Annotated in this window: 206 protein-coding genes, 7 tRNA genes and 1 pseudogene (2 of these 214 cut by a window edge); 120 read left to right on the top strand and 94 right to left on the bottom strand. The window is 69.5% G+C overall.

Going from position 1 to position 230,686, the window contains the following annotated elements:
* Window positions 1-517, bottom strand: the 5' end (the start) of a protein-coding gene (locus HDA40_RS22415) for an arginine deiminase (protein ID WP_253763733.1). The gene continues 692 nt to the left of window position 1, outside the view; the window shows 517 of its 1,209 coding nt (coding positions 1-517); it begins with the start codon at window positions 515-517; its stop codon lies off the left edge, out of view.
* A 191-nt stretch (window positions 518-708) separates the two neighbouring features.
* Between HDA40_RS22415 and HDA40_RS22420 the strand changes: the two genes are divergently transcribed.
* The 10 genes from HDA40_RS22420 (at window position 709) to HDA40_RS22465 (ending at window position 8,034) form a co-directional block, all read left to right on the top strand.
* Window positions 709-1,395 (top strand): hypothetical protein, encoded by a 687-nt coding sequence (locus HDA40_RS22420; RefSeq protein ID WP_253759035.1) that lies wholly within the window; start codon window positions 709-711, stop codon window positions 1,393-1,395.
* A gap of 58 nt (window positions 1,396-1,453) precedes the next feature.
* Window positions 1,454-1,921: a hypothetical protein gene (locus HDA40_RS22425; RefSeq protein WP_253759037.1), complete on the top strand. Its 468-nt coding sequence runs from the start codon at window positions 1,454-1,456 to the stop codon at window positions 1,919-1,921.
* Between the two features lie 91 nt (window positions 1,922-2,012).
* Window positions 2,013-2,504: an ACT domain-containing protein gene (locus HDA40_RS22430; protein ID WP_253759040.1), complete on the top strand. Its 492-nt coding sequence runs from the start codon at window positions 2,013-2,015 to the stop codon at window positions 2,502-2,504.
* Between the two features lie 39 nt (window positions 2,505-2,543).
* Window positions 2,544-3,044 carry a hypothetical protein gene (locus tag HDA40_RS22435; RefSeq protein WP_253759042.1) on the top strand — a complete coding sequence of 167 codons (501 nt, stop codon included), beginning with the start codon at window positions 2,544-2,546 and terminating at the stop codon, window positions 3,042-3,044.
* A 26-nt stretch (window positions 3,045-3,070) separates the two neighbouring features.
* A complete protein-coding gene (pheA, locus tag HDA40_RS22440) occupies window positions 3,071-4,021 on the top strand; it encodes a prephenate dehydratase (protein ID WP_253759043.1) in 951 nt (316 codons plus the stop codon).
* Between the two features lie 4 nt (window positions 4,022-4,025).
* Window positions 4,026-4,379 carry a metallopeptidase family protein gene (locus HDA40_RS22445; RefSeq protein ID WP_253759045.1) on the top strand — a complete coding sequence of 118 codons (354 nt, stop codon included), beginning with the start codon at window positions 4,026-4,028 and terminating at the stop codon, window positions 4,377-4,379.
* Between the two features lie 82 nt (window positions 4,380-4,461).
* Window positions 4,462-5,199 carry an AIM24 family protein gene (locus tag HDA40_RS22450; protein WP_253759047.1) on the top strand — a complete coding sequence of 246 codons (738 nt, stop codon included), beginning with the start codon at window positions 4,462-4,464 and terminating at the stop codon, window positions 5,197-5,199.
* A gap of 70 nt (window positions 5,200-5,269) precedes the next feature.
* Window positions 5,270-5,872, top strand: coding sequence for a hypothetical protein (locus HDA40_RS22455; RefSeq protein ID WP_253759049.1), 603 nt, complete (start codon window positions 5,270-5,272; stop codon window positions 5,870-5,872).
* A gap of 63 nt (window positions 5,873-5,935) precedes the next feature.
* Window positions 5,936-7,195 (top strand): serine--tRNA ligase, encoded by a 1,260-nt coding sequence (gene serS / locus HDA40_RS22460; protein WP_253759051.1) that lies wholly within the window; start codon window positions 5,936-5,938, stop codon window positions 7,193-7,195.
* Window positions 7,196-7,266: 71 nt separating this feature from the next.
* Entirely contained in the window at window positions 7,267-8,034 is a 768-nt protein-coding gene (locus HDA40_RS22465; RefSeq protein ID WP_253763734.1) for an HAD family hydrolase, read from the top strand.
* Window positions 8,035-8,037: 3 nt separating this feature from the next.
* On the opposite strand, the gene HDA40_RS22470 is transcribed toward HDA40_RS22465, so the two are convergent.
* The 5 genes from HDA40_RS22470 to HDA40_RS22490 all read right to left on the bottom strand — a co-directional run bounded on the left by HDA40_RS22470 (window position 8,038) and on the right by HDA40_RS22490 (window position 12,167).
* Complete coding sequence (locus HDA40_RS22470) at window positions 8,038-8,643, bottom strand: response regulator transcription factor (RefSeq protein ID WP_253759053.1); 606 nt, start codon at window positions 8,641-8,643, stop codon at window positions 8,038-8,040.
* The gene (locus tag HDA40_RS22475; RefSeq protein WP_253759055.1) at window positions 8,640-9,821 is read right to left on the bottom strand and encodes a sensor histidine kinase; all 1,182 of its coding nucleotides are present in this window, start codon (window positions 9,819-9,821) and stop codon (window positions 8,640-8,642) included. The genes HDA40_RS22470 and HDA40_RS22475 overlap by 4 nt, the downstream gene beginning before the upstream one ends.
* Before the next feature lie 6 nt (window positions 9,822-9,827).
* On the bottom strand, window positions 9,828-10,556 hold the full coding sequence (locus HDA40_RS22480; RefSeq protein WP_253759057.1) for an ABC transporter permease: 729 nt from the start codon (window positions 10,554-10,556) through the stop codon (window positions 9,828-9,830).
* A 1-nt stretch (window position 10,557) separates the two neighbouring features.
* Window positions 10,558-11,469 (bottom strand): ABC transporter ATP-binding protein, encoded by a 912-nt coding sequence (locus HDA40_RS22485; RefSeq protein ID WP_253759059.1) that lies wholly within the window; start codon window positions 11,467-11,469, stop codon window positions 10,558-10,560.
* A gap of 116 nt (window positions 11,470-11,585) precedes the next feature.
* Window positions 11,586-12,167 (bottom strand): bacterial proteasome activator family protein, encoded by a 582-nt coding sequence (locus tag HDA40_RS22490; RefSeq protein ID WP_253759061.1) that lies wholly within the window; start codon window positions 12,165-12,167, stop codon window positions 11,586-11,588.
* A 193-nt stretch (window positions 12,168-12,360) separates the two neighbouring features.
* On the opposite strand from HDA40_RS22490, the gene HDA40_RS22495 reads away from it, so the two are divergent.
* On the top strand, window positions 12,361-13,554 hold the full coding sequence (locus tag HDA40_RS22495) for an ABC transporter substrate-binding protein (protein WP_253759063.1): 1,194 nt from the start codon (window positions 12,361-12,363) through the stop codon (window positions 13,552-13,554).
* A 4-nt stretch (window positions 13,555-13,558) separates the two neighbouring features.
* Here the strand turns inward: HDA40_RS22495 and ddaH are convergent, their stop codons facing one another.
* Entirely contained in the window at window positions 13,559-14,344 is a 786-nt protein-coding gene (gene ddaH, locus HDA40_RS22500) for a dimethylargininase (protein WP_253763735.1), read from the bottom strand.
* Between the two features lie 80 nt (window positions 14,345-14,424).
* Here ddaH and HDA40_RS22505 point away from each other — a divergent pair, with 80 nt between their 5' ends.
* A complete protein-coding gene (locus HDA40_RS22505) occupies window positions 14,425-14,868 on the top strand; it encodes an Lrp/AsnC family transcriptional regulator (RefSeq protein WP_253763736.1) in 444 nt (147 codons plus the stop codon).
* A gap of 3 nt (window positions 14,869-14,871) precedes the next feature.
* Here the strand turns inward: HDA40_RS22505 and HDA40_RS22510 are convergent, their stop codons facing one another.
* Window positions 14,872-15,891, bottom strand: coding sequence for a T3SS (YopN, CesT) and YbjN peptide-binding chaperone 1 (locus tag HDA40_RS22510; RefSeq protein ID WP_253759065.1), 1,020 nt, complete (start codon window positions 15,889-15,891; stop codon window positions 14,872-14,874).
* 135 nt (window positions 15,892-16,026) lie between these two features.
* Here HDA40_RS22510 and mobA point away from each other — a divergent pair, with 135 nt between their 5' ends.
* Window positions 16,027-16,629, top strand: a complete 603-nt coding sequence (gene mobA, locus HDA40_RS22515; protein WP_253759066.1) for a molybdenum cofactor guanylyltransferase — start codon at window positions 16,027-16,029, stop codon at window positions 16,627-16,629.
* Here mobA and HDA40_RS22520 read toward each other — a convergent pair.
* Together HDA40_RS22520 and HDA40_RS22525 are read right to left on the bottom strand one after the other, a co-directional pair.
* Window positions 16,584-17,465 (bottom strand): fructosamine kinase family protein, encoded by an 882-nt coding sequence (locus tag HDA40_RS22520; RefSeq protein WP_253759068.1) that lies wholly within the window; start codon window positions 17,463-17,465, stop codon window positions 16,584-16,586. The genes mobA and HDA40_RS22520 overlap by 46 nt on opposite strands.
* A gap of 10 nt (window positions 17,466-17,475) precedes the next feature.
* Window positions 17,476-18,504 carry a DUF4192 domain-containing protein gene (locus HDA40_RS22525; protein ID WP_253759070.1) on the bottom strand — a complete coding sequence of 343 codons (1,029 nt, stop codon included), beginning with the start codon at window positions 18,502-18,504 and terminating at the stop codon, window positions 17,476-17,478.
* 168 nt (window positions 18,505-18,672) lie between these two features.
* Between HDA40_RS22525 and moaA the strand changes: the two genes are divergently transcribed.
* From moaA to HDA40_RS22550, 5 genes are all read left to right on the top strand, one after another.
* Entirely contained in the window at window positions 18,673-19,668 is a 996-nt protein-coding gene (gene moaA, locus HDA40_RS22530) for a GTP 3',8-cyclase MoaA (RefSeq protein ID WP_253759072.1), read from the top strand.
* Window positions 19,669-19,899: a MoaD/ThiS family protein gene (locus HDA40_RS22535; protein ID WP_253759074.1), complete on the top strand. Its 231-nt coding sequence runs from the start codon at window positions 19,669-19,671 to the stop codon at window positions 19,897-19,899.
* Window positions 19,900-19,910: 11 nt separating this feature from the next.
* Window positions 19,911-21,128, top strand: a complete 1,218-nt coding sequence (locus tag HDA40_RS22540) for a metallophosphoesterase (RefSeq protein ID WP_253759077.1) — start codon at window positions 19,911-19,913, stop codon at window positions 21,126-21,128.
* 95 nt (window positions 21,129-21,223) lie between these two features.
* Entirely contained in the window at window positions 21,224-24,301 is a 3,078-nt protein-coding gene (locus tag HDA40_RS22545) for a UvrD-helicase domain-containing protein (protein WP_253759079.1), read from the top strand.
* Between the two features lie 106 nt (window positions 24,302-24,407).
* Window positions 24,408-25,022: a response regulator transcription factor gene (locus HDA40_RS22550; RefSeq protein ID WP_253759081.1), complete on the top strand. Its 615-nt coding sequence runs from the start codon at window positions 24,408-24,410 to the stop codon at window positions 25,020-25,022.
* 22 nt (window positions 25,023-25,044) lie between these two features.
* On the opposite strand, the gene HDA40_RS22555 is transcribed toward HDA40_RS22550, so the two are convergent.
* The 10 genes from HDA40_RS22555 to HDA40_RS42185 all read right to left on the bottom strand — a co-directional run bounded on the left by HDA40_RS22555 (window position 25,045) and on the right by HDA40_RS42185 (window position 34,505).
* Window positions 25,045-25,974 (bottom strand): type II secretion system F family protein, encoded by a 930-nt coding sequence (locus HDA40_RS22555; RefSeq protein WP_253759083.1) that lies wholly within the window; start codon window positions 25,972-25,974, stop codon window positions 25,045-25,047.
* Between the two features lies 1 nt (window position 25,975).
* On the bottom strand, window positions 25,976-27,889 hold the full coding sequence (locus HDA40_RS22560) for a VWA domain-containing protein (protein ID WP_253759084.1): 1,914 nt from the start codon (window positions 27,887-27,889) through the stop codon (window positions 25,976-25,978).
* 1 nt (window position 27,890) lies between these two features.
* Window positions 27,891-29,333, bottom strand: a complete 1,443-nt coding sequence (locus HDA40_RS22565) for a TadA family conjugal transfer-associated ATPase (RefSeq protein ID WP_253759086.1) — start codon at window positions 29,331-29,333, stop codon at window positions 27,891-27,893.
* A 5-nt stretch (window positions 29,334-29,338) separates the two neighbouring features.
* The gene (locus HDA40_RS22570; protein WP_253759088.1) at window positions 29,339-30,544 is read right to left on the bottom strand and encodes a CpaE/TadZ family protein; all 1,206 of its coding nucleotides are present in this window, start codon (window positions 30,542-30,544) and stop codon (window positions 29,339-29,341) included.
* Between the two features lie 41 nt (window positions 30,545-30,585).
* Window positions 30,586-31,359, bottom strand: coding sequence for a Flp pilus assembly protein CpaB (gene cpaB / locus HDA40_RS22575; RefSeq protein WP_253759090.1), 774 nt, complete (start codon window positions 31,357-31,359; stop codon window positions 30,586-30,588).
* Between the two features lie 28 nt (window positions 31,360-31,387).
* Entirely contained in the window at window positions 31,388-32,554 is a 1,167-nt protein-coding gene (locus tag HDA40_RS22580) for a pilus assembly protein TadG-related protein (protein WP_253759098.1), read from the bottom strand.
* Complete coding sequence (locus HDA40_RS22585) at window positions 32,542-32,955, bottom strand: TadE/TadG family type IV pilus assembly protein (RefSeq protein ID WP_253759100.1); 414 nt, start codon at window positions 32,953-32,955, stop codon at window positions 32,542-32,544. The genes HDA40_RS22580 and HDA40_RS22585 overlap by 13 nt, the downstream gene beginning before the upstream one ends.
* Window positions 32,952-33,146 carry a Flp family type IVb pilin gene (locus tag HDA40_RS22590; protein ID WP_253759103.1) on the bottom strand — a complete coding sequence of 65 codons (195 nt, stop codon included), beginning with the start codon at window positions 33,144-33,146 and terminating at the stop codon, window positions 32,952-32,954. Before HDA40_RS22590 ends, HDA40_RS22585 begins: the two co-directional genes overlap by 4 nt.
* Window positions 33,147-33,251: 105 nt before the next feature.
* Window positions 33,252-33,440: a Flp family type IVb pilin gene (locus tag HDA40_RS22595; protein ID WP_253759105.1), complete on the bottom strand. Its 189-nt coding sequence runs from the start codon at window positions 33,438-33,440 to the stop codon at window positions 33,252-33,254.
* Window positions 33,441-33,785: 345 nt separating this feature from the next.
* Window positions 33,786-34,505 (bottom strand): prepilin peptidase, encoded by a 720-nt coding sequence (locus HDA40_RS42185; protein WP_253759107.1) that lies wholly within the window; start codon window positions 34,503-34,505, stop codon window positions 33,786-33,788.
* A gap of 51 nt (window positions 34,506-34,556) precedes the next feature.
* Here HDA40_RS42185 and HDA40_RS22605 point away from each other — a divergent pair, with 51 nt between their 5' ends.
* From HDA40_RS22605 to HDA40_RS22640, 8 genes are all read left to right on the top strand, one after another.
* Window positions 34,557-34,943 carry an LppU/SCO3897 family protein gene (locus tag HDA40_RS22605; protein WP_253759109.1) on the top strand — a complete coding sequence of 129 codons (387 nt, stop codon included), beginning with the start codon at window positions 34,557-34,559 and terminating at the stop codon, window positions 34,941-34,943.
* Window positions 34,944-35,048: 105 nt separating this feature from the next.
* On the top strand, window positions 35,049-35,516 hold the full coding sequence (locus HDA40_RS22610) for a DoxX family protein (protein ID WP_253759111.1): 468 nt from the start codon (window positions 35,049-35,051) through the stop codon (window positions 35,514-35,516).
* A 208-nt stretch (window positions 35,517-35,724) separates the two neighbouring features.
* Window positions 35,725-37,251, top strand: coding sequence for a glycosyltransferase 87 family protein (locus HDA40_RS22615; protein ID WP_253759112.1), 1,527 nt, complete (start codon window positions 35,725-35,727; stop codon window positions 37,249-37,251).
* Between the two features lie 33 nt (window positions 37,252-37,284).
* Window positions 37,285-38,241, top strand: a complete 957-nt coding sequence (gene moaCB, locus HDA40_RS22620; RefSeq protein WP_308197742.1) for a bifunctional molybdenum cofactor biosynthesis protein MoaC/MoaB — start codon at window positions 37,285-37,287, stop codon at window positions 38,239-38,241.
* Entirely contained in the window at window positions 38,238-39,416 is a 1,179-nt protein-coding gene (locus HDA40_RS22625) for a molybdopterin molybdotransferase MoeA (protein WP_372502917.1), read from the top strand. The genes moaCB and HDA40_RS22625 overlap by 4 nt, the downstream gene beginning before the upstream one ends.
* Window positions 39,413-39,829 carry a molybdenum cofactor biosynthesis protein MoaE gene (locus HDA40_RS22630; RefSeq protein WP_253759115.1) on the top strand — a complete coding sequence of 139 codons (417 nt, stop codon included), beginning with the start codon at window positions 39,413-39,415 and terminating at the stop codon, window positions 39,827-39,829. The genes HDA40_RS22625 and HDA40_RS22630 overlap by 4 nt, the downstream gene beginning before the upstream one ends.
* Window positions 39,830-40,174: 345 nt before the next feature.
* Window positions 40,175-42,688, top strand: coding sequence for a putative bifunctional diguanylate cyclase/phosphodiesterase (locus HDA40_RS22635; RefSeq protein WP_253759117.1), 2,514 nt, complete (start codon window positions 40,175-40,177; stop codon window positions 42,686-42,688).
* Between the two features lie 83 nt (window positions 42,689-42,771).
* Complete coding sequence (locus tag HDA40_RS22640) at window positions 42,772-44,022, top strand: glycosyltransferase 87 family protein (protein ID WP_253759119.1); 1,251 nt, start codon at window positions 42,772-42,774, stop codon at window positions 44,020-44,022.
* Here HDA40_RS22640 and dnaB read toward each other — a convergent pair.
* Entirely contained in the window at window positions 43,967-45,370 is a 1,404-nt protein-coding gene (dnaB, locus tag HDA40_RS22645) for a replicative DNA helicase (protein WP_372502918.1), read from the bottom strand. The two genes, HDA40_RS22640 and dnaB, sit on opposite strands and share 56 nt — an antisense overlap.
* 496 nt (window positions 45,371-45,866) lie before the next feature.
* Here dnaB and HDA40_RS22650 point away from each other — a divergent pair, with 496 nt between their 5' ends.
* The gene (locus tag HDA40_RS22650) at window positions 45,867-47,354 is read left to right on the top strand and encodes a vWA domain-containing protein (RefSeq protein ID WP_253759121.1); all 1,488 of its coding nucleotides are present in this window, start codon (window positions 45,867-45,869) and stop codon (window positions 47,352-47,354) included.
* Window positions 47,355-47,404: 50 nt separating this feature from the next.
* Here HDA40_RS22650 and rplI read toward each other — a convergent pair whose 3' ends face one another.
* The 5 genes from rplI to HDA40_RS22675 form a co-directional block, all read right to left on the bottom strand.
* On the bottom strand, window positions 47,405-47,857 hold the full coding sequence (gene rplI / locus HDA40_RS22655; RefSeq protein ID WP_253759123.1) for a 50S ribosomal protein L9: 453 nt from the start codon (window positions 47,855-47,857) through the stop codon (window positions 47,405-47,407).
* 14 nt (window positions 47,858-47,871) lie between these two features.
* On the bottom strand, window positions 47,872-48,111 hold the full coding sequence (rpsR, locus tag HDA40_RS22660; protein ID WP_027342873.1) for a 30S ribosomal protein S18: 240 nt from the start codon (window positions 48,109-48,111) through the stop codon (window positions 47,872-47,874).
* Between the two features lie 21 nt (window positions 48,112-48,132).
* Window positions 48,133-48,651: a single-stranded DNA-binding protein gene (locus HDA40_RS22665; RefSeq protein WP_253759126.1), complete on the bottom strand. Its 519-nt coding sequence runs from the start codon at window positions 48,649-48,651 to the stop codon at window positions 48,133-48,135.
* Window positions 48,652-48,749: 98 nt separating this feature from the next.
* Window positions 48,750-49,040: a 30S ribosomal protein S6 gene (gene rpsF, locus HDA40_RS22670; protein WP_253759128.1), complete on the bottom strand. Its 291-nt coding sequence runs from the start codon at window positions 49,038-49,040 to the stop codon at window positions 48,750-48,752.
* A 278-nt stretch (window positions 49,041-49,318) separates the two neighbouring features.
* Entirely contained in the window at window positions 49,319-50,086 is a 768-nt protein-coding gene (locus HDA40_RS22675) for a hypothetical protein (protein ID WP_253759130.1), read from the bottom strand.
* A gap of 188 nt (window positions 50,087-50,274) precedes the next feature.
* On the opposite strand from HDA40_RS22675, the gene HDA40_RS22680 reads away from it, so the two are divergent.
* Both HDA40_RS22680 and HDA40_RS22685 read left to right on the top strand, forming a co-directional pair.
* Window positions 50,275-51,051, top strand: a complete 777-nt coding sequence (locus HDA40_RS22680; RefSeq protein ID WP_253759132.1) for a deoxyribonuclease IV — start codon at window positions 50,275-50,277, stop codon at window positions 51,049-51,051.
* 35 nt (window positions 51,052-51,086) lie between these two features.
* Window positions 51,087-52,994 (top strand): hypothetical protein, encoded by a 1,908-nt coding sequence (locus tag HDA40_RS22685; RefSeq protein WP_253759134.1) that lies wholly within the window; start codon window positions 51,087-51,089, stop codon window positions 52,992-52,994.
* Between the two features lie 40 nt (window positions 52,995-53,034).
* Here HDA40_RS22685 and HDA40_RS22690 read toward each other — a convergent pair whose 3' ends face one another.
* The 4 genes from HDA40_RS22690 to HDA40_RS22705 all read right to left on the bottom strand — a co-directional run bounded on the left by HDA40_RS22690 (window position 53,035) and on the right by HDA40_RS22705 (window position 60,224).
* Window positions 53,035-55,428 carry a transglycosylase domain-containing protein gene (locus HDA40_RS22690; RefSeq protein WP_253759136.1) on the bottom strand — a complete coding sequence of 798 codons (2,394 nt, stop codon included), beginning with the start codon at window positions 55,426-55,428 and terminating at the stop codon, window positions 53,035-53,037.
* 44 nt (window positions 55,429-55,472) lie between these two features.
* Window positions 55,473-56,897, bottom strand: a complete 1,425-nt coding sequence (locus tag HDA40_RS22695; protein ID WP_253759138.1) for a glycosyltransferase family 87 protein — start codon at window positions 56,895-56,897, stop codon at window positions 55,473-55,475.
* A 19-nt stretch (window positions 56,898-56,916) separates the two neighbouring features.
* Window positions 56,917-59,697 (bottom strand): transglycosylase domain-containing protein, encoded by a 2,781-nt coding sequence (locus tag HDA40_RS22700; RefSeq protein WP_253759140.1) that lies wholly within the window; start codon window positions 59,695-59,697, stop codon window positions 56,917-56,919.
* A 95-nt stretch (window positions 59,698-59,792) separates the two neighbouring features.
* Complete coding sequence (locus HDA40_RS22705; protein WP_253759142.1) at window positions 59,793-60,224, bottom strand: DUF5318 family protein; 432 nt, start codon at window positions 60,222-60,224, stop codon at window positions 59,793-59,795.
* A 202-nt stretch (window positions 60,225-60,426) separates the two neighbouring features.
* Here HDA40_RS22705 and HDA40_RS22710 point away from each other — a divergent pair, with 202 nt between their 5' ends.
* From HDA40_RS22710 to HDA40_RS22735, 6 genes are all read left to right on the top strand, one after another.
* Window positions 60,427-61,074 (top strand): PadR family transcriptional regulator, encoded by a 648-nt coding sequence (locus HDA40_RS22710; protein ID WP_308197743.1) that lies wholly within the window; start codon window positions 60,427-60,429, stop codon window positions 61,072-61,074.
* A 19-nt stretch (window positions 61,075-61,093) separates the two neighbouring features.
* Window positions 61,094-62,173: an inositol-3-phosphate synthase gene (locus HDA40_RS22715; RefSeq protein WP_253759144.1), complete on the top strand. Its 1,080-nt coding sequence runs from the start codon at window positions 61,094-61,096 to the stop codon at window positions 62,171-62,173.
* 76 nt (window positions 62,174-62,249) lie between these two features.
* Complete coding sequence (locus HDA40_RS22720; protein WP_253759147.1) at window positions 62,250-63,221, top strand: hypothetical protein; 972 nt, start codon at window positions 62,250-62,252, stop codon at window positions 63,219-63,221.
* 80 nt (window positions 63,222-63,301) lie between these two features.
* Window positions 63,302-63,778 carry a DUF6584 family protein gene (locus tag HDA40_RS22725; RefSeq protein ID WP_253759149.1) on the top strand — a complete coding sequence of 159 codons (477 nt, stop codon included), beginning with the start codon at window positions 63,302-63,304 and terminating at the stop codon, window positions 63,776-63,778.
* 67 nt (window positions 63,779-63,845) lie between these two features.
* Window positions 63,846-64,343 carry a DUF6584 family protein gene (locus HDA40_RS22730; protein ID WP_253759151.1) on the top strand — a complete coding sequence of 166 codons (498 nt, stop codon included), beginning with the start codon at window positions 63,846-63,848 and terminating at the stop codon, window positions 64,341-64,343.
* Between the two features lie 196 nt (window positions 64,344-64,539).
* A complete protein-coding gene (locus HDA40_RS22735) occupies window positions 64,540-65,919 on the top strand; it encodes an MFS transporter (RefSeq protein ID WP_253759153.1) in 1,380 nt (459 codons plus the stop codon).
* Here HDA40_RS22735 and HDA40_RS22740 read toward each other — a convergent pair.
* Entirely contained in the window at window positions 65,916-67,349 is a 1,434-nt protein-coding gene (locus tag HDA40_RS22740) for a CCA tRNA nucleotidyltransferase (protein ID WP_253759155.1), read from the bottom strand. The genes HDA40_RS22735 and HDA40_RS22740 overlap by 4 nt on opposite strands.
* A gap of 188 nt (window positions 67,350-67,537) precedes the next feature.
* On the opposite strand from HDA40_RS22740, the gene murJ reads away from it, so the two are divergent.
* Complete coding sequence (gene murJ / locus HDA40_RS22745; protein ID WP_253759157.1) at window positions 67,538-69,352, top strand: murein biosynthesis integral membrane protein MurJ; 1,815 nt, start codon at window positions 67,538-67,540, stop codon at window positions 69,350-69,352.
* Window positions 69,353-69,368: 16 nt separating this feature from the next.
* Here murJ and HDA40_RS22750 read toward each other — a convergent pair whose 3' ends face one another.
* Window positions 69,369-70,937, bottom strand: a complete 1,569-nt coding sequence (locus tag HDA40_RS22750; protein WP_253759159.1) for a helicase HerA-like domain-containing protein — start codon at window positions 70,935-70,937, stop codon at window positions 69,369-69,371.
* Window positions 70,938-71,159: 222 nt separating this feature from the next.
* On the opposite strand from HDA40_RS22750, the gene HDA40_RS22755 reads away from it, so the two are divergent.
* The 6 genes from HDA40_RS22755 (at window position 71,160) to HDA40_RS22780 (ending at window position 76,992) form a co-directional block, all read left to right on the top strand.
* Window positions 71,160-72,749: a protein kinase family protein gene (locus HDA40_RS22755; RefSeq protein WP_253759161.1), complete on the top strand. Its 1,590-nt coding sequence runs from the start codon at window positions 71,160-71,162 to the stop codon at window positions 72,747-72,749.
* Window positions 72,749-73,381 (top strand): RNA polymerase sigma factor SigM, encoded by a 633-nt coding sequence (gene sigM, locus HDA40_RS22760; RefSeq protein WP_308197744.1) that lies wholly within the window; start codon window positions 72,749-72,751, stop codon window positions 73,379-73,381. The genes HDA40_RS22755 and sigM overlap by 1 nt, the downstream gene beginning before the upstream one ends.
* On the top strand, window positions 73,378-74,259 hold the full coding sequence (locus HDA40_RS22765; protein ID WP_253759164.1) for an RsmA family anti-sigma factor: 882 nt from the start codon (window positions 73,378-73,380) through the stop codon (window positions 74,257-74,259). The genes sigM and HDA40_RS22765 overlap by 4 nt, the downstream gene beginning before the upstream one ends.
* Window positions 74,260-74,362: 103 nt before the next feature.
* Window positions 74,363-75,292 carry a thioredoxin-disulfide reductase gene (gene trxB, locus HDA40_RS22770; protein WP_253759166.1) on the top strand — a complete coding sequence of 310 codons (930 nt, stop codon included), beginning with the start codon at window positions 74,363-74,365 and terminating at the stop codon, window positions 75,290-75,292.
* A gap of 27 nt (window positions 75,293-75,319) precedes the next feature.
* A complete protein-coding gene (gene trxA / locus HDA40_RS22775; RefSeq protein ID WP_253759168.1) occupies window positions 75,320-75,640 on the top strand; it encodes a thioredoxin in 321 nt (106 codons plus the stop codon).
* A 200-nt stretch (window positions 75,641-75,840) separates the two neighbouring features.
* Window positions 75,841-76,992 (top strand): N-acetylmuramoyl-L-alanine amidase, encoded by a 1,152-nt coding sequence (locus HDA40_RS22780; protein ID WP_253759170.1) that lies wholly within the window; start codon window positions 75,841-75,843, stop codon window positions 76,990-76,992.
* Here the strand turns inward: HDA40_RS22780 and HDA40_RS22785 are convergent.
* Complete coding sequence (locus HDA40_RS22785) at window positions 76,969-77,646, bottom strand: GNAT family N-acetyltransferase (RefSeq protein ID WP_253759172.1); 678 nt, start codon at window positions 77,644-77,646, stop codon at window positions 76,969-76,971. The two genes, HDA40_RS22780 and HDA40_RS22785, sit on opposite strands and share 24 nt — an antisense overlap.
* A gap of 224 nt (window positions 77,647-77,870) precedes the next feature.
* Here HDA40_RS22785 and HDA40_RS22790 point away from each other — a divergent pair, with 224 nt between their 5' ends.
* Both HDA40_RS22790 and HDA40_RS22795 read left to right on the top strand, forming a co-directional pair.
* Window positions 77,871-79,208, top strand: coding sequence for an aminotransferase-like domain-containing protein (locus tag HDA40_RS22790; RefSeq protein WP_253759174.1), 1,338 nt, complete (start codon window positions 77,871-77,873; stop codon window positions 79,206-79,208).
* Between the two features lie 8 nt (window positions 79,209-79,216).
* On the top strand, window positions 79,217-80,173 hold the full coding sequence (locus tag HDA40_RS22795) for a D-alanine--D-alanine ligase family protein (RefSeq protein ID WP_253759176.1): 957 nt from the start codon (window positions 79,217-79,219) through the stop codon (window positions 80,171-80,173).
* On the opposite strand, the gene HDA40_RS22800 is transcribed toward HDA40_RS22795, so the two are convergent.
* Window positions 80,170-81,357 carry an MFS transporter gene (locus HDA40_RS22800; RefSeq protein ID WP_253759178.1) on the bottom strand — a complete coding sequence of 396 codons (1,188 nt, stop codon included), beginning with the start codon at window positions 81,355-81,357 and terminating at the stop codon, window positions 80,170-80,172. The genes HDA40_RS22795 and HDA40_RS22800 overlap by 4 nt on opposite strands.
* Before the next feature lie 13 nt (window positions 81,358-81,370).
* Window positions 81,371-82,204, bottom strand: coding sequence for a helix-turn-helix transcriptional regulator (locus tag HDA40_RS22805; RefSeq protein WP_253759180.1), 834 nt, complete (start codon window positions 82,202-82,204; stop codon window positions 81,371-81,373).
* A 101-nt stretch (window positions 82,205-82,305) separates the two neighbouring features.
* On the opposite strand from HDA40_RS22805, the gene HDA40_RS22810 reads away from it, so the two are divergent.
* The gene (locus HDA40_RS22810) at window positions 82,306-83,055 is read left to right on the top strand and encodes an SDR family oxidoreductase (protein ID WP_253759182.1); all 750 of its coding nucleotides are present in this window, start codon (window positions 82,306-82,308) and stop codon (window positions 83,053-83,055) included.
* Between the two features lie 1,133 nt (window positions 83,056-84,188).
* Here HDA40_RS22810 and HDA40_RS22815 read toward each other — a convergent pair.
* The gene (locus HDA40_RS22815) at window positions 84,189-85,127 is read right to left on the bottom strand and encodes a hypothetical protein (RefSeq protein WP_253763741.1); all 939 of its coding nucleotides are present in this window, start codon (window positions 85,125-85,127) and stop codon (window positions 84,189-84,191) included.
* Between the two features lie 864 nt (window positions 85,128-85,991).
* On the opposite strand from HDA40_RS22815, the gene HDA40_RS22820 reads away from it, so the two are divergent.
* Complete coding sequence (locus HDA40_RS22820; RefSeq protein ID WP_253759191.1) at window positions 85,992-87,716, top strand: HNH endonuclease signature motif containing protein; 1,725 nt, start codon at window positions 85,992-85,994, stop codon at window positions 87,714-87,716.
* 615 nt (window positions 87,717-88,331) lie between these two features.
* Here HDA40_RS22820 and HDA40_RS41620 read toward each other — a convergent pair.
* The 9 genes from HDA40_RS41620 to rpmH all read right to left on the bottom strand — a co-directional run bounded on the left by HDA40_RS41620 (window position 88,332) and on the right by rpmH (window position 96,376).
* Window positions 88,332-88,466 carry a hypothetical protein gene (locus HDA40_RS41620; protein ID WP_275978286.1) on the bottom strand — a complete coding sequence of 45 codons (135 nt, stop codon included), beginning with the start codon at window positions 88,464-88,466 and terminating at the stop codon, window positions 88,332-88,334.
* A gap of 2,269 nt (window positions 88,467-90,735) precedes the next feature.
* Window positions 90,736-91,746: a ParB/RepB/Spo0J family partition protein gene (locus tag HDA40_RS22825; protein ID WP_253759193.1), complete on the bottom strand. Its 1,011-nt coding sequence runs from the start codon at window positions 91,744-91,746 to the stop codon at window positions 90,736-90,738.
* Window positions 91,743-92,819, bottom strand: coding sequence for a ParA family protein (locus HDA40_RS22830; protein ID WP_308197745.1), 1,077 nt, complete (start codon window positions 92,817-92,819; stop codon window positions 91,743-91,745). Before HDA40_RS22830 ends, HDA40_RS22825 begins: the two co-directional genes overlap by 4 nt.
* 484 nt (window positions 92,820-93,303) lie before the next feature.
* Entirely contained in the window at window positions 93,304-94,023 is a 720-nt protein-coding gene (gene rsmG, locus HDA40_RS22835; protein ID WP_253759195.1) for a 16S rRNA (guanine(527)-N(7))-methyltransferase RsmG, read from the bottom strand.
* Window positions 94,024-94,043: 20 nt separating this feature from the next.
* A complete protein-coding gene (locus HDA40_RS22840) occupies window positions 94,044-94,622 on the bottom strand; it encodes a Jag family protein (protein WP_372503176.1) in 579 nt (192 codons plus the stop codon).
* A 17-nt stretch (window positions 94,623-94,639) separates the two neighbouring features.
* Window positions 94,640-95,536: a membrane protein insertase YidC gene (yidC, locus tag HDA40_RS22845; RefSeq protein ID WP_253759197.1), complete on the bottom strand. Its 897-nt coding sequence runs from the start codon at window positions 95,534-95,536 to the stop codon at window positions 94,640-94,642.
* Entirely contained in the window at window positions 95,536-95,781 is a 246-nt protein-coding gene (yidD, locus tag HDA40_RS22850; RefSeq protein WP_253763744.1) for a membrane protein insertion efficiency factor YidD, read from the bottom strand. The genes yidC and yidD overlap by 1 nt, the downstream gene beginning before the upstream one ends.
* A 44-nt stretch (window positions 95,782-95,825) precedes the next feature.
* A complete protein-coding gene (gene rnpA, locus HDA40_RS22855; RefSeq protein ID WP_253759199.1) occupies window positions 95,826-96,218 on the bottom strand; it encodes a ribonuclease P protein component in 393 nt (130 codons plus the stop codon).
* Between the two features lie 20 nt (window positions 96,219-96,238).
* Window positions 96,239-96,376 carry a 50S ribosomal protein L34 gene (gene rpmH, locus HDA40_RS22860; RefSeq protein ID WP_253759201.1) on the bottom strand — a complete coding sequence of 46 codons (138 nt, stop codon included), beginning with the start codon at window positions 96,374-96,376 and terminating at the stop codon, window positions 96,239-96,241.
* A 377-nt stretch (window positions 96,377-96,753) separates the two neighbouring features.
* On the opposite strand from rpmH, the gene dnaA reads away from it, so the two are divergent.
* The 5 genes from dnaA (at window position 96,754) to HDA40_RS22885 (ending at window position 102,742) form a co-directional block, all read left to right on the top strand.
* Window positions 96,754-98,385 (top strand): chromosomal replication initiator protein DnaA, encoded by a 1,632-nt coding sequence (gene dnaA, locus HDA40_RS22865; RefSeq protein ID WP_253759203.1) that lies wholly within the window; start codon window positions 96,754-96,756, stop codon window positions 98,383-98,385.
* A 648-nt stretch (window positions 98,386-99,033) separates the two neighbouring features.
* Complete coding sequence (gene dnaN, locus HDA40_RS22870) at window positions 99,034-100,167, top strand: DNA polymerase III subunit beta (protein ID WP_253759205.1); 1,134 nt, start codon at window positions 99,034-99,036, stop codon at window positions 100,165-100,167.
* 91 nt (window positions 100,168-100,258) lie between these two features.
* Window positions 100,259-101,131, top strand: a complete 873-nt coding sequence (gene gnd / locus HDA40_RS22875; protein ID WP_253759208.1) for a phosphogluconate dehydrogenase (NAD(+)-dependent, decarboxylating) — start codon at window positions 100,259-100,261, stop codon at window positions 101,129-101,131.
* A gap of 5 nt (window positions 101,132-101,136) precedes the next feature.
* Window positions 101,137-102,249, top strand: a complete 1,113-nt coding sequence (gene recF / locus HDA40_RS22880; protein WP_253759210.1) for a DNA replication/repair protein RecF — start codon at window positions 101,137-101,139, stop codon at window positions 102,247-102,249.
* Window positions 102,242-102,742, top strand: coding sequence for a DciA family protein (locus HDA40_RS22885; RefSeq protein ID WP_253759212.1), 501 nt, complete (start codon window positions 102,242-102,244; stop codon window positions 102,740-102,742). Before recF ends, HDA40_RS22885 begins: the two co-directional genes overlap by 8 nt.
* Window positions 102,743-102,755: 13 nt before the next feature.
* Here the strand turns inward: HDA40_RS22885 and HDA40_RS22890 are convergent, their stop codons facing one another.
* Entirely contained in the window at window positions 102,756-103,310 is a 555-nt protein-coding gene (locus HDA40_RS22890) for a hypothetical protein (RefSeq protein ID WP_253759213.1), read from the bottom strand.
* Between the two features lie 412 nt (window positions 103,311-103,722).
* On the opposite strand from HDA40_RS22890, the gene gyrB reads away from it, so the two are divergent.
* The 6 genes from gyrB (at window position 103,723) to HDA40_RS22920 (ending at window position 109,502) form a co-directional block, all read left to right on the top strand.
* Window positions 103,723-105,660: a DNA topoisomerase (ATP-hydrolyzing) subunit B gene (gene gyrB, locus HDA40_RS22895; RefSeq protein WP_253759215.1), complete on the top strand. Its 1,938-nt coding sequence runs from the start codon at window positions 103,723-103,725 to the stop codon at window positions 105,658-105,660.
* Between the two features lie 47 nt (window positions 105,661-105,707).
* On the top strand, window positions 105,708-108,221 hold the full coding sequence (gene gyrA, locus HDA40_RS22900) for a DNA gyrase subunit A (RefSeq protein ID WP_308197746.1): 2,514 nt from the start codon (window positions 105,708-105,710) through the stop codon (window positions 108,219-108,221).
* Window positions 108,222-108,224: 3 nt separating this feature from the next.
* Window positions 108,225-109,022, top strand: coding sequence for a DUF3566 domain-containing protein (locus tag HDA40_RS22905; RefSeq protein WP_253759217.1), 798 nt, complete (start codon window positions 108,225-108,227; stop codon window positions 109,020-109,022).
* A 106-nt stretch (window positions 109,023-109,128) separates the two neighbouring features.
* Window positions 109,129-109,202, top strand: a tRNA-Ile gene (locus HDA40_RS22910).
* A gap of 53 nt (window positions 109,203-109,255) precedes the next feature.
* Window positions 109,256-109,384 carry a DLW-39 family protein gene (locus HDA40_RS22915; protein WP_253759219.1) on the top strand — a complete coding sequence of 43 codons (129 nt, stop codon included), beginning with the start codon at window positions 109,256-109,258 and terminating at the stop codon, window positions 109,382-109,384.
* Window positions 109,385-109,429: 45 nt separating this feature from the next.
* Window positions 109,430-109,502: transfer RNA gene (locus HDA40_RS22920), tRNA-Ala, on the top strand.
* A 92-nt stretch (window positions 109,503-109,594) separates the two neighbouring features.
* Here HDA40_RS22920 and HDA40_RS22925 read toward each other — a convergent pair.
* On the bottom strand, window positions 109,595-110,338 hold the full coding sequence (locus HDA40_RS22925) for a DUF998 domain-containing protein (protein WP_253759221.1): 744 nt from the start codon (window positions 110,336-110,338) through the stop codon (window positions 109,595-109,597).
* Window positions 110,339-110,513: 175 nt separating this feature from the next.
* Here HDA40_RS22925 and HDA40_RS22930 point away from each other — a divergent pair, with 175 nt between their 5' ends.
* Both HDA40_RS22930 and HDA40_RS22935 read left to right on the top strand, forming a co-directional pair.
* Window positions 110,514-111,068, top strand: coding sequence for a SigE family RNA polymerase sigma factor (locus HDA40_RS22930; RefSeq protein ID WP_253759223.1), 555 nt, complete (start codon window positions 110,514-110,516; stop codon window positions 111,066-111,068).
* Window positions 111,065-111,364, top strand: coding sequence for a hypothetical protein (locus tag HDA40_RS22935; RefSeq protein WP_253759225.1), 300 nt, complete (start codon window positions 111,065-111,067; stop codon window positions 111,362-111,364). Before HDA40_RS22930 ends, HDA40_RS22935 begins: the two co-directional genes overlap by 4 nt.
* Before the next feature lie 52 nt (window positions 111,365-111,416).
* Here the strand turns inward: HDA40_RS22935 and HDA40_RS22940 are convergent, their stop codons facing one another.
* A complete protein-coding gene (locus HDA40_RS22940; protein ID WP_253759228.1) occupies window positions 111,417-112,121 on the bottom strand; it encodes a DsbA family oxidoreductase in 705 nt (234 codons plus the stop codon).
* Window positions 112,122-112,204: 83 nt separating this feature from the next.
* Between HDA40_RS22940 and HDA40_RS22945 the strand changes: the two genes are divergently transcribed.
* The 10 genes from HDA40_RS22945 to HDA40_RS22990 all read left to right on the top strand — a co-directional run bounded on the left by HDA40_RS22945 (window position 112,205) and on the right by HDA40_RS22990 (window position 124,808).
* Entirely contained in the window at window positions 112,205-112,969 is a 765-nt protein-coding gene (locus tag HDA40_RS22945) for an SGNH/GDSL hydrolase family protein (protein WP_253759230.1), read from the top strand.
* Window positions 112,970-113,077: 108 nt separating this feature from the next.
* Window positions 113,078-113,602 (top strand): SigE family RNA polymerase sigma factor, encoded by a 525-nt coding sequence (locus tag HDA40_RS22950; RefSeq protein WP_253763747.1) that lies wholly within the window; start codon window positions 113,078-113,080, stop codon window positions 113,600-113,602.
* A gap of 2 nt (window positions 113,603-113,604) precedes the next feature.
* Window positions 113,605-114,822, top strand: a complete 1,218-nt coding sequence (locus tag HDA40_RS22955; protein WP_253759232.1) for a hypothetical protein — start codon at window positions 113,605-113,607, stop codon at window positions 114,820-114,822.
* A 113-nt stretch (window positions 114,823-114,935) separates the two neighbouring features.
* A complete protein-coding gene (locus tag HDA40_RS22960) occupies window positions 114,936-116,711 on the top strand; it encodes an HSP90 family protein (protein ID WP_253759234.1) in 1,776 nt (591 codons plus the stop codon).
* Window positions 116,711-119,593 (top strand): hypothetical protein, encoded by a 2,883-nt coding sequence (locus HDA40_RS22965; protein ID WP_253759236.1) that lies wholly within the window; start codon window positions 116,711-116,713, stop codon window positions 119,591-119,593. Before HDA40_RS22960 ends, HDA40_RS22965 begins: the two co-directional genes overlap by 1 nt.
* A 44-nt stretch (window positions 119,594-119,637) precedes the next feature.
* Window positions 119,638-120,225, top strand: a complete 588-nt coding sequence (locus tag HDA40_RS22970) for a TetR/AcrR family transcriptional regulator (protein WP_253759238.1) — start codon at window positions 119,638-119,640, stop codon at window positions 120,223-120,225.
* A 62-nt stretch (window positions 120,226-120,287) separates the two neighbouring features.
* A complete protein-coding gene (locus tag HDA40_RS22975; protein WP_253763749.1) occupies window positions 120,288-121,622 on the top strand; it encodes an acetyl-CoA carboxylase biotin carboxylase subunit in 1,335 nt (444 codons plus the stop codon).
* Between the two features lie 6 nt (window positions 121,623-121,628).
* The gene (locus tag HDA40_RS22980) at window positions 121,629-122,516 is read left to right on the top strand and encodes a hydroxymethylglutaryl-CoA lyase (RefSeq protein WP_253759240.1); all 888 of its coding nucleotides are present in this window, start codon (window positions 121,629-121,631) and stop codon (window positions 122,514-122,516) included.
* 80 nt (window positions 122,517-122,596) lie between these two features.
* Window positions 122,597-123,493, top strand: coding sequence for a hypothetical protein (locus tag HDA40_RS22985; RefSeq protein ID WP_253759242.1), 897 nt, complete (start codon window positions 122,597-122,599; stop codon window positions 123,491-123,493).
* 163 nt (window positions 123,494-123,656) lie between these two features.
* Window positions 123,657-124,808, top strand: coding sequence for a chaplin family protein (locus tag HDA40_RS22990; RefSeq protein ID WP_253759244.1), 1,152 nt, complete (start codon window positions 123,657-123,659; stop codon window positions 124,806-124,808).
* A 99-nt stretch (window positions 124,809-124,907) separates the two neighbouring features.
* Here HDA40_RS22990 and HDA40_RS22995 read toward each other — a convergent pair whose 3' ends face one another.
* Genes HDA40_RS22995 through HDA40_RS23005 form a run of 3 tightly spaced genes read right to left on the bottom strand, consistent with a single transcriptional unit; the run spans window position 124,908 to window position 128,156 of the window.
* Window positions 124,908-126,443, bottom strand: coding sequence for a flotillin family protein (locus HDA40_RS22995; RefSeq protein ID WP_253759246.1), 1,536 nt, complete (start codon window positions 126,441-126,443; stop codon window positions 124,908-124,910).
* Complete coding sequence (locus HDA40_RS23000; RefSeq protein ID WP_253759248.1) at window positions 126,443-126,958, bottom strand: NfeD family protein; 516 nt, start codon at window positions 126,956-126,958, stop codon at window positions 126,443-126,445. Before HDA40_RS23000 ends, HDA40_RS22995 begins: the two co-directional genes overlap by 1 nt.
* Before the next feature lie 43 nt (window positions 126,959-127,001).
* Window positions 127,002-128,156 carry a putative hexosyltransferase gene (locus HDA40_RS23005; protein WP_253759250.1) on the bottom strand — a complete coding sequence of 385 codons (1,155 nt, stop codon included), beginning with the start codon at window positions 128,154-128,156 and terminating at the stop codon, window positions 127,002-127,004.
* 95 nt (window positions 128,157-128,251) lie between these two features.
* Here HDA40_RS23005 and HDA40_RS23010 point away from each other — a divergent pair, with 95 nt between their 5' ends.
* From HDA40_RS23010 to HDA40_RS23025, 4 genes are all read left to right on the top strand, one after another.
* The gene (locus tag HDA40_RS23010) at window positions 128,252-129,763 is read left to right on the top strand and encodes an acyl-CoA carboxylase subunit beta (protein ID WP_253759252.1); all 1,512 of its coding nucleotides are present in this window, start codon (window positions 128,252-128,254) and stop codon (window positions 129,761-129,763) included.
* A gap of 12 nt (window positions 129,764-129,775) precedes the next feature.
* Complete coding sequence (locus HDA40_RS23015; RefSeq protein ID WP_253759254.1) at window positions 129,776-130,921, top strand: acyl-CoA dehydrogenase family protein; 1,146 nt, start codon at window positions 129,776-129,778, stop codon at window positions 130,919-130,921.
* A gap of 48 nt (window positions 130,922-130,969) precedes the next feature.
* Entirely contained in the window at window positions 130,970-133,081 is a 2,112-nt protein-coding gene (locus HDA40_RS23020) for an MMPL family transporter (protein ID WP_253759256.1), read from the top strand.
* Between the two features lie 140 nt (window positions 133,082-133,221).
* Complete coding sequence (locus HDA40_RS23025; protein ID WP_253759258.1) at window positions 133,222-135,597, top strand: ATP-binding protein; 2,376 nt, start codon at window positions 133,222-133,224, stop codon at window positions 135,595-135,597.
* A gap of 18 nt (window positions 135,598-135,615) precedes the next feature.
* On the opposite strand, the gene HDA40_RS23030 is transcribed toward HDA40_RS23025, so the two are convergent.
* Both HDA40_RS23030 and HDA40_RS23035 read right to left on the bottom strand, forming a co-directional pair.
* A complete protein-coding gene (locus tag HDA40_RS23030) occupies window positions 135,616-136,413 on the bottom strand; it encodes a PASTA domain-containing protein (protein ID WP_253759260.1) in 798 nt (265 codons plus the stop codon).
* Between the two features lie 52 nt (window positions 136,414-136,465).
* Window positions 136,466-137,143: a PASTA domain-containing protein gene (locus tag HDA40_RS23035; protein WP_253759263.1), complete on the bottom strand. Its 678-nt coding sequence runs from the start codon at window positions 137,141-137,143 to the stop codon at window positions 136,466-136,468.
* Window positions 137,144-137,319: 176 nt separating this feature from the next.
* On the opposite strand from HDA40_RS23035, the gene HDA40_RS23040 reads away from it, so the two are divergent.
* From HDA40_RS23040 to HDA40_RS23050, 3 genes are all read left to right on the top strand, one after another.
* Window positions 137,320-138,531 (top strand): hypothetical protein, encoded by a 1,212-nt coding sequence (locus HDA40_RS23040; RefSeq protein WP_253759265.1) that lies wholly within the window; start codon window positions 137,320-137,322, stop codon window positions 138,529-138,531.
* A 400-nt stretch (window positions 138,532-138,931) separates the two neighbouring features.
* Entirely contained in the window at window positions 138,932-140,407 is a 1,476-nt protein-coding gene (locus tag HDA40_RS23045; RefSeq protein ID WP_253759267.1) for a glutamate-cysteine ligase family protein, read from the top strand.
* Window positions 140,408-140,471: 64 nt separating this feature from the next.
* Window positions 140,472-141,680, top strand: coding sequence for a CapA family protein (locus tag HDA40_RS23050; protein WP_253759269.1), 1,209 nt, complete (start codon window positions 140,472-140,474; stop codon window positions 141,678-141,680).
* A 71-nt stretch (window positions 141,681-141,751) separates the two neighbouring features.
* On the opposite strand, the gene HDA40_RS23055 is transcribed toward HDA40_RS23050, so the two are convergent.
* Both HDA40_RS23055 and HDA40_RS23060 read right to left on the bottom strand, forming a co-directional pair.
* The gene (locus HDA40_RS23055) at window positions 141,752-141,976 is read right to left on the bottom strand and encodes a DUF397 domain-containing protein (protein WP_372502921.1); all 225 of its coding nucleotides are present in this window, start codon (window positions 141,974-141,976) and stop codon (window positions 141,752-141,754) included.
* Window positions 141,940-142,815 (bottom strand): helix-turn-helix domain-containing protein, encoded by an 876-nt coding sequence (locus HDA40_RS23060; RefSeq protein WP_253763751.1) that lies wholly within the window; start codon window positions 142,813-142,815, stop codon window positions 141,940-141,942. Before HDA40_RS23060 ends, HDA40_RS23055 begins: the two co-directional genes overlap by 37 nt.
* 368 nt (window positions 142,816-143,183) lie before the next feature.
* Between HDA40_RS23060 and HDA40_RS23065 the strand changes: the two genes are divergently transcribed.
* Window positions 143,184-143,525: a hypothetical protein gene (locus HDA40_RS23065; RefSeq protein ID WP_253759271.1), complete on the top strand. Its 342-nt coding sequence runs from the start codon at window positions 143,184-143,186 to the stop codon at window positions 143,523-143,525.
* Window positions 143,526-143,631: 106 nt separating this feature from the next.
* Here the strand turns inward: HDA40_RS23065 and HDA40_RS23070 are convergent, their stop codons facing one another.
* Entirely contained in the window at window positions 143,632-144,363 is a 732-nt protein-coding gene (locus HDA40_RS23070; RefSeq protein ID WP_253759273.1) for a hypothetical protein, read from the bottom strand.
* Between the two features lie 173 nt (window positions 144,364-144,536).
* Between HDA40_RS23070 and HDA40_RS23075 the strand changes: the two genes are divergently transcribed.
* A complete protein-coding gene (locus HDA40_RS23075; RefSeq protein ID WP_253763969.1) occupies window positions 144,537-144,935 on the top strand; it encodes a hypothetical protein in 399 nt (132 codons plus the stop codon).
* 15 nt (window positions 144,936-144,950) lie between these two features.
* Here HDA40_RS23075 and HDA40_RS23080 read toward each other — a convergent pair whose 3' ends face one another.
* From HDA40_RS23080 to HDA40_RS23090, 3 genes are all read right to left on the bottom strand, one after another.
* Window positions 144,951-145,784, bottom strand: coding sequence for a WecB/TagA/CpsF family glycosyltransferase (locus tag HDA40_RS23080; protein WP_253759275.1), 834 nt, complete (start codon window positions 145,782-145,784; stop codon window positions 144,951-144,953).
* Window positions 145,769-146,893: an NAD-dependent epimerase/dehydratase family protein gene (locus HDA40_RS23085; RefSeq protein WP_372502922.1), complete on the bottom strand. Its 1,125-nt coding sequence runs from the start codon at window positions 146,891-146,893 to the stop codon at window positions 145,769-145,771. Before HDA40_RS23085 ends, HDA40_RS23080 begins: the two co-directional genes overlap by 16 nt.
* 139 nt (window positions 146,894-147,032) lie before the next feature.
* A tRNA-Leu gene (locus HDA40_RS23090) sits at window positions 147,033-147,115 on the bottom strand.
* Between the two features lie 240 nt (window positions 147,116-147,355).
* Here HDA40_RS23090 and HDA40_RS23095 point away from each other — a divergent pair.
* The 7 genes and pseudogenes from HDA40_RS23095 to pknB all read left to right on the top strand — a co-directional run bounded on the left by HDA40_RS23095 (window position 147,356) and on the right by pknB (window position 156,324).
* A complete protein-coding gene (locus HDA40_RS23095; protein WP_308197748.1) occupies window positions 147,356-148,126 on the top strand; it encodes an FHA domain-containing protein in 771 nt (256 codons plus the stop codon).
* A 5-nt stretch (window positions 148,127-148,131) separates the two neighbouring features.
* Complete coding sequence (locus HDA40_RS23100; RefSeq protein ID WP_253759279.1) at window positions 148,132-148,617, top strand: FHA domain-containing protein FhaB/FipA; 486 nt, start codon at window positions 148,132-148,134, stop codon at window positions 148,615-148,617.
* Window positions 148,614-149,978 (top strand): PP2C family protein-serine/threonine phosphatase, encoded by a 1,365-nt coding sequence (locus HDA40_RS23105; protein WP_253759281.1) that lies wholly within the window; start codon window positions 148,614-148,616, stop codon window positions 149,976-149,978. Before HDA40_RS23100 ends, HDA40_RS23105 begins: the two co-directional genes overlap by 4 nt.
* 22 nt (window positions 149,979-150,000) lie before the next feature.
* Window positions 150,001-151,500: pseudogene (locus tag HDA40_RS23110) on the top strand (FtsW/RodA/SpoVE family cell cycle protein); the annotation flags it as partial.
* A gap of 209 nt (window positions 151,501-151,709) precedes the next feature.
* Window positions 151,710-153,212 (top strand): peptidoglycan D,D-transpeptidase FtsI family protein, encoded by a 1,503-nt coding sequence (locus HDA40_RS23115; protein WP_253759283.1) that lies wholly within the window; start codon window positions 151,710-151,712, stop codon window positions 153,210-153,212.
* The gene (locus HDA40_RS23120; protein ID WP_253759285.1) at window positions 153,212-154,621 is read left to right on the top strand and encodes a serine/threonine-protein kinase; all 1,410 of its coding nucleotides are present in this window, start codon (window positions 153,212-153,214) and stop codon (window positions 154,619-154,621) included. Before HDA40_RS23115 ends, HDA40_RS23120 begins: the two co-directional genes overlap by 1 nt.
* Entirely contained in the window at window positions 154,618-156,324 is a 1,707-nt protein-coding gene (pknB, locus tag HDA40_RS23125; protein ID WP_253759287.1) for a Stk1 family PASTA domain-containing Ser/Thr kinase, read from the top strand. Before HDA40_RS23120 ends, pknB begins: the two co-directional genes overlap by 4 nt.
* Before the next feature lie 14 nt (window positions 156,325-156,338).
* Here pknB and HDA40_RS23130 read toward each other — a convergent pair whose 3' ends face one another.
* From HDA40_RS23130 to HDA40_RS23145, 4 genes are all read right to left on the bottom strand, one after another.
* Window positions 156,339-157,001, bottom strand: coding sequence for an aminodeoxychorismate/anthranilate synthase component II (locus HDA40_RS23130; RefSeq protein WP_253759290.1), 663 nt, complete (start codon window positions 156,999-157,001; stop codon window positions 156,339-156,341).
* Between the two features lie 2 nt (window positions 157,002-157,003).
* The gene (locus tag HDA40_RS23135) at window positions 157,004-157,273 is read right to left on the bottom strand and encodes a hypothetical protein (RefSeq protein ID WP_253759292.1); all 270 of its coding nucleotides are present in this window, start codon (window positions 157,271-157,273) and stop codon (window positions 157,004-157,006) included.
* 4 nt (window positions 157,274-157,277) lie between these two features.
* Window positions 157,278-158,297: a class E sortase gene (locus HDA40_RS23140; RefSeq protein ID WP_253759294.1), complete on the bottom strand. Its 1,020-nt coding sequence runs from the start codon at window positions 158,295-158,297 to the stop codon at window positions 157,278-157,280.
* 569 nt (window positions 158,298-158,866) lie between these two features.
* Window positions 158,867-159,676, bottom strand: coding sequence for a DUF881 domain-containing protein (locus tag HDA40_RS23145; protein WP_253759296.1), 810 nt, complete (start codon window positions 159,674-159,676; stop codon window positions 158,867-158,869).
* Between the two features lie 139 nt (window positions 159,677-159,815).
* Here HDA40_RS23145 and HDA40_RS23150 point away from each other — a divergent pair, with 139 nt between their 5' ends.
* Entirely contained in the window at window positions 159,816-160,079 is a 264-nt protein-coding gene (locus HDA40_RS23150) for a cell division protein CrgA (RefSeq protein ID WP_253759298.1), read from the top strand.
* Between the two features lie 67 nt (window positions 160,080-160,146).
* On the opposite strand, the gene HDA40_RS23155 is transcribed toward HDA40_RS23150, so the two are convergent.
* Window positions 160,147-162,762, bottom strand: coding sequence for a M4 family metallopeptidase (locus tag HDA40_RS23155; RefSeq protein ID WP_253759300.1), 2,616 nt, complete (start codon window positions 162,760-162,762; stop codon window positions 160,147-160,149).
* 201 nt (window positions 162,763-162,963) lie between these two features.
* Here HDA40_RS23155 and HDA40_RS23160 point away from each other — a divergent pair, with 201 nt between their 5' ends.
* The 8 genes from HDA40_RS23160 to HDA40_RS23195 all read left to right on the top strand — a co-directional run bounded on the left by HDA40_RS23160 (window position 162,964) and on the right by HDA40_RS23195 (window position 171,862).
* Window positions 162,964-165,099 carry a (Fe-S)-binding protein gene (locus tag HDA40_RS23160; protein WP_253759301.1) on the top strand — a complete coding sequence of 712 codons (2,136 nt, stop codon included), beginning with the start codon at window positions 162,964-162,966 and terminating at the stop codon, window positions 165,097-165,099.
* A gap of 48 nt (window positions 165,100-165,147) precedes the next feature.
* Window positions 165,148-166,443, top strand: a complete 1,296-nt coding sequence (locus HDA40_RS23165) for a hemolysin family protein (protein ID WP_253763752.1) — start codon at window positions 165,148-165,150, stop codon at window positions 166,441-166,443.
* 14 nt (window positions 166,444-166,457) lie between these two features.
* Complete coding sequence (locus HDA40_RS23170; RefSeq protein ID WP_275979277.1) at window positions 166,458-167,444, top strand: hemolysin family protein; 987 nt, start codon at window positions 166,458-166,460, stop codon at window positions 167,442-167,444.
* A gap of 116 nt (window positions 167,445-167,560) precedes the next feature.
* A complete protein-coding gene (locus HDA40_RS23175; RefSeq protein ID WP_253759305.1) occupies window positions 167,561-168,538 on the top strand; it encodes a C40 family peptidase in 978 nt (325 codons plus the stop codon).
* Window positions 168,539-168,574: 36 nt separating this feature from the next.
* The gene (locus HDA40_RS23180) at window positions 168,575-169,345 is read left to right on the top strand and encodes a LamG-like jellyroll fold domain-containing protein (protein ID WP_253759307.1); all 771 of its coding nucleotides are present in this window, start codon (window positions 168,575-168,577) and stop codon (window positions 169,343-169,345) included.
* A gap of 357 nt (window positions 169,346-169,702) precedes the next feature.
* Window positions 169,703-170,695 (top strand): C40 family peptidase, encoded by a 993-nt coding sequence (locus HDA40_RS23185; protein WP_253759309.1) that lies wholly within the window; start codon window positions 169,703-169,705, stop codon window positions 170,693-170,695.
* A 125-nt stretch (window positions 170,696-170,820) separates the two neighbouring features.
* Complete coding sequence (locus tag HDA40_RS23190; RefSeq protein ID WP_253759311.1) at window positions 170,821-171,405, top strand: DUF998 domain-containing protein; 585 nt, start codon at window positions 170,821-170,823, stop codon at window positions 171,403-171,405.
* Window positions 171,406-171,484: 79 nt separating this feature from the next.
* Window positions 171,485-171,862 carry a hypothetical protein gene (locus HDA40_RS23195; protein ID WP_253759313.1) on the top strand — a complete coding sequence of 126 codons (378 nt, stop codon included), beginning with the start codon at window positions 171,485-171,487 and terminating at the stop codon, window positions 171,860-171,862.
* Window positions 171,863-171,885: 23 nt separating this feature from the next.
* Here HDA40_RS23195 and HDA40_RS23200 read toward each other — a convergent pair whose 3' ends face one another.
* A complete protein-coding gene (locus HDA40_RS23200) occupies window positions 171,886-172,344 on the bottom strand; it encodes a hypothetical protein (protein ID WP_253759315.1) in 459 nt (152 codons plus the stop codon).
* Between the two features lie 204 nt (window positions 172,345-172,548).
* Window positions 172,549-172,622, bottom strand: a tRNA-Gly gene (locus tag HDA40_RS23205).
* A 219-nt stretch (window positions 172,623-172,841) separates the two neighbouring features.
* Here HDA40_RS23205 and HDA40_RS23210 point away from each other — a divergent pair.
* Entirely contained in the window at window positions 172,842-173,807 is a 966-nt protein-coding gene (locus HDA40_RS23210) for a zinc metalloprotease (RefSeq protein ID WP_253759317.1), read from the top strand.
* An 81-nt stretch (window positions 173,808-173,888) separates the two neighbouring features.
* Here the strand turns inward: HDA40_RS23210 and HDA40_RS23215 are convergent, their stop codons facing one another.
* Window positions 173,889-174,431 (bottom strand): pyridoxamine 5'-phosphate oxidase family protein, encoded by a 543-nt coding sequence (locus HDA40_RS23215; protein WP_253759319.1) that lies wholly within the window; start codon window positions 174,429-174,431, stop codon window positions 173,889-173,891.
* Window positions 174,432-174,526: 95 nt separating this feature from the next.
* Here HDA40_RS23215 and dcd point away from each other — a divergent pair, with 95 nt between their 5' ends.
* Window positions 174,527-175,105: a dCTP deaminase gene (gene dcd / locus HDA40_RS23220; protein ID WP_253759321.1), complete on the top strand. Its 579-nt coding sequence runs from the start codon at window positions 174,527-174,529 to the stop codon at window positions 175,103-175,105.
* Here the strand turns inward: dcd and HDA40_RS23225 are convergent.
* Window positions 175,102-175,740, bottom strand: a complete 639-nt coding sequence (locus HDA40_RS23225; protein ID WP_253759323.1) for a GNAT family N-acetyltransferase — start codon at window positions 175,738-175,740, stop codon at window positions 175,102-175,104. The two genes, dcd and HDA40_RS23225, sit on opposite strands and share 4 nt — an antisense overlap.
* A 122-nt stretch (window positions 175,741-175,862) precedes the next feature.
* Here HDA40_RS23225 and HDA40_RS23230 point away from each other — a divergent pair, with 122 nt between their 5' ends.
* Window positions 175,863-177,110, top strand: a complete 1,248-nt coding sequence (locus tag HDA40_RS23230; protein ID WP_253759325.1) for a PP2C family protein-serine/threonine phosphatase — start codon at window positions 175,863-175,865, stop codon at window positions 177,108-177,110.
* On the opposite strand, the gene HDA40_RS23235 is transcribed toward HDA40_RS23230, so the two are convergent.
* Window positions 177,107-177,247, bottom strand: coding sequence for a hypothetical protein (locus HDA40_RS23235; RefSeq protein ID WP_253759326.1), 141 nt, complete (start codon window positions 177,245-177,247; stop codon window positions 177,107-177,109). The genes HDA40_RS23230 and HDA40_RS23235 overlap by 4 nt on opposite strands.
* Window positions 177,248-177,498: 251 nt before the next feature.
* On the opposite strand from HDA40_RS23235, the gene HDA40_RS23240 reads away from it, so the two are divergent.
* From HDA40_RS23240 to HDA40_RS23255, 4 genes are all read left to right on the top strand, one after another.
* Entirely contained in the window at window positions 177,499-179,349 is a 1,851-nt protein-coding gene (locus tag HDA40_RS23240; protein WP_253759328.1) for an acyl-CoA dehydrogenase, read from the top strand.
* Between the two features lie 135 nt (window positions 179,350-179,484).
* Window positions 179,485-180,168, top strand: coding sequence for a PAQR family membrane homeostasis protein TrhA (gene trhA / locus HDA40_RS23245; protein WP_253759330.1), 684 nt, complete (start codon window positions 179,485-179,487; stop codon window positions 180,166-180,168).
* Between the two features lie 66 nt (window positions 180,169-180,234).
* Window positions 180,235-180,966: a LamB/YcsF family protein gene (locus HDA40_RS23250; protein ID WP_253759332.1), complete on the top strand. Its 732-nt coding sequence runs from the start codon at window positions 180,235-180,237 to the stop codon at window positions 180,964-180,966.
* Window positions 180,967-181,012: 46 nt separating this feature from the next.
* Window positions 181,013-182,815, top strand: a complete 1,803-nt coding sequence (locus HDA40_RS23255; protein WP_253759334.1) for an NHL domain-containing thioredoxin family protein — start codon at window positions 181,013-181,015, stop codon at window positions 182,813-182,815.
* 166 nt (window positions 182,816-182,981) lie between these two features.
* Here HDA40_RS23255 and HDA40_RS23260 read toward each other — a convergent pair whose 3' ends face one another.
* The 11 genes from HDA40_RS23260 to HDA40_RS23310 form a co-directional block, all read right to left on the bottom strand.
* Window positions 182,982-184,274 carry an MFS transporter gene (locus HDA40_RS23260; protein ID WP_253759336.1) on the bottom strand — a complete coding sequence of 431 codons (1,293 nt, stop codon included), beginning with the start codon at window positions 184,272-184,274 and terminating at the stop codon, window positions 182,982-182,984.
* Window positions 184,275-184,357: 83 nt separating this feature from the next.
* Window positions 184,358-186,988, bottom strand: coding sequence for a hypothetical protein (locus tag HDA40_RS23265; protein WP_253759338.1), 2,631 nt, complete (start codon window positions 186,986-186,988; stop codon window positions 184,358-184,360).
* 126 nt (window positions 186,989-187,114) lie between these two features.
* Window positions 187,115-188,752 (bottom strand): ABC transporter permease, encoded by a 1,638-nt coding sequence (locus HDA40_RS23270; RefSeq protein WP_253759340.1) that lies wholly within the window; start codon window positions 188,750-188,752, stop codon window positions 187,115-187,117.
* On the bottom strand, window positions 188,743-189,489 hold the full coding sequence (locus HDA40_RS23275; protein ID WP_253759342.1) for an ABC transporter ATP-binding protein: 747 nt from the start codon (window positions 189,487-189,489) through the stop codon (window positions 188,743-188,745). Before HDA40_RS23275 ends, HDA40_RS23270 begins: the two co-directional genes overlap by 10 nt.
* 113 nt (window positions 189,490-189,602) lie before the next feature.
* Entirely contained in the window at window positions 189,603-191,081 is a 1,479-nt protein-coding gene (locus tag HDA40_RS23280; RefSeq protein WP_253759344.1) for a sodium/solute symporter, read from the bottom strand.
* Window positions 191,078-191,497, bottom strand: a complete 420-nt coding sequence (locus HDA40_RS23285; RefSeq protein ID WP_253759346.1) for a hypothetical protein — start codon at window positions 191,495-191,497, stop codon at window positions 191,078-191,080. Before HDA40_RS23285 ends, HDA40_RS23280 begins: the two co-directional genes overlap by 4 nt.
* A 40-nt stretch (window positions 191,498-191,537) precedes the next feature.
* On the bottom strand, window positions 191,538-193,772 hold the full coding sequence (locus HDA40_RS23290) for a DUF4153 domain-containing protein (protein WP_253759348.1): 2,235 nt from the start codon (window positions 193,770-193,772) through the stop codon (window positions 191,538-191,540).
* A 63-nt stretch (window positions 193,773-193,835) separates the two neighbouring features.
* Window positions 193,836-194,612, bottom strand: a complete 777-nt coding sequence (locus HDA40_RS23295; protein WP_253759350.1) for a LytR/AlgR family response regulator transcription factor — start codon at window positions 194,610-194,612, stop codon at window positions 193,836-193,838.
* Entirely contained in the window at window positions 194,609-195,838 is a 1,230-nt protein-coding gene (locus HDA40_RS23300; protein WP_253759352.1) for a sensor histidine kinase, read from the bottom strand. The genes HDA40_RS23295 and HDA40_RS23300 overlap by 4 nt, the downstream gene beginning before the upstream one ends.
* Before the next feature lie 13 nt (window positions 195,839-195,851).
* Window positions 195,852-197,324 (bottom strand): sugar transferase, encoded by a 1,473-nt coding sequence (locus HDA40_RS23305; RefSeq protein WP_253763753.1) that lies wholly within the window; start codon window positions 197,322-197,324, stop codon window positions 195,852-195,854.
* Window positions 197,325-197,633: 309 nt separating this feature from the next.
* A complete protein-coding gene (locus tag HDA40_RS23310) occupies window positions 197,634-198,494 on the bottom strand; it encodes an Fpg/Nei family DNA glycosylase (RefSeq protein WP_253759354.1) in 861 nt (286 codons plus the stop codon).
* A 98-nt stretch (window positions 198,495-198,592) separates the two neighbouring features.
* On the opposite strand from HDA40_RS23310, the gene HDA40_RS23315 reads away from it, so the two are divergent.
* A complete protein-coding gene (locus tag HDA40_RS23315) occupies window positions 198,593-199,474 on the top strand; it encodes an endonuclease/exonuclease/phosphatase family protein (protein WP_275979287.1) in 882 nt (293 codons plus the stop codon).
* An 11-nt stretch (window positions 199,475-199,485) separates the two neighbouring features.
* Entirely contained in the window at window positions 199,486-200,649 is a 1,164-nt protein-coding gene (locus HDA40_RS23320; RefSeq protein ID WP_253759357.1) for a glycosyltransferase family 4 protein, read from the top strand.
* Between the two features lie 41 nt (window positions 200,650-200,690).
* Here HDA40_RS23320 and HDA40_RS23325 read toward each other — a convergent pair whose 3' ends face one another.
* The 3 genes from HDA40_RS23325 to HDA40_RS23335 are packed head-to-tail and all read right to left on the bottom strand — an operon-like array spanning window position 200,691 to window position 203,141.
* The gene (locus tag HDA40_RS23325) at window positions 200,691-201,368 is read right to left on the bottom strand and encodes a CDP-alcohol phosphatidyltransferase family protein (protein WP_253759360.1); all 678 of its coding nucleotides are present in this window, start codon (window positions 201,366-201,368) and stop codon (window positions 200,691-200,693) included.
* Window positions 201,352-202,422 (bottom strand): iron-containing alcohol dehydrogenase family protein, encoded by a 1,071-nt coding sequence (locus tag HDA40_RS23330; RefSeq protein ID WP_253759362.1) that lies wholly within the window; start codon window positions 202,420-202,422, stop codon window positions 201,352-201,354. The genes HDA40_RS23325 and HDA40_RS23330 overlap by 17 nt, the downstream gene beginning before the upstream one ends.
* Entirely contained in the window at window positions 202,410-203,141 is a 732-nt protein-coding gene (locus HDA40_RS23335; RefSeq protein WP_253759364.1) for a phosphocholine cytidylyltransferase family protein, read from the bottom strand. The genes HDA40_RS23330 and HDA40_RS23335 overlap by 13 nt, the downstream gene beginning before the upstream one ends.
* A gap of 225 nt (window positions 203,142-203,366) precedes the next feature.
* Between HDA40_RS23335 and HDA40_RS23340 the strand changes: the two genes are divergently transcribed.
* The 3 genes from HDA40_RS23340 (at window position 203,367) to corA (ending at window position 206,291) form a co-directional block, all read left to right on the top strand.
* A complete protein-coding gene (locus tag HDA40_RS23340) occupies window positions 203,367-203,765 on the top strand; it encodes a CBS domain-containing protein (protein WP_253759373.1) in 399 nt (132 codons plus the stop codon).
* 73 nt (window positions 203,766-203,838) lie between these two features.
* The gene (locus HDA40_RS23345; protein WP_253759375.1) at window positions 203,839-204,933 is read left to right on the top strand and encodes an aminotransferase-like domain-containing protein; all 1,095 of its coding nucleotides are present in this window, start codon (window positions 203,839-203,841) and stop codon (window positions 204,931-204,933) included.
* A gap of 239 nt (window positions 204,934-205,172) precedes the next feature.
* Entirely contained in the window at window positions 205,173-206,291 is a 1,119-nt protein-coding gene (gene corA / locus HDA40_RS23350; protein WP_253759377.1) for a magnesium/cobalt transporter CorA, read from the top strand.
* 103 nt (window positions 206,292-206,394) lie between these two features.
* Here corA and HDA40_RS23355 read toward each other — a convergent pair whose 3' ends face one another.
* Entirely contained in the window at window positions 206,395-206,916 is a 522-nt protein-coding gene (locus HDA40_RS23355; protein ID WP_253759379.1) for a peptidylprolyl isomerase, read from the bottom strand.
* A 399-nt stretch (window positions 206,917-207,315) separates the two neighbouring features.
* Between HDA40_RS23355 and HDA40_RS23360 the strand changes: the two genes are divergently transcribed.
* Both HDA40_RS23360 and HDA40_RS23365 read left to right on the top strand, forming a co-directional pair.
* A complete protein-coding gene (locus HDA40_RS23360) occupies window positions 207,316-207,768 on the top strand; it encodes a hypothetical protein (protein WP_253759381.1) in 453 nt (150 codons plus the stop codon).
* Window positions 207,769-207,842: 74 nt separating this feature from the next.
* On the top strand, window positions 207,843-208,757 hold the full coding sequence (locus tag HDA40_RS23365) for a rhomboid family intramembrane serine protease (RefSeq protein ID WP_253759383.1): 915 nt from the start codon (window positions 207,843-207,845) through the stop codon (window positions 208,755-208,757).
* Here HDA40_RS23365 and HDA40_RS23370 read toward each other — a convergent pair.
* The 3 genes from HDA40_RS23370 to HDA40_RS23380 are packed head-to-tail and all read right to left on the bottom strand — an operon-like array spanning window position 208,751 to window position 211,352.
* On the bottom strand, window positions 208,751-210,133 hold the full coding sequence (locus tag HDA40_RS23370; RefSeq protein WP_372503177.1) for a HAMP domain-containing sensor histidine kinase: 1,383 nt from the start codon (window positions 210,131-210,133) through the stop codon (window positions 208,751-208,753). The genes HDA40_RS23365 and HDA40_RS23370 overlap by 7 nt on opposite strands.
* On the bottom strand, window positions 210,130-210,813 hold the full coding sequence (locus HDA40_RS23375; RefSeq protein ID WP_253759385.1) for a response regulator transcription factor: 684 nt from the start codon (window positions 210,811-210,813) through the stop codon (window positions 210,130-210,132). Before HDA40_RS23375 ends, HDA40_RS23370 begins: the two co-directional genes overlap by 4 nt.
* A 50-nt stretch (window positions 210,814-210,863) precedes the next feature.
* Complete coding sequence (locus HDA40_RS23380; RefSeq protein WP_253759387.1) at window positions 210,864-211,352, bottom strand: hypothetical protein; 489 nt, start codon at window positions 211,350-211,352, stop codon at window positions 210,864-210,866.
* 97 nt (window positions 211,353-211,449) lie between these two features.
* On the opposite strand from HDA40_RS23380, the gene HDA40_RS23385 reads away from it, so the two are divergent.
* Together HDA40_RS23385 and HDA40_RS23390 are read left to right on the top strand one after the other, a co-directional pair.
* Window positions 211,450-212,034 carry a hypothetical protein gene (locus tag HDA40_RS23385; RefSeq protein ID WP_253759388.1) on the top strand — a complete coding sequence of 195 codons (585 nt, stop codon included), beginning with the start codon at window positions 211,450-211,452 and terminating at the stop codon, window positions 212,032-212,034.
* Between the two features lie 128 nt (window positions 212,035-212,162).
* Window positions 212,163-212,861: a glycosyltransferase family 2 protein gene (locus tag HDA40_RS23390; RefSeq protein WP_253759390.1), complete on the top strand. Its 699-nt coding sequence runs from the start codon at window positions 212,163-212,165 to the stop codon at window positions 212,859-212,861.
* On the opposite strand, the gene HDA40_RS23395 is transcribed toward HDA40_RS23390, so the two are convergent.
* Window positions 212,848-213,756 carry an NAD(P)H-quinone oxidoreductase gene (locus tag HDA40_RS23395; protein WP_253759392.1) on the bottom strand — a complete coding sequence of 303 codons (909 nt, stop codon included), beginning with the start codon at window positions 213,754-213,756 and terminating at the stop codon, window positions 212,848-212,850. The genes HDA40_RS23390 and HDA40_RS23395 overlap by 14 nt on opposite strands.
* Window positions 213,757-213,794: 38 nt before the next feature.
* On the opposite strand from HDA40_RS23395, the gene HDA40_RS23400 reads away from it, so the two are divergent.
* Window positions 213,795-213,881 (top strand) — tRNA-Ser (locus HDA40_RS23400).
* A 76-nt stretch (window positions 213,882-213,957) separates the two neighbouring features.
* Window positions 213,958-214,464 carry a GNAT family N-acetyltransferase gene (locus HDA40_RS23405; protein ID WP_253759394.1) on the top strand — a complete coding sequence of 169 codons (507 nt, stop codon included), beginning with the start codon at window positions 213,958-213,960 and terminating at the stop codon, window positions 214,462-214,464.
* 169 nt (window positions 214,465-214,633) lie between these two features.
* Here the strand turns inward: HDA40_RS23405 and HDA40_RS23410 are convergent, their stop codons facing one another.
* Window positions 214,634-215,401, bottom strand: coding sequence for a hypothetical protein (locus HDA40_RS23410; protein WP_253759395.1), 768 nt, complete (start codon window positions 215,399-215,401; stop codon window positions 214,634-214,636).
* 289 nt (window positions 215,402-215,690) lie between these two features.
* Between HDA40_RS23410 and HDA40_RS23415 the strand changes: the two genes are divergently transcribed.
* A complete protein-coding gene (locus HDA40_RS23415; RefSeq protein WP_253759397.1) occupies window positions 215,691-217,301 on the top strand; it encodes a peptide deformylase in 1,611 nt (536 codons plus the stop codon).
* On the opposite strand, the gene HDA40_RS23420 is transcribed toward HDA40_RS23415, so the two are convergent.
* On the bottom strand, window positions 217,271-218,014 hold the full coding sequence (locus HDA40_RS23420; RefSeq protein WP_253759399.1) for a CPBP family intramembrane glutamic endopeptidase: 744 nt from the start codon (window positions 218,012-218,014) through the stop codon (window positions 217,271-217,273). The two genes, HDA40_RS23415 and HDA40_RS23420, sit on opposite strands and share 31 nt — an antisense overlap.
* 61 nt (window positions 218,015-218,075) lie before the next feature.
* Between HDA40_RS23420 and HDA40_RS23425 the strand changes: the two genes are divergently transcribed.
* Window positions 218,076-219,188: a globin domain-containing protein gene (locus tag HDA40_RS23425; protein WP_253759401.1), complete on the top strand. Its 1,113-nt coding sequence runs from the start codon at window positions 218,076-218,078 to the stop codon at window positions 219,186-219,188.
* A 118-nt stretch (window positions 219,189-219,306) separates the two neighbouring features.
* Here the strand turns inward: HDA40_RS23425 and HDA40_RS23430 are convergent, their stop codons facing one another.
* Window positions 219,307-221,646, bottom strand: a complete 2,340-nt coding sequence (locus tag HDA40_RS23430; RefSeq protein WP_253759403.1) for a carboxypeptidase-like regulatory domain-containing protein — start codon at window positions 221,644-221,646, stop codon at window positions 219,307-219,309.
* Window positions 221,647-221,920: 274 nt separating this feature from the next.
* Between HDA40_RS23430 and HDA40_RS23435 the strand changes: the two genes are divergently transcribed.
* Both HDA40_RS23435 and HDA40_RS23440 read left to right on the top strand, forming a co-directional pair.
* Window positions 221,921-222,010: transfer RNA gene (locus tag HDA40_RS23435), tRNA-Ser, on the top strand.
* A gap of 92 nt (window positions 222,011-222,102) precedes the next feature.
* Window positions 222,103-222,175 (top strand) — tRNA-Arg (locus tag HDA40_RS23440).
* Window positions 222,176-222,325: 150 nt separating this feature from the next.
* On the opposite strand, the gene HDA40_RS23445 is transcribed toward HDA40_RS23440, so the two are convergent.
* Window positions 222,326-222,547: a winged helix-turn-helix domain-containing protein gene (locus HDA40_RS23445; protein ID WP_253759405.1), complete on the bottom strand. Its 222-nt coding sequence runs from the start codon at window positions 222,545-222,547 to the stop codon at window positions 222,326-222,328.
* Between the two features lie 539 nt (window positions 222,548-223,086).
* On the opposite strand from HDA40_RS23445, the gene HDA40_RS23450 reads away from it, so the two are divergent.
* Window positions 223,087-223,719 (top strand): DUF6230 family protein, encoded by a 633-nt coding sequence (locus HDA40_RS23450; RefSeq protein ID WP_253759407.1) that lies wholly within the window; start codon window positions 223,087-223,089, stop codon window positions 223,717-223,719.
* A gap of 88 nt (window positions 223,720-223,807) precedes the next feature.
* Window positions 223,808-225,289 (top strand): DUF6114 domain-containing protein, encoded by a 1,482-nt coding sequence (locus tag HDA40_RS23455; protein WP_253759409.1) that lies wholly within the window; start codon window positions 223,808-223,810, stop codon window positions 225,287-225,289.
* A gap of 72 nt (window positions 225,290-225,361) precedes the next feature.
* On the opposite strand, the gene HDA40_RS23460 is transcribed toward HDA40_RS23455, so the two are convergent.
* Window positions 225,362-227,032 carry a DUF885 domain-containing protein gene (locus HDA40_RS23460; protein WP_253759411.1) on the bottom strand — a complete coding sequence of 557 codons (1,671 nt, stop codon included), beginning with the start codon at window positions 227,030-227,032 and terminating at the stop codon, window positions 225,362-225,364.
* 107 nt (window positions 227,033-227,139) lie between these two features.
* On the opposite strand from HDA40_RS23460, the gene HDA40_RS23465 reads away from it, so the two are divergent.
* A complete protein-coding gene (locus HDA40_RS23465; protein ID WP_253759413.1) occupies window positions 227,140-228,111 on the top strand; it encodes a DMT family transporter in 972 nt (323 codons plus the stop codon).
* Here HDA40_RS23465 and HDA40_RS23470 read toward each other — a convergent pair.
* Window positions 228,097-229,086: a PHP domain-containing protein gene (locus HDA40_RS23470; RefSeq protein WP_308197749.1), complete on the bottom strand. Its 990-nt coding sequence runs from the start codon at window positions 229,084-229,086 to the stop codon at window positions 228,097-228,099. The genes HDA40_RS23465 and HDA40_RS23470 overlap by 15 nt on opposite strands.
* Here HDA40_RS23470 and HDA40_RS23475 point away from each other — a divergent pair.
* A protein-coding gene (locus tag HDA40_RS23475; protein WP_253759417.1) for a M48 family metallopeptidase crosses the window boundary here: on the top strand, window positions 228,967-230,686 show its 5' portion. 122 nt of this gene lie beyond the right edge of the window; 1,720 of the gene's 1,842 nt are visible here — the first part of the coding sequence; its start codon is at window positions 228,967-228,969; its stop codon lies beyond the right edge, outside the window. The genes HDA40_RS23470 and HDA40_RS23475 overlap by 120 nt on opposite strands.

Genomic DNA, 230,686 nt, shown 5'->3' on the forward strand with positions numbered 1-230,686 from the left:
CGCTCATCGCCAAGGAGGTGACGGCGACCCGATCCCGGATCCACACCGAGGAGTCCCGCGTGAACAGCAGGTTCGGCAGGGGATCCACGACGAAGTCCAGCCGGTCCATCAGCTGGTAGACCAGTCCGCCCCCGGACCTGAGTTCCTCGTGCGCCAGACCGGCGGTGAGCACCCGGGCGAGACTCGGCGGGTCGAGGTAGCCCAGATGGTCGCGTACGCGCCGCCGCAGCGCGTCGCCGAGCCGCACGTCGGCCAGGACGGCGTCGACCAGTTCGGCGCGAGCCTCCTCGATGGCGAGCACGTCGGTCAGCAACTCGGTGAGGTAGAGGACTTCGACGCCGTGTTCACGCAGCCGTGCGGCGAAGGCGTCGTGTTCCTCCTGGGCGCGGCCGACCCACGGGATGCCGTCGAAGAGCAGCGTGTCGTTGTTGCGAGGGGTCAGTCGAGCCAGCTCCGGACCGGGTCGGTGGAGCAGCACGGTGTGTAGCCGGCCGACCTCGCTGTCCACATAGCGCACACCTTCCACGTGTGCCAGAGTAGGGGCGGATTCCCGTCGCCCGGCGTTTTCCGTACAAATCGGGATGTCGCTATATTCACGATCCGTGAATGAGATGTCATTCCGCTACGGACCTCTGTCGCACGGCGGGATCAGTCACGTATTGTGACGGATACAACTCAATGAGTGCCGCGGAACGCCGGAGGCCCACGATGACCACATTCCCCGTCCGCCCGATTCCTCTCTCCACGCCGCAGATCCCAGCCCTGGACGCGCTGAAGGAAGGCCCGCTCGACCGGGTACGCCGTCAGCGTGAGGAGAAGGCCCGGATTCGGCAAGAGGCAGCCGGCACTCGTGTGGCGAACCACCTCAACCAGCTCGGCCCGTCGTGGCAGTTCGTGGAGTGGCCGCATTCCGTGGCGACCACCAGCGCGCAGACGGCTTCGGCGCCGGGCCGGGCGGCCGACACCCACGGCGGCTTCCTCGCTTTCGGCCCGGGTGGCGTCTTCTCGGTCACCGTTGTCGACATCGGAGCGAAGCGCGTCCTGGTCGCCGGCGACGTCGTCCAGATCAAGGGACGGCGACCGGCGTACATCCCGGCCGCGCGCAAGGACGCCAAGCGCGCCAGCAAGGCCATCTCGGCGGCGGTCGGGCACACGATCCCGGTCGTAGCGGTCCTCGCGCTGATGGGCCGGGGCGTCGTCACCGTCTACGGTCTGCCCAAGGACTGCGTCATCACGACGTACCGCGAGTTGCACCGGGCGTTGCTCGGCGGCGGCGACCGCATCTCCGCGCTGACCGCGCAGAAGCTGTCCGACGTGGCCCGCAACCCCTGGACCTGGATCAACGAGCCGGCCAACGGCTACCAGTGGTTCACGAACGGCAGACACGACGAGTGACAAGCTCGCGACACCGGAGTACCGTGCGGGTATTCCGCCGCGGCGAAGGGAGACACGTGTGACGCATGTCGAACTGTCGCTGTCGACCAGCGTCACGCCCGACTGGCGTCCTCCGGTCACCGTTCCCGAAGAGCTGAGCCGCTGGGTGACCGCGGTCGTGGAGTCGGCCGAACCCGCGCTCATCATCGACGCCTCGGCGACCATCGTCGCGACGACGCCCTCCTGCGCCAACCTGCTGGGCCTGCGGCATCCCTGGGTCGGCGAGCGCCTGCCCGACTCGCTGCACCTGATCGACTTCACCGCGAACGGGGCGGAACTGCCCGAACCCGAGCGTGAGCTGATCCCGCCCCTGCTGGCGGTCGCCTCCGGACGACTGGCCCGGGGGCTCATGCGCGTACGCACCAACGCCGCGCTCGCCGCCGCCCGAGGCGAGGAGTCGGAGACCCGGACGCTGGACGCGATCGCCACGCCGCTGCACGCCGACGACGTCGCTGTGGGCTCGCTGACGTTCTTCTGCGAAATCTGAGCCCTTCCTGGCGGGTACACAGGGCGAGATCGATCGCACTTGTGGTGATCGTCGCAGCGCATCCCGTCCTTGGCGACGTACATTGCGTGGCATGGAGACGCTGGACGCTGGGCAGCCCGCCGGGGCTAGGCCGCCTGGCGCACCGGTCGGGGTCGATCTGACCCTGCTCGCCGACGTGTACGCGGTCTGCCGCCTCCCGGCCGGCGCGCCCTTCCCGGTCGAGCTGCTGCCGTCGGCCTCCCGGCCCGGCGCGCGCGCCCGCTCGGCGGCCGGTGGCGCCGCCGACTCCGGGGTCGTCTCGTTGACGTGGACCCCGACGGAGACCTCGGTCATCTGCCGGGCTGACCGCGTACCGGCCGGGGCGGTCGTGGAGACCGGCTGGCGCTGCTTCGAGGTGAACGGTCCGATGGCGCTGACCCTGACCGGGATACTGGCCTCGATCGCCATGCCGCTGGCCCAGGCGCGGGTGAACATCTTCGCGTTCTCCACCTTCGACACGGACTACGTCCTCGTCCCGGCGGTACGCCTGAACGCCGCCCTTGCCGCGTTGACGGGCGCGGGACATAGGATCAATACGGCCTGATCCTCCAGGCCGTAAGCCGCCCCCGAGAGGACTTCCCCGGTGCCTCGGATCCGCCCGCTCGTCGTCGCCGCCACGGCCGCCGCCACCCTGCTCGCAGCAGGCTGCGGAAAACCGCCCGACCTGCGGGAGCAGGGCGTTCCGGTGCCCAGCCCGTCGGTGCTGGCGGAGTCCACCCGGCCGCCGCTGCCGCAGGCCACGACCACGCCGAGCACCGCGCCTACGTTCTCCGAGAGCTACTACGTGGCCTGCCTCGGCAATCCGAGCGGCGATCAGGTCGTGGCCACGCTGCGGGCGAAGACGAAGCTGCTGCCGAAGTCCGGGACGATCTCGGTGACCATGGGCCCGCTCTGCTCCGGCACCTGGCAGTACACGATCGTCCAGGCGCCCGGGAAGGACGCGCTCGTCGTCGTCACCAAGGCCGCCGCCACCACGGCAGCGCCGGCCGCCCTGCAGATCGTCACCGCCGGCTCCGACGTCTGCACGATCACGGTACGCACCCAGGCTCCGGCCGGGCTGCTGGCCGCTGCCCGCTGTAGCTGAGCCGTCCGCGCCGTAAGGTGGGGGTCATGCCAGGCGTACCACCGACCCGATTCGTCTATCTCGGCCCGGAGAGCACCTTCACCGAGCAGGCGCTGCTGACCATCCCGGCGGCCGAGCGCGGCACGCGTACGCCGTCGCGGTCCGTCCCGGAGGCGCTGGACGCGGTCCGCCAAGGCGAGGCGGACGCCGCGCTGGTGCCGATGGAGAACTCCGTCGGTGGCCAGGTCGGGGTGACGCTGGACGAACTGGGCGTCGGCGATCCCCTGGTGATCACCCGGGAGGTGGTGATCCCGGTCGAGTTCGTGCTGGCCGCCCGCCCCGGGACGACGATGGACCGGGTGACCTCGGTGGCCGCTCACCCGCAGGCGAGCGCGCAGTGCCGGGCGTGGCTGCGGGCGCACCTGCCGGACGCCACCGTCATCGACGTGCTCTCCAACGGAGCGGCCGCGCAGGACGCCCTGGCCGGCACGGTGGACGCGGCGATCTGTGCGCCGATCGCGGTCGACCGATTCCGGCTGGCCCTGCTCGCCGACAAGATCGCCGACCATCCCGACGCGGTGACCCGATTCGTGCTGCTCTCCCGCCCGGCCCCGCCGCCCGCGCCGACCGGCGACGACATCACCTCGCTCGCGGTCTTCATCGCCCACGACCGGGTCGGCGCGCTCCTCGCCGTCCTCACCGAGCTGGCGGTCCGCGGCGTGAACCTCATCCGCATCGAGTCGCGCCCCACCGGTGAGGCCCTCGGTCGGTACGCCTTCTTCCTGGACTGCACCGGTCACGTGGCCGACGCCCGGGTGGGGGAAGCACTGCAAGGGCTGCGCCGGATCTGCGCCGCCGTACGCTTCCTCGGCAGCTACCCGCGTGCGGTGCCGCCCGGCGCGGTGGACCGTCCGGTGCCGCCGCCCGGTGGCCTGGCCGACGCCGATTACGCCGACTCGGCCGCCTGGCTGGCCCGCCTGCGTACCGACGGCGCGTGACGCGATGCCGGTCGAGATGTCCCGCGAACGCTTCGAGGAGCTGGTCGGCGAGGCGCTCGACGAGGTGCCGCAGGAGTTGCTGCGGCACCTCGACAACGTGGTGATCCTGGTCCAGGACGAACCTCCGCCCGGCGAAGGCAACCTGCTGGGTCTCTATGAAGGCCATGCGCTGACCGACCGCGGCTGGGACTACGCGGGCGTGCTGCCCGATCGGATCCTCATCTTCCGCGGCCCGACCCTGCGCATGTGCGAGGACGAGGAGCACGTCGTGGAAGAGGTCGCCGTCACCGTCGTGCACGAGCTGGCCCACCATTTCGGCATCTCCGATGAACGGCTCCACCAGCTCGGCTGGGACTGATCCGGCAGGGCCCTCAGGTGTTGCGGGTCCGTCGTAGGCTGCGGGTCCACACCCCTGTCACCCCCGGCCAAGGAGCCACCTCATGCGCAGTGCGCTGTTTTCCGCGGAGAACCTGGAGAAGGAGTCCACCGAACCCGGACTGCGGCTCCAGAACTCGAAGATGCTGAAGGTCGAGCTGAACGGCGAGGTCATGGCCCGCACCGGCGCCATGGTCGCGTACCAGGGCCAGATGCAGTTCCAGGCGCTCGGTTCGGGCGGCGTCGGCAAGTGGATCAAGAAGGCGATCACCGGCGAGGGCGTGCCGCTGATGAAGGTCACCGGCCGGGGCGACCTCTTCCTCGCCGACCGCGCCGCCGACATCCACCTGATCGACCTGGACCAGGGGGACGCCCTGTCCATCAACGGCGCCAACGTGCTCGCCTTCGAGCCGACCCTGAACTACGACATCAAGATGGTTCAGGGCATGGGCATGCTCTCCTCGGCGGGCCTGTTCAACTGCGTCTTCAGCGGAAAGGGCCGGATCGCGATCACCACCGCGGGCACGCCGGTCGTCCTCACCGTCGACGCGCCCACCTTCGTCGACCCGCAGGCCGCCATCTGCTGGTCGGCGAGCCTGCAGACCGGCTACCACCGCGCCGACCAGCTCGGTCTCGGCACGCTGATCGGCCGGACCACCGGTGAGGCGTTCACGATGAGCTTCACCGGTCAAGGCTTCGTCGTCGTGCAGCCGTCCGAGGAGCCGCCGCAGGGCTTGGCAGGACACGGCTCGGTTCAGCAGGCCGGCGGCGGCGGGATGCTGGGCGGCCTGCTCGGCAACTGATCCCCGCAGAACCCTTGGACGGCCCGCCGAGCGGACAGCGCGGCGGGCCGTTCTTCGTCAGAATGACCTGATGTCGGAAGACGTCTTGGAGTTCGGATCGCCCGCCCGCACCGAGTCCCGGTTCGCCGGACCCCGGTTCGCCACGCCGGCGGCGGTGCCGCCGATCCTCGCCGCGGCGAGTGCGGCCTTCTTTTTCGGCTCGCTGATGTACCCGTGGCAGACGACCCGTCTCATCGCGGGAGCCGACTACGCGTCCCTCAACAACACCGACATCGTCACCTATGCCACGAACACCGGAGTCGGGTACGCGTACGTGGTCGGCATGATGGGCCTCGGCGCGATCACGGCGACCACCATCCTCGGACGGCGCCGACAACGGCGGCCGCTGATGCTGGCCGGTGTGGGTCTGAGCACGATGCTGCTGGTCCTGCTCGTCTCGTTGATCGCGCTCGGCGGCCGGCAGATCGTGGCGACCTACATCATCGGTATGCCGGCCACCGCGACCACCCAGGTGGAGGTAGGTCTCTACCTGGCCTTGGCCGCACCCGTCGCCGCCGCCCTCGGGATGGTGTTGAGCCTGTCGTCGCGCCGTCGGCGGCTGATGCCGGTCGAGCCGAGCTACGAGGAGGAGGACGACGCGATCTCCGACCTCACCGTGACCCCCGTGCGCTGACCGGCGCGATCAAGCACCGAAACCGAGGTGAGACAGATCAACGGCGCTCGGTAGGCTTGTCGCATGATTGATCTGCGCCTGCTCCGGGACGACCCGGACCTCTTCCGAGCCAGCCAGCGCGCCCGCGGCGAGAGCGAATCGTCCGTGGACCGGCTGCTGAGTGCGGACGAGGCGCGCAGGTCCGCGGTCCAGCGTTTCGAAGCGCTGCGGGCCGAGCAGAAGACGCTGGGCAACTCGATCCGGCACGCGCAGGGCGAGGAGAAGACCGCACTGCTGGAGCGGACCAAGCAGCTCGCCGCCGACGTGAAGGCGGCCGAGACGGCGGCCGGGGAGGCCGAAGACGAGCTGCGTCAGGCTCAGCTCGCGGTGGCGAACCTGGTCGAGCCGGACGCCCCGCCCGGCGGCGAGGACGACTACATCGTGCTCAAGGAGGTCGGGGTCAAGCCCGACATCGCCGACCCGAAGGATCACCTCGCGCTCGGCGAACTGCTCGGCGCCATCGACACCCCGCGGGGGGCGAAGGTCTCGGGCGCCCGCTTCTACTACCTGACGGGGATCGGCGCGCTCCTGGAGAACGCTCTGCTCCAGCTCGGCATCCAGCAGGCCGTGGAGAACGGCTTCATCCCGATGGTGCCGCCCGTCCTGGTCAAGCCGGAGTCGATGGAGGGCACCGGTTACCTCGGTGCGCACGCCTCGGAGGTCTATCACCTCCCGGCCGACGACCTCTACCTCGTCGGCACGAGCGAGGTGCCGCTGGCGGCGTACCACAAGGACGAGATCCTGGACATCGACGGACCGCGACGCTACGTCGCGTGGTCGACCTGCTTCCGCCGTGAGGCCGGGTCCTACGGCAAGGACACCCGGGGCATCATCCGCGTGCACCAGTTCAACAAGGCCGAGATGTTCGTGTTCTGCGCTCCGGAGGACGCGCAGGCCGAGCACAAGCGCCTGCTGGCCTGGGAGGAGGAGCTTCTCGGCAAGCTGGAGCTGCCCTACCGCGTGATCGACACCGCCGCCGGCGACCTCGGTTCCAGCGCCGCCCGCAAGTACGACTGCGAGGCGTGGCTGCCCAGCCAGGGCCGCTACCGGGAGGTCACCAGCACCTCGAACTGCACGACGTTCCAGGCGCGGCGGCTCAACATCCGCTATCGCGACGCCGAGGGCAAGTCGCAGACGGTGGCCACGTTGAACGGGACGCTCGCCACGACCCGGATGCTCGTGCCGCTGCTGGAGAACCATCAGCAGCCGGACGGGTCGGTCCGGGTGCCGAAGGCGTTGCAGCCCTTCCTCGGCGGCCGCGACCTGCTCGACCCGATCAAGTGACTGTTCCGTATCGTCCGGCCCGTCTCGGCGGGCCGGACTTCGCCCCCACAGCACGGCGGCCGAAGCTCGTCGTGACGGATCTGGACGGCACGATCGTCCGGACCGACGGCACCGTCTCCGCCCGCACCGACGCCGCCTTCGACCGCGTACGCGACGCCGGCATCCCCATCGTGGGGGCGACCGGCCGGGGACCGCGGCTGACCGGGATGTCCCGCGGTGACCTGCCGAGCGCGGACTACTTCGTGCTCGGCGGCGGGGGAAGGGTGCTCGACCTGACCGGGGACGAGCCGCGTGTACTGCGGGATCTGCGTTTTCCGGGCCGGGCCCTCGCCGAGCTGATGCCGCAATTGGAAGCGGAGTTCGGCCCGTTGCAGCTGACCGTGGAGGCGCTCGACGCCGAGAACGCGCCACTGTGGAGCGAATGGGAGCAGTGGCCCTACCCGGACCCGATCGAGCTGCGTACGCGTGAGGAGATGTTCGCGGTCTCGATCATCAAGGGCTTCCTCCAGGTCGCGCCAGAACTGGGTGCACGGCTCACGGCGGAGGCCCGCCATCCGGACGTCGAGATCATCCAGGCTTGGCCGGGATTCGTGGAGATCCACGCGCCCGGCGTCGACAAGGCGACCGGGCTCACCGTCGTGACCGACCTGCTCGGCATCGACCCGGCCGACGTGCTCGTCTTCGGCGACCAGCTCAACGACGTGGCCAGCTTCGCCTGGGCGGGTCACCGGGTGGCGGTCGCCAACGCGCACCCGACGCTGCTCGGGATGGCCGATGAGGTGACCGCGGCCAACGACGCCGACGGGGTCGCCGAGTACCTGGAACGTCTTTTCTCGTAGGGCTTACAGCCAGCCCTGGGCGCGTGCCGCCTGCACCGCTTCCATGCGGTTGCGCGTACCGGTCTTGCCGATCGCGGCGGACAGATAGTTGCGTACGGTGCTCTCCGACAGGTGCAGGCGCGTCGCGATCTCCGCGATCGTCGCGCCGTCCACCGCCGCCGACAGGACATCGCGTTCCCGGTCGGTGAGCGGATTCGGACCAGCCGCCAGCGCCGCGGTCGCCAACGCCGGGTCGACGACGGTCTGCCCGGCCAGCACCTTGCGGATCGCCGAGGCGAGCTCCTCGACCGGCCCGTCCTTGACGAGGAAGCCCCGCGCGCCGGCGTCCATGGCCCGCCGCAGATATCCCGGCCGGCCGAACGTCGTCAGGATGACCACCTTGCAGTCGGGCACCTCGGTCCGCAGCTCGGCCGCCGCGTCGAGGCCGGTCCGCCCAGGCATCTCGATGTCCAGGAGGGCGACGTCGGGCCGGTGTTCCCGCGCCGCCGGGACGACCAGGTCGCCGCGATCGACCTGCGCGACGACCTCGATGTCCTCCTCCAGGCCGAGGAGCAGCGCCAGCGCGCCGCGCATCATCCCCTGATCCTCGGCCAGCAGCACGCGAATCACTCGTCACTCCGTTCTCGCGGCACGTCCGCGCGCAAGGTGAATCCGGGACCGCTCACCGTCAGGGTTCCGTCCAGCGCCGCCAGACGCTCGCGCAGCCCGCGCAGGCCGTTGCCCTCATTCGCGGTCGTGCCGCGGCCTCGTCCGTCGTCGCGCACCGTCAGCGACCATGCGGCTGCGCTTCGGTCCAGCACTATCCGACAGGTACGCGCACCGCTGTGCCGGATGACGTTGGTCGCTGCCTCGCGTACCACCCAGGCGAACGCCTGATCCACAGCGGACGGCAACTCGTCGGTGCGGACGGCGAGCCGGATGATCGTCTCGATCCCCGCGTCCGTGAGCGCACCGCGGGCCCCGTGCAGCTCGTCGGTGAGCGGGCGTTCGCGGTAGCCGGTGACCGCCTCGCGGACCTCGGCCAGGGCCTGACGCCCGACCTCCTCGATCTCGGCGGCCTCCTTGGCCGCCGCGGCCGGGTCTCGTTCGGCGAGCCGCCGGACGACCTCAGCCTTGACCACGATGAGCGACAACGAGTGGCCGAGCAGGTCGTGCAAGTCGCGGGCGAAGCGCAGACGCTCCTGTTCGACGGCCGACCGGGCCAGCTCGGTCCGGGTCCGGTCGAGTTCCCGGATGATCTTGACCATATTGCGGACGACCAGCACGAGAGCGGTCGCGAGCAGCGCGTTGACGACGACCGAGGCGATGTCGCTGAGGCTGTCGCCGACCAGTACGCCCATGCCGCCGAGGGCGAGCGCGCTGCCGCCGATCCAGTAGTACGAGACCGGGGTGGGGTAGAGGGCGACACCGGCGACGGCGACGTAGAGCATCACGATCAGCGAGCCGCCGGAGGTGTCCCGGGTGTAGAACAGCGCCATGATCACGCCGAGGACGGCGAACGCCCACAACGCGAGCTGGTCGCGCGTCGGCGGGAACGGCAGCCGGAGGCTGAAGCCTCGCATCACGACGTAGAGGTAGAGCCCGAGGAAGGCAGTGAAGACGACGAGCGCGAGCCACGGGAGATCCGTGGCTCGCAGCACGTCGTCGGCCAGGCTGAAGATCGGGAAGGACCAGATCAGTGCCCAGATCCCGCCGATCACCCGGCGCTTGCGGATGTGGGCGGCGTCGATCGGCTCGTTCAGCCGCCCACGTTCCTCAACCGAGGAGAACGGCGCGAAGATCTTCATCGCGGTTTATTTTGCCGCTGCCGAGCGCTTGTAGGCCAGCGCCGCGAGCGCGGCGAACACGACGGCCCACCCGGCGATGATCGCCCAGCCCGCGCCCGACTGGCTGTCCTGCTGGAGCACCGACACGCCGGCCTGGGTGAACCGGAAGCTCGGCGACCACTCCACGATCTGCCGCATGAGCTTCGGCATGTCGTCGGTGCTGATGAAGATCCCGCCGGCGAAGGCCAGGCCGAAGCTGACCAGGAAGCTGGCCGGCTGAGCCAGGTTCGGCGGCAGGACGAAGCCGACGGCCAGGCCGACCAGGGCGAACGGGACGCTGCCCAGCCACATGAAGAGCACCAGCAGGGCCAGCTGGCCGCCGCCGAAGTCGACGTCCCGGGCCATCCCGATCAGGCTCACGACCAGCACCGCCGGGATCGCCACGAGGGAGCAGGCGATCGCCTTGGTGACCACCACGACGGCGGGCGGCAACGGGGTGATGCGGAGCTGCCGCAGCCACCCGGCCGTGCGCTCGTGGGAGACCCCGACGCCGCTGGAGAAGGTGCCCAGCAACGCCCCATACGCCGCCCACGCGACCATCAGGTACGCGAGGATGTCCTTGGTCTCCTCCGGGGTGTTGCCCTTGATCGAACCGCCCAGGGCGAGGAAGAGGATCACCGGCATGGCCACGGTCAGGATGATCAATCGCGGTTCGCGGTACATCCGGCGCAGCTCGAACTTGAGGTAGGCGAGCATCTCAGGCCTCCGAGGCGGTGCTGGTCAGGTGGTCGTTGCTGGTCAGGGCGAGGAATGCCTCCTCGAGGCCGGCTCCGGCCACTTCGAGGTTGGCGAAGGCCCGCCCGCTGGTCACCAGGGCGCGTACGGTCGCGTCGGAGTCGTCGCTGCGGAGCAGGGCACGGTCGCCCCGGATGTCGACCGCGGTCACCCCGGGGAAGCGGTCGAGTCCAACCGTCCCGTCGCCGTCGAGATCGAAGCTCACCGTACGCCCGGAGACGGCCTTCTTGATCTGCGCACCGCTGCCGTCGGCGATGATTCGGCCGCCGGCGACCACGATCACGCGGTCGGCGAAGTCATCGGCCTCGGCGAGATAGTGGGTGGCGAACAGCACCGTCCGGCCGCCTTCGGCGTACGAGCGCATCGTCGCCCAGAACGCCTGGCGGCTGGCCACGTCCATGGCCGAGGTCGGCTCGTCGAGCACCAGCAGATCGGGGTTGCCGGCGAGGGCGAAGGCGAACCGGGCGCGCTGCGCCTGGCCGCCGGACAGCTTGTCGAGCCGCCGGTTCGCGATGTCGGTGAGGTCGGCCGTCTGCAGGATCTGCCCGGTGGGCAGCGGCTTCGGGTAGATCGAGCGGGCCAGCTCGACCAGCTCCCGCACGGTCGCGTTCGGCACGAAGCCCGCGTCCTGCAGCATCGCGCCGATCCGGCCGGCGCGTACGGCCTTGTGCGGGTTGGTCCCGAACACCTCGACCGTGCCGGCGCTCGGTTCCAGCAGGCCGAGCATCATGTTGATCGTGGTGGACTTGCCGGCGCCGTTCGGGCCGAGCAGAGCCACCGTCTCCCCAGGGGCGATCGACAGATCGATACCGTCGACCGCCCGCACCGAGCCGAAGTCCTTCGTGACCCCGGTCAGTTTCAGTGCGTCCGTCATGAGATCGACGGTAGGCGGGCGCGAGCCCCGGTTTCAGACGCGCCGATCCTGAGTTCGACAGGACAATTGTCCTACCGTTCCTGTCGCCCGCCCGACAGCGCCCGCCGATGGAGCCGCTAAAGGTACTGGCCGGTGCCCCGGGCATCGCCCGTCGGCGGCTGCTGCTGGCCCGTCGCCGGCAGCGTCAGGCCCGGCGGGAGCGCCCGCGGCTGCTGCCCGCCCCGCATCTGCTCCAACTGCATGCGCGCGGCCATCTGCTGGGCGACCAGGGTCGCTTGGATGCCGTGGAAGAGCCCTTCCAGCCAGCCGACGAGCTGGGCCTGCGCGATGCGCAGCTCGTCCACGCTGGGCGTGTTCTGCGCGTCGAACGGCAGCGACAGCCGCTCCAGCTCGTCGCGCAGCTCCGGGGCCAGCCCGTCCTCCAGCTCGACGATCGACCGCCGGTGGATCTCCGCGAGACGCTGACGGCCCGCCTCGTCGAGCGGGGCGGACCGGGCCTCCTCCAGCAGCTGCTTGATCATGCTGCCGATCCGCATGACCTTGGCGGGCTGCTCGACCAGTCGCGCCGGGTCTTCCTCGACCGACTCGCCGCCCTCGCCCTGGGGCACCTCGACCGTGCCGACCGGACGCCCGTCCGGCCCGACGACCACCACGGTGGCCCGGTCGTCGTTGCGGTCTTCTGCCCGTTCCTCAGCCATGAATCCTCCGCGCTCGCCGGCTCGACCCCTCATGCCTATCACATCGGGGGACGCACCGTCCGGGGACGTATCGGAACCGGTCTTCGATAACGGTTCGATGATCAAGCATTGACCTAGTGGGATTTGACCGGTAGAACGCCGAAGTGGACTTTGCTCGCCGGGTCCTCTGGAGGGCACCGCGCTTGGAGGACAAGTGAGTGAGATCGGCAAGCCTCTCATCCCACGTCGCAGCGCCTTGCGTGCCTTGGGCGGCCTCGCCGTCGGCGGGTTGACCGCAGGCGCGTTGAGCGCCTGCGACAGCGCTGGTTCGGCCGGCGGCCCGACCGGGACGATCTCGGTCGGCCTGCTGATCCCGCAGACCGACGAGCTGAAGGCGATCGGCTCGGACATCTACGACGGATTCAAGCTCTACACCGACCTCAACCAGCCGTTCGGCACCTACGACATCTCGATAGTGCAGGCCGAGGAGCGGGACAAGCCGGCGGAGACCAAGGCCGCGGTCGAGAGCCTCATCAAGAAGGGCGTCTCAGCGATCGCGGGCGTGGCACAGCCGGAGACGCTGCTGGCCATCCGCGACACGGTGGAGAACGCGCACATCCCGCTGATCAGCGCACACCAGAACCCCAACGCGCTGCAGAGCGTACTGTGGATCTGGAGTTCGTCCTATGTGGGCAAGGAGCCGGGCGTCGCGCTCGGCCGCTACCTGCAGGCCATCGGGGCGAGCGTCGCGATCGTCGGGTCCGCCGAACTCACCAGCACCGACGCCGTCGCCGGATTCCACGAGGGATACGCCAAGGCGATCGAGAAGAGCCGCGTCTTCAAGACCAGTACGCAGAGCGTCACCTCGATCGTGTCGGCGATCGAGGGGATCGACCCCGACGCGGTCTTCTGCGCCTTGACCGGGCCGACCGCGTTCTCGTTCATCAAGGCGCTGCGGGCGGCCGGAGTGGACGCCGAGCTCTACGCACCCGGCGACCTGACCGAGGGCACGGCGCTGGACGGCGCGATCAGCAGCCTCGGCGAGAAGACGGCGACGGGCATCTACACGGCGATGAACTACTCGGCCGACCTGTCGAACGCCACCAATCAGCTGTTCGCGTCCCGCTTCCGCAGCACCGTGCGGCGGACCCCCTCGTCGTACGCCGTGGCCGGCTGGGACGCCGCACAGGCGCTCGACAAGGCGATCCGCGCGTGCGGCGAGGCGCAGCCGTCCCGCGACCTGATCAACGCCAAGCTGGGCGGGCTGGGGCAGATCACCAGTCCCCGGGGCACGATCGCCTTCAACCAGACGCGTACGCCGTTGCAGAAGTGGTATCTGCGCCGGGTGATGAAGGACGGCCCCAAGCTGGCGAACGTGACCGTCCGGAGTCTGGCGACGCTCGGCTAGCGGATCAGGCGGCGCGCAGTTCGGCCACGCAGCATTTGACGCTGCCGCCGCCCTTCTTCAGCTCGCTGAGGTCGACCGGCACCGGGTGGTACCCGGCGGCGGTCAGCTTGTCGGCGTACGCCGTCGCCTCGGTGTTGACCAGGACGTTGTGCCCGTCGCTGACCAGGTTGAGACCGAAGGCCAGGGCGTCGGCCTCGTCCGCCAGCACCGAGTCCGGGAAGAGCTGGGCGAGCACCCGCTGGGAGCTGGCCGAGAAGGCGCCCGGATAGTAGGTGATCCGCTGGTCGTCGAGGACCGCCAGTGCGGTGTCCAAGTGGTAGAACCGCTCGTCGACCAGGCGCAGCGAGACCACCGGGCGGCCGAGCACCTCCTGCGCCTCGGCGTGGGCGGCGGTCTCCGTCCGGAAGCCGTGCCCGGCCAGGATCAGGCCGCGCCCTGGCAGGTACGCGAAGTCGCCCTCGCCCTCGTTGATCTGGGTCGGCGGGACGAACTTCCAGCCGCCGGCGGATTCGTAGAAGGCGCGGTGCGCGTCGGCCTCGGCGGAACGCTCGGCGTACTTGAACCGGGCGCCGTAGACGATCCCGTCGACGCTGAACGCTCCGTTGGCCGCGAAGACCATGTCGGGCAGCCCGGCCACCGACGGCAGGACGTGCACGTGATGGCCCAGGTCGAGCAGCGCCGTCCGCAGGGCGTCCCACTGCCGCACCGCACGATCACGATCGACCGGCTGGTCGGCGCGCATCCACGGGTTGATCTCGTATGCCACGAGGAAGTGCTCGGGCGGGCTCATCAGGTAGATCACGCTCACCTACAGTAAGGAGGGCTTGGGGACGCGAAAAGCCGTTATTCATGCGTCTGAGAGGCGAAACGTTGCAGCTTGACGAGGTCGACAAGCGAATCATTGCGTCGCTGGTGTCAGACGCCCGAGCCTCGTACGCGGAGATCGGCGCGATCGTGTCGTTGTCCGCTCCGGCGGTGAAACGACGAGTGGACCGGCTGCGCGCGGCCGGGGTCATCAAGGGGTTCACCGCGGTGGTCGATCCGGCCGCGGTCGGCTGGACGACGGAGGCGTTCGTCGAGCTCTTCTGCACCGGCCGGACCACCCCGGCGCAGATCGCCGTGGCGGCTCGGCGGCATCCCGAGGTCGTCGGGGCGTACACGATCTCCGGGCGGGCCGACGCGCTCGTGCATCTGCGCGCGGCCGACATCGCTCACCTGGAGCAGGCGCTCGAACGGCTGCGCGCCGAACCCTTCGTCACCAGTACGCACAGCATGATCGTGCTGTCCCGGCTGGTCGAGAACCCGGTGCCGTAGGGCTTAGAGGTACATGCCGGTGCGCTCGGGGAGCGCCGGCTTGTCGCCCTCGCTGTAGAAGCGCTTGCCGCCGAACTCGCCCTGCAGCCGGTCGTCGAGTTCGTCGGCGAGGCCGGTCATGACCTGGATCGCCAGCACGAGGTGGGTGGCCTGGAAGCGGCGGCCCATCACCGGGACCGAGGCCCACACCGTCCCGTTCGTGCAGTAGAGCCGGCCGATCGGCATCCGGTTGGTCAGCTCGGAGAGGCGTACGAACAGCTGCTCGTTCGGCTCGACCTCGGTGAGCAGGGGCGAGAACACGTCGATCAGGGGCGGGTTGTCCCGGACCTTCACGAAGACCATCGCCGATCCCGCCCGGATGCCGATGTCGCCGTCCTGGTCGACGGTCAGCTCCTCCGGGGTGGTCTTGAGCAGCGCCGCGACCACCGTACGCACGCGCTCGCCGAGGTCGAGGCCGTCGTCGTCCGGATCCTCGCCGTCGGCGAGGTCGAGGTCGGCCTCCGAGAGGGCGAGTGAGGACTCCGGCCGGGCGGTGCCCAGGCCGGTGAGCGTGATCGACTCCTCCTCGTCGTCCCGCGCGCCGTAGACGACGAACGCCGGATGCGGGGCGCCGTAGACGTCGCGCAGCGTCCGGGTCAGCGTCACGGCCAGCTGCGGCGCGAGCTCCGACGTGGCGGTCTGGCCGAAGTGCTCGCGGGAGCCCGGGATGACGCCGGGCGGCGACCAGCCCAGCTCGATCATCGCCGCGACGGCGTTCCGGTCGAGCTTGTAGCCGGTGGGCAGCAGGCCGTTGCCGACGGCCATCGCCGAGAGGACGTTGTCCTCGCCGACGGTCACGCCGACCGAGTAGACGACGTCGCCGGTCCCGTAGGCGGTCGGGTCGACCGTCAGGAAGAGCTCCGACTTCGGCGGCAGCGTCGGCAGGGCCTCCGCCAGCGCGCCGGCGAAGTCCCGCCACGCCTGGGTCACCTTCGCGGCCAGGTCGGACGTGGTGGGTTCGTCCAGCAGATGGAACTCGGTCATGACGGGCCTCCGATCCAGTCCCCGCCACCCTACCCACGCCAATATCGTCTGTGGCATCCCATGGTTAGTAGTCGACTGATTGCACTTCTGGCGGCTCGGCCGAGAGCCTCCCCCCGGCTCCGTACTGTTAGCCATATGACATTCGCCGCGATCGTGCTCGCCGGAGGGGCCGCCCGGCGACTGGGCGGGGTCGCGAAGCCGGCGCTCGACGTCGGGGGCAGCGCTCTCGTCGCCCGCGTCCTGGTCGCAGTCGCGGATGCCCAGGTCCGCATCGTGGTCGGGACGGTGCGGGACCTTCCCGGGGACGTCGTGGTCACGGTGGAGGATCCGCCGGGCAGCGGTCCGGTGCCCGCTCTCCGCGCCGGAGTCGCACTCCTGCCCGACGACGTCGAGACAGTCGCGATCCTGGCCGCCGACCTGCCCTTCCTCACCGCGGGCACGGTCCGCACGCTCCGGACGGCGCTGGCCGACGCCGAGGCCGCCGTGCTGCTCGACGCCGAGGGCCGCCGCCAGCATCTCGTCGCGTGCTGGCGCGTGGGCGCGCTGAGAGCGGCGCTCACGACCGCGTCGCCCCGAGTCCGTGATCTCTATCCAGTACGCACAGCGGAAGTGCCCCCCGCGCAAGCGCGGCTACCGGAGTACCTCGACTGCGACACCCCGGCGGATCTCGACCTGGCGCGACGGCTGGCCGCTCAGAACCCGAGTTCGTCCAGCTCGGCGAGCACGGCCGAGCGGTAGCCGCCCCCGAAGAGGGCGGTGTGCACCAGCATCAGGAAGAGTCGATGGCAGGGCAGCACCCCACGCCACCCGGCGGGCAGCGGGAACTCCTCCTCGTACGCCTCCAGCACGACCCCGAGGTAGGCGACCCCACCGAACAGCCCGAGGCAGGCGAGGTCGGTCAGCCGGTTGCCCCCGTGAGCGGCCGGATCGACGAGCCACCCGCGACCGGACTGGTCCCACAGCACGTTGCCGGGCCAGAGGTCCCCGTGCAGCCGCGCGGGCGGTTCGCCGGGGTCGAAGTCGCCGAGCCGATCGGCCAGGCGCTCGATCCGGGCCACGTCGCCGCCGTCCAGAGCGCCGCTCTCGCGGGAGAGCACCGCGTACGGGAGCAGCCGGCGGGCGGCGTACCAGGTGCTCCAGGGGCCGTCGCTGGGCGTGTTGTCCATCGGCAGGGATCCGATGTAGCCCGGCCAGGGTGCGCCGAACGAATCCGCCCCGGCCGCGTGCAGCCGGGCGAGTTCGCGGCCGAACCGGGCGGCGCCCGACTCCGTCGGCTCGCCTGGCTCGACCCACTCCAGCGCGAGCAGCTCGGGCAGCGCCACGATCACTTCGGGCACCGGTGTCGCGCCCGCCGCCCGCAGCCAGGTCAAACCGCTCGCCTCGGCGTCGAAGAAGCCCGGCGGCGGGCCGTCCGGGTGCGGCCAGGTCTTAGCGAACAGCGAGGTTCCGTCGTCGAGGGTGAGCCGGGAGGCGCTGCTGATCGACCCGCCGCCGACCGGCGTCTCCCGGATGCGCTGATGCGTCAGGAACGTCGGCAGCAGATGCGGATGCTCCCGGAGGAAGGCGAAGTCCACTCCGAAGACGTTAGGCTCCCGCGTCCGGTTCGGGAAACCGGCCGCGCCGAATGCTGAGGTCCCGCTGGCTGAGGTCGCGCTGGTTCGGCCAGCGGCCCAGCGTCGAGCCGGGCAACCCGCGCAGCATGGCGTCACGGATGAGCGCGGCCAGCGAGTAGTCCTCGTCGGCGGCGAGCGCCCGGTCCAGGGCCACCCCGGCCAGCGGCCCGTTGCCGTCGCGCCAGGCGGCGAAGGCGAGCAGCGTCGCCGGCGGCGCGGCCAGCTCGGGATCGGCTCGCCGGGTGACGTCCGTCCACAGGCTCAGCTGCCAGGCCTCGTGATCAGTGCTCTCCCAGGCGCGGTCCCGGACGGGCAGTGACTGCAGGAGCAGCGTCAGCCAGGCGATCTGCTCGTCGGTCAGGCGTACGCCCCGGCGCCCGGCGGCGAGTGCGGCGTCGACCGCCAGGAAGCCCGCTGCCCGGATGGCCGGTACGCCGTCCCGGACGCCGTTGTCCCAGGCGCGCTGGATCAGCCGGGTCAGCCGCCGGCCGGCCCGGTCGACCGCCCGGCTCATCGTCCGCGCGGCCGGGCCGGTGACCGGGGCGACCTGTGCCCGCAGCGAATCCCGGTCGGGCAGCGCGGTCAATCCGGCCACGGTGGCCTCGGCGGGTACCGGGCTCGCCGCCGCGTCGAACGGGAAGCCGTCTGGCGGAGTGCACTGCTCACAGGAGGCGCAGAAGCAGCGGTCCCCGGTCACCCGAACCGCCGCCAGCAAGGGGACCGGCAGTCGATCGCGTACGCGCTCCAGCACCGGGCCGACCGCGGCGAGTTCGCCGTACGCCGCCAGCAGCACCGCCTCGACCGGGGCTCGGCCGAGCACCTCGGTGATCGCGGCGGCCAGGCCGAGCGCGTCGGCGTCGAGATCCCAGCGTTGGACCACGGCGACGGTGGCGTCCCGGAGACCGACGACCACGAGGCTGTCGGCCGGATGGAAGCCCAGCAGGTAGGGGACGGCAGCGGCCAGGTCGGCGGGGTTCCGCAGGGTCAGCGTCGGCGTCATGCGCCCAGGATCTCGGTGGGCCGGGCGAGGGTCGAGCGTTGTGGATCATGCTGTGGATAACCCGGGTTATCCACAGGGCGCGCCCGTTGTCGCTGCTCGAAGCCCACAGGGCGGACGCGCGCCGGGGCGGTGCGTCGTCCTGACACACTCTCGCGTTACCGTCGAACGGTGACCATCGGATTGTTGGACCGCTTCGGGCGGCGCGCCACCGATCTGCGCGTCTCGCTCACGGATCGCTGCAATCTGCGCTGTTCCTACTGCATGCCGGCGGAGGGGCTGCCCTGGTTGCCCAAGGCGGAGATGCTCAGCGACGCCGAGATCATCCGGCTGATCACCGTGGCCGTCGAGCGGCTCGGGGTCACGGAGGTTCGTTTCACCGGCGGCGAGCCGCTGCTGCGTCCCGGCCTGACCGAGATCGTCGCCGCCGCGGCGTCGTTGCGCCCGCGGCCGCACCTGGCCCTCACCACCAACGGCATCGGGCTTGACCGGCTGGCCGACGGATTGGCCGCGGCCGGCCTCGATCGGGTCAACGTCTCGATCGACACGCTGCGGGCCGACCGGTTCGCCCAGATCACCCACCGGGACCGGCACGCGGCGGTGCTGGCCGGCATCGTGGGCGCGGCCGAGGCCGGGCTGACCCCGGTCAAGCTCAACGCCGTCCTGCTGCGCGGGATCAACGAGGACGAGGCGCCGGAGCTGCTGCGCTTCGCCGTCGCGCACGGCTACGAGCTGCGGTTCATCGAGCAGATGCCGCTCGACGCCCAGCATGGCTGGTCGCGCGAGCAGATGATCACCGCCGACGAGATCCAGGCCTCGCTCGCCGGGCAGTTCGATCTGACGCCGGATCCGAGCCCCCGGGCGGGCGCACCGGCCGAGACCTTCCTGGTCGACGGCGGCCCGGCCAAGGTCGGCATCATCGCCAGCGTCACCCGCCCGTTCTGCGGCGACTGCGATCGCACCCGGCTCACCGCCGATGGGCAGATCCGCAACTGCCTGTTCGCGACCGAGGAGAGCGACCTGCGGAGCGCGGTGCGGGGCGGCGCCGACGACGCCGAGCTGGCCGAGCGCTGGCGGCGCGCGATGTGGCTCAAGCGCGCCGGGCACGGCATCGACAATCCAGACTTCTTGCAGCCCGCGCGGGGCATGTCAGCGATCGGAGGCTGAGTGATCACGGTTCGCTACTTCGCCGGGGCTCGGGCGGCGGCCGGGGTGACCCAGGCCGAGCTGCCCGACGGGAGCAGCGTCGCGGAGTTGACCGCGACGTCCCTTCCGCAGCTCGCCAAGGTCCTCTCTGCGGCGAGCTTCCTCGTGGACGGGACCGCCTGGCGAGACCGGGACGAGCCGCTCCCGGCCGGATGCACGCTCGACGTGCTGCCCCCGTTCGCGGGCGGCTGAGCGTGGCCCAGATGGCGTTCTTCCTGATCTTCGCGCTCGGCGTCGCCGCCGCCATCCACTACTACCTCTGGTTCCGCCTGGTACGCAGCACCACGCGACCCGGCCGGGCGCGCCGGATCGGCACCGGACTCGTGGTGGCGGCGCTCGTCGTCCTCATCGGAGCCCTCGTGCTCACCCGGCTCGACGCCGACCTGGACTGGCTGGCCGTCATCGGCTACCTCTGGCTCGCCGTCATGTTCTACCTGCTCGTGACGCTGGCCGTGCTGGAGATTCCGGCGTTCGTCGCCAAGCGGGTGGGGTCGCGGGACCGTCGCGAGGCGCCCGACGCGGGCGCGCTCGCCGCCGCGGCAGCTCCGGCCGAAGAAGCCACCGACGACGACCGCCCCGGTGGGCGTACCCCTCAGGGCGAAAGCCGGCGGTTGTTCGTGGCGCGCACGGTCGCGATCACCGCGGGGGTCGTCGCGGCCGGGACCGTGGGTTTCGGGGTGACCCAGGCGCTGGGCCGGCCGATGCTGAAGCGGCGGGAGATCGCCCTGGCCAAACTGCCGCGCGCGATGGACGGCTACCGGGTCGCGCTGGTCTCCGACATCCATCTCGGGCCGCTGGCCGGGCGCAAGCACACCGAGCGCATCGTCGAGATGATCAACAGTCTCGACGCCGACATCGTGACCGTGGTCGGCGACCTGGTCGACGGCACGGTCGCGCAGTTGGGCGACGACGCCGCGCCGCTCCGGCTGTTGCGCAGCAAGCACGGCGCCTACTTCGTGACCGGCAACCATGAGTACTACTCCGGTTACGAGGAGTGGATTCAGGAGGTCACCGAGCTGGGGCTGAAGCCGCTGCGTAACGAGCGGGTGGAGCTGCCGGGCGGCCTGGACCTGGCCGGCGTCAACGACGTGACCGGCGCGGGCTTCGACGACGGGCCGGACTTCGGGAAGGCGCTCGACGGGCGCGATCCCGCCAAACCGGTCGTGCTGCTGGCGCATCAGCCGATCCAGGTCCACGACGCGGCCAAGCACGGCGTCGACCTCCAGCTGAGCGGGCACACCCACGGCGGCCAGATGGCGCCCTTCAATCTGGCGGTGAAGTTGCAGCAACCGGTCGTGAGCGGCTACGACACCATCGACGGGACGCAGATCTATGTGACCAACGGCGCGGGATTCTGGGGGCCGCCCGTCCGGGTCGGCGCGCCGCCGGACATCACGCTCGTGGAGTTGCGCGCTCCGTGACGCTTCGCCCACGCGGTGGCTGCCGGTAGTCAGACATCTCACGAGCCGGTGTGGCGGCGAGCGCGGCACCGCGCACGCATGCCAGGATTCACCGCGTGCCCCCGCTCGCGACAGACCCTATCGCCCCTTCGTGGGTCGCGGATCTGCACATCCACTCCCGCTACTCCCGCGCCTGCAGCCGTGACCTGGACCTGCCGAATCTCTCGTGGTGGGCCCGCCGCAAGGGGATCGCGCTGCTGGGCACCGGCGACATCACGCATCCGGCCTGGCGGGAGCACCTGCACGAGGCGCTGGTCGAGGCCGAGCCCGGCCTCTATCGGCTCAATCCCGACCTCGAGGCGGACGTCAACCGGCGGCTGCCCCCGGTGCTCGCGGCCCGCCCCAGCGCGCGATTCCTGCTCAGCGTCGAGATCTCCACGATCTACAAGGCCGGCGAGCGTACGCGCAAGGTCCACCACCTGATCTACCTGCCGTCCCTGGCGGCGGCCGAACAGTTCGCCACTCGCCTCGGCCGGGTCGGCAACCTCGCCAGCGACGGGCGGCCCATCCTCGGGCTGCCCAGCCGCGATCTGCTGGAGATCACGCTGGAGGCCGACCCTGACGCGTACCTGGTCCCTGCGCACATCTGGACGCCATGGTTCTCGGCGCTCGGCTCGAAGAGCGGCTACGACCAGATAGCCGACTGCTACGAGGATCTCGCCGAGCACATCTTCGCCGTCGAGACCGGGCTCAGCAGCGACCCGGAGATGAACTGGCGGGTCTCCTCGCTCGACCGGTACGCCCTCGTCTCCAATTCGGACGCCCATTCGCCGCCGGCCCTGGGCCGAGAGGCGACGCTGCTGCGTGGTCCGCTGGACTACTTCGCGGTCCGGGACGGGCTCCGCGACCGCAGCGCACTCGTGGGGACGGTGGAGTTCTTCCCCGAGGAGGGCAAGTACCACGGGGACGGACACCGCGCCTGCGGCGTCAACTGGACACCGGAGCAGACCCGCGCGGCCGGGGGCGCGTGCAGCGTGTGCGGCAAGGCCGTCACCGTCGGCGTACTCGCCCGGGTGGAGGAACTGGCCGACCGGGTCGCGCCGCCGACCACGCCTGAGGTGCGGGTCGAACATCTCGTGCAGCTGCCCGAGATCCTCGGCGAGATCGCCGGGGTCGGCCCGAAGAGCCGGACGGTCGAGACGAAGGCGGCGGCGCTGGTCGCCGCGATCGGCCCGGAGCTGCACATCCTCCGGGAGGCGCCGCTGGACCAGATCGGCGCGGCCGGGGGCACCGACCTCCAGGAGGCGATCCGCCGGTTGCGGGCCGGCGAGGTCCGGCGCATTCCCGGCTACGACGGGGAGTACGGCGTGATCCGGCTCTTCGATCCCGGCGAGTTGGGTGCGGCCGACGCCCTCTTCGAGGTGCCCGTCGTACCGGTCACCCGGGTGCCCGCGCCGAAGCAGCGTACGCCCCGGGCCAGTCGCGAACCGGTGTCCCGGCCGGTCTCCAGCCCGCCGCCGGTGGTGTCCCCGCCGCCACCGCCGCCGGTCTCCCCGCACGAGCCGTTCGAGCCGATGCTGGCCGGGATGGAAGAGGTCGGCACCGGACTGCTCGACCGGCTCGACGCCATGCAACGGGTGGCCGCCTCCGCGCCGGGTGGCCCGCTGCTCATCGTCGCCGGTCCGGGCACCGGCAAGACGCGTACGCTGACCCACCGGATCGCGTACCTGTGCGCGGAGATGCACGTCTTCCCGGAGCAGTGCCTGGCGATCACCTTCACCCGGCGAGCCGCCGAGGAGTTGCGGGAACGCCTGAAGGCGCTGCTCGGTCCGGTGTCGGGCGACGTCACCGTCTCCACCTTCCACGCGCTGGCCCTGTCACTGCTCCGCGAGCAGGACAAGTCGCTGGTCATCGCCGAGACTCCGGACGCACACGGCGTGACGCTGGACGACCTGGTGCCACGCCTCGTCAAGTTGCTGCGCGCCAAGCCCGATCTGGCCCACTCGCTGCGCAACCGGTGGCGATGGGTCTTCGTCGACGAGTATCAGGACGTCGACGAAGACCAGTACGAGCTGCTGCGGTTGCTCGTCCCGGCCGACGGCAACCTGTGCGCCATCGGCGATCCCGATCAGGCGATCTATTCCTTCCGCGGCGCGGACGTCCAGTACTTCCTGCGATTCGCCAAGGACTTCACCGACGCCCGGCTCGTCCGGCTCACCCGCAACTACCGCTCGTCCGCGCCGATCATCGCGGCGGCGGTGCAGGCGATCGCGCCGACGTCGCTGGTGCCGGGACGGCGGCTCGATCCGGCCAAGGTCGACCCCGAGGCGCCTCTCATCGGCCGGTACGCCGCCGGATCTGCCGCCGAGGAGGCCGAGTTCATCGCGCGTACGGTGGACGAACTGGTCGGCGGCGTGTCACACCGGTCGAAGGCCGACACCCGGGGGGTGCAGTCGGTCACCGTCTCCTTCACCGATGTGGCCGTCCTCTATCGGACCGACGCGCAGGCGGCCACGATCGTCGACGCGTTGCAGCGCGCGGGAATCCCTGTGCAGAAGCGTTCACACGACCGGCTGCGGGACCGGCCCGCCGTCAGCGCCATCGCGGCCGAGATGCGCCTCGCCCAGGGCGACGAGCCGAACTTGATCAGTCGGATGAAGCAGGCCGCTCAGGTGCTCGCCGAACGTCCGGCGCTGGACAGCACGCTCAGCCCCGAGGATCTGTGGGCGGCGGTCGACCTGCTGACGCCGCTGGCCCGGCGCTGTGAGAAGGCCGGCCTGGAGACCTTCCTCACCGAGCTGGCCACCGGAGCCGAGGTCGACGCGCTGGACCCGCGAGCCGAGGCGGTCACGCTGCTCACCCTGCACGCCGCCAAGGGCCTGGAGTTCCCGGTGGTGTTCCTCGCCGGCTGCGAGAACGGGTTGCTGCCGCTCCGGCTACCGGGCGCCGCCACCCGGCTGACCCCGGACGAGCAGACCGCCGCCGAGGCGGAGGAACGCCGGTTGTTCTTCGTCGGCATCACGCGGGCGCAGCGGCGCTTGTACCTGACCCACGCGGCCAAGCGATTCCGGTACGGCTCCGAGCGTGAGGCCAGCCCGACGCCGTTCCTCGACACCATCGACGCCGGCCTGCTCGAATGGTTGGGCGACACCGCCCCGGTACGCCGTCGCGACCAGCAGTTGCGGTTGCTTTAGCGGAGTTGTCCGATGCGGGCAGGACTGGCGTAACCGCACCGGATGAGGCAGGGTATTCCCAGGATTTCATGATGTTCACGGGACAACGACCTGGAGGGACGTGGGGATGTCGGTCCGACTGGTCACCGTCGACGCCGTAACGCTGGCTCGGCTCGGATACGCCGCGGCGGTCTCGGCGTACCCGGACATTTCTCTGGTGGGCCAGGCGACCAGCCCCGACGAAGCCGTCGAGCTGGTGAACGCGTTGTCGCCCAACGTGGTCGCGGTGGACACGCATCTGCCGGAGGGCGACGGCGTCCAACTCGCCGTGAAGCTGCGCGCGGAGCACCCCCACCTGGGCATCGTCCTGACCGGCCCGGCCGAGGACGACTACATCTTCCGGGCGCTCGAAGCCGGGCTGTCGGCGTTCCTGCCCCGCACCGCCACCGTCGAGCTGCTGATGTCGGCAGTACGCCATGCGGCGGTCGCCCCGGCCTCGTTCACCGCGCCCAACCTGGCCGCGGCCCTGGCACGCCGGCGCGCGCGCGCCGCCGCGCTGAGCCCGCGCGAGGAGGAGATCCTGCGGCACCTCAACACCGGCTCGTCGCTCGCCTCGATCGCGAGCCAGCTGCGGTTGACCGAGTCGACAGTGCGGACCTACGTCGCGCGGCTCTATGACAAGCTCGGCGTCCACAACCGGGCGCAGGCGCTGATCGTCGCCGCGCAGCACGACCTGCTCTGACGGCCGGCCCGCCGAGCGCGGGCTAGCCGACGAACGACTCGAAGATCCGGATCACCCCGGGCCCGATCACCACCACGAACAGGGCCGGAAGCAAGCAGAACACCAGTGGGAAGACCACCTTCACAGGGACCTTCGCCGCCGCCGCCTCCGCGTACTGCCGCCGCTTGACGCGCATCTCCCGGGCCTGTTCGCGGAGCACGTCGGCGATCGGGATACCCAGCTCGGTGGCCTGCAGCAGCGCGGTCGCGACGGTCCGCAGCTCCAGCACCGACGTACGCGATCCGAGCGCTCGCAACGCGTCGGCCCGCCGCTGACCCATCTGCATCTCGTGCAGCATCCGGGCGAACTCCCGGCCGACCTCGCCGGGCAGCGTTCCGGCGACCTGGGCGACCGCCGCGTCGAAGCCCAGACCGGCCTCGACGGAGAGAGTGAGCAGGTCCAGCGCGTCCGGCAGCTGACGGCGGATCGCGGTCTGCCGCCGCAGTCCGATGTCGTAGACGATGACGAACGGCAGCCAGAATCCGGCCGCCGTGCCCAGGATCGTCCAGACCGCGATCCACGGGATCGAGTCGCTGACCAACAGGCCGAAGAAGAACCCGATGACCGCGCCGCCGAGTAGTCCGATGCCCTGCATCTCCATGAGCCGCTCGGCCGGCCAGCCCGGCGGGTTCCCGGCGTAGTCCAGCCACTTCTGCAGCCGGCTGACCGCGCGATGCGGTGTCAGCGTCCGGCCGAGTCCCGCGATGCGCTGGCCCAGTGGGGGCAGGTTGCGGTCGCTCGACGTGGCGGTACTGCTGGGCGGCGCGGTGCCAGGGGCGTACATGCGGTCGATGGACTCGATCGCCTTCGCCACGTTGTCACGCCGGCTCGACGTGGCGATCAGCAGGGACACCGCCAGCACGATCGCGAGGAAGATCGCCCCCAGGCCGGACAGCGCGATGACGTCGATCATCTCAGACCTCCACCTTGACGACCTTGAGCAGCCACGCGATGCCGATGCCGAGCAGCACCGCCCCGCCGACCGACATGGCGATCCCCATCGGGGTCTCCACCAGCGGCAACAGGTAGCTGCCCTTCACCGCGAGCATGTACAGCAGGACCGCGAACGGCAGGCCGATGAGCACGTACGCCGACAGCCGACCCTCCGCCGACAGCGCCTTGACCTGCCGCTGGAGGGTGGCTCGTTCCCGCATCGTGTTGACCGTCGTGGTGAGCACCTCGGCGAGGTTGCCGCCGACCTCCCGCTGCACCTTGATGGCGACGACGGCGAAGGCCAAGTCCTTGTTGTGCATCCGCTGACCCACCCGCTCCAGCGCGTCCTCGATCTCGGCGCCCAGCCGGACCTCGCCCAGCGCCCGCCCGAACTCGGCCTGCATCGAGCCGCCGATCTCGTGCGTCATAGCTTCGACCGCCTGCGCGAGCGAGAAGCCCGAGCGCAGCGAACCGATCACCAGTTGCAGGGCGTCCGGCAGCCCGGCGGCGAAGGCGGTGGCCCGGCGGCCGGCCCGGACACGGTGGTAGACCGCGGTCGCACCCCATCCGGCGAGGGCGCCCAGCACCATCCCGATCCACCACGGCACGAACAGCAGCGCGAAGAGCAGCGCGCCGACAGCCACCGCGCCCAGGCGCAGCAGCAGCCACTCGTGCGGCAGCATGCGCAGCGACGCCAGCTCGATCTGCCGCGCCAACCGGCCTTCCACATTGGTCTGGCGCATCACCTGTTGCGAGAGCTGCAACGCGGTCTGGGCGATCGCGGTGTCCGCCTCGACCGGGGGCGGCGGAGCCGGGCCGGACCTCGTCGAGAACTGCTCGACCTGAGCGAAGCGGCGCCGCCGGGCGTCGGCGGTCAGCAGCGGCCCGATCAGCAGCACACCCGCGATCAGCAGGCCGACGAAGATGACGCCCAGCAGCGAGTAGAGCATCCAGTCGGGGATGCCGCCGGAGCGTACGCCGACGAGCGGGGTGGCCTTTCGGGTATCCGGGACGAACGACAGCCGCATGTCGGTGGCGGCCGTGCCGGTCCCGGCTTTCGCCGAGATCACCAGCGTGCCGTCCTTGCCTTGCAGCTCCGGCGGAATGGTGACGCGGACCAGCAACTGCGCCGAGAACGCGCCGGCCGCCTGGGTGAACACACCCGTGAGCGCCTGCGGATCGCCCGCCCGGTACGCCTTCCCCCCGGTCGCCTGGGACAGGTTCGCGAGAACGGCCGCGGTGGCCTCTTGCGTCTTGAAGGCGATGGTGTCGACCGGGATCGCGCCCGCGGCCTTCCGGGCGTCCTCGTAGCCCACGGAGGAAGCGGTGTCCGCGCCGTCGGAGAGCACGACGATGCGCTTCTCGTCGTACTGACCGTTGAGCACGTCCGCTGCCGCGCGTATGGCGTCGTAGAGCGCGGTCTCGCCCTTGGCCTGCACCCCCGCGACGGCGGATCGGGCACGCGTACGGTCGGCGGTCGCCCGGACGACGACGAGGGCCGGGGAGCCGGCGGTGACCACGCCGACTTGGATGTCGGCAGGCAGCGCGCTGAGGAAGGAGGCCGCCGCCGACTTCGCGGCCGACAGCGGCTCGCCGTTCATCGAGCCGGACGTGTCGATGACCAGCGCGACGGCCCGGCGCAGGGCGCGGCCCTGACTCTGCCCGACCGGCGCCGCGGTCAGCGGGACGGCTCGGCCGTCCACCTGGGCGGTCAGCGTGTCCTGCGACAACGCGTTGCCCGACGGCAGATCCGAACCGGTCAGGTAGAACTCGACCAGACCGGCTTCCTGCCGCACGGACGACGCGCTCAGCCGCGGCTCCGCGTACGCCGGACCGGCGGCGAGCAGCGTCAGCACGCCGGCCAGACCGCCGGTGAGGAGCGCGAGACGGCGCATGTCACATCCCTTCGGGCTCGCCGAAGATCACGGGGTCGACGACGACGCCCCGATCGGCGAGCGACTCCAAGAACTTCGGGCGTACGCCGGTGGCCAGCAGTTGGCCCAGGTGACGGCCCTTCTGATCGAACCCGGCGCGGTGATCGAAGGTGAACAGGTCCTGCGTGACGACGCCTTCGCCGTCCATGCCCACGACCTCGGTGATGTGCGTGATCCGGCGCGTGCCGTCGCGCAGCCGGCTCAGGTGCACGATGACGTCGACGGCCGAGGCGATCTGCTCCCGGATCGCGCGTACCGGCAGGTCCATGCCTGCCATGAGCACCATGGTCTCCAACCGGGCGATCGAGTCGCGCGGGGAGTTAGCGTGCACTGTGGTCAGTGAGCCGTCGTGGCCGGTGTTCATGGCCTGCAGCATGTCCAGGGCCGCGCCGTCGCGGACCTCGCCGACGACGATGCGGTCCGGCCGCATACGCAGCGCGTTGCGGACGAGGTCGCGGATGGTGACCTCGCCCCGGCCCTCGAAGTTCGGCGGCCGGGCCTCCATCCGCAGCACGTGGTCCTGGGCGAGGCGCAGCTCGGCCGAGTCCTCGATGGTGATGATGCGTTCCTCGGTGGGCAGGAACGACGAGACCACGTTGAGCAGCGTGGTCTTACCCGTGCCGGTACCGCCGGAGACGACGATGTCCAGCCGGCCCTGCACGCACGCCCGCAACAAGTCCGCGACCTGGGGATGCAGGGTCCCGAACCGCATGAGATCGGTGATGCTGAACGGTTCGGCGGAGAACTTCCGGATCGTCAGCGCCGCACCGTCCAAGGCGATCGGCGGGACCACCGCGTTCACCCGGGAACCGTCGGGCAGCCGCGCGTCGACCATCGGGCTCGACTCGTCCACGCGCCGGCCCACGCGAGCCACGATCTTGTCGATGACGCGCCGCAGGTGCTGCTCGTCCATGAACGCGACGTCCGCCTCGAAGAGCCGGCCCTCGCGCTCCATGTAGACGCGGTCCCAGGCGTTCACCATGATCTCGGTGATCGACGGGTCGCGGAGCATCGGCTCGATCGGGCCGTGGCCCAAGATCTCGTCGATGATCTGCCGGTACGCCAACGCGCGGTCGCCCGCCGTGAGCGCCGTCTCCTCCTGGGCCAGGACGTCGGGCAGTGCCTCGCGGACTCGGCGGGCCAGCTCCTCGTCGTCGGCGACCGTCTCGTAAAGCTGTGGTCCCAACAGTTCCAGCAGCGCCTCGTGCGCCCGCCGGCGCACCGCCGCCAACGGGTCGTACGCCCGCCGCTGGTTGCGTCGCACGTTGGAGACGACCGAGCTAATCGGCATCGAGGACACCGGTGCGGCGTACGCGGCCGCCGCCTCACCCGCCGCCGCCAGCCGTTCCTGGAGTACGCCGGCACTCGATCCGTTGCGCTGGCCGAGCCGATCCTGCAGGCTCATCGGACCTAACCCCTTCCTCGGCCGAACCGGCTGCGCTTCTGCAAGTCCGCCACGTTCGGGTTCAGGAACAGCCGGGTCGCCAGATCCTTGTACGCCTGACTCACCGGATGACTGGGGCTCGACACCGTCAGCGGAACCCCCGCGTTGGCCGCGACCGGGACGTCCCGGCTGGACGGGATCGACCCGACGATCGGCATGCGGACGATCTTCTCGACGTCGCCGCTGCTCAGCCCGACCTTGGAGTCGGCCCGGTTGAGCACCAGAGTGCGAGCCGCCTTGCGGTAGTCGAGCAGGTCGAACATGTCGAGGGTCACCCGCGTGTTCTTCAGCGACGGGATCTCCGGCGTGGTGACGAGCAGGTAGTGGTGGGTGGCGTCGAGCGCGGCGAGCATCTGCTCGGAGAACGCGCTCGCGGTGTCGATGACGACGTACTCGAAGGCGTCGCGGGCGAGCTGGATGAGATCGCTGATCAGCTGCCGGCCGATGTCCTCGGCGGCGGCCGGCTGCACCGGCGCGAGCAGCACGTCCAGCCCGCTGCGATAAGGCGCTAGCAGCGAGCGCAGCCCGGTCTCGTCGATCCGGTCGGCGACCGGGATGGCGTCGGCGATGGTCCGCTCCGGGCTCAGCTGGGTGAGGATCGCGACATCGCCGAAGGCGAGATCGAGGTCCATCAGGCACACCTTGTGCCGGCCGCCGTCGGCCAGCGCCACCGCCAGGTTGATCGCGGTCGTCGTCTTGCCCACCCCGCCTTTGGCGGCGAAGACCGTGATGACCTGCCCGCCCATCGGTTCCGGGCCGTCCTCGGGCGTACGCGCCGACGGGACGGTCTGGCCGTTGAGCTTCGGTTTGGCCTCCAGCTGCCGGGACAGATCCTGCGATCGCGCGCACGCGGCGAGGATCGCGGCGGGGTCGTTGGCGTCCACGACCTCGCGTACGCCGGCTCGGATGGCCTCGGTCATGACGTTGACGTCGAGATGCTGGCGCAGCAGCACGACGCCGAGGGTCGGCCGCCGCACCCGGCACTGTTCGGAGAAGCCGACCGCCTCGGCCAGGGGAGTGCTCGGGCCGAGCACCACCAGCTGCTCGGCCCGTTCGGTGTTCACCAGCTCGACCAGGGAATCCGCCGTGGACACGACGTGGGTCTCTTCGATGCCGAACAGGGTCGCGAGCTGTTTCGCCTGCTGCTGCCACTGTTCGTAGACGATGGTCATGGCCTGTTCGCCCTTCGCGGTCGCATGTGTCCAGGCGAGGATCAGTTCAGCGGTACGCCGTTGTCTATCGCCTTACCGACCTCAACGACCGACGAATCGGTAAGTAGAGCCAGGGTCAGGTCGCAGCCCATGTCGGTGGCGTGGACGAACTTCGTGGCGTCGTCCTGGTTTGCGGAGATTGTCACGATAAGGGTGACCTTGCCGTCGGCGTCGAGCTGTGTACGCTGCTCGGCCGTCTGCGTCGAGGTCTGCCCGCCCTCGCCGTACGCACCGACCGCGAGGACCTCCATGCGCGGCAGCAGCACCATGGACCGGCGGCGGTTCTGGTCGTACTTCTTCTTGAACTCGGCGTCGAGGATGTCGCAGGTGGCGAAGACGGCGACGGTGGAACCGGGCCGGACGAAGCCGCCGACCTCTCGTTCGACGTCGAACTTGCCGCTCAGCGCCAGCATCTTCTCCGGTACGGCGATACCGCCCGACAGCTTCGTGGCCTGGCCGAACATGCCCTTGAGGAGCAGCTGGCGAGCCTGGACGTCGGCGGTCACCACGAGCTTGTCGAGGTCGATCGAGATGTCCTGCATGACGTCTTCGGGCAGCGAGGACTTCGGCATCACGACGTCCTCGGTCATGCCCCGGTCCCGGATGACCGCGCCGGTGGTGCCGGCCGGGATGCGTACCTTGGCCACCCGGACGTGCACGGCCTCCTGCCCGGCGGCCACGGAGTTCTTGGTCGCGATGAGGTACGCGAACACCGCACCGGTGCCGACGACGGCGAGGACGATCGCGATCAGGATGCCAACGATGCGGCGCGTCATTGTCTGCGTTTCCTATCTCTGCCTGCGGTCAGCCGACCGTCTTGACCATGACCGCGCCGAGGCCGGTCGCCGAGTTGAACTGGCCGTTCCACGCCGACATCGGCGTGACGCCACGAGTGAAGTAGCCGAGGACGCACCAGTCCGTCCCCAGGCACTGGGTGCCGGTCAGCCACGATGGGGCGGAGCCCACGTTTTTGATGTTGTAGCCGGTGATGACGAAGGCGGCGACGCCCTTCAGGACGTATCGGCCGCCGCTGCGGCCGACGCGCTGCCCGTCGTAGATGCCCACGGCGACCGGGATGCGGTTGGCGACGGCGTAGCTCAAGACGCTCGCGCATCCGCCGGGTGTGGTGTTACGCAGCGTTCGGACCGAGCTGACCGAGCTCTGACAGCCCGTCGCCGCCGACGGTCGCAGCCAGCTCGCCTCGCCGTCGGCGTCCCACCAGTCGCCCCGGCCGGTGTAGCAGGAAGGCGTCCCGCTGCCGCTCCCGCCGCCGGAGCCGGAGGTGTTGAAGCTGAACTTCGCCTCGAACGACGTGCTGGGCAGCGTCGGCGGGGCCTGGCCGTAGCGCGTGCTGGAGCTGGTGGCCTGGTTGTAGCGGCGCTCGCACACGGTCATCGCCAGCCCGGTCATGGGCGCACCCCAGGCGACCCGGGAACACGCGCCGACCGTGGTGCCGGCGCTGGAGCCGGCGACCGCCCGGGCGAACGTCGGCGACAGCACGTACCGGTCGGAGTCGTTCGTCAGCGTCCGGGTGTGCACCTCGGCATAGCCGAGGGTGTTCGGCGGCAGCGACCGGCCCTGGCAGGCGGTCAGATTGTCGGGGTAGCCGCCCCGGCAGCGCGGCAACAGGCTTCTACCAGTGCGTACGTCCGTGCTGCCGCAGATCTCCTGAACGTCGGTGAGCCGGTCCTTGGCGTTGCCGTTGGCGTACTTGGTCTCGGCGGCGCTCGGATCGGTGCACTCGGTGGGCCGGCGGGCCGCGCAGTCGATCGCCACCGCGAGCGCGACCGCGTCCGCCCCGGACTGGAGCTCCTCGCGTTCGGCGTACAGCTGGCCGACGTCGACGGCGAGTGCGGCCCCGGCGAGCAGCACTCCGGTCGCGGTGAGCAGAGCGACGAGGACCGCCACCCCGCCCTCGTCGCGACGCAGGCGGCGGCGGAGCCGTGTACGCACGCTCGTCAGGCGCGGCATGGCATGACGCCCTTGCCGGTGACCGTCACGCCGTCGGTGAAAGGTCCGCCGAAGAGGGCGGCGATGCTGCCGACCGGGGTGATCCAGTCGAAGTCCAGTTCGGTGTGGACGGTGGCGTCCTCTTCATCGGTGTAGGGCGGATCGCAGTAGGTGCTCGGCGACACGACCCGGATCCGGGAGTCGACCTCGCGGGCGCGATTCGAGGCGGCGGCGGAGCGGACGGTGCTGGGTCCGGCGACGGCCGCCGCCCGGGCGCCCTCGCGGGCCGCCTCGGTCGCCTTGATCTGAGCGTGGACGAGCCGGCCGAAGTCGACGGTGGCGAAGACGATCAGCAGGAGCAGCGGCACCACGATGGCGAACTCCACCGCCGAGGCACCGCGATCCGCCCGCCACCGGCTCACGGGAAGACGCCCTCCGCGGTCGTGAACAACCCGATGATCGATTGTCCGAAGGCGGCGACCGCCCCGACGATCACTGCCGCGACCAGGGCCATGAACAGTGCGTACTCCACTGCGGTGGCGCCGCGGTCCGCCACCCGGCGGCGTGCGGCGATCCCGGCCAGGACGCACCGTGCCATGAACTGTGTTCTCATGCTCGACTTTCTGCTCAGCCCCCACCGATCCGCCCCCCGGTTCTGGCTACGCCCGACATGGTCGTGCGGGGCGCCCCACGCCCCGCACGGTCCGTCAAGCCGGGCTTACGGCGTTCCACCCTTGATGTCGTCGGCGATGCCGTTCAGCGTGTCCCGGATCGTGTCGCCGAGCGTCGTCACGGCGACGACGATGACGGCGGCGATCAGCGCGACGATGAGGCCGTATTCGACGGCCGTCGCACCCTCGTCCCGGGTCAGCCACAGTGCGCGGGCCTTCGAGTAGAGCTTGAGCATGTGCGGGAGCACCCCCTAGGAGGTCCGGCGAGAAGGGCTGACCGGACATTGTGGAGACATCATCGGCACTGCGCCGACTGTCACGGAGCTTGCGCTTCCGGCTCCGCGCCGTCAGTCAGGCGACCCGTTACCCGCCGACTCCGCACAGTGGGGCGTACTGGCGGAACGGCTGACCCCGGATCAACCATTGATGCCAGCCAATCAGGTGAGTAAACGTTTGCAGTGCCGCCGAATATCGGCATCAAAGCGGGCAAATAAGACAGCCCGCGAGGGGACTGAGAGCAGGCTGAGCGACCGAGTCGACTTCGCGACACCGCTCCCGCGAACGGCGTAAATCCGTTGCCGCTATTGGTGAGCGGCGAGCACCACGGCGGCGAGCCAGCCCAGCAGAAGGGCCGGGCCGAACGGCGATCGGGCCTTGCGGCCGCGCCGAATGAGGGCCACCACGGCGAACGGAGCGTTCACCAGGAACGGCAGGATCGCCCCGAAGACCACCGCGGGCCAGCCCAGGTAGCCGAGCACCAACCCCAGTACGCCCGCCAGCTTGACGTCGCCGAGTCCCATCGGAGCGCCGGGCAACACCGCGAACACCAGGTACGCCAGCAGCAGCGCGAGGCCGCCGAGCCAGCCCCGGGCGTACTCGGGCCAGGTGCCCGTGGCCACGGCGTGCAGGGTGAGCAGAACGGCGGTGCCGACGAACGTCACGAGCATGAGGGGATCGGGCAGCCGCTGCACCTTCAGGTCCACCACGGACATCAGTACGCCCATCGCCGCCACGAAGAGGCAGGCGAGCAGCAGGAACGACACCGGAAGCGCCCAGGCGAGCAGGGCGAAGGCGGCCGCGCCCGCCAACGCCGTCCACACCGGATGGACGGCCGATGCCGTGCCGCAGCCGGCGCACCGATGCTTCAGGCGTACCCAACTGGTGATGCCGGACCCGCAGCCGGCGCAGGCGGTGCGGGACGGCTCGCCCCACGGCACGCTGAACCGGTACGCGGGCCAGGCGGTGAGCAGACCGCCGACGCCGCCGGCGAGACCGCTCAGCGCGACCGAGGTGGAGGACACGGCGGCACGATACTGTCTGCGCGACGGCGTGCCTAGTGAGGAGGAAGGGCCGTGAACGGACCGAACCGGCCGCTGATGATCGTGGCGGGGGTGCTCGCGGTGCTGGGAGCGGCTGCGCTCACGGTCGTGGCGCTGACGCCGGACGGCCAGCCCACCCCGCCGATCGGCGTCACCGGTACGCACGCCGTCACCGCCGGCGCGGTCGGCGCCCGATTCGCCCGCGCTGGGGACTGCCTCATCAACGACGGCACCGAGGCCGAGCCCGTCCTGCGCCTGGTGAGCTGCGCCGCCGGGGCGTATGCCGTCCTCGCCCGCTTCGAGGGCGTGACCGATGCCGACAAGGTGTGCGCCCAGATCGAGGGTTACGAATACAACTACTCCTACGACAGCCCGCTCGACACCGAGCTGGACTTCGTCCTCTGCCTCAAACCGGTCTGACCCCGAAGCCCACCAGACCCCGAAGCCGCCGGAGCGCCGCAGCAAGGTCGAGGCCAGGCCGCCGTTAGTCGAGCGCGAATGCCCGAATTGGGGCAAGATAACCCCATGGCACCCGTACGCGGTATCGCCCGAGCCCTGCTGGGCGGAGTCTTCATCTTCTCCGGCGCGAAGGCAGTCCTGCGGCCGGAGCGTCTCGTGCAGCGGGCGCGTCCGGTGACCGATCGGGTGACGCCTCTGCTCAACAAGGTCGACGAGCGCATCCCTGCCAATGCGGAGACGCTCATCCGGGTCAACGGCGCCGCACAGGTGACCGGCGGCCTCCTGCTGGCCTCGGGCGCCGCCCCACGGCCGGCCGCGGCGCTGCTCGCCGGGACGCTGATCCCGACGACGGTCGCCGGCCATCCGTTCTGGGCGGCCCAGACCAAGGCCCAGTACGACACCGACATCGTGCAGTTCGCCAAGAACCTGGCGATCTTCGGCGGCCTGCTGCTGGCCGCGGTCGACACCGCCGGCTCGCCGAGCGTTGGCTGGCGAGTCCGGCACTATCTGGACAGCCGCACGTCCGACGACTGAGGGGCCCCGACAAGGCCGCCATAACCATCGATGAGTGGCGGGAATCACCTTATCCGGCCAGGCCCCGTTAACCAGCTAGAAATGTCGCTAAACGGCGTGGGATCGGACACAGGCTGATAACGCGGGAGGTACGGGAGTGGCTCGGGGTTTTAGGCTGCTCTACGGACCTGGGAAGAACGTGCCATCACCGGACGGGAGAGCCGCCGCCATGCCTGACGGCCTGCGCGACCGCCTCCGCCTGTTCCAGGGCCACCGGAGCTTGATCCCGGACCGCCGGAACCTTCCGGCGCGACACGTCACGGGGACGCTCGTCCGACTCGGCATCGTCGCCGCCGCCTTTGTCGCGGCCTGGTACGCGGTGCAGGAGTTCGGACGGCCGTATGTGTTCTTCGATCTGAAGATCTATCACGGCGCGGTGGCCTATTGGGCCAATGGCGGAAGCCTGTACGACTACCTCGACCCCGACGTGCCGCTCGGCTTCACGTATCCGCCGTTCGCGGCGCTCGTGATGCTGCCCATGGGCTATCTGCCCATGCTGGACGCGGCGTGGGTCAACGTAGGAGCAAGCCTGCTCGTTTTGACCGCGGTCATGGCCGCGCTGCTGGCCCCGATCGCCGAGCGCTGCGGCTGGAAACACCGCTGGTTCGCGGTGGCGCTGGCGGTACCGATCGCGGCCGCGCTAGAGCCGATGCGGGAGACCTTCGGCTACGGCCAGGTCAACATCCTGCTCTTCGGCCTGATCATGGCCGACCTGGTGGCGCTGCGCTGGATCAGCCGGCCGAAGGACACCGCCGGCCGGTCGATGCTGGTGCAGCGGTTCCTCAGCGGCAAGTGGGCCGGCGTCGGCATCGGGCTGGCCGCCGCGATCAAGCTGACCCCCGCGCTGTTCATCGTCTACCTGCTGATCAGCCGGCAGTGGCGGGCGGCGTGGACGGCGATCGGCACGCTCGTCGGCGTCACCGCCGTCGGCTTCCTGTTCGCCCGCACGGAGTCGGTGGCGTACTGGACGCGGGTCATCTTCGAGACGAACCGGGTCGGTCAGGCCGACCAGACCCCGAACGCGTCGCTGGCCGGCCTGCTGGCCCGGCTCTACGACCAGTTCACCGCGCCGTCGCTGCTGTGGATCACGTTCACGCTGGTGATCCTGGTCGTCGGGCTGTCGCGGGCGACGCACGCCCACGGCGAGGGCGACGAACTGACCGCGTTCACCCTGATCGGCCTGACCGCCAACGTGGTCAGCCCGATCTCCTGGACCCACCACCTGGTCTTCGTGATCCCGGCGATCATCGTGCTCGGCGACGCCGCGTTGCGCCGTCGGGCCGCGAGCCGGGGAATGAAACGCCGCAACGGGTTCGCGCCGTCCGGCCTGGCGGCGACGCGGCTCCGGGAACCCATCTGGTTCCCGACCATGGTCGGCTTCCGGCACGCGGCCGCGGCGATCGGGCTCTACGTGCTCTTCCTGGTCTCGCCGATCTGGCCCTACGAGCACCAGCTCCCGGCCGTCTCGCACTACGCCGACGGGCTGATCGGCGTACTGGCCGAGAACTCGTTCACCATCGCGCTGATCGTGCTGGTCGCGGCGCTGCCGTGGCGGCCCGGCGCGGAGCCGGTCTACCCAGGCGAAGCGCTCGCGGTACCGGCGGCCCGCCGGCCGGTCACGACCGCGTCTCGGCCGGCCCAGGTCGAACGGATACGCCAGGAGCCCGTTTCGGCGCATGTCGACGACCACGCCTGAGATCCGTCAGACGTGGCCCGATAGGCTCGGAACGTGGACAGCCAGCCGCAGTTGACGCACGTGGACGCCGCCGGGTCGGCGCGCATGGTCGACGTCTCCGCCAAGGAGATCTCGGTCCGGAGCGCCACCGCGGCGGGCCACGTGCGGACCACGCCGGAAGTGCTGGCCCTGCTGAGTCAGGGGGGTCTGCCGAAGGGTGACGCGCTCGGGGTGGCCCGGCTGGCCGGGATCATGGCCGCGAAGCGTACGCCTGACCTGGTCCCGTTGTGCCACCCGATCGCGATCCACGGCGTCGCCGTCGAGGTGACCCCGGCGGACGACCGCGTGGAGATCAGCGCGACCGTACGCACGGCCGATCGGACCGGCGTCGAGATGGAGGCGCTGACCTGTGTCGCCGTCGCCGGGCTGGCCCTCATCGACATGATCAAGGCGGTTGATCCCGGCGCCAGCATCGAGAACGTCCGCGTCCTGCGCAAGGAGGGCGGCAAGACCGGGCTGTGGAGCCGGGAGCGGCCGCTGGCCGGGGTGGCCGTGACCGTCGTCGTCGCCTCCACGCGCGCCGCCACCGGGGTGTACGCCGACCGCAGCGGCCCGATCCTCACCGACGGACTGCGTGAGCTCGGCGCGGAGGTGTCCGATCCGGTCGTCGTGGCCGACGGCGAGCCGCTGCGTGCCGCACTCGTCGAAGCCCTCGCGGCCCGACCGGAGGTGATCGTGACGAGCGGCGGCACCGGCATCTCGCCCACCGATCGCACCCCCGAGATCACCCGCGAGCTGATCGACCGGGAGATCCCCGGGCTGGCCCAAGCCGTCCGGGCCAATCCGGCCGTGCCGACGGCCGCCCTGTCGCGGGGGATCGCCGGCGTCGCCGGCCAGACCCTCGTCGTGAACCTGCCCGGTTCCACCGGCGGGGCCAAGGACGGCCTCGCGGTGCTCGGCCGGGTGCTGCGCCACGCCGTCGACCAGATCCAGGGAGGTGACCACGGGTGACCGCACTTCCCGTCGACTGGGCATCCGCCCGGCGTACCGTCTATGCCCGCGCCGCCGCCCGGTCGGCCGCGATCGCCGAGGTCGGCCTGGCCGACGCCGACGGACTGACGCTGGCCGAGCCGCTCGTCGCGCGTACCCCTTTGCCGGCCTTCACCACCGCGAGCGTCGACGGGTGGGTGCTGCGCGGCGACGGGCCCTGGCGGGTGGCCGGCCGCGTGCTCGCCGGCCAGCGCGCCCCGGAACTGGCCGTGGACGGCACCGCGATGGAGATCGCGACCGGCGCGATGGTGCCGGTCGGCGCGACCACGATCCTGCGCCTGGAGCACGGCGAGCTGCGGGACGACGTGGTGAGCGGGACCCCGAAGGCCGAGCCGGAGTGGCGCGTGCCCGGGGAGGAGTGCGCGCAGGACGACGAGCTGCTGCCCGCCGGTACGCCGATCACCCCGGGCGTGGTCGGGCTGGCCGCCAGCTGCGGCTACGACACGCTGCTGGCCCGGCGGGCGCCGCGTGCGGCGTTGCTGGTGTTCGGCGACGAACTGCTCGACGCTGGTCTGCCCGGCGACGGCCGCGTACGCGACGCGCTGGGCCCCTCGCTGCCCGCCGCGCTGCGGCGGCTCGGCGCCCACATCGACGGGTTCACCCGGGTGCCTGACACGTTGGAGGCGCATGTGGACGGTCTGCGCCGTGCGGTCGACGCCGGCAACGACCTGATCTGCACGACCGGTGGGACGATGCACGGCCCGGTCGACTACCTGCACGGCGCGCTGCGCGAGCTGGGCGCCGAGTACGCCGTGAACACCGTCGCGGTCCGCCCCGGCTTCCCGATGCTGATCGCGCAGCTGCCCGGCGGCCAGTTCGTCGCCGGCCTGCCCGGGAATCCGCAGTCGGCCCTGGTCGCGTTGGTGTCGCTGGTAGTGCCGCTGCTCGCCGGGCTGACCGGGCGGCCGTTTCCGACCCCGGCCCAGGCGGTACTCGCCGAGGGCATCCCGGGGCGCGGCGACTTCACCCACCTCGCCCTGGTACGCCAGGACTATCCGGGCGGACCGGCGCATCCCGTGTCTCATGTGGGCTCGGCGATGCTCCGCGGGTTGGCACAGTCCGCAGGTTTCGCCGTCGTGCCGCCCGGGGAAACCGGCAACCGTGGCGACCAGGTCGAGCTGGTGGAGCTGCCGTGATCAGGCTCATCGCCGTGAGCGACAGCCCGTTGAGCATCGCCGAGCACGAGGCGGCGGTCGCCGATCCGCGGGCGGGCGCTGTCGTGTCCTTCGTCGGCGTCGTCCGCGATCACGACGATGGCAGGGCCGTGGTTCGACTCGATTACGAGGGCCATCCGTCCGCTGAGGACGTGCTGCGCGAGGTCGCCGCGGAGATCGCCGCGGACCCCGATGTCATCGCCGTCGCGGTGTCGCATCGGATCGGTCCGCTGGAGATCGGGGACGTGGCTCTGGCCGCCGCCGTGTCCACCGCGCATCGAGCGGCCGCCTTCGCGGCGTGTGCCCGCCTGGTGGACAGGGTCAAGGAGACGCTTCCTATCTGGAAGCACCAGGTCTTCCTCGACGGTTCGGACGAGTGGGTCAACTGTCCGTAGGTCAACCGTCGGGTCACTACTCTGCGTCATTAAGGTCAGGCGTGTTGAGCGTACCGAGGTGCGCGTTGCACGATGAAAGATGCACAGCGCGTGATGATCGACTCACATATGGTGATATTTCGGACTATCCCTGTCTAATTTGGCCTTCACCCCTTTTCCCGAGAACTGCCGGAGAATACAGTCGCTTCAACAGCAAGACAAGAGCGACGCGAAGTAGCAGTTACTCATAGCGGAGGTGAACCCGATGTTCCGGACCAAGAAGAACATGCGCGGCTTCGACTGGGGCTGATCCCTGGTTTTCAGTACGCTGGCCTCACCCTTCCGCATCCGGATTCGGAGACCAGCGTGACGCCCACCCCGACTCGTGAGACCGACTGGCGGCTTAGGCCGATCGTCGGTCTCCTGTCGTTTCTGGCGGCAATCAGCGTCTTCACCGCGGCGCTGCACCTCAGCCCGGTCACCCCGTCCGCCTGGCTGACCCTGGTGACCCTGATTGTCCTTATCGGACTGTCGAACCTGCTGACGCTGCGCATTCGCTCCAACTTCTTCGTCCACTGGACCGACGCCGCCACCCTGGTGGCCGCCGTCGCCCTCCCGGTTCCCTGGCTCGTCGTCCTGGTGGCCGGAACCGTGACACTGGCGAAGATCATTCAGCGCCGGGAGCCGATCAAGGCGATCTTCGCCGTCGCCAAGGAGACGTTGGTGGCCACGACGGCCGGCCTGATCCTCTCCTCGGCCGACATCGAGACGCTCACCACCACGAGCCAGCTCGGCAACTTCCCGCCGATCCAGACGGTGGCGCTGGCCTTCCTGGCGATGATCGTGATCGACGACCTGGTGTCGGTGCCGGTCATCGCGATCTCCATGGGGACGCCGGTGCTCCGGATGTACCGGGAGAGCCTCAAGCGGCACCTGTCGCTGTCCGTCGTCCGGTTCGGCATCGCCCTCGCCGCGCTCGTCCTGCTGCTCTGGGACTCGCGGCTGCTCATCGCCATCCCGCCGCTCGTGCTCAGCCTGCACGTCATGCACATGAACCGGCTGCGTCAAGAGGCCGAGCGGGAGGCCTGGCAGCGGCTGGCTCGCGCGACCGACGCGCTGAACGAGGTCGACCTCGACAAGGTCCTGCACGCCGCCATCGACACCGGCGTGAACATGTTCGGCGCGGCCTGGGTCGAGGTGGACTTCCGGGCACCCGCCGAGCCAGGGCAGACGGCCGGCGTACGGCACATCTTCGGGGACCGGTCCGGCCTGCTCACACAGCGGCCCGACGTCGAGGACTCGGAAGGCGAGCCGACCGTGGTGGCGCTGGAGGGTCAGCGGGACACCGAGGACGTCGGCGAACTCCGGCTGTACTTCGGCCGTCCGACGATCCTCCCCGAACGCGAGGGCTTCCTGCTGCGTACGTTCGCTGCGGCGCTCGCCACCGCGATCCGCAACGCTTCGGCGTACGGGCTGCTCATCAACGTGGCCGACCAGCACGCGCACGAGGCTCAGCACGACCCGCTGACCGGGCTGGCCAACCGCCGATGCCTGGTGGACGAGGGCAAAGCGGCCCTGGAACACCGCCCCACCACGGGGGCGATCGCGCTGCTGACCCTGGACATGGTGCAGTTCAAGGAGATCAACGACGGCCTCGGCTACAAGGCCGGCGACGATGTCCTGGTCGAGATCGGCCGCCGGATGCTCGCCACGGCGGGCACGGACGCCACGGTGGCCCGGCAGGACGGCGACGAGTTCGCGGTGCTCTTCACCGCGCTGCCCACCCCGGCGCTCGCGATGCACCGATCACGGGACATCCTGCAGAAGGTCGCCGAGGAGTACGAAGTGGACGGCGTACCGATCACGCTGGTCCCGCGGGCCGGGCTCGCGGTCGCCCCCGCCGACGGCGACATGACCGAGTTGTTGCGCCGAGCCAGCCTGGCCCTCACCGAGGCCAAGCGCACCGGCCAGCGCATCGTGCCGTACTCGCGCAGCCTCGACATCACCGACCTGGACCGGCTCGAACTCGGCGGCCAGATCTCCCGCGCCGTCGCCGCCAGCGAGTTCACCCTGGAGTTCCAGCCCATCGTCGACCTCGCGACCGGCGAGATCGTCTCGGCCGAGGCGCTGGCCCGGTGGCACCACCCCGACCGGGGCAACCTCGATCCCCGCCGGTTCCTCGACGCCGTGGAGCGGTCCGGGCAGCTGACCGCGTTCACCGAGGCCATCCTCGACCAGGCTCTGCAAGCGGCCGGAACCTGGGCCGCCGCAGGCCATCCGATTCCCGTCGCGGTCAACATCTCCCCGCGCAGCCTGCTCGACCGCCGGTTCCCCGCCCTGGTGGAGCAATTGCTCGACGAGCGCGGGATGAAGTCGGAATCACTGGTGCTGGAACTGACTGAATCGCTCACGCTCTCCTCGATGGAGATCGTCGACCAGGTGCTCGCCGGGCTCGGCCGGCTCGGCGTCGCCATCGCGCTGGACGACTTCGGCACCGGGTTCTCCTCGCTGAGCGCACTGGCTCGGGTACCGGTGCGGGAGCTCAAGATCGACCGAAGCTTCGTCACCGACATGGACGCCTCGGCCGAGGCGATGGCGGTGGTCCGGTCGACCATCGAACTCGGCCGCGCGCTCGGGCTGGCCGTGGTCGCCGAGGGCATCGAACGGGTCGACCAGCGCCAGACCCTCTGGAACCTCGGCTGCGGCCTCGGCCAGGGGCATCTGTTCGCGCGACCGTTGTCGCAGCAGCGTTTCCTCGCCTCGCTGGGCAAGGGAGCCTTCGGCGACATGATCGAAGGCCGCCCGGCCCCGGTCGTCCGGCTCCCTCGGCCGGGTGACCATTTCGGGCTGCGACGGCGGCCCCGGTCGAGCAACGAGTAGGCGAGTTTACCGGCCCAAAGTCCGAGATGTACTAAGTCGGCGATTCGCCCGAATTCGAGGGAATTTCCGGTCAGACTTCGGATGTGTTCGTTCGGCGGATCAGCATCCGCGTGCTCAGCATCGGGCGCCCCGTCGATGTGGCGGCGTACGCGCTCGCCGCGCTCTTCTGCGCGTACACGTGGCACTGGTCGGCCCTGGCCCCACACCGGGCGTGGGCGGTCGTCGCGATCTGGGGCTACCTGGCCGCCGCGAGCATCGCTCTCCTCCTGCCCGGTCGGCTCGCCCGGACCTGGCTGGCCGCGGCGGCCTGGGCCGCGACCGCCCTGCTCCCGCTGATCCTCCAAGCCCGCGAGCGGGCCGCCGGACGGCTGGACCGAGCCCAGGAAGAAGTCCTGGTCATCGAGGCGGCCGGAGCCCGGATGCTCCACACTGGAACGCCCTATCTCGACCGCGACGCGATCGCCGCCGTCCCCAGCCCGCTGCGGCTGCTCGACTACCTGCCCTACCAGCCCGGCATGGCGATCGCCGGACTGCCCCGCGCCCTCGGCGGCATCGCCTGGTGGACCGACGCCCGGATCGTCATGGCCCTGCTCAGCAGCGCGGCCGTGGTAGCCGCCTGGCTGCTGCTCGACCGGGCGGGCATCACCCGCTTCGGATCCGAGGCCCCCCTGCGAGCGCTGCAAGCGGTCACGATCCTTCCGCTCGCCACCCTCACCCTGGTCACCGGCGGAGACGACGTCCCCGTCCTCGCCCTGTCACTGCTCGCCTGCGCGCTGGCTTCCCGCAACCGCTGGACCGCCGCCGGACTGGCGATCGGCTGCGCAGGCGCCCTCAAACTCACCGCCTGGCCGGTCGCCATCGTGCTCGGCCTCGTCGCCCTGGTCCGCCATCGCCGATCCCTCGCCCGGTACGCACTCGGCGCCGCCGGCATACCGGTGCTGGTCCTGGTGCCGACCGTGCTCATCAACGGCCGCGCCGTCGTGGAGAACGTCATCCGATTCCCGCTCGGCCACGGCCTGGTACGCAGCCCGGCAGCCTCCCCGCTACCCGGTCACCTGCTGACGGCGTACCTGCCGGACGGGCGCCAGATCGCCGTCGGACTGCTCCTCGGCGTGGCCACCGTGATCGCGATCTCACTGATCCGGCAGCCCCCGGTCAGCGTCCCGAGAGCAGCGCTCATCAGCGCGACCGGACTCCTACTGGCGATCCTGCTACTTCCCGCGACCCGCTTCGGCTACCTGCTCTATCCGGTCGCCCTAGCGGCCTGGGCGCCGGTGCTCAGCTCACCGCCATATCGACGAAACGCGACATATGCAGCTGCGCCGCGACCGTGACCGTGTCGGTCGGACCATTACGGTGCTTGGCCACGATGAAGTCAGCCTCACCCGCGCGCGGCGATTCCTTGTCGTAATAGTCGTCGCGATGCAACAAGATGACGACGTCGGCGTCCTGCTCGATCGAGCCGGACTCACGCAGGTCGGACAACTGCGGGCGCTTGTCGGTCCGCTGCTCGGGACCACGGTTCAGCTGACTGACCGCGATCACCGGGCACTCGACCTCCTTGGCCAGCAGCTTCAAGCCTCGCGAAAGGTCGGCGACCTCCTGCTGACGGCTCTCCACCCGCTTCGGTGACGTCATCAGCTGGAGGTAGTCGACCACGATCAACTTCAGATCGTTCCGCTGCTTGAGCCGCCGCGCCTTCGCCCGGATCTCCATGAGGTTCATGTTGGGCGTGTCGTCGACGAAGATCGGCGCTTCGCTGATCTCACCCATGCGTCTGGCCAGCTTCGTCCAGTCGTCGTCGGACAACTGCCCGGACCGCAGGACGTGCATCGGTACGCGAGCCTCGGCGCTGAGCAGACGGGTGACGATCTCGACCTTGGACATTTCCAGCGAGAAGATGGCGCTGGCCATGTTGTGCCGGATGGCGGCGTTGCGAGCGAAGTCCATTCCCGCAGTCGATTTGCCCAAACCGGGCCTTCCGGCCACGATGATCAACTGGCCGGCGTGGAGTCCGTTGAGCAGCCGGTCCAGGTCGGAGAAGCCGGTCGGCACACCCGACATGACGCCGCCCTGGGCGCCGACCGCCTCGATCTCGTCGAGCGTGGGTTGCAGCAGGTCGCCGAGGATGGAGAAGTCTTCGCTGACGCGCCGTTCGGTGACGTCGTAGATGGCCTGCTGGGCCAGGTCGACGATGTCGTCGACGTCGCGCCCGCCGCCGCCGTTGGTGCCGTAGCCCAGCTGCACGATCTTGGTGCCCGCCTCCACCAGCCGCCGGAGGATGGCGCGCTCGCTGACGATGCGGGCGTAGTACGCTGCGTTGGCCGCGGTGGGCACCGAGTTGAGCAGGGTGTGCAGGTAGGGCGCGCCGCCGACGCGGCTCAGCTCGCCCGCGCCGTCGAGGGCGGCCGCGACGGTGACGGCGTCGGCGGGTTCGCCTCGGCCGAACAGGTCGACGACGGCTTCGAAGATGGTGGCGTGGGCCGGCCGGTAGAAGTCACTCGACCGGAGGATCTCGACGACGTCGGCGATGGCGTCCTTGCTGAGGAGCATGCCGCCGATGACGCTCTGCTCCGCCGCGACGTCTTGTGGGGGAGTCCGTTCGTAGGCGGGGGGACCGTCGGCCGACGGCTGCCCGGAGACCGGGAACCGCGCCTGGTCGCGCACCTCGCCGACGGACACCGCACCCCACCCCAAGCACGCTCGATCGTCCCCACCGAACCCCAGGGATACCACCGGGGTCCGACAACTGTGCCGGACGGTTCCCAGGGTGATATCGAGGCCGGAGGCTTGACGTTACGAAGCCTGGCCCGGATTCTCAAACACCCCGGTGGACAGACCTGCGGACAACCTGTGGACAACTTGCCTCTGCCTGTGGGTAACCCTGTGCACAGCCTGTGGATAACACGCGGACTGTTGTCCACAGAGTTGCTCTGAGCTGCGCAGACGTAAATCACAGGCTGTGCGCGAAAGAAATTTCGTTCGGCGTGTCGATCTTGGCAGGCCAGGTCCGCCGTGGACGTCGGAGACGGCCCGCCGGTTCCCGCCCTCCGGTCACGGGCTCGGCTCGAATCGGTCACCAAGGTTCACGGTCCGATTTCGGTCAGGCAACGGTGGGAGCGCACCCGGTGCTGGGCCGGTCGGATCGGCAACTGAATGTTCTAGGTCAGGAGAAATCATGACGAAGCTCATGACCCGATCGACCGGAGCGGCCTTCCTGGTGGTGCTGCTGGCGCTCGCCGGGTGCAGTGCCGGTGACAAGAGCAGCTCGTCGGACCAGCCGCAGATCGGTGGCGGTCAGGGGCCCGGGGTGTCCATCCCCGGCGGCGAGACGTCCGTGGACGAGCAGGCTCAGTCGACCTTCGCGCTCGACGTGGACACCGCCTCGTACGCGTACTCGGTGCGCCAGTTGCAGGACGGGCGCTGGCCGGACCGGTCGACGGTGCGGCCGGAGGAGTTCGTCAACTCGTTCGACATGGACTATGGACAGCCGAAGGGCGACGGGTTCGCGTTGCACGTCGACGGGGCGGGGATGCCGTCCACCCACCGATCGCAGTACAGCGACCGGCTCCGGCTCCTGCGGGTCGGGTTGCAGACGCGAGCGGACGATTCGGAGACGCGGCCGGACGTGGCGCTGACCTTCGTGATCGACGTCTCGGGTTCGATGGCCGACACCGATCGGCTCGACCTGGTGCAGGACGCGTTGCACTATCTCGTACGCCAACTGCGCCGGACCGACTCGGTCGCGCTGGTGACGTTCAACGAGCGGGCGAAGATCGTGCTGCCGATGACCCGGCTGTCGCAGGTGGAGGATCTCGATCGGGCGATCGACTCGCTCGCCGCCGGTGGCTCCACCAACTTGGAGTCTGGGCTGGTCACCGGGTACCAGGTGGCTCGGGACGGGTTCCGTCAGGGCTCCTCGAACCGGGTGATCCTGCTGTCCGACGGGCTGGCCAATGTGGGCAACACCGAGTCGTCGCCGATCCTGCGCCGGGTGAAGGCCGAGGCCGACAAGGAGATCTCGCTGCTCGGCGTCGGCGTGGGCAGCAGCTACGGCGACGAGCTGATGGAGAAGCTGGCCGACCAGGGCGACGGGTTCGCCGTCTACGTGGCCGACCGCGAGCAGGCTCGGGATGTCTTCGTGCACCGGTTGCCGGCGAACCTGTCGGTCCGTGCACTGGACGCCAAGGCGCAGGTGACCTTCGACGAGTCGGTCGTCGAGGCGTACCGGCTCGTGGGGTATGACGATCGGCTGCTGAGCGCTTCCGCCTTCCGCGACGATCGCGTCGACGGCGGCGAGGTCGGGCCCGGCCACGCTGTCACGGCGCTCTACATCGTGCGGCTGCGGCCGGAGGTCCGGTCGTCGGCCAAGGTCGCCGACGTCCGCGTACGCTGGCAGGACCCCACGTCGCGGGCGGCCTCCGAGGCGTACGAGTCGGTGGTGGTGAACGATCTCACGGGCGGTTTCCGGTCGGCGGACCCGCACCTGCGCCTGGCCTATGCCGCGGCCTTCTTCGCCGAGGCGCTCAAGTCGTCGTCGTACGCCGCCGAGGTGCAGCTGGACCAGCTGGGGCAGATCGCGGCCGACGCCGGGGAGCAGTTGCGCGACCCGAAGGTCGCCGAGCTGACGCAGGCGATCCGGACGGCGGGCCGGCTGCGCGGCTGACCGTACGCGAAAGGGCCGGCGCGAAGCTCGCGCCGGCCCTTTCGGGTGCCTTACTTGGCGGCCGGAACCACGTTCACGGAGAACTTGGCGACGACCTCGGGGTGCAGCTTGACCTGCACGTTGTACGCCCCGAGCGACTTGATGACGCTCGGCAGCTCCACCCGGCGGCGGTCGAGGCTGGGGCCGCCCGCGGCCTTGACCGCGACGACGACCTCACCAGCGGTGACCGAGCCGAACAGGCGGCCGCCGTCGCCGGCGCGCGCGCCGAGCTTGACGGACAGCCCTTCGAGCTGGGCCTTGATCTCCTTGGCGTGGTCCAGGTCCCGGATCTCCCGGGCGTCGCGCGCCCGCTTGATCGTCGCGACCTGCTTCTCGGCGCCCTTGGTGTGCGAGATCGCGAGGCCCTGCGGCAGCAGGTAGTTACGGCCGTAGCCGTCCTTGACCTCGACGATGTCGCCCGGCGTGCCGAGACCCGGCACCTCCTGAGTCAGAATGATCTTCATAGGGGTGCCTCCTCTCAGCGTCCGGTGCTCGTGTACGGCAGGAGCGCCATCTCACGGGCGTTCTTGACCGCACGGGCGATCTGACGTTGCTGCTGGGTGGTCACACCCGTCACCCGGCGGGCGCGGATCTTGCCGCGGTCCGAGATGAACTTGCGCAGCAGCGCGGTGTCCTTGTAGTCGATGTAGGTGACCCCCTCCTTCTCGAGCGGGTTCACCTTCTTCTTCGGCTTGCGAAGAGCGGCAGCCTTAGCCATTGCTCAGTGCTCCAGTGATCTTTAGAAAGGTGGCTCGTCGTCGAAGTTGCCACCCGAACCGCCGCCTGCGGGAGCCGCCGTGGCCCACGGGTCGTCGGCGAAACCGCCGCCGCCACCGCTGTTGCCACCGCCGCCGCCACCGCCGAAGCCGCCACCACCGCCGCCACCGTTGGACCGCGACATCTTCTGGACCTTCGCCGTCGCGTAGCGCAGCGAGGGACCGATCTCGTCGACTTCCAGCTCGATGACGGTGCGCTTCTCGCCCTCACGCGTCTCGTACGACCGCTGACGCAGCCGGCCGGACACGATGACGCGGCTGCCCCGCTGCAGCGACTCGGCGACGTTCTCCGCCACCTGCCGCCACACCGAGCAGTTCAGGAACAGCGGCTCGCCGTCCTTCCACTCACCGGAAGCCCGGTCGAGCGTCCGCGGCGTCGAGGCGACGCTGAACTTGGCGACCGCAGCGCCAGACGGGGTGAAGCGCAACTCTGGGTCATTGGTGAGGTTACCGATGACCGTGATGGTGGTTTCTCCAGCCATGACCTACTCCTCAGGCATTCGCTAGTTCTGACGCACAGGTTGTCACAGCCGTACGACAGCTGCGCGAAAGCGGGTCGGGCGTGCCTTGTGCTCGCGCGTCAGCGAACTTCCGGCCGGATGACCTTGGTACGCAGCACGGACTCGTTGAGTCGCAGCTGACGGTCCAGTTCGGCCACGGCCGCAGGCTCAGCCTGCAGGTCGATGACGGCGTAGATGCCTTCGGCCTTCTTGTCGATCTCGAACGACAGGCGCCGTCGGCCCCAGACGTCGAGCTTCTCCACCGAACCACCCGACGTCCGGATCACGTTGAGGTACGTGTCGAGCGACGGGGCGACGGTGCGCTCCTCGAGAGACGGGTCGAGGATCACCATGATCTCGTAATGACGCAAGACTGCTCACCTCCTCTGGGCTAGCGGCCACGGTCCTTCCGTGGCAGGAGGTCGTGCGTCGTTCAGACGGACGCCGTGGGTGCCTTCACCCACGGCGGGCCCGCAAGAACCTGACCAGGATACCGGGTAGGGGCATCAGGGCCAAAAAGAGCCGCGAGGCGCACTCTCATCCAGTTCTGCTGGGTGGGACCTGGGGAGGAACGACCACACCGACGAGGTTGGATGAAAGGCGCCTCGCGGAGCCTGTTATAACCACATCATACGCCGTGGTTTGCGTCTTAGGCGAACTCAGTCCGAGTTGCGCGCTGGCTAACAATAGCGCGGATTGCCCCAACCGTGACGCCTACGACACACACTGTAGCAATAATGGCAAGAAGTCCGATTGGCCCCTTGTCCCTCGGCGTGTCGTTCGCGAGATCGGTCATCCCGATCACCGACTCGCCACTGGGCGTGACCACGGTCGAACCTGGTTCCAAGCTATCTCCGGCGGCCGCGACGCTGCCACTCGGATCCGGCTCCAACGGGAACAACGGCGCTTCCTCGGACGAGGATGCGCCCGCCGAGGGGACAGTCGTCCCCGAGGGCTTCGGCTTCGGCGTACGCGTCTTGACGACCCGAGGCGCCCCGGTGGAGTTGCCGCCGGAACTCGGCGACGACGCGTTGACGTTCACCGTGACGGGTTCGTATGACCCGTTCCCTCCCAGGTTGAGTAGGCAGTCGGGGACCATCGCGATGGCCACCGGCCCCTTGTGGAACTGAACCTCGACGGCTTGGCCGTCGCTGATCGGGCCGCCGTTCTCCCCATCGATCTGGAGGGTGGCGCCCTGCCCGAGGTTGTTGACGAAGACGACCTTCTGCTCGGACTTGATCGTCACGGCGGGGCGGTCGGGTTTCGAACCGCACAACAGCAGGCCGAGCCCGCCCCCGTCGAATTCGACCTGCGTACCGGCCTCAGGCTCGGCGAATGCGGGCTGGGCGGCCAGCGGCACTCCCAGCAGCGCACCGAGACTGACTCCGGCCAGCGCCCGGCAAACGGACATCTTCATACGAACTCCCAGACGGTGTGCCCCCGCGGGGGTGCGACGGGCGGACGGCGCCCCTTGGAGGGCGGTCGACGGACAGTTACCCGGTCGCATGGACTTCGGAGGAATCCGGTGGGTCCAACGGATGAGTGCAAGGACGGTGACGCGTGCATGTCCGGTCTTCGTCAGGCCGAGGGACTACGCTCTCCGGCATGTGTATCGGTGCCCATGTCGATCCCGGCGACCCGTTGGCCGAGGCGCACGCCCGCGACGCCGCGGTCGTGCAGTTCTTCCTGGCCGACCCCCAGGGCTGGAAGGATCCGGCGCCGCGCGCCGACGCCGAGCAGATCAAAGCCTCGGACGTGCAGGTGTTCGTCCACGCGCCGTATGTCATCAATGTCGCCACGACGAACAACCGCATCCGCATCCCCAGCCGCAAGCTCCTCCTGAGCCACGCGAACGCGGCGGCCACGGTGGGCGCCAGCGGGCTGATCGTCCATGGTGGACACATGCTCAAGGACGACGACCTGTCCACGGGCTTCGACAACTGGCGCAAGACCTTCGCGTACGCGGCCGAACAGGGCGGTTTCGCCACCCAGGTGCTCATCGAGAACACCGCCAGCGGAGACAAGGCCTGTGCCCGGCGGTTCGACGCGCTCGCCCGGCTCTGGGACGCCGTCGGCGAGTTCGGCGTCGGGTTCTGCCTGGACACCTGCCACGCCCACGCCGGCGGCGAGGATCTGATCGACATCGTGGACCGGGTGATGGCCATCACCGGCCGGATCGACCTCATCCACGCCAACGGCTCCCGGGACGGATTCGACTCCGGTCGCGACCGCCACGACAACCTCCAGTCCGGGATGATCGATCCGAAACTCGTCGTGGCGGCCATCCGGGCGAGCGGGGCGCCCGCGGTGGTGGAGACGCCGGGCGGGGCCGAGGGCCAGTCCCGCGACATCGCGTACTTGCGGTCCGAGCTGGCCGACTAGGGAACGGTGCTACGAGGATGACGGAGCCGACCACGATGAGTGACCAGCCCGCCGACGACGCCCCGGCAACGACGGCGTCCGACCGACCAGCGGACGAAAAGCCCGACGATCCCGCGAAGGACACGCCGACCGAGGCGTCGCCAAAAGACGACACGGCCGACCCGTTCGGGAAGTTCGCCCCCGAAGCGGTCCGGCCACCCGGCAGGCTGCGCCGGATGGCCGGCGGCCTCGGCCGGGCGCTGATCCACGAATGGTCCCTGGCCGCGTTCTCCGCGCTGGTCATCGCGGCTGCCATGACCTGGCCCGCCCTGGAGTACCCGCTCTACACGATCCCCAAGGACATCTGGGACCCCACGCTCCAGGCCTGGCAGATGGCCTGGGCCGGGCACGCGGTCACCACCAACCCGCTCGGCATCTGGGACTCCAACTCCTTCCACCCCGAGGCCTACAGCTACGCGTTCTCCGACACGCTCCTCGGCTACTTCCCGGCCGGGCTCATCGGCACCGGACCGGGCGCGGCGCTGCTCCGCTACAACATCGTCTTCGTGCTCGCCTTCGCGCTCGCGTTCTTCGGCGCGTACGCCCTGGCGCGGCAGCTCGGGTCCCGCATCCCGGGCGCGGCCGTGGCCGGCGCCGCGTTCGCGTACGCGCCGTGGCGTTGGGAGCAGGCCGGTCACCTACACGTCCTGTCCTCCGGCGGCATCGTGCTCTGCCTGGCCATGCTGGCGCGCGGCCACGGCTATTCGTTCCGCCACGGCTACCGGCCGGAACTCCGCCGCCCCAGTTGGGCGCTGGCGGGCTGGCTCGTCGGCGCTTGGCAGATCAGCCTCGGGTTCGGCATCGGCCTGCCGTTCGCCTACGTGCTCGCCGGCATCGCGGTCGTCAGCGTCATCGCGTACGTGTCGGCGCGGCTGTTCTTCTGGAGCGAGCCCAAGCCGTTCGGCTGGAAGCTGCTGGGCGCGGACACCCTCGGCGGGCTCGTCTTCGCCGCGGTCGGCGTGCTGATGGCGATTCCCTACTTCAAGGTGCTCGACCTGCACCCGTACGCCGAGCGCTCGATCGAGGAAGTCAACTGGTACTCGCCGCCGATCATCGGCTTCTTCACCGCCCCGGAGACGGACGTGGTGTGGGGCGACGCCCACTCGGTCGCCCGGCAGACGATGTTCGGCCAGTGGGGGAGCGGCGAGAAGACGCTGCTGATCGGATTCGCCGTGTACGGCTTGGCGGCGGCTGGCCTGATCTACTCGACCTGGCGCTGGTGGCAGCGGGTTCTGCTCGCCTTGGGCGTGGTCGTCAGCGCTGGGCTGGCCATGGGCACTCAGTTCCTCGGCGGCAAGGTCTACGAGGTCCTCTACGACCACCTGCCCGGGTGGAGCGCCATCCGGACGCCGGGCCGCCTCGTCATCTGGACGACGTTGTTCATCGGGCTGCTAGCGGCCGGCGCGATCAGCGCCTTCGCCGACCGCGCCCGGGACCTGACCCGCGAGCGGGTGCCGGCCCGGCCGCACGTCGCCCTGACGCTGGCGATGTTCCTGCCGGTGCTGCTCGTCCTCGCCGAGGGCGTGCAGCGGATGGACTTCCCGACCGTGCCCCAGCGGCCGGCCGCGATGGCCAACTTGACGGGCCCGGCCATGATCCTGCCGAGCAACCAGCTCAACGACGAGAACGTGATGCTCTGGTCGACCGACGGCTTCGTGCAGATGGTCAACGGCGGTAGCGGTTTCACGCCACGGTCGCAGGACGAGATCCGCAAGCTCATGGAGAACTTCCCGGACCAGGCCAGCGTCGAGAAGTTGCGGTCGATCGGCGTACGGGACGTGCTGGTCCTCAAGCACCCGAGCTACGGCGACGTCCCGCCCAACGCGTTGACCGCCGACGGGCAGCAGTTCGGGATGACTCGCGAGGACTTCGACGACGGCGTCATCTTCCACCTGAACCAGTGAGTGTTCGGGGGCGAGGGGTTCGCACCCTCGCCCCCGAGTCTCAACCGCGACCGCGACGAGTGGGTTCGGTCGACGGGCAGAAGAAGATCCACTTGCACTTGCGCGGTTCCCGCAAGCCGGGCTCCTGCTTGGTCGGGTCGCCCACGCCGGCCTTGTCGGCGAAGCGCTGCTCGCTCATTCCCTTGCTGGCGGCGTTCATGAACTTCTCCCAGATGTTCCCGGGCAGTCCCGCGCCGCTGACGTCCTTGCCGGTCTTCTCGTAGACCGCCTGTTCCTTGCCGACGTTGCCGACCCAGACGGCCGCCGCGATCTGCTTGGTCGAGCCGACGAACCAGGCATGGCAGTTGTGCTTGGTCTGCTGGCACTGCCACGTGCCGGTCTTGCCGGTGACCGGGCGGCTGCCGCTGAGCGTGTGCCCGCCCGCGCCCGGGATCTTCTGCAGGACGTAGTTCACGTCGTCGGCGATGCCCTGGTCGATCGTCTGCTTCGGGCTGAGCTTCTCGCCGTTGACCGGGGTGAACTTGTCGGTGCCCGCGATCGGCCGCTCGACCTTCAGGACGAAGTGCGGCTTGTTGTACAGGCCGCGGTTGGCGAAGGTCGCGACGCCGCTGGCGTGGTCGATCACTGTGATCGGGTATTGCCCGAACCCGGCGTGGTAGTAGAACGGCGCGTTGTCGGTCTGCTTGAAGGTCTTGCTGGTCAGGTCGTACGCCTTGCCGTCGCCGGTGTTCCACATGGTGGTGATGCCGGCCGACTTGGCCATCGCGACGACCTTGTCCACGCCCATCAGCTTGGTGACCTTGTAGAACGGCACGTTGTACGAGTGCACCGTGGCCCATTCGAGGGTGCAGTAGTTACCGCAGGACTCGTCGACGTCCCGGCCGGCGTTCTCGATCTCGAAGTCGCCGTCCTTGAAGGCGGCCGGGTCGAAGTGCGAGTCGAGCGAGTAGCCGTCCTTGAGCGCGGCCGCCAAGGTGTACATCTTGAACGACGAACCGGCCGGGTGGCCGCCCGTGAGCTGGCCGTTCTCGAAGTTCTTGCCGGCGTAGTCGTGGCCGGTCGCGTCGTCGCCGCCGTAGTACGCCAGCACTCGGCCGGTCTTCGGCTCGATGGCCACGATCGCCGCCATCACGTTGGCCTTCTGACCGGTCATGAGCGACCCGGGCGCTCCGCGCCGCGCCGCACTCTCGGCAGCCGCCTGCGCCTTGGAGTCGATCGTGGTGGTGATCCGGTAGCCGCCCGTCTTCAGATCGGTGATGTTGTAGGGCGCGGCCTTCAGCTCTTCCGAGATGTAGTTCACGACGTTGCCGGTGACCAGCCCGGTCTGGCCGACGCCTTTGAGGCCCCACTGCGCGTTGCCGGCGTCCTTTCGGATCGGCAGGACCGTCTTGGGGTACTGCTGCGCGGCCCGATCGGTGTCGCTCAGCCAGTCCGCGTCCTTCATGTTGTTCAGCACGTACGCCCACCGGTCCTGCGCGGCCGACGGATTCAGCTGCGGGTCGTATCCGGCGAAGGTCGCCGTCTCCTCCGGCTGCCGGACGACCGCGCCGAGCACGGCCGCCTCTGCGACCGTCAGGTCTTTGGCGTTCTTGTTGAAGTACGTCCGGGCAGCCACCTGTACGCCGATCGCCCCGCGTCCGAAGTAGACGTTGTTCAGGTAGAACCCGAGGATCGTCTCCTTGTCGTACTCGTCTTCCAGCTTGCGGGCGAGGACCGCCTCGCGAGCCTTACGGAAGATCGACATCTCGACGTCCTGCGTCGCGATCTTCACGTACTGCTGCGTGATCGTCGACGCGCCCTGGGTGTCGCCGCCGGTGACGTTGTTCCAGGCGGCCCGCACGATGCCGCTGATGGACACCCCGTGGTGGTTGTAGAAGTCCTTGTCCTCACCCGCGATCAGGGCGTGCTTGACCTGATCGGGGAGGATGCCCATCGGGATGGCCTCGCGGTTCTCGGTGCCGAGCTGGGCCAGCTGCGTCTTGCCGTCGTCGGCGAAGATCTTGGTGACCTGAGCGTTCGGCAGGTTCTTCGGGTCCAGCATCGCCACGTTGTCGACGAAGTACGTGACGACGATGGTGGTGCTGCCGAACAACATGATGAACGCTGCGAACGCGATCGTCAGCGCCTTGCGCTTGCGGCTCTTGCCCAGCCGTCGGAGGAAATCGAGCCCGGGGAGCGGCCGGCGCGCGGGCGCGACCGGACGCTCCGGTCGCGGCTCGGCGGGCGCTCCTTCCCGGAGTGGCACCCGGGCGCGCCCCGACGGCGGTGGTGGCGTGGAAGCGGTATATCGATCCCGCATACCGCGCACGTATTCGTCATCGTCGACGCGCCCTTGGCGGTGCCGGCCTTGCCCGGGTCCGCCCTGAGGGTGGTGTGCCTCGTCGCTGACCGTGGCCGGGCCCTCGCCGGAGGGGTAGTCACCGTACGAACTCATGCCCAACAAGGTAAGCGTTCGGCGGCGATAACGCAGGTCTGGGCTCAGACCGCCAGTGGATCGGACTGCCGGACGACGTCCAGCCGTGGGTTCCGGATGTCCCGGATGACCAGGCCACACAGCACGGCGACGGTCACCCAGCGGGCGATCGAGGCGAAAATGAACACACCTTCCGGCATCACGGACTTACCGGACGCCCCCAGCAGCTCGCCGTAGAACGACAGGAAGTACGCCACTTCCGCCAATTGCCAGACGAGGAAGGCACCCCAGCGCGGTCGGGCCAGGATCGCCAGGGGCAGCAGCCACAGCGTGAACTGCTGCGACCAGACCTTGTTGAACAGCAGGAAGGCGGCGACGGTGAGGAAGGCCAGTTGAGTCAGCCGTGGCGGCACCGGCGCCCGCATCGCCAGGTAGATGATCCCCAGGCAGGCGACCGCGAAGAGCGCCAGGCTGATCCCGTTCAGCAGACTGCGATTCTCATCCCGGGATAGCCACTGGAACAGCCCCGAGTCGCCCTCGCCGCCACTCCAGAACTTCGCGTCGACGTACCGGCCGATGTAATAGAGCACGCCCCAGTCCACGCCGCGCTCGTTGTTGAGGTCGATGAACCGGCGCCAATTGTCGAAGTTCAGCACCATCACCGGCACGTTGACGGCTAGCCAGGTGACGGCCGCCGTCCCCGCCGCCACGAGGAACGGCACCCACCGCCAGGTCCGCAGGGCGATCGCGAGCAACCCGACGAACAGGAAGCCCGGCCACAACTTCGCGGCGGTGCCGAGGCCGAGCAGGACGCCGGTCAACGCCGGCGCCCAATAGCCGGGCCATTTGCGGCTCCAGGCGTACACGCCGCCGACGGCGAGGACGATGGCCAGGAAGTCCCAGTTCACCGAGGCTGTCACGAGCAAGGCTGGGGACAGCGCGAACATCGCGACATCCCACGGTCTTGTTCGTCGGATCGCGAGCATCATCGCGGCGGTGCCGAGCGCGAACAGGAACAGCACCAGGGCGGTGATGTCGTAGAACGCCTGGCCCTGGTTGAAGTCCGGGTGGGTCTGCCCGTACGCGTGCACGGGCAGCCCGATGACCCCCATCATCACGCCGGTGAGCACCGGGTACTCGACGGCGTGATCGATGTAGGGGACCTGTCCGTCGCTCAGCCCTTCGGCGTAGTAGAGCGCGAGGACGTCGGTGTAGCAGAAGTTGGTGTACTGCTTGTTATCCGTCCACGCGCCGTCTCGGCACGGGGACTTCTGGACGAAATGCAGCGCGAGCGTGAGGCAGGTCAGCGCCAGCACGATCAACGAGACGAACTTGACCGACCGCCGGGCGACCGGGGCGTGTTCGCCCAGCCGCCCGCCGATGAGTTCGGCGAGACCGCCGACGAAGCCGTCAGAACGCGACGGCGCGTCGATGCGCGGGGACGCCGGACGATCGCGGTCGTCCTGATCCTGACCCACCTCAGCCTGCACGGCTACCGTCCTTCACTCATCAGTTGCGAGGGCTGCGACTCGTCGTCGGCGTCGGTGTCGGGGACTTGGACTGGTTGCCGCCGCCGTTGCCCGGGTCGGTCGTCTGGGTCGGGCAGGTCACCAGCGGAATGCAGTCGCCGCCCTGGCCCGGCAGCGTCGGCTGAGTCGGCGACGGCGAGACGCCGTTGGCGAAACCGACCTCGTCGTCGCCGATGTGCGAGGCGTCGGCGAGCTTTTCCTTCTTGAAGTTCTTCGAGTCGTTGAAGTCCTTGATGAACTCCGACCAGATCCGATACGGCGTCGAACCGGAGGTGATCGTGCTCTTCGTCTTCGGGTCGATCACCGGGTAAGCCCCGGCGGCGTTGCCGGTCCAGATCGCCACCGAGAACTGCTTGGTGAAGCCGACGACCCAGGCGTGCGCGTTCTTGTCGCTCGGCACGGCCTTGCCGTTCTTGTCGACCGTGGCGCCTTCCCAGGTACCGGTCTTCGCGGCGACCTCACGGCCGCTCATCGACCAGCCGTGGTCGGTGAAGACCTTCTGCATCGCGTACGTGACGTCGTTGGCGACCTGTCGCTTGATGACCGGCTTCGGATCGGCCTTGTGCCCGACGCCCTTCACGATCTCGTACTTGCCGGTGACGGGGTCCTTCTTCTCGACCTTCGTCACGAAGTACGGCTTGTTGTAGACACCGCCGTTGGCCAGCGTCGCCACGCCGGTCGCGTGATCGAGCACCGTGATGCCGTACTGGCCGAAGCCGACCTGACGGTCGAACGGCGTACGCGACGTGTCGGTCTGGACGCCCTTGGCGGACAGGCTCTCGATGTTGTCGTTGTTCCACATGTAGCGGACACCGGCCTGGCTCGCCATCTTCACGACCTTGCCGGGGCCGATCTGCCGGGCGACCCAGTAGAACGGCACGTTGTACGACTTCATGAAGCTGTACTCAAGCGTGCAGTAGTCCTTGCAGCTGGTGTTGGCGGCGCCGGCGTTGCCGACCTTGATCTTGTCGTCGGTCGTGAACGGCATCGCCTTCCAGCGCGACTGCAAGGACGCGCCCGCGTCCAGCGCCGCGGCCAGCGTGTAGATCTTCATCGAGGAGCCCGGCGGGTGCCCGCCGACCAGCGCGCCACCTTGGGTGTTCACGCCGGCCAGGTCGATCGCGGTGCCGTCGAGGCCGCCGTAGTACGCGATCACGGCGCCGGAGGTGTGGTCGATGACGACGCCGGCCGACTCCAGATCCTGTTTCTTCTTAGGATCGGTGACGATCTTGCGGCCGTAGAGCTCGGAGCCCTTGATGTCCGGCCGGGACGCCTCCTCCAATTCCTTCTGCGCAGTGGGGTCGATCGTGGTGTAGACCTTGTAACCGCCGGTACGCAGCTCCTTGGGCTCGATGCCCTGCTCCTTGAGCTCCTCGTACACGTAGTTCACGACGTTGCCGGTGGCCTTGCCGACGTTGGTGCCCTCGGCGGTCTTGATGCCCCACTCGGCCGAAGTCGTCACCGTCGAGTACTTGATGACCTCGGGGAACTGCGCCGAGGCGCGCTCCTCCGCGGTGATCCAGCCCTTTTCCTTCATGTTGTCGAGCACGTAGCCCCAGCGGCCCTTGGCCGTGTCCGGGTGCGCCTCGGGGTCGTAGATGCTCAGCTTGCCGCCGTCGTCGTATGGGTCACGGATGACCGAACCCAGGACGGCCGCCTGCGAGAACGTCAGGTCCTTGGCGCTCTTGCCGAAGTACGCCTGCGCCGCCTTCTCCACCCCGACGGCGCCCCGGCCGAAGTCGATGGTGTTCAGGTAGAAGCCCATGATCGTGTTCTTGTCGTACTTGTCCTCCAGCTTGCGGGCGAGGACCGCCTCACGCAGCTTCCGGGCGTACGAGATCTGGGCCTGATCGGTGGCGATCTTGATGTACTGCTGGGTGATCGTCGAACCACCCTGCGTCTCGTCGGTGGTCAGCGTCTTCCATGCGGCTCGCATGATGCCGGAGTAGGAGATGCCGTGGTGCTCGAAGAAGTCCTTGTCCTCACCGGCGATCATGGCCAACCGGGTCTTCTCCGGGACGGTGAGGATCGGCACCATGATGCGGTTCTCGGAACCGAGCTGAGCGAGCTGCGTCTTGTTGTCGCCCGCCATGATCATGGTGGTCTGCGCGCTCTTGAAGTTGTCCGGCGTCAGCTCGGCGACGCTGTCGAAGTAATAGGTGCCGCCGATGGCGCCGACCCCGAAGACGATGAGGAAAGCCGCGAACGACGCGATCAGGATCTTGGTCCGCTTCGCCTTCTTCGCCTTGTCGGCGGATACCTGCCGCTTCGGCCGCCCACCCGAGCCGCCGTCGCCGCCACGATCCCGGGGACCGCGCGGACCACCCGGGCCGCGGCCGTCGCCGCCACCTGGTCCTTCCTCATATCCCCGAGCGCGTACGCTCGCCCGCCCGGCGGGCGACACCGGTGCGCCGGGAACGCTGGCGCGCCCCGAAGACCCCGGTACGCCGGCCCGGCCGACCGAGGCCCGTCCGGCCGAGCCGGGAACGGAGGCAGATCCGGCGGCACCGGGAACCGAGGCGGACCCCACCGAGGCCGATCCGGCCGCCCGGCCGTAGCCGGGGCCGTTGTCCGGCCACTCCTCACGACGGCCCGAGGGGGAGGGCTGCCCACCTCGACGAGCGGGGTCGTCGTCGTACTGATAGCCGTAGCCATCACTGTTGACTTGTGCTCGGCCGCGTCCGGCGTTGCCGGAGCCTGCGGGCCGGCCGTCGCCGGCGTCGCCGGGCCATCCGGCGTTGGGGTCGCCGTACGAACTCATCTGTCACACCGTTCCGGTCACGGCGGGGGTTCCGCCTGGTCGGATCGCCGGACCACCCGGGAGTGGCACGGCGGCGGGGGCTTCAACCGGTCGGCTCACGCCGTGGCTGCCCGGCCGGGGGAGGCCGGGAGAGACCCCGTTGTCACGTCTTCGGGCGCGGGCGCACCCGCGGTACCCAGCAGGAACTGTTCCACAAGGTGGTTCCAGGAACACCCGCGGCACACCTCTACCACGTAGACCTGGAATTCCCGTAAAGAAGTCGCCAGTTTCGCCAGCTCGGCCCGGGAGCGGGCCTGCCCGGCCGACTGCTTCAACTCGTCACCGTAGATGTAGTGGACTTGCGTGAGGAACTCGCGCCGGCAGATGGGGCACAGCTGCTCGGTCGCCTCACCGTGATAACGAGCCGCGGTCTTCAAATAGGACGAGGCGTCGCAGACCTCATAGGTCCCCACGTGGCCGGCATAGACCTCACGTAACAGCGCACGGCGCTGTAACGCATAGTCAACTACCTGCCGTTGCGTCCGCATGCTTCAGAAGGGTAACGGCTCCACCGGACGCCCGCGACATCCGTGACGGTAAGTGACCAGGCGACGGCCCGCGTGATCTTTCCGCCACAGTAAGCGAGCCCACCGGTTCTCGAGGATTGCCTCGGGGTATCTTCGCGTTCTAACCTACGGATGTATCGGGCCGATACATCGGCGCCGAACGCAGCGGGGAAGGAGGGCAAGCGTGCTCGACCTGGCCATCCTCGGCATCCTCCACGAGGCCCCCATGCACGGCTATGAGCTGCGGAAACAGCTTGCTCTCAAGATCGGCCCGATGCGGGCCGCCATCAGCTACGGCTCGCTCTACCCGACTCTCCGGCGGCTGCAGGCCAGCGGCTGGATCGCCGAGGCGGGGGAGAGTTCGGCCGACGATGAAGCGGTCCCGCCGCTGACCAGCCGGCGCGGCCGGGTCGTGTACAAGATCACAGCCGAGGGCAAGGAGCGCTTCCAGGAACTGCTCGCCCAGACCGGCCCGGAGACCTTCGACGATCCCGGTTTCGGGGTGCACTTCGCCTTCTTCGCCCGGACCGACGCGGAGATCCGGCTGCGCATCCTCGAAGGCCGCCGGCGCAAGGTCGAGGAACGCCGCGAAGGACTGCGCGACGTGCTCGCCCGTGCCGCGGAGCGCGTCGACGCGTACACGCTGGAACTGCAACGGCACGGCCTCGACGCGGCCGAGCGCGAGGTGCGCTGGCTGGAGGAGCTGATCGCCAACGAGCGGTCCGGCCGGCCGCCGTCGCAGCGCGCCCAGAGCGCGACCGATCCCCAGACTTCCGCGGTCCAACCGGGCCACGAAGAAGAACCGCCTGGCCAGACGCCGAGGCGGATGTGAACAAGAAGGAGGCACCCAGATGGGTTCCGTCCGCGTAGCCATCGTCGGCGTCGGCAACTGCGCCTCGTCCCTGGTTCAGGGCGTCGAGTACTACCGCAACGCCGACCCCAGCGAGCGCGTACCGGGTCTTATGCATGTCGATTTCGGGGGATACCACGTTCGTGACGTCGAGTTCGTCGCGGCGTTCGACGTCGATGCGAAGAAGGTCGGCCAGGATCTCGCCGCGGCCATCGTGGCCAGCGAGAACAACACGATCAAGCTCTGCGACGTGCCGCCGACGGGCGTGACCGTCCAGCGCGGTCCGACGCACGACGGGCTGGGCCAGTACTACCAGGAGATCGTGCAGGAGTCCGACGAGACGCCGGTCGACGTGGCCGAGGCGCTGCGGGCGGCCAAGGTCGACGTCGTGGTCTCCTACCTGCCGGTCGGTTCGGAGGTCGCCGACAAGTTCTACGCGCAGGCGGCGATCGACGCCGGTTGCGCCTTCGTGAACGCGCTGCCGGTCTTCATCGCTTCCGACCCGGTGTGGGCGAAGAAGTTCGAGGACGCCGGTCTGCCGATCGTCGGCGACGACATCAAGTCCCAGGTCGGTGCGACCATCGTGCACCGCGCGCTGGCGAAGCTGTTCGAGGACCGCGGCGTCGAGCTGCTGCGGACCTACCAGCTGAACTTCGGCGGGAACATGGACTTCATGAACATGCTGGAGCGCACCCGCCTGGTCTCGAAGAAGATCTCGAAGACGCAGTCGGTCACGTCCCAGATCCCGCACGAGATCAACAAGGGCGATGTACACATCGGACCGTCGGACCACGTGCCGTGGCTGTCGGACCGCAAGTGGGCCTACATCCGGCTCGAGGGTCGCGCCTTCGGCGACGTTCCGCTGAACGCCGAGCTCAAGCTCGAGGTGTGGGACTCGCCGAACTCGGCCGGCGTCATCATCGACGCGGTACGCGCGGCGAAGATCGCCCTCGACCGCAAGATCGGCGGCCCGATCCTGTCGGCGTCGAGCTACTTCATGAAGTCGCCGCCGGTGCAGTACAACGACCACGACGCGCACGAGGCCGTCGAGTCCTTCATCCGTGGCGAGGTCGAGCGCTGAACCACCCCGCCGAACAGATCGACGGGATAGCATCCTCCCCGGCAAGGTCCATTCAGGATTTTCTGGGGAGGATGCTTTGCGTAGAAGGACGATTTTCAAAGCCGCCGCCGCTGCGGCCGCGGCCGCTCCGGCCGCGGCGCTGCTCGGCGAGTCACCGGCCCAGGCGTACGCCGCTTATGACGTGGCCGTCTGCGAGCAGTACCACAATCAGATCCAGATCTACCCGTCCAGTTCGGCGTGGAGCACGTCGACGCTGAAATGGAGCTTCAGCCCGGGTACGGCGAACGGCTGGTCGAACCTCTCGGACGTGAAGTTCCGCAACACCGCGGCGTTCGGCGAGGTCGCCCTCGTCACGGCGTCCGGCGGCAGGGTCGGCATCGTCGACAAGACCACCGAGGCCGCGCAGGAACTCAACGACGTGCTCTGGTCGGCGACGCCGGGTAACAACCCGCACGCCATCGAGCGCATCCCCAACATCGGCGCGATCGTGGTGGCCTCCTCCGGCGGATACCTCTATCTCTACGGCCCCACCGCCATCAGCGACCCGAGCACGCTGGCGCTGGTCCAGACGATCTCCTTCGCCGGCGCGCACGGCGTCTGGTGGGACGACGTCGCCGGCAAGCTGTGGGCGATCGGCCAGGACTACGCGCGGATCTACACGGTGTCGGGCACCTATCGGGCCACCCGCCTGTCGCTGTCGCGCTCCATCTCGATCGGCGCGCACCTCGGGCACAGCCTCGACGCCAGCTACTCCGACAGCAACCGGCTGCTCGCGACGGACGGCAGCAAGGTCATGACGATCGACAAGACGACGTACGCGGTGACTCAGGCGTACGCCGACAACTCGGTGAAGTCCTACTCGCAACACAGTTCGGGCGAGGGTTTCTGGGTGCAGGCCACCGGCTCGACCTACCACGGGGACACCCGGAACTGGGTCAGCCCCAGCGTCCAGTTCTTCGACGCCGCCGGGGCGAAGTCGTTCACGCGCTCACTGTCCTATGGCGCCGAGTTCTACAAGGCCCGCCTGTACAACGTCAACTTCCACTGAGAGTCATCAATTAGTCACGCAGCAGGGAACCCGGCAAGAAGGCCTTTACCGGATCGTCGGGTTCCTGTCACAGTGGGCTTATGCCTAAGGCACCCGTGCTGGACAAGGTCGCGGTGGATCTCGCCCGCGGTCACACCCAGCCCGCCATCCAGAGGCTGAGCAGCCTGGTCAACGCGTACCCGCATGACCTGGACCTGCGTCATCGCCTCGCCGCCGTGCACCGGATGACCGGCAACGCCGTCGAAGCCGGTCGCTGGGACTACCTCAATCCGACCGCTGAGCCGGCCGAGACCGCCGCGTTCGAGCGGGCGTTCCCGTCCGCGCCGCGCCGGCTGGCCGCGCTTCGCTGGCACGGAACGGCCGACCTGGCCCCGACCGAGCACGCCCGGCGGCGGCTCGTCGAGCTGACCGAGGCGGCCGCCGAGGAGTTCCCAGCTTCCATCGTGGAGCCACCGCACCGGCATCGGTTCCTGACCGTCGCCGCGCTCATCGCCGGAGCCGGGGTCGTCATGGCACTGGCCGTCCTAGGCGCTGTGACCATCCTTCAGATCTTCTGAGAGCTGTGTTGCGGTTTCGTTACATTCGCGCCTAGCATCCACAGTCGTCAACCCAGATCATGTGTGAGTGGCAAAAGCCGATGTCCTCGCCCGGGTCAAGCGGGACCTTGCCGCTGGTCATACCTACCCGGCCACGCAGCGGTTACGGACGCTCGTCGCCTCACATCCGGACGATCTGGAGATCTACCGGCTGCTCTGCTCCGTCTATCGGCAGACCGGCAACCTCGCCGAAGCCGGCCGCTGGGGTTTCCTGACCGACGAGGTACGCCCCGACGAACTCGCCGCGTTCGCCCGAGTCCACACCAACCCCTGGTCCCGCGTACGCCTCCTGCGGTGGACCGGCGACCCGGCGACGTTGGCCGAGCCGATTCAGCAGCGCCTGAGCGAGTTGCTCGCCGAGGCCGAGCACTCCGGGCCGCCGGAGATCTGGGTGGGCTCCTACCGCGCCCCGGCGAAGACCCGCGGCTCGCTGGGCCCATGTCTGTTCACCGCGATCGCCCTCGGCATCGTCGTCGTCCTAGCCGGGATCGGCGCCATCCGAGCCATCGCCTGGCTGGTCGAATAGTCCGAGCCTGGCTGGTCGAATAGCCTGAGCCGGCCTGGTCGAAGAGGTCCGTGCCGACCAGGGGAGACCGTCCGAGCCTGCCGCCGGAAAAGTCTGAGCCCCGCCGGTCGAATAGTCCGATTCTGCCGCCCGGCGAGCGGGTGAACAGCTCGTGCTGCAGGTCACGATTCGCCGTTCTTTCACATACGCTGGTCGCGTGCCACCGCCGACCACCTCGTCCGCCGTCGCCGCTGACCTGGAGCGCAAGGTCGACGGCCACTATCTGCGGGCCATCCTCGGCGCTCGGGAGTTCCGCCGGCTGCTCACCGTCCGGCTGCTCAGTCAGCTCTCCGACGGCTGGTTCCAGGCCGGGCTGGCCGGTTCGCTGCTGTTCAATCCGTCGAAGCAGTCCAGCGCCTTGGCGGTGGCCTCGGGCTTCGCCATGCTGCTGCTGCCGTACTCGCTGCTGGGACCGTTCATCGGAGTGTTCCTGGACCGCTGGGACCGCCGGATCGCGCTGGCGCTGGCGAACCTGAGCCGAGCGGTGCTGGTCGTTCCGGCGGTGGCCCTGATCTGGATCGGCGACCAAGGGCCCAGCTTCGGCCTGGCCGCTTTGCTCGTGATCGCGATCAACCGCTTCTTCCTGGCCGGGCTGTCCGCGTCGCTGCCGAAGGTGGTCGAGGACTCCCGGCTGGTCACGGCGAACGCGCTGGCCTCGACCGCCGGCACGATCTGCTACTCGATCGGGCTGTTCACGTCGGCGGCGCTGGTCGCCACCTCGGTGGTGCACACCACCCAGCACGGGTACGCCGGGATCGCCGCTTTCGCCGCGCTCGGCTACCTCGCGGCCGGCGTGCTCACGTACGTCTCGTTCCGGCCGGGCACGCTCGGCCCGGAAGACGACGAACGGCCGACCATCGGGGTTTGGACCGCCGTCGTCGACGTCGCCCGGGGAATGATCCGCGGTCTGCGGCACCTCGCCGACCGGCCGCCCGCCGCCCGCGTGATGTTGCTGACCGGCGGGCACCGGTTCCTCTACGGCTACCTCACCCTGGCCGTGCTGCTGCTCTACAGCCGCTACTTCGGCCACGGCACCGCGAACCACACGACGCAGTCGCTGTGGTCGCTCGGTCAGGTCGTCATCGCGGGCGCGGCCGGCGCCGGCATCGCCGCCGTGATCACCCCAGCCGCGAGCCGTCGATTCGGCCCCCAACGCTGGATCACCCTGCTGCTCGCCGGGATCGCGGTCGCGATCGTCGCCCTCGGACTGCCCTTCATCGCCCCGCTGCTGCTGGTGGCGGCCGCGCTGATGAACATCGCGTCGCAGAGCATGAAGATCATCGTGGACGCGACGTTGCAGCACGAGTGCGAGGACGACTATCGAGGCCGCATCTTCAGCCTGAACGACACCGTCTTCAACGGGGTCATGGTGCTCGGGCTGTTCCTCGCGGCACTGACCCTCCCGCCGAACGGACGCTCGGCGGGCGCCCTCATCGGCATCGCGATCGGGTACGCCCTGCTCGCCGTGTGGTACGGCGGCCTACTGCGGCGGCGGCCAGCCGAGCCGGTCCCGTCCGAGAAGGCGGAGTCGGCCTAGAGGTTGTCCTCGGCCCACGCGCGCAGTTCGTGCTCGGCCTCGTCCTGGCTGAGCGGGCCCCGCTCCAGGCGTACCTCTTTGAGATGCTTCCAGGCCCTGCCCACCAGCGGGCCCGGCGGCAGCCCGAGCAGCTCCATGATCGCGTTGCCGTCGAGGTCGGGCCGGACCTTGGCCAGATCCTCCTCGGCCGCGATCCGGGCGATGCGCTCTTCGAGCGCGTCGTAGTCGGCGGCGAGTTGCGCGGCCTTGCGCCGGTTCCGGGTCGTGCAGTCCGACCGGGTGAGCTTGTGGAGGCGGGCGAGCAGCTCGCTGGCGTCGTGGACGTAGCGGCGGACGGCCGAGTCGGTCCACTCGCCGCGGCCGTAGCCATAGAAGCGCAGGTGCAGCGTGATCAGGCCGACCACCGGGCTGATCACGTCCTTGGGGTACTTGAGCAGCTTGAGCCGGTGCTTGGCCATCCGCGCGCCGACCAGCTCGTGATGGTGGAAGCTGACCCGGCCGTCGGAGCCGACCGCCTTGGTCGCCGGCTTGCCGATGTCGTGCAGCAGCGCGGCCAGGCGCAGCACCAGGTCGGGCCCGCCGTCGGCGGTGTCGAGGTTCACCGCGTTCTGCACCACCGTCAGGGTGTGCTCGTAGACGTCCTTGTGCTGGGCGTGTTCGTCGATCTCCATCTTCAGCTCGGTCAGCTCCGGCAGGAAGATCTCCGCCAGCCCGGTCTCGACCAGCAGCCGCAGCCCGGTCACGGGGTCCTCGCCGAGCAGGAGCTTGCTGAACTCTTCCCGTACGCGTTCCGCCGTGATCCGGGTGAGCTGCCCCGACATGTCAGACATCGCGCGGATGACCGGCTCGTCGACGACGAAGCGGAGTTGGGCGGCGAATCGGGCGGCGCGCAGCATCCGCAGCGGATCGTCGCCGAAGCTCTGCTCGGGGGCCTTGGGCGTCCGGATCATCCGCTCGTGCAGATCCCGTAGTCCGCCGTAGAGATCGGTGAACCGGTGATCGTGCAGGCTGACGGCCATCGCGTTGATGCTGAAGTCGCGACGACTCAGATCATCGGAGAGCGAGGTGCCGTACTGCACCGCCGGGTTGCGGCTGACGCCGTCGTAGGACTCCGCCCGGTAGGTCGTGATCTCCAGGCGCAGCCCGTCGCGGAACGCCCCGATCGTGCCGAACTCCCGCCCGGTCTCCCAGGTGGCCTCGGCCCAGCCCTTGACGATGCGCAGCGTCTCGTCCGGATGCGCGTCGGTGCAGAAGTCGAGATCGTCGCCGAGGCGGCCCAGCAGCGCGTCGCGGACGGAGCCGCCGACGAGGTGGATGTCGTGCCCGGCCTGGGCGAACCGGCGGCCCAGTTCGTCGGCCACGGGAAAACGCGCCATCAGCGCGTGCACGGCTTCGCGCTGGGCGGTGGTCAGGTCGTTCGTGTTCGACATCGGTCAGCCAGCCTACCGGGCGGGTGCGGTGCGCTCGCGCCCCGGATAGCTTTTGATCATCGCGCCAGCCAGGGTGTTACGCCGGACATTTCGTCTCGTGAAACAGCCTGACCGGCGCAATGATCACCCCAGAGCGGCGCAGGGGCGGCGCGAAAGCGGAGTGTCGCGCGAGCCGTTAGGGTGGCGCGGTGAGCAGAGATCCCGAGCACGACTGGTTCCCCTGGGACGAGACGGGGACGTTTCCCCGGATCGATCCGGATTCGACCGTGTTGCTGCCCCGGATCAGCGATCCGTCCCCGGCCGGGGAGACCGAAGCCGCCGCCGAGCGGACGATGATCGTGCCGCAGATCCGTCCCACCCGGAACCAGCCGCCGCCCGCCGCCCCCACCAGGACGACGGAGGCCCCGAAGCCGCCGGAGGGCAACACCGCCGCGGGCAACTCCGCCCTGATGGCGATCGGCTCGCTGGTCAGCCGGGGCACGGGCTTCCTGCGTACGGCGATGATCGCGGCGGCGCTCGGTGGTGCCGCACTTGGACTCGGCGACGCGTACACGGCGGCGCAGTTCTTCCCCGGCATGGTCTACGAGTTCCTCATCGGCGGCGTCCTGTCCAGCGTCGTCGTGCCGGTGCTCGTCCGGGCGCGCGATCGCGACCCCGACGGGGGAGAGGCGTACGCCCAGCGGCTGCTCACCTTGGCGGTCATGGTGCTCGGCGGCGCGGCCCTCATCGCGACGTTGTGCGCACCGATCCTCACCTTCGTCTTCACCACCTCCGACACCGGCCAGGACTACCGGGAACTCGTCACCGCGCTGTCCTACTTCACGCTGCCGGCGATCTTCTTCTTCGGGGTCTCGGCCATCCTGGCGGCGTACCTGAACACTCGCGGCAGCTTCGGCCCGCCGATGTGGACGCCGATCCTGAACAACGTCGTCGTGATCACGACGTGTGCGCTGTTCATCGCATTCTTCGGGGCGGTGGCCCGGCAGGCCGGCGACGTCAGTCCGGGGATGGTCGTCCTGCTCGGTGGCGGCACGCTGCTCGGCATCATCCTCCAGACGGCCGGCCTGCTCCCGGCGCTGCGCCGGGCCGGCTTCCGCTGGCGCGCACGGTTCGACTTCCGTGCCCTCGGGCTGCGGCGCCTGGGCCACCTCGGCGGCTGGATGTTCTGCTACGTCGCGGTCAGCCAGGTCGGCGTACTGGTCCTGCTCCGCCTGCTCAGCGGCAACAGCCTGCTGATCTACAACAATGTCTTCCTGCTGATGATGATGGCGCACGGGATCGTCGCCGTCTCGATCGTCACCGCACTGATGCCTCGCATGTCCGCCGCGTCGGCCGCCGGTCGCTTCGGCGACGTCGTCGAGGACCTCGCCAAGGGCGTCCGCACCACGTCGGCGGTGCTCGCGCCGATCGCGGTGGTCTTCGTCTTCCTCGCCGGGCCCACGATGACCGCGTTGTTCGTCCGCGGCGCCTTCACCGCCGAGAACGCGAACGACGGCGCGGCGGTGCTGGTCATGGCCGGCATCTCGCTGATCCCGTTCTCGCTCAGCCAGCTCTTCACGTTCGCCTTCTACGCGCTGCCCGACACGAAGACGCCCGCGGTCCTGAACATCCCGGTCGTGCTGCTGCGCATCATCGTCCAGGTGGTCCTGTTCGGTTCGCTCGCGGCCGGCGGCGTGATGCTCGGCAACGGCATCTCCTACCTGCTCGCGATCGGGCTCAGCGCCTGGCAGTTGCGCAACCGGATCGGTCCGCTGGGCCTCGGCGGCACGGCGATGGTCCTCGCGCGGGTGGCGGCCGCCATGATCGCGGCCGGTCTCGTCGGCTGGGGCTCCACGCTCGGGCTGCGGTCGGTGGGTGTCGACAGCGCCTGGGTCCAGCTCATCCTGGGCGGCGGGCTGATCGTCGTGGCCTACCTCGCGGCCGCGAAGGCGCTGCGGATCCGCGAGATCGACGAGGTCTTCGACCTCCTCCAGCGGGTACGCCGAAAGCTGATCCGCCGCTAGGCGTCAAGAGCACTGCTCACTTCTTGGCTCGGCGAGCCGTCCCGAAGATGGAGCGGACGATGGCGGCCCCCGCCGCCGCGGCAGCGCCCTTGATCAAGTTCTGGGTCGTCCGGGACTTCAGCACCTGCTCCACCATGCCCGGCTCCTCCTTAGCCGACTTCGTCGCCTTGGCCGGCTTCGGCGCCTCAGCCTGTGGACCACCCTGTGGATAACTGCCTTCCTCAGGCGTGGTGACCTGTGGATTCAGCCGGGACAGCAGCAACTCGTACGCCGATTCCCGATCCACAGGTTCGGCGTACTTCGAGTAGAGCGGAGAGTTCTTCGTGCTCTCCTCCAGCAGGGTGGCCGGAGCCGCCGCCATCAACGACTGCGGCGCTCGGAGGCGGGTCCAGGCGACCGGCGTCGGGGCGCCTTTCTCCCCGAGCACGGTGACGATCGCCTCGCCGGTGCCGAGCTGGGTGAGCACTGCTTCCAGGTCGTACGCCGACTTGGGGAAGGTCGAGGCGGTCGCCTTGAGCGCCTTCGCGTCGTCCGGCGTGTACGCCCGCAGTGCGTGCTGTACCCGGTTGCCGAGCTGCGCCAGCACGTCGGGATGCACGTCCTTCGGGGTCTGGGTGACGAAGTAGACGCCCACGCCCTTGGACCGGATGAGCCGGACGGTCTGGGTGATCGACTCCAGGAACGCCTTGGACGCGTCCTTGAAGAGCAGGTGCGCCTCGTCGAAGAAGAAGCAGAGCTTGGGCTTGTCCGGGTCGCCCACCTCGGGCAGATCCTGGAACAGGTCGGCGAGCAGCCACATCAGGAAGGAGGAGAAGAGCGCGGGCTGCTGGACGACCCCGGGCAGCTCGAGGATGGACACCACGCCCTTGCCGTCCGGAGTGGTCCGGAGCAGGTCCGCGCTGGCGAACTCGGGCTCGCCGAAGAAGTCCTCCGCGCCCGCGTCCGAGAAGGCGATCAGCTCCCGCAGGAGGACGCCCGCGGTCTGCTTCGCCAGCCCACCCAGGCTCTTCAGCTCCTCCGCGCCCTCGTCGGAGCCGAGGAACTGGATCACCGACCGGAGATCCTTCAGATCCAGCAGGGGCAGACCTTTCTTGTCGGCGTAGTGGAAGACCAGGTTGAGCGAGGACGACTGGACGTCGGTCAGCCCGAGCACCTTGCTGAGCAGGATCGGCCCGAAGCTCGTCACCGTCGCCCGGATGGGCGTTCCCGCGCCCCGCCCGCCGAGCGTGAAGAACTCGGCCGGGTACGCCGTCGGCGTCCACTCCTGGCCCATCTCCCGCATCCGAGCGGTGATCTTGTCGTTGGTCTCGCCCGCGACCGCCATTCCGCTGACGTCGCCCTTGATGTCGGCCAGAAACACCGGTACGCCGGCCGCACTCAGCTGTTCAGCCATGACCTGAAGCGTCTTCGTCTTGCCGGTGCCCGTCGCCCCGGCGACCAGACCATGCCGGTTCAGCAGGGCCAGCGGTACGCGAATCGGGGCGGACGCGTCCACGGAGCCGTCCACCACGAGCGCGCCGAGGTCCAACGCCGGGCCGTCGAAGGCGTACCCGGATCTGACTGCCGCCACCTGCTCAGCGTTCACGCTGCCCCCTTCCATCCGGCTTCATCCAAGTTTTCCGGATCTAGGGGCTTTGTAGGTCCAAATACGACATCTTCGGCTTGATCCACCCGCCGGAGGACCGCAAGGTGTCGCGAGTTTGTTTCAGACCGGTAAGGTCGCACCCAGTGTGCGCCGAGAGCGCTTAGGCTACGAGATGAGCGAGACCGCCAGTCCGCAGATGGCCCAGCACCGAGGGAGGACGGGGTGACCCAGGTCGACGAAGGTCAGCCGGTGGCGGAGCGGGAACGCCGCCCAGCAGACCAGCCGCCTGCGGAAGCCACGCCGGGGAGCGCTGGCGCGAGCCGCCAGGAGTTCGGTCAGGCGGAAGCGGATGCCGACGCCGACTCGGACAGTCCGCCCGCCGTCGTGCGGGCGGCCGCCGTAGGCGAGGTCCTGGCCGAGCGCTACCGCCTCGAAGAGCACATCAACAACGACGCCGCGGGCCGGCAAGTCTGGCGTGGCGTCGACATCATGCTGCTGCGCCCGATCGCGGTCGTGCTGCGCGCGCCGGGCGGCGACGCCGCTCAGGAGATGCTGGCGGCCGCCGTGACGGCGAGCCGGGTCGTGCATCCGAACCTCATCGGCGTCTACGACGCGATCGACGAGGTCGACCGGGCCTACGTCGTCCGGGAGTGGATCGAGGGCGTCTCGCTGCGGCAGATGGTCGAGGCCGACGGCGCGCTCGACGCCGATCGCGCGATCGGCATCAGCCACGCTGTCGCCGACGCCGCGTCGGCGTTGCACGCCAGCGGCATGGCGCACGGCAACATCCACCCCGGCACGGTGCTCATGGCCGACGACGGCCGAGTGGTGCTGACCGACGCCCGCGCCGGTTCGGCCACCAACGACGGCGACGTCCGGGCCATCGGCGGCCTGCTCTACTACGCGCTGACCGAGCAGTGGCCGCAGAAGGAGGCGGGGCCGACCGCCCTGCCGGACGCGGTCCGCGACGAATACGGCGTCCTGGCCGCTCCTCGTCAGGTGCGCGCGGGGATTCCGACGCACATCGACGACCTGGTCTACGACCTGCTCGATCCGAAGGTGACGCTCCCGAGCGCCGATGTGCTGGCCGCCGAGCTCGGCCGGCTCGACGTCGGCCCCGAGGAGCGCGGCTACGGCCCGCTGCGGTTCAGCGATTCGCTGCCCGAGCCGCCCCGGCAGGCGCCCCGCAAACTCATGTACGGCGTCGCCGCGGCGGTCGTGCTGGCCGTCGTCGGGCTGACCCTGAGCGCCAAGGCGCTGACCAGCAAGGACGAGCCTGGCAGTGGTGGCCCGACGACGAGCGCCGGTCCCTCCTCCGCCGCCACGCCGGTGGTGGACCCGGTGGTCTACACCCTGACCGGATCGCAGATCGGCCTGTTCGACCCCTACGGCGGCAAGGACGAGACCGCCGGGCTCGGCAACGCGGTCGACGGCAAGAAGAGCACCGGCTGGAAGACCGACCACTACAACCAGAACTTCGGCCCCGGCGGGATCAAGCCCGGCATGGGGCTGGTCATCGACCTCGGCGCGGCCAAGGCGGTCGCCGACGTCACCGTCGTGCTGTCCGACAACGGCGCCTCCGTGAAGCTGCTCGGCGGCAACACGGTCCCCGACCAGGGCGCGCTGACCTCGTTCACGCAGATCGGCGGGGCGCTCGACGAGTTCAACGGCACCAACATGGTGTTCAGCACCGAGGACGCCGCCCAGGTCCGCTACCTCGTGCTGTGGATCAGCGGGATCCCCCGCGACCCGGAAGACGGCTCCAACCGGTACCAGATCGGCGTTCAGGAGATCACGGTCCGGGTGAAGTGATGCTTCCGCTGTCGGACGAGGATCTGCTGGCCGCGCACGTCGCCGGAGATCGCGAGGCTTTCGCCGAACTCGTCCGGCGGCACCGGGACCGGCTGTGGGCCGTCGCCGTGCGTACGCTGCACGACCGGGAGGAAGCCGCCGACGCGCTCCAGGACGCGCTGCTCAAGGCGTACCGGTCGGCCGACGGCTATCGAGGCGAGGCGGCGGTGACCACCTGGCTGCACCGCATCGTCGTGAACTCGTGCCTCGACCGAGTACGCCGCCGGCAGGCCCGGCCGACCGTCCCGTTGCCCGGCGAGTCGACGGAGGACGAGGGCCGACGCCGCCCCGAGCCCGCCTCCCCGGTGATCGACCACGACACCCACCTCGTCGTACGCCAGGCGCTGGCCCAGCTCCCCGAGGAGCAGCGAGCCGCCCTGATCCTGGTCGACGTCCAGGGGTATCCGGTCGCGGAAGTCGCCACGATCTTGGGCGTCGCCGAAGGTACCGTGAAGAGCCGCTGCTCACGTGGCAGAGCCCGGCTCGCGACGATGCTGAGTGACCTACGTAACGGCGGGAACCCACCTGGTCACGGCGACGTCTCAGGCATATCACGGGCAGGGCTAGATCAGGCGGGAGGTCGGTCGGCATGAGCCCCATCAACCAGCCCGACCTCGATCTGCTCGCCGATTACGTCGGCGGGGCGCTCGACGGCACCCCGGAGGCCGACCAGGTCAGCGAGCGGATCCGGACCGATATCACGTGGGCCGCCGCGCACGCCGACCTCGTCGCCGCCACCGATGACGTCCAGGGTCGGCTACGCGCGCTCGGCGGCGAGTCGGAGATGATGCCGGACGACGTCTGGGGCCGGTTGGAGGCGACGCTGCTGGCCGAGCCGCCGATCGGGGCACCTGATCCGAACGGCCCGACCCGGCCGGTCGACAACCGTCCGGCGGACAACCGCCCGGCCGGGCGGGCGGCCTCTCGCCGCCGCCGCTGGGCGCCGGTGCTGGTCGGCCTCGTCATCCTCGCCGCGTTGGGGATCGGCATCTCGGCCTTGCGGCCGCTGACCGACGCGGCCACCGACAGTGGCGGCAGCGCCAACGCCCCCATGTCCGCACCGGATGCTGAAGCCGCGTCCGCCGCCCGGTTCGCCACCGGCCGCGACTATTCCGAGACCACGTTGGTGCTGGCGACCGACTTCGGCAACGCCAACACGCTGCGGGCGAGCGAGACCAGCCCGGAGAAGTCGGCGTCGGGCGCGCCCGACCCGTTCTCCTCCTTCGCGTCGCCGGTGCCGGACGCGCTGTCCCGGCTGCTCACCGAGGCCGACCTGAGCCGCTGCCTGACCTGGGTCACCCAGCAGGTGCCCGGCACGGTGGTCGGCGTCGACTACGCCCGGTACGCCGGCTCCCCCGCGCTGATCGTGGTGACGCGTACCGCCGACGACGCTCGCTGGGTGGCGGTGGCCGGACCGGACTGCGGCGTGGGGAACAATGCTGACCTCGTGGTGAGCAAGCGCGTCGGGTGACCTCGCGCACGCCTGCGCGGCCCGGGAATTCCACATCCGTACGATGGCGTTTCTAGGGTCGGTGACGCGGTCCGTCCCCATGGCAGATGCCCGAGGAGCAACTGTGAGCGACGTCAGGAACTTGATCATCATCGGATCTGGTCCCGCCGGATACACGGCGGCGATCTATGCCGCGCGGGCCAACCTGAATCCGCTCGTGATCGAGGGTTTCGAATCCGGCGGGGCGCTCATGACCACGACCGAGGTCGAGAACTTCCCCGGCTTCCCGGACGGGATCATGGGCCCCGAGCTGATGGACCAGATGCGCAAGCAGGCCGAGCGCTTCGGCGCCGAGTTCCTGACCGACAACGCTTCCCGCGTCGACCTGAGCGGTGACGTGAAGAAGGTCTGGGTCGGCGAGACGGAGTACACCGCTCGCGCGGTCATTCTCAGCACCGGCTCGGCCTGGCGGCCGCTGGGCGTACCGGGGGAGCAGGAGTTCCTGGGCCACGGCGTGTCGTCCTGCGCGACCTGTGACGGCTTCTTCTTCCGCGACCACCACATCGTGGTCGTGGGCGGCGGCGACTCCGCGATGGAGGAGGCGACCTTCCTGACGAAGTTCGCCGAGACCGTGACGATCGTCCACCGTCGCGACGAGTTCCGCGCCAGCAAGATCATGGCCGAGCGCGCCCTGGCCAACCCGAAGATCAAGGTCGCCTGGAACTCCGCGATCGACGAGATCTTCGGTTCCGACGGCAAGGTCACCGGCGTCACGCTGCACGACACCGTCACCGGCGAGCAGCGCAAGCTCGACGTGACCGGCGTCTTCGTGGCGATCGGCCACGACCCCCGCAGCGAGCTGTTCCGGGGCCAGGTGGAGCTGGACGACGACGGCTACGTCGTCACCCAGGGCCAATCGACCTACACGAACCTGCCCGGCGTCTTCGCCGCCGGCGACCTGGTAGACCACACCTACCGCCAGGCCATCACCGCGGCCGGCTCCGGCTGCGCCGCCGCGCTCGACGCCGAGCGCTGGCTGGCCCACCTCCACTGATCAGCGCCAACCGCAAAGGAGACCCCCATGGGTGCCAAGGTCGTCACCGACGACACTTTCGTCAGCGATGTGCTCCAGTCCGACAAGCCGGTCCTGGTGGACTTCTGGGCCGAGTGGTGCCAGCCGTGCCGCAAGGTGTCGCCGGTGCTGGAGGAGATCGCCAACGAGATGGGCGACCGGGTACGCATCGTGAAGGTCAACATCGACGAGAACCCGGAGACCACCCGTGCGTACCGGGTGATGTCGGTTCCGACGCTGACCATCTTCAAGGGCGGCCAGCCGGTGCAGTCCGTGGCGGGCGCCAAGCCCAAGGGCGACCTGGTCCGGCTCATCGAGTCGGCTCTCTAGTCCCGCAGCCGGCCCCTTCGGCCCCGTCGGCCTTCGCTGACGGGGCCGAAGCCGTTTCGTGTGCCGTTTTCGGCGACGCGCACGGTACGCTCCCGTGGGCTTTCTCCTCGCACATCCGGCAAGCCGGACACGCCGCCGCTGGTTAGGCCGGCCGTGGTGCGGGGGATGGGTCCGGGGAAGGTTTCGGCAGGAGGTGGTTCGTGCGTCCGATCCGGCGGGGCGACCAGGGCGCGGCTGTGCTCGAGATCCGCGGCATCCTCGCGGGCATGAGCCTGGCCGTGGACAAGCCCGATGACGCTGCCCAGTTCACCGATGACATGGAACGCGGTGTGCGGGCTTTCCAGCAGAGCCGCGGACTGTCGGTCGACGGCGAAGTGGGCGACGAGACGTGGAGAGCGCTGCTCGCCGCGCAGTGGCATCTGGGCGCCCGGACCCTCTACCACGCCGTGCCCGACGCGATCACCGGCGACGACGTACGCCAACTGCAGGAACGCCTGCTCGAGATGGGCTACGACGTCGGCCGGGCCGACGGGGTCTACGGACCGCGTACGGCGCGAGCGGTGGCGCAGTTCCAACGAGAGGTCGGTTTGACGCCGGACGGGGCCTGTGGCCCGCAGACGCTGCACGCGCTGCGCCGGCTCGGCCGCAAGGTCGTCGGCGGCGCTCCGTTGCGGCTCCGGGAGGAGCAGGTCTTCCAGGCGTACGGCCCGGTGCTGGTCGGCCGGCAGATCGTCATCGACCCCGGGCACGGCAGCGCCGACGATCCCGGCGTCACCGTCCCGGAGGGGCCGCTGCGCTGGTCCGAGGCCGATCTCGCGTACGACCTGGCCGCCCGGCTGGAGGGCCGGCTGGCCGCTTGCGGCATGCGCGTGCATCTGACGCGCGGGCCCAATCCGCCCGCGGAGGTCTCCAGCCTGCAGCGGGCGCAGCTCGCCAACGACCTCGGCGCGGACCTGTTGATCTCCATTCACCTCGACGGGCACAAGAACCCGGAGGCTGATGGGGTCGCCGCGTTCCACTACGGCACCGACAACGGCGTCACCTCGACGATGGGGGAGCGGCTGGCCGGGCTGGTGCTCCGCGAGATCGTGGCCCGGACCGGACTGCGCAACTGCCAGGTGCACGCCAAGAGCTGGGACGTCCTCAAGCTCACCCGGATGCCCGCCGTACGCGTGGACATCGGCTACCTGACCTCACCGTCGGACCGGGAGCGCCTGACCGATCCCCGATTCCGCGATCGGGTCGTCGAGGCGATCGTCGCGGCCGTGCAGCGGATGTACTACCCCGTCGACGCCGACGTGCTCACCGGCTCGATCGACGTCAGCGCGCTACGAGCCGAGCTGGCCCGATAGCGACCGCGTCGCGGGGCGTACCGGGCGCAGCAGGCCCTCGGGGGACATCGAGCCGAGGAGCTTCTCCAGGGCGTACTCGACGTCGGACTTCCACGAGAGCGCTGTTCTCAGTTCCATCCGCAGGCGGGGGAAGCGTGGGTGCGGGCGGACGGTCTTGAAGCCGACCGCCGTGAAGAAGTCGGCCGGGGTCACGCAGCCCACCGGGCCCAGCTCGGAGTCGAGCTCGCCGAACTTGGCGTCGCCGAACGCCTCGATCGCCTTGATCCCGCGCTTCATCAGGTCGCGGGCCATCGCCTGGACGAGCATGCGCCCCAGCCCGCCCCCGGCGAACGGCGCGACCACGTTTGCCGTCATGAACAGGGCGGCGTCGGGGGATACCGGCGAGGTCGGGAAGGCGTGGCTGCGCGGCACGTAAGCCGGCGGCGCGTACATGACGAAGCCGGCCGGCATCCCGTCGACGTAGACGATCTTGCCGCAGGAGCCCCATTCGAGGAGCGTCTGCGAGATCCAGGCTTCCTTCTCCAGCCCCGGATCACCGTTGGCGCAGGCGCGCTCGGCCGAGACGGGATCCAGCTCCCAATACACGCAGCCCCGGCAACTGCGGGGCAGGTCTTCCAGGGTGTCCAGGGTCAGATTGACCACGCGTCGCGACATGGCGTGCCCGCTCTGGGTAGTGATGCTGGAATTTGCCGACCCCCCGACCTTACGCGCCGTAACTACCCTTGGCGAGGAGATCCGGACACGATCCGCCGTTCGCGTCCATCTACCGGGACGAAGAGCCACCTTCGGCGAACTGGCCGCGACCCGGGTGCCCACGCGCCGTTACTATCGAAGCTTGTATGCGCGCCTCGCCAGGGGCGCTGGGAGGCGAGGCTGGCATGAGCGGCTGGAGCGACAGCAGCGGAACGACGCTGGACGACTACACCGGGGTATACGCACAGCGCGTCGCCGGAATGACCGCCAGCGAGATCCGAGCGCTCTTCGCCGTAGCCAACCGCCCCGAGGTCGTCTCCCTCGCCGGGGGCGCCCCCTACACCTCCGCTCTGCCGCTGGACGCCATCGGCGAGATGCTGCGCGACCTGATCGTCAACCAGGGCGCCCAGGCGCTTCAGTACGGCATCGGCCAGGGCCTGCCCGAGCTGCGCGAGCAGATCTGCGAGGTGATGGCCGACAGCGGCATCGACGCGGCCATGGGCGCCTCGCCGGACGACGTCGTCGTGACCATCGGCGGCCAGCAGGCGCTCGACCTGGTCGCGCGACTGTTCCTCGATCCCGGAGACGTCGTGCTCGCCGAGGGCCCGACCTATGTCGGCGCGCTCGGCGCGTTCCAGGCGGCGCAGGCCCGCGTGGTCCATGTCGCCATGGACGACGACGGTCTCATCCCCGCCGCACTCGAAGAGGCGATCAAGGCGACCGCCGCGGCCGGACGCCGGGCGAAGTTCCTCTACACGATCCCGACCTACCAGAACCCGGCCGGCGTGACCCTCAGCGAGGAGCGCCGGGAGCAGGTCCTGGACATCTGCGAACGCGCCGGACTGCTGGTCATCGAGGACGACCCGTACGGCAAGCTCAGCTTCGGCGGCCAGGCTCCGCGCCCGCTGCGCGCCCGCCGCCGTGACGGGGTCTTCTACCTGTCCACGTTCTCCAAGACGATCGCGGCCGGGCTGCGGGTGGGCTGGATTCTGGCTCCCCACGCGGTACGCGACAAGCTGGTGATCGCGACCGAGGCGCAGATCCTCTGCCCGCCCCATTTCTCGCAGTACGCCGTGAGCACCTATCTCGCGACGATGCCGTGGCGGGAGCAGATCAAGACGTTCGCGCAGCTCTACTCGGAGCGCCGGGACGCCATGCTGGAGTCGCTGGCCGACCTGATGCCGGCCGGGATGACCTGGACCAAGCCGGACGGTGGCCTGTTCGTGTGGGCGACGTTGCCGGAGGGGATGGATGCCAAGGCGATGATGCCGCGCGCGATCGCCGCCCGGGTGGCGTACGTGCCGGGAACGGGCTTCTACGCCGACGGCACCGGTCAGCAGCACATCCGGCTCAACTTCTCCTTCCCGCCCGCTGAGCGCATCCGTGAGGGCGTACGCCGTCTCGCCGGGGTCATCGAGCAGGAGATGGCGATGCGGGCCGTCTTCGGCTCCGGGAGCGGCCTCGGCACTGCGCCGTCGGCGGGGACCAGTTGGCCGGGGGCCGACAACCCCGGCCTGGCATGATCGAGGCCATGCCGAGCACCGCCCAGGTCGACCGCGTCCTCGTCCTCGCCGGGGGCCTGTCCTACGAACGGGACGTCTCGCTGCGCTCCGGCCAGCGGGTGATCGACGCGCTCAAGGCGGTCGGGGTCGACGCCGAACTGCACGATCCCGACGTCACGCTGCTGCCGCTGTTGCGGGAGGACCCGCCGGATGCGATCGTCATCGCCCTGCACGGCGGGATCGGCGAGGACGGCAGCCTCCGTGGCGTGCTCGACCTCTCCGGCGTCCCGTACGTCGGCTGCGACGCCCGGGCAGCCCGGTTGGCCTGGGACAAGCCGTCAGCGAAAGCAGTGCTCTCGGAGGCCGGGATCCCGACCCCGGAGTGGGTCGCGCTGCCGCACGAGCGCTTCTCCGAACTCGGCGCGGTGGCGGTGCTGGATCGCATCGTGGAACGCCTCGGCCTGCCGCTCATGGTCAAGCCCGCGCAAGGCGGATCGGGTCTCGGCGCCTCCGTCGTGCGTACGGCGGACGCGCTGCCCGCCGCGATGGTGGGCTGCTTCGCGTACGGGCCGACGGCGCTGGTCGAGCGTTATGTCGGCGGCGTGGACGTGGCCGTCTCGGTGATCGACCTGGGGGAGGGGCCGTTGGCCCTCCCGGCGGTCGAGATCGTGCCGAACAGCGGCGTCTACGACTACGCCGCCCGCTACACGGCGGGCGTGACGACGTGGCACACGCCCGCTCGGCTCAAGCCCGAGGTCGCCGAGGAGGTCGCCGCCGCTGCCCTGGCTGCGCACCAGGCGCTCGGGCTGCGCGACCTGTCCCGGGTCGATCTGATCGTCACGCCCGAAGGCGAGTGCACTGTTCTCGAGGTGAACGTCGCGCCGGGAATGACCGAGACGTCGCTGCTGCCGATGGCCGTGCAGGCCGCCGGTTTGGACTTCGGCCAGGTGCTCGCGAAGCTCGTCCAGCGCGCTGCGGCCCGTTAGTCGCCCACGGCGGTCGCTGCTGTCCGCGTACTCGTGAAGAGCAGGAGACCGGCCAGCGCGAAAAGCGCCGCGCAGAACTCCACCGGGACCACCGATCCGGCCGCGCCGCGCAGCGCCGCGACCGTGAGCGGCACGGTGGTCGCGCCGATCGCGGCGGAGGTGCTGAGCATGCCCGCGACCGTGCCGAAGTGGGTGGTGCCGAAGTGCTGGGCGACCAGCGCGGGGCGCGTGACTGTCGCGACGCCGAAGCCGAGGCCGACGGTGACCACGCAGAGCACCGCTCCCACGGTCGCGCGCCCGACGAACGGCAGGAGTCCGAGCGCGACGCCCTGCACCGCGAACAGTCCACACACGACGCCGACCGGCTGGGTCCAGCGCTGCAACGCGGTGATGGCGATCCGGCCGGTGACCGAGAGCAGGCCGATGAGCCCGGCGATACTCGCGGCGACGGTCGTGGAGTGCCCGAGGTCGCGCAGAATGCTCACAAGCTGGATGCCCAGCGTGGTGACGACGGAACTGTTGGCGGTGAAGGCCACCGCGTAGAGCCAGAAGAGCGGCCGCCGCAGGGTTTCCGCGATCACCGTCTTGCTGGCGTGCCCGTGCCGATGGCTGGTCGCCGGGCCCTCGGGAACGGCGACGAAATGCAGCGGAATGGTGACCACGCCGAGGATCGCGGCCAGCCAGAGCAGCGTCTCGCGCCAGCCCAGATGCTCCACCAGCGCACCGGTGAGCGGCAGGAAGACGGTACTCGCGAAGCCGCCGACGATCGTGACGGTCAGCAGCGCCAGCGCGCGCCGCTCGGCGGGCATCCGGGGGACGATCACCGCGAAAGCCGGCTCGTAGAGGACCAACGCCCAGGTCACGCCGATCCCGGCCCACACGACATAGAGCGTCATGAGATCGTCCACTTGGGACGCCGCCGCCAGCAGGAGGGTCGCGCCGACCGAGCCCGCGGTCATCAGGCCACGCCCGCCGCGCCGATCGATCCACCGCCCCGCCAGCACCGCGGTACCCGCCGACGCCAGGGTGCACAAGGTCATCGCGAAGGTCACCCTGGTCGGGCTGGCGCCAAGATCGCGCGACATCGGCGTCAACAGCACCGAGTACGCGTAGAAGAGGCAGCCGTAGCCCACCAGCGACGTGACGGCGAGCGAGCCGACCAGTACCCTGCCGCGCGCGCCCACCCGGTCAGCGTACTCAATTCACGATCTTGGCTTGCCCCTGCCGCAGCTCCCGCATCGCCCGCCAGGACGGCGATCCCGGCTCGGTGGTGTAGACGATGAGGCGCTGATCCCGATCGGGGATCAACAGCACCTCACAGTGGAAGTCGACGGTGCCGACGACGGGGTGCACGAAGGTCTTGTTCATGCCCCGGCGCACCTCGACCTCGTGGTCGGCCCACAGTTCGCCGAACTCGGGACTCAGCCGCAGCAGCTCGGCGACGAGACTGTTCAGACTGTCGTCGTCGGGATAGCGGGCCGAGGCCGCCCGAAGGTCGGCGACGGCCGACCGGACGAAGACGCTGTGGTCGAGGTCGCAGAGATACTCGGCCAGATGCGGCGACCGGAAGATCCAGCGCAGCATGTTCCGCTCGACGCCAGGCGCGCTGAGATCGCCGATGAACTCCTTCGCCAGCTCGTTCCAGGCGAGAATGTCGTACTTGACGTCGATGACGTACGCGGGCTGGTCCGACATCGCGCTGATCATGTTCAGAATGCCGCGCGGCACATCGCCGGCGGGACGGCTGGCGGGGGAGACGGTCTCCCCGGCCAGGTGGAACAGATGCGCCCGCTCGTCGATGCTCAGCATCAGCGCCCGGCCGAGTGCGTTCAGGATCTGCCGGGACGGCCGAGGACCCCGAGCCTGCTCCAGTCGCGTGTAGTACTCCACCGACATCCCAGCGAGCTGAGCGACCTCCTGCCGCCGCAACCCAGGCGTACGCCGCCGGCCGTTGTCCGGCAACCCGACGTCGATCGGCCGAAGCCGGGCCCTTCTGGCTCGCAGGTACTCGGCGAGATCCGCACGGTTCATGCCTTCCAGCTTCCTACGCTTCGGGCGCGCTATCCAGGTACCGGCGATACCACCCTCAGCCGGGCCTGTTTGTTCACCGGCAGGCTCGGCACCGTGGATACATGACTTCGATCGCACTCATCACCGGCGCCAACAAGGGAATCGGCTACGAGATCGCCCGCGGCCTCGGCACGGCGGGCTACACCGTCCTGCTCGGAGCGCGAGACACCGAGCGGGGAACCGCAGCCGCCGCAGCGTTGGCCGCCGACGGACTCGACGTCCGGTACGTCCAGCTCGACGTGACCGACCCGGCTACGGTGGCCGCCGCCGCCAAGCACATCGACAACGAGTACGCCCACCTCGACGTACTCGTGAACAACGCCGGCATCGCCCGCGCCGACGGCGACGAGCGGGCCATGGACCCGGCCGCCTGGGCGCCGAGCGGCCAGTCCGTCGACTCGATCCGAGCCGTCTTCGAAGTGAACGTCTTCGGCCTCGTCACCGTCACCAACGCGATGCTGCCACTGATCCGCAAGGCGGAAACCGGCCGGATCGTCAACGTCGCCAGCGAAGTCGGCTCGTTCGGCCTGAGCCTCGACCAGTCGAGCCCCTATTGGTCGCTGGTGAGCATCGGATACCCCGTCTCCAAGACGGCGGTCAACATGATCACCGTCCAGTACGCCAAAGAACTCTGGGACACGCCCATCAAGGTGAACTCGGTATGCCCCGGATACACCGCGACCGACCTCAACGGAAAAGCCGGGTTCAAGACGCCGGAAGACGGGGCACGGGTGGCCGTACGCCTCGCCCAGATCGGGGCGGACGGGCCGACTGCGCAATTCTTCAACGAAGATGGCCCGTTGCCCTGGTAAGCGGCTTCTTCCTGGATTGGCTCGGGTTCTCGGCGTGCTCGGCTCGCATGTCTCGCGCGCTTCGCTTGCTCGGCTGTTCGGCAGTTGGACGGGTTGATTCGGTGGCCCGGTTGATTCGGTGGCCCGGTTGATTCGGTGGCCCGGTTGATTCGGTGGCCCGGTTGATTCGGTGGCCCGGTTGATTCGGTGGCCCGGTTGATTCGGTGGCCCGGTTGATTCGGTGGCTCGGCTGATTCGGTGGCTCGGCTGATTCGGTGGCTCGGCTGATTCGGTGGCTCGGCTGATTCGGTGGCTCGGCTGATTCGGTGGCCCAGCCGACTCGGTCGCGGGCTGATTCGGTGGCTCGGCTGATTCGCTGGACCAGCGGTGGGTGCGGCCTCGGTCCCCCGTCCCGGACAACGGACAGGTCCCGCTGGACAGGCTGGAACGGCGGCACCGACAGCTTCGGCTGGTTCGACGCTCCGCCCGCTCGCCGGCTTCCGCGTTTCACGTTCTCGTTTTACGTGAAACGGCTCTACGAACGGCGGCTGGTTTCACGTGAAACCAGCCGCCGTTTCTGTCGCGCTATTTGAGTTCTGTTGGCTGTGCTCAATCGGGTTGTGCTCAATCGGGCTGGGCGCTACCCGGCTTGGCCGTTGCGGCTGCGCGTGGCTCTGTCTTCGCGGCCGGTTCGGTTGCCGCGCCTGGCGCCACGCTACGTGCGCCCTCCATGTCGTCCTCTACTCCGGCCGTGGGACACGGCTCTGGCGTCCCACGGCGACCCGCTCGGAGGCGCGGTTCGGGTATCCCGCTTGGCTTCGCTCCGAGGTTCTGTTTGGCTCCGCTTGGCTTCGCTCCGGGGTTCGGCTCAGGTCCCGTTTGGCTCCGCTCCGGGGTTCGGCTCAGGTCCCGTTTGGCTCCGCTCCGGGGTTCGGCTCAGGTCCCGTTTGGCTTCGCTCCGGGGTTCGGCTCAGGTCCCGTTTGGCTTCGCTCCGAGGTTCTGTTTGGCTCCGCTTGGCGGGTTCCATTTGGCTCCGCCCCTGAGGGCACAGCTCGGGTGTCTCGTTTGGCTCCGTTCTGGGGCTCGGCTCGGCATCCTGCTTGGGTCCGCCGCCCACGCGTGGCCTTCGCTATTGGGCTTGGCCCGGCATCGGCTACCCCGTGGGCTGACCGCTCGTCGGCGTCGAATGTCCCGGCCCTGCCGGCTGTCCTGGCTCCGTGGGTTGGCCCGTCGGCGCCGCCGGTCCAGCCTGTCCAGCCTGTCCTGTCGGTTGTCCGGGACGGGGCACCGAGGCCACGCCCACCGCCAGGCCACTCGACTTGCCCGGCTCAGGAGTCTGCGGCTGCGTCGCTTGGCTGTACGCCTGCGCTTCTGGCGCTGACACCCGAGCCGCTTCGCCCTGCGACTGAGTCCCAGGGCTTGACGTTTGGACCGCAGCCGTCTCCACACCGCGGTCCGTGATCTGCACGATCCCGTTCTGGTCAGCCGCGTCCTGGTTGGCCCCGTCCTGTTCGGCCATGTTCTGGTTGGCCGGGTTCTGGTTGGCCGGGTTCTGGGCGCTTGCTTCAGGCCGGTCGTTGACTCCGCCGGGCGCCAGTCCTCCGCTGATCGGTGATGCGCTCTCGACGGTAGGTGGCTGCGCCGTCCCCACTCCCGCCGGACCCGCTGTTGCCTCCGGCTCAACCGGGTCTACGTCGATCGGCAGCACTCCGAGCCCGTCGACGAAGCTCGACGGTGCCTGCCATTCGATCCGCGGCGGCTGCGCCCATGCGGTACCGCCGAACTCGGCGAGCCATGCGGCGACGAGCGCGAGGTCCTCCCGCCACTTACGCTCCTCAGCCGGCGGCAGGATGTCGTCCCACATCGGCAGGAACGAGCCGCGTAGTTGCAGCTGCCCCTTCGGCCGCGCCATGAACCAGAGATGCAGGTGCGCGGCGCCGTCTCCCCAACGGTTCACGTGCACTCTCGCGACATCGTCTAGCGACCGGATCGCGCGCTCGACGCGTACCGTCATGACGCCCAGCTCGGCGGCGAGCAGGTTGGGCAGGTCGCCCAGATCCAGATGCGAGCGCGGCTCGAGGATCAGGATCATCGGCAGCCCGGTGGGGCGGTCCATCGAGCGCACCCGCCAGCGCTCATTGACCCAGATGTACGAGTCGTCGCCGGACTGGCAAGCCTTGCAGTCGGCGATCTCCTCACCCTTGCGGGCAGGCTCTACGTCGACCGGCGCGTCCAGCGCCTTGACCTTCAGATCGCCCTCGAACGGGAACGTGTCCCACGAGGTGAAGGCAGGGAGGGGGAGGGGTGTTTCAGCCACGAGGGAACCCTATCGGAGCGGGTCATCGGCTGTCTCCCCTCCGGGCATGCCCTCACCCTCCCGGCAGCCCCCGTTTCACGTGAAACCGACTGCGGTCGTCCACAATCCACAGAGTTATCCACCGGTACGCACACCACCCTGTGGATAACTCTGTGGAGAATGGCTTCCGCCCGACGTCGCGCGAACGGTGGCCGGCTGCGGGCGTACCGCAGGGTGCGTCGAGAAATGGCCCGTCAACGTGGGTTTTCCGCGCTCACGATCGGCTCCGGAGGGTAACCATGTACCAGATTCCCCGGCCGTTTCACGTGAAACGGAGCCTGAGGATAACTCCATCAATCTTGTGGATAACTTCGCTCGGCCCTGGGGATTTCGCAGGTCCCGGGCATCTCTGGATGCCGTTCATCCACAGGTCCAGCTGGTTTGTTCCACAGGGCTGGTGTTGGCCATTCTTGATCGCCTAGGATCAAACATGTGTTCGATGCTCGCCGCATCTCCATGGTCTCTCGGCTGGCTGCACTGCCAGCCGGGCCTGAGCTGGCGGCGGCTCTTGAGGCACTGACTTCTCGGGCATCGACCCCCGAGGCACCGAAGCCGGGTTCGCCGGACTGCGCGGTGCTGGACTCAGGGGTACCGGACCCGATGGCGTCAGGCTCCGCCGCACCGGCTCCCGCAGTGCCGAACTCCGACGTGCCCGACCCGATGGCGTCCGATCCTGGCAGGCCGGCTCCTTCAGCGCCGCCCTCCGGCACGCCTGGCTTCCTGGTGCGGGGCTTCGTCGAGCCGAACTCCACAGCGCCGGACTCCGACGTGGCGGACTCAACGGTGCTGGACCCCGACGTGCCGGACTCAACGGTGCTGGACCCCGACGTGTCGAACTCCAGGGTGCGGTACTCCGTCGAGCCGAGCCCCACGGTGCCGGGCTGCGACGTGCTGGATCCCGGTGGGCTGGCCCCCTTGGCAATGGGCTCCGGCTCGCTCGCACCGGGGGAGCAGGTGGATGTGCTCGTCGCGCTCGCGAGGCAAGCGGCCCACGCCCAAGCTCGTCTGCTCCAGGGGATGACGATCGTCGCCGCTCAGTCGACCGGCGTCGGGTTCGACTCCGATGAGGTGGCCTTCGCCTTGCATCTCACCCGGCGCGGCGCGCAGAACCAGGTCGCCTTGGCGCAGGATCTTCTGGCTCGACTGCCGATGGCGTGGTCGGCGCTGGATCGCGGCGACATCTGCCTGGCTCGAGCGAAGGTCTTCTCCGACGTTCTCATCGCTGCACCGGATGAGGTCGCCCGCGATGTGGCTACCCGGTTGCTGCCCATCGCGGTCGACTTGACAGCCGGGCAACTCCGAGCCCGACTCCATAAGGAGTTGCTCACCGCCGACCCCGACGCCGCCCGGGCTCGCTACGACCGATCTGTCGCGGAGCGTCGAGTGTGCCTCTCGCCGAACGATGACACCACGGCGTGCCTCTCCGGAATCTTCCTACCACCGGCCAAAGCCGCGGCCGCCTTCGAGCGCGTCGACGCACTCGCCCGCGGGCGGAAGCGCGACGGCGACACGCGTACGCTCGACCAGCTGCGCGCCGACATCTTCTGTGACCTCCTCGCCGGAGTTGACTGTGGCGCAAGCCCCGTCGCCCGCCCCGGCGTCGTCGAGCTTCTTGTTCCACTGGAAACGCTGACGGGGCAATCCGAGGCCCCCGCACACCTCGCGGGCTACGGACCGGTCATCGCCGACATCGCCCGGCAGGTGGCGGCGCAGCAGGCGAGGCAGGAAGCAGCACGACGCCACGGCGAAGCCGCCGCGGCCGAACGGGGCGACAAGTTGGGCGCGAAGTTGGGGGAGTGGCTCGCCACTCATTGGCGCTACCGGGTTTACGACGGCGACGGCCAACTCCTGTACGCCGGGACTACGCGGGCTCGCCCCGGCTCGCCGCACACCGGCTCCTCACACGTCGCCGCACCGCGCACCAAATCGCCGCGTACTCCGTTGGCGCGCGTTGCGGGTTGCCAAAGCGAGCCGGTGGCGCCCGGCGTACTGCGCCTGCAACCACTCCAGCCGTGCCCGCCGACGGCGAGCGATCCAACCGCCCGTTTCCCCGATGCCGCCACGCGGCGGTGGGTCGCCGCTCGCGACAACACCTGCCGCGCGCCTGGATGCACCAATCCCGCTCGCACCTGCGATACGGACCACACGGTCGACCACGCTTTCGGCGGCCCGACGACCGACGAGAATCTCGGCCTGCTGTGCCGACATCACCACCGACTGAAACACGAAGGCGGGCACCGGTTACGTCAGATCCGGCCGGGCCATTTCGCATGGGAGAGCCCCAGCGGCCGGACCTACCGAACGGATCCCGATCCGCCGTCGTGACAGGGCGCGGCTGCGCGATGTTTCACGTGAAACAGGAAGATCCATTTGAGATTCAGCTGGCAAGTGGGCGGTTCTCATGGCGGGCGTGCTCGGTGCTGACGCCCATGCCGAGACTTCGGTATGGGCGTCTGGATCCGAAGCGCGTCGCCAGGTGGCACGCTTCGGATCGGCAGCGCCGCCACAAGGACCGTCGTCGTCACAGGCGCCATCGTCGCAGACCGCCGTCGCGGTGAATCCCCGTCGCGGTGGGCCCGCCATCGGGCGGAGGTCGGCTGCGGATTAGCGGAGTGCAATGCGCGGCGCCTGAAGTTCGGCGTTGGAATTCTGGCGTTGGAATTTGGCGTTGAAGGTTCGGCGGTTCCTCGCGGCGCGATGCGCGTAGGCCGGGGTACCGGAGGACACACACCACCCACGGGCGCCATCGGTGCGCCGTATCAGCCGGGCCGGCCCCACGCCCGATACAGGCCGGGGTTCACGTCAGCAGTAGGAAACGCACGAAGCGGCGGTCCAACGCAGCCCATGCCAGAACCAGCCTCGCCACCAGGATTCCCTCGCAGCCGAATGCTGTCGGAACTCCGGCGGCGAACCCACCGGACTCCGGCCGCCGTCTGATGCTCACCTCAACTGGTCGAGAACCGCCCAGCCCTCGGTGGAGCCGAACAGGCACCCGTGCAGGGCCACACAGATCCGGCGGTCGACGGCGAGAGCCTTCCACCACAACGCCGCGCCACGTGAAGACGCAGACGTCACTAACTGGATCCTGGCTCCTGGTGCCGGGTGACGAAGCGCTATGCACTCCGTCGGCGGTTTGACGGGAACGACGACGAGCGGTTCGCTCTTGAGCTTGCCGGACCAGAAGCCCTGACCGACGCCACGAAGTCGTGGTCCCGGCGAGCTCCAGTTGTCGCGAGGTCCCAAGGGCTGCCTTGAACACCCACATCCGAGCCTCGTACGCGATGCCAATGTCGAGCCCGATCCGGCCGGCAGCAAACCGCCAAGCGCCGGCTCGCGGTACGCCAGGGGAGCGATGTTCGGCGCTGCAGAGCTCAACGCATAGTGCGGTGTGGAGAGGAACTTCGAACCCAACGCCGACAGGAGAGCGGGCAACGGCTGCGCGCAGAGCCGTTTTGGTCGCTCGGCCGCCTCGCTGAGGGTGGGTCGTTCTGGCCCCGGCGCGGCCCAGTTCCGTTCGCCCACGCTGCGCCACGCGCCTCCGTTGGTGTGAGGTCGACAACGCGATCGAACGCCTAAACGCCGCGGCACTTCGCTTGCGCCAGGCCCAAGCACGCTGGCTCGAGCCAACCGCGAGGCGTGCGGACCCATGCACGCCGGACGCACGCACGCCGGGTCCAACGCACTCGGAACCAACGCACCCGGAACCGACGCACTACGAGCCCACGTTGGGTCCGACGTACGCCGGGCGCGAAAGCCTGGCCCATGCACACAGGTCGCGCACACACGCCGAACCCGTAAACACCGGGCCGGCCCCAAACTGGGCCAGCTCGCACTGGGCCGGCTCGCACGGGGCCCGCTCGCACGGGGCCCGCTCGCACGGGGCCCGCTCGCACGGGGCCCGCTCGCACGGGGCCCGCTCGCACGGGGCCCGCTCGCACGGGGCCCGCTCGCACGGGGCCCGCTCGCACGGGGCCCGCTCGCACGGGGCCCGCAGCCTTGGGCACGCCGACCCATGCCCAGGATGGCGACCGCCAATCGCGCCGAGGATCGGGGCGCGTACTAGCTCAGTGGAATCGGGTCAGCGAATCGGCTCGGTGAACGTGCCTCCGATCTCAGCTCCCACCCCGGGAGTTGTCGCCGCAACCCGGCACCATCCGCGGCAACCCTCGCTATACCGATCGGGTGGCGGTCCGCATCTCCACAGGACCCCCACGATCCAGCAGCTGCTTAGCCGACGAACCGCGCTCGCGCTTGGGATCCGGGCAGGGGACCTGCAGCGTTGCGAGTCGGACCGTGGTGGCTAGCCAGGCCCACCGAGCAGGCCCAGCCGCGAATCGAGCCAGCCCCACCGAGCCAGCCCCACCGCGTTGGGCCCCACCGAGCCAGCCCCACCGCGTTGGGCCCCACCGAGCCAGCCCCACCGCGTTGGACTCCACCGCGCTGGGGCCCGACGTGCTGAGCCAATGGCGCTAGGCCCACCGAGTCGGCCTACGGACCACCTTTGGCCGAACCGGCCAGGCTGGCCAGCCTGGTCCGAACCAGTAGCGCCGAACCAGCCCAGTTCGTGCCACCGCCACGGACGGCCGCTGAACCGACTGGGAATGCCGCTCCTTCGCCGCCCGAGCCAGGTCTGGGTGCCGAGCCTCGCCGACCGCGATCGGCAACCCGATCGGACCCACGACCGGGAGCCAGAAGACCAGAGGACCGGGGAGCGCCGGGCACCGAGGCGAACGGGGGAACCGACTGGCTGAGGGTGGGGAGACCGAGGGACCGGGCTCGCCGGGATTGGGAGCCGCCGGGATTGGGGGCCGGGATTGGGGATCGGCGGATCACGTCACCCCACCCGGCGCAGCCGCAGCGCCGACCGCCGCGTGACACGGCGACCTCACGGCTGCACCGCCACGGCACGGCTGCACCGGCACACCGGCACCGCCGATCCCGCCCTAACCGGAGTCGACCAGATCCCCCGACACCGATCGGATCTGACCGAGCGAGCGCCGCCGAGCGACCGCACCGACCGATCTGCCCGAGCGAGCGCACCGACCGAGCGAACGTCCCGACCGCGACTCGAGAATCCGCTCCAGAAGCCCAGGCACCGTCCTCACCTCAACCCGTGAGCCCTGACGCCCGCCACCGGAATCCAACCCGGCCGAGGCACCCGGCACGACCGACCCTCGCCAGCCAAGAGCGACACCACCCCTGGGGGAGGGGAGTGACCCACCGATGTTTCACGTGAAACACGGAGATCCACAACGAGAACGGCCCGGCCGCTCCAAGCGACCGGGCCGTACGAGATGGTGCGAGACGGAGCGAGACGGCACAAGGCCGTGCAAGATATTCCGGATTACTCCTGGCGGTCCACGCCGATGATGCCGACGATGCGCTCCAGGTCGTCCACCGTCGCGAACTCGATCGTGATCTTCCCCTTGGAGCGGCCGATGTCGACCTTCACCCGGGTGTCGAACCGGTTGGAGAGGCGGTCGGCCAGATCCGTCAGGGCCGGCGCGTGCGGCTTGGTCCGGCGGGCGGCGGGGGACTTCTCGGCTGGCGTACCGTCGGACAGCGCGAGCGTGACGAGTTCTTCGACCGCCCGGACAGAAAGACCTTCGGCGACGATGCGGGTCGCCAGCTCCTCCTGCCTCCCCGAGTCGTCCAGCCCCAGGAGCGCCCGGGCGTGGCCCGCGCTTAGTACGCCCGCCGCCACCCGACGCTGCACCGGCGCCGGCAGGTTCAGTAGCCGGATGGTGTTCGAGATCTGCGGCCGGCTGCGGCCGATCCGGCGCGCGAGTTCTTCATGTGTCGCCCCGAACTCCTCCAGCAGCTGCTGGTACGCGGCTGCCTCTTCGAGCGGGTTCAGCTGCGCCCGGTGGATGTTCTCCAGGAGGGCGTCCCGGAGCATGTCGTCGTCCCGGGTGTCCCGGATGATCGCCGGGATGAGATCCTTGCCGACCGCCTGGGCGGCGCGCCAACGGCGCTCACCCATGACGAGTTCGTACTTGTCCGCACCGAGGTCGCGGACCACGATCGGCTGAAGGAAGCCGACCTCCTGGATGGAGATCTTCAGCTCCTCCAGCGCTTCCTCGTCGAAGACGGTTCGGGGCTGCTTCGGGTTGGGGACGATCGAGTCGACCGAGATCTCGGCGAACCGTGCGCCCGGAACGGGAGCCAGCTCACGCGAATCGGGTGCGGTGGGGGCCGGGGGAGCGGTGGGCGGCACGACTTCGGCCGCCGGCGTACTCTGCCGGGGCGCGGCGGGCGCCGGCTCCTCAGGTGCGGCGGCGGGCGCCGGTCCGGTCGGGATCAGCGCGCCGAGGCCACGCCCCAGCCCGCCCTTCGGCCGTGCAGCGGCACTCATGCGGTGACTCCGATCTTCGCGCCGCGCTCGGCGATCTCCTGGGCTGCCTCGAAGTAGCTCGTCGCCCCACGGGAGCCCGGGTCGTACGTCATGACCGACTGGCCGTAGCTGGGCGCCTCGGACACCCGCACGTTGCGGGGGATCACCGAGGTGAGCACCTTGTCCCCGAAGTGGTTGCGGACGTCCTGCTCGACCGCATCCGCTAGGCGCGTACGCCGGTCGTACATGGTCAGCAGGATCGTCGACACGTCCAGCGTCGGGTTCAGGTGGGCCTTCACGAGGTTGATGTTGTTGAGGAGCTGGTTCAGACCCTCCAGCGCGTAGTACTCGCACTGGATCGGGATCAGCACCTCCTGCGCCGCGACGAGAGCGTTGACCGTCAGCAGGCCGAGCGACGGCGGGCAGTCGATGAAGACGTAGTCGAACTCGGTCGGGTACGCCTGGATGGCCCGCCCGAGGCGGGACTCCCGCGCGACGACCGAGACGAGCTCGATCTCGGCACCGGCCAGGTCGATCGTCGCCGGTACGCAGTGCAGGTTCGGAATGCCCTCGACCGGCTGGGCGACGTCGGCCAGCGGCACGTTCTCAATCAGGCAGTCGTAGACGTCCGGGATGCCGGCGTGGTGGGGGACGTTCAGCCCGGTTGAGGCGTTGCCCTGAGGGTCGAGGTCGACCACCAGTACGCGGTTGCCGTGCAGCGCGAGGGCGACCGCCAGGTTCACGGTCGTCGTGGTCTTGCCGACGCCGCCCTTCTGGTTCGCCACACACATGACACGGGGCCGGGCCGGGCGAGGCATGGTGATCTCGCCGCTCGGGTTCAGAATCTGCACGGCTCGCATAGCCTCCATCGCCAGCGGCGGGTCGTCCTCGCGCGGCTCGGCCGCCGTTTCCTCTGCACCGTACGTGTTCGCCACGGGGACCTCGGTTTCGACATGCGCAGCGTTGGTGGCGGTCGCGCCGGGGACCGCGCTGACTGGACGGGGAGACGGGCTCGGACGGGTGCCGGGCGGGTTCGGGGGAGCGGGGGCGTACCCCGTCACGGTTCGCGGTGGCTCCGCCTCGCGCTGGCCCACCGGCTCAGCCTCACGTTGGGCACCCGATTCGGCGTACTCGGGTGCCAGAAAGGTCGGTGTCCGCGGCTGCGGCACCGATGTTTCACGTGAAACATCGTTCTGCACGGTCACATCCCTGCCCCTGATGGATGACGGCTCGACCGCGTCGTTGACCCGCACCAGAAGGGGGTCCACACAAACGACGCGCGGCCAGCCTACGGCGCTGGCGCTCGTGATTCCAGTTGAGTCCACCGGTCGGGCATCGTCAACGGCACGAACCGGCGGGGTGAACACCGCTAGTCCGTTCACCAGCAGGAGGCGACCCGCTACGCGCGGCACAGCTCCAGTGGGCCATCCCACACCCTGAGACCCCGCGCCCGAAGATGGTGGCAGGGGCGCTGCGGCCGGACGTGAAAGACGTTCGACGTCGGCCAAGCTTCTCGGGCGCCGACCCCTGCGTACCCCCACCTTCGACCCCCATGCGCGCCTCGCGCCCGAGGCCGGATCACCGCCGCGACCGCGCCCCTGAGCGTGCCGCCTTAGACGGCTTCGACTTCGTCCGCGCGATGCACGCCACCTCGACCACGGTGGTCGGCGGCTCGATCAGGCCTTCACCGCAGCGCACGACCACGGCGGGACCGCCGCCGAGACGAGTGACCGCCGCCTGGTGCTCGGCGATCTCCTCCGCGGCGGAGGAGCCCTTGAGTGCCAACATCCGACCGCCGATTCGGGCCAGCGGAAGGCACCATGCGGCCAGACGATCCAGCGGTGCGACCGCTCGGGCCGTCACCACATCCGCCTCCGCGCCGGCCGCTTCCTCAGCCCGTCCTCGATGGACGGTCACGTTGCCGAGTTCGAGAGCCTCCACCACCTCGGTGAGGAAAGCGGTGCGTCGCGCCAGCGGCTCGATGAGGGTGACCGAAATGTCGGACCGAGCCACTGCGAGCACGATACCCGGCAGACCGGCCCCGGAGCCGACATCAACCACCGTTTCCCCGGAGGAAATCAACTCGGCCACCACCGCACAGTTGAGGAGGTGGCGATCCCAGATCCGGGGCGCCTCCCGCGGGCCGATCAGTCCGCGTACAACTCCTTCGGTGGCAAGGAGTTGCGCGTAGCGAGACGCGAGGTCGAGGCGAGACCCGAACAGCCGAATGGCCGCAGGTTCCAGAGAAGCAGGAACCCCGCCGGCCGAGAAGTCCGGCGCGGCGGGGTCATGGGTCATGTGATCCATTATCGCGGTCGTCACACCGGGTGGACGACGATCCGGCGGTTCGGCTCGACGCCTTCCGACTCGCTCTCGACGCCCTCGGCCGCGTTGACCACGTCGTGGACGCACTTGCGCTCGAACGCCGACATGGGCTCCAACTGCACCGGCTCGCCGTGCTCGCGCACCTTCTCGATCGCGTTCTTGGCGACCGCGACGAGTTCCTTCTTGCGGTTGGCCCGGTAGCCGCCGACGTCGAGCAGCAGCCGGCTCGGCGCCCCGGTCTCGCGGTAGACCGCGAGCCGGGTCAGTTCCTGCAGGGCCTCCAGGGTCGCGCCGCGCGGTCCGACGAGCGCGCCCAGGCGCTCGCCGACCACCTCGACCATCGGGCGTCCCCCCGAGACCATCTCGTCGATGTCGCCGTCGAAGTCGAGGATGTCCAGCAGACCCTCGACATAGTCGGCCGCGATCTCGCTCTGGTGGAAGAGCTCCTCGTCGCCGGCCGGTTCCGAACTCTGCTCCGCCTCAGCGGTCGCCGCCACGTCCGCCGGCTCTTCGGCGGCCAACGCCTCGGTCTTCGTCTCGGTCACGCTGCTGTCTCCGTTGGTTGTTGCGATGGCTTAGGGGGCGAGGCTCAGCCGACCTTCGGCTTCGAGCCGCCCTTCTTCGGGTTCGTCGGCTTCGCGCCGACCTTGGGCGCCAGCGCCTTGCGCTGGGCCTCGATCAGCTCGACGTCCTCGCCCTTCTTCGCCTTGGGCTTGGGCTCGACCGGCTTCCCGTTCACCAGCGGCGGGTACTTCTTCAGCACCCAGAACTGCTGGCCCAGCGAGAAGATGTTGGTCGTCGTCCAGTACAGGATCAAACCGAGGGGGAAGGCCGACACCGAAATGATCATCGTCAGCGGGATGCCGTAGAGCATCAGCCGCTGGACCATGCGCTGCTGGGGGTCCTCGCTCCAGCCGGTCTTCAGGATCATCTGGCGGCTGGTGAGGTAGGTGGTCGCGATCATGATGACGCCGAAGATCACACAGAGAACCGTGGCCAGGCCGCCGTTGCGCAGCGTCGCGCCGATCGAGACGCCGAAGAGCTCGGCGTCGCTCGCGCTGTGGAAGAGCGTCTCGCTCCACCCGTAGAGCGTGGGGTTGTGCTGGCCGCTGTCGAGTCGCCGGATGACGTGGAAGACGCCGAGGAAGATGGGCATCTGAATCAGCAGCGGGAGGCAACCCATCAGCGGGTTGGCCTTCTCGGTGCGGTAGAGCTCCATCATCTCTTTCTGGAGCGTCTCCCGGTCACCCTTGTGCTTCTCCTGCAGCGCCTTCATCTTCGGCTGGATCGCCTGCATGGCGCGCTGAGAACGGATCTGCTTGACGAAGAGCGGGAAGAGGATGCCTCGGACGGTGAGCACCAGGAAGACGATCGAGAGGACCCAGTCCCAGTTGGTCGACAGCCACTCGCCGACGCCGATCTCGTCGAAGACCCAGTGCCAGGCGAGCATGACCCACGACACCGCGTAGTAGATCGGATCAAGCATTAGGGTTGCGCTCCAGTCGCCTCGTTACGGCGGTGGGCGGCGGCCGGCGGAACCGGATCGAACCCACCAGGGTGGAAGGGGTGACACCGTCCGATCCGCCGGATCGCCAGCCAGCTACCCCGTAACGCGCCGTGGACGGCGAGCGCCTCCAGCGCGTAGGCGCTGCAAGACGGGTAGAACCGGCAGCGGGCCGGCAGGCCCGGACTTATCCAACGACGGTACGCGATAACTCCCAGCGCCAGCACGCGACCGGGGAGTGTCGCAGGTCGCGCTACACCAGGCAGGGTCTTCACGAGCCCTCCCTCTTGCGGCGCGGGCGAGCCGCGGCTACAAGCGCGGCGTCCAGATCCGCGCTCAGCTGATCGAACGGCGCGTGGGCCGCCGCGGGCAACGCGCGCACCACCAGAGTGGTTCCCAACGGGTACGCCGAGAGCCGTGCCGCGACAAGGTGACGTAGTCGACGCTTGACCTTGTTCCGGACAACCGCACCGCCGACGGCCTTCGATACGACAAAACCGGCACGGGGTGCGGACATGACACAGCCCGGGGCCTCTACGGTCCCGGGCTGGTCGATGCTGGTCTTCAAGTGGACGACCACGGTGCCCCGGCCGACACGTCGACCGGCGCGGACGGCGTCAGCGAACTCGCGGCTGCTCCGCAGACGATTCGCGGCCGGCAGCATGCGGCACCGCTCCGCTCGGCTCAGACGGCCAGGCGGGCGCGACCCTTTTCCCGGCGGGCGGACAGGACGGCGCGGCCGGCACGGGTGCGCATGCGCAGCCGGAAGCCGTGGGTCTTGGCGCGCCGACGGTTGTTCGGCTGGTACGTGCGCTTGCTCACGTCAGGCTCTCCTGCGGTCATCCCCGCTCCTGGACGGTGGCGGGGGGAGGTCTTCGCGACAGTCGTCTCGACTGTCTTTTCGGCCGCCACCCTAGCATCCTTCTCAGGAGCGCTGGGCAGCGGAGCAACCTGTCCAGGGTACACGCTGCGTCGATCTGCGACCAAAGCGCGGTGGTCTTGTGGTCGCTGCCTCGTTATCCTGCTGGGACCCGGGTGGGGGCCGGGAAGCGCTCGCGCGAGCCGCCAGGTGTGCGGTCAATGCCACGTTGCCGCCCCGGGGCCACGCGGCGCGGGGGTTGTGGATAACTTAGCTCGATGCCGTTGTGCGCAGAGTCCGCGCCGCGGGCGTCCGGGGAGAAGGTTGGGGGGCGAGAAGAGTGGGAGACCTCGACGCGGTCTGGGTGAACGCCGTCAACGATCTCGCCGACCAGATCATCTCGCCGCAGCAGCGGGCGTACCTTCAGCTCACTCGGCTGCGCGCGATCGTCGAGGACACCGCGCTGCTGTCGGTGCCGGACCCGTACACCCGGGACTTCATCGAAAGCCGGATGCGCCCGCAGATCACCGACGCGCTGTCGCGGAACCTCGGCCGGCCGATACAGGTCGCCGTGACCGTCCGGCCGCCGGAGGACGACACTCAACGCGCACCGCTTTACATGGGTGGCGGCTACGGCACTCCCGCGCCCGCCGCCCCGCCGGCACCGCGCCCGACTCCGGTGGAGGAACCTCGCCCGGAGATTCAGCGGGCGCTGTCCTATCCGAGTGGGGCGTACCCGCCAGTGGCGATCACTCCGCCGCCGGACGGTGAGGACGCGTTGTTCGCCGTGCCGACTCAGCCGGTGCCGCGGGAGCCCGCCCACGACGGGGCCCCCGAGAGCGGGCCCGGTCGCGTCGGGTCACCGAGCGCGTCGGCCCCGTCCATCTCTCCGGCCGAAGGGCGCGGTCCGCTCGGCGGCCGCCCGCCCGCGCCCGAGACCGGTGGCAACAGGCTCAATCCGAAGTACATGTTCGAGACGTTCGTCATCGGCTCCTCGAACCGGTTCGCCCACGCCGCCGCGGTGGCGGTCGCCGAGTCGCCGGCGAAGGCGTACAACCCGTTGTTCATCTACGGCGGTTCCGGGCTGGGCAAGACGCACCTGTTGCACGCGATCGGCCACTACGCCCAGCAGCTGGGCAATGCCCGCGGCGTGCGCTACGTCTCGACCGAGGAGTTCACCAACGACTTCATCAACTCCCTGCGCGACGACAAGCAGAGCGCGTTCCAACGCCGCTATCGGGACGTCGACATCCTGCTGATCGACGACATCCAGTTCCTCGAGAACCGGGAGCGTACGCAGGAGGAGTTCTTCCACACCTTCAACACCCTCCACAACGCGAACAAGCAGATCGTGATCACCTCCGACCGGTCGCCGAAGCAGCTAGCCACTTTGGAGGATCGGCTGCGTACGCGGTTCGAGTGGGGCCTGCTCGCCGACATCCAGCCGCCCGACCTGGAGACGCGGATCGCGATCCTGCAGAAGAAGGCGGCCCAGGACCGGTTGTTCGCGCCGCCCGAGGTGCTGGAGTTCGTCGCGTCGCGGATCTCCAACTCGATCCGGGAACTCGAGGGCGCGCTGATCCGCGTGACGGCGTACGCCTCATTGTCCCGCTCGCCGGTGAGCCTGCAGATCGCTGAGGAGGTGCTCCGCGACTTCATCCCGGACGGCACCGCGCCGGAGATCACGGCCGACCAGATCATGGTGTCCACAGCGGACTACTTCGGGGTGAGCCTGGAGGACCTGCGCGGGCACTCCCGGTCGCGGGTGCTCGTCAACGCCCGCCAGGTCGCCATGTATCTGTGCCGGGAGCTGACGGCGATGTCGCTGCCCCGGATCGGATCGGCGTTCGGCGGGCGCGACCACACCACGGTGATGCACGCCGAGCGGAAGATCCGGCAGCAGATGGCGGAGCGGCGTTCGCTCTACAACCAGATCGCGGAGCTCACCAACCGCATCAAGCAAACGCCCTGACCTGCACGAAAGACACTTCGGCGGGCGGTGTGACCAGGCGGTCGCGCCGCCCGCCGCTCTATATCGACGCCTGTCGTCGAGTTATCCCCAACCGGTGGACGAAGGTTGTGGATTGGCTGTGGATATGTGTGGACAAAAAATTGTCCCTGTGGATTCAGTGTGGACAACCGACCAAGATCCGTGGACAGGTTTCCATGATCCGTGGATATCCCTGTGTACAAGGCCCTTCGGGCGGTCCGCCCGATCGGTGGATAACCCGGTGGATAACCTGTGGAAGTCTTGTGGGGAACGTGTGGGCAAGAGTGGACACTCTGTGTACACAGAATGTCCTGTGGATGGAGGGCTCGGTTTTCCACGGCTTCATCCACCGGTTATCCACCGGCCCTGAACCCGGATGAGCAGCGGAAACGGCAGTTATCCCCAGTTTCCACAGCCCCTACTATTACGACGGTAGAGATTTCTAAGAAGAAGAAAACCCAATCTTCGGGGTGTGGATGTTGGTGGGCTGCCGGCGGGCCGACCCCTCCGAGCACCCGCACCGAAGAAGCCCTAGGGTGGTTCACCGTCACACCTCGTCGTTAGGGTCGATAGTCCGTAAGAAGCTCTCGCCGACCCGACGCCCTGACAAGAGATCCCCGGAGGCCTCGCATGAAGTTCCGTGTTGAGCGCGACGCGCTTGCCGACGCCGTTGCGTGGACCGCAAAGAGCCTGCCCAGCCGGCCGTCGGTGCCGGTCCTCGCGGGTGTGATGCTGCGCGTAGCCGACGGCCGCCTGCACGTCTCCGGCTTCGACTACGAGGTGTCGAGCCAGGTCGACGTCGAGGTGCAGGCGGACGCCGACGGCGCGGCGCTGGTCTCCGGCCGGCTGCTCGCCGAGATCACCAAGGCGCTCCCGGCCAAGCCGGTGGAGATCGCCGCCGTCGGCTCGCACCTCGAACTCGTCTGCGGCAGCGCGCGGTTCACGCTGCCGACGATGCCGGTCGAGGACTACCCGACGCTGCCCGAGCTGCCGCAGAGCGCCGGCACCGTCGACGCCGCCACGTTCGCCGCCGCCGTCGCCCAGGTCGCCATCGCGGCCGGCCGGGACGAGACGCTGCCCATGATGACCGGCGTACGCCTGGAGCTGTCCGGCTCGACGATCGCGCTGCTCGCCACCGACCGGTACCGGCTCGCCGTCCGCGAGATCAGCTGGGAGCCGGCCGCCGACGACGTTGAGACCACCGCTCTCGTGCCGGCCCGGACGCTGGCCGACACCGCCAAGACGCTCGGCCCGCTGGGCGGCAGCGTGACGGTGGCACTCGCGACCGCCGGTGCGGGCGAGGGCATGATCGGTTTCGCCGGGGGCACCCGCAAGACCACGAGCCGCCTGCTCGACGGTCAGTCCTACCCGCCGGTGCGGTCGCTGTTCCCGGCGTCGTTCAACGCCGAGGCGCGGGTGCCGGTGAGCGCCCTCGTCGAGGTCGTCAAGCGGGTGTCGCTGGTCGCCGAGAAGGCCACCCCGATCCGGCTGTCGTTCACCGAGGAGGGGCTCGTCGTCGAGGCGGGCGGTACCGAGGAGGCGCGGGCGAGCGAGGCGATGGAGGCCACCTTCACCGGTGAGCCGTTCACGATCGCGTTCAACCCGCAGTACCTCATCGACGGGCTGGGCGCGCTCGGCGCGGCGACCGCCGTCTTCGGGTTCACCGACGCGTTCAAGCCCGCGGTGCTCATGCCGGCTGGCGACGACGGTGAGGTTGTGCCGGGTTACCGCTATCTGATCATGCCGATTCGGGTCGGGCGCTAGCCTGAACCTTCAGGGGGGCGGGCCGCGCGCCGAAGATCGCCGCGTCCGGCGCCCGTCTCGAACTAGGCAAGCACACCTGAGTGGAGTGACCATGCAACTCGGACTCATCGGCCTCGGCAAGATGGGCGGCAACATGCGGGACCGCCTGCGCGAGGCCGGCCATGAGGTCGTCGGCTTCGACCGCAACCCCGACCTGTCGGACGCGGCGAGCCTGGAAGAGCTGGTCGGCAAGTTGCAGGCGCCGCGCGCGATCTGGGTGATGGTGCCCGCCGGTGTCACCGAGGCCACCATCGACGCCCTGGGCGCGCTGTTGGGCGAGGGCGACATCGTCATCGACGGTGGGAACTCCCGGTTCTCCGACGACGGTCCCCGGGCCGAGAAGCTCGCCGAGTCCGGCATCGGCTACATCGACGCCGGGGTCTCCGGCGGCGTCTGGGGCAAGCAGAACGGCTACGCACTCATGGTCGGCGGTTCCGACGCCGACGTCGCCCGGCTCATGCCGATCTTCGAGTCGCTGAAGCCGGCCGGCGAGTTCGGCTTCGTGCACGCCGGCCCGGTCGGCGCCGGTCACTACGCCAAGATGGTGCACAACGGCATCGAATACGGCCTCATGCACGCGTACGCCGAGGGCTTCGAGCTGCTGGAGAAGTCGGAGCTGGTGCAGAACGTGCCCGGCGTGTTCCGGTCGTGGCGGGAAGGCACCGTCGTCCGCTCCTGGCTGCTGGACCTGATGGACAACGCGCTGACCGCCGATCCGCACCTGGACGAGCTGAAGGGCTACGCCGAGGACACCGGCGAAGGTCGCTGGACGGTCGAGGAGGCCATCCGTCTCGCGGTGCCGATGCACGTCATCGCCGCTTCGCTGTTCGCCCGGTTCGCCTCGCGGCAGGACGACTCGCCGGCGATGAAGGCGATCGCGGCGCTGCGCAACCAGTTCGGCGGGCACGCCGTCACCAAGAGCTAGCCAGCATGTACGTTCGCCGGCTGGAGCTCGTCGACATCCGCTCGTACGCGCGGGTGGCGGTCGACCTCCAGCCGGGGCCGAACGTGCTCGTCGGCCCGAACGGTGTCGGCAAGACCAACCTCGTCGAGGCGATGGGTTACGTTGCCACGCTCTCCAGCCACCGAGTCGCGAACGACGCACCGATGGTTCGGGCAGGTGCGGGCACCGGCGTGATCCGCTGCGCGATCGTGCACGAGGGCCGCGAGCTGCTCGTCGAACTGGAGATCGTGCCGGGCAAGGCCAATCGGGCGCGGCTAGGCCGGTCTCCCGTACGCCGGGCGCGGGACGTCCTCGGCGCGCTGCGCCTCGTCCTGTTCGCCCCCGAGGATCTCTCGCTGGTCCGGGGCGACCCGGCTGAGCGGCGCAAGTATCTGGACGAGCTGCTGGTGCTCCGGCAGCCTCGGATGGCGGCGGTCCGCTCCGACTACGAGCGGGTGCTCAAGCAGCGCAACGCGCTGCTGCGTACCTCCTATCTGACGCGCCGGGTGAATCGGACAGCCGGCGACCTGTCCACCCTCGACGTCTGGAACCAGCATCTCGCTCAGCACGGCGCCACGCTGCTCGGCGCCCGGCTGGCGCTGGTCGACGCGCTGGCGCCGCATCTGGCGAAGGCGTACGACGCGGTGTCGGGCGGCGGTGCGATGCCGGGGGCCGCCACCGCGGTGTATCAGAGCACGGTCGCCGAGCCGACTCCGGAAGCAGTGCTCTCGGCGCTTCAGGCGGCTCGTCAGTCCGAGGTCGACCGGGGGATGACGCTGGTCGGCCCGCATCGGGACGAACTCGCCCTGTCCCTGGGTCAGCTTCCCGTGAAGGGTTATGCGAGTCACGGTGAATCGTGGTCCTTCGCCTTGGCGTTGCGGCTGGCGGCGTACGAGTTGTTGAGAGCGGACGGTCTGGAGCCGGTCCTGGCGCTGGACGACGTCTTCGCGGAACTGGACAGTGGGCGGCGCCAGCGGCTGGCCGCGCTGGTCGGCGACGCGGCCCAGGTGATCGTGACGTGCGCCGTCGCGGCCGACGTGCCAGACGAACTGGCGGGTGTCCGTTTCACCGTCACACCGGGAGAGGTGCACCGTGAGTGACGAAGAACTCAAGGGTCCGGAGTTGGCGCGGGCCGTGCTGGACGCGGCGAAGGTCAAGCGCGCCGCGCGCGCGACCCAGCCGCGCAAGTCGCCGGAGGAGTACCGGCCGCGCGGCTACAGCGGACCCGGGCCCGATCCGCGCGACCCGGCGAAGTTCGGCGACGTGCTGGCCCGGCTGATCAAGGCCCGCGGCTGGCAGAAGCCCGCCGCCGAGGCGACGGTCTTCGGCGCGTGGGAGAAGGTGGTCGGCCCGGAGATCGCGGCCCGCTGCCGCCCGGTCAAGCTCGAGGAGAAGGAGCTGACCGTCGAGGCGGAGTCCACCGCCTGGGCCACCCAGCTCCGCGCGGTCGCCCCGACGATCATCAAGCGGATCGCGGCCGAGGTGGGCAACAACGTCGTGGTCCGGGTCCGCATCCACGGCCCGGCCGCGCCGTCCTGGTCCAAAGGCCCCCGACGGGTACGCGGACAGGGGCCGGGCGACACCTACGGCTGAGCCGCCGCGCCGGTCAGAACTCTGCGTAGACGGCGAAGCCGCGGTCGGCGCAGCGCCGGTAGAAGCTGGCCAGCACGGCCAGCTCGGAGAGCGGGAAGCTCCACTGCGGCGCTCCGCCGTCGTCGTCGCGCAGCGCGTCCAGCCGTCCTTCGAGCCATTTGAGCTGCTGTTCGGCCAGCCGCCCCTCAGCGAGCGCTGTTCTCAGCACGTCGGCGACGGTGTCGAAGGTGACGGTGACGCCCAGACTGGCGTGGCCGGTGACGAACTTCTCCAGGCCGCCCGCGATCCAGGCGCAGGTGTCCGGGTCGATCACCGGGTCTTCGTCCTCGGCCGCCGCGTCGGTGGCGTAGAGCACGCCTTCGAGCCCGAGGAGCAGGTCGAGCAGCTCCGTGTACGCCGTGGCCCGGACGGTGCCGGTGCGGGCGATGTGCCCGGCCAGGGCCGCGGTCGGGGCCTCGGTCGTAGGCTTTTCCGCGATGCCCGCGAAGTCGACGAACTCGGCCGGGGCGACCGGGTCGTAGAAGCGGCCGGTCGCCGGCCACTGCACGGCGACGTTGTCCAGCCCCATCGTCAGTCCCCTTCGGTGTGGTTGTCCGGCCAGAGGTACCTGCGTCGGACGTGATCGCCGACCGCTTGCCGTCGGCAAGGCATCACAGACACGCGGGCAACCTACGGCATCGCGCCGACACTCCGCTATCCCGCACGGGGTCTGTGATTCGGGCGGCTGTCCGGTGCCGGACAGGGCGACCGGACGCGGTCGGTTTGACGGCACCCGCGTGGGGGGAGTTGCGGACGGGCGTGTTCGGGCCGCTACGGGGCCGTCAGGTACCCCATCGGAGCCATTCAGATGCGACTCGGCGGGTGCCGCGTACGCAGGATGTCGGTGTCACCCAGTAGGATTGCGGTGGCAGTCGCTCGAGCTCGGCTGGGCACGCTTAGCCAGGCACGGCTGCCGACAAGGCATTAACGGAAGGACGAGCGTGGCCGCGTCTAACAAGCAGGATTACAACGCCGCATCACTCACTGTTCTCGAGGGTCTCGAAGCGGTGCGCAAACGCCCCGGCATGTACATCGGTTCCACCGGTGAGCGGGGCCTGCACCACCTGGTCTGGGAGATCGTCGACAACGCGGTCGACGAGGCGTTGGCGGGCTACGCCGACACCATTGACGTGGTGCTCCTCGCCGACGGGGGAGTGAAGGTCACCGACAACGGGCGTGGCCTCCCGGTCGACATCCACCCCAAGATGAAGATCCCCGGCACCGAGGTCGCCTTCACCCAGCTGCACGCGGGCGGCAAGTTCGACGGGAAGGCCTACGCGGTCTCCGGCGGTCTGCACGGTGTGGGTGCGGCCGTCGTGAACGCCCTGTCGACCCGGGTGATGCTGGAGATCCGCCAGCAGGGGTTCGTCTGGCGGCAGGAGTTCGTCCGCGCCAAGGCGGGTCCGCTGGAGAAGGGTGAGAAGGCCACCGACTCGGGTTCGGCTGTCACCTTCTGGCCGGACGGCGACATCTTCGAGACCACCGAGTTCTCGTTCGAGACGATCTACCGCCGGCTTCAGGAGCGCGCGTTCCTGAACCGCGGCCTGAAGATCAGCCTGCGCGACGAGCGCAAGGAGGACGCCGAGCCGACCGAGGTCACCTTCCTCTACAAGGGAGGCATCGCCGACTTCGTCCGGCACCTCAACGCGACCAAGACGCCGATCCACAAGTCGGTCGTCGAGTTCAACGCCGACGGTGACGGGCACGCCGTCGAGGTCGCGATGCAGTGGAACGAGTCCTATGGCGAGTCGGTCTACACCTTCGCCAACATGATCAACACCCATGAGGGCGGTACGCACGAGGAAGGCTTCCGGGCCGCGCTGACGACCGTCATCAACAAGTACGGCATCGACAAGAAACTGCTCAAGGGTGACGACAAGCTCTCCGGTGAGGACATCCGGGAAGGTCTGACCGCCATCGTGTCGGTGAAGGTCGCCAACCCGCAGTTCGAGGGTCAGACCAAGACCAAGCTGGGCAACACCGAGATCAAGAGCTTCGTGCAGAAGGTCTGCAACGACCGGCTGGCCGACTGGCTGGAGCGCAACCCCGCCGAGGCGAAGGTCGTCATCACGAAGGCCTCCCAGGCCGCCCGTGCCCGTGTCGCCGCCGCCCAGGCGCGCAAGCTGGCCCGGCGCAAGTCGCTGTTGGAGTCCGGCTCGATGCCGGGCAAGCTGGCCGACTGCCAGTCCACCGACCCCCGTGAGTGCGAGCTGTTCATCGTCGAGGGCGACTCGGCCGGCGGCTCGGCGAAGCAGGGCCGCGACCCGAAGATCCAGGCCATTCTGCCGATCCGCGGCAAGATCCTGAACGTCGAGAAGGCCCGCATCGACCGGGTGCTCAAGAACAACGAGGTCCAGGCGCTGATCACCGCGCTCGGCACGGGCATCCACGACGACTTCGACATCGAGAAGCTGCGCTACCACAAGATCGTGCTGATGGCCGACGCCGACGTCGACGGCCAGCACATCCAGACCCTGCTGCTGACCCTGTTGTTCCGGTTCATGCGGCCGCTGGTCGAGCTGGGCCACGTCTACCTGGCGTCCCCGCCGCTCTACAAGATCAAGTGGAACAAGAAGGGCGACGACGCGCAGTACGCGTACTCCGACCGTGAGCGCGACGGACTGATCGCGCTGCGCCAGGAGAAGCGGGCGAACGCCAAGCCCGACGACATCCAGCGGTTCAAGGGTCTGGGTGAGATGAACTACCCGGAGCTGTGGGAGACCACGATGAACCCCGCCACGCGTACGCTCCGCCACGTCACTCTCGACGACGCGGCAACAGCGGACGAGCTTTTCAGCGTCCTGATGGGCGAGGACGTGGAGGCGCGGCGCTCGTTCATTCAGCGCAACGCCAAGGACGTGCGGTTCCTGGACATCTGACCCCCACCCCCGACCTCGCAGGCTGACTACGCAAGGACACCACAGAAGTGACTGAGACTCCGTTCGACGAGAACGCCGAAGAGAACGCCGAAGAGGCGACGGAGCGGAACCGCATCGAGCCCGTCGGGCTCGAGGTGGAGATGCAGCGCTCCTTCCTCGATTACGCGATGAGCGTGATCATGAGCCGGGCGCTGCCGGACGTCCGGGACGGCCTCAAGCCGGTGCACCGCAAGATCCTGTACGCGATGTACGACTCGGGCTACCGCCCGGACCGGGGCTACGTGAAGTGCTCCCGGGTCGTCGGCGACGTGATGGGTCAGTTCCACCCGCATGGCGACAGCGCGATCTACGACACCCTGGTCCGGATGGGCCAGCCCTGGTCGCTGCGCTACCCGCTGATCGACGGCAACGGCAACTTCGGCTCCCCGGGCAACGACCCGGCGGCCGCCATGCGGTACACCGAGGCGCGCCTCTTCCCGCTGGCCATGGAGCTGCTCCGGGACATCGACGAGGACACCGTCGACATGGTCCCGAATTATGACAACCGCACCACCGAGCCCACGATCCTGCCGGCCCGGTTCCCGAACCTGCTGGTGAACGGCTCCGAGGGCATCGCGGTCGGTATGGCGACCAAGATCCCGCCGCACAACCTGCGGGAGATCGCCGCGGCCGTCCAGTGGTGCCTGGCGAACCCGGAGGTCGATGAGGCCACCACGCTCGACGAGCTGATCAAGATCGTCAAGGGCCCGGACTTCCCGACCCACGGACTCATCGTCGGCGTCTCCACCATCGAGGAGGCGTACCGGACCGGGCGCGGCTCGATCCGGATGCGCGCGGTGGTGGAGGTCGAGGAGGACAAGCGCGGGCGTACCTGCCTCGTCGTGACCGAGCTGCCCTACCAGGTCAACCCGGACAACCTCGCCGAGCGCATGGCCGATCTGATCAAGGAGGGCAAGCTCGCCGGCATCTCCGACATCCGCGACGAGTCCTCCGGGCGTACCGGTCTGCGGCTGATCGTCGTGCTCAAGCGGGACGCCGTCGCCAAGGTCGTCCTGAACAACCTCTACAAGCACACGCAGCTGCAGGAGACGTTCGGCGCCAACATGCTGGCGCTCGTCGACGGCGTGCCGCGGACGCTCAACCTGGCCCAGTTCGTGCGCTACTACGTGGCGCACCAGATCGAGGTCATCCAGCGGCGTACCGCCTTCCGCCTGCGCAAGGCGGAGGAGCGCGCGCACATCTTGCGCGGTCTGGTCAAGGCGCTGGACCAGCTCGACGAGGTCATCGCCCTGATCCGGCGGTCGCCCACGGTGGAGGAGGCCCGCACCGGCCTCATGGCGCTGCTGGACATCGACGAGATCCAGGCCACCGCGATCCTGGACATGCAGCTGCGTCGTCTGGCCGCTCTCGAGCGCCAGAAGATCATCGACGAGTTGGCCAAGATCGAGATCGAGATCGCCGACCTCAAGGACATCCTCGCCAAGCCCGAGCGGCAGCGGAAGATCGTCTCCGACGAGCTGACCGAGATCGTCAACAAGTGGGGCGACGAGCGCCGCACGAAGATCATCCCGTTCGACGGCGAGGTCTCCATGGAGGACCTCATCGCCCGCGAGGACGTCGTCGTCACCATCACCCGCACCGGGTACGCCAAGCGGACCAAGGTCGACCTCTATCGTTCGCAGAAGCGTGGCGGCAAGGGCGTGTCGGGGGCGACGCTGCGGCAGGACGACATCGTCAGCCACTTCTTCGTGTGCTCCACTCACGACTGGATCCTGTTCTTCACGAACAAGGGCCGGGTCTACCGGGCCAAGGCGTACGAGCTGCCGGAGGCGTCGCGGACCGCCAAGGGCCAGCACGTCGCCAACCTCCTGGCGTTCCAGCCCGAGGAGCAGATAGCCCAGGTCATCGAGATCCAGAACTACGGCGTGGCGCCGTACCTGGTGCTCGCGACGAAGAACGGTCTGGTCAAGAAGACGGCGCTGACCGAGTTCGACTCGAACCGGTCCGGCGGCATCATCGCGATCAACCTGAAGGACGACGACGAACTCGTCGGCGCGGCCCTGGGCGGCTCCGAGGACGACCTGCTGCTCGTCAGCAAGCAGGCCCAGGCGATCCGGTTCAAGGCGACCGACGAGACGCTGCGCCCGATGGGCCGGGCCACGTCCGGCGTGATCGGGATGCGCTTCGGCGACGGCGACGAGCTGCTGGCCATGGAGGTCGTTCGCGAGGGCATGGAATTCGACGTTCTGGTCGCCACGAATGGCGGTTACGCCAAACGGACCCCGATCGACGAATATCCTGTACAGGGTCGCGGCGGAAAGGGAGTTCTCACCGCTAAGATCACCGAGCGCCGTGGCGGACTGGTCGGCGCGGTCGTTATCAGCCCGGACGATGAACTCTTCGCCATCACAAGCAACGGCGGAGTTATACGAACTCCGGTGAAGCCTGTACGGCGGACGCGCGATCGGAACACAATGGGTGTGAAGCTCATGGACCTCCCAGAGGGCGTAACCATCGTCGCGATTGCACGCAATGCCGACGAACCGGACGAACAGGACTAATGGATGACGGAGACACAGGCGATGTCGGGTGCCGCGGGGGCCTCGGCGAATCCGGTCGATGACGGTGACGCGGAGGCCAACGCCTCGGCGGGCCGGACGGCCGTCGGTCGCGCGACAGTCCCCGCAGACAGCATCACGCCAGCCGGTGAGGAAACTCCAGCGGCCTCTCCGGACGCCGCCGCTGGGCGGTCCCCGTCGGCGGAGGCGCCCAAGCCCGAGACCACAGGCAGCAGCACGACGAGTTTCACCCGCCCGCCGGGGATGACTCCGCCCGCGGAACGTCCGCCGGCCGGGGCACCGCCCCGCGGTGCGGCGACCGTCGGGCGTACCCCGCTGAAATCGGTCCAGGCGGCCGGGCAGTTGGGCGCGGCCCGGGTGACCGAGGCCGTCCGCGCGGCCCGATCGAACGTGAGCGCCGCCGCCTCCCGCGGCCCGCGGCGCGCACGTCTGGCGATCAAGCGGATCGACCCGTGGTCCGTTATGAAGTTCTCGTTCGCCGTGTCGCTTGTGCTCTTCCTCGTCGTGATCGTCGCGACGTCCGTGCTCTACCTGGCGCTGAACGCGATGGGCGTCTTCGACTCCATCAACAGCAGCATCGGAGAGCTGGCCAGCTCCAGCGGCGGCGGCACCGGCGCGGCCGAGTTCAAGATCACGGCGGGCGGCGTCATCGGCACCGCGGCCCTGATCGGCGCGGTCAACGTGGTGCTGTTCACCGCGCTGGCCACGCTCGGCGCGTTCATCTACAACGTCTGCTCCGACCTCGTCGGCGGCATTGAGGTGACGCTCGCCGAGCGCGACTGACGAACGCACGAACGCGGCCGGGTGGCATCCATGACCACCCGGCCGCGCCACACCGATACCGATTTGGGCCGGACCCAGATCGTGCGGTAAGGTTCGTTGTCGCTGAGGGGCTATAGCTCAGTCGGTTAGAGCGCAGAGCTGATAACTCTGAGGTCGCTGGTTCGATTCCAGCTAGCCCCACCCTTCACCCCCATGGCACGAGCGCCGTCTCGACGAGCACAAAGGTGTGCATCATGTGGAAGAAGCTTCTGATCATCGCCGGTGTCATCGGTGCCGCGGCCATCGTCGCGAAGAAGGTCAAGGACGCGAACCACGATCGGGCGGTCTGGCACGAGGCGATCACCGCCACGGACGCTCGCTAGCCTGGGGCTGACCCAAACCGCTGTGGTAGAAATGGTCACAGCGTCGGGGCCTTAGCTCAATTGGCAGAGCACCGCCTTTGCAAGGCGGGGGTTAGGAGTTCGATTCTCCTAGGCTCCACTCCTCACCATCCCGCTGATCCTTAGTGGTCTGCGATTCTCGTGAAAGAAAAATGGGGCCTCGGCGTGAGGCCCCATTTCTCTGTTAACGCGTCAGGCGCGAACTGCCTGGAGGTCTGCCGAACGAGCCGGCTGCGGCACGGTGGCGTCCGTGCGGGCGATCATCGCGGCCGGGACGGCGAGGAGGGCGATCTCCACTCCGAACAGCATCCGCTGGAGCAGCCCGTCGATCGGGTACTGCTGAAGGAACTGCGCGACGGTCCAACTCGGTGCCATGTCCGGCAGACGGCTTGCCAGGCACCCGATCATGAGTACGCAGCCCGCCACCGAAAGCGATCGAACCATCGCCGCCGTTCGGGTTGATTCGGTACGCATACGCGTCGCCAGGAAGAGCCCGGCGATCGGCAGGATGCCCAGTACGCCGACGGCCGCCACGCGGTGGATCCAGCCGGACGTCGAGGTGACCGCCGCACCGGGGTCGGTGGGGAAGAGGGCCACGAGGACCACCGAGGTGATCCAAGCGCTCAGCAGTGTGGCGGGTGCTCCCCGCAGGCGTACGCCGATCCGGCCGAGGCCCGTCGCGACGGCGGCTCCGGCGAAGGCGAGGGCGAACACCGCGCCGGTGAACAGCGTGGCCGCCTTGGCTCCGGCGTAGACGTAGAGGCTGGCCGGTGTAGCGAAGGGATTCACCTCTTCGGTGTACGCGAAGATCAGCACCAGCATCGAGATCGCCGACGCCGCGAGGGTCAGCAGAGCGGCCTTGCCGTTGCCGATTACATCGACAAATGTGGCTGTCGGGCGTCGGTAGACCTCGGGATACGTCGCGTAATTCGCCATGGATCAAGGCTCGAAGATTTTGCCTCTTTTCCGAATCCGGTGGCCTGGAGAGTTCTCTGTCGGGCTAGCCCCACCCTTAAGGGAAGGATTTCCCCCGTACGAGACGGCAACCTCGACAGCGTGTCGGACGTCTCTCACCATGGAGACACCAGCACCCTGAAGGGGGTTGATCGCCGTGGGACAGTTGACCGCCGTCCGGCCCGAGCAGGCCGAGCATGTTGACGAGTTCGATGCCTTCGTTCGCGCGCGCAAGCCTGCGCTGCTGCGGGCGGCGTACTTGCTCACCGGGGATCAGCACCTCGCTGAGGACCTCGTGCAGACCGCCTTGGCGCGTACGCACGGCTCGTGGAACCGGCTCAACGACAGCGGCAACGCCGAGGCGTACACCCGGAAGGTGATGTATCACCTGCAGGTGAGCTGGTGGCGGCGGCGCCGCGTGGCCGAGGTGCTGCCGGGGGAGTTGCCGGATCGTCAGCGCAGCCGGCTCGCTGAGGACTCTGGGCAGATCACGTTGCGGATCACCCTGCGGGCGGCGCTGTTGCGGCTGACCGCCAAGCAGCGTGCGGTCCTCGTCCTGCGGTTCTTCGAGGACCGCAGCGAGGTGGAGGCGGCGGACGCCCTCGGCGTGAGCGTCGGCACGGTCAAGTCGCAGACTTCCAAGGCACTGGCCCGGCTGCGTGAGATCGCGCCCGAGTTGGAAGGTCTGATGATCGGCGGATCGACGAAGTGAGCGAAGTCAGTCAGGTCGACGACACCCTGCGAATTCTGCTCCGAGATCTGGCCAAGGAATCCGCGCGCCCGACGATCAGGCCGGGGCGCCGGCTGTCGACTCGGCATGGCACAGTGTCGGCCATGCCGTCCCTCAGCGCACGAATCATCCTCGCCTTGACCGTCGTCTACGGCGGAGCCGTGGCGATTCTGGCGATCCTCCACTCGGACGCCGTCGGCACCTTCGCCGCCATCGGCGGAGTGGTCATCGGCATTCTCTGGGTCCTGCGCGGACTCTTCTTCCGGAACCAGGTTTGAGTTCGCAGGAACCAGAGTTCTTCAAGAAGCAGGGGCCTTCAAGAAGTACGGCTTAGGCGGCGCAGCTGTCGTCGTCGCAGGTGGCGCCCTGCGGAGCGAGCACCGTCAACGGGGAGCGGCCTTCGCGCTGGAGCACCTCGTCCAGCACTTCCCGCAGCGTTGACGGGTCCTGGGCGCCGCTGATCGCGTACTTGCCGGCGAAGACGAACGTGGGAACGCCGGTGATGCCCAGCTCCCGGCCCATCTCCAAGTCGGCCTGCACCTCTTCGAGACCGCCCGGCGACTCCAGGAATTCGCGTACCAGTCGGGCATCGTGACCGAGACCCGCGGCGACCGCGACGAGCGTGTCGAGCGAGCCGATGTCCTTGCCGTGCGTGAAGTGGGCCTCGTGCAGCGCCTCGACCATGGGGCGCTGGTCGGCGCCGTCGCGACCGGCCCACCAGATCAGCCGGTGGGAGTCGAGGGTGTTGGCGCTGATGGCCTGGTCGAAGTTCATGGTCAGGCCGACCTCGCGGCCCACCGAGGTGACCTGGGTGAACATGCGCTTGGCGTTGTCCTCGCCGCCGTAGCGGCTCCCCAACCACTGGACCAGCGGGATCCCCTCCGAAGTGGCGCTCGGGTCGAGCTGGAACGCCCGCCAGCGCAGCTTCACCGGTTCGCCGGTCTCCGTTGTGAAGCCGGACACAGCTGTCAGCACCTTCTGCTCGCCGATCCAGCACCACGGGCACACGACGTCGGAAAAGATCTCGATATCCACGCCACACTCCAACGACCCGCCGGTTACCGCGATTCCCAGATGTGGGACAAACTACTACCGGGTACGGGAAGGGGGCCGGGAGAGTGGCGTGGCAGCGATACGTGGCGCTCGGCGACAGTTTCACCGAGGGTCTGGACGACCCCGATCCGGCATTGCGTGATGTCTTCCGCGGCTGGGCCGATCTCACCGCGAGTGAACTGGCGCGCTCGTCCACCGAGTTCCAGTACGCGAACCTCGCGATCCGTGGCCGCCTCTACGACGCGATCGTCGCCGAACAGGTGGACCCGGCCCTGGCCATGAGTCCCGACCTGGTGAGCTTCGCCGCCGGCGGAAACGACGTGCTGCGCAGGTCGTGTGATCCGGTCACGCTGATGCAGCGCTTCGACGGAACGATCTCCAAGCTGCGCGCGACCGGTGCCGACGTGTTGGTCTTCCGATTCGCGAACCTCGTCGACCGGCTGCCGGGCGCGAAACTCATCGGTCCCCGCGTCCGCTTCCTGAACGAAGCCGTCGGCGACGTCGCCATCCGCCACGGTGCTCGCCTCGTCGACCTCTGGAACGACCGGGAGTTCGACAATCCAGCGATGTGGAGCGTCGACCGGCTGCACCTCGCCCCCCGTGGACACGAGCGGGTGGCGGCGCATGTCCTGACCGCACTCGACGTCAAGCCGCCCGCCGAATGGTGGGAGTCGCCGGCGTACCCGCGGAAGCGGTCGTGGCCGATCGCCCGCGCCCAGGACGTCCGCTGGGCCGGCACGCACCTCGCGCCCTGGGTCAAACGACGGCTCACCGGCCGTTCCTCCGGCGACAACATCACAGCGAAGCGGCCCACGCTACTGCCGATGTAAGTCCCAGAATTCCTCTGCAACCGCTGCACCACGTCGCGCGTGATGTGGGCACAACCGGGACGGACCTGGTTGGCGCAGGGGAGGAAAGGGGCCATGACGGCCGTGACCATGTACGGGGCCGACTCACCACCCATCCGGGTGGGAGTCGAGACGGGTGCGGACTTCGACGAGCTGTACGCCGCGAGCTTTCAAGGGCTCACGCTTCAGCTCTATGCGTACCTCGGTGATCTGGCCGAGGCGCAGGACGTAGTCCAGGAGGCGTTCTGCCGAGCCTTCGGCAAATGGAAGCAGATCCGCCGCTACGACGACCCGGTCGCCTGGGTTCGCCGGGTGGCGTGGAACCTGGCGACGAGCCGGTTCCGCAAGCAGAAGACGGCGCTGAACTTCCTGCGCCGCCAGCGTGAGGAGCGCGCGGCCGAACCGTCGCCCGACCGGGTCGCGCTCGTCCGGGCGTTGGCCGAGATCCCGCCCCAGCAGCGACGCGCCGTCGTCCTGCATTACATGGCCCAGCTTTCCGTGGCGGAGATCGCCCGCCAGGAAGGCGTCGCCGAAGGAACCGTCAAGTCTTGGCTCAGCCGAGGGCGTGCCGCCCTCGCCGGCCGCCTGTCCGACCCTGCCCAGAAGGGATTCTGATCATGAACGAGTTCGACCAGGACGCCCTGCTCACGGGCGCATTCTCGGAATTCTCCGCGACCTCTGCCCCGGCGGTGCGCCCGCTCGGTGCCCAGGCCGTACGCGGTGAAGTGGCGCACCGGCGCAAGGTGCGAGCCGTCGCGTTGGGCGTCGTCGCCGCACTTGTCATCGCGCTCCCGGTGGCCGGATACGCAGCCTTCGGACGTGAGTCCCAGGCGCCACCGACGCCCGGGACCAGCATCGTGCCGACGCCGTCGGCGAGCGAGTCGCCCAGCCCGAGCCCGAGCGTGTCGGCCAGTTCGGTGCCGGACGGGCGGATCACGATCGCGCAGCTCACGGCGGGCAAGGTCGACGTACCCAAGTGGGGCGCGAGCGGCGAGACGCCCGAGGGGAACTGCAACGACGGCCGGACCGCGATCCGGAAGGTCGAGAAGTTCTGGAAGACTCGGATCACATACATCATCGAGGTGGCGTATGCCAACCTGGACGACGATCCTGCGTTGGAGACGGCGGCCATCCTGACGTGCCGGACTGGTGAGATGGGACCGTCGATGATCGTGGCGTACGACCGCGACCTGGCCGGTCAGATCGTCTCCCTCGGGACGGTAGTTCGGGCGTCGGCCAAGATGCAGGGCATCTGGCACGTCAAGCCGGCTGACGGCGACGTTGGCGTGAGTGCCGAGGTCAGCGACATCGTGGCCTGCTGCGACACGTCCGCCGACAACGAGTTCCACCAGTGGCGGACTTACGCCTGGAACGGCACGGCGTTCGTCCAGACGGCGGGTCGAACCGACTTTTCCAACAAGCCGCTGTACACCGACCTGAAGCTGACGCTGGGCAAGGTCACGAGCGCCAAGAACGCCAACGGCGACCGTGACTTCAGCATCGAGATGACGGTCAGCAACATCGGCAAGGTGACCTCCGCGCCGATGGCGGTCGACGTCTGGAGCGAACCGGGCGACCTCATCGCGCGTGACTGGGTGGGCCGCGCCGACGAGTGCCACCTGGGTACGGTCAAGTGCCACCCGGCGCTTAAGCCCGGCGAGTCGTTCACCATGACGGTGCACGTCATCATGGGAAAGACCCTGGTGGTCGGGCCCGACGCGATTCACATCCGCGTGGACGGCGCGGGACGGACCGGTGGAACACTCGCGGACCCGAACCCCAAGAACAACTACGCCGAGGTCCTCATGACGGCGGAGCTCTGGAACATCATCTGACCGGCGAACCAACGAAGGGGCGGCCACCGATCGGGGTGGCCGCCCCTTCACTCATGCTTCCGTGGGTCATCTTGGGTCGGCATTTGTCCGGCGACGCCGGTACCCTCTGGCGCGTGAGTCACTCGTTCCAGGTGGACCTTCGGGGCATCGTCGACCTGTTGAGCCATCACCTCTACGGCAGTCCCCGGGTCTACGTCCGGGAGTTGCTGCAGAACGCGGTCGACGCCATTACCGCACGTCGGGTGGCCCATCCGGGCGCTCCGGCGTCGGTGTGGATCGAGACGCCGGGGCGTACGCCGGACGGCACGCTGCGGGTGCATGACACCGGGGTCGGGCTCACCGAGGATCAGGTGCACGAGCTGCTCGCCACGATCGGGCGTAGTGGCAAGCGGGATGAGTTGGGATTCTCCCGGCAGGAGTTTCTCGGCCAGTTCGGCATCGGCCTGCTCTCCGCTTTCCTGGTCGCCGACGAGATCCGCGTGCAGACCCGGCATGAGGGAGCGCCGACCGTCTACTGGACGGGGTATTCCGACGGGCGGTACGCGGTCGAGTCGGGGCCGGAGCGGGCCGAGGTCGGCACGACGGTGACGCTGGTGCCGCGGCGGGACGCTGCGGACTGGCTCGCTGCGGAGCGGGTGGTCGAACTCGCGCGCACGTTCGGCGAGATGCTGCCGGTCGGCGTACGCGTCGACGGTGAACTGATCACTGTGGAGACTCCACCGTGGGAGCTGAGCCGCGCCGAGCTTTTCGCGTACGCGCAGGAGACCTTCGGTTTCGTGCCGTTCGACGTGATCGAGGTGAAGGTGCCCGAGGCCGGGCTGCGCGGCGTCGCGTTCGTCCTGCCGCGGCCGGCGAATCCGGCGGCGAAGGCCGGGCACCGGGTGTACCTGAAGCGGATGCTGCTCGCCGAGGGCGCCGAGGGGCTGCTGCCGGAGTGGGCGTTCTTCGTGCGGTGCGTGATCGACGCCAGCGAACTGCGGCCGACCGCGAGCCGGGAGGCGCTGTTCGAGGACAGTCTGCTGGAGTCGGTCCGCGAGCAGCTCGGCGACCAGCTACGGGGCTGGATGCTCACGCTGGCCCGCCGTGAACCGCAACGGTTGCAGCAGTTCCTGTCGGTCCACAATGTCGGCGTGAAGACCCTCGCCCTGCACGACCTGGAGATGTTGCGCCTGGTCGACGAATGGTGGCCGATGGAGACGAACATGGGCCGCATGCCGCTCGCGGAGTTCCGGCGGCGCTACTCGACCGTGCGCTATTGCACCACTGTGGACGAGTTTCGGCAGCTCGCGGCGGTGGCCGCCGCGCAGGATCTGGCCGTGGTGAACGCCGGTTACGTCTACGAGCCGGACATCATCGAGCGGTTGCCGCTGCTCGACCCGGAGGTGCTGGTCGATCGGCTCGATCCCAGCGACCTCGCGACCCGGTTCGACACCCTCGACCCGGCAACCGACCTGGGGTTGCGACCGTTCCTGGCGATCGCCCAGCGGCGCATGGACCCGCTGGGCTGCGAGATCGTCGTGCGGGCCTTCGACCCGCCCGGCCTGGCCGCGCTCTATCTCGTCGACCGCGAGTCGACCTTCCAGCGCCAGCTCCGCGAGACCCAGGAGGTCGTCGACGAGGTCTGGGCGGGGGTGCTCGCGGCCTTCGAGCGGGCCGAGGCCGCGACGCGGCCCCAGCTGGTGCTGAATCATCGCAATCCACTGGTACGCCGAGTGACCGCGTTGCCGTCACCGGAACTCGTCGGGCTGGCCGTGGAATCGCTGTACGGGCAGGCGCTGCTGCTCGGTCACCATCCACTGCGCCCGGCCGACTCGGCCTTGTTGAACCGGTCTTTCCTGGGTCTGCTGCAGCAGGCGGTGCCCGGGGCGCAGCCGGAGGGGGAGAACTGATGGCCAGCGAGGACGAGATCCGCGGCATGATCGCCGCGGCCTGGGACGCGCCGGAGGGCGCTGGGCAGATCGCGCTGGTGGAGGAGGCGATGTTGCACGCCGAGGCGAGCGGCGACGCCGAACTGGCCTTCGACGCCCGGATGGTCGCCACGAACGCGTTCCATCGCGGAGGCGAACCGGCGAAGGCGTTCGTCACCTTCGCCCGGTGTCTCAAGGAGTACGACGAGAACCCGGATCGTCGCAGCGGGCAGGACGAGCACCTGTTGCTCTGGTTCTTCAAATACATCATCTCCTCGATGGCGAAGTTCCCCGAGGTTCCGCTGGAGCGTACGCACGCGGTGCTGGACGACATGGAACGCCGTTACCGGTCGGGCGGCCACAGCCTGCACGCCGTCTACGCGTACCGGTATGTCGTCGCGTCCCATGTGGGCGATGCCGAGCAGGCCGACCACTTCTACGGCTTGTGGGACGCCGCCCCGCGCGACGAGAACTCCGACTGCGCCGGCTGCGACCCGACCTCCAAGGCGCACCATCTCGCCTGGCGCGAGCGGTACGCCGAGGCGATCGCCCTCGCCGAGCCGGCGCTGCAAGGCCGGTTGACCTGTTCGGAGCAGCCGCAGTCGATCCTGACCGCGCTGATGATCCCGTATCTGCGTACCGGCCGGCTGGATCAGGCGCGCGACGCACACCGGCGGGCGTACCGGGCCTTCCAGACCAAGCCCGCTGATCTCGGCTCGGTCGCCGACCACGTCGAGTTCTGCGGGCTCACCGGGAACGAGATGCGCGGGCTGGAGCTGATCGAGAGGCACCTGAGCTGGCTGGAGAAGCCGCCGACGCCGAAGGCCGAGATGGAGTTCGCCTCGGCCGCCGCGCAGGTTCTGCGGCGGCTGACCGCTCAGGGCAAGGGCGACCTGCCGATCCGGTCGGGGTGGACGGTCGAGGGGCTCGCCGGGCACCTGTCGGACCGGGCCGCTGCCGTCGCGCTCAGGTTCGACGAGCGCAACGGCAACGCGTACCAGAGCGAGCGGATCGCGCGGCGGTTGGACGCCGAGCCGATCGTGGACTATCTGCCGCTGTCCATCACCGCGGCGCACCGGTCGCAGGTGACTCCGGTCGAGCCGGACGAGCCCGAACTGAGCGAGCCCGATTTGAGCGCGGCGCCGACCACGCTGAGCCTGGACGAGCAGCTGGATCTCGCCGAGGACTGGTTGCGCGAGCAGGATCCGCGCGGGGAGGCGCTGGCCGACCGGGTGATCGGGAGCTGGCGCACGACGGTCACCGGCCAGCTGACCGCCGAGCAGCAGGGCCGGATCGCGATGCTCCAGGTCAGCCGCCTGCCCGACGAAGACCTCGCGGGCATCCACGCGGGTCTGATGCTCGCGGCGAGCGGTTTCGCCGAGGCCGGCGACGCCGCGCGGGAGGCCGCCTGCCGGGTGCAGCTGGCGATCGCCCAATTCCAGACGCAGGAGCAGGCCCAGCTACCAGGACTGGTCGACGGCGAGCCCGCCGAGCTGGCCGTCGCCCGTCAGGCCGCCGACGAAGTCCTGTCCAGCTCGACCGACGCCGTCCTGCGCCGGGTGACTCTGCTGCGGGTGGCGTACCTGGAGACCATCGCGGGGCAGATCGACGCCGCCCTGGCCTCGATCGACGCCGCCGACGCCGAACCAGGGCACGTCCCGTTGCGGCACCGGGTGCAGAGCCTCATGATGCGGGCCGGCCTCGTGCACGGCCTGGACCGGATCGATCAGACGCGGGACCTGGTCGGCGCGGCGGTCGAGGCGCTGCGCCCGCTGGGCCGGTCGAACGAGTTGGCCTCGGCCCTGTTCACGTACGCGAACCTCATCGGCGGCCTCGGCGACCACTCCGGGGCGCTGGCCGCGTTCGAGGAGGCGGCGACCGCCGCGATCGATCCCGAACTGCGCCGGAGCGCTCGCGCCAACGCCGGGTTCATGCTGGTCAACACCGATCGGGCGGACGAGGTCATCGACGACATCGTCGAGCACGTCTGCCTGATGGCGGCCGAGGGCGAGGACCGGGCGGCGGCGTACTCGCGGCATCGGCTCGCCGTCGCGCTCGCCACCACGCGCCGGTTCCGGGAGGCCGCGGAGGTGGCCGAGGAGGCGCTGGCGTACTTCGCCGCCGAGGCCGAGGAGGAGCAGGTGCTCGCGGACGAGTGCCGTGACCTGCTCGCCCGGATCTACGACGAGATGGGCGAACCGCTGGCCGCGCTTGCCCAGTTGGAGGCACTGGCCGCCGGCCGGGGCGGCTTCGACGACGCCGGATATCGGGCGCACCTGCTCGAACGGATGGCCGAGGTCCTCTACCGCGTCGACCGGGACCGCGAAGCGGGCCTGCGCTACGGCGAGGCCGCTGCCGGGTACCAGTCCGCTGGGGAGCGCCCGGCCGCCGCCCGCGCGCTGCGGCGACGCATCCTCGCCCTGCACTACGGGCGGGATCCGGAAGCCGCGATCGAGGCGATCGGCCAGGCCACGGCGTACGCCGAGGGCGCCGACCCGGACGCCGAGCCGAGCATCGTCTGGGAGCACGCGATGGCCTGCTACGACGGTGCGTTCGTGCTGGCCGATCAACGGTCGTACGCCGACGCCCTGGCCGTCGCCGAGCAGGCGCCGGTGCTGTTCCGCTCGATCGATTCCTTCGAGGAGGCGGCCTTCGCCGAGCTCCGGCACGGTGAGATCCTGGTCGCGGCGGGCGACGCCCGGTCTGGCGAGCTGGTCCTGCGGCGGGTGATCGAGGGGCTGCCCCGGGATCATCAGGCGCGCGCGGAAGCGGCGTGGTGGCTCGCGCGGGCGCTGGAGGAGCAGGGTGAGGCCGAAAAGGCCCGTGAACTCCGCAAAGCGTACGATCTTCCAGAACGCGACTAAACGGACGTTAAGGTTCCGAGTTGACTGGCGAGTAGGCTGACCGAGTGACGATCGAGCAGCAGGTAGACACCCCCCGCAAGCGCTCGCGGCGTGACGAGATCCTCCAGATCGCTGTCGGCCTCTTCGCGACTCGCGGCTACCACGGCGTTTCCATGGACGACATCGGCAAAGAAGCCGGTGTGACGGGACCCGCCCTCTACCACCACTTCGCCGGCAAGGACGCCATGCTGGTCGCGGCGCTGAAACCGGTCAGCGAGGGACTGCTGTCCGGCGGCCGGGAGCGGGCCGAGGCCCATCAGGGCGAGCCCACGGCCGCCCTGGAGGCTCTGGTCGACTTCCACGTCGAGTTTGCGCTGGCCAATCCGGCCGTCATCGCGCTGCACCTGCACGAGCTGGACCGGTTGCCCGAGGAGCCGCGCCGGGAGATCCGCCGGCTTCAGCGCCGATACGTGGAGGAGTGGGTTTCCGTGCTCACCGCCGTGCGCTCCGAGCTGACCGACGGCGAGGCACGAGTGCTCGCCCACGCCGTGTTCGGCTTGATGAACTCGACCCCGTTCCTCGCCGGTGAGGTGGACCGGGACCGCCGTGCCGTGCTGCTGCGGGCGGCCGCCCTCAGCGCGCTCAGCGCGTGACCGATCACGCCGGGGAGTGCCACCTTAACGATCGATAAGGTAGCGTCCGAGGGGTGTCAGAGATTGAGTCCCTCCTCGTCGCCAACCGCGGCGAGATCGCCCGTCGCGTGATCCGGACGGCGAAACGCCTGGGTATCCGCACGATCGCCGTCCACTCCGACGTCGACGCGGGCCTGCCTTTCGTCCTTGAGGCGGACGAAGCCGTGCTCATCGGCCCGGCCAACCCCGCCCAGAGCTATCGCAACGCCGAGGCCGTGCTGACCGCCGCCAAGCAGACCGGTGCGCAGGCCATCCACCCCGGCTACGGCTTCCTCTCCGAGAACGCGGAGTTCGCCCGGCAGGTCGAGGCGGCCGGGCTCATCTGGGTCGGCCCGTCGGCTGAGGCCATCACCGCCATGGGCGACAAGATCAACGCTCGGAATCTGATGGCGGCGGCGGGCGTACCGGTGGCTCCGGGGACGACCGATCCGGCCGGTTCGGTCGACGAGGCGCTGGCCGAGGCGGAGCGCATCGGATTCCCCGTGATGATCAAGGCGGCGGCGGGCGGCGGCGGCATGGGGATGGCCCCGGCCCGCGACGAGACCGCGTTCCGCGCCGAGTACGACAGGGTGCGCGGGTTCGCCGAGCGGATGTTCGGCGACGGCTCGGTCCTGATCGAGAAGTACTTCCCGAGCGTGCGCCACATCGAGGTGCAGATCCTGGGCCTGGCCGACGGCACGGTGGTCGCCCTCGGCGAACGGGAGTGCTCGGTCCAGCGGCGCAACCAGAAGCTCGTCGAGGAGTCGCCCTCGCCCGCGAGCATGCTCACGCCGGAGCGGCGCCAGGCATTGCATGCCTCAGCGGTACGCGCGGGGGAGGCGGTCGGCTACCGCAACGCGGGCACGGTCGAATGCCTGCTCGACCCGGCGACCGGGGAGTTCTTCTTCCTGGAGATGAACACGCGGCTACAGGTCGAGCACCCGATCACCGAGGCGGTGTTCGGCATCGACCTGGTGGAGGCCCAGGTGCGGATCGCGGCCGGGCTGCCCGTCGACGTGCCGACGCAGTCCCATGGGCACGCCATCGAGCTGCGGATCAACGCGGAGGACCCGAAGCGGTTCCTGCCTGGACCGGGCGTGGTGACGGTGTGGGAGGAACCGGCCGGGCTGCCAGGCATCCGCGTGGACTCCGGGTACGCGGCCGGCACCACGGTCACCCCGAACTACGACTCCCTGATGGCCAAGCTGGTGGCGTACGGGGCGGATCGGGCGGAGGCGATCGACCGGCTGCGGGCGGCGGTCGCGGCGTTCCAGATCACCGGTCCGAAGAACAATCTGCCGTTCTTCGCCGAGCTCCTCGAGAACGAGGAATTCTTGAGCGGGGACTACGACACCGCCATCGTCTCCCGGATGAGGTGAACACCGATGAGAGTGAGCATCCGCGAGGTCGGCCCCCGGGACGGCCTGCAGAACGAGGATCCCGTGCCGACCGCCGCCAAGGTCGAGTTGATCGACGCGTTGAGCGGCACCGGGGTCGGCCGGATCGAGGCGGTCAGCTTCGTGCACCCGAAGGCGATTCCGCAGATGGCCGACGCCGACGAGGTCTGGGCGAAGGTCACGCGGAATCCCGCGGTCCGCTACAGCGCCCTGGTCCCCAACGTACGCGGTGCGCAGCGCGCGATCGCCGCCGGTTTCACCGAGGTAGAGGTCGTGATCTCGGCGTCGGACACGCACAATCGGCGCAATATCAACCGCAGCACGGACGAGTCGCTGGCGGAGCTGCCGGAGCTGATCGAGACGCTGCACGCCGGTGATGCCACCGCGGAACTGATCATCGCGACCAGTTTCGGCTGCCCGTACGAGGGCGACATCGATCCCGCCCGAGTCGCCTCTATTGTGGACAAAGCCGTGGGCATGGGCGTCGACCGCGTGGCCTTCGGCGACACCACCGGCATGGCGACGCCCCGGCGCGTACGCGACGTGCTCGATCGGGTGACCCGGGAAAAGCCGCTGCTGTGTCACTTCCACAACACGCGGGGAACCGGGCTCGCCAACATCCTCACCGCGGTGGATCTCGGTGTGACGGAGTTCGACGCCAGCGTCGGCGGTCTCGGCGGCTGCCCGTACGCCCCCGGCGCGACCGGCAACGTGGCGACCGAGGAAGTCGTGCACATGCTGCACGACATGGGTTACGAGACCGGCATCGACCTCGACAGACTCGTCGAGGTGGCGGAACTGGCCCAGCGGATCGTGGGTCGCGAGCTGCCCAGCGGAGTGCTTCGGGCCGGGCCGCGATATCGGACAATTGCTTGATTTTTCCTAATCCTCACGTGTCCGCCCTATGCGGGAATCGTTGTCCATAGCGGAGTTTCCACTACCGCTGAAGGGCGATCATGACCGCAACCCGGAACGGCCGGTTCAAGCGCGCGACGCTGCGCGCGGTGACCGTCGCCGGGTTCGCCGCGGCCGCATGGTTCGCCGGAACAGCTGCCGCGTACGCCGCTGAGCAGCCGGAGACTCCGTCCGCGCCCGAGGCGGCTTTCGGCGAAGCCCACGCCGTCACCGGGCCAGCCCAAGGGGCACCGAACACCGGCGAGGACCGCGCGACGCCGGACCTGGTCACCACGTTGCTCCGGGTCGCTCCGGAACTCGACGTGCAGCGCGTGGTGACCGGCGTCGACGCGGTCCTCGCCGTGCCCGGCAACCTATTGGCCCGGCCGGCTCGGCCGGCCCCGGACGATCCAGATAATCCATTCCAGCCTGTCCCGCCAGGCTCTCCAGGCTCGCCAGGCTTTCCAGGCGCTCCGCGCGATCCCGCCGCGCCGCCCAAGCCGCATCCCGGGCCATCGGCCACCTGCGGCGCACACGACCCGCTGCTCTCGCTGGTCCGCCAGCTGCTCCAGCCGGCCCGCCGCTCGGTCGTCGCCGTCGCGGGCCCGGCCCTGGGCGCCGTCCCCGTGGGAGTGCTGCCGGCTCGCAAGTCCACAGTGGTACGCACAGCGGCGCATCCGGTGTCGGCCAAGGCCGTCGCCGTGCGCCTGACCACTCCGAAGAGCACGGTCGGCCACCGTCCGGACGGCGGCGACGACTCTGGGCGTACCCCTGCTTTGGGCGATTGCGCGCCGAGCACGCTGCCGGCGAGTAGTTCCCCCAGCGGAGGCAATGCGCCCCCCGCGACCCTGGCGGCGGTGGCCGTCCTGACCGCGCCGTTGGCGCGGGCCTTGCGCCGCGCCGCGGACAGCGCCCTGCGGCGGGCCGAGGCGCCGCGACCTACCAGCTCGCCCGACTGAGCGAGTTCTCCGCGCGCTTCTGAGCGCGCCCTCGATCCCAGGTACGCGGACAGCTTCCGCGCGCCTGTGGCTGGTCCGGTGTCTGCGTCCGGACCTGGCAAATCTCGGCACATCACTGCACTCGCGGACCCCCCGGTCTGCAACACCCGAAAGGCAATGAACCATGAACTCGTGGGCTCGTAAGTCCCTGAAGGCCGGCGCGATCTCGGCCGGTTTCCTGCTGGCCGGCGCGTCCGCCGCACATGCCAGTGACCTGACGACGTCGAACAACGTCGGGATCGGCAACGGTACGCAGGTCGACGCGAACATCCAGGCGCCGATCAACGTGTGTGGCAACGCGATCGCCCTGCTGGGCAGCGCTTCGGCCGGGTGCGTCGGCGGCGCGTGGGCGAACCACGCGGGTGAGCTGGGCGACCTGACCAGCTCCGACAACGTCGGCCTGCTCAACGGTACGCAGCTGCGTGCGCTGCTCCAGGCGCCCATCGACGCTTGCGGCAACGCGATCGGCATCGGCGGTTCCGCGACGGCCTGGTGCACCGGCGGTTCGTGGGCGAAGCAGGAGTCGGCCAAGACCGAGTCGGCCAAGACCGAGAGCGGCACCCTGACCAGTACGCAGAACGTCGGCCTGCTGAACGGCACGCAGGTGCTGGCCCCGATCCAGATCCCGATCGACCTGTGCGGCAACGCGATCGGCGTCCTCGGCGGGGCCACCGCGGGCTGCGTCGGCGGCTCGCACGCGTCGCTGGACGCGGAGAGCCTGCCGGACGCCTGGACCGGGCTCAACTTCGGCATCGGCAACGGCACACAGCTGATCCCGCTGGTCCAGATCCCGATCGACATCTGCGGCAACGCCGTGGCCGTCCTCGGCAGCGCGACCGCCTCCTGCCAGGGCGGCGCGGATGCCGTCATCGGCGACGGCCCGGGCGGGCACGGCCCCGGCACCTACGTGAAGGACAAGCCGGCCGACGCACCGAAGAGCACCAAGAAGCACGGCAAGGGCGGCAAGAAGACCGAAGACCTGCCGCTCGTGGGCGACCTGACCGGCACCCTGACCGGGCTGACCGGCAACCTCACCGGCTCGCTCACCGGCGCGCGTACGCTGCCCGCCCCGGCTGCCAAGCACGGCAAGGCCGGCTACGGCGACGGTGGCTCGTGCGGGAACCTGACCAGCGCCATGAACGCCGGTGTCCTGAACGGCACCCAGGTTCTGCTGCCCGTCCAGGCGCCGGTCGACCTGTCCGGCAACGCTGTGGCCGTGGGCGGCAGCGCCGTCGCGCACAGCACCGGTGGCGCCACCGCCACGCTCGCCTGCTGATCGAGCAGGTCTGTACCCGCTTGTTCCGCGTACGGCGGACAGCGTCCACAGAGAACCGGGGGCCGGGCGAGAGATCGCCCGGCCCCCGGCCACCTTGTGTCACTCGGCGGGCTTGCCCTTGATGGCCTTGCGCGCCATCGGCTTCGCCTCGCCGTTGTCGCTTGACTGCGTCGGCACCCCGCCCAGCTTCGCCAGCAGGCTCGACAGATCGATGCCGGTCAGATCGGTACCGAGCTGGAGGCCCTGGGCGACGTTGGAGGCGACCGACTTCGTCAGCGAGCTGGCGCCGTCGGTGGAGATCACGGTCATCTTGTCGATGGACCGCATCGGGTCGCTGGCCGCGGCCACGACCTCCGGCAGCACCCGCACGAGCAGGTCGAGGATCGCAGCCTCGCCGTACTGCTGGAAGGCTTCGGCCTTGAGGCGCATGGCCTCGGCTTCGGCCTGACCGCGGGCCAGGATGGCGGCCGCCTCGGCCGAACCCTCGCGCTCGGTCGCCTCCGCGATGGCGGTACGCCGCCGCTGCTCCGCCTCACCTTCCTTGGCGCCTTCGATCGCGTTGGCCTCCGCCAGCGCGGCCCGGCGGGCACGCTCGCCTTCACCGGTCAGGCGAGCCTGCTCGGCGGAGGCCTGCGCACCGGCGATCGTGGTCTGCCGGGCGGCGTCGGCCGCGAGGACCTGGGCGTTGCGAGCCGCCTCGGCCTCCTGCTCGACCTTGTACCGCGCCGCGTCGGCGGGCTTGCGTACCTCGGTGTCGAGCTGGCGCTGCTTGAGTTCGGCGTTGCGCTCGGCGACCTTCTGTTGCTCGGCGAGGATCGCCTGGTCGCGTTCGGCCTGGGCGAGCGGGCCGGCCGCGGCCGACTTCGCCTTCGCGGCGTCGATCTCGGCCTGGATGCCGGCCTTCTTGAGTTCGAGGTTCCGCTGGGCCTCGGCGATCGCCTCCTCGGCGAGCAGCCGGGCCTGTTCGGCCGACTGCCGGGCCTGCGCCTCGGCGATCGACGCGTCCTTGAGGACTCGCGCCGCCTCGGGCCGCCCGAGATCCTGCAGGTAGTTGCCGTCAGCGATGATGTCCTGCAGCTGGAACGTGTCGAGGACGAGACCCTGGTTGGTCATCGAGTGCTCGGCCTCCTCCGCGACGGCCGAGGCGAACGCGGCCCGGTCGCGGATGATCTCCTCGACCGTGAGCCGGCCGACGATCGAGCGCAGGGCGCCGGCCAGAACCTCCCGGGCGAACCCGTCGATGGCCTGCTGCTGGTGGAGGAACCGCTGGGCGGCGGCGCGGATCGCGTCCTCGGTCCCGCCGACCTTCACGACCGCGATGCCCTGGAGGTTGGCCCGGATGCCCTGCTTGCTGACGGCCCCGGTGACCTCGACGTGGATGCCCCGGCTGGACAGGTCCATGATCTGGAGCTTCTGGACGACCGGCAGGACGAAGACCGACGCGCCCATGACGACCTTCTGGCCGGACAGGTCGGTCGACCGGGTGCCGTCGGCCGCCTCGACGCGGCGGCCCTTGCGGCCGGTGACGATGAAGGCCTCGTTCGACCCGGCCACCTTGATCCGCGAGAGCACGTAGAAGAGCAGGACGAGGACGAAGACCACGCCACCGGCGATGGGCAGGAGAAGGGAAAGCATCAGTTCCTTTCTGGATCAGCGAGACGGACCTTGACGCTGGTGTCGCTGGGGGCCTCGACCACCAGCACGTGTACGCCCGCCGGGAGCGGCTCGTCGGCGAGGGCGTTGAGCTTGACCTGCTGGCCGCCGATGCGTACGCGGACCTCGCCGTAGCCCCCGGCCCGGATCTCGGTCACGACGACCCCCGGCCGGCCGACGAGGTCGGTCCGATTCGGGGTCGCATCGGTCGGCATGTTGCGGGCCCGGCCGGTGAGCAGCCAGGCCAGGTACGCGACGGGCACCGCCGCGATCGCGCCGAGCGCGGCGACGAGCGCGAGCGGGAGGTCGACTCCGGGCAGCGCGCTGATGAAAGCGGCGGTGAATCCGAAGCCGGCCAGGACGGCCGCGACCACCTCGATGGACAACACGGAGTCGGCACCGTCGAAGTCGAACAGTTCGCCGCCCAGCATCGACAGCGCGAGCAGGCCCAGCCCGACCGCTCCGACGATGATGAAGAGAACCGTCGTCCATCCCATGGCCGCCAAGGTAAGGAATCCCCGCAAGTGGCGCTGCCCGTCGCTAGGGGGACAGCCGCCAGTCGAGCGCGAGGTACGACCCGTACCAGCCCGAAAGGACGGCCAATGTCGCCAACAGGCCGACCTGGACTCGCCAGTCCAGCTTGATCAGCGCCACCGCCACCGGAATGAGCAACGGGAAGTCGGAAAGGAGAAAGCGCCCCTTGGCGTGGTAGTAGCCACCGCCTTGGAGGAGGACCAGCGCCACCGATCCTGCGGCGAAGACCAGCAGCGGCCAGGGTGCCTGGCGGCGTACGACCAGGATGGCCAGCAACGCGACGGCGGCGACCAGGACGCCCGTCGTCACGACCTGGCCCAGACGCTGGTGTCCGCCCAGGACCTTGCCGAACGACCGGGCCGTGTCGGCGCCGAAATCGAACTCGCTGTGCCAGCCCGCGCCCTGCATCCAGAACCAGGCGTCGATCCGGTTCAGCTTCGCCGCGCACCAGCTCCAGAATGCCACCAGGCCCAGCGGAGCCAGCGCCCAGCCCGCCCAGGGTCGCCAGCCGTCGGTTCGGCGTACGACCGCGATCAGGCAGGCCAGGCCGACGGCCAGGACCAGGACGACGGCGGTCGGCCGGGTCAGCCCGGCGGCCAGGGTCAGCACGTCGGCCGTCACCCACCGGCGGGCCAGGACCGCCCAGAGCGCCCAGGCGCACAGCGCCGTGAACAGGGACTCGGCGTACACCATGTTCTGGACCAGGGCATGCGGCAGCACTCCCCAGAGCGCGGCGAGCACCACGCCGAGCCGAGCGCTGTGAATCTCCGCGCCCACGCGGAAGATGCCCCAGGCGGCGGCGAGCCCGCTGATCGCGGCGAGCGAGATTCCGGCGTACGCGGGCGGGACGCCGATCGCGGCGATGGCTCGGATCAGCTCGGGAAAGAGCGGGAAGAAGGCCACGTTCGTCCGGACGAGCTGGCCTCCGGCGTAGGTGACGGAGGTGTCGTATCCGTTCGTCGCGATGCCGAGGTACCAGCCTCCGTCGTACGCGGACAGCAGTTTGACCACGGGACGGTGCGCGCGCTGGGCGAGGATGGCCAGGATGGCCAGGCCAAACACTCGGACGACCGCGTAGGCGGCCAAGGCCGGCAGCGCCTGCCGAACCAGTCCTGGTCGTCCGGTGGCGTCGTCGGAACGGGGGGTCTCGAGCGCGACCATCGCGGGATGCTAGCAACGGAGGAGGTCGTTCCGCGGGCTCGCTTCGGCCTGGTAGCCTAACGTTCGTTCAGGTGAACGCTCGTTAGGGAGGCCGCGTGAGCTGGGATGAGGTCAGGGAGCGGATCGACGCCGGTGGGGCGGCCCGCTATCACGAGGCCAACGCCAAGCGCGGGAAGCTGTTCGCCCGGGAACGCATCGCCCGGCTGGTCGACGCCGGCTCGTTCGTCGAGGACGGGGCGTACGCCAACGCCCTGGCCGACGGGCTGCCCGCCGACGGCGTGGTGACCGGTTCGGCGACCATCGACGGTCGCCCGATCTGCCTCATGGCCAACGACTCGACCGTCAAGGCGGGCAGCTGGGGCGCGCGTACGGTCGAGAAGATCATCCGGATCATCGAGCGGGCCTATCAGACCGGTGTCCCGATGGTGTACCTCGTGGACTCGGCCGGCGCCCGGATCACCGACCAGGTCGATCTGTTCCCCGGTCGCCGGGGCGCCGGCAAGATCTTCCACACCCAGGTCCGCGCCTCCGGCTCGATTCCGCAGGTCTGCGCCCTGTTCGGACCGTCGGCCGCGGGCGGGGCGTACATCCCGGCCTTCTGCGACGTCGTGGCGATGGTGGATGGCAACGCCTCGATGTACCTCGGCTCGGACCGCATGGTCGAGATGGTCACCGGCGAGAAGACCACGCTGGAGGCGATGGGCGGGGCCAAGGTCCACACCGAGGTCTCCGGCGTCGGGCATTTCCTGTGCAAGGACGAGGACGCCGCACTGGAGGTCGTCCGGGACTACCTCTCCTACCTGCCGTCGAACTGGACCGCCGAGCCGCCCGCGAGCGAGCCGAAGGCGGCGCGCGGCGGGATCGCCGCCCTGATCCCGGAGAGCGAGCGCCGGGCCTTCGACATGCGCCAGGTCGTCAAGCGCCTGGTGGACGAGGGCAGCTTCCTGGAGATCCAGGAGAAGTGGGCGCGGGAGTTGACCGTCGGGTTCGCCCGGCTGGAGGGCCAGGTCGTCGGCCTCGTCGCGAACAACTCGCTGCACAAGGGCGGCGTGCTGTTCGTCGACTCGGCCGACAAGGCGACTCGGTTCGTGCAGCTCTGCGACGCCTTCAACGTTCCGCTGATCTTCCTCGCGGACGTGCCCGGCTTCATGGTCGGCTCGGCCGTCGAGCGGCAGGGGATCATCCGCCATGGCGCGAAGATGATCAGCGCCGTCAGCGAGGCCACGGTGCCGAAGTTCTGCGTCGTCGTGCGGAAGGCGTACGGGGCGGGGCTCTATGCCATGGCCGGGCCCGGGTTCGATCCGGACGCCACGATCGCGCTGCCCACCGCCAAGATCGCGGTGATGGGCGCGGAGGCCGCCGTCAACGCGGTGTACGCGAACAAGATCGCGGCCATCGAGGACGAGACGGACCGGGCGGCCTTCGTAGAGGCCAGGCGCGCCGAGTACGAGCAGGACATCGACCTCCTCCGGCTGGCCAGCGAACTCGTCGTGGACACCGTCGTCGAACCGGACGACCTGCGCGGCGAACTCGTCCGGCGGCTGGCCGCCGCGCACGGCAAGGACCGCAGCTTCTCGCGGCGCCGCCACGGCGTCACACCCGTCTGATCTAGGAGAGCCATGGACCACTTCGGACTCAGCGAGGACCTCGCCGAGCTTCGGGAGACCGTCGCCGCTTTCGCCCGCGACAAGATCGCGCCGGTGATCGGGGACTTCTACGCCCGCCACGAGTTCCCCTACGAGATCGTCGCGCAGATGGGCTCGATGGGCCTGTTCGGGCTGGCCTTCCCCGAGGAGTTCGGCGGGATGGGCGGCGACTACCTGGCGCACTGCCTGGCCATCGAGGAGATCGCGCGGGTGGACTCGTCGGTGGCGATCACCCTGGAAGCGGCGATCTCGCTCGGGGCGATGCCCATCTTCAAGTTCGGCACGGACGAGCAGAAGCGCCGGTGGCTGCCCGATCTAGTGGCCGGCCGCAAGCTCGCCGCCTTCGGGCTCACCGAGCCGGGCGCCGGATCCGACGCGGGCGGGACGCGTACGACGGCGAAGCTGAGCGACGACGGCCGTGAATGGATCATCAACGGCACCAAGGCGTTCATCACCAACTCGGGGACCGAGATCACTGTTCTCGTCACCGTCACGGCGCTCACCGGGCCGGACGAGATCTCCACGATCATCGTGCCCTCCGGTACGCCCGGCTTCACCGTCGCACCCGGCTACGACAAGGTCGGCTGGTGCGCCTCGGACACCCATGAGCTGTCCTTCGACAATGTCCGGGTGCCGGTGGAGAACCTGCTCGGCGAGCGCGGCCGGGGCTTCAAGCAGTTCCTCACGATCCTCGACGAGGGGCGGGTCGCCATCGCCGCCCTCGCCACCGGGCTCGCTCAGGGCTGTGTGGACGAGTCCGTCGCGTACGCCCGGCAGCGCGAAGCGTTCGGCTCGCCGATCTCGGCGTACCAGGCGGTGCAATTCATGATCGCGGAGATGGAGGCGGGCGCGCAGACCGCGCGGCTGGCCTGGCGGGACGCGGCCGCGCGCCTGGTGGCGGGGCTGCCGATCCGCAACGCCGCCGCGATCGCGAAGCTCCAGGCGGGCGAGGCCGCGATGACGAACGCCCGGAAGGCGACGCAGGTTCACGGTGGGTACGGGTTCATGAACGAGTTTCCGGTCGGCCGGTTCTATCGGGACGCGAAGATCCTGGAGGTCGGCGAGGGCACCTCGGAGATCCAGAAGATGGTGATCTCGCGGGAGCTCGGACTGAACTGAGTCGGGTTCCGGACATCCCAGCCGGTCGCGAGATGCTCTCATGCCGAGATGCGGAACTGGGCCGGCTGGCTGGTGCGGGGGCGATGGCTGATCGTCGCCGGGTGGGCGCTGCTCGCGATCGCGGGCGGCGCTCTCGGCGGGAGCGTCTACGACCACGCCCAGAACGTCGGCCAACTCTCCGCCGACGCCGAGTCGCTGCGAGCCGAAGCCCGGCTGCAGCAGCTCAAGCCGGAGGGTGAGACGGTCTTCGCGATCTCCCGGGACGTGAACCCGTACGACCCGGCGCTGGTCGCGACGACGACCGAGGTGGCGCAGCAGCTGCGGGGGATGGCCGGCGTACGCGACGTCGGCGACCTCTACACCGCGCCGGGCGGTCAGATCGGCCAGGACGAGCGGAGCACCTTGGTCCGGGTCACCTTCACCCCCGGTACGCCCGACGCCGAGATCGACGCCGCCGTCACGGTCCTGCGTCGCCTGCCGAACGTGCTGGTAGGCGGCAAGCCGCTGGCCGAGCGTGCGTTCACCGAGCAGGCCGTGGCCGACGCCGCACTCGGGGAGGGCGTCGCGCTCGCCGCCCTGGCCCTGTTACTCGTCGTCGTGCTGCGCTGGGGCGCGGTCGCACCGCTGGCCGCGGCGGTCGCCGCGATCACCACCACCGTGCTCGCCCTGTCCGGGCTCGCCCTCGTGACGGCGGTCAGCGAGTACACCGTCAACGTGGTGACGCTGCTCGGGCTGGGGCTGGCCGTCGACTACTCGATCCTGCTGCTCTGGCGGTATCGCGAGGAGAACGACCTGGCCGCCGCGCTGCGTACGGCGGGGAGAGCGGTGCTCGTGTCCGGTGGCGTGGTCGGTGTCGCCATGGCCGGGCTGGCCGTCTTCGGGGAACCGCTGCTCGCGGCGATGGCGCTCGGTGGACTGCTCGTCACGGTGGTCGCCACGGCTGCTTCGCTGACGCTCACGCCCGCCCTGCTCGCCATCCTCGGACCGCGGCTGGTGGCCCGCGAGCCTCGCCGCGGACGTTGGTTGATCTTGAATGGAAAACGTCGCCATGGCAACGCCAACGATTCAAGATCAATTCTGACCAGGCTGGCCGCCGTCGCGCAGAAGGGTCCGGAGTCGGTCGCCTTCGCCAGCACCGCACTGTTGATCATCCTGACCCTTCCGTTCGTCGCCGCCGACCTCTGGAACACCGACGCGCGCGGGTTGCCGAGCGGCGTGGAGGCGCGGCAGGCGTACGAGGTCTATCTGCGCGACTTCCAGCGCGATCAGGCCGACGCCGTCACCGTGGTCGTGGACACCGGCAGCGGTGGAGCGGCGATGCGGGATTACCTCGATCGGCTCAACCGGCTGCCCGGGGTCGGCCGACTGCAACTCCGGCTGGAGATGCCGCCCGAGGCGACGGTCGTCGACCTGACCCCGGTGAGTTCCGGCCAGGGTCCGGCGGTCGTCCGAGCCGTCCGTGAGGTTCCGGCGCCGGCGAACTCCCTGGTCGGCGGGCCCGCCGCGGAATTAGCGGATTACCAGGATTCGGTTACCGGTCACTTTCCGGTCGTGCTGATAGTCCTGTTGGCGGCAACCGGAGCGCTGCTCTTCCTGCTCACCCGGTCGATCGTCATCCCGGTGAAGGCGGTCCTGCTCAACCTGCTGACCCTCGGGGCGTCGCTGGGCGTGCTCGCCGTGGTCTTCGGGGGCCGCCTCGACGCCACGACGCCCGTCCTGCTCTTCGTCTTCATCTTCGGGCTGACCACGGACTACGAGGTTTTCCTGCTCGCCCGGATCACCGAGGAGCACCGGTCCGGGTACGCCACCGACGAGGCGGTCCGGCGGGGCATCGCGCGTACGGGTCCGGTGGTGACTCTGGCCGGACTCAGCCTGATCCTCGTCTTCCTGGGCTTCGTCCTGGGTGGCCTGTCCGCCGTACGGGAGATCGGCGTCGGGATGGCGGTGGCGATCGCCCTGGACGTGACCGTCGTCCGGGGTCTGCTGCTCCCGGCCGTGATGACCCTGCTCGGCCGCTGGAACTGGTGGCCCGGCGACCCAACTGCTGTTGAAGAGGGCCTCGCCGCCCAATCACCGGACGGACCGGTCACCGGTGAAGAGAGCCCCGAGTGGGCTCCCAGCCGGGCCCCAGAAGCGGATCAGAAGATCACGAGCCGATAACGCAGCAGGACACCAGGGCACGTTTGTGTCGGAAACACGCATGCAACCTGGTCAAACGGCCGACACGAGCTGCCGTCGGCGACCTCGGCTGGCTAGTCTTCGAGGCCGTGGAGCCCGCAGCCGAGACGCGTAGTCCGTCCATGAAGGACGGATTCGCTGTGCTGCTCCGGCGGCACCGGCTCGCTGCCGGGCTGACCCAGGCCGAGCTGGCCGAGGCCGCCGAGGTGGGCGTCCGCACCGTACGCGACCTGGAGGCGGGTCGCAGCGTACGCCCGCAGCGGTCCACGGTCGAGCTGCTGGGCGCCGCCCTCGGCCTGCAGGGGCGGGACCTGTCCGTCTTCGTGGCCGTCGCCCGGGGGCGTACGCCCGCTGAACCGCCGGACACCCCTGGGCCGCCCCGGGCGCTGCCGAACGCGGGGGAGTTGATCGGGCGCGACCGGGATCTGGCCGGGCTCACCGAGCATCTGCGTACGACGGCTGGGGTGACCACCTTGGTCGGGCTGGCCGGGTCGGGCAAGACCGTGCTGGCGTTGGCCGCGTCCGCCCAGCTCCGGGACGACTTGCCGGGCGGGGCGGTCGGCATCAAGGTCTCGCCGGACGAGGGCGAGTCCGGGGTGCTGGACAGCATCTGCGCGGTCATCGGCGTCGGGCACCCGGACGGCCTCGCCGAAGCGTTCCGCCGACCGGCGTTGTTGCTCGTGGACGCAGTGGATCGGGCACGCCCCGCCGTGGTGGCCGCAGTGACGCGGCTCGTCGCGATCGCGCCGCAGCTGCGGGTGATCGCCACCGCCCGGAGTCCGATCGGGGTGCCCGGCGAACGAGTGTGGCCGGTCGCTCCGCTGCCGGTGCCCCCAGCCGGCACCCGTACGCTCGTCGAGGCCCGGAAGCACCCGGCCAGCGCCCTGTTCCTCGAGCGGTGGGCCTTGCATCGGGGCGATCCGCCGCCCGAGTCCGAAGTCGCGGCGATCACCGACCTCGTACGCCGCCTCAGCGGGCTTCCGCTGGCGATCGAGCTGGCGGCGGCCCGAGGGCGGCTGCTGGATCCGAGCGAGATGCTGGCCCGGTTCGGGCAGGACGGCGCGGTCGTCGACGCGGCGGAAGCGGTGCGCTCGGCGGTCGTGGCGAGCTATCGCCTGCTGACCCCGGCTCATCGGCAGGCGCTGCGACATCTGGCCACCTTCACCCATCGCTGGTCCATCGAGCTGGCCGAGGAGCTGCTGGCCGAGACCAGCGTCGACGTCGTGGAACTGCTGGACCGGCTGACCGATCTCGGCCTGGCGACGGTGCGGGGCCAGGGCGCGATCCGGTTCATGGTGCTCGAATCCGTCCGCGAGTACGCCCTGGAACAGGCGGAGGCGGCGGGGGAGCTGACCTTGGCCCGGCGACGGCACGCCGTCGTCTTCGCCCGGTTCGCTGCGCGTACGACGCCGATGTTCAGCGGGGCGCAGCACGGCGCCGCGATCGCGCGGCTCGACGACGTCGCGGGCAACCTCTGGTCGGCGCTGGCGCACTCGGCCGACGACGATCCGCATACCGCGTTGTGCCTGGCCGCGAAGCTGCCACGGTGGTGGCGCTTCCGCGGCCGGGATGTAGCGGGCCGCCGCTGGCTGCGCCGACTTCTGGACGACGAGCGCACCGCCGACGCCGACCCGCTCGTCCGGGCGTGGGCGATGGTGGGGCTGGCTCAGCTGGCCAACGAGCACGGCGCGGGCGCGGAGGAGATCGACTCGGTCCGCGAAGCCGTGCAGATCTTCGCCGATCGCTCCGAGGTCACGGGCGAACTCGCCGCGCGTACGGTGCTCTTCGCCCTGTGCACCGGCAGCGGAGACTTCGACGAGGCCCGCGAGCAGAGCCTCGAGGCGCTCATTCTCGCCAGCCGCACCGGCCGGGCGCGCGACATGGCGGTCGCCCAGACCAACCTGACCTGGCACGACATCCGCGCCGGCGACCTGGTGGGCGCGCAGCGCCGGCTCGCCGAGGTCGACCGGCTCACCGCGCGTACCGGGGACTTCCGGCTGCGTGTGCTGGGCCGGGGCGATCTCGCCGAGGTGCTGCGGCTCAGCGGCCAGCTCGCGGAGTCCGTCGTGGTCGGCACCCAGGCCCTCGACCTACTCGCCGAGGTCGGCGACCCCAGCCATCGCCGCCGCCTGCTTACCACGATCGCCCTCGCCCAGGCCGAGAACGGCGAGGCGGGCGAGGCCGAGCGCGTCCTCGCCGAGCTGCGCGCCACCACGCTGCCCGAGGTCGAGGACCCGGCCTGCGCGGTGGTCGAGGCCGCGATCGCGTTCGCCCGCGGCCAGCGCAGGCTTGCCAGCAGCTGGTACGCCGCCGCAGCGGACGCCTACGAGGGCGGCCACGACCTGCGCGACGTGGTGCAGGCTCTCGTCGGGCTGGTGGCCGCCTCCGACGATCCGGCTGAGCGGCAGCGCGCCCGCGACCGGATCGCCGCCCTGGTGAAGTCGTCCGGGATGACGTTGACCGAGCGGGAACGCGCCGTCCTGGACAGACGCGGCTGACCGACTCGGCTGGCTGACTCAGCTGGCCGTCGCGGTCGGCTCCGGGCTTTCCGTCGGCTCCTCCGACGGCGGCGCCGTCGCCACGATGAGGCGGATGTTGTCACCGGGCCCCACGAGGCTCCCGCCCACCGGAACGGTGGTGATGACGGTGCCGGGCTCGGTCCCCGGGGCTTCCTGATAGGTCACCGAGTAGGTCAAGCCGAGCTGGTCCAGCCGGGACTTCGCGGCGGTCTCGGACTGCCCGGCGAGGTCCGGCACCTCGATCTGCGTGGTCGGGCCGCCGGTATTGGTGGTTTCCGGCGAACTCGGCTCAGTCTGAGTGGGGGAGGGACTCGGCGCGGCAGAGGTCGCCGTCGGCGCGCCGGTCGTCGGAACGGGCTCGGGCTCGTTCGACCGGCGCATCAGGAGGACCACCGCCACGATGACGGCCAGCGCCAGAAGCACCGCGACCACGCCGATGAGGATGGGCAGCCACCAGTTGCGGCGCGGTTCCTCGACGTCGTTCCACTCCTCCGGCGGAACCGCGTCGCGGACGGCGTCCGGGCGTACCTCCGCCCGCCCGGTCCAGTGGTCGCCGCCGGGAGTCACCTGGGTGGCGTCCGCGCCGACGGGCGGCAGCTGTTCGGTCGGCATCCCCTCGGTCGGGGCGTCGCCCGGCCCCGGCAGCGCCTGGGTGGCGTCCGATGGGATGGCCTGCGTCGCGTCCGGCTCGGCCGGCCGGGTCGCGTCCGGCTCGATGGGCCGGGTGGCGTCCGGCTCGATCGGCTGGGTGGGCTCGGCGGGCTCGTCCGCGGGACTTGGCGATCTCTCCGACATGTGCCCGTCCTACCACGATTGCCGTACGCCCGCCGGTGCGGCGCGCGGACCGTTACGGACTGGGGCTGGCGGTGGCGCCCTCGCCGCAGGTGATCTCCACGTGGTCGTTCCATCGGGCGGTTCCGCCCGCCTCTGGGTCCGGCGACTGGCTGAGCACCACGCCGTCCTGGCCGCTCAGGTAGGTCGGCAGCAGACCGCTGTTGCCCAGCGGCACCCGGGCGTCCCGGCAGGGCAGGCCGACGACCCTGGGCAGGGCGGTCTCCGGCGGCGCACCCGCGATGTAGACCTTGATGGTGAGGCCCGGTCGGATCCTCGCCGGTGCTGCCGGGGAGGTACGCGTGACCAGGCCGTCCTGTCCGGTCTCCCCGAAGATGAGGACGACGCCGAGCTTGGCCGTGCGCAACTGTGCGAAGTACTCGCGGAAGTCGCGGCCCGTGCCGTCCGGGAGCGTGCCGGTGGCCGCAGGCGTCGTCGAGGTGGCCGACGCCACCGGGCTGGGCGAGAAGCTGGGCGACTCGTCCACCGTCGGCGAGGCCGTCGGCGAGGTGGTCACCGCATTGGCCGATGTGGACGGAGACGCCTCCGGGTTCGCGTTGGCGAGCAGGAAACCGCCGGTGGCCCCGATGATCGCGAGCACGGCGACGGAAGTCGCGATGGCCGCGATCATCGCCGGGCTGAGCCCCTGGCGCGGGGGTTCGGCGTCCACTCTGGTCGCCCACGGGTCGGTCATCGTGCGTACTCCTGTTCACTGGCGCCACGGCACTCGCAGCGGCTCACAGTGTGCAACCCGAGGGCGACACCAAGCCCGTGTGCAGGCCCAACTGACACCAACTTGACACATGTCGCGGCGTCACCGAGTCAGCGATAGTCTGCCCACCACTGGATACCTCGCGGGAGGACGAGACGATGTCCGCACGAGGCTGGACCGGATCGGTCGCCGTCGCGGCCGGACTGGCCGTCGGAATCGGCGCCGCGCAGCTCGGTGTCGGCTACGGCTTGGGAATCATCGGCTGGCTGGGTGACACCGCGGGCTGGGCTGCCGCGCTCGCCTGGACCGTCTGGGTCGCCGCGCTGTCGGTCGCGTTGGCCGCGCTCGTCACCGCCCGGCGTACCACCACTGTGGACTCCGCATCGTGGGCCCGCGGCCTGTGGCGGGCGTCGGTGGCCTGCGCGGCGACGCTCGGCGGGCTGGCCGTCGTGCCGTTGACCGCGCTGCCCGCGCGGGAGGTCTCGACCAGCGTGACGTTCGCGCCGGCCTGGATCGTCGGCTGGTACGCGACCGTGGGCGTGCTGATCGGCTTGGTGCTCGCGGCCGTGGTGCTGTCGGCCCGAGCGGCGGCGGCGAACCTGGTGGCGACCGCGTCCTGGTGGTGGCTGGTCGCGGTGCTCGCGGTGGTCGACGCCGTCGCGGGCGGCCGGGGGCTAGCCCCGACGCAGCTGGGCGTCTGGCGGTTCACGCAGGTCGACTCGGTGAGCGACGTCGAGGCGGTGGCCCTGGACCTGCCCGGCAGCGGCTGGTGGCAGTCCATCTACCTGCCCGGAGCGGTGCTCACCCTCGGGTCCACCTTCCTGCTCGGGTTGCTGGCCGCGTGGCCGGCCGGTCGCCGAGGTGACGCGCGGGCGTCGGTGGCGCTGTCGGGCGTCGTCGGGCCGGTGCTGCTGGCCGCGGCGTCGGTGCTCGCCGCGCCGCGGTTGGCGGGTGCGCCGGCCGAGCAGGTCTCAGCGCTGCTGATCGCGCCGTACGCCGTCATCGCCGGCCTGGCCGGCTCGGTGCTGGCCGCCGTGCTGACCGCGACCCGGTCGGCTGCTGTGACAGTCGCGGCGGATCCGGCCGCTCCAGCGGCGGCTGTCGTCGAACCCGCGACCGGGCAGATCTATACGCCGAAGGCGAAGTCGGAGGCGAGTGTCGAGGAATCCGCCGAGGTCGAGGCGAAGCCCTCGACGGAACCGAAGGCGGTGGTCATTCCAGCGCCGCGGAATCGACGTCGTCCTCGGCCGGCGATGGGCCGCGCCGCCGTAGTGGAGCGTCCGGCCGAGCCGGAGCCGCCCGAGAAGTCGAAGCCGGAGAACGGCACGAAGCCGGATGAGAAGAAGCCCGACGACAAGAAGAAGCCCTAGCCGGGAGAGCCTGGGTATTTGGCGCGAGCAGGGCCCCCGAACGTGTCCCGTTCCCCCGCTCGCGCCAAATGCCACGGCATGAGATCGCTACGCCGGTCGCCCTGGTGTCCGACGAGCAACCGTCATGCCGACCCCCCCAAAGTGGGCCGCCCCCGTGCGACCTGATCTGCGCCAAACGCTACCAACGCGGCGCTCGGCGTTCTGTCCATTTTGTTGGTATATAACAGGGTCCAGTCGCTGTGACAGCGGGTTCTGCCGCCAATTCTGCCTGTCAAAAGCGCGGCGAATTCTGGCAATGGTCCTAGCGCCCGATACCACCCTGGAAGGAACCCCTTAGGCTGGAAGCTCATTGCAACGACTCGGTTACCCACAGCAGCAGACCGAGAACCGGGGAGGGCATATGGGCAAGGACGTCTCGGAGGGGACGTTCACCAGCGCGGACCGAATGCGGTACCGGCAGAAGGTCAGGCGATGTCTGGACACCTTCGCCCTGATGCTGGACGACTTCGCGTTCGACGCCGACGCGCCGACGACAGGTCTCGAAATCGAGATCAACCTCGTCGACGGCGAGCACGAGCCGGCCATGCGCAACCTCGGCATCCTCGAAGATCTGGAAGACCCCACGTTCCAACCCGAGCTCGGCCAGTTCAACCTCGAACTGAACGTTCCGCCGCAGCTCATCGGCGGGGACGGGCTGGCGATGTACGAGAAGCGGCTCCTGGAGACCCTGGCGCGTACCGACGCCAAGGCGGCCGAGCACGACGCCAATCTGGTGCTGATCGGCATTCTGCCGACGCTGACCGTCGAGCACGCGATCCTGGACAACCTCTCGACCAATCCCCGCTACCGGGTGCTCAACGAGCAGATCCTCAACGCCCGGGGCGAGCACATCAGCCTCGACATCCGGGGCGTGGACCACCTGAAGATCGAGACCGAGTCGATCGCCCCCGAAGCCGCCTGCACCAGCCTTCAGTTCCACCTGCAGGTCTCTCCGGAGAAGTTCGCGAACTATTGGAACGCCGCTCAGTCGGTGGTCGCCTTCCAACTCGCGGCCGGGGCGAACTCGCCGTACCTGTTCGGCCATCAGCTCTGGCACGAGACCCGGATCGCGCTGTTCAAGCAGGCCACCGACACTCGGCCGGATGAGCTGCGGGCGCAGGGCGTACGCCCCCGGGTGTGGTTCGGCGAACGCTGGATCACCTCGATCTTCGACCTCTTCGAGGAGAACGTCCGCTACTTCCCGCCGCTGCTGCCGATCTGCGACGACGAGGACCCGCTGGAGGTGCTGCGGTCGGGCGGGGTGCCGCACCTCGGCGAACTACGCCTGCACAACGGCACCATCTATCGCTGGAACCGGCCGGTCTACGACGTCATGAACGGTCGGCCGCACCTGCGGGTCGAGAACCGCGTGATGCCGGCCGGACCGACGATCGTCGACATGATGGCGAACGCCGCCCTGTATTACGGCCTGGTCCGCTACCACGCTGAGCAGGATCGTCCGATTTGGACGCAGCTGAGCTTCAGCGCCGCCGAGGACAACTTCCACGCCGCGGCCCGGCGAGGCATCGCGGCCCCGGTCTTCTGGCCCGGTGTCGGCGAGGTGCGCGCGACCGACCTCCTCCTGGACGTCATGCTCGCCAACGCGGCCGAAGGACTCGACGGATTCGGCGTCGACGCAGCGGTGAGCAACCATCTGCTGGGCATCATCGAGCAGCGGTGCCTCAGCGGGCGCACCGGGGCGACGTGGCAGGTCGACACCGTCCGGGCCGCCGAACGACGGGGGATGGACCGCCCGGCGGCCCTCCGGCACATGCTCACGGCGTACGCGGAACTGTCCAGATCGAACGCTCCGGTGCACACCTGGCCGGTGGAGTAGCACCGATCGGACGTTGGCTCAGGGGCGCGGCAACTCCATAGTGCACAGTGTGCATCTCGGGGACATGAAGCCACGCCTTCGGCACGAAGCCGTTGTGCTGTTGACGGTTCTCGCGGTCGCGTCGCTGTTCTCCACACTGGCGGCGGCCCACCCCTCGTCCGGCCGGGCCGCGCCGACGGCCGCGCCGGCCGCCCCGCAGCCGACGGTCCGCACGACGTTGGCGCGCTCGTCGGCGGCCGCACCGCAGTCGACGACTTCGCCGGACTGGCAGCCCAGGCGGTTCACCGTCGTCGGCACCGGCGACGTCCTGCTGCACCAAGGACTGTGGCAGCAGGCCCGGGTGGACGGGCACGGCCGGGGCATGGACTTCCGGCCGCTGTTCGCCGGGATCAAACCCATCATCGCCGGAGCCGACCTGGCCATCTGCCACATGGAGACGCCGCTCGGGCGGCCGGGCGGGCCGTTCACCGGGTACCCCGTCTTCCAGGTGCCGCCGCAGGTCGTCCCGGCGCTCAAGGACACCGGATTCGACAGCTGCTCGACGGCGTCCAACCACAGCCTCGACGCGGGGCTCGACGGCATCCGGCGTACGCTCGACGCCCTCGACGCGGCTGGGCTGGCGCACACCGGAACAGCCCGATCGCCGCAGGAGCGCGCGACGACGACCCTGCTCACCGTCGCCGGCGTACGCGTCGGGCAGCTCTCCTACGCGTTCGGGTTCAACGGGATCCCCCGGCCGAAGGGCAAGGAGTGGGCGGCCAACCTCATCAAGCCCGCCACGATCCTCGCCGACGCGCGTACGGCCAAGCAGCGGGGCGCCGAGATCGTCATCGTCTCGCTGCACTGGGGCACGGAATACCAGCACGCCGCCACGGCCGAGCAAGCCTCGATCGCGCGTACGCTGCTCGCCTCGCCTGACATCGACCTGATCCTGGGCCATCACGCTCACGTCGTGCAGCCGTTCGAGCAGATCGGTGGCGAATGGGTGGCCTACGGGCACGGGAACCTGGTCAGTACGCAGAGCTTCTCGGCCGACACCCGGGACGGCGTGATCTCCCGATTCACCTTCGCCGAGAGCGCACCCGGACAGTTCCACGTCGTGGTGGCCGAAGCACTGCCGGTCTACATGCGCCTGGGTTCGGGAGCGGCGCGGATCCTGCTCGTCTCGTCCTGCGTACGCGGGAAGGGTTCGACGGCGGCGGAGTGCGCGGCGAGCGGCCGGCGGACGACGAAGGTCATCCGGTCGCGGCGCGCCACGGTGCTCATCGCCTGACGGTGCCATCGCCGTACGCATGACAAGACCCCGCGGGCCGGTCGTGCCCGCGGGGTCTCGATCAGCTGGACCTAGAGGTCGAACTCCCCGTCCTTCGTACCGGCGACGAAGGCATCCCATTCGCCCGGCGTGAAGACCAGGGTGCCGGCGTCACGGTTCTTGGAGTCGCGCACGGCGACGGCGCCTCCGACGAACGCGACCTCGACACAGTTGTCGCAGCTGGGACTACTACGGGTGCTCTTACGCCAGACCGCGTTGCTCAGGTCGACGCGAAACCCCTTTGTCTCGATCTCCACAGTGGCTCCTCTACTAGCTGCTGAATCCGTTCGGCGGACTGCTCCGGTCCGAGCGCCGCCGTATGGATGTGCTCGAAGAGATTTTTGTACCTCTCCAGCTCGTCGCGTTTGTCGATGAAGAGGCCCCCGGTGGCATTCTCGGCGAAGACCACGGATCGGTCACCCGGTTCGCGGAAGTCGAGGATGGCGAATGTCCCGTCCATACCCGCATGTGAACCGATTTCGAACGGAAGGAGCTGAAGCGTCACGTTCGGTCGATTTGCGGCGACGACCAAGTGCCGCAACTGGTCGGACATGACCTCGTCGCCTCCGACCGGCCGGCTCACGGCGGCCTCATCGAGCACAACCCAAAGGTGGAAGGAGTCTTCCTGGTCCAGCAACGACTGACGCTGCATTCGGACACGCACTCGGGAGGAGATTTCTTCCTCACTTCGACCCGGGAGGATGCCCATGGTGGCTCGGGCGTACGCCTCCGTCTGCAGGAGACCCGGGACGAGCTGCTGTTCATAGGTCCGTACGCGGACGGCCTCAGCCTCCAGACCCACATAGGCACTGGAGAGAACTTGACTGAAGGGGTGCCACCAAGCCTTCTGGCGGGCCTCCCGGGCGAGTTCGATCAGCTCCTGGATCTCGGCCTCGCCCGCGCCGTAGATCGTGAGCAGGTCCCGCACATCGCGGACGTTGACCGACGTGTGGCCGGTCTCGATGCGGGAGATCTTGGACTGCGAGCACTCCAGCTGTTCGGCGACATACTCCAGCGAGTAGCCGGCACGCTCGCGACGATTGCGCAGCTCAGCGCCCAAACGTCGCCTTCGGACGGTCGGGCTTTTACGGTCGATGGTCACGGCGCACCTCCGCGACGGGTACATAGTCGGCGTACGGTACGCCCTTGTACAGGGACAACCTCCCCATTGTCCGGAGTCTGCCCGCTATGAAACCGCACTTCAAGTGTCCGAACGCGCACATAGGGTCCGACAAACCGACTACCCGATCATGACGGATATCCGGTCATCCACAGCCGAGTGACAATATCCTCCGTGCAACTTGCATTGATCTGTCTGATGGTGCACAGTGAGTGGGAAATCGGGCACTCATCGTGATCAACACGACGTAACGTCCGGCGTGATCGTCACGCCAATGCCGTTTCGGCGCCGTGCCGTTACTTCGTTAACGACTCAGATGAGGCGAACGACTCCCGGGAGGCAACGTGACACCGAAGGCCGGCGACATCCTTCACGTCACCCGCGACGCGAGCGTGCAGTTCGCGACGGCGATCTTCTTCCGGGTCATCCGGGTGCACGACTGGCCGACTTACGACGGCTGGCTCTGGCTCGACGGTTACCAGCTCAACGCCGCAGGTGACGCCGTCGAGCGCCGCTCGATCTTCGTGCAGGGCAACGGATTGCGCCAGGTCCGCCAGAACCCGGCCGGCACCGGCGCCGGGCTCGGCGCTGGTCACCGTGGCCACACGAACCTCCAGGATCGAACGGTCGCCGGAGCCCAGGTCCGTCCGGCAGTGCGCCACGCGTCGGCGGTCGCGACCGGCTGAAGCGACCCGCCCGGCGCCCAGCCGTCCGATCGCCCGGTACGCCGGGCGGCCGGACGGCTTTACTCTTCTGGCTACTCAGCCAAAGCTGATTCGGCGCGTCGTCCCGTCAGGCGAGTTCGCGCGGAATGATCTCGTCCAGCTGCGACCGGCGTCGTTTCGCGACCGCCTGACGAGCCGCCGTCAGCCAATCCGGGGTGGTGGCGGGGGAACCGATGCCGAATCGGAACCAGACCGGTTGATCGGTCAGGCTCGCGTACCCCTCGATGAGGTCGTCGATCACCTTGACCAGTTCGGACCGCGCGTTCCGGCCAGCGGCCAGGGTGACGTGATGCTCGGCGAGGTACGCGGTCCGCCGGCCGGTCGCTGAGCGCAGGCGATCACGGACCTCCGCAGCACGCCGGCGCTGGACGGCCGCGATCACCGCGGTGGCCCGATCCCGCTTGAGCTGGCGTACCACCGCCGCCCGATGCGACGGGCGCAGCCAGGACAGCGGGCTGGCCAGCGCGGTCTGCGCCGCGCGGATCTGCATCTGGATGCGTTCCTCGAACGTCGTGGCCAGGGCGAGCTGGCGTTCCGCCTCGGTGAGCCGATCGGCCGGCGGCGGTTCGGGCGCGGCGGCGAAGACTCGGTCGGCCTCGTCCACGAGTCGCCAGAGCCAGGCCTCCTCATCGCCCATCTCGTCCAATTCGAGACGCGTACGCGCGAGCGACGGGAGCGATTCGGATTCCCCGGTACGCGCCGCCGGGACGGCGACGTGTCCGGTGGGGACGTCCAAAGTGGCATCGGCGTCGCAGCCGCAGTTCCGGCACTGGGCCGAAGTGTTACGTGGATCAGCCACGCCGACTCCCGCAGGGCAGTGAAAAGAGCACGGCCGTGCGTACAGGCGCGGGGAAACCGTCGCTTGGCCCATTCCGCCTCGTTGTATCAGAAAGTGGGTCCGCGATCAGTGGCGACCCGCCGCGTGACCAGCAGTTTTTTGCGGGTACGCCCGCCGGCTCGAGGAGTGTGACCGTGACGATCAGCCAAGAGAACGCCGGCGCCGCGCCGACGCCCGAACGCCTGATGGGCCAGCTCCCGGGCTTCCAGCTCAGCCCGGCCGGGCTCCCGGCGAGTCAGATGAACGGAACCGAGCAGCCGACCCCGACGCCCAGCCGATGGGCGGCGAACGATATGCCGGAGGTGGACGACGCCCGCCCGCTCGACAGCGGCGCGCCGATCGGCCTGGGCCTCGACGAGCCGGTGTACCCGCCGCCAGCCTGGCTGGAGGAGACCGGGCTGGCCGACCACCCGCTGCTGCGGGGGCTGCTCATGGAGTTGCCGCCGAAGGGCGCCGCGCCCTCGCCGGAGTGGCTCAACCGGTGGTTCGAGGCCGCGCGGGCGATTCTCGAACTGCTCTACGTCCGGGCCTAGCCGCCCGGATCGGCGCTAGACCGGGAAAGTCGGAACGGGCTGCTCCGTCGGCGTCGGCGGGGTGGCCTTCCACAGGCCGATCCGCTGAGCGCCGAGCCGAGCCAGGTACTCGGGGTTGAGCAGCAGGTAGCGACGCCACAGGCGCTTCGGCTCCAGGCCCAGGCGCCACAGCCATTCCAGGCCGTTGCGCTGCATCCACGGCGGCGGCTTACGCAGCCCGCCGGCGTGATAGTCGAAAGCCGCGCCGACGGCGAGCAGCGGCATCGCGAGGTGCGGCCGCAACGCGTGGGCGAAGTTCTCCTGCCGGGGGCAACCCAGTCCGACCAGCACGATCCGCGCGCCAGACGCAGTGATGCGCCCGCCGATCTGCTCCGCCTCGCCCGGCTCGACGGCCCGGAACTTCGAGGCCTCGATCCCGGCGAATTTGAGCGCGGGGAACATCTGCTGGAGGGCCGGCACCAGCCGGTCGAGCGTCGGCTGAGTCGAGCCGTACAGGTAGACGGGCAGCCCGGCGGCGGCGGCCCGTTCCAGCACGCGCAGCGTGAGCGTGGGACCGTAGACGCGATCGCTCAGCCCGGCGCCGTGCAGCAGGTTGAGCGCCCACCGGACCGGCTGCCCGTCCGGCGTCACCAGGTCGAAGCTGTTGAGCCGGGCGCCGAGGGCGGGGTCGTGGACCCCTTCCATGACGCCGTGGACCGCCAGCGCCGTGACCGCCATCGGCCGGCCCTGTTCGGCGGCGGCGATGATGCGGTCGGTGGCCTCGGCGTAGTCGGTCGCGTCGACGAGGATGCCGAGGACGCTGCGCTTGCGCAGGTCCGTGGTCGCCGCCGGTGTCACGAACGGGTCCACTTGTCGGCGTTGGCCTCGTAGATCTCGCGGAGGATCGCGGGGACGTCGTAGGTCATCCGCCAGTCCGGGTAGTGGCTGCTGAAGCGGGACATGTCGCTGACGTACCACTGGTGGTCGCCGATGCGCGCCTGCTCCACGTAGTTGATCTCGGCCTCGTGACCGGTGATCTCCTGGGCGATCTGGAACGCCTCGATGTGCGAGGTGTTCGAGAACCGGCCGCCGCCGAGGTTGTAGACCTCACCGCTGCGCGGCGCCCGGTAGAAGGCCTCGAACGCGGTGAGCACGTCGTGCGAGTGGATCGCGTCGCGGACCATCTTGCCCTTGTACCCGTAGAGGTTGTAGGTCCGGCCTTCCATGACACACCGCATCAGGTACGCCAGGAACCCGTGCAGCTCGGCGGCGGAGTGCGCCGGTCCGGTCAGCGTGCCGCCGCGGAAGCAGGCGGTCCTCATCCCGAAGTACCGGCCGTATTCCTGCACCGCGACGTCGGCCGCCACCTTCGACACGCCGAAGATGGAGTGGAGGCTGCCGTCGATCGACATCTCCTCGGGGATGCCCTCGGCGTAGAACGGGTGGGCCGGATCGAGCTCCCAGCGGGTGTCCAACTCGACCAGGGGAAGCCGGTTGGGCGTGTCGCCGTAGACCTTGTTGGTCGAACAGAAGATGAAGGCGGCCTCGGGGCAGTGCTGCCGGGTGAACTCCAGCACGTTGAGGGTGCCCACCGCGTTGACGTCGAAGTCGGTGAACGGCTCCTTGGCCGCCCAGTCGTGGGACGGCTGCGCCGCGGTGTGGATGACGAGGGAGATGTCGCTGCCGTAGCGCTCGAAGATCTTGGCGAGCAGCTCGCGGTCGCGGATGTCCACGTCATAGTGGGTGTACGAGTCGCCGAGCTCGCTGGTCAGCCGGACCAGGCTCCAGGCGGTCGAGCCGTCGTCGCCGAAGAAGTACTTCCGCATGTCGTTGTCGATGCCGACGACCTGCAGTCCCAGCTGGGCGAAGTGGCGGGCGGCCTCGGACCCGATCAATCCGGCCGAGCCGGTAACCAGCGCAACACTCACCGTTAATACTCCTGGCCTGCGTCTTCGGGGCACGGGGACACCGGACAGCATAGCCGCGGAGCAGGTGCGGGCAACCGGCCGGGATTCATCGACGAAGTCCCGGAGGAGGTACAGCTGTCGGGTTGCCGACCCGGCGTCCTGGCATACAGTAAGGGCGCCGAGCCGCAGCTCGACGCCCTTACTGTAGCGGTGGGGAAGGAGGGAGTTGAACCCTCACGCCCTTTCGGGCACACGGACCTGAACCGTGCGCGTCTGCCATTCCGCCACTTCCCCGGAAGTGAACAGCCGGCACAGCTTACGCTATGCATGCTGTCACCGCCAACCAGGTTGTTTCCAAAGGCAGAGCCAACGGCGAGAATTCACCGTTTGGGCCTGGTAGCGGCGCGGGAAGAAGATTAGCACGACGATCTCGGGCGGCCGAATCGGCCGGTCGGTGAGGCAGGGTGGATTGGGGCGCAGACGTGATGGGTGGCGGGCGGATAGCATCATGTCCTCGGAACCCGAGGAGGACCGGTGAGCGTGCTGCAACGCTTTGAGAAGAGGCTGGAAGGCCTGGTGGAGGGCGCCTTCGCGAAGGTGTTCAAGGGTGTCGTCCATCCCGTGGAGATCCTGAACGCCATGCAGCGGGAGGCCGAAGCCCACAAGGCGATCCTTGCGGGCGGCCGCACGCTGGTGCCCAATCGCTATGTGATCGATCTCTCGCCTTACGATCACAGCCGCCTGGCGCCGTACGCGGCTGCCCTGGCGCAAGAGCTGGCGCAGTCGCAGGCCGAGTTCATCGGAGAACAGGCCTGGACCGTCTACGGCGACGTGATCGTGGAGATCGAGCGCGGCGACGGGCTCGACACCGGAATGTTCCGGGTGACCGCGGAAGTCTTCACCGGCGCCGAGCCGGGTGGCGGCTACGCCGAACCCGCCTACGAGGCGCCGCCGCCGGCGTACCAGGGCTACGACCAGGGTGGCTACGACCAGGGTGGCTACGGCCAACCGCCGGCCGGGGCGCGGAACGTGCGGCTGGTCTCGGCGGACGGCCGGACCTACCCGGTCGCGATCGGCTCGACCGTGATCGGCCGGGGCGATCAGGCGAACCTGCGCCTGCCCGACGTCGGGATCTCGCGCCGGCACGCCCGGATCGACTACGACGGCGGTCAGGTCGTCCTGACCGACCTCGGGTCCACGAACGGCACGATGGTCAACGGCCAGCGCATCTCGGCCGTGGCTCTCAACCCGGGTGACATGGTTCAAATCGGCACGACCACGCTGACCTTCCGCGTGGACGGCTAGCGGCCGTGCCGGAATTCGTTCTCGCCGCCGCCCGGTTCGGCTTCCTCATCCTGCTGTGGATCTTCGTGTTCACGGTGGTGGGCGTCATCCGCCGGGATCTCTTCGCCGGGGCGCGCGCGTCCCGGCTCGTCGCTGCGCCCCGCGGGGTGGGCGCGGCGGCGGCGGGACCGTCCCGACCGGCCAAGGTCAAAAAGGGCCGGGCCGCGCATCAGTTGGTGGTGACGGCGGGCGCCCTCGCGGGCACCCGCCTCACGCTGGGCGAGTCGCAGATCACGATCGGACGGGCCGAAGATTCCACGCTCGTCATCACCGACGACTACGCCTCCGCCCGGCACGCCCGGCTGGTTCCGCGGAACGGTCAGTGGTTCATCGAAGATCTAGGCTCGACAAACGGCACTTACCTGGACCGGAACAAGGTGACCGGTCCTACCCCCGTACCCCTTGGCGTGCCGATCCGGATCGGCCGCACTGCCCTCGAGTTGCGACCATGACCCTCACCCTGCGCTACGCGGCCCGCAGTGACCGCGGCCTGATCCGAGACGGCAACCAGGATTCCGTCTACGCCGGGCCGCGGCTGCTCGCCGTCGCCGACGGCATGGGCGGCATGGCCGCCGGTGACGTCGCGAGCAACATCGTCATCGGAGCGATGGCCCCGCTCGACGAGGACGTCCCGGGCGATGCCCTGGTCGACGCCCTCCGCGGCGCCGTCGAAGCCGCCAATCAGCAGCTTCGCGACACGGTCGACGCCAATCCCCACCTGGAGGGGATGGGCACGACGCTCACCGCGATGCTCTTCACCGGTACCAAGATCGGCCTCGTCCACATCGGCGACTCGCGGGCGTACTTGTTGCGCGACAACGAGTTCGCGCAGATCACCAAGGACGACACCTACGTGCAGATGCTGGTCGACGAGGGCCGCATCTCCGCCGAGGAGGCCAGCAGCCATCCGCAGCGCTCCCTGCTGACCCGGGCCATGGACGGCCGGGACGTCGAGCCGGAGTACTCGGTGCGGCAGGTCCTGCCGGGCGACCGCTACCTGATCTGTTCGGACGGACTGTCCGGCGTGGTCAGCGCGGAGACCATCGGCGAGACCATGCGCGAGTACGTCGACCCGTCCCAGTGCGTCGACCGGCTCATCGCGCTCGCGCTGCGCGGCGGCGGCCCCGACAACATCACCGTGATCGTCGCCGACGCCCACGACGAGGACATCGTCGAGGACGTGCCGGTGGTCGGCGGTGCGGCGGCCCGGGACCGTGGAAACGAGAGCTCGGGCGGCGAGTCGACCCCGGCCGCTCGGGCGGCCTCGCTGACCGCCGCCAACGCGGCGCCCCGTCCGGCGGCCCCGGCGGAGGCGCAGAACTCCTCCGACGAGGAGAACCGGCCCCGCCGGCGTCCCTGGCTGACCGTCGGGATCCTGGTGGTACTGGTCGGCGTCCTCGGCGGGCTGCTGTACGCGGGGTGGCACTACACCCAGTCGCAGTTCTACGTCGGCGTCACCGAGGACGGCTATGTGGCCGTCTTCAAGGGCGTACCAGGGTCGATCGCGGGGCTGAGCCTGTCCGAGGTCGACACCGAGAGCCAGGTCAAGGTCGACGCGCTGACCCAGGTCGCACAGGACCGCGTACGCAAGGGCATCGCCGCCGCGACCGAGACCGAGGCCCAGCAGATCCTGGTCGGTCTGACCAGCGACAGCCCGACGAACCCCAACCTGCTGCCGAGTTGTACGCCGTCCGCCACCGCCTCGGCGACCGCGTCTGCCGTGCCGACCACCGGTGCGACCACCACTGCGGCGGCCACCACTTCCCCCTCTTCGAACGACGGCGCGCTGAGTCCGGCCCCCTGCCGCTCGTAGAAACTCCCACCGTGAGGATGCTGTGACCGCTGCCGCCGTCTCCCCGCCCGTCGCCGCGCCCCCGGCGGCGGGGAAGCGTGCGCGCCGGGCCCGCCGCACCGAGCTGATCCTCCTGGTCCTCGGCATGATCGTCGTGGTCGGTTATCTGGCCGCGGCCGAGGCGAACCTCCTCGACACGATCACGCCGGACTTCTGGGTGCCGGCGGGCATCCTGGGCGTGATCTACGCCGCGATGCACGTCGTCATCCGGGTGCGGGCGCCGTACGCCGATCCGGTGATCCTGCCTGTGGTGGCGACCCTCAACGGCCTCGGCGTGGTCTTCCTGCGCCGGCTGGACCTCGGCCGGGCGAAGACGGGCGAGCGGGCCGACTTGTCGATCTTCGCCGGCGAGGGTGGCCGGCAGCTGCTCTGGACGGCCATCGCGGTCGCCATGGCGGCGGCGCTGCTGTGGTTCCTCACCGACCACCGGACGATCTCCCGGTACGCCTGGACGCTCGGCTTCGTCGGCATCATCCTGATGATGCTTCCGGCCATCCTGCCGAGGCGGTTCTCCGAGGTCAACGGGGCCAAACTGTGGATCAAGCTGGGCTCGTTCTCCATCCAGCCCGGTGAGTTCGCCAAGCTGATGCTCGCCTCCTTCTTCGCGTACTACCTGGTGCGCAAGCGAGAGGTCCTGGCGCTCGCCAGCAAGCGGGTGCTCGGGATCGACTTCCCCCGGGGCCGCGACCTGGGCCCGATCCTCGCGGTCTGGGTGCTCAGCCTGGTCGTCCTCGTCTTCGAGAAGGACCTCGGCACCGCGCTGCTCTACTTCGGCCTGTTCATCGTGATGCTCTACATCGCGACCGAACGGGTCAGCTGGCTGCTCATCGGTCTGATCCTGTTCTTCGGCGGCGCCTTCCTCGCGTACTTCCTGGGCAAGGTCATCGGTGGTCCGTTCGCCAACTTCTACGACCGGGCCAACATCTGGCTCGACCCGTTCAGCGGGGACCGGCCCTACAACGAGGGCTATCAGCTGGTGCAGTCGCTGCTCGGGCTGGGCACTGGTGGCTTGTTCGGCACCGGTCCCGGCGCGGGGTCGCCCAGCCAGGTCCCGGAGGTCCGCAACGACTTCGTCTTCGCCGGGATGGGCGAGGAGATCGGGCTCATCGGGCTCACCGCGTTGCTGTGCCTCTATCTGCTGATCGTCGTCCGCGGTCTGAAGTCGGCGCTCGGCGTACGCGACTCCTTCGGCAAGCTACTCGCCGGTGGCCTGGCGTTCACCCTGGGTTTGCAGGTGTTCGTCATTGTCGGCGGGGTGAGCCGGCTGATCCCCCTCACCGGCCAGACCACGCCCTTCCTGTCCGCCGGTGGCTCCTCGCTGATGGCGAACTGGCTGCTCGTAGCGATCCTCTTGCGGGTCTCCGACGCGGCCCGAGCGCCGCTGGGAGCGCCGGGCGGGATGATCCGGCCGCCGGTGGCGACGCCGGCGCCTGGCCGAGCGCCGGTCGGCACCGCCGCCGCGCCCGCCGGCGCGCTGCGACCTGCGCCGCCCGCTGGGCCGGGCCAGCAGCACCAGCCGACATACCCGCAAGGCCCGGGAACCCCGAGTGCCCCTCCGTCCGTCTCACCTGCCGTGCCCGCACCGCTGCCCGGCACGGCCGAGCAGCCGATCATCGGCGGTGAGGCCGGTGACATCGACGCCGACGCTGAGACGGAAATGATCGACTCGCCGTCCCGCCCGAAGGAGAACCCGTGAACGCCCCACTACGCCGCGTCGGAGTGGTCGCGATGGTCCTCTTCGGCCTGCTGTTCGCGAACCTGAACTTCGTGCAGTGGCACAAGGCCAATGACTATCGGACCAGCCAGTACAACGGCCGGGTGCAGGTCGCCGAGTACGACCGGCAGCGCGGCGTGATCCAGGTCAGCGGCAAACCCGGAGCGCAGTCGATCACCACCGACGACAGCCTGAAGTTCCTCCGGCAGTACCCGTACAAGGCCGAATTCGCCCACGTCATCGGTTACAAGCCGGTCAACGGCGAGGCGACCGGCATCGAGTACATCGAGAACGAGTTCCTCGCCGGGACGAGCGACCAACTGTTCGCCGACCGGCTGCGCGACCTCTGGTCGAACGAGAAGACGCCCGGCGGCAACGTCGTGACGACGCTGTCACTGCGCGCGCAGCAGACCGCGTACAAGGAGCTGCTCAACAACGCGAACGACGCCAAGGTCGGCTCGGTGGTGGCCCTCGACCCCACCACCGGCGCGGTGCTCACCATGGTCTCCACGCCGAGCTACGACCCGAACCTGCTGGTCAGCCATGACACCAAGGCGGCCAACTCGGCGTACGACAGGCTCGCCGCCGACCCGAGCCAGCCGCTGCTGAACCGCGCGGTCAAGGAGACGTACGCGCCCGGCTCCATCTTCAAGGTGATCGACTCGGCGGCCGCCCTCGAACGCGGCTACACGATGAACACCTCGATCCCGGCGGGCTCCTCCTACACCGCACCCGGCACGACGCACGCGATCAAGAACGCGGCGCCCTCGATCTGCCCGGAGGCGCAGGTCACCCTGATCGAGGCGCTGACGGAGTCGTGCAACACCGGCTTCGCCCAGTTGGGCGTGGCGCTCGGACCGCAGGCCCTCGCCGACACCGCCGACTCCTTCGGCTTCGGTGACGACAGCCTGCGCGTCGGGCAGCTCGGCAAGGACAACGGGATGCTGGTCGCCCCGAGTCAGGTGGGCAAGCTGACCACCGACAGCGGCGGCCCGGACCAGCCGATCATCGCCCAGACGGCGATCGGCCAGGCCGACGTGCGGGTCACCCCGATGCAGGCGGCGCTCATGGCGGCGACCGTCGCCAACGGCGGGGTCCAGATGCGGCCGTATCTCGTCCAGCAGTTGCTCGGCCCGGACCTCACGCCGTATGACATCGCCTCGCCGCGCCAGCTGCGGACGGCCTGCACCCAGGGCGTTGCGCAGAGCCTGCAGGCGATGATGGTCAGCGTCGTGGAGAACGGCACGGGCAAGAAGGCGCAGATCGACGGCTACGTCGTCGGCGGTAAGACCGGCACGGCCCAGAACGCCGAAAATGCGAAGGACCACGGTTGGTTCATCGGCTTCGCGATGAAGGACGGCAAGCCCCTGGTGGCAGTGGCCGTGCTGCTGGCGAACGCCGGTTCGGGGGGTAGCGGCGAGGCCGCACGCATCGGCGGACAGGTCATGAAGGCCGTCATCGCCGACCGGGGAGGTAAGTGATGGTGTCCCCAGGGACGCTGCTGAGTGGGCGATACCGGCTCGACGAGCGGATCGCCACCGGCGGCATGGGCGACGTTTGGCGGGGGACCGACGAGACACTCGGACGCACCGTCGCGATCAAGATCCTGCTCCCGGCGCTCCTCGAGGAGCCCGGGTTCTCGGAGCGCTTCCGGTTGGAGGCGCGCACCATGGCAACGATCAACCACCCTGGCGTCGTCGACATCTATGACTACGGCAGCGACCAGCAGGTGGCCTATCTCGTGATGGAGTATGTGGAGGGAGACGCGCTCTCGCGTACTCTCGCGCGCGTCGGGCGGCTCACGCCCGCGCGCACCATGGCGCTCATCGCGCAGGCCGCGGAGGCTCTGGAAGCCGCGCACCTCAAGGGGATCGTCCATCGCGACGTCAAACCCGGCAATCTGCTGGTACGCGCGAACGGCACCCTCGTGCTCACCGACTTCGGCATCGCCCGCTCCGCGGTCGCCTCGCAGTTGACGGCGGCCGGCGCGGTGCTCGGCACGGCGTCGTACCTGGCCCCGGAGCAGGCGTCGGGGCAGACGGCGACGACGGCGTCCGACATCTACTCGCTCGGCGTCGTGGCGTACCAGTGCCTGTCGGGCCGGCGGCCGTTCGACGGGGACAACCCGATCGAGATCGCGATGAAGCACGTCCGGATGACGCCGCCCGCGTTGCCGCCGGACGTGCCGCCCGCCGTACGCGCGATCGTCGAACGCGCGATGGCGAAGGATCCGTCGGCTCGGTGGCCCAGCGCGGCGATCTTCGCGGCCGCTTCACGCCAGGCAGCTGCCGTCCTCAGCAGCGAACAGTCCGGCCGGGCGGCCTCGCCGAGCGCACCCGTGTCGCCGGTGCCCTATTCGCCCGCGCCGTCGTCGCCGGGCCGTCCGCCGGTTCGCCCCGTGACGGGCAGCCCGGTCGGGACCGGCGTCGGCACCGGCGTGCCGCAACGCGTACCGGGGCAGCCGGGCCAGCCGATGCGACCGGCCGCTCGGGTCAGTGTTCCGGCAGGTCCGGCCCCTGTCTCGCCGTTGGGTGCCACCGGTGTCGCGACCGGTCCGCGCACGTCTCCGGGGTACGCTGCCCCTCAGGCCCCGAGTAGCGGCGGCTGGCGTACCTTTTGGATGATTTTGTTGGTTTTTCTGGCTATGGCTGCCATCGTGGCCATTGCCGCGTTCATCGGGTACACCGTCACCCGGAACACGACGGCGAGTGGTACGGCTCACACATCCACCGTCACGAACGTGACAAGACAGGCAAACATTTGGCAAGCTGACTCGGCCCGAGCAAACCTGGCCGAGACTTCGGCCGCGACCGCGGTGAGGGCGATCGCGACCGACACGGCAGGATCTCTGGTCCTGGCGCCGACGAGCGAAGGACGACGGACGAGATGACGCAGGCCCGGCTGCTGGGTGGCAGGTACCAGGTCGGCGAGCTGCTCGGCTACGGCGGCATGGCGGAAGTGCACCGCGGGCGCGATCTGCGCCTCGGCCGGGACGTCGCGATCAAGATGCTCCGCACCGACCTCGCCCGGGACAACACGTTCCAGATGCGCTTCCGGCGGGAGGCGCAGAACGCGGCCGCCCTGAACCACCCGGCGATCGTGGCCGTCTACGACACCGGCGAGGAGCGCGCGCCGACCGGCGAGGCCCTGCCCTACATCGTCATGGAGTTCGTGCCGGGCCGGACGCTCAAGGAGGTGCTCGCCGCCGAAGGGCGGCTGATGCCCCGCCGGGCGCTGGAGATCACCGGCGACATCTGCGCCGCCATCGAGTTCAGCCACCGGCACGGCATCATCCACCGCGACATCAAGCCCGGCAACGTCATGCTGACGCCGCAGGGCCAGGTCAAGGTGATGGACTTCGGCATCGCCCGCGCGCTGGCAAGCGGCGCGACGACGATGACGCAGACCTCGGCGGTCATCGGCACCGCGCAGTACCTGTCGCCGGAGCAGGCCCGCGGCGAAGCCGTCGACGCCCGATCCGACGTGTACGCCACCGGCTGCGTACTCTTCGAACTTCTCTGCGGGCATCCGCCGTTCGTCGGCGACTCGCCCGTCGCCGTGGCGTACCAGCATGTTCGAGAAGACCCGCCGCCGCCCTCGAACACCAACCGGGACGTGACGCCGGATATCGACGCGGTCGTCCTCAAGGCGCTGGCCAAGAACCCCGCGAACCGCTACCAGTCCGCCGCGGAGATGCGTGCGGACGTGCTGCGCGCGGCGAACGGGCGCCCGGTGCTGGCGACGCCCGTGATGCGCGAGGACGAGACCCTGCCGCTGAACGCCGCGACGACGCGCACGGGTGCGGCGCGCAACGGCGCCCGTGTCGGTACGTCCAAGCGCAAGAAGACCTCGGGCGCGCTCATCGCGCTGCTATCGTTCCTCGGCGTTCTGGCCGTGATCGCCGTGACCGTCGGCCTCGTGCTGCTCAACCAGCCGACCAGGGTCGGCGTGCCGTCGGTCATCGGCAAGACGTACGCCGAAGCGCAGTCCGAGCTGACCACGCTCGGCTTCAAGACGAGTCCGGGCGAACCGATCACCAGCGACACCTGTGACAAGGACAAGGTCGCGGACCAGACGCCGAAGGGCGGGCAGAAGGCCGACAAGGACTCGACGGTGACGCTCCACGTCTGCACCGGGCCGGGCCAGGTCCAGGTGCCGAACCTGGACGGGCTCACCAAGACGAGCGCGGAGCAGCTGCTGACCCAGTTCGGTCTCAAGGCCGAGTTCAAGCCGGTCGACAGCGACAAGCCGGCGGACTCGGTGATCTCCTACAGCCCCGGCAAGGGCACGACTGTGGAGAAGAACTCCACGGTGACGGTGCAGATCTCCAGGGCCAACCGGGTGGCCGTGCCGGACGTCGTCGGCATGCGGGACAGTGACGCCTGCGCCAAGCTCAAGGAAGCCGGGCTCACCTGCCAGATCAGCCAGGGCAAGGCGGTCTCCGATCCGAGCAAGGCCGACCTCGTGAGCAGCCAGAGCATCAAGAAGGACACGGTCGTCGACAAGAACACGAAGGTCGTGATCCGGGTCGACTACCTCGAGCAGACGAACCCGACGGAGACCGCGTCGCCGACCCCGACGACGACGGGCTGACCAGGGGCCGTTTCTCAGGCCGCGAAGGCGGCCAGGCGACGCTCGTCGACCTCGGCGGCCAGCGCCTTCGCCGGTTCCAGCGCGTCTCGGAAACCGCAGGCGGCGAGCCAGTTCGCCAGCATGAGATGGCCGCCCTCGGTGAGGACGGACTCGGGGTGGAACTGGACTCCCTCGATCGGCAGCGTCCGGTGCCGCATGGCCATCACGACGCCACGGCCGCCGTCGGGAGCGACCGTCCATCCGGTCACCTCGATCTCGTCCGGCAGCGTGGACTCCACGACCGCCAGCGAGTGGTAGCGCGTCGCGGTGAACGGCTCCGGCAACCCTTCGAGTACGCCCGTGTTCAAGTGCGTCACGAGCGAGGTCTTGCCGTGCAGGAGCTCCGGCGCGCGGTTCACCGTCGCCCCGAAGGCCGCGCCGAACGCCTGATGACCGAGGCATACGCCGAAGATCGGCACGTCGCCACCGCATTCGCGGAGAACGTCGAGGCAGATCCCCGCGCTCTCCGGGGCGCCGGGGCCGGGGGAGAGCAGGATGCCGTCCGCGCCGAGCCGGGCCGCCTCGGCGACGCTGATCTCGTCGTTGCGGCGTACGTCGCACTCGACGCCCAACTGGCCGAGGTACTGCACCAGGTTGTAGACGAACGAGTCGTAGTTGTCGATCACGAGAACGCGCATGGTCACCCCACCGTGCTCGGAGACGGAATCGCGGTCGCCGACGGACCGGCGGAATGCGTCGGCACCGGGTTGTTGGTCTCGGTGTCGTAGGGGATCACGTCCTGCCCCGGGACGATCTCGCCGACCTGGACGTCGTCGAAGGGCAGCAACGGCTCGGCCCAGGGGAACGCGAAGAACCACATCAGGGCGCACAGTCCGGCGACGGCGGCCACGCACGTCGAGAGCCGGACCCAGAGCGGTCCTGGCAGGTGTCGCCAGATCCACGCGTACATCTGCTCAGCCCTTCAGTTCCGCGGGCGGGCCGTCGGCCCGGGGCCGCTCGGATCCGTCGACCAGGGCGGCGTGAATGATCAGCCGCTGGTAATTGTCCCACTTGGGATTGCAGGTGGTCAGGGTCAGGAACCGGTCCAGGGACACGGTCGGATTCCCCGGCGTCACCTTGTCGTTGGTCGCCTTGGCGGCCGCCTTGACCTCGGGCGGATTCGGCGAGACCACCTCGACCTGGGTCGGTTTGACGACCCGGGTCTTCACCACCGCGTAGACGTACCAGGTCGTCCGGGTCTCGACGACGATCTTGTCGCCGACCTGCAGTTTGTCCAAGTCCCAGAAGACCGAGCGCATCCTGTGCCCGGCCATGGAGAAGTTGCCGTCCTGGCCCGGCATCGCGCTCTTCGGGTAGTGGCCGGGCGCGTACCGGATGTCGGCCGGGCTGACGCCCTGGACGACGACCCAGTGCTTGTCGAGCCGCGGGATGTACAGCCGGGCGATCGCGTCACCTGGCGGTGCGGCCAGCGTATTCGTGGCCGGGCTGCTACTCGGCGAGCTGGTCGGGGTGTCCCAGGCCTGAGCCAGCTGCTGATTGAGGTCGTTCTGGTGGGAGTCGACGATCGCCGCCTTGCCCCACACCTCGTACGCCGCGAAGAGCAGCAGCACGAGGCCACACGTGATGAGCAGCTCACCTGTCGTCCGCAGGGTGGTCCGGATCACCGATCCGACGGTGACCCGGGTGTAATCGGCGTACGCGGAGGCGTACACGTCCTTGCGGCGTACGGCGCGGATGGGCGCTCCGGAGTCGTCCCGGTCGCGGGCCGGCTTGCCGGAGTCGTCGGCGTCGGCCGGGACCACGTCGGGGATCTTGCCGATCAGCGACGTCTCGTCGACGCGCGGAATGACCGTGGTGGCGTCGGCGGCCGGGATACGCGGAATCGTGGTCGTCGCGTCGTCGGCGACCGGCTGTCCGCTGACCGGCTGTCCGCTGGCCGGTTGGCCGCTTACCCGAGCGGCGCTCACTGGCATCGGACCTGGTGGCGGGCCCGCCGGAGTACGGCTAGGCGGCATCGCTGCGGCCGGCGGCACGACGGGCAGGACAGTCGTCGCATCCGCCGCTTCCGGCCGGCCCGCTGGCACCGGACCCGGAGCCTGAGCCTGAGCCGGCGCCGGCCGGCCCTGGTTCATCGGATGTGCCGGGCTCACGGGTTGTGCCGGGCTCACCGGCTGCGGCGGGCTCACCGGCTGCGGCGGGCCGGCTGGCGGTGCCCACGGGCTCACCGGCTGTCCCGGGCTGACTGGCTGTCCCGGGCTCACCGGCTGTCCCGGGCTGACTGGCTGTCCCGGGCTCACTGGCTGTCCCGGGCTCACTGGCTGTCCCGGGCTGACCGGCTGTCCCGGGCTGACCGGCTGTCCCGGGCTCACCGGCTGTCCCGGGCTCACTGGTTGAGCCGGTCGCGTCGGCTGCCCAGGGTTTACCGGCTGCTCGGGATTCACCGGTTGCCCGGGGCTCACCGGCTGGGCCGGATCGACGGACTCCCCGGTGATCCGCGGGATGATCGTCGTCTCGTCGTTGGAATCGGGGGCGCGGTGCCGGCTCATCGGGCCACCTCGGCGTGGGTGAGATCGGTGGACCCCGTGTACGCGGGTGCGACGATCTCCGATTCGGAGACGACCTGGTAGCCCAGCCCGTAGTCGCGGACGGCGTCCTGGAAGGCGCGTACGCCAGGCTCGGCGTCGAGAGCGGCGTGGAGCCGGCTCGGGTCGCCGATGGCCTTGATGACGAAGGGCGGGGAGTAGACCTGGCCCTCCAGCAGGATGGTGTTCCCGACGCAGCGGACCGCGCTCGTCGAGATGATGCGTACGCCCATGATCGTCATCGCCTCCGCGCCGCCGGCCCACAGTGCGTTGACCACGGACTGGACGTCTTGCTGGTGGACGACCAGGTCGTCGTTGGTGGCCCCGTCCGGGCGGCTGTTGCCGGCGCTGGCCGGCGCGTCGTTGAGGCGGACGGTGAGGCCGGGACCTTTGAGCGCGGTCAGCCCGGCCGCCCGGCGGCGGGCCTCGGCCTGTGCGCGCGCCTGCGCGATGGGGGTGTCCGAGCCGGCCAGATTGCCGGTCAAGTCATCGACCTCGGTACGCAGTCGTGAGGCGGTCGCTTGTTCCTCAGCGATTCGCGCCTGTTGTTCGGTGATCACTTGAGCCATTTGCGGTCGGCGATCTTCCCGGAGGTCGGTCCCGGAGGCGATGTTCGCGCTGGTGGTGAACAGCACCCCCGCCGCGACCATGATCGCGGGTACGCCGACAGACCAGCCGAGGGACCTCCCGGCACGGCGGCGAGGCCGTAGGATACCCACTGCTCGCCCAACCGCCCGACGCCACGACGAGGAGCCGGATGTGTACTCCACCACTCCCCCTTCTCGTCATGGCGTGTCGATGTGACTACGCTAGCTGTTGAACATTATTCAGGCCGGTCCGCGCCGTCATCCTCCGGTGCGGTGACCCGGTCCCGGAATTCGGGTCAAACCAGCCCCAGGGAGAACTACGGTGCCGAAGTCGCAGGTCCGCAAGAAGAAGGTCTACACGCCGCCGACCGACGTGCGGCCCACCGCTGCGATGGCCGACAAGCGGCCGAGCCCGATCTGGCTGCCGATCACCGCAGTGACGCTGATTGTTCTGGGTATCGCCTGGCTCGTCGTCTACTACCTCTCGCAGGGGGAGTATCCCGTATTGAGCTGGAACTACTGGAACATCGCGGTCGGTTTCGGGGCGATGGTCGTCGCGCTCGGCCTGCTCTCCAAGTGGCGTTGATCCGGTCATAGCTCACGAAGGGCCCCACAGCAGTGCTGTGGGGCCCTTTCTTTTCGCTGTCTGTCTGCTATCTGCGGGGCAGGCTCGTCGCGCAACCCCTGGCCCGAACGCTGAAGATCGGGTACGCCGACTTCTGGCATGAGACCGGGGCGTACGGGGCGATGGACAGATCGGTCCAGTCCCCGGCGACTCCCGTGTTCGACACGGCGCGAACCTTGACGGTCCGAGCCACGGCGGGCTCGGTCGTGGTCACCGTGAAGCCGGTCTGCGTGCCCGCGACCGAGGTCGGCCCACCCGTCAGCGCGGGACTGTACTGGAACTCCCAGTGATCCAGCGACTGCCCGGCCGGCAGGTACGCCGCGGCCAGCGTGCTGACGACGACGTTCGTTCCGTCGTAGTACGCGTACCCGGTGGGCGCCGACGGCCGCGCGGCACACGTGTACGCCCGGAAGTCGTCGAGGTACCAGTCGTACGAGTTCGTGTTACCGGCGTTGACCGCCAGGACGAAGCGGAGCCGCACCGACTTGCCAGCCCAGCTCGTGAGGTCGAGGCGGACGTCGGAGTACCCCGTCGTCTGGGCGAGCTGAGCGGGTCCGACTGCGGCGGGCAATGCGGCCCACGCGCCGCCGTCGACGCTGGCCTGGACCCTCGTCGAGGCGCCGGTGCTAGCGTCGAGCGCGGCCTGCTGGAAGTGCACGTAGGTGTTGCCCGTCGCCGGAACCGTGATGGACTGCGGCATCGTCGCGGTCGTGCCGTTCCCGGTCGTGCTCGGAGCCCATCCGTTCAGCGAGCCGGTGCCGACTGCGGCGTACTGGTACCGGGCCACGTCCGACGGGATGTTCAGCCAGTTGTAGGTGTTGCTGACCGGCCAGGTGCCCGGCTTCTCGAAGCCGTCGTAGTAGATCGTGTCGACGGGCTGGGCTGCCGACGTGGGGCACAGGGCAACCTTGGTGAGGCCGGCTGCCGCCTGGTTCCGCATGCCGGTCTGGCTGATCACGGGCTCCAGGTTGGCGCAGTCGGTCGGTGTGAAGCCGAAGTGGCCGACGAGCTGCGTACAGGCGGAGGTGAGCGCCGTCGCCAGCGTTCCGTAGTCCGCGGCGGACGGCAGCAGGTGCATGACCCGCCACCACAGCTGCGCCGATTTCGCGTTGCCGATGCCGTTCGGCCCGGCGGCGATCAGGTACGCCGCGTAGTTGGCCACGCCGGAGTTGGTGTGGACACCACCGCTGTCGTCCTCCCCGTTGTCCCAGTTTGTGCCGCCGACCGTCTTGGGCTGCCCGTACAGATTCGGGTTGTCCATGCTGCGCAGCGTCCCGATCGAGCTGGGCAGATCCTCGCCGAGTTGCCACTTCAGGCTCGGGTTGGCCTCGTTCACCGCGGTGTACTGCTGGTCGACGAACTCGCCCATGATGTCCGAGAGCGCCTCGTTGAGGGCGCCCGACTGGTACGCGTACAGCAGGTGCGAGGAGTACTCGGTCACCCCGTGCGTGTACTCGTGGGCGACCACGTCGTCGGTGGCGAACCCGTCGCCGAAGACGAACTGGGTGCCTTCCCAGAAGGCGTTCCGGAACGGGCACCGGGCCACGTCACAGACCCGGACGGTGGCCTGCAGCTGGGCGCCGTGGCCGTCGAACGAGTCGACGCCGAAGTTCGCCTTGTAGAAGTCGTAGGTCGCGCCGAGCATGTCGTACACCTTGTTGACCTCGGCGACGGTGCTGACCGCACCGCCCTCCTTACGCGTGGTGCTCTTCGCTCCCAGGGTGGTCGACGGCGTGCAGCGGTAAGCCGCCGCGTTGTTGGTGTCCACCTTCGTCCCGGCGAGGTCGCAGACGATCCGGCTGCGGGCGCTCTGCCGGTCCGACATGGTCAGCCGAGCGGTGCCGTCGAGCGCGTCCACGAGCACCGTCGCGACCTCGCCGCCGTCGGTGGCCGTGATCGCGACCTGCCAGGTCGGGCGCAGGCTCGCGGCGCCCGGGGCGCCGATCAGCGTCGGGTCGTACAGCGCCAGTTGCGGCCGGCCCGCCGTCAAGGTCGCGGCCGGTACGCCGGTCTCGGTGGCGGCTGCGGTCAGTGCCGTCGTCGCCGCGGCCGCGGCCGGAACGGTCGCCTTGGTGCTGACCGGGGAGAGCCCGGACGTCTCGGCGATCGCCGACCGGACCAGCTTGCCGTGGCTGGTCACCACGATCTGGCCGCCCAGGATCGGCAGTCCGCCGGCAGTCTGCTGGTAGCGGTTGACCGTGTCGCCGCCGGGTAGCGCCGCGGTCTGCGTCTTGCTCAGCGAATGCGCGTCGGTGAGACCGAAGGCGGCCGCATACCGGACGGTGAAGGCGTCCGCTCCACCGGTCGTCAGTGACTTGCCGGTGTCGGCGGTGGCGGCCGTGACCGCCCCGTCGGCGACGACGATGGTGTTCTTCCCATTTCCGGCCGTACGCAGTTCCCGGATGCCGGCCGTGGCCGACATCGATCCCTTGGGCGGCGTTTGACTGCGCTCGCGGCCGGCAGAGGTGTTCGAGGTCGTCGAGGTAGCGGTGCTCTCCGCAACGGCGGAATCGCCGGCGCTGCTGTTCGCGGGGGCGGGCGACGAAGTCGCGACGGGGGCGTCGTCTGGGACGGCGCTCGCCGTGGCGACCCCGGCCAACGCCACGCCCGCGGCGAGGAGCGCCACGCGGGTGCGTGATCTCAAGGCTGGTCCTACCAGAGGGGTGAGGGAGAGGATTCCGCCAGATTCTAAGTGTGCGAATCAACCCGCGCTGCCCCGCCGACGCCCACTGCACGTGCGGTCCTCGTAGTCTGACCGTACGCTGTGGCGTAGTAGACGTTACTGGCGGGTAACCTAGACGGTAGGCTGAGCGGCACTGGAGCCGAGCAGAACGAGGAGTGGTGCATGGGCGGCGTGCAGATCGTCACCACGATCGGGGCTTTCGCGATCACCGCGGTCGCGGTCTTCCTGGTCGTACGCGCGGTGCGCAGCATGCTGGCGGTGATCCGGCTGGGCCAGCCCGACCCGACGCGTACGGGGAACAAGGGTGAGCGCCTGAAGGTCATGCTCGCCGAGACCGTGGGTCACACTCGGATGCTGAAATGGACCGCGGTCGGTGTCGCGCACTGGTTCGTCATGGTCGGCTTCATCCTGCTCTCCTCGCTCGTGCTCGAGGCGTACTGGGAGGTCGTCACGCCGACCGGCGAACTGCCGATCATCGGCCACTGGGGCCTGTTCGGCGTGGTCACCGAGTGGGTCGGCGTCCTCGGCATCCCGGCGATCCTCTACCTGATGGCGATCCGGCTGACGAACCGGCCCAACCGGCCCGGCCGCCGCTCCCGGTTCGCGGGCTCCACGATGTGGCAGGGCTACTTCGTCGAGTGGGTCGTCCTGCTGGTCCTGGTGATGGGCGTGCTCATCCGGGGATTCAAGGCCGCCAACGGGCACCTGCCCTACCCGGTCTGGGCGGCTCCGGTCAGCCACGGCCTCGGCGAGATCCTGCCGGCCAGCGCCGCGGCCGTGTCGATCATCGCCATGATCAAGATCGCCGTCTCGATGATCTGGGTCATCGTCATCAGCCTGAACCTCACGATGGGCGTGGCCTGGCACCGGTTCGCCGCGTTCTTCAACATCTTCTTCAAGCGCAGCGGCACCGAGCGCCCGGCCCTCGGCGCGCTCAAGCCGATGGTCGACAGCACCGGCCAGCCGCTGAACTTCGAGGAGGCGGATCCGGAGAAGGACCTCTTCGGCGTCGCCCAGGTCGAACAGTTCACCTGGAAGGGCCTGCTCGACTTCACCACATGCACGGAGTGCGGCCGCTGCCAGTCGCAGTGCCCGGCCTGGAACACCGCCAAGCCCCTGTCGCCGAAGCTGCTCATCACCAGCCTCCGCGATCACGCGTACGCCAAGGCCCCGTATCTGCTCGCCGACGAGAGCCACCGGGACCTCGACGTCCTGGCACTCGCCCGGGCGGAGAGCGAGCGTCCGCTGATCGGCGGCGCCGACCTCAACGGCGTGATCGACCCGGACGTGCTGTGGTCGTGCACCACCTGCGGGGCGTGCGTCGAGCAGTGCCCGGTCGACATCGAGCACGTCGACCACATCGTCGATATGCGCCGCTACCAGGTCATGATCGAGTCCAGCTTCCCGGCCGAGGCCGGCGTCATGCTGCGGAACCTCGAGAACAAGGGCAACCCGTGGGGCGCCCCGCCGAACACTCGCGAGGACTGGACCAAGGGCCTCGACTTCGCCGTTCCCCGGGTCGCGGAGGGCGCCGAGTTCGAGTACCTGTTCTGGGTGGGCTGCGCGGGCGCGTTCGAGGACAAGGCCAAGAAGACCACCCGCGCGGTGGCGACGCTGCTGAACGAAGCCGGTGTCCAGTTCGCCATCCTCGGCAACAACGAGACCTGTACCGGTGACCCGGCCCGCCGGATCGGCAATGAGTTCGTCTACCAGATGCTCGCCCAGCAGAACGTCGAGACGCTCAAGGAAGCCGGCGTCCTGAAGATCGTGGCGACCTGCCCGCACTGCTTCAACGCCATCGGCAACGAGTACCAGCAGCTCGGCCTGGAGGTCGAGGTCGTGCACCACACCGAGCTGCTGGCCCACCTCGTCAAGACGGGCAAGCTCACCCCGGTCCGCCCGGTCGACGGCGGCCTGACCTACCACGACCCGTGCTACCTCGGCCGGCACAACCGCGTCTTCACCCCGCCCCGCGAGGTGCTCGGCGCGGCCCTCGGCGAGCAGCCCATCCGCGAGATGCAGCGCACCATGGAGCGCTCGTTCTGCTGCGGCGCCGGCGGCGCGCGGATGTGGATGGAGGAGCGGATCGGCAAGCGGATCAACGTGGAGCGGACCGAGGAGGCCGTCGCCACCGGCGCGGCCACCATCGCGGTGGGCTGCCCGTTCTGCTCGACGATGATCACCGACGGGGTGAACACCGTTGGCTCGGGGGAGAAGGTCGAGGTCGTCGACGTCGCCACCGTGCTGCTGCGATCGATCAAGCCGGAGGCGACAGCGGCACCGGCGGCCGCCGAGTAGCCGGCTTGTAAGATCCACGTCATCGACGGTCTACTGCTCACGGTCCTGCTGCCACTGGTGCTCTTCGTGCTCCTGACAGCGGGCAACGCCTTCTTCGTGGCGGCGGAGTTCTCGCTGGTCACGGTGGACCGGGCGGAGATCGACGAGCTTGCCGAGTCCGGCGACAAGCGCGCCCGCACGGTACGCCGTGCGCTGCGCGCCTTGAGCTTCCAGCTCTCCGGGGCGCAGCTCGGCATCACGATCACCGCGCTGCTCACGGGTTACATCGCGCAGCCGGCCTTCGATGTGCTGCTCTCCGGCCTCGGCCTGGGTCAGGCGGTCAACCATGCGATCGCGCTGATCCTGGCCACCCTGCTGTCGATGCTCTTCGGCGAACTCGTCCCGAAGAACGCCGCGCTGGCCAGGCCGATGCCGTTGGCGCTGCGGACCTCCGGACCGCTGCGCGTCTTCTCGCGTACCTTCACGTGGCTCATCGCGGCTCTGAACGGCAGCGCGAACTGGCTGGTCCGCCGGTTGGGGGTCGAGCCACAGGAGGAGCTGGCCAGCGCGCGGTCGCCCGAGGAGCTGGGCCTGCTCGCGGCGATCTCCGCGCGGGCGGGCGCGTTGCCCTCGGACACCGCGCTGGTCCTCCAGCGCACGGTGCGGTTCGGCGAGAAGCGAGCGGCCGAGGCGATGACCCCGCGCGTCGACGTCGTCGGGCTGACCGCGACCGACACGGTGGCCGACCTGATCACGACCTCGATCGAGACCGGGCACAGTCGGTTCCCGGTGTACGAGCAGACGCTGGACCAGGTCACCGGAGTGGTGGAGCTGACCGACGCCCTCGCGGTTCCGCCCCACCGCCGCGCGGTGACCAGCGTGAACGCCGTCGCGCGCGAGCCCGTGCTCGTGCCCGAGTCGCTCGACCTCGACGGAGTGTGGGAAGCGCTCAACGCCGCCCGCGCGGAACTCGCGATCGTCGTCGACGAGTACGGCGGCACCGACGGCGTGGTCACCCTGGAAGATCTGGTCGAGGAGATGGTCGGCGAGATCGCCGACGAACACGACACCGACTGGGTCGACGTCGAGCTGACCGCTCCGGCCGACGCGCGCGAGCACCTGGTCGACGGTGTGCTCCGGGAGGACGAGTTGCGCGAGCAGACCGGCTTCCGGCTGCCTGAGGGCCCCTACGAGACGCTCGCGGGCTTCCTCATGGCTCGGCTCGGGCACATCCCGAGCGTCGGCGAGTCGGTACGCGAGAACGGCTGGGAGTTCACCGTAGTGGAGACCGACCGCCACCGAGTCGAGCAGGTACGCGTCGTCCGCCCCGAACCTGGGGACGACCACGAGGACGATGCAGCGTGACCGGCATCGTGATCATGCTCGTGTTGCTGCTCGGCAACGGGTTCTTCGTCGGCGCCGAGTTCGCCCTGATCGCCTCGCGGCGTACCGTGCTGGAGCCGAAGGCGACCACGTCCCGGCGCGCCCGGTTGGCGTTGACCGCGATGGGCCAGATCCCGCTGATGATCGCGGGCGCGCAGCTCGGCATCCAGATCTGCTCGATCCTCCTCGGCGCGATCGCCGAGCCGGCCATCGCCCACCTGCTCGAAGCGCCGTTCGAGCTGGTCAATCTGCCGGAGCAGCTGGTGCATCCGGTTTCCTTCGTGATCGCGCTGGCGATCGTCGTCTACCTGCATACGGTGCTCGGCGAGATGGTGCCGAAGAACATCACGCTGGCCGGGCCGGAGGCGTCCGTGGTCTGGCTCGGGCCGCCGATGCTGCTCTTCTGCACGGTGACCAAGCCGCTGCTGCTGGTCATGAAGTGGCTGTCCCGGCGCGTCCTCAAACTCTGGCGGATCGACGCGGTGGACTCGGTGAAGTCGGTCTTCACCGCCGAGGAGTTGGCCGGCCTGGTCACCCAGGCCCGCTCGGAAGGGCTGCTCGATCCGGAGCAGCACGCGCGGATCTCCGGCGCGCTGGCGATGCATCAGCGTACGGCGGCCGACGCTTTGCGTCCGTGGACCGAGGTCGACCTGGTCACCGACGACACGTCGCCCGCCTCGCTCGAGGTGCTCGCCACCCGGACCGGCCGGTCCCGATTCCCGGTCGTGCAGCGGCTCAACCGCCGCGTCCTCGGCTTCGTCCACATCAAGGACGTGATCGGGATGAGCGGGGCGGCCCGGCGGGCGCCCATCCCGTCCGACGTGATCCGGCCGCTCGCCGTCGTGCCACCCGAGCGCAGTCTCGCCGAGCTGTTGCTCGCGATGCGTCGCGAACGTCGCCACATGGTGCTGGTCAGCGACGGTCAGCGACCGCTCGGCGTGGTCACCCTGGACGACGTGCTGGCGGCGGTTTCGGGTCGCTGACCGGCTCCCAGCGGTCTTTGAGCGAAGTTGACCGCGAGTAAACAGGCGTGAGCAGGGTGAAGTTTCCGCACCGACGCCTTGCGTACGCCGAACGCCCGCCCCTAGGGTGATGAGCTGTGCCTCACCCCCGCACTCTCTACCGTGGACTCATCACGGCCCTTGGCGTGCTGCTGATCGGACTGGTCCCCTCGACCGTCTACGCCGCGCCCAGCGTGGCCGAGATCGAGAAGCAGATCAACGAGGCCTGGGAGAAGCTCGAACCGGCGATCGAGCAGTACAACAAGGTCCACAACGAGCTGACCAAGAACCAGAAGAAGGCTCGGGACCTGCAGAAGAAGATCGCCCCGCTGAGCCTCCAGGTATCGGTCTCGCTCGGCCAGGTCGCCGACATGGCGAGCGCCTACTACATGACCGGGCCGGCTTCGCGGCTGACGGGACTGTTGAACGCGAAGTCGCCGGACCAGTTCCTCGACCAGCTCACGACGCTGGAGCAGATTTCGCAGACGCAGCAGCTGGCGATCGCGGGGGTCGCGGCGCAGCGAGACGTCTACGACGGGCAGAAGTCCCAGCTCGATCAGCTCATCGCCACCCTCGGCCAGCAGGACGCGGCGTTGGCGGCTCAGAAGAAGTCCATCCAGGCTGAGATGGACCGGCTGCAGAAGCTGCGCATCCAGGCGTACGGGTCGTCGACGGTCGGCGGCAGCCTCCGGATCGGGGTGTGCCCGCCGGTGCTGCCGGGCGGCGCACGGGCCACCGCGGTGAAGAAGGCCTGCGCGCTCATCGGTAAGCCGTACGTGTGGGGCTCGGACGGGCCCAACTCCTACGACTGCTCGGGTCTGACCAAGGCGGCGTGGGCGGCGGCCGGCAAGAGCCTGGAGCACTACACCGGAGCCCAGTGGAACGAGTCCCATTACGTGAGCCGGGCCAACTTACAACCCGGTGACCTGGTGTTCTTCTATTCCGATCATCACCACGTCGGCATATACATCGGTAACGGGCTCATGGTCCACGCCCCGCACAGCGGTGACTACGTGCGAATGGCGTACATATCGAATATGCCGATCAGCCCGAGTGGGACTCGTTCCGTGCTTTAACGGACAATTGTGCCGAAAATCGGCACAATTGTCCCAATGAAGCGTTTCCGTCTCCTACTGGGCAGCGGAGCCGGCCTGCTGGCCGTGCTTGTCGCGACTGCCCCGGCCCCCGCCAGCCCGACGGCCGCCCCCCGAACCCCCGATCAGCGGCGTGCCGCCGGCGAGGCTGTCACTCTCCGGTACGCCTTCGACGCCGGCTTGGCCGATCCGATCTGGGACGCCGACCGGACCCTGCGGTTGCACCCGGTCGGCGTGATGGGCGGCGTCCTGACCACCAAGGCCCGGGCCGGCACGGTGGCGGCCGGATTTCCGCCGGGCTGTTCGGGGGACGAGGCCGAGTGCCCCCGGGTCATCCTGGAGAGCGACCCGGTACCGTGGCTTAATCCGGCCCAGGCCGACGTCTCATGGGGCGCGCAGGTGCTGCTGGATCCGCGGAACACCAGCGACGGCGAGAACGTCGTGCAGAAGGGCTTCTCGACCCAGGGTACGCAGTACAAACTTCAAGTGGATCACTTCGGCGGCCTGCCGAGCTGTGTCGTCGCCGGGCTGGTCGTCGGCGTCAACCGCATCTACGTCGCACAGTGGCGTCGCACCGTCGCCGACGGCGCCTGGCATCGCCTGGATTGCGTACGCCGAACCACCGGACTGGCGTTGTTCGTAGACGGTGAATTGCGGGCGAGTACCGCGATTCCCGCACAATTGTCTGTTGTGAACTCCGATCCGCTCCGGTTGGGCGGCAAGGGGATCGGGCCCTGGAACGACCAATTTCACGGTTTGCTGGACGATGTCTACGTCACGGTCGGTTAGACCATTGACTACGCATTGAAGTCCGTGCTAGCCCCGGGTTGCGGTTCGATAACGCACGACTTTAGAGTCATCGAGGCGCAGGAAGTCGGTCGGCCATCCGGGGCGGCCCCTCGCGCCGCCGCCGAACCGCGACATCCGTCGCGGACCGGGGACCCAGGTAAGTAGAGGCCATCGAGCTTCGGGGGTGAATCCGCGCCAGCGGTAGCGCATCTTCCAGCGCGAACCCGTGACGACAATGCCGACTCACGACGAGCTGCCCTGAGGCAGTTTCGCCAGCGACCCGGCACCGTCGCAGCTAACCCGGTAGGCGGTGAGAGCGACCCGAACGCTCTCAGTGGAAGAGGAGACCCACCTAAGGTGGCCAGCCAATCCACCCGCAAGAAACGTGCCCTGATCACGCTCGTGCTCTCCGCCGTCGCCACGATGGGGATGTTGCTCAGCAGCGAGGCCGTCCGGGCGGACCCGTCGGTCAGCGCGCTGGAACAGCAGATCGACGACGCCTGGAACAAACTCGAGCCCGTGCTGGAGCAGCACAACGACACCAAGGAAAAGCTCACCGCCGAGCGCAAGCGCCTCGAGGGCCTGAAGAAGCAGCTCGATCCGCTGGAGCTGGAGCTGCACGTCGCGACCGCGCGCGTCGGCGAGTTCGCCGCCTACCTGTACACCGGTGGCAGCACGACCGAGCTGAACGCCCTGCTCTCGGCCAAGTCCCCGACCGACGTCACGGACCAGCTGGTGCTGCTCGACCAGTTCTCCCGCATCCAGCAGGACAAACTGTCGGATGTCATCGCTAAGCGCGATGACCTGACAGCCAAGAAGAAGCCGATCGACGACAAGATCACCGCGCTGGCCGAGGCCGAGAAGAAGCTCAACGACCAGGCCAAGACGCTCAACGGCCAGATCAAGACGCTGCAGGATCAGGTCCAGAAGTTGTACGCGACCACTGGCGGTCTGGGCTCGCTGCGTCCCGCGCCGTGCCCGTCGACCTATCCGGGCGGCAAGGCGGCCACGGCCGTCCAGTACGCCTGCCGCCAGATCAGCAAGCCCTACGTCTGGGGCGCCGACGGACCCGGTTCGTTCGACTGCTCGGGCCTGACGATGGCGGCGTGGAAGGCGGCCGGCATCTCCCTGCCGCACAACGCGAAGTCGCAGTGGAACTCGGTGCAGCACGTGTCGCGCGCGAACCTGCGCATCGGCGATCTCGTCTTCTACTACTCCGACATCCACCATGTCGGCATGTTCGTCGGCAACGGCTGGATCGTGCACGCGTCCAGAGCCGGCGTACCGATCATGATGCGGAAGATCGACGCCGCACCGATCTACGGCTACGGCCGGCCCTACGGCAGCTGACTTCTCCGTAGGGGTCCGCGCATCCAGCGGACCCCTACGGGACAGTCACCTAGCTCGCGCGACGGAGAGCTGAACCCGTCGCGACGGCGATGCCTCGCGACCGGCGTACGACGAGCATTTCGGTCATGAATCGCCTGTCGCTCGCCCTGTTCGGGCTGTTCCTGTCCGCTTTCCTCATCGTGGCCGGCCACCTCGACGGCAACGGCCTGTCGCCGTGGGTCCACACCATCAGCGACTACGCCGCCGCCGATCGCGGCGGCGCGGTGGAGACCGGGATGGGCCTGGCCGCGCTCGCCACGCTGGCCTTGCTGCCGTCGGTCTACCGGTCGAACCGGCTGGCCGCCGTCCTACTGAGCGTCTGGAGCGGCGCTCTCCTGGTCGCCACCGTCGTGCCCACCGACCCGGCTGGCGAGGCGCTGAGCCCGACCGGCTACCTCCACCGGTACGCCTCCACAGTGGCCTTCGCGGCGCTGCTCGCCGCCGGGCTGCGCCTCGGCTTCCGCCGGCTCACCGGCGTCGGTGTGGCCGGCGGGGTGGCCATGCTCGCCTCGACCTACCTCTTCCACCGGTACGCCATCGGCCTCACCGAGCGCGTCATGGCCGCCGCCGAGTTGAGCATGCTCATCGCCCTGACGTGGAACCTGCTGCGCGCCTCGGTCCGGTCGTACGCACCCTCCTACGCCACCACGGCCGTCCCCGCCCGTGCCTGACGGCCTGCCTGAACGCGACAGCCCCTGTGTGTCAAGGCAATCTTGACGACCGAGCAAGTGTCAAGGTAGTCTTGACGGCATGTTGATCGAGAAAGCCTGCACCACCGACATCGCGCAGGCGGTGACTGCTGCCAGCCTGGCCGCCGTGAACGAGGCGAGCCGCCAAGCCGACCGAATCCTCGGCCCGCGCCCCCTCCCAGGTACGCCCGACTGGGAAGCCGAGCAGGGCGACCCGGCGATCCAGCGGGACATCGCCACAGGTCTGCTGCAACTGCGGATCGAACTGGCGCTGGGGCTGGACCCGTTCGGCACCGTGCTGGGTCTGCGCCGCTGGGGCGCCACCTGGGAACTCGTCGCGCGGGCGGCCGGAGTCAGCCGCCAGGCGGCACACGAGCGCTGGGGCAAACGCGTACGCGAGACGCTCGGCATCCCCGAGAACGCCGAAGCCGGCCTCTGACGAGGCCGGCTTCGGGTGATGACTCAGAGGCAGAGCGCGGCCGAGCGGTAGCAGTCGACGGTCCCCGACCCCGCATGGGTCTTGTCGAAGACGTCGACCTGCACCAGCGTGATGCCACCGGAGACGTTGCTGCCGTCGAGGGTGAAGCTGTCGAAGGTGAACCACTTGCCAGTGGTACCGCCGCAGCGCTCGCCGAAGTCGGCTTTGAAGTCGATCAGGGTGCCACCCTGGAAGCCTTCGACCCGGAACCAGCCGCACTCGCCGGCGGCGGCGTAGAACTTGACCGAGCTGAGGGTGACCGAGCGGTTCCCCCAGACCATGTTCCCGGTGGCCTCGACCGCGAGCTTTCCGGCCCCGTTCGCGTGGATGGCGGCGGAAACGAAGCTGCTCGGGGCGGCGTTGGCGGTGGAGCCAAACCCCAGGATCGAAACGGCGAGCACGCAGATCGCGACGCCTGATCGCAGAATCCGTCGGCTGAGCATGTGTTCTCCTTCGGCTCTCGGCATGGCCAACTGGACGCCATACCGGTATAGACCACTCTACACAGGACGGACTGGACTGATCGTGGCAGTGGCACTCCACGTGCGCGGCAAGGAAACGTCCTCGCGGGGCCTCACCGAGCGGCCGCAGGATCGGAAAACAAGAAGCCCAGGCTCCGGGTGATCCCGGTGACCTGGGCTTTCGTGTGGAGCGGGTGAAGGGAATCGAACCCTCACTGTCAGCTTGGGAAGCTGATGTTCTGCCATTGAACTACACCCGCGGGCGGCGCAACTCTATCAGGTCCGACCCGGCCATGCGTAACCCCGGCATCCGATGATCGGCTGATGCCGATGCCACGATGATGATCACTCCCGGCGACAGTCAAACCCGTGCGCACTATTCTCGACCGCGATCGATCCTCCGTAGCGTCCGAGGGACCCCCGACATCGGGGCGCACTGTCGCGACACGACTACCGGCGTGTCGTGGGGAGGAGAAGGCATGGCAGACGCAGGGCGTACGCCCAGGAAGCGTGTGGCCGGACTAGCGGTGGTCGCGGCGGCCGCCTTCGTGCTCAACGCATCGCCTGTGGCGTTGGGCGCGTTCGCGGCGACGTCGGCGGCGTGCTACGACCCGGTCGCCAGCGGTGCGGCCAGCGCCAAGGCGAAGCCCGGCAGCGTCGGCAAGGTCGACCCGAACGAGTTGACCGCCGCGCAGACCGATGCCCGTGAGAAGGAGACCAACGCCCTGCTGAAGGGCAAGGGTAAGACGCCGGGCACGGTCACGGCCGCCGCGACGATCACCATCCCGGTGATCGTCCACGTGGTCAGCTCGGACGGCACGCGGGCCAATGGCAACATCCCCGACAATCTGATCGCCGCCCAGCTCGACGTGCTCAACAAGTCGTACGCGGGCGTCTACGGCGGTACGTCGACGGCCTTCCAGTTCCAGCTGGTGAAGGTGAACCGCGTCGTCAACCCGGCGTGGTACCCGATCGTCTACGGCTCGCAGGGCGAGAAGGCGATGAAGGCGGCGCTGCGTGAGGGCGACGCTGGCACGCTCAACATCTACACTGGTCTGCTCAGCGACGACCTGCTCGGCTGGGCGACCTTCCCGACCAGGAAGCTGTCCACTTCGGATGGCGTGGTGATCCTGGCCGAGTCGGTCCCGGGTGGCACCGCGACGCCCTACAACGAGGGTGACACGGCGACGCACGAGGTCGGCCACTGGCTGAACCTCTACCACACCTTCCAGGGCGGCTGCTCCAAGCAGAACGACAAGGTCTCCGACACCCCGGCCGAGGCGTCGGCGGCGTTCGGCTGCCCGGTCGCCCGCGACACCTGCACGGCGTCGGGCGTCGACCCGATCCACAACTTCATGGATTACACCGACGACGCCTGCATGTACGAGTTCACCGCGGGCCAGGCCCAGCGGATGCTCGACGGGTGGACCGCGTACCGGGGCTGACAGAAGTCTCGCCGCGTTGACTGACTGCGAGGTCAACGCGGCGAGAGAACAACGGGGGACAGGGTCCGAAGCCGGGGGGCGTCAGGCCGCGATCACATCCCGTAGCACCGCGGGGACATGCCCGCGTCGCCATCCTCGGCGGCGCGGGCTTCGACGTTCGGGCGGCGACTCGCGCCACACCTGCGCGACGCCGGATCGGGCTCGTCCGTCGCTGGTCGGACCCATGGGCGAGTGCATCATCGCGACCTCGACCTGCAGTTCGAACAGCCGCCAGTCGACGGAGTCGTCGGCACCGGCGCGGGCGGCGATCCGGGCGATGACCGCCGGGTCCTCGACCGGCCGGGCCGTCCCGGTCAGGTACGCCTCGACGTCGGTCTCCTCCGCCGGGAACGCGTGCAGCGCGTATCGCCCGTCGCGTTCGAGGTCCCGGCGTTTCGGCGAGTCGATGAGGAAGCAGTACACACCCTCCTCGGTGATGAGCGGAGAGACCGGGTGCACCCGCGGGCCGCCGTCGGACCGGACCGTGGCGAGATAGCCCAGTCCCGGGCCGTACTGGTGGAACAGCGCACGGATCTGCGCGGCGAGCCGGGGAGAGGCCGCGGCGAACTGCGTCCAGGAAGCCATACACACATTCTATAGAACAGACGTACGAACACCTAGTCGAATCGCCGAGGTAGCGCGGAAGTAGTACATAAGGCCGGGCAGGTAGAGTCCCAGGGGTGCTGCTCTCCGACCGTGATCTCGTTGCCGAGCTGAAGGCCGGCAGTCTGGTCCTCGACCCCTTCGAGCCGGACCTGATTCAGCCGTCGAGCATCGACGTCCGGCTCGACCGGCATTTCCGGGTCTTCAACAACCACCTCTACACCCACATCGATCCGGCCGTCCAGCAGGACGACCTGACCGCCTGCGTCGAGGTGGACGACGACCAGCCGTTCGTCCTGCACCCGGGCGAGTTCGTGCTGGCCTCGACCCTCGAGGTGGTCACCCTCGGCGAGCAGCTGGCGGGCCGGCTGGAGGGCAAGTCGTCCCTCGGCCGCCTCGGCCTGCTCACCCACTCGACCGCCGGCTTCATCGACCCCGGCTTCTCCGGCCACGTCACGCTCGAACTGTCGAACGTGGCCAACCTCCCGATCAAGCTCTGGCCCGGGATGAAGATCGGCCAGCTCTGCCTCTTCCGGCTCTCGTCGCCGGCTGAGCATCCCTACGGCTCGTCCGTCTACGGCTCGCGCTACCAAGGGCAGCGCGGCCCGACGCCGAGCCGCTCGTGGCAGAACTGGCGGACCTGGCCCACGCGCTAGCCCAGCCCGAACATCTCCAGACAAGGGTCCAAACCCTCGATCTCCACTGGTACGCGGGAATGCAGCGCCCAGCGCTCGCGGGTGAGTCGCAGCCGCCGCGAGATCGTCGGCCGGCCGCGTACCGCGTCGACCTGGACGCCGTCGGGCTGGTAGCCCAGCTTCTCCGAGACCCGCAGCGACGAGTGGTTGTCCAGGAAGGCGGCCGAGCAGGCGCTCAACGCGCCGAGGCCGTCGAAGGCCAGCGCGAGGACCGCTGCCCGCATCTGGGTGCCGAGGCCCTGGCCGTGGAAGCTTCGTCCCATCCAGGACCACGTACGCACTTCGCGCGTGACGGCGTACTCCTTGGCGCTCAGGATCTGCCGCCCGATCGGCTCGCCGTCGTGGAAGGCGACCAGCCCGAGGCTCCAGTCGTCGGGCCGCCATTGGCCGAGTTCGGCGAGCGCGCCGAGGATCACCCGCCGGCCGACGTCGGGCTCCTGGGTCCACGGATGCATGAACGGCAGGACGTCCGGGTCGTGGATGCCCGCCGCGGCGGCGTCCCCCAGACGGGCGAGTTCCGCCAAGTCGGCCAACCGGAGTTCCAGATCAGGCGTACGCACCCGTAAGCCGTACAGCGGGAGATGAGCTACCAGCACCGGGTCATCCTTGAGGCTGACACCCCGATGGGCAACCGGTTAACCACGCGCCCCTCATCCGCCCGGTCAGAATGCGGTCGTCTGTCGGGTCAACCTCATCGTCGTAGCCGCCGCGATCCGGCATGCTGATTGCCGTACTCGAACGACTGCTGTGGTCGTCTCGCCGGCCACTGACCCCAGGCACCCGCGCCGGCGTCGGCGCGGCCGCCATCCTGCTCTTCTTCCTGGCGATCCTGGAGTGGGCCGACGGCCCCGAACCGCACTACATCGGCCTGATGGCGACGGCGCCGTTCCTCGCGGCCGCCTTCGCTCCGTGGCGATCGGTGCTGGTCGCGGGCGGTCTGGCCACCGCACTCGGTACCGTCTTCGCGGTGATGAGCGGCGCTCGCGGCCAGACCACGCTGCTCAACGTCATCGGGATCGGCCTCGCGACCGGCTTGGCGGCCGCGGCCGCGGCGGTACGCCAGAAGCAGGCCGAGCGGATCGCCGAGCTGTCCCACCTCGCGATGATCGCCCAGCAGGCCGTCCTGCGCCCGCTCGGGCCGACCGTCGGCGGGTTGTCGATCGCCGGCCGATACATCTCCGCCACCGCGGCGGCCGACATCGGGGGCGACCTGTTCGAGGCGGTCGAGACGGCCTACGGCGTACGCATCATCGTGGGCGACGTCCGGGGCAAGGGTCTGGACGCCGTCCGGCTGGCGAGCATCGTGCTCGGCTCCTACCGCCACGTCGCGTACGACCGGGCTGATCTGCGGGCCATCGTGGCCGACCTGGACCGGGCGGTCGCCCGCAGCGTCGGCGAGGAGGACTTCGTCACCGCGGTCCTCGTCGAGGAACGCGGCGGGACGCTGACCGTGGTCAACTGCGGTCACCCCGCGCCGCTGCTGCTCCGGCGAGGCAACGTCATCCCGCTCGAACCGCCGGCCCCGGCGCCGCCGCTGGGCTTCCTGCCGTCGGTGAAGGCGCGGGTGGAACGCCTGGAACCCGGTGACCGGCTGCTGATCTTCACCGACGGTCTCGCTGAGGCCCGCCGGGACGGCCGGTTCTTCCCGATCGCGGAGCGCGCCTGGCGTCTGCTCGGCCACGGGACCGTCGGCGATGGGCTGGCCTCGATCGAGACGGCACTGGTCGAATGGGTGCACGGGCGACTCGACGACGACATCGCGCTCGTCCTGCTCGAATACACCGGTCCGCAGTCCGGCGGTCCGATGCCCAGCTGGGAGGTCGGCACCGCACCTTCGGTGTCGGCACGGTCGGCCCTGGAGGAGGGCGGGTCTCCGCCACGGACGCCCTCACCCGGTCCGCACCCCGATCGGCCGGACGCCGGTCCGATCCAGCCGAGCGGTCCGCGCTCTACGCGTACCGCTTAGGAGACGACGCGGGCCGCGCGGGCGCGACGGGCCTGGCCCACGACGAAAGCCGCTGGCAGGACGAATGGTGCGCGGTGCCGCCCGATGTAGCGGGCGGGGGTGCGGCTGTCGAACAGCCGGGCGATGATCACCTTCATGGTCGGTTCCTCCCCTGTCGAGTCACTCTCTGGAACGAAAGCCCCCCAAGAAGGTGACGGGGGAAGCGGCGTGTCGGGTTGCCCTGGTCCAGCCCGACCTACTCACTTTTCCGACGTATGGGATTAAACAGGCACTATCTGCGACCCGCGCGGTGATTTCTCCCCAGCCGGTTACCGCCGAGTAATGTTTGCGCGCTACAGTCGAGGTTACTGATCGGTAACCGGCACACACCAGAGGGCTTGGGGAAGCGATGACGCACTACAAGAGCAACCTTCGGGACCTGGAGTTCAACCTCTTCGAGGTCTTCGAGACGCCGTTCGGAACCGGCCCGTACGCCGATGTCGACGCGGAGACCGCGCGGGGCGTGCTGGCGGAGGTCGACCGGCTGGCGCGAGTCGACCTCGCGGCGAGCTTCGCCGAGGCCGACCGCAATCCGCCGGTCTTCGACCCCGCGACGCACTCCGTCACCGTTCCGGACGCCTTCAAGAAGTCCTTCCAGGCGTTCATGGACTCCGAGTTCTGGCTGCTCGACCTGCCTTCGACGGTGGGTGGCACGCTCGCGCCGCGCAGCCTCTGGTGGACCCTCGCCGAGATGGTGCTGGGCGCCAACCCGGCCATCTGGATGTACTCGTCCGGCCCGTCCTTCGTGAACACCATCCTCTCGGAGGGCACGGAGGAGCAGAAGAAGTGGGCGCAGATCTTCGTCGACCGCCGCTGGGGCTCGACCATGGTGCTCACCGAGCCGGACGCCGGCTCCGACGTGGGCGCCGGGCGGACCAAGGCGATCCCGCAGCCCGACGGCTCCTGGCACATCGAGGGCGTCAAGCGCTTCATCACGTCCGGTGACCAGGACATGACCGAGAACATCGTCCACTACGTGCTGGCCCGTCCGGTCGACACTCCTGGCGTGGGCGGACCCGGCACCAAGGGCCTGTCGCTGTTCCTGGTGCCGAAGTTCCACTTCGACCCGGAGTCGGGCGAGCTGGGCGAGCGCAACGGCGTCTTCACCACCAACGTCGAGCACAAGATGGGCCTGAAGGTCTCGGCCACCTGTGAGATGACGTTCGGCGGGCACGGCGTACCGGCGAAGGGCTGGCTGCTCGGCGAGGTGCACGAGGGCATCCGGCAGATGTTCCTCATCATCGAGAACGCCCGCATGATGGTCGGCACCAAGGCGATCTCCACCCTGTCGACGGGCTACCTCAACGCGCTGGAGTACGCCAAGGAGCGTGTCCAGGGCGGCGACCTCAAGGCGATGACCGACAAGACGGCTCCCCGGGTCACGATCACCCACCACCCCGACGTACGCCGCTCGCTGATGCTGCAGAAGGCGTACGCCGAGGGCCTGCGCGCGCTCTACATCTACGCGGCGCAGTGGGCGGACAAGGCGCGCATCGCGACAGCGGCCGGCGACGCCGACGCCGCGAAGCAGGCGACGAAGATCAACGACCTGCTCCTGCCGCTCGTCAAGGGCGTCGGCTCGGAGAAGGCGTTCGAGCTGCTCGGCTCCGAGTCGCTGCAGACCTTCGGCGGATCCGGCTTCCTCCAGGACTACCCGCTGGAGCAGTACGTCCGCGACTCGAAGATCGACTCCCTCTACGAGGGCACCACCGCGATCCAGAGCCTCGACCTGTTCTTCCGGAAGATCGTCCGGGACAACGGCAAGGCCATGCTCACGGTCGCCGCGGAGATCTCGGAGTTCCTCTCCGACGACAACGAGAACAGCGAGCTCAAGCAGGAGCGCGAGGCACTGGGCAAGGCCGCGATGGAGTTCCAGCGGATGGTCGGCGTGCTGACCGGCTGGCTGGGCGAGGCCGCCGGGGGCGACCCCGACGCCGTCTACAAGGTCGGCCTGCACTCCCGCCGACTGCTGCTGGCCCTGGGCGACCTCGTCGTCGGCTGGCTGCTCCAGCGGCAGGCGACCGTCGCGCTGGCCGCCCTGAACGGCGAGGTCACCGAGGCGGACCGGGCCTTCTACACCGGCAAGATCGCCGCAGCGAAGTTCTTCGCCGCCGAGGTGCTGCCGGAGCTGGGCGCCTCCCGCCGGATCATCGAGGGCGCGTCGCTCGACCTCATGCAGCTCGACGAGGCCGCGTTCTGATTCTCTGATGATTCTGTTGCGGCACAACGGTTTCATCGACGGCGTCGGGGCTCTCCGCCTCGGCGCCGTACACTGTTCCGGTGAAGATTGCCACAACCTACGGTCTCGTAACCTACGGTGCCGTAACCTAATCACGTGAGCACGACCGCCGACCTCAAGCAGAAGCTGAAGCCGATCGACATCGGCAAGCCGCGCCTGCGCGGCTGGCTTCACGCGTACGCGTTCTTCATCGCCCTCGCCTGTGGGGCAGTGCTGGTCACCCTGGCCGCGTTCCGGCCCGGCATCGCGCCCGTCGTCAGCGTCGCCATCTACAGCGTCACCGTCTGCGGGCTCTTCGGGATCAGCGCGCTCTACCACCGTCGGGTGTGGAGCGAGCGCGGGTACCAGATCATGCGGCGGCTCGACCACGCCATGATCTTCGTCTTCATCGCCGGGACGTACACGCCGTTCTGCGTACTGCTGCTGGATCAGGGCAAGGCGACCGTGCTGCTGATCATCGTCTGGGCCGGCGCGGTCGCCGGGGCGGCTCAGTCGCTGATCTGGCCGCACGCCCCCCGATGGGTCTCCGCCCCGATGTACATCGCCCTCGGCTGGGTCGCCGTCGCGGTGCTGCCCGACATCCTCCACAACGGTGGCGTCACGGCGTTGGTGCTGCTGCTCGCCGGTGGAGCGGCGTACACCGTCGGCGCGGTCTTCTACGCGCTGCGGCGGCCTAACCCGTGGCCGACGGTCTTCGGCCACCACGAGTTCTTCCACGCCTGCACGCTGGTGGCGGCCCTCTGCCATCAGATCGCGGTCTACTTCGCCCTTTACGCCTGACTTCGTCGCCCGAGAGCGGGCGTGGGGAACGCGGCGAGGGCGTGGTGGCGTCGGTACGGTGGGCGGATGGATCTCAACGCGGACCTCGGCGAGGGCTTCGGGCACTGGAACCTCGGCGACGACGACGCCCTGCTCGCCGTCGTGACCAGCGCCAACGTCGCCTGCGGCTTCCACGCGGGGGACGCCGGGATCATGCGCCGGGTCTGCGCGGGCGCGGCGGAGCGCGGCGTCGTCATCGGGGCGCAGGTGGGATACCGGGACCTGGCCGGCTTCGGCCGACGCAAGATCGAATACGAGCTTCCTCAGCTGCGGGACGAGCTGATCTACCAGGTAGGGGCGTTGCAGGCGCTGGCGGCCAGCGAGGGTGCGCAGGTCCAGTACGTCAAACCGCACGGCGCCCTCTATCACGCGGTCGACCACGTTCCGGCCGTCGTCGAGGCCACGATGGCGGTCGGCCTGCCGCTGCTGTGCGCGCCGGAATCCGTGTTGTCGACGGAGGCCGCTGACTCCGGCGTACAAGTCGTCTTCGAAGGGTTCGCGGACCGCGCCTATCGCGCGGACGGCACGCTGCTCCCGCGTGGCAAGCCTGGCGCGGTGATCGGCGACACCGAGGAGGTCGTGGCCCGCGCCTTGCTCATGGCCGTGGACCAGCGGGTCATCGCGCTCGACGGGACGGTGGTCCCGCACAACGTCGACTCGATCTGCGTGCACGGTGACACACCCGGGGCGGTCACGCTCGCTCAACGGGTACGCGCAGCGCTGGAGTCAGCGGGAGTGGACCTCCGTCCGGCGGTGTGATCGGGTCGTCTCGCGGTTCAAGGTCAGCATGCGGCAGGATTGTCGGATGCGAGTGAGGGCGCCGGAGCTGCGCGGTCGAGGCTGGTTGAACACGGGCGGCAAGGAGCTGAAGCTCGCCGACCTGCGCGGCAAGATCGTCGTCCTGGACTTCTGGACGTTTTGCTGCATCAACTGCCTGCATGTCCTCGACGAACTGCGCCCGCTGGAGCAGAAGTACGCCGACGTCCTGACGATCATCGGGGTGCACTCGCCGAAGTTCGAGCACGAGAAGGATCCCGACGCCCTCGCCGCGGCGGTCGAGCGGTACGGCGTCGAGCACCCGGTGCTCGACGATCCCCAGCTGGAGATGTGGCAGCAGTACACGGCGAAGGCATGGCCGACGCTCAGCGTCGTCGACCCGGAGGGCTATCTCGTCGCGAGCATGGCCGGTGAGGGGCACGCCGAAGGGCTCACCCGGCTGATCGACCAGATCGTCGCCGAGCACGACGCGAAGCGGACGCTGCACCGGGGCGACGGGCCGTATGTGCCGCCGCTGCCCAGCAAGACCGCGCTGCGCTTCCCGGGCAAGGCGCTGGCACTGCCCGGTGGGAGCCTGCTCGTCAGCGACTCCGCCCGGCACTCGCTCGTCGAACTCGACGCCGACGGCGAGACGGTGCTGCGCCGGCTCGGCTCCGGTACGCGAGGCCGCGCCGACGGCGGTCCCGCCACGGCCGGCTTCTCCGAGCCGCAGGGCCTGTGCCTGCTGCCCGCGAAGGTCGCCGAGCGGGTCGGCTATGACGTGGTCGTCGCCGACACCGTGAACCACCTGCTCCGGGGCGTACGCCTCGAGACCGGAGAGGTCACCACGATCGCCGGCACCGGACGGCAGTGGCGGTCGACGGTGGACTTCCACCCGCACGACGCGACCAGCGTCGACCTGTCGTCCCCGTGGGACGTCGCCTACTACGACGGGCGCATCGTGATCGCGATGGCTGGTATTCACCAGCTCTGGTGGTTCGACCCCATTCGGCGTACCGCTGGGGCCTATGCCGGAACAACCGTCGAGGCGTTGCGCGACGGCGACCTGGAGCAGGCGTGGCTGTCGCAGCCCTCAGGTCTGTCGGTGTCGGCGGACGGCGCGCGACTGTGGTTCGTGGACTCCGAGACGAGCGCGCTGCGCTACATCGAGGGCAACCAGCTGCACACGGCCGCCGGGCAGGGCCTGTTCGACTTCGGGCACGTCGACGGCCCGGCCGAGACCGCGCTCCTGCAACACCCGCTGGGCCTTTACGCGCTGCCCGACGGCTCGGTGCTCATCGCCGACACCTACAACGGGGCGATCCGCCGGTACGCCGACGGCCAGATCTCCACAGTGGAAGCCGGATTGGCCGAGCCCAGCGACGTGATCGTGGCCGCCGACGGATCCGTCCTCGTGGTGGAGTCCGCCGCCCACCGGCTCATCCGGCTGGCACCGGGCGCCGTGGACTCGCTTGTGGACGGCGGCCGGCTCTCGGTCGAACGCCCAGCCACCCCGATCAGCTCAGGCGACGTCACGCTGGAGATCCTGTTCACGCCGCCGCCCGGCCAGAAACTCGACGAGACCTACGGGCCGTCCACGCGACTGGAAGTGTCAGCGTCCCCGCCGGAGCTGCTCCTCGAAGGTGCTGGTGTGACGACCTCGCTCATCCGACAGCTCGTCATCAACCCGGACGTGCCCTCGGGCGTACTGCAGGTCGTGGCGCAAGCGGCGACGTGCGACGCCGACGTCGAGCACGCCGCCTGCCACCTGGCCCGGCAGGACTGGGGCGTACCCGTGACGGTCGACGCCTCCGCCTCCGACCGGCTTGCGCTCGCGCTGCTCGCCCGCTGACCGCCCCGGTTTCCCGCTTTCTGCCATCCGGCTGGCGCGGTCACGGCTGGCAGGGCGTGTTGATCCAGGCGCGGAATGGTTGCCGGGGCAGCCCTTTCTCGCCAAGACCAACCTGCTGCTAGCTGGGCCTGCGAGGCCGGGTGGTCAGGGCCGGGAGGTGCAGCGGTCAGGCGGTGACTGACTGCGGATTGCCCACCGATTCGACCTGCGGCGCTTCGAGGCCGTCCTGTTCCGGCGTGATCAAGCGGCGCAGTGAGAGAGCCAGCAGCGACGCGACCAAGCAGCCGCAGACGGTCAGCGCGACCCAGATCCCAGCGTGCCCACCGGCGATCAGCGGCGCGGCGGTCACCGGGCCGACGATGCCGCTGATGCTCCACACCATCGAACCCAGGGCGTTGAAACGGCCTCGCAATTCGTCCGTCGCCAGCGCGTTGATCAGCGTCGGGTTCACCGGCGAGATGAGCGTCTCGGCCGAAGCGAAGACGGCCGCGCACGCGATGACGGCGATGCTGGAGATCACCGCGTTGCGTCCGTCGACGACCCCGGCGATGCCGAGGATCAGCCAGGACGCACCCATGATCACACCGACGAGGGCCAGGACTCGGGTTCGGCTGCGCCGCTGGATGAGGCGTACCACGATGAGCTGCGCGAGGACGATGACCAGGGTGTTCGCCGTGAACGCCAGCGCCACCACTCGTTCCTTGACGTGCGCGACGTCGATGGCGAACGCGGTGAAGCCGACTTCGATCTGGGCGTACCCGCTGATCGTCATCACGATGCTGAAGGCGAGCAGCCGCCGGAAGCCCTTGTGGGCGAAGACTTCCCGATAGCCCGCCTTACGTGCGGCCGGCTGCCCGACCGAGGCCGCGACGGTGAGCTGCTGCCCGACCCCGCGCATGAAGAGCAGGTTGAGGAACGGAATCAGGTACGCGATCGCGTCGAGCGTGTAGATCAGCTGGAACGTGCTCGGCTGCTTGATGTCGACGATGGACCCGGCGATCACCGAGCCGACGCCGATGCCCAGGTTGAGCAGCGTGAAGTTCAGGCCGAACGTCTTCTGCCGCTCGTGTTCCTCGGTGACCGAGGAGAGGATGACGTTGACGCCCGCCCAGATGACGCCGCCACCGAGGCCGATGAGGGTGGCCGCGCCGATGGCGAGGGTGACGTTGTGCACGAGGCCCATGCTGAAGACTCCGGCCGCCTCGACGAGCAGCATCGGCACGACCACGCGGCGCGCGCCGAACCGGTCCACCGCCCAGCCGCCGATCGGGCCGATGACCAGGGCACAGACTGCGATCCACGCCATCACGAGACCGGCGGTGAACGCCGAGATGTCCCGGACCTTCGTCAGGTAGATGAACATGAAGGGCAGCGTGAGTCCCCGGCCGATCGCCGAGAAGATCGTGGCCAGCAGGATGCGCCGGGCCTCGACACGCCGGGGCAGCAGGTCATGCAGCATGCACCCATACTTGCGGCCGGGTACGACACTCGGCCAGCGAGTTTCCGTAAGGCGTGTCGGTGATCACACGCCTTACGGGGTGGTCAGGCGACGGGCTCCAGGCAGTAGATGTCCGAACCCTGGGTCAACGCGTCGTTCTGCGGGTTCGGGCAGTCCTTCTGGTCGGCGACCTTCTTCACGATCTTGAAGGCCCCGGTCCCGGCCGTACCACAGTCCACGACCGACGCGGAGTTGCCGCTGCGCTGCACACACTGCCCGACCGCCAGCGCGTCGTCGCTGCCGCCGCCGAACAGCTTGTTGACGGCGAAGAGTACGCCGAAAGCAACGCCGATCAGCAGTACGCAGGCCGCGATGACCATCACGAGCACCTTCGCCGTACCACCCTTGGCCGGGGCGGGCTCCGGTTCGGCGCTGAACTTGTCGAACCGGCCCTGCTCCTGCGCGGGCGGGCTCGGCGGCTGCTGCGGCGGTACGCCACCCGGGCGCTGCTGCGGAATCGAGGGCGCGGACGGCTGCTCGCCCCAGGCGCTGGGCGGCGGCGTAGCGGGCTGGGCGGGCGGAACGGACGTCGACTGCGCCGGTCCCATCAGGTCGCTGTACGCCGACATCCCAGCCCCACGACCAGCCGGAGCCGGACTGACCGGCGGCTGGATCGTGGTCTGCGACGGCATCGCCGCCTGCGGGGGAGCCGGAGCGGCGGCCGGTGCACCCGATCCGTACACGGTCGGCTGAGTGGTGCTGCCGTACACCGTGGGCTGGGCCGGAGCACCGTAGACCCCGGGCTGCCCGGAAGTCTGCGGTACGCCACCGGCCTCGGCCGGCGAGATGCGGCCGACCGACACCGATGCGCGGGCCGAAGCCTGCGCGGGCCGGCCCTGCGGGACCGCCTGCGCCGGAATCTTCGGTGCGGCCTGCTCGGGTGCGGCGGCGGGGCTGCCGTACTGCGCCGGAGCGGACTGCGCAGCCGGCGAACCGTACGTTCCCGGATTCGGCGCAGGGCTCGTCGGCGCGGGCGGTGCCATGGGCAGGTTCGACGGGGGTTCCTCCGCCTGGGCAGTCGCCGGCTGAGCGGCCGTCGAGCCGTAGACCCGGCCCGAGCCACGCGACTGCGGCACGGCTTCAGCGGGCGGAGCGATCCGGCTCGCCACCGGGACGGCAGCCTTCGCAACCGTTCCCGCGGCGGCTCCGGCCGCTCCTGCGACGACGGCGGCCGCTACCGGCGCGGCGATCGGCGGCGGCGGGGTCGGCGTGGTCTCCGGAGCCGGCGCGGGCGCACCGTACACACTGGACCCGATGGAAGGCGCGGGTGCGGCCGAACCGTAGACGCTGCCATTCGACGCGGGCTCGCCGTACGACGGCGCCGACTCGCTGTGTGACTGTGCGGGCTCGCTGTACGACGGAGCGGGATCGCTGTACGACGACGGTGCCCCGTTGTAAGCCGGTGCCGGGTCGCTGTAGGACGGTGCGGAGTCGCTGTAGGACGATGCCGGCGCGGGCTCGGGCTCGGCGTACGAGGGCGCCGAGCCATAGCCACCGCCACTTGACGGCGCGGCACCATAGCCACCGCCGCTGGACGGAGCGGCCGAGCCATAAACGCCGCCACCACTCGATGGCGCGGCCGAGCCGTAGACGGCTGCGCCGGAGGACGGCGACGACTGCGGTGGCGGTGGGGTCGCCGGGGAGATCGGCTCTTCGAAGACGGACGTGTACGAGTGCGGCTCTGAAGCGGGCTCGGCGGGCGCTTCGCCGCCGAACGGGGACCAGCCCGTCGAATTCGCCTCGGGGATCTCGAACGCCCAGCTCCCGGTACGCCCTTCCGGCGCGGCCGACGAAGCACCCCCGCCGGCGGAAGACGCGGCGGAAGCGGTGGGCGCGGGCGACTCCTCGACCGGCGGCGGACCGCTGGGTGCGAAGGACTGCCAGGCCGGCGGCGACGACTGAGCCCACGACGGGGTCTCCTCCGCGCGCCCGGCCGTGCTCCAGGCGTCCGGCGCCGGCTCGGCCGGGTTCGGCAGCGGGACCACCGCGGGCGGCGGAACGTACACCGATTCGCCCGGTTGCGGGGCGAACGACGTGTTCTGCGCGGGCGGCGGGTCGTAGGCCGACGACGACGGCGGATCGTACGAGGAAGACGGCGCCGCGTCGTACGACGACGATGCGGGCGCGTCATAAGACGACCGCGCCTCATAAGACGACTGCGCTGCCGGTGTGTCATAAGACGGCGGCGCGTCGTAAGAGGGCTGAGCGTCGAAAGACGGCCGCGAGTCGTAAGACTGCTGCGCCGGCGGCGCGTCATAAGACGACGGTGCGTCATAAGACGACGGTGCGTCATAAGACGACTGCGCTGCCGGTGTGTCATAAGACGGCTGCGAGTCATAGGACGGCTGAGCGTCGAAAGACGGTCGCGAGTCGTAAGACTGCTGCGCCGGCGGCGCGTCATACGACGGCGGCGCTTCGTGGGTCGGCACGGCCGAGCCGCCGTCCGGCGGGAACCCACCGAACGTGGGCGCCGCGGCGGAGCCGTTGTAGGAGCCGGTCGGAGCGGGTTCAGCCGCCTCGTCCGCGCCGAACATCGGGAACGGCGAGGCCGGTGCCGCTGCGGTGGGCTGCCCGGGAGCGAAGTCCGGGAAGTCCTCGGCGGCCGGCGGTGTGCCGAACACGCTGTTGCGGTCCGACCCGGCGTTGCCCGCGTGGTCGGGGAACTCGGACGTCATTCGCGCGCCTCCTTCACGTACCGGTCGTACCGTACCGGTCCGCAGCGCGGACGGGAACCCGGGCCATGGGCCGACCTAGTCGCCAGAGTTGGATGCCAAAACCGGACAGAACGAGAAAACCGCAGGTCAGCCGCGTGGTGTGACGGCCGCTAGCAGCTCCGGACCACGCCGGTCGACTGCGTCACCGCCGACGATCACACCCAGCCAGACCGCACCCAGCCCGTACGCGACGCCGACCGGCAAGGCCAGCCAGGTCCAGAGATCTCCCGCGAGGGCCGCAGCCAGGATCAGCGGCGTGGCCAGGATGACCGAGCCGACCATGGCGACCAGGGCGAGCAGGCTCTTGGTCAGGCCGCCTCCGGTGTTCACCGCGAACGGATTCGACGTCTCAGGGAGGGCGTACGCGCCGAAGACGCTCACGATCAGGCACGCCGTGAGGCTGACCCCGTATCCGCCGAGCAGGATGCCGATCCGCGACGGCAACTCGGCGGCGTCGCCTCCGAGCAGCGTCACGAGGATCGAGATGAGCACGATCAACGGGACGATGTAGAGGGAGTAGCCGATGATCCGGCTGCGGATCTCCCGTCGCCCCGGTACGCCGGTCGCCAGGTGCAACGCGTACGCAGTGCCGTCGAAGCCGAACTGGTTGGCGACCGCGACCGCGCCCAGTACGCCCACGAACACCATCGAAGCGGTGTGGATCGCCGGATTGTCCGGCAACGCCGGGGCATCCGCGTCGCTCGGGAGCAGCCCGGACGGGCCGAGGTTGAACAGCACCGGCAGGAAGACGCCGATGACGGCGAAGGTGATCAGGTTCGCCCGGCGACGGGTGTCCCGCCACCAGTAGCGCGCCTCGCGTACCACCATCGCGCCCTCGGCCGTGGCCGGCACCCAGCGCAGCCGGCCGAAGAACTGGGTCACCGGCGAGGCCGATCCGGCGGCACGCCGGGGGCCGGAGGCGTCGGTCGCGCCGAGCATCGCCCGTTCGATGGTCGCCGACCACCACCACAGCAGCAGGCCGGTGGTGACGACGCCGATGCCGACCTTCGCGACCGCCGCGAGATAGTCGCCCCGGGCGGCCGACACCGCGGCGGACCACGGTGCGGCGAGCGGAGTCCAGCCCAGGACCTCGGCGAAACCCTCCAACTTGGCGAAGTCGGCGCGGGAGAGCGCCGAGATCCCGAAGATCTGCGCCGGCCCGAGCAAGGCGACCAGCAGCGCGAGACCGATCGCGGCGAGATCGCGTACCCGTCGGGATCCCAGAAGATTGGCGAACGCGCTCGTGACCGCTCTCGAGAGCGCGACGCACATCAGCAGGCCGACCACGACGCCGACCGCGCTCACCACGGCCGGGAGCACCCCGTGGCCGAGGGCCGACCCGATCACCAGACCGGAGGTCGCGAGCAAGGTGGCCGCGACCGGGACGCCGAGCAGCGCGGCCGTGAGCAGGCCGGTGATGAGCGTGCGCCGGGGGATCGGGAGCAGCGCGAACTTGGCCGGGGCGAGCGACTCGTCGACGCCGAACCAGAGCAGCGGGCCGAACAGCCAGCCGATCACCAGCAGCGCTCCGCCGAGTGTCGGGACCAGGGCGGTCAGCTCCGGATAAGCCGGCTGCATCGAGGCGATCAGGGCCAGGCAGCCGCCGCCACCGAACCAGGCGCCGAAGAACAGCGACAGCACGAACATCGTGACGCGCGCCGGCTTGCCGCGAAAGCCGTTGCGCAGCACCCGGAGTTTGAGCTGGGCGAAGAGTCTCACAGCCACTGGAGTTCCTCGCCGGTCGCGGTGCGGCCGCCGACCACCTCGACGAAGACCTCCTCCAGCTCACGTCCGCCGGTGACCTGCTCCAGTGTGCCGACGGTCCGGATACGGCCCTCCGCCATGATCGCGACGTGGCTGCACAGCCGCTCGACGACCTCCATGACGTGGCTGGAGAAGATCACCGTTCCGCCACCCTGGACGTACCGCTGCAGGATGTCGCGGATCAACGACCCGCTCACCGGGTCGACCGCCTCGAACGGCTCGTCCAGCACCAGCATCCGGGGCGCGTGCAACAACGCGCAGGCCAGGGCGATCTTCTTCTTCATGCCCGCGGAATAGTCGATCACCAGCGTCCGGCCCGCGTCGGCCAGGGCCAGGACGTCCAGCAGCTCCTTCGCGCGCTGGTCCACGACCGCGCGGTCCATGCCCCGCAACATCCCCGTGTACGCGAGCAGTTCGGCCCCGTCCAGCCGGTCGAAGAGGCGTACGCCGTCCGGCATGACGCCGAGCAGCGCCTTGGCCTGGACGGGATCCGCCCAGACGTCGTGCCCGAGGACGACGGCGGTGCCCTGATCGGGGCGCAGCAGCCCGACCGTCATGCTCAGCGTCGTCGTCTTGCCCGCACCGTTCGGGCCGAGCAGCCCGAAGAAGCTGCCGGTCGGGACGTCGAGGTCGACGCCGGCCACGGCGATTTTCTGGTCGAACCGCTTCACGAGGCCGCGCAGGGCGAGTGCTGTCACGTCCTGAGCTTAAGGTCCGCCCGCCCCTTCCCAGGTCGCCCTTTGCGCTGGATCAGGGACCTCGGTCGAATCTTGGGCCAAGATTCGACCCGGAACCGTGATCCAGCACCCAATCAGGAGACGGCGCGTAGAGCTTCCGGTGCGTGCAGCCGGAACATGATCTGCCGGATGTCGGCGGGCACCCGGTGCTGGGTGGCGAACGACACCGCCACCATGACGGCGAACGCGAGCGGCACCGTCCAGGCGGCCGGCTGGGCGATGAGTTCGCCGAGCGCTCCGGGCAGCTCCGGTCCGAACACCGTGACCAGGACCGACGCCGCCGCGGCTCCGCCGCCGGCTAGTACGCCGGCCGCCGCCCCGAGGTCGGTCAACCCCCGCCACCAGGTGCCGAGGACGAGCAGCGGGCAGAAGCTCGACGCGGCGACCGCGAAGGCCAGCCCGACCACTTGGGACACGTTGAGCCCGGTGACGTTGAGCGCGAGTACGAGCGGAACGGTCCCACCGAGTACGGCGGCCACCCGGAAGGCGCGTACCGATCCTCGCCCGAACACGTCGGTCGCCAGCACCCCTGCCACAGCGGTGAGCAGCCCGGACGCGGTGGAGATGAAGGCGGCGAACGCCCCGGCCGCCACGAGCGCGCCGAGCAGTTGCCCCAGTACGCCGGTCCCGAGCGCCCGTTCCGGCAACAGCAGCACGACGGCGTCGCTGCGGCCCGAGGCCAACTCGGGGGTCCAGATTCGCCCGAGGACTCCGTAAAGCGTGGGGAACAGGTAGAACGCCCCGACCAGGCCCAGCACGACCAGCGTCGTACGCCGAGCGGCCGCTCCGTCCGGGTTGGTGTAGAAGCGTACGAGGACGTGGGGGAGACCCATCGTGCCCAGGAAGGTCGCGAGCATCAGCGAATAAGTGCTGAACAGCCCGCGCTTGCCGCCCTCGCTCGGCAGCAGCCATTCCAGCGGTGCGGGCACGTGCGGCTGTCCGGTCGACCGCCAGTGCAGCACGAGGAAGATCGCCGGGACCGCGAGCGCGGTGAGCTTCAGCCAGTACTGGAAGGCCTGGACGAAGGTGATGGCCCGCATGCCACCGAACGCGACGTTCGCCGTCACCACCCCCGCGACCAGCACCGATCCGGCCCAGTAGGGCGAGCCCGTGACGGTCGCCAGGGTCAGCCCGGCCCCCTGGAACTGGGGAACGAGGTAGAGCCAGCCGATGAAGACGACGAAACCGGTGGCCAGCTTGCGTAGCCGTCGCGAACCGAGCCGGAGCTGGCAGAAGTCGGGCAGGGTGAAGGCGCCCGAGCGGCGCAGCGGCGCGGCGACGAACAGCAGCAACGCCAGGTAGCCCGCGGCGAACCCGACCGGATACCAGAGCATGTCCACGCCGAAGCGCAGGATCAGCCCGGCGACGCCGAGGAAGCTCGCCGCGCTCAGGTACTCCCCGCCGATCGCGGCCGCGTTCCAGGTCGGGCTGATCACCCGTGACGCCACCAGGAAATCGCTGGTCGTGCGGGCCAGGCGCAGACCATAGGCCCCGATGGCCAGGGTCGCGAGGGTCACCGCGCCGATCGCGGGCAGCAGATAGGGGTTGCTCACCGCCGCTCACCGCCGGCATCGCGGTGCAGCGCGGCGAAGTCGGTCTCGTTGCGGTTCGCCAGGCGCACGAAGGCCACGCCGACGCCGATCAAGAAGGGGTACGCGAGTAAGCCGAGCAGCAGCCACGGCAAGCGGAATCCGGCGATCCTGACCTCGCCGAAGCTGGGCGCGAGGCTGAACAACAACGGCAGCGAGCCGAGCCCGACCAGCACCACGACGGCGAGCCGCAAGGCGAGGGCGAGCTGCGCCCGGACGAGCCCGCGAAGCAGAACGTCCTGAACGGCCGCCGGTGCGGCCGGATCGCCACCGCGCCGGGGCGTGGCGATCTCCGCGAGCACCACCCGCGTACGCACCGGGCCCGGCGGCTCATCAGCCCGCTGAGCAGCGGACTCGGAACCGTCGGGGGGCGGTGTCATGCCGGGAGTCTATCGACGAGGCAGGACACCGCCATCCCCCTCAGCGCTGGTAGTCGTACCCCCGGCGGCCCTGGCACGGGCCGAAACCGGCCGGGTAGCGCTCGGCGAGCAGATGCCGGGCCTGTTCCCGGCTCCAGTTCCACTCGTACCAGTCGTCCTTGTCCTCCCGCAGGTCCCGGTCGATGTCGCCGAGTACGCAGTTCCGCGCGCTCTCCGGCAGGTTGACCAGGGCAGGCACGGCGTCGGCCGACAGCGCGCCCAGGTACCAGAGGTCGATCTTCTCACCCGCCTGGTAGCGCTCGATGTTGTGCTGCGCGATGTAGTGCTCGGGGTTGAGCGCGGCCGCGCCGAGCAGCATGACGACCCAGATCCCGAGAACGGCCCGGGAGAGCCACGGCGCCTTCATCTTCCAGCCCGCCAGCAGCACGAGCAGGAAGCTGATGCCGAGGAACAGTTCCAGCATCGCCACGGCGAAGCGTTCGCGGGTCAGCCCGTACGTGTCGACGTAGAGCTGGAGCCGGGTCAGCGCGGAGACGACGATGACGATGCTCAGTACGCACAACGTCCCCAGCAGGACCCGCAGGGTCAGTCGCTCCCGGCGCTGCTCCTTGTGCCCCCACCGGGCGGCGGCCGCGACGATCACCAGGGTCAGCAGCGAGACCACCACCAGCTGCCGGAACCCGCCGACGGCGTACTTGGCGTAGGTGACCTGCGCGTGCTCCAGGATGTAGGTGTTCCCGCCGAACAACGCGGTGAACTGGACGGCGACGAAGCCGACGAAGAGCAGGGCCAGCGCGGCCAGCGGCAGCGCGAGCAGGTCGCGGCCGAACAGCGGACGGCCCGGGCTCTCCATGCCCCGCAGGTCCGGCGGGTTGCTCGCGAGGAACACCCCGCCTGCCGCGAGCAGCAGTCCGACGCACAGCAGGAAGATGCGCAGGATCAGGTTCCCCGCGTCCCAGTCTGGAATGACGTTGCCGATCCGGCTGAAGAACGCCTCGAGGTAGTGCGCGAAGACCGCGTCGGCCGAAGCGAACAGCGCCCCGAAGATGAGCAGCAGCACCAGGGTGATGACCGCCGACAGCATCACGTTGGCGTTCCGCCGGGATCGGGCGGAGGCCGCTGCGGCGTCACCTTCTTGTCCGGCGGCCCGGCGTCGCTCGGCCCGGCGCGCGGCCATCCCAGCGAGGCTCTGAGCTACCCACGGGATGCTGCGGAACCCGGCGATGGGCGCGGCGACGACGCCGAACAGCATGGCCCGGACGGACTTGCCCCCGGCCGCGGCCAACGACGCGCACGCGAGCGCGCCGATGACGAAGTAGAAGGTGAGCAGCCCGGACGCCCGGATGGCGCTCATCGTCAGCAAGGCGAGCGCGGCCAACCCCCAGACCAGACGCATGATCCGGTCGTTGCGGCTGACCTCGGCGTCACTGCGCCAGGCGGCGTACCCGACGCCCAGGGCGGCGGCGAGACCGGCGATCGGCCAGCCGATGCCCGGCTTGCTCAGTGGCAACGCCAGGGCGAAGCCCAGCCCGCCGAGCAGGATGCCCAACAGCGCCAGGGCGGGTGCCGGATGCCTCGGTCCGGGCCAGCGGGTCTGCGTGAAACCCGGCGGCGGCGTACGCGGGGCGTAGCCGGGCGGGTTGGTCCAATACCCGGCTGGCGGCACCGGCGGGTAAGGCGGCCCCTGCTGCGGGTATCCCGTCGGCACCTGCTGGGGGAACCCCGGAGGCGCCTGCGGCGGCACGGCGAACACCGGTTGCTGGGCGCCCGGCTGTTGCGCGCCTGGCTGCTGCACCGGTTGCGGAGCGGCCGGCTGCTGCGCGACCGGTTGTTGCGGTGCGGGTTGCTGTGCGGCGGGCTGCGCGGGAACCACCGGCTGCGCCGTCGCCTCGGCGGTCACCGCCGCAGTTTCGGCAGTCGTCGCGGACTCAGCGGTCGCCGCAGCCTCAGCGGTTTCAACCGGCTCGGCCGCTGCTGCCACGGCCTTGGCCAGTGCGGCCTTTTTCGCCGGGGTCGCCTTCTTCGCCGGAGCGGCCTTGGCGGGCGTGGCCTTCTTGGCGGGTGCGGCCTTTTTCGCCGGTGTCGCCTTCTTCGCCGCCGGAGCAGCTGCCGACGGGTCGGCGTCCGCGGCCGCCTTCTTCGCCGGCCGGGCACGCTTCGCCGGTGGTGTAGGCGGTTCGGCCGCTGGGGGCTCGGCCGTCGAGGCTTCGGCGGCGTCCGGAGTGGACGGTGTCGGTTCCTCGGGCGGTAGGGGCTGTTCAGGCGTCTCAGACATCCGGCTTCTCCTGTCAGACCAGTGGGTCCGTCACAGCGGACTGGACTGTAACTGGAAGGAGGCTCAGCTGGGTGTCCCGCGTTGCCAGCCTTGCTTGGCCGCCCGGACGAGCCGATCTTTCAGCTCCCGGGTGTGGCGGCGACTGACGGGCAGCTCAGCGCCGTCGACGACGACCACGTAGCCCGTGTTGGTCAGCCGTAGTTCACCTATAAGTCTGATCTGCACCAGGTACGAACGGTGGATACGGACGAAGCCCGCGTCGGCCCAATGCTCGGCCAACGTCGCCAGCGGTACGCGTACCAGGTGGGAACCGCCCGCGGTGTGCAGCCGGGCGTAGTCGCCTTGCGCCTCGACCCAGCGGACGGCCGAGCGCGGCAGCATCTTCGTCACCCCGGCCAGCTCGACCGGGATCGAGACGTCCTCACCGGCGGGGACCGGTGGCGCGCCCGGGAGGACGAGCCGGGCGACGACCCGGCGGACGGACTCGGCGAGCCGGTCGGCCCGGATGGGCTTGCGGACGTAGTCCACGACGCCCAGGTCGAAGGCGTCCACCGCCGCGTCGTCGTACGCGGTCACGAACACCACGGCGGGCGGCCGGGCGAACCGGCGCAGGACCCGGGCGAGTTCGAGCCCGTCGAGGCCGGGCATCCGAATGTCGAGGAAGACCGCGTCGACCTCGTGATCGCGCAGGATGCGCAACGCGTCGGTGGCGTCGGCGGCGGTGTGCAGGCGGGCGATGCGCGGGTCGGCGCGCAGCAGATAGGCCAGCTCGTCCAGGGCGGGCGGCTCGTCGTCGACCGCCAGTACGCGCAAGAAAGCGGGAACGTCGACAGAACTCATGCCGACACCCCCGGGTGGAACTTGGGGATGCGCAGGCTGACCTTCGTACCGGCACCCAGCGCGGTCTCCACGATCAGCCCGAACCGGTCGCCGAACACCGACCGGAGCCGCTCGTCCACGTTGGCCAGGCCGACATGCTGGCCCGCCTCACCCGTCTCACCGGCCTCGTCGGCCTCGTCGTCCTCGGTCAAGTGGTCACCGCCTCCGGGCCGCCTCGCCAGGACGGCCGGATCCATCCCGACACCGTCGTCCTCCACCGTGATGTGGCATTCCGAGCCCGCGTCCTCGGCCTCGATCCGCAGATTACCGACCCCGGGTTTGCGGGACAGCCCGTGGCGTACGGCGTTTTCGACGAGCGGTTGCAGGCAGAGGAACGGCAGGGTCACCGGCAGCACCTCGGGCGCGATCCGGAGGCGTACCTGGAGGCGGTCGCCGAACCGCGCGCGCTCGATGGTCAGGTAGCGGTCGATCGAACGCAGCTCCTCGGCCAGCGTCGTGAACTCGCCGTGTGCCCGGAACGAGTACCGGGTGAACTCGGCGAACTCCTCCAGCAGGTCCCGGGCCCGATCCGGGTCGGTACGCACGAACGAGGCGATCGCGGTCAGCGCGTTGTAGATGAAATGCGGGCTGATCTGGGCGCGGAGGGCGCGTACCTCGGCCCGGGCGAGCCGGGCGCGGGACCGGTCCAGCTCGGCCAGCGCCAACTGGGCCGACACCCAGCGGCCGGTCTCCAGGGACGCCTGGACCAGGCCGGGCGCCGGGCGATCCGAGGTCACCGCGGCCAGCGCCGCGCGAGCGGTGACGCCGTCCCCGGTCAACGGCACGATCACCGCGCCGCGGACCGGGCAGTCGATCCGCTCGCAGGGCAGCTCCTCGATCGTCAGCACAGCGGTACGCCCGGAGCGGATCCCGGTGCTCGCCGCCGCCACGAGCTGATCCGTGTGGTGGCCGCCGAGGCCGTCCAACGCGAGCTGCGTACCGTCCTCGTAGAGGCCGAGACCGGCCGACCCGATCAGGGGACGGAGATGGCGTACCGCCCGGGTCGCCGAAGCTGGAGTGAGACCGGCCCGCAGCGGCTCCGCGGCCAGGCCCGCCGCGTGAAGCACCTGGTAGGTGGCCCGCTGGGCCGCCGTGGCGATACGCGGACGGCGACGCAGCCGGACCACCGCGCCCACCGCGAGCGCGAGCGCCAGGACCAGCGCGAGCGCGGCGAGAGCGGTGGGCATGCGCGCCGCGGAGCTAGTACGCGCCCTTGCGCGCGAAGACCACGCCGACCGTCCGCCACAGGATGGCCAGGTCGTAGGCGAGCGACCAGTTGTCCACGTAGTACAGATCCAGTCGCACCGCCTCCTCCCACGTGGTGTCGGAGCGGCCGGAGACCTGCCAGAGCCCGGTCATGCCCGGGCGCACGAGCAGGCGGCGGCGGGCCGGTCCCTCGAAGTCGTCGTCGCCGGCCGGCAGCGGACGTGGCCCGACCAGGGACATCTCCCCGAGGATGACGTTGATGAGCTGTGGCAGCTCGTCGAGCGAGGAGGCCCGCAGGAAGCGCCCGATCGGCGTGACCCGGGGGTCGTCCTTCATCTTGAAGAGCAGGCCGTCGCTCTCGTTGAGGTCGACCAGGGTGGCCAGGCGTTCCTCGGCGTCGGTGTACATGGTCCGGAACTTCCAGACCCGGAAGAGGCGACCCTCGTGACCGATCCGCTTCTGCCGGAAGAAGATCGGGCCCGGGTCGGTGATCTTGATGGCCAGCCCGATGATCGCGAAGATCGGCAGCAGGGCGATGACGCCGAGGATGGCGCAGATCCGGTCCATCGCGTTCTTCGCCAGCAGCGAGACGCCGGACAGCGTCGGCTCCTCGACGTGCAGCAGCGGCAGGCCCTCGATCGGCCGGATGTGCACCCGGGGACCGGCGATGTCGGTGATCTGCGGCGCGACGACCAGGTCGACGCCGGAGCCCTCCAGCTCCCAGGCCAGCTCCCGCAGCTTGCCCGGCTCGGAGTTGGCCGAGCCGCAGATGGCGATGGTGTCCGCGCCGACCTCGTGGACCAGCCCGATGATGTTGCGATTCGTGTAGACCGGGATCGGGACTTGGGCCCGCCGAGCCGCTGACACGCCGTCGGTGAGGTGGATCGCCACCGGCTGGAGCCCGGCGGCCGGGCTGCGGGTGACGATCTTGTAGACGTAGAGCGTCTCCTGCAGCGTGCCGACCAGCAGCGTGCGGTGGTTGGCGTGCCGGATCCGCCGCCGGACGAAGTGCAACGCCCGGCGCGCGAGCCCGCGCAGGATGAGCATGTAGATCAGGGCGCCGAGGACGGCGGTCAGCACGGACCACCGGGACAGCAGGACGCGGAAACCGAAGGCGGCGACCGAGACGGTGGCCAGCACGGCCACCCCGGCTCGGACGACCCGTTTGAACTCGTCCGCCCCGATGCCGAGCCGGCGGCGGTCGTACGCCCCGTTGCCCCAGAGCAGGATGAGCCAGCAGAGCGGCAGGGCCACGTACGCGATCTCGGCGAAGAACGGCACGTTGAGGCCGGTGCTCGCCCGGGTCTCCCACCAGGTGACCGCGGTGTAGCTGCCCAGCGCGGCGGCGGCGTAGTCGAGGACGATCAGGATCAGGATGTAGGGCCGGTGCCATCGGGCAAGCCGGGGACGCGTACGCATCCAGACCGAGCGAGTGACGCCGTTGTATTTCTTCCGCGCGCCGTTCACCGCGGCGGCCCGGCGACCGGCACCGGTACGCGGCCCGCCATCGGCGGGCTGAGCTGCTGACTCTCCGGCAGGCGGGACCGTCGGAAGCTCTTGCGTCGGCTCCGACTCGATGCGTCCCGCGACCTCTGGAGGCTTCTTGAGACTCGTCGTCACCTCACCCGGGTCCTCCCGTGCCACGTTCGCCAGTCTTCCATTCCCGCCACCGAGACAGGGCTCACATGTGGTGGGGAGGAAGCCCGAGTCACTATACCGACGTTTGATGGGTGCGGAAGAGGGCTGATCATGCGGTGACTCTGAGTTCTCTGCACGTCACCTCAAGAGTTTGGACAACCGGCGGTCCGCGAGCGGCTTTCCGCCGGTCTGACACGTCGGGCAATACTGCAGGCTGGAGTCGGCGAAAGAGACTTCCCGGACGGTGTCTCCGCAGATCGGGCAGGGCTGCCCGGTACGGCCGTGGACCCGCAATCCGCCCTTCTTCTCGCCCTTCAAAGTGGCCGCCTTCTGCCCGACCGACCGGTTCACCGCGTCGGTGAGCGTGTCGAGCATCGCGTCGTAGAGCGCCTTGAGCTGTTCGTCGGTCAGCTTCCCGGTGAGCGCGTACGGCGACAGCTTCGCCACGTGCAGGATCTCGTCCGAGTACGCGTTGCCGACCCCGGCGATGATCTGCTGGTTCCGCAGGACGCCCTTGATCTGCCCGGACTGTTTGCGGACCAGCGCCGAGAACTCGTCCAGGGTGAGCCCGAGCGGCTCCGGCCCCAGCGACGCGATCTGCGGCACGGACTGGGGGTCCTTGACGAGGTAGACGGCCAGCTTCTTCTGCGTGCCCGCCTCGGTCAGGTCGAAGCCGGACCCGTCGTCGAGGCGTACGCGCAGCGCGATGGGGCTCTTGCCGGGCTTGAGCGGGGTGGCCGAGGTGAAGCTCTCCCGGTAGTGCAGCCAGCCCGCCCGGGCCAGGTGCGTCACCAGCATCAGGTCCTCGCCGAGCATGATCTCCAGGAACTTGCCCCGCCGGCCGGCGTCGGTGATCGTGCGGCCGGACGCCGCGCTCACCGGTGGATCGAACGTCTTCAGAGCACTGATGGCCGAGACTTCGACCCTGCTCACGGTATGGCCGACCGCGCGCTCGCGCAGGAAGGCGGCGAGCGCTTCGACTTCGGGCAGCTCTGGCACCCGTCCAAGTTACCCCGACCGATAAGGTTCCGAAGGTGACCGGTACGTGGAGACGGGGCTGGATCATCGCCGCCCTCGCCGTAGCGCTGGCTGCGCTGATGGCCCTGCACGCGTACATCCCGAACGGGGTGCGCAACCTCGGCAGCCTCCTGGAGACCTTCCTGCCCTGGCTCGGGCTCCCGATTCCGATCCTGGCCGGGTTGGCGGTCTACCGGCGCTCGGCGCCCGCCGGCATCGCCGTGCTGCTCCCGATCGTGGTCTGGCTCGCCCTGTTCGGCGAGATCGTCCTCCCGGCCAAGGGCGGCGGCCCGCACGATCTGCGGGTGGTCAGCAACAACGTGCTGGCCGGCAACGAGGATCCGGCCGCCACCAGCCGGCAGCTCGTCGCGGCCGACCCCGACGTCATCGGGTTGCAGGAGATCCCCTCGAACGCGGTCGCCGCGTACGAGGCGGAGCTGGCCTCGGCGTACCGGTATCACGTGGTCCGGGGGACGGTCGGACTGTGGAGCCGCTTTCCGATCACCGAGCCGAGCGCGGTCGACCTGCGGCTCGGCTGGGATCGGGCGCTGCGGGCGGTCGTCCACGCGCCGGCTGGGACGATCGCGGTCTATGTGGCCCACATGCCGTCGGTCCGGGTCGACGTGGACCAGGGATTCACCGCCGACCAGCGGGACGACAGCGCGGAGGCGCTCGGCGAGGCGCTGTCGGCCGAGCGGAATCCCCGGGTCGTTCTGCTGGCCGACCTGAACGGCAGCGTCTACGACCGGGCGCTGGCCCCGATCACCGCCCAGCTGGACTCCGCCCAGGCGGCCGCGGGCAGCGGGTTCGGGTTCAGCTGGCCGGCCGGCTTCCCGCTGGCCCGGATCGACCACGTCCTCATCCGGGGCGTGGACGTCGCGCACGCGTGGGTGCTCCCCGCGGACGGCAGCGACCACCGCCCGGTCGCGGCTGACCTCCGCCTCGCGAAGTCCACCGGGTAGCGTTGCGCACCGTGAAGGTCGTCGTCGCCCACAATCGCTACCGGTCGGACGCGCCGAGCGGCGAGAACATCATGGTCGACCTGGAGTCCGCGCAGCTGGCGGCGGCGGGCGTCGAGGTGGTCCCGTTCCAGCGTGACTCCGATGACATCCCGTCCCTGCCGGCCGTCCAGAAGGCAATGCTCCCGCTGTCGCCGATCTGGTCGCCGGCCTCCACCCGCGCGCTCGCCGATCTGCTGCGCCGCGAGCGGCCGGACGTCCTGCACCTCCACAATCCGTATCCGCTGCTGTCGCCGGGAGTGGTCCGGACCGCGCATCGCCACGGCGTGCCGGTGGTCCAGACCGTCCACAACTACCGACAGGTATGCGCACCGGGGCTGTACTTCAGGGACGGCCACGTCTGCACCGACTGCAAGGGCAAGGCCTTCGCGCTGCCGGCGATCCAGCACCGGTGCTACCGCGGCTCGGCCGCGCAGAGCGCGATCATGGCGACGACGCTGGCCGTCCACCGGGGCACCTGGCATTCCGTCGACCGCTACATCGCGTTGACCGAGAGCATCGCCGCCCATCTGCGGGACTACGGCATCCCGCCGGAGCGGATCGCCATCAAGCCGAACGCCGTCGAGGACCCCGGGCCTCCTGCGCCGGTGGGCGAGGGCGTCCTGTTCGCCGGGCGGCTGTCCCCGGAGAAGGGCCTGGGCATCCTGCTCGACGCCTGGCGCCGGACCGAGCCGGGGACGCTGGGCACGCTGCGTATCGCCGGGGACGGCGAGCTGCGGCCGCTGGCCGAGGCCGCCGCGGCCGAGCGGTCGGACGTCGACTACCTGGGACCGCGCGATCGGGCGGGCGTACGCGAGCTGATGCGCGCGTCCGCGTTGGTCACGGTTCCGTCCACCTGGTTCGAGCCGCTCTCGACGGTGATCATCGAGGCGCTCGCCAACGGGCGTCCCGTCCTCGGCACCGCCCTGGGCGGCAGCCCGTACCTCATCGACTCGGCGGGCTGGGTCGTCGCGCCGACCGCCGACGCGCTCGCCGGAGTGCTGCCGCTCGCCGTCAAGGAAGCGGGTTCGCTGGCGCAGGGCGCGCGGGAGCGTTACCTGGCCAACTTCCATCCCGATGTGGTGACGAGCCGCCTCATCGACATCTACTCGTCCGTCGCCGGATCGCGGCGCGCCTAGGCGCTCGGCCGGCCCAGCTGGGCCGGGTCAGCTCGGCCGGCTCAGCTCGGCTGGTACGCCTTGCGCGCCGTGAAGGCGATGCTGGCGAGCAGGAATCCGCCGTTGACGAAGGTGAACGCGGCGGCGTACCAGACGGCCCAGTCGGCCTGGATCGCCAGGACGAGCCCGGCGAGCAGGAACACCACGCCGGGGTCGCGGACCAGCTTGACCACCCGGACGGGCAGCGATTGCGACGGCATCATCGAGTCCGCGTTCGGGCCGGACTGGAGCACGCTCGTGATGAGGTTGACCATCCAGGTCCCGGCGAACATGGTGAGCAGCCAGACCGGCGCGTCCGAGCGGGCCGCCGCCACCGCCGAGATCGCCGTGACGAGGGCGATCTGGGAGGCCACGTCACAGAGGATGTCGATGCGGGCGCCGGCGGCCGAGCGCTGGCCGGTGACCCGGGCGAGCTGACCGTCCGAGCAGTCCAGCACGTACGCCACCTGCCAACCGACCAGGGCGAGGACGCCGATCCAGCCGGCCCAGGAGTCGGCGCGCAGCACGACGATCACCGAGACGGCCAGCCCGACGAGCAGGTTGGCCAGCGTCAGCGTCGTCGGCCGGAGGCCGGCCCGGGAGGCCGCGTACGCCGTCGCCGCGCCCAGGCGCTGGCTGACGGCCTCAGAGAACAGCCCGCCACCGCGGTTGACCTGGTAGAAGTCACGGACGGACGGCATCGACGTAGTCCTCCACCAGGGTGCGCAGCTTGGCCCGCGACATCGTAGCGCCCACGCCCAGGTGTTCCAGGATCGTGTAGCGCTCGGGCCGGGTCTTGGGGGCGAACTCGGCGACCTCGACGAAGTCGTCCAGCGACAGGCCCAGGTCGGCGGGGAGCCGGGGGAGCCCGTGCCGGGCGAGCACCCTCGACATCTGCTGGAAGCGGGACTGGTCGCCGCGCAGGAAGGTGCAGAAGAGACCGCCGAGACCGACCTGCTCGCCGTGGCTGCCGTGCCCCGGCTTCAGGATGTTCATCGAGTGCGAGATCTCGTGGCAGCCGCCGCTGGCCGGGCGCGACGTGCCGGCAACCGCCATCGACAGCCCCGCCATGATGAGACCCTCGGCCAAGGTGATCAGGTACCCGTCGTCGGTGATCGAACCGGGATGGTTGATCAGCGCCTCGGCACTCGATCGGGCCATGGCCACCGCGAGGCCGTCGATCGGTTCGCCGGTCTCCCGGGCGGACAGCTCCCAGTCGGCGACCGCGCTGATCTTGCAGAGCACGTCCCCGATGCCCGCCTTGGTCTGGCTGTCCGGCCCGGACTCGACGAAGTCCAGGTCGACGAAGACCGCCAGCGGGATGTGCACGCCGTAGGACGGGCGCGCCCCGTCATGGTCGAGGGTGGCGGTCGGGGAGGCGATCCCGTCGTTGGCCAGGCTCGTCGCGACGGTCACCATCGGCAGCCCATAGCGGGTGGCGGCGTACTTGGTGGTGTCGACGGTCTTGCCACCGCCGATGCCCACCACCGCGTCGACGCTCAGGTTGCGCAGCTGCGTACCCAGCTCTAGTGCGGACTCGAGAGTGCCGCCGGTGACGTGGAGGATCTGCGCGTTCTTGAGGGTCGGCGCGATCAGCTCGGCGATCTTCTCGCCCTGCCCGGGGCCGACGACGATGGCGACCTCACCGTTGGCGGACACCCGGCCGTCGGCGAGCAGCTTGCCGAGGCTGGCCACGGCACCCCGGCGGACGTCGATGGTCAGCGGCGCCTGGACCGAACGGGTCAGTAGCGGCATGCGATCTCCCGCGCGCGGGCGAGGTCGTCGTGGTTGTCGACCTCGACCCACTCCACCTGGCCGATGGGTGCGCCGGTGATCAGTCCGCCGCGGTTGGCGTACTCCTGGTAGCCGTCCTCGTAGTAGAGGTTCGGGTCGCGCTCCCAGGTCGCCTGGAGCGCGTCGGCCAGGTCGGCCGCCACCTCCGGCTGGATCCGGGTCAGCCCGATGTACTCCCCGTCAGCGGTCGCCGGGTCCATGAGCTTGGTGATGCGCTTCAGCCGGCCGTCGGCCGAGAAGATCGCCTTCATCTCCTCGTCGGCCAGCTTCTTCTGGTCGTCGATCGCCAAGGTGATGCCGTTGGCCGGGGCGGCCAGCAGGGTTCGCTCGACACTCTGCGGGTGGACGGTGTCCCCGTTGACCAGGAGCGCGCCCCGGGCGAAGTGCTCGCGCGCCAGCCACAGCGAGTACGCGTTGTTCCACTCCTCGGCCTTGTCGTTGTGGACGAGGCTGAGCGTGATCCCGTACTTCTCCTCCAGTGCCGCCTGGCGGGCGACCACTGCCTCGGCGCGGTAGCCGATGACGGCGGTGATCTCGGTGAGGCCCACGGCGGCCAGGTTGGCCAGCGCGATGTCGAAGATCGTGGTCTCGCCGTCGACCGGCACCAGCGTCTTGGGCACGGTGTCGGTATAGGGGCGCAGGCGCCGCCCGGCACCGGCGGCCAGGACGAGACCGATCATGGGAGAACCTCCTGCTGAATGCGGGGTCCGGGGGGCCACCCCCGGGTGCAGCCCGACCAGCTTAGTGGAAGCTTGTACAAGCGGCGTTCACCCGCCGGTCACCCCGTCTCGCCCCGCCCGGGTGACCCGACGACATATGTCAAGTCTTGAGTGTTGGCCCCATCGCGGCGAGGATGTCCATACGGTTCGTTTCAGTGAGGTGACGACCGAAGGGCGGCGTTCACGATGTTTGTCCGAGACGCGATGACCAAGCCGATTCTCATGGTCGGCCCGGAACACACGCTCCGCCAGACCGCGCAGCTCATGGCGGCCAGACGGGTGGGGTCGGCGATCGTGCTGGACCCGGACGGCGCCGGGGTAGGCATCCTGACCGAGCGGGACCTCCTGTACGCCATCGGCGCCGGCAAAGATCCCGACATCGAGGTTGCTAACGGGCATATCACCTGGGACGTCGTGTACGCCCGGCCGGACTGGTCGTTGGAGGAGGCCGCGATGGCGATGGCCCGCGGCGGCTTCCGGCACCTGGTCGTCATGGACGAGGACGAGGTGCTCGGGATCATCTCGGTCCGCGACATCATGCGGGTGTGGGCGCAGCTCCGAGCCGAGGCGGCGGCGTCCGTCTGAATCGTGGCTCACCATTCGGGAGCGCGGTAAGTCGCGCGCGTACCCGGCCCGGCCATCGGTACGCTGAGCAGCTATGTCCCCTGCGCAGCTCATCTCGTTCGCCCGTGGTGCCCCGTCGCTCGACATCGTCGACATCGACGGGCTGAAGACCGCGGCCGTCCGTGCGTTCGACGCCGACCCGGCCGGGGTGACCGCCTACGGCAACAGCCTCGGTTACCAGCCGCTCCGGGAATGGATCGCGGCCAAGCACGGCGTACCCGTCGACCAGGTGATGGTCACCAACGGGTCGCTGCAGGCCGACGCGTTCCTCTTCGAGCACCTGGTCCAGCCCGGCGATCACGTGATCGTGGAGAAGCCGACCTACGACCGGACGCTGCTCAACCTCCGCAACCGCGGCGCGGTCGTCCACCAGGTGACGCTGGAGCCGGACGGCATCTCGGTCACCGAGCTGCGCGCGCTGCTCGAGGCGGGCGTACGCCCGAAGCTCGCGCACATCATCCCGAACTATCAGAACCCGGCCGGGGTCACCCTGTCGGAGGAGAAGCGGCACGCCCTGCTGGCGTTGGCTCGTGAGTTCGACTTCGTGATCTTCGAGGACGACCCGTACGCCGACATCCGCTTCCGGGGCGAGGCGCTGCCCCAGCTGATCTCGCTCGACACCGACGGCGTAGTCGTGCACGCCTGCTCGTTCACGAAGACGGTCTGCCCCGGTGTCCGCGTCGGCTACCTCATCGGGCCGAGCCGGATCATCGACGGGATCGCCAAGACGGCGACCAACACCTACATCTCCGCCGGCCAGGTCGCCCAGGGCATCGTGCACCAGTTCTGCGTCTCCGGCGACATCGACCGGTCGATCGCCAAGGTGAGCGCCGCCCTCGGCGAGCGAGCCAAGGTGCTCGGCGAATCGTTGCGTACGCGGATCCCGGGGGTCGAGTTCACCGAGCCCGACGGCGGCTACTTCCTCTGGATCGAGCTGCCGGACGACGTCCACGTGGACAAGCTCCTGCCGGAGGCGGCCACCCGTGGGGTCGCCGTCGTCAAGGGCTCCGACTTCCTGCTGGAGGGCGGCGAGCACGCGCTCCGGCTCGCGTTCTCGGCGGTCACCGTGGACGAGATCGACGAGGGCGTACGCCGGCTGGCCGAGGCGATCGACGCCGTCCGCGGCTGAATCGTCGCCGGAACCTCGATACCGGCTCCTGATCGGATAACCGACCGATAACAACGCGGCGTCCCGGCCTTCCGCCGGGACGCCGTTCGGCCCAGAATGCTGCGGAGCCTCATTCCCCCGAGCGCGCCGGGCGGGTCGCCTGCCCCCACCCCCCGAACGCGGACGGTCCGCCCGGCGCCCTCGGACTCGGCATGGGCGTAGCCTTGTTGCCCGAACCAACGGCTACGGGAGGAGGCGTCATGGCGGATCGGATCGGCAACGGCGAAACCAAGGGATTGCGCGCCTGGACGGCTCCGGTACGCGGAGCGGTCACCCGGATGTGGGGCGGCACCTTCGATGAGAGCCTGCCGGAGGAGCCCGGCCGTAGCGGCATTGTGGACTGTGCGGTCTACGTCGACGGCGTACGCCGAGAGGGCGCGCTCGACTACCGCGCCGCCCTGGAAGCGGCCCGCGCCGAACCCAACGCGTTCGTCTGGCTCGGCCTGAACACCCCCCGTCCGGAGGAGATGGCCGGCATCGCCGACGCCTTCGGACTCCACGAGTTGGCCGTCGACGATGTGATCAACGCCGGGCAGCGACCGAAGCTGGAACGCTACGAGGACTTCACTTTCCTGGTGCTGCGGTCGGCCCGTTACATCCCGCACGAGGCGCTCAGCGAGCACGCCGAGGTCGTCGAGACCGGTCAGGTCATGCTCCTCATCGGCGACCGCTTCGTGATCACGGTCCGGCACGGCGAGGCGTGCACCCTCCGTGGCGTACGCAAGGAGCTGGAGGGCCGGCCGGAACTGTTGCGCCTCGGCACCTGGGCCGTCGCGTACGCCGTCACCGACCACGTGGTCGACCTCTACGTCGACGCGTCCGAGCGGCTGGAGGACGATCTGGACCTCGTCGAGGAGAAGGTCTTCTCCCGCGAGGGCACCGCCCAGGTGCAGCAGATCTACCAGTTGAAGCGGGAGATGGTGGAGTTCAAGCGGGCGGTCCTGCCGTTGCAGCGCCCCATCATGGCGCTGGTGGGCGAATCGTCCGAAGTGGGCAAGGAGCTGCGGCGTTACTTCCGGGACGTGCAGGATCACCTGACCCGGACGGTCGAGCAGATCGCCGGCTTCGACGATCTGCTGAACTCGATCCTGCAGGCGCGGCTGGCCCAGGTCTCGGTCGAGCAGAACAACGACATGCGCAAGATCGCGTCGTGGGCCGGTATCGCGGCGTTCTGGACGGCGGTCGCCGGGATCTACGGCATGAACTTCGACAAGATGCCGGAACTGCATTGGCAGTACGGCTATCCCATCATCTTCGCCGTGATGGTCGGCGGGTCGCTGCTCCTCTTCCGGCTGTTCCGCCGCTCCGGCTGGCTCTGACCCTTCGGCGGTTGGTGCCGCACATGATCATTGCGCCAGCCATGCCGTAACAACGGACATTTCCGCGTCCGAAACAGCGTGGCTGGCGCAATGATCAAGAAATTCAGCGCTCGATGTCGACCTTCTCGATCACGATCGGCGTGGTGGGCCGGTCGGACCGGTCCGTCGCCGTCGTCGCGATCGCCATGACGACCTGCTCAGACGCCTCGTCGGCGACCTTGCCGAAGATGGTGTGCTTGAAGTTCAGCCACGGGGTCGGGCCGACCGTGATGAAGAACTGCGAGCCGTTGGTCTTCGGGCCGGCGTTCGCCATGGCGAGGATGAACGGCTTGTCGAACTGAAGCTCCGGGTGGAACTCGTCGTCGAAGGTGTAGCCAGGACCGCCACGACCGGTGCCCGTCGGGTCGCCGGTCTGAATCATGAAGCCCTCGATCACGCGGTGGAACGGCGTGCCCTCGTAGTACGGGCCGTTGCCGGGCTGACCGGTGTTCGGGTCGGTGTATTCGCGAGTGCCCTCGGCCAGCTCGGTGAAGTTGCGGACCGTCTTCGGGGCGTGGTTTCCGTACAGCTCCAGGCGGATCGGCCCGAGGCTGGTGTGCAGGATTGCGTAGCGGGCGTCAGCCACGTGCTTGCTCCCGTCATCTGGCTCGCCGCCTTCGCACCGGGCGGTGCGAGGTCACGACGAGGCGTTCGTTGCCGTCCCCGATCCTCCCACCTCGTCGAGACGAACGGACGGGCGGATCGCGCGTTCCGGTGGTGCGACCTGCTCAGAAGGGGCAACATGTTTGAGGGGACACCATTGGAGGTGGGGGTTTTGTTCGGTTTCGGGGGGACTCCGAAGACGCATGGCCAACTGGCCAAGGAGGAGTTCGGCGCTGGCTGGGATCACATGGTTCAGGCCGCGTCACACGCTGCCGGGGGCATGGGATCGGCGGTCGGGCCACGGGCCCACGCCATGCGCTCGATGATCACGCCCGCCGCCGGGCGTGTCCGCGGCCTCGCGTCGTCGGGGTGGGACACTACCGTGAGCACGTTCTCGCCGCTGATGATGGCCGCTCGGGAAGGCGCCCGAGAGGCGACCGAGGCGGCCCTCAAGGAGAAGGCCAGGCTCGCGAAGCTGGCCAAGAGGGAGGAGCGGATGAAGCAGAAGCGGATCGGGCTGGCCGTCGGCCTGCTCGCCGCCGGGGTCGCCGTCGGCGCCGCCGCCGCGCTGGTGATGCGCCGCCGCCGTCGGTCGACCTGGGAGGAGTACGACCCGTCGCAGGCACTGGACACCGCGATGGAGTCGACCTCCAGGACCCTCGACAAGACGGCCAACAGCCTGGAGAAGGCGTCGGACAAGGCCGCCGAGAAGATGAAGGGCGCCGGTGACAAGGCCGGCGGCATGAGCCGCGACACCGCCGAGCAGACGCGGTCGATGGCCAATGATCTGACCGACGCTCCGTCGCCGTCGAAGAACGGCGTACGCCGGAGCTGAGCGGCCTTAGCGTGACGAGCCGGTGGGACTGAGCGCCCACCGGCTATACAGGGATCTGACGTAGCCTGGTCGGCATGACTTCTGTCGGCCAGGTTCCGGTCTGTTACCGTCACCCCTCTCGTGAGACGTATCTGTCCTGCTCACGGTGTGGCCGTCCGATCTGCCCCGACTGCATGATCCCAGCGTCCGTCGGACATCAATGTCCGGAATGCGTACGCGAAGGCACCCGGAACCAGCGCGCGCCGGTCACCGCGTTCGGTGGCGACGCCCGGGCCGGTGCCCAGGGCTATGTGACCAAGGGCCTCATCGCGATCAACGTCGCGATGCTCCTGATCGGGCTCCTGGTAAGCGGGGCCGGCAGCCTCTTCGGCGGCAACTGGGGCGGCCTGCTCGGCGGCGACAGCTCGCTGAGCGAGTGGGGCGGCATGGTCGGCTCCCGGGCGGTCATGAGCGACGGCCGGTTGCAGGCCTACGACGTCATCGCGCAAGGCGAGGCGTACCGGTTCCTGACCAGCATGTTCCTGCACGCCGGGATCCTCCACCTGGCCTTGAACATGTGGGCGCTGTGGGTCGTCGGCCGGGTGATCGAGCAGGCGCTCGGCCCGGTGCGGTTCCTCGCCCTCTACCTGGTCGCCGGGCTCGGCGGCAGCCTCGCGGTCTACCTCTTCACCGGGCCGTACCTGACCGTCGGCGCGTCGGGCGCGATCTTCGGTCTGTTCGCGGCGCTGTTCATCCTGTTGCGCCGGGTCGGCCGGGACGCGACCGGCATGCTCTCGCTGATCTTGATCAACGTCGTCTTCACCTTCGTCGTCCCCGGCATCTCGATCGCCGGGCACCTGGGCGGCCTGCTGACCGGCGCGGTCGCCGCCGCCGGACTGGCCTACGCACCGCAGAAGAACCGCGCGGTCATCCAATACGCGTCGCTCGGCGCCGTCTTCGTGGTGATCGTCGCGGTCACCCTGATCCGGGCGGCGACGCTCAGCTACTGACGGGGCAGGGTCACGGTCAGCGCCGCTCCGCCCTCGGGCGCGTGCCCGGCGCTGATCGTCCCGCCCAGGCGGCGTACCAGTCCGGCCGCCAGGGCCAGGCCGAGCCCGCTGCCCACTTTGCGTACCCCTTGGTAACGCTGGTGAAGTGCGCCACGCTGGAAGGCGACGGCGAGATCGTCGTCGGTGAAGCCCGGCCCGCCGTCGCGGACCTGAATTATCGCCACGGCCAGGCTCGCGGTCAGCTCGACCACGATCGGCCGGCCCGGCGGGACCACCCGCAGCGCGTTCTCCAGCAGGCCGTCGATCACCTGCCGCACGCGCCCGGCATCCGTCGTCACCATCAGCTCCGCGTCGGGAACCCGCACCGCCAGGGGTACGCCGTGAGCGGTGCACCGAGGCTGCCAGGCTTCGCGCACCGCCCGCACGACCGGCACGAGATCCACGACGGCGGTCTGGAGCGGGAAGTCCACCGCGTCCAGGCGGGCCAAGGCGAGCAGATCGTCGATGAGCCGGGCCAGATGGTCGGCCTCGCCGAGCATGGTCGTGCCGACCGGGGCGGTCTCGTTCTCCTGGACCACCCCGTCGGCGAGCGCTTCGGCGTAGCCCCGCAGCGTGGTCAGCGGCGTCTTCAGCTCGTGTGAGATGGAGAGCAGGAACTCGCGTTGCCGGGCCTCGGAGACGGCCAGCGCGCCGGCCAGCTCGTTCAAGGCCAGCGCCAGATCGGCCACTTCCGGCGGATCCTCGATCGGTACGCGTACCGCGTGATCCCCGGCCCGGATGCGCGCGGCGGCGACCGCGGCGTTCCGCAGTGGCCGCGTGAGGCGTCGCGCCAGCAGCACGCCCGCCAGAATCCCGGCGAGCAGACCGGCCCCGAGCGGCAGCCACAGTCCCTTGAGGACGGCCCAGGCGGTCCCGGTGGCGGCCGGAGCGGTCAGCACGACGCCGTCGCCGTCGCCGACCGGGCGGCCCTCGACCAGCGAGATCCGGCCGTTCACCAACGACATCCGCTGGCTGACCGATTGCCCGGCGGTCACCATCTTGACGACCGATTCCGGCAGCCCGGCCCGGTCGCTGACCCCGTTGCGGATCAGATAGATCTCGACGTCCCGTTTGCGCAGCGTCGTCGCCAGGCGCTCCTCGTCGGCCGTCCGCCCCCGATCGATCCGGTTGCGCAGCACCTCGGTCACCAGCTGCGCCTCCTCGGCGAGCACCTGGCGGGCCCGGTTGTCCGAGACGCGTACCGCGATGGGAATCGCGACGAGCGCCGTGACCAGCACCGACACCAGCGCGACCGCCGCCCCGGCGAACGCCGCCCGGGTGACCAACCCGGCCCGGCCCGATCGTGGCGGCGTGACCAACTGGAGCGGCCGGGTCAGCTCGTCGCGCACGCGTACCCCACTCCGCGGACGGTGCGGATGACGGTCGCGTCGTCACCGAGCTTGGCGCGTACCTGGGCGACGTGGACGTCGACGGTCCTCGTCCCGCCGTGGGCGGCGTACCCCCAGACCGCGCTGAGCAGCTCCTCCCGCGTGAACACCCGGCCGGGCCGCTGCATCAGATGGGCCAGCAGGTCGAACTCGGTCGCGGTGAGAGCCAGTGCGCGCCCGTTAGCCGTGACCGTTCGGGTGACCGGATCGAGGCGTACGCCCCCGACGGCGCGGCTGCGGTCCGGCTCCGGCCGCCCGCTGCTGCGCCGCAGCACCGCCCGGAGCCGGGCGACGAGTTCCCGCGGACTGAACGGCTTGGTCAGGTAGTCGTCGGCGCCCAATTCGAGCCCGACGATCCGGTCCACCTCGTCGTCGCGGGCGGTGAGGAAGACGACGGGCGTCCAATCGTCGTCGGCGCGCAGGCGGCGGCAGATCTCTGTGCCGTCGAAGCCCGGCAGCGCGATGTCCAGGACGCAGGCCACCGGGCGCAGCCGCCGGGCGGCCGCCAACCCCGCCGGGCCGTCGCGTTCGACGTGCACCCCGAAGCCGTCCCGCTGGAGGTAGAGCCGGACCAGATCGGAGATGGCCGGCTCATCCTCCACGACGAGGATCAGTCCCTTGTCGGTCACCGCCCCATCATGTCCGCACCGTGTACGGATCAGGTAAGGCGGAGGTCAGATCAGTACGCGCCCAGCGGGCTGACCAGCCGGGGCGGCTCGGTCGCGACGGTTCGCTGGCTGGCGAGCGTACGCGGCTTGAAGATGTGACTGAGCAGCGCGTCGAGGTGCCAGACGTGCTTCGGATGGCCGACCTTGATGAGGAACCGTTCGCGTACGCCGTCGATCGCGGTGGCCGCGAACTCGACGGCGCCCAGCCGCTGGTCGGGGTGCCAGACGACGTTGCTCAGATGGCGCAGCTCGGTGTTGAGGTGTAGGCGCATCTGCCGTAGCAGCCGCGTCTCCTGCGTGACCACGAGCCGCCGATAGGTGAGGACGAGCAGATACTCCCGGCCGAGGGGCCGCTCCGGGCGAGTGCATCGAGTGACCAGGACCGCGCCGTCGTCGGGCTCGACGCACCGGCGCATCACGTGCATGTGGCGGGTGACGGTCGCCATCGGGAGACCGGCTTCCGCCGTCGCTGGCAGAAACGTTCTGGAGAACACGTCCACGGAAGTTCCAACGAGTGCAAGATGCACCGGACACCGCTTACCAGCTTCGTACCTGGAATTGATCGGCGGGCAGCACTTTCGGCGCAGCATCGCAGACATGCGAAAGGTTCTTGTTTCGATGCTGCTCGGGGCGGCTCTCCTCGGCGGCGCGACCGCCTGCGGACCTGCCGACGTCGCCGGCGCGACCGGCCAGGCCGCCGCAGAGTTCACTCCGGAGGGTGAGGCTTTGGTCGCTCTCGGCTTCGATCCGAGCGAAGTGGCCGCCGCCGAACCGGGATTCGCCGCCGCCGCGATCGCCCCGTCGTCCATCGTCGCCCCGTCGCCGTCCGGCAAGGGAGACAAGGGACGGCTCGCCGACTCGGGCAAGCGCCGGGCGGTACGCGTGATGCTGGCGAAGAACACCCTGCACGGCGAGGCCGTGGTGCAGAAGAAGGACGGCACCACGATCACCGTTCTGGTCCAGAAGGGAGTGATCACCGAGCTGACCGCCGACCACGTGACCGTCAAGTCGGCCGACGGTTACACACTGACCTGGGCCCTCGGCGACCAGCTCCGCGTGGTCGAGAAGCGCAAGTCCGTCCAGCCCTCCGAAGTGAAGGTCGGGCAGCAGATCGGGGTGGCCGGCGCCAAGCAGCAGGACGACGTGGTCGCCCGCTTCATCCTGATTCCAGCGCAGAAATAGTCGTTCGTCACCGGATCCAGTATTCTCAGCGGTGCTGCGGGCCTCGCAGCACCGCGATTGTGCACCGGCGTCGGGTCAACGGCTACGCTGTCCCCGATCTGTCGGGGTGAGGCTGGAGTTCTGCCGCCATGAAGCTTTCCATTTTGATGCCGGTTTACAACGAGGAAGAGCGGCTGCCGGAGGCGCTGAAGCAGGCGCTGGCTGTCGAGTACCCCTGCGACGTCGAACTGGTCGTGGTCAACGACGGCAGCGCCGACCGGACCCGGGAGATCCTGGAGAGCTGGGAGGACGCCCGGCTCCGCCCGATCAACCACGAACGCAACAAGGGCAAGGGCGCGGCGATCCGCACCGCGGTGGACGCGGCCGACGGGGACTACATGGTGATCCTCGACGCCGACCTGGAGTACGACCCGAAGGACATCCCGCGCCTGCTGGAGCCGGTGCTGGACGGCAAGGCCAAGATCGTCTACGGCAATCGGAGCTTCGGCGGGCACGCGGCCTTCTCGTTCTGGTATGTCATGGGCAACAAGGGGGTGACCCTGTTCGCCAACATCCTCTACAACAGCTACATCGGCGACCTCGAGACCTGCTACAAGCTCATGCCGCTGGAGCTGTACCGCTCGCTGGCGATCAAGTCCAAGGGCTTCGGCATGGAGGCGGAGGTCACCGGCAAGCTGCTGCGCCGCCGGCTGCGCCCCTACGAGGTGCCGATCAGCTACCACGCCCGCACGCGGGAAGAGGGCAAGAAGATCACCGCCATGGACGGGGTCGAAGCGCTGCTCATCCTCATGCGTGAGCGCCTCCGCCCGGTGCCTAAGCAGCGCTGACGGTCAGCACGACCTTCCCCAGATGAGCGTTGGCGGCCACGCGCTCATGCGCTTTCGCCGCCTCCTCCACCGGGAACGTCTCGTCGATCACGGGACGGATGCGACCGTCCTCGAGCATCGGCCACACCTGCTCGCGTACCGCTGAGACGATCGCGGCCTTCTCCGCCACGGGCCGCGACCGGAGCGTGGTGCCGGCGACCGTCAGGCGCTTGCTGACCAGCGCGCCGAGGTCCAGCTCCGCGCGGCGCCCGCCCTGCAGTCCGATGATCACGAGCCGGCCGCCGGTGGTCAAGGCCGTGACGTTCTTCCCCAGGTACGCGCCACCGATGATGTCCAGGACAAGATCGGCCTGTACGCCGCTGAAGTCGTCCTCGCGATAGTCGAGGAGTTCGTCCGCGCCCAGCTCGCGCAACTTCTCGTGCTTCTCCCGCCGAGCCGTGGCGACCACCCGCGCGCCGAGCGCCTTCGCATACTGGATCGCGAATGTGCCGATCCCGCTGCCGCCACCGTGAATGAGCACGGTCTCGCCCGCGGCGAGCCGCCCGACCATGGTCACATTCGACCAGACCGTGCAGGCGACCTCAGGCAGCGCCGCCGCCTCGATCAGGCTCACACCCCGCGGAACGGGCAGGAGCTGACCCTCCGGCACGGCGACGCGCTCGGCATAGCCACCGCCCGCGAGCAGCGCACAGACCTCGGACCCGTCAGCCAGCCGGCCCGAGCACTCCAACCCGAGGTACGCCGGCGCACCAGGCGGCGGCGGATAGAACCCCTGAACCTGCAACAGATCGGCCCGGTTCACCGCCGTCGCGGCGACCTCGACGAGCACCTCGCCCGGACCCGGCTCGGGCTCGGGTACCTCGCGCCAGACGAGGTCACCAGTCATTGCACGCATGCCTGTAGGCTACGGTGCGGGTCCGTTCCGGCGGGCTTGGAGGGTTCGCCTAGTGGCCGAGGGCGGCGGTCTTGAAAACCGCTAAGGCAGCGATGTCTTCCAGGGTTCGAATCCCTGACCCTCCGCAATTCCGCCGCTGTGTCGCTCCCGGCCGCGTAAACTCAGTCGATCTTGTCAGTCGGTCGGAGTTACGCTGCGCCGATGGAGATTCGGCTGGCGACTTCGAGCGATCTGCCCGGCTGTTCGGCGATCGAAGTCGATGCGGGGCGGCTGTTCGCGGACGTCGGAATGGACGAGATCGCCGGGGATGAGGGCGCGCCGCTGTCGGTCCTGGCTGAGCATCAAACCGCTGGGCATGCCTGGGTCGCGGAGGTCGACGGAACCGTGGTCGGCTACCTGATCGCCATGCCTGTCGACGGCTGCCTGCACGTCGAGCAGATCTCTGTCCGGCCCGCGTACGGGCGACGGGGCATCGGCGCGGCGTTGCTGGAAGCGGCCGCGCAGTGCGCGCTCGCCGAGAACCGGTCGGCGATGACCCTGACGACCTTCGTCGAGGTGTCGTGGAATGCGCCCTACTACGCACGGCACGGCTACCGCTTGCTCAGTGCGGACGAGTTGACGCCCGGCCTACAGGCGATCCGGGAGCGGGAAGCCGCCATGGGGCTGGACAAGTGGCCGCGTGCGGCGATGCGCCGCGACCTCCCCTAGTCGCGCCGATCCGCAGCAGCCGCGCTGGCATGACCTAGCCGCGCGACGTGCCTCAGGCGGCGGAGTTGATCAGGTGCTCGCGGAGTTGATCAGGCTGCTCGGGACACGACACGCCGGTTGATCACGACCGATAGTTCATGATCGCGCGGAAAGCCCCTGGGGGAGCGGGTCAGGGGCGGATGCAGCAGCCGCTGCAGATCTTCGGCTGGTCCAGGGTGAACGCCAAGCAGCACGTCTTGCGCTGGACGGACATCCCCGAGTCGCTCGCGCAGACGTCCACGAGGTCGTCGAGCTCGAGCGCAGTGAGCAGGCGTAGCAGCGATTCGTGGGTGGAGCCGGGGAGCGCGTCGCTGGCCCGGATCATCCCGTACGCGATCCCGGACGCGACCGAGCCGAGCAGCGTACGCCGGCCGACGCGGACTTCGGTGCGGATCGCGTCGAGCAGCGGGTCGAGGTGCCGCTCGAGCAGCTGCGTACGCAGTGTGGCGAGCAGTTCGTCCTCGTCGGCGACGACGACCGTGCCCGGTGTTCCGGCGAGGGTGTCGGACGGGAGCACGGCGAACGGTGCCGGGGCGGTGCCGATGGTGAGGAACGGCGCCTCGTCGTGGAACTGGGCGTACGTCGTGTCGGCCGTCAGCAGCGGGACGCGTCGCGCCGCCGCCCAGCTCAGTACGGTCGGCAGACTGGCCCAGTAGCTGTAGCTCTTCCACGCCAGGGTGGCTGCCGCGTGCGGGGCCGCGTTCCAGCGCCGGGCGGCCGCCTGAAGCAGGAGGTCGAGGCCCTCGGGCTCGGTCAGCTTGCTCGCTCGCACCCATCCGGGGCCGGGCAGGACGCCCAGCCGGATCGCCTTCGCGGCGTCCATCACGGCGAGGGCGTTCGCGGCAGGCGCCCAGGCCACAGGGGTACGCCGAGGCGGTGCGAGCACCCCTGCCGTCATCCCAGCCACCCTTCGGCCAACCTGTCCGGACTGCCCTCACGGAGAGCAACCGGGCCAGCGTAGCGCCATTAGGCTAGGCTTACCAGACCGGGGTGCCCCTTCCTTTCCCAGTGTGACCGGATTTACCACTCGTGGCGGCCTGTTCCCGGAGATGAGTTCGCCCTTTGTCAAGCCACTTGTCGGGTATTCATCACGATCATCACATAGATAGTCGTGCGCCCGAGACTGGAATCCTCACGCGCGCGAGCCACCGCGAACCGGCCGGACCCGCGCGGAGCGGAGGGTGGCAATGGCGACGTCGGGGGCCGACCGTGCGGCGGAAGCGTTTGCAAGCGAGCTGGCTCGCTGGCGGCTGGACCGCGGCATGTCCAAGAAACAGTTGGCCGGACTCATGGGTTTCGATCCGTCCTACGTCAGCCACATCGAGGGACGACGGCATCGGCCGACCGAGGACTTCGCCCGCCGGGCCGAAGCGGTGCTGGCCACGGCAGGTGCGCTCTGGCAGCGGTTTCAGGAGTACGAGGAGGCTCGGCACGGCCGATCGGCAGCGCTGATCGCCCGGGACTCGCCGATGCCGCCGCAGTGGCTGCCGCCGGGGACCGGACTGGTGGTCGAGCACGAGGAAGCACTGCTCACCTACCGCGATGGCCAGTACGTGACCACCGTCCGGCGATCGCTCTACAACGCCGGCGTCGAGCCGGTCAGCCGCTACCTCATCCGCGTTGCGGTGGACCGTTTTCCGGGCGATCCGCAGCGGTCCAACCGGCATCACCGGGAGCATCCGCTGGAACTCGACGAGCTGGAACTCCAGGCGTCGTGCGGCGACGGTGCGGCGTACGAGCGGATGCACTGGCGGGTGAAGCAGGACCGCGACGCCTTCAAGGAGATCTGGCTGCTCTTCGAGAACGAGGACGGCCGCTTTCCGCTGTACCCCGGCGAACGGACCGCGGTGACCTACAGCTACCGCGTCGGCGAGGGGAAGTGGGGCAGCTGGTTCCAGCGGGCAGTCCGCCTGCCGACCCGGCGGATGACCGTGCGGATCGACCTGCCCCAGGCGCTCGACCCACAGGTGTGGGGCGTCGAGACCTCCATGTCGGCCGAGGAGACCCCGCTGCGTACCCTCATCGAGAAGCAGATGGAGGGTGACCGGGCGATCTTCACCTGGACCACCGACAATCCCAGCTTGAACGCGCGATTCCGCCTGCAGTGGCGGTTCCGCGCGGTGTCGTCAGCGCCCCCGGCGCTGCATCTGCCCACCGGCGCGGCGGGCCAGCCGCTGGCGCCGCGCCTGGCGTCGGTCGGAGTGGTGCAGTGGCCGCCGCCCAGCGAGCGGGAGCCCACCGCGGGTCGGTTGCGCGCGGCGGCCAACGGAGGTCATCCACTGAGGACTCGTGCCCGGCGGCTGGAGCTGCCGGACGAGGAGGAGCAGGCCCGGCTGATCGTCGCCGACCTGACGGTGGCGCTGGAGGAGATCGGCCGGCTGCACCCCTTCAACAAGGGCATGGGCCTGGCCGCGCCGCAGCTCGGCGTGGACGCGGCTGCCGCGGTCATCCGCCAGCCCGGTCGCGGCGAGCCGTTCGTGCTGCTCAACCCGGTGATCGTGGAGGAGTCCCGGCAGGCGGACGAGCAACCGGAGGGCTGTCTGTCCTATTTCGACTTCCGGGGCTGGGTCCGAAGGCCGCTGCGCATCGTGATCGAGCATCAGCGCTTCGACGGCGGCCGGGTGGTGAGCACGTTCGAACGCGGCCTGGCCCGGCTGGTCGGGCACGAGGTCGACCATCTGGCCGGGCGACTCTACGTCGACCGGATGCCGCTCGACGCGCCGCTGATTCCGTTGGCCGACTACAGCTCGGGACCGTGGGTCTACGATCAGCAGCCGTTGGAGCAGAGGGCCTGGTAGCCGACGAACGCCACCACGTCGAGCAGCGTGTGCGCGACGATCAGCGGCCCGACCCGCCGCCACTTCAGGTAGACGAGCGCGAACACCACGCCCATGATCGCGTTTCCGACGAAACCGCCGAACCCCTGATAGAGGTGGTAGGAACCGCGCAGCAGCGCGCTGGCCGCGATGACCGCGGGGATCGACCAGCGCAGCTCGCGTAGCCGCGTGATCAGGTACCCGACCACGATCACCTCTTCCAGCACCGCGTTCTGCACGGCGGAGAGGATCAGCACCGGCACGGACCACCACAGGCTCGGCAGCCCCGACGCGCTCACATCGGTGTTCAGGCCGAGAGCGCGCGCACCGAAGTAAAGACCAAGCCCCGGAATCCCGACCAGCGCGGCCAGCGCCGCGCCCCCGCCCAGGTCGAACCACGGCCGTCGCAGGTCCAGACCGAGGACCAGGCGCGGCCGTCCGGGGTCCCGATTCAGCAAGTGGTACGCGAGCCCGACCACCACGAGGGCGAAGAAGATGTCGAGCAGCTGGTACGTGAGGTCGAAGTACGGCCGGACCGAACGGGAGACGTTGAGCGCCGACGTCTGACTGGACAACGGACCGGGCTTGGTCAGTTTGGCGATCAGCGACACCAACGAATAAATCGCCGATTGTCCAAGTGAAAGGCCGAGGACCAGTAGCAACTCGTTGCGACGGCGTACCGCGAGGTTCCTCACGCACCGCACTATCGCACAAGTTGTGCGACTCGCCGTCACTGATTGTCGCGAGAGTCGTTACGTGTCCGACCTACAACGGCTGTTGAAGGAGTCCTGGACCCTCGTCGAAGAGGACCAGGACAAGTTGGCCGGCTACTTCTACGCCCGCATCTTCCTAGGTCGTCCCGAAGTCAGAGACCTGTTTCCGGTCACCATGGACGTCCAGCGAGCCCGTCTGCTGGGCGCGATCGTCAGCGCCATCCAGACCGTCGACGATCCCGAACGATTCGACGAGTACCTGCGGTCCCTCGGCCGCGACCACCGCAAGTTCCAAGTCGTCCCGGAGCAGTACGAAGTAGTCGGCGCCGCGCTGCTGGAAGCGCTGCGCACCTTCGGCCGGGGCGATTGGACTCCCGAGTACGACCAGGCGTGGCGGGACGCGTACGACGTCATCGCGCGCAAGATGCTGGCCGGAGCGGAGGCCGACACCAATCCCGCATTCGTCCACGCCGAGGTCGTCAGCCACGAACGGCGCGGGCGCGACATCGGCATCATGCGCGTACGCCCGCTGCAACACCTGGAATTCCGCCCAGGCCAGTACGTCAGCCTGGAATGCCCGAAGTACCAGCCGCGCGTCTGGCGTACCTATTCCATCGCCAACGCGCCCCGGGCCGACGGCACCATGGACTTTCACATCCGGGCGCTGGGCGCGGGCTGGGTCTCCGGCGCGCTGGTCCGGCGTACGCTTCCCGGCGACATGCTCCGGCTGGCGGCTCCGATGGGAACCATGGCCGTCGACCGGCGATCGCAGCGCGACATCGTGCTGATCGCCGGCGGCACCGGGCTGGCGCCGATCAAGGCGATCATCGAGGAGTTGGCGACCTTCAACCGGACCCGGTGGGTGCACGTGTTCTACGGCGCGCGGGATCGGGACGACCTCTACGACCTGCCCGACCTGCAACGTCTGGCGAGCGTCTTCCCGTGGCTGTCGCTGATGCCGGTCTGCTCGCACGATTCCGGCTGGGGCGGGGAGGAGGGTCTGCTCAGCGAGGTCGTACGCCGCTACGGCCCGTGGCAGGACCACGACTTCTACCTGTCCGGCTCGCCCGCGATGATCCGCGCGACGCTGCGGGCGCTCAACGAGCTCCAGGTCCCGTCGATGCGGGTGAAGTACGACGCCTTCGCCGACTACTAGGCCAGTACGCGAAGGAGGCCGGGCGAATCTCGCCCGGCCTCCTCTCGTTTCTTCGATCAGCTGCACGATGTGCGAGGGGCCGGGCGGAATCCGCCCGGCCCCCAACGGTTTTCGAGGATCAGCTGACGACGCAGGTGAAGGTCTGGGTCGGGCTGGTCGTGACCCGATAGGCCTTCGCCGTGGCGAAGGTCGCGCCGCCGCACCACTTCCAGTCGCGGGTGCGCTGGAACTTGACGGTGGTGCCCGGGAGCATCCGCAGCGACGCGCCCTGGGCAGGGTCCTGAATCCAGCCGCTGGCCTGGAAGTCGCCGGTGGTCACGTTGTACGCGTCGACGAAATCGTCGGCCACGCCGAACACCTTGACCACTACGCCCGCCTTCATCGTGTAGTTGAAGGTGGTCGTCTGGCCGGACTGAACCGGAACGCCGTTGGCGACCGGGGCCCGCCGGGGCAGGACGGACGTGACGCTGGTGGGGCCAGTGACCGTCTGGGACGTCGTACGCCTCGGCAGCGCAGCGGGTGCCCCGTAGCGGTAACCGGTGCCGTCACTCCACTGGAAGGCGTGATCCTGAGCCGTGAACAGCAGCGGCCAGGTGTACGGACCGAGGAAGTCGATCGTGTAGGTGCCGTCTGCCGCCACGTCGACCTGGCCGAAGCCACCGCCCGAGTGGTACGCCTGCGGAGCCATGGTCACCCCGCCGTACTTGATCGGGTTGCCGGTCTCGCTGGTGACCTTGCCGGTGATGGTGCCCGCCTTGTCCATGAGGATCGTCGGGGGCGTGATGGTCTGGCCGTTGGTGGCACTGAAGGTGGAGGCGAGCAGCTCACTTCCGGTGCCGCCGTTCGGGCCCACCCACTGAGCGCCGTAGCCACTGCCGGTCTTCGGGAAGACGAACAGGTGGTAGGGGCCGCCGTTGTTCACCTCGACCGTCTTGGTCCCGTCGGCGGCGGTCCGGCCGTCGATTCCTTCCGGCATCGCGAAGTCCTTCGGGCTCAACGCGAGCACGACGAAGTCCTTGAGGCCGGCCCCGGTCGCCCGGTCGACGACCTTGACCTTGATCTTCGCGGTGGGGCGCATCGTTACCGTTACTGCGGTCTGCTGACCGGCGGTCACGGTCACCGGAACCGTCTGGAAGACGTAGCCGGTGGCGGACACGCTGAGGTCCCACGCGCCGGCAGCCACGTCGCTGAAGATCAGCGAGCCGTTGGTGCTACTGCCGTTGATGGCGCCCGACTCACCGAGGTACGCGTTGAAGGAGCTGATCGCGGCACCGGTGATGGAGTCCTTCGCCGTGATCTTCACCGAGCCGGACGCCGGCTTCTTGTCGTTCACCGTGGTGGTGTTGCCACCGGTCACGGTGAAGGCGGTGGCCGTCTCGACGGTCCGCTTACCCGTCGCCCATTGATCGATGTGCTGATCCGGGCTGTAGAAGTGGACCTTGTACCCGGAGCCGGCGAAGACCTCGTCGATCGCGTAGTTGCCGCTGCCGTCCGTCTGGGTCGAGAGGTACTCGTTCGTCATGGTGGAGGAGAGCGACACGTAGACGTCCGCGATCCCGGCACCCGCCTGGTTGGTCAGCCGACCGGCGATCGAGCCGGTGGGCAGGAGGCTCTCGTCGACGGTCACGACTCCGCCACCGGTGACGGTGAACGACGCGGCGGTCGCTTCCGAGCGCTGGTCGTGTGCGAGCTGCGCCGCCCCCGACTGGAGCGTGAACTGCACTCGGTACGAGCCGGGGATCAGGTAGTCGAGGCGGTAGTTGCCGCTGTCATCGGTCATCGCGTAGCCGGCGCTGTTGCCGGTGGCTTGTAGCGCCGTGACCTCGACATCCACGGCCGGCGTGCCGTCCGACCGGGTGACATGGCCGGTGATCGAACCGACCGGCTGGAGAGTTTCGTTGACGGTCGTCGTCGCGTTCGCGTTGACTTCGAACACGTCGGCGTCCTGATAGCTCTTGCCGTGGGCGAACTGCTCCACCGAGCCGATTCGGAAGGAAACCGTGTAGGTGCCTGGGAGCACCGCGATGGCGTACGAACCGTCGTACTGCGTCATGCCGAAGCCGTAGCCACCGCTGGGGCTGGAGGCGGAGACCTGGGCGTTGGGCACCGGGCTACCGTGGCTGTCAGTGAGTACGCCGCTGATCGTGCCGGCCGGCAGCGCGCTGTCGTCCACCGTCGTGGTGGCACCGGAGGTGACGGTGATCAAGTCGGCGACGTCCGATGACACCTTGCCGTAGGCGTACTGGGCGGGCCGGCCGGGCGACTGGAACAGAACGGTGTAGCGGCCGGGCTGCAGCCCGGTCATCGAGTAGTGCCCAGAGGCGTCGGTCGAGGCGTCGCCGTAGGTGTCGGTCTCGTCCGAGTACGCGTTGACCCAGACGCCTTCCAACGGGGCGCCGTTGGCGGAGAAGGTCCCGGCGATGGTGCCGGGGGTGGCCGCGTGGGCGGCCGGTGGCATCAAACCGAAGGTTGCGATCGCGATAGCGACGACAATGGATCCGATCCGACGCAGAGGTGATCTGCTCATGCTTCCTCGAGGGGTGAGAAAGGACGGGGTCGGGGGCGGGCTGAACGCCCGCTGAGAATCCCCGTGTGGCGCTCACGATATCGGAGACGTGCGACACGGTGGGGGCGCTGCGACGGCGGTCTTGGCGCCTCACCGGATAGTCGCTTTGCTCTCGCTCGGGAGGGCAGGGTATTCTCGTCCGGCGACGATCTCACCGATCGCCGTTGGAGGCTTCGCCTAGTCCGGTCTATGGCGCCGCACTGCTAATGCGGTTTGGGTTTAACGCCCATCCGGGGTTCAAATCCCCGAGCCTCCGCTCACCGATCACCTCGGGTCTCGTGCTCGATGTGACCGGGGAAACCCGATTAGTCCGCTCGGTCGACCTTGTGTAGACTGAGCGGGCGCCGAGCGCCCGTAGCTCAACGGATAGAGCATCTGACTACGGATCAGAAGGTTAGGGGTTCGAGTCCCTTCGGGCGCGCTCATGATCAAGGGGTCTTCCACCTGCGGGTGGGAGGCCCTTTGTCGTTGATCGTGCGGAGTGTTTCGCCAAGCCGTTCAGCCCCCATCCCAGCGGGATGGGGGCTGAACTCGGTCTGGGGCCGGCCTTCGCGTCGTACGCGGGCCGCCGTCAGGAAGCCTCGCGATCCTTCACGTAGACAGCCTCTCCCTGGCGTCCCTCGATCAAGCCTTCGGCCTTGAGGACCAGCATCGCGCCGCGGACGGAGCCGTAGCTGATGCCGTATTCCTCCCGGAGTTGCGAGATCGACGGCAGCTTGTCCCCGGCGCGCAGCTCACCAGACTTGATCTGTTCACGGATCGTGTCCGCAAGCTTGACGTACTTGGCGGTCATCTTCTTCTCCCTGACAGGCTCGCCTGAGTAGTAGATCACTGTCACTGGGGTTCCATCAACTACCAAAAGCCGCTCAACGTAGTCGAGAAGTATTACTACGTCGAATCAGTTCATCGATAGACACTTATCACCTTCGGGGTGGGCGACCAGGTGGAGGGTTCTGGACGGAAGCACGAGGTTTGCCGTACGCGGGTCCGGACTGCCATCCCCCAAGCGTCCGATGCGCTGTCGCGTTATCAAAATGTTACGTAGCGCGTGATCTTGACGCTGTGTAGTGATCTTCCGAATGTCTGTCCGGAAATATCGCCCGCATCCGAATCGAAAACTCCCAGCGATTAACGCAGAGTCACTTGATCAGGTCTCACCTCGGATTCACGGTTACCGGTGAGTAGCAACAGGGGTTGTGACGCATCTCGCGGAGCGGAAACATGCGTGACACAACAATGCCGTCCGTTGCCATCCACGCTCCCTCTCGGCTACCGCAGGGCCGATCCGCGTTAACGGCGTACGACGGGCAAAAGCTTCGAGGAGGACCCCCAGTGAAGGACTCGAACGGCAACCTGGTGCAGGGTCGCACCAGGTGGCGGCGGTTCGCTGCCGTCGTCATCCCGGCGGCGGTCGTCGCCGGCGGCCTGATGACGGGCGTGGCGCAGGGCAAGGTGCCCGTCGCGCTCAACGTCTCCGGTCAGAGCTTCAAGATCAGCGCTGACCAGCTCAACGGCACCGGCTTCACCCAGTACGGGAGCGTGGCCGTCAAGAAGGACGGCACGCAGATCCCCGTCGCCGCGTCGGGCATCAAGTCGGCCACGCTGAGCAACCTCTGCCAGTCGGTCGTCGTCGTGCCCGGTCACCTCTCGCTGGTCATCCGGGCCGGCCGCGAGGCGGGCAACCCGGCCAGCGCCGAGAACCTGCTCATCGGCATGGACGCCCTCGCCGGTGACGCGACGTTCACGAACATCGACATCGGCACCGACGCCTCCGCGCTGTCCAAGGACGGCTTCAGCAGCCACGGTCAGACCGGCGCGTTCGGCCAGGAGGCCGACAAGGTCGAGATCCACAACCTGAAGCAGCGCGCGTACAGCACGAACGCGGGCACGTTCACCCTCAACGGCCTGTCCATGAAGGTGGACCTCACGGGTTACGAGTGCTTCGCCGACTCGGCCCTGAACTGACCGCGCCCATGGCGTGACCCCGGCCGGCCGCTCTACCCATGGGCGGCCGGTTCGGCGGTTACCCCGCGTTGCATGGAGGCACAACCCCATGGAATTCACCCCTCCGGAGAGGAATCCGGCCGCCGAGGAGCTGTTCTCGTCGGCCGACCGAGCGGAGACGCCTTCCTTCTGGCAGAAATTCAGTGCCTGGCGGCGGGCTCGGCCGTTCTGGGGTGGACTGCTGGCGATCCTGGCCGGCATCGAGGTCTACGCCTCGACGCAGACGTCCATCGGCGACATCGTGCTCAAGGTGGGCGTCGAGGGCTTCCAGGCGTACCTGATTCCCCTGATGCTGGTCCTTGCGGGGTTCCTGGCCTGGTTCACCCCGGCCCAGCGGGCCTTCTACGGGATCATCACCGCGTTCATCTCGGTCTACGCGCTGATCGGCGTGAACTTCGGCGGCTGGATCCTGGGCACCCTGCTCGGGATGACCGCCGGTGCGCTGATCTTCTCGTGGACTCCGGTCGACCCCAACCCGGTCCTCTACTCGGGCGAACCCCGCCCGGACGACGAGCCGGAGTCGGCGGCGGACACCGAGGAGGACGACCACAACCCGCGGCACGCGGCCACCGACGAGATCCGTGACCCGGACCTCGGCGAGCCCGACCTCGACCGGGGTCGGGCCGGCGGAGCCACCCGCGGCAAGCTGCTCGCCATCTCGATGGTGCCGCTGCTGATCGCGGGCATCGGCGTCGTCGCGATGCGGTCCGCGCCCGCGGCCTACGGAGCCGGCTGTCCGACTCCGAGCCGCAGCACCACCCGCGCTCCGAAGCCGTCGGCGAGCACCTCGCCGGCGGCTCCGGCGCCGTCGGCCAGCCCGTCGGCGAAGGCGTCGCCGTCCGCGTCGCCCTCGCCGTCGACCGGCATCCTCGGGCAGATCGTCGACGGTCTGGTCGACCTGCTGACGCCGGACAGCCCGTCGCCCAGCACGTCGGCGTCGAAGGCTGACCCGACGACGGCCACGTCGCCGGGGGTAAAGACCTCGACGAAGCCGACCACGACCAAGTCGCCGGTACCCCGGCGTACGACGAACCCCTGCACCGGACAGTCGGCGTCGCCTTCGGCGTCGGCCGTTCCGCCGGCGAAGCGGCTGACGGCCGCGGCCGGCCAGGTCGACGTCACGGCCAAGCCGGGGCTGTTGACGGGTTCGAAGGTCACCATGGTCAACCTGGCGTTCCAGGGCATCGTAGAACTGCCGACTGCGGACGGCCCGATCTCGGTGCTGAAGTTCACCATGGACAGTTCCGTCACCGACGACTTCAAGCTGCACACGTATGGCCGGGGAAAGTCGCCGGACATCGACTTCGTCACGGATCACCTGACCGTGCGGCAGAATGTCGTCTTCTACACCAGCCGGTTCCAGGCCAAGCTGTTCGGCCTGCTCCCGGTGGACTACTCGCCGTCGCACCCGCCGGACATCCCGATCCCGCCGCTGATCCCGATCATCTTCACGGATCCGCAGATCGATCTGGTCTGGGTGAACGCGGACGTGCTGACGGCCAAGCCGCAACTGGTCACGAAGCCGGTCTGAGCGGCTGCGCCATTCCGCAGACATGACGAGGGCGGGCACCCGATTCGGGTGCCCGCCCTTCGCGTACGCCGATCAGAGGCGGGCGAGCGCCTTCTGCAACGGATCCAGACCGAGCGAGCCCAGGTTGAGCGCGTCCCGGTGGAACGTCTTGAGGTCGAAGTCGGCGCCCTTACGCCGCTTGGCGTCGTCGCGGGCCTGGAGCCAGATCCGCTCGCCGACCTTGTAGGACGGGGCCTGCCCCGGCCAGCCCAGGTAGCGGTTCAGCTCGAAGCGCAGGTTCTCGTCGGGCACCCGGCAGTGCGCCCGCATGAACTCCCAGCCCAGCTCGGGCGTCCAGCGCTCGCCCGGGTGGAAGCCGAACGGGTTGTCGCGCGGGATCTCCAGCTCCAGGTGCATGCCGATGTCGACGATCACCCGGGCGGCCCGGAACGCCTGGCCGTCGAGCATGCCGAGCTTGTCGGCCGGGTCGGCCAGGTAGCCGAGATCGTCCATCAGACGCTCGGAGTAGAGCGCCCAGCCCTCGCCGTGCCCGGAGCACCAGCAGAGCAGCCGCTGCCACCGGTTCAGCAACTCCGACCGGTACGCCGTCTGCGCGACCTGCAGGTGGTGACCGGGTACGCCCTCGTGGTAAACGGTGGTGACCTCACGCCAGGTGGAGAACGAGTCGATGCCCTGCGGCACGGCCCACCACATCCGGCCGGGTCGGCTGAAGTCCTCGCTCGGTCCGGTGTAGTAGATGCCGCCGTCGGACGTCGGGGCCAGGCAGGCCTCGATCCGCTGGATCGGCTGCGGGATGTCGAAGTGCGTACCGTTCAGGTCGCTGATGGCGCGCTCGGCGAGGCTCTGCATCCACTCGCGGAACGCCTCCTTGCCGTCGATGCGGTACTTCGGATCGGCGTCGAGCTTGGTGACGGCGTCGTCGATCGAGGAGCCCGGACCGGCGATCTCGGCCGACACGGCGCGCATCTCCGTCTCCAGCCGGTGCAGCTCCTCGAAGCCCCAGGCGTACGTCTCGTCCAGGTCGACTCGCGCGCCCAGGAAGTACTGCGAGGCGAGGGCGTACCGCTCGCGGCCGGCTGCCTGCTTCTCACGTCCCTTCGGGGCCAGCTCGGTCCGCAGGAACTCCCCGAAGGACGAGGTCGCGGCGGTGGCCGCGGCGGCCGCCTCGGCGAGCCGATTCGCCAGCGCGCCGCTCGCGTTCAGCCGGCGGGCCAGCCCGTGGTAGAAGTCGTCGCCGGCCGGATCGGTCCAGATGTCGCACTGCTTGGCGACCTCGATGATCTGCTGGCGGGCCGAGACGTGTCCCTCGGCCGCCGCCTTCAGCACGGTGCGCTGGTACTGCTCGACCGCCGCCGGGATCAACTCCATGCGGGCCGCGATGTTGGCCGCGGCGTCCTCGCCCTCGGTGGGCATGAGGTCGAAGACCTGGCGTACGCCGTGGATCGCGGACGAGATCACGTTGATCTCGCTCTCGTCCTCGCCGGCCTCGTAGCGGGCCAGCGACAGGTTCAGTCGTTCGAGCATCGCCTCGCGTGCCACGAACTCGGTGTCGCCCTCCGGTTCGGTGGCGTTGAGCGCCGCGACGGTTCGCCGAGTCAGGTCGGCCTGCGCGGCGAAGCCCTCCGGCGAGAGGTCGTCGAGTTTGTCGTCGTATCCGGTGATGCCCACGTACGTGGCGCCGATCGGGCTGAGTGGGGCCCACTCCTCCACGTACTGGTTGGCGATGTCGTCAATCCGTCCCATGGGGTCGAACCTAGCGGACGAACGGGGGCCGACGCAGGCAGTAAATCGCGTCACGGCGACCGAATCCCGCGCGACTCGAGTCGGGGGAATCTGGCAGTGTGTCAGGAGTGACCGCGCCTATCGCTCCTGACAAGGGCAGCTCCGCCGTGTGGCTGCCCGCTTTCGCGGCGAACGTCCTGATCTGGGGCGCGAGCTTCGTCTTCATCAAGTACGGCGTTCTGGAGATGCCGGCGATCTGGGTGGGCGCCATCCGGATCGTCCTCGGCGCGATCACGCTTCTCGTGATCATGGTGCTGCTGAAGGCGCGGCTGCCGCGCGATCCGAAGATGTGGGCGCACCTGATCGTCCCCGGTGTCATCGGCGTCGCGGTCCCGTTCACGTTGTTCCCGCTGGGCGAGGAGCGCGTGCCGAGCCTGGTCGCCGGGATCTGGAACGCCACGACCGCGTTGTGGGTGCTGCCGTTCGCGGTCTTCGTCTTCCGCACCGAGAAGTTCCGCGTACGCTCGGCGCTCGGGCTGGCGCTGGGCTTCGTGGGCGTACTGGTCGTCCTGGGCTTCTGGCACAGCGGCGGAGCCGACCTGACCGGCCAGCTCATGTGTGCCCTGGCCGCGTTCTGCTACGGGGTGTCCATTCCGTACATCAAGCGCTTCACCACCGGCCGCGGCGTGGCCGGGATCTCCATCGCCGCCGGGCAGAGCATCGTCGCCGCCATCGCCATCGTGCCGGCCGCCCTGCTGTCGGCGGGCGCCCCGCCCACCCCGGGCGAGCTGTCGCTGAAGGCGATCGGGTCGATGCTGGCGCTGGGCGTGTTCGGCAGCGGGGTGGCGTTCGCCTTGAACATGCGGGTCATCACGAGTGCCGGGGCGTCGACGGCCGCCTTCGTGACCTATCTGGTGCCACTGGTCGCCACGACTCTCGGCATCGTCCTGCTGGGCGAGTCGCTGACCTGGAACCTGCCGGTCGGCGCGCTCGTCGTGCTGACCGGGGTCGCGGTCGCCCAAGGTCTGATCCGGCTGCCGCGACGGACTCCCGAGCCTGTCCCCGAGACTCCGCGCAGCCGGGACTCAGTTCGCGTGTGACGCGCACCAGTCGAGCAGGGCGTCGGCGTCCATGGCGTTGACCACCCGGTCGGCGGTCAGCCCGGCGGTCTGCGCCCGTTCGCAGCCCAGCTCCTGCCAGCCGAGCTGGTCGACGGCGTGGGCGTCGGTGTCGATCGCGAACCGCAGACCGGTCACGCCGGCGGCCCGCTTGAGCAGCTCGCTCGGCGGATCGCGGCGGTCGGGCCGGCAGTTGACCTCGATCGCCTTGTCGTACCGCAGGGCGGCGGCGAAGACGGCGTCGGCGTCGAAGTCGCTCGGCGGCCGCCAGCGCGACGCCGCGTGCGCGGCATCCGTCTTCACCCGCAGCTTGCGGCCGGTGCAGTGGCCGAGGATGTCGAGGTTGGGGTCCGCGAGCGCGGTGACCATGCGCCGGGTCATCACCGCGCGGTCGTCCCGAAGTCCGCTGTGGACAGAGCCGACCACGACGTCCAGTTCGGCGAGCAGGTCGGGGTCCTGATCCAGGCTGCCGTCGGCCAGGATGTCCACCTCGATGCCGGTGAGCACGCGGAGCCCGGTGCCCATGAGCGCCGCGTTGATCTCGGAGACCTCGGCGAGCTGACGGCGCAGCCGGGCGGCGGTCAGCCCGTTCGCGATGGTCAGCCTGGGCGAGTGATCGGTGATGACGACGTAGTCATGGCCTTGTTCGGCGGCGCCGCGGACCATGTCGGCCAGCGACGCCCCGCCGTCGGACCAGTCGGTGTGGACGTGGCAGTCGCCGCGCAGGGCGTTCCGGAGCGGGTTCACCGGTCCAGCCTCCCAGACGGGCATTGTTTGCACGCGTTGAACGGCGTACTGTGCAGCGGCGCACGCGTCGACACGACTTGGGGAGGTGCCGTGATCGCACGTCTGCGAGCCCTGGCCAGCTTGGTGATGCTCGCGGGGTTCTTCATCTTCGCGCTGGTCCTGCTGGTAGCCGGGGTCGGCGTCGGGATCTGGGCGATGGGCCACAGCCACGCCGCGGTCAAGCTGGTGCTGTTGGCTGTGCTGGGCTTCGGTGGCGCGATCGTCGTGGGCGCCAAGCGAGCCCTGTTCTACAAGGCGCCGCCGCCGGACGGGGTCGCCCTCGATCCGCACCGCGCGCCGGAGCTCTGGTTCGAGGTACGCCGTCTCGCCGAAGCAGCCGGCACCCGTGCCCCGGACGAGATCCGGATCGTGCCCGAGGTGAACGCGGCCGTATCCGAAGACTCGCAGCTACTCGGTCTCATCGGTGGCCGGCGTTACCTGTACATCGGCATGCCCTTGCTGGTGTCGCTGAACGTCAGCCAGTTCCGGGCGGTCATCGGGCACGAACTCGGCCACTACTCCAACGCGCACACCCGGCTCGGCGCGGTCGCGTTCCGCGGGCGTCTCGCCATCGGCGGCGCGCTCGACCACCTCTCCGGCAGTCTCATGGGCCTGCCGTTCCGGGCGTACGGGCGGATCTATCTGCTGGTCGACAACGCGGCGTCGCGGGCGCAGGAGCGCGAGGCCGACCTGATCGCGGTCCGGGTCGCCGGTACGCACGCCGCCGCGTCCGCGCTGGCCGAGCTGCCGGTGATCGACGCCGCCTGGTCGTTCTACTTCGACCGTTACGTCGGCCCGGCTTCGCAGGCGGGATTCCTGCCGCGTGACATCTTCCGCGGCTTCCACGACATGTCGCAGGCTCGTCGCGACGAACTGGCCGAGCTGCGCAAGCAGCCGCCGCCGGAGAAGAAGTCGGTGTGGGACACCCACCCGCCGATCGGCGAACGTGTCGCCCGCGTACGCCAGCTTCCGCCGGTGTCGCTCGTCGAGGACACCCGGCTGGCCGGGGCGCTGATCCCGGCCCTGGACCAGCTCGGCGAACAGCTGCAGCAGTCCGTGGTCAACGTCGGCGACCGGAAGGTGACCGGCGACTGGTCGGAGATCGCGCAGGCCTCGAACAACGCGCGGCTGCAGGACACCTGTGACGACCTGTTCCGGCAGGCGGCCCGGGTGCTCAACGTCCGGAACGTGAGCCTGACCGATCTCCTGTACGCGATCGAGGTCGGCCGCGGGCAGCAGTTGGCCGAGGGATTCTTCCCGAGCGCGCCCCCGCATGAGGCGTACGCCCAGCTCCATCAGGTGTTGCAGCCGCTGCTGACCCTCGCCGCCCTGCGCAGCGGGCAGGTTCACTGGGTGCATTCGTGGTCGCAGCGGGCGGAGCTGATGGGGCCGAACGGTCAGCCGGTGGACTTCGAGGCGCTCGCGAAACTGGCCGCCGACTCGCGGACCGTCGGGCAGGCGCGGACGCACCTGGCGCAGCTGGGCATCGCCGTCGACCAGGCCCGGGTCGTCGAGGCGGTGGCGACCGCCAAGAACGCCGACGTCATCGGCGGCATCGGCAACACCAAGGTCGGCAAGACCGACTGCGACATGCTGATCCTCGACAACGGCCTGATCCTCATCGCCGGTGGCGGCGACAGCAACGAGGGCAATCAGCGCATGGCGACGGCGCTCCGGTCCGCTCCGGTGGCCGAACTGGCCAAGCGCTACACCTTCGTCCCGTACGAGGAGATCTCGTCGGTGACGATCGCCAAGAAGGTGCCGCTGAAGG

The sequence above is a fragment of the Hamadaea flava genome (assembly GCF_024172085.1).
GTDB classification, from domain to species: domain Bacteria; phylum Actinomycetota; class Actinomycetes; order Mycobacteriales; family Micromonosporaceae; genus Hamadaea; species Hamadaea flava.

Bases quoted from the DNA above. Each gene is read 5' to 3' on its own strand.
- HDA40_RS22420 (WP_253759035.1), top strand. From the start codon at position 709: ATGACCACATTCCCCGTCCGCCCGATTCCTCTCTCCACGCCGCAGATC.
- HDA40_RS22430 (WP_253759040.1), top strand. From the start codon at position 2,013: ATGGAGACGCTGGACGCTGGGCAGCCCGCCGGGGCTAGGCCGCCTGGC.
- pheA (WP_253759043.1), top strand. From the start codon at position 3,071: ATGCCAGGCGTACCACCGACCCGATTCGTCTATCTCGGCCCGGAGAGC.
- HDA40_RS22445 (WP_253759045.1), top strand. From the start codon at position 4,026: ATGCCGGTCGAGATGTCCCGCGAACGCTTCGAGGAGCTGGTCGGCGAG.
- HDA40_RS22450 (WP_253759047.1), top strand. From the start codon at position 4,462: ATGCGCAGTGCGCTGTTTTCCGCGGAGAACCTGGAGAAGGAGTCCACC.
- HDA40_RS22455 (WP_253759049.1), top strand. From the start codon at position 5,270: ATGTCGGAAGACGTCTTGGAGTTCGGATCGCCCGCCCGCACCGAGTCC.
- serS (WP_253759051.1), top strand. From the start codon at position 5,936: ATGATTGATCTGCGCCTGCTCCGGGACGACCCGGACCTCTTCCGAGCC.
- HDA40_RS22475 (WP_253759055.1), bottom strand. From the start codon at position 9,821: ATGAAGATCTTCGCGCCGTTCTCCTCGGTTGAGGAACGTGGGCGGCTG.
- HDA40_RS22480 (WP_253759057.1), bottom strand. From the start codon at position 10,556: ATGCTCGCCTACCTCAAGTTCGAGCTGCGCCGGATGTACCGCGAACCG.
- HDA40_RS22485 (WP_253759059.1), bottom strand. From the start codon at position 11,469: ATGACGGACGCACTGAAACTGACCGGGGTCACGAAGGACTTCGGCTCG.
- HDA40_RS22490 (WP_253759061.1), bottom strand. From the start codon at position 12,167: ATGGCTGAGGAACGGGCAGAAGACCGCAACGACGACCGGGCCACCGTG.
- ddaH (WP_253763735.1), bottom strand. From the start codon at position 14,344: ATGAGCCCGCCCGAGCACTTCCTCGTGGCATACGAGATCAACCCGTGG.
- HDA40_RS22510 (WP_253759065.1), bottom strand. From the start codon at position 15,891: ATGACCGAGTTCCATCTGCTGGACGAACCCACCACGTCCGACCTGGCC.
- mobA (WP_253759066.1), top strand. From the start codon at position 16,027: ATGACATTCGCCGCGATCGTGCTCGCCGGAGGGGCCGCCCGGCGACTG.
- HDA40_RS22525 (WP_253759070.1), bottom strand. From the start codon at position 18,504: ATGACGCCGACGCTGACCCTGCGGAACCCCGCCGACCTGGCCGCTGCC.
- HDA40_RS22540 (WP_253759077.1), top strand. From the start codon at position 19,911: ATGGCGTTCTTCCTGATCTTCGCGCTCGGCGTCGCCGCCGCCATCCAC.
- HDA40_RS22550 (WP_253759081.1), top strand. From the start codon at position 24,408: ATGTCGGTCCGACTGGTCACCGTCGACGCCGTAACGCTGGCTCGGCTC.
- HDA40_RS22555 (WP_253759083.1), bottom strand. From the start codon at position 25,974: ATGATCGACGTCATCGCGCTGTCCGGCCTGGGGGCGATCTTCCTCGCG.
- HDA40_RS22560 (WP_253759084.1), bottom strand. From the start codon at position 27,889: ATGCGCCGTCTCGCGCTCCTCACCGGCGGTCTGGCCGGCGTGCTGACG.
- HDA40_RS22565 (WP_253759086.1), bottom strand. From the start codon at position 29,333: ATGAGCCTGCAGGATCGGCTCGGCCAGCGCAACGGATCGAGTGCCGGC.
- HDA40_RS22570 (WP_253759088.1), bottom strand. From the start codon at position 30,544: ATGACCATCGTCTACGAACAGTGGCAGCAGCAGGCGAAACAGCTCGCG.
- cpaB (WP_253759090.1), bottom strand. From the start codon at position 31,359: ATGACGCGCCGCATCGTTGGCATCCTGATCGCGATCGTCCTCGCCGTC.
- HDA40_RS22580 (WP_253759098.1), bottom strand. From the start codon at position 32,554: ATGCCGCGCCTGACGAGCGTGCGTACACGGCTCCGCCGCCGCCTGCGT.
- HDA40_RS22590 (WP_253759103.1), bottom strand. From the start codon at position 33,146: ATGAGAACACAGTTCATGGCACGGTGCGTCCTGGCCGGGATCGCCGCA.
- HDA40_RS22595 (WP_253759105.1), bottom strand. From the start codon at position 33,440: ATGCTCAAGCTCTACTCGAAGGCCCGCGCACTGTGGCTGACCCGGGAC.
- HDA40_RS22610 (WP_253759111.1), top strand. From the start codon at position 35,049: ATGGCACCCGTACGCGGTATCGCCCGAGCCCTGCTGGGCGGAGTCTTC.
- HDA40_RS22615 (WP_253759112.1), top strand. From the start codon at position 35,725: ATGCCTGACGGCCTGCGCGACCGCCTCCGCCTGTTCCAGGGCCACCGG.
- HDA40_RS22650 (WP_253759121.1), top strand. From the start codon at position 45,867: ATGACGAAGCTCATGACCCGATCGACCGGAGCGGCCTTCCTGGTGGTG.
- rplI (WP_253759123.1), bottom strand. From the start codon at position 47,857: ATGAAGATCATTCTGACTCAGGAGGTGCCGGGTCTCGGCACGCCGGGC.
- rpsR (WP_027342873.1), bottom strand. From the start codon at position 48,111: ATGGCTAAGGCTGCCGCTCTTCGCAAGCCGAAGAAGAAGGTGAACCCG.
- HDA40_RS22665 (WP_253759126.1), bottom strand. From the start codon at position 48,651: ATGGCTGGAGAAACCACCATCACGGTCATCGGTAACCTCACCAATGAC.
- HDA40_RS22675 (WP_253759130.1), bottom strand. From the start codon at position 50,086: ATGAAGATGTCCGTTTGCCGGGCGCTGGCCGGAGTCAGTCTCGGTGCG.
- HDA40_RS22680 (WP_253759132.1), top strand. From the start codon at position 50,275: ATGTGTATCGGTGCCCATGTCGATCCCGGCGACCCGTTGGCCGAGGCG.
- HDA40_RS22685 (WP_253759134.1), top strand. From the start codon at position 51,087: ATGAGTGACCAGCCCGCCGACGACGCCCCGGCAACGACGGCGTCCGAC.
- HDA40_RS22690 (WP_253759136.1), bottom strand. From the start codon at position 55,428: ATGAGTTCGTACGGTGACTACCCCTCCGGCGAGGGCCCGGCCACGGTC.
- HDA40_RS22700 (WP_253759140.1), bottom strand. From the start codon at position 59,697: ATGAGTTCGTACGGCGACCCCAACGCCGGATGGCCCGGCGACGCCGGC.
- HDA40_RS22705 (WP_253759142.1), bottom strand. From the start codon at position 60,224: ATGCGGACGCAACGGCAGGTAGTTGACTATGCGTTACAGCGCCGTGCG.
- HDA40_RS22715 (WP_253759144.1), top strand. From the start codon at position 61,094: ATGGGTTCCGTCCGCGTAGCCATCGTCGGCGTCGGCAACTGCGCCTCG.
- HDA40_RS22725 (WP_253759149.1), top strand. From the start codon at position 63,302: ATGCCTAAGGCACCCGTGCTGGACAAGGTCGCGGTGGATCTCGCCCGC.
- HDA40_RS22740 (WP_253759155.1), bottom strand. From the start codon at position 67,349: ATGTCGAACACGAACGACCTGACCACCGCCCAGCGCGAAGCCGTGCAC.
- sigM (WP_308197744.1), top strand. From the start codon at position 72,749: ATGCTTCCGCTGTCGGACGAGGATCTGCTGGCCGCGCACGTCGCCGGA.
- HDA40_RS22765 (WP_253759164.1), top strand. From the start codon at position 73,378: ATGAGCCCCATCAACCAGCCCGACCTCGATCTGCTCGCCGATTACGTC.
- trxA (WP_253759168.1), top strand. From the start codon at position 75,320: ATGGGTGCCAAGGTCGTCACCGACGACACTTTCGTCAGCGATGTGCTC.
- HDA40_RS22785 (WP_253759172.1), bottom strand. From the start codon at position 77,646: ATGTCGCGACGCGTGGTCAATCTGACCCTGGACACCCTGGAAGACCTG.
- HDA40_RS22790 (WP_253759174.1), top strand. From the start codon at position 77,871: ATGAGCGGCTGGAGCGACAGCAGCGGAACGACGCTGGACGACTACACC.
- HDA40_RS22795 (WP_253759176.1), top strand. From the start codon at position 79,217: ATGCCGAGCACCGCCCAGGTCGACCGCGTCCTCGTCCTCGCCGGGGGC.
- HDA40_RS22805 (WP_253759180.1), bottom strand. From the start codon at position 82,204: ATGAACCGTGCGGATCTCGCCGAGTACCTGCGAGCCAGAAGGGCCCGG.
- HDA40_RS22810 (WP_253759182.1), top strand. From the start codon at position 82,306: ATGACTTCGATCGCACTCATCACCGGCGCCAACAAGGGAATCGGCTAC.
- HDA40_RS22815 (WP_253763741.1), bottom strand. From the start codon at position 85,127: ATGATCCTGATCCTCGAGCCGCGCTCGCATCTGGATCTGGGCGACCTG.
- HDA40_RS22820 (WP_253759191.1), top strand. From the start codon at position 85,992: ATGGCGTCAGGCTCCGCCGCACCGGCTCCCGCAGTGCCGAACTCCGAC.
- HDA40_RS22825 (WP_253759193.1), bottom strand. From the start codon at position 91,746: ATGAGTGCCGCTGCACGGCCGAAGGGCGGGCTGGGGCGTGGCCTCGGC.
- rsmG (WP_253759195.1), bottom strand. From the start codon at position 94,023: ATGACCCATGACCCCGCCGCGCCGGACTTCTCGGCCGGCGGGGTTCCT.
- yidC (WP_253759197.1), bottom strand. From the start codon at position 95,536: ATGCTTGATCCGATCTACTACGCGGTGTCGTGGGTCATGCTCGCCTGG.
- rnpA (WP_253759199.1), bottom strand. From the start codon at position 96,218: ATGCTGCCGGCCGCGAATCGTCTGCGGAGCAGCCGCGAGTTCGCTGAC.
- dnaN (WP_253759205.1), top strand. From the start codon at position 99,034: ATGAAGTTCCGTGTTGAGCGCGACGCGCTTGCCGACGCCGTTGCGTGG.
- gnd (WP_253759208.1), top strand. From the start codon at position 100,259: ATGCAACTCGGACTCATCGGCCTCGGCAAGATGGGCGGCAACATGCGG.
- recF (WP_253759210.1), top strand. From the start codon at position 101,137: ATGTACGTTCGCCGGCTGGAGCTCGTCGACATCCGCTCGTACGCGCGG.
- HDA40_RS22890 (WP_253759213.1), bottom strand. From the start codon at position 103,310: ATGGGGCTGGACAACGTCGCCGTGCAGTGGCCGGCGACCGGCCGCTTC.
- HDA40_RS22905 (WP_253759217.1), top strand. From the start codon at position 108,225: ATGACGGAGACACAGGCGATGTCGGGTGCCGCGGGGGCCTCGGCGAAT.
- HDA40_RS22915 (WP_253759219.1), top strand. From the start codon at position 109,256: ATGTGGAAGAAGCTTCTGATCATCGCCGGTGTCATCGGTGCCGCGGCC.
- HDA40_RS22925 (WP_253759221.1), bottom strand. From the start codon at position 110,338: ATGGCGAATTACGCGACGTATCCCGAGGTCTACCGACGCCCGACAGCC.
- HDA40_RS22950 (WP_253763747.1), top strand. From the start codon at position 113,078: ATGTACGGGGCCGACTCACCACCCATCCGGGTGGGAGTCGAGACGGGT.
- HDA40_RS22955 (WP_253759232.1), top strand. From the start codon at position 113,605: ATGAACGAGTTCGACCAGGACGCCCTGCTCACGGGCGCATTCTCGGAA.
- HDA40_RS22965 (WP_253759236.1), top strand. From the start codon at position 116,711: ATGGCCAGCGAGGACGAGATCCGCGGCATGATCGCCGCGGCCTGGGAC.
- HDA40_RS22980 (WP_253759240.1), top strand. From the start codon at position 121,629: ATGAGAGTGAGCATCCGCGAGGTCGGCCCCCGGGACGGCCTGCAGAAC.
- HDA40_RS22985 (WP_253759242.1), top strand. From the start codon at position 122,597: ATGACCGCAACCCGGAACGGCCGGTTCAAGCGCGCGACGCTGCGCGCG.
- HDA40_RS22990 (WP_253759244.1), top strand. From the start codon at position 123,657: ATGAACTCGTGGGCTCGTAAGTCCCTGAAGGCCGGCGCGATCTCGGCC.
- HDA40_RS22995 (WP_253759246.1), bottom strand. From the start codon at position 126,443: ATGCTTTCCCTTCTCCTGCCCATCGCCGGTGGCGTGGTCTTCGTCCTC.
- HDA40_RS23000 (WP_253759248.1), bottom strand. From the start codon at position 126,958: ATGGGATGGACGACGGTTCTCTTCATCATCGTCGGAGCGGTCGGGCTG.
- HDA40_RS23005 (WP_253759250.1), bottom strand. From the start codon at position 128,156: ATGGTCGCGCTCGAGACCCCCCGTTCCGACGACGCCACCGGACGACCA.
- HDA40_RS23015 (WP_253759254.1), top strand. From the start codon at position 129,776: ATGGACCACTTCGGACTCAGCGAGGACCTCGCCGAGCTTCGGGAGACC.
- HDA40_RS23020 (WP_253759256.1), top strand. From the start codon at position 130,970: ATGCGGAACTGGGCCGGCTGGCTGGTGCGGGGGCGATGGCTGATCGTC.
- HDA40_RS23025 (WP_253759258.1), top strand. From the start codon at position 133,222: ATGAAGGACGGATTCGCTGTGCTGCTCCGGCGGCACCGGCTCGCTGCC.
- HDA40_RS23030 (WP_253759260.1), bottom strand. From the start codon at position 136,413: ATGTCGGAGAGATCGCCAAGTCCCGCGGACGAGCCCGCCGAGCCCACC.
- HDA40_RS23035 (WP_253759263.1), bottom strand. From the start codon at position 137,143: ATGACCGACCCGTGGGCGACCAGAGTGGACGCCGAACCCCCGCGCCAG.
- HDA40_RS23040 (WP_253759265.1), top strand. From the start codon at position 137,320: ATGTCCGCACGAGGCTGGACCGGATCGGTCGCCGTCGCGGCCGGACTG.
- HDA40_RS23045 (WP_253759267.1), top strand. From the start codon at position 138,932: ATGGGCAAGGACGTCTCGGAGGGGACGTTCACCAGCGCGGACCGAATG.
- HDA40_RS23050 (WP_253759269.1), top strand. From the start codon at position 140,472: ATGAAGCCACGCCTTCGGCACGAAGCCGTTGTGCTGTTGACGGTTCTC.
- HDA40_RS23085 (WP_372502922.1), bottom strand. From the start codon at position 146,893: ATGCTGTCCGGTGTCCCCGTGCCCCGAAGACGCAGGCCAGGAGTATTA.
- HDA40_RS23105 (WP_253759281.1), top strand. From the start codon at position 148,614: ATGACCCTCACCCTGCGCTACGCGGCCCGCAGTGACCGCGGCCTGATC.
- HDA40_RS23120 (WP_253759285.1), top strand. From the start codon at position 153,212: ATGGTGTCCCCAGGGACGCTGCTGAGTGGGCGATACCGGCTCGACGAG.
- pknB (WP_253759287.1), top strand. From the start codon at position 154,618: ATGACGCAGGCCCGGCTGCTGGGTGGCAGGTACCAGGTCGGCGAGCTG.
- HDA40_RS23130 (WP_253759290.1), bottom strand. From the start codon at position 157,001: ATGCGCGTTCTCGTGATCGACAACTACGACTCGTTCGTCTACAACCTG.
- HDA40_RS23135 (WP_253759292.1), bottom strand. From the start codon at position 157,273: ATGTACGCGTGGATCTGGCGACACCTGCCAGGACCGCTCTGGGTCCGG.
- HDA40_RS23140 (WP_253759294.1), bottom strand. From the start codon at position 158,297: ATGCCAGTGAGCGCCGCTCGGGTAAGCGGCCAACCGGCCAGCGGACAG.
- HDA40_RS23160 (WP_253759301.1), top strand. From the start codon at position 162,964: ATGGGCGGCGTGCAGATCGTCACCACGATCGGGGCTTTCGCGATCACC.
- HDA40_RS23170 (WP_275979277.1), top strand. From the start codon at position 166,458: ATGCTCGTGTTGCTGCTCGGCAACGGGTTCTTCGTCGGCGCCGAGTTC.
- HDA40_RS23180 (WP_253759307.1), top strand. From the start codon at position 168,575: ATGAAGCGTTTCCGTCTCCTACTGGGCAGCGGAGCCGGCCTGCTGGCC.
- HDA40_RS23190 (WP_253759311.1), top strand. From the start codon at position 170,821: ATGAATCGCCTGTCGCTCGCCCTGTTCGGGCTGTTCCTGTCCGCTTTC.
- HDA40_RS23195 (WP_253759313.1), top strand. From the start codon at position 171,485: ATGTTGATCGAGAAAGCCTGCACCACCGACATCGCGCAGGCGGTGACT.
- HDA40_RS23200 (WP_253759315.1), bottom strand. From the start codon at position 172,344: ATGCTCAGCCGACGGATTCTGCGATCAGGCGTCGCGATCTGCGTGCTC.
- HDA40_RS23210 (WP_253759317.1), top strand. From the start codon at position 172,842: ATGGCAGACGCAGGGCGTACGCCCAGGAAGCGTGTGGCCGGACTAGCG.
- HDA40_RS23215 (WP_253759319.1), bottom strand. From the start codon at position 174,431: ATGGCTTCCTGGACGCAGTTCGCCGCGGCCTCTCCCCGGCTCGCCGCG.
- HDA40_RS23230 (WP_253759325.1), top strand. From the start codon at position 175,863: ATGCTGATTGCCGTACTCGAACGACTGCTGTGGTCGTCTCGCCGGCCA.
- HDA40_RS23235 (WP_253759326.1), bottom strand. From the start codon at position 177,247: ATGAAGGTGATCATCGCCCGGCTGTTCGACAGCCGCACCCCCGCCCGC.
- HDA40_RS23240 (WP_253759328.1), top strand. From the start codon at position 177,499: ATGACGCACTACAAGAGCAACCTTCGGGACCTGGAGTTCAACCTCTTC.
- HDA40_RS23250 (WP_253759332.1), top strand. From the start codon at position 180,235: ATGGATCTCAACGCGGACCTCGGCGAGGGCTTCGGGCACTGGAACCTC.
- HDA40_RS23255 (WP_253759334.1), top strand. From the start codon at position 181,013: ATGCGAGTGAGGGCGCCGGAGCTGCGCGGTCGAGGCTGGTTGAACACG.
- HDA40_RS23260 (WP_253759336.1), bottom strand. From the start codon at position 184,274: ATGCTGCATGACCTGCTGCCCCGGCGTGTCGAGGCCCGGCGCATCCTG.
- HDA40_RS23265 (WP_253759338.1), bottom strand. From the start codon at position 186,988: ATGACGTCCGAGTTCCCCGACCACGCGGGCAACGCCGGGTCGGACCGC.
- HDA40_RS23285 (WP_253759346.1), bottom strand. From the start codon at position 191,497: ATGACACCGCCCCCCGACGGTTCCGAGTCCGCTGCTCAGCGGGCTGAT.
- HDA40_RS23290 (WP_253759348.1), bottom strand. From the start codon at position 193,772: ATGTCTGAGACGCCTGAACAGCCCCTACCGCCCGAGGAACCGACACCG.
- HDA40_RS23295 (WP_253759350.1), bottom strand. From the start codon at position 194,612: ATGAGTTCTGTCGACGTTCCCGCTTTCTTGCGCGTACTGGCGGTCGAC.
- HDA40_RS23300 (WP_253759352.1), bottom strand. From the start codon at position 195,838: ATGCCCACCGCTCTCGCCGCGCTCGCGCTGGTCCTGGCGCTCGCGCTC.
- HDA40_RS23315 (WP_275979287.1), top strand. From the start codon at position 198,593: ATGGCCCTGCACGCGTACATCCCGAACGGGGTGCGCAACCTCGGCAGC.
- HDA40_RS23325 (WP_253759360.1), bottom strand. From the start codon at position 201,368: ATGCCGTCCGTCCGTGACTTCTACCAGGTCAACCGCGGTGGCGGGCTG.
- HDA40_RS23330 (WP_253759362.1), bottom strand. From the start codon at position 202,422: ATGCCGCTACTGACCCGTTCGGTCCAGGCGCCGCTGACCATCGACGTC.
- HDA40_RS23335 (WP_253759364.1), bottom strand. From the start codon at position 203,141: ATGATCGGTCTCGTCCTGGCCGCCGGTGCCGGGCGGCGCCTGCGCCCC.
- HDA40_RS23340 (WP_253759373.1), top strand. From the start codon at position 203,367: ATGTTTGTCCGAGACGCGATGACCAAGCCGATTCTCATGGTCGGCCCG.
- HDA40_RS23345 (WP_253759375.1), top strand. From the start codon at position 203,839: ATGTCCCCTGCGCAGCTCATCTCGTTCGCCCGTGGTGCCCCGTCGCTC.
- corA (WP_253759377.1), top strand. From the start codon at position 205,173: ATGGCGGATCGGATCGGCAACGGCGAAACCAAGGGATTGCGCGCCTGG.
- HDA40_RS23365 (WP_253759383.1), top strand. From the start codon at position 207,843: ATGACTTCTGTCGGCCAGGTTCCGGTCTGTTACCGTCACCCCTCTCGT.
- HDA40_RS23385 (WP_253759388.1), top strand. From the start codon at position 211,450: ATGCGAAAGGTTCTTGTTTCGATGCTGCTCGGGGCGGCTCTCCTCGGC.
- HDA40_RS23390 (WP_253759390.1), top strand. From the start codon at position 212,163: ATGAAGCTTTCCATTTTGATGCCGGTTTACAACGAGGAAGAGCGGCTG.
- HDA40_RS23395 (WP_253759392.1), bottom strand. From the start codon at position 213,756: ATGCGTGCAATGACTGGTGACCTCGTCTGGCGCGAGGTACCCGAGCCC.
- HDA40_RS23405 (WP_253759394.1), top strand. From the start codon at position 213,958: ATGGAGATTCGGCTGGCGACTTCGAGCGATCTGCCCGGCTGTTCGGCG.
- HDA40_RS23410 (WP_253759395.1), bottom strand. From the start codon at position 215,401: ATGACGGCAGGGGTGCTCGCACCGCCTCGGCGTACCCCTGTGGCCTGG.
- HDA40_RS23415 (WP_253759397.1), top strand. From the start codon at position 215,691: ATGGCGACGTCGGGGGCCGACCGTGCGGCGGAAGCGTTTGCAAGCGAG.
- HDA40_RS23430 (WP_253759403.1), bottom strand. From the start codon at position 221,646: ATGCCACCGGCCGCCCACGCGGCCACCCCCGGCACCATCGCCGGGACC.
- HDA40_RS23445 (WP_253759405.1), bottom strand. From the start codon at position 222,547: ATGACCGCCAAGTACGTCAAGCTTGCGGACACGATCCGTGAACAGATC.
- HDA40_RS23455 (WP_253759409.1), top strand. From the start codon at position 223,808: ATGGAATTCACCCCTCCGGAGAGGAATCCGGCCGCCGAGGAGCTGTTC.
- HDA40_RS23460 (WP_253759411.1), bottom strand. From the start codon at position 227,032: ATGGGACGGATTGACGACATCGCCAACCAGTACGTGGAGGAGTGGGCC.